Source organism: Streptomyces sp. NPDC018019, from assembly GCF_044327805.1.
Lineage (GTDB): Bacteria > Actinomycetota > Actinomycetes > Streptomycetales > Streptomycetaceae > Streptomyces.
Map to the genome: position 1 here is coordinate 54982 of NZ_JBIRGD010000011.1, position 230686 is coordinate 285667.

The 230686-nt window shown below is 72.0% G+C and carries 173 protein-coding genes and 12 pseudogenes (1 of these 185 cut by a window edge); 80 read left to right on the plus strand and 105 right to left on the minus strand.

Annotated features, from left to right (window positions below; genetic code table 11):
• The 5 genes from ACH4FX_RS19785 to ACH4FX_RS19805 all read right to left on the minus strand — a co-directional run.
• Positions 1 to 470, minus strand: the 5' portion of a protein-coding gene (locus tag ACH4FX_RS19785; RefSeq protein ID WP_398480625.1) for a glycosyltransferase. 274 nt of this gene lie to the left of the window's left edge; 470 of the gene's 744 nt are visible here — the first part of the coding sequence; it begins with the start codon at positions 468 to 470; its stop codon lies beyond the left edge, outside the window.
• Positions 467 to 1096, minus strand: coding sequence for an SAM-dependent methyltransferase (locus ACH4FX_RS19790; RefSeq protein WP_398480626.1), 630 nt, complete (start codon positions 1094 to 1096; stop codon positions 467 to 469). Before ACH4FX_RS19790 ends, ACH4FX_RS19785 begins: the two co-directional genes overlap by 4 nt.
• Positions 1093 to 1842: a PIG-L deacetylase family protein gene (locus tag ACH4FX_RS19795; RefSeq protein WP_398480628.1), complete on the minus strand. Its 750-nt coding sequence runs from the start codon at positions 1840 to 1842 to the stop codon at positions 1093 to 1095. The genes ACH4FX_RS19790 and ACH4FX_RS19795 overlap by 4 nt, the downstream gene beginning before the upstream one ends.
• A complete protein-coding gene (locus tag ACH4FX_RS19800) occupies positions 1839 to 2903 on the minus strand; it encodes an acyl-CoA dehydrogenase (RefSeq protein WP_398480630.1) in 1065 nt (354 codons plus the stop codon). Before ACH4FX_RS19800 ends, ACH4FX_RS19795 begins: the two co-directional genes overlap by 4 nt.
• Positions 2904 to 3776: 873 nt before the next feature.
• Entirely contained in the window at positions 3777 to 4418 is a 642-nt protein-coding gene (locus tag ACH4FX_RS19805) for an EF-Tu/IF-2/RF-3 family GTPase (protein ID WP_398480632.1), read from the minus strand.
• A 354-nt stretch (positions 4419 to 4772) separates the two neighbouring features.
• Between ACH4FX_RS19805 and ACH4FX_RS19810 the strand changes: the two genes are divergently transcribed.
• From ACH4FX_RS19810 to ACH4FX_RS19850, 9 genes and pseudogenes are all read left to right on the plus strand, one after another.
• Positions 4773 to 5051 (plus strand): hypothetical protein, encoded by a 279-nt coding sequence (locus tag ACH4FX_RS19810; RefSeq protein ID WP_398480634.1) that lies wholly within the window; start codon positions 4773 to 4775, stop codon positions 5049 to 5051.
• Positions 5052 to 5166: 115 nt separating this feature from the next.
• Positions 5167 to 5802, plus strand: coding sequence for an SRPBCC family protein (locus tag ACH4FX_RS19815; protein WP_398480636.1), 636 nt, complete (start codon positions 5167 to 5169; stop codon positions 5800 to 5802).
• Positions 5803 to 6050: 248 nt separating this feature from the next.
• A pseudogene (locus tag ACH4FX_RS19820) lies at positions 6051 to 6795 on the plus strand (MFS transporter).
• A 411-nt stretch (positions 6796 to 7206) separates the two neighbouring features.
• A complete protein-coding gene (locus tag ACH4FX_RS19825; protein WP_398480638.1) occupies positions 7207 to 7395 on the plus strand; it encodes a YxD-tail cyclophane-containing RiPP peptide in 189 nt (62 codons plus the stop codon).
• Positions 7392 to 8582, plus strand: a complete 1191-nt coding sequence (locus ACH4FX_RS19830) for an FxsB family cyclophane-forming radical SAM/SPASM peptide maturase (RefSeq protein ID WP_398480640.1) — start codon at positions 7392 to 7394, stop codon at positions 8580 to 8582. Before ACH4FX_RS19825 ends, ACH4FX_RS19830 begins: the two co-directional genes overlap by 4 nt.
• A gap of 521 nt (positions 8583 to 9103) precedes the next feature.
• Positions 9104 to 9502 (plus strand): hypothetical protein, encoded by a 399-nt coding sequence (locus ACH4FX_RS19835; protein WP_398480642.1) that lies wholly within the window; start codon positions 9104 to 9106, stop codon positions 9500 to 9502.
• 57 nt (positions 9503 to 9559) lie between these two features.
• The gene (locus ACH4FX_RS19840) at positions 9560 to 10201 is read left to right on the plus strand and encodes a GNAT family N-acetyltransferase (RefSeq protein ID WP_398480644.1); all 642 of its coding nucleotides are present in this window, start codon (positions 9560 to 9562) and stop codon (positions 10199 to 10201) included.
• Positions 10198 to 10395, plus strand: coding sequence for a hypothetical protein (locus ACH4FX_RS19845; protein ID WP_398480646.1), 198 nt, complete (start codon positions 10198 to 10200; stop codon positions 10393 to 10395). The genes ACH4FX_RS19840 and ACH4FX_RS19845 overlap by 4 nt, the downstream gene beginning before the upstream one ends.
• 9 nt (positions 10396 to 10404) lie before the next feature.
• Positions 10405 to 10728 carry a hypothetical protein gene (locus tag ACH4FX_RS19850; RefSeq protein ID WP_398480648.1) on the plus strand — a complete coding sequence of 108 codons (324 nt, stop codon included), beginning with the start codon at positions 10405 to 10407 and terminating at the stop codon, positions 10726 to 10728.
• 156 nt (positions 10729 to 10884) lie between these two features.
• Here ACH4FX_RS19850 and ACH4FX_RS19855 read toward each other — a convergent pair whose 3' ends face one another.
• Positions 10885 to 11820 (minus strand): DMT family transporter, encoded by a 936-nt coding sequence (locus ACH4FX_RS19855; RefSeq protein WP_398480649.1) that lies wholly within the window; start codon positions 11818 to 11820, stop codon positions 10885 to 10887.
• A 67-nt stretch (positions 11821 to 11887) separates the two neighbouring features.
• On the opposite strand from ACH4FX_RS19855, the gene ACH4FX_RS19860 reads away from it, so the two are divergent.
• Together ACH4FX_RS19860 and ACH4FX_RS19865 are read left to right on the plus strand one after the other, a co-directional pair.
• The gene (locus ACH4FX_RS19860) at positions 11888 to 12484 is read left to right on the plus strand and encodes a TetR/AcrR family transcriptional regulator (RefSeq protein ID WP_398480651.1); all 597 of its coding nucleotides are present in this window, start codon (positions 11888 to 11890) and stop codon (positions 12482 to 12484) included.
• Positions 12485 to 12750: 266 nt separating this feature from the next.
• Positions 12751 to 14031, plus strand: a complete 1281-nt coding sequence (locus ACH4FX_RS19865) for an MFS transporter (RefSeq protein ID WP_398480653.1) — start codon at positions 12751 to 12753, stop codon at positions 14029 to 14031.
• Between the two features lie 53 nt (positions 14032 to 14084).
• On the opposite strand, the gene ACH4FX_RS19870 is transcribed toward ACH4FX_RS19865, so the two are convergent.
• The 5 genes from ACH4FX_RS19870 to ACH4FX_RS19890 form a co-directional block, all read right to left on the minus strand.
• Positions 14085 to 14276 carry a hypothetical protein gene (locus ACH4FX_RS19870; protein ID WP_398480655.1) on the minus strand — a complete coding sequence of 64 codons (192 nt, stop codon included), beginning with the start codon at positions 14274 to 14276 and terminating at the stop codon, positions 14085 to 14087.
• A 169-nt stretch (positions 14277 to 14445) separates the two neighbouring features.
• Positions 14446 to 15042, minus strand: a complete 597-nt coding sequence (locus tag ACH4FX_RS19875) for a CGNR zinc finger domain-containing protein (RefSeq protein ID WP_398480657.1) — start codon at positions 15040 to 15042, stop codon at positions 14446 to 14448.
• Positions 15043 to 15099: 57 nt separating this feature from the next.
• On the minus strand, positions 15100 to 16770 hold the full coding sequence (locus tag ACH4FX_RS19880; RefSeq protein ID WP_398480659.1) for an ABC-F family ATP-binding cassette domain-containing protein: 1671 nt from the start codon (positions 16768 to 16770) through the stop codon (positions 15100 to 15102).
• 80 nt (positions 16771 to 16850) lie between these two features.
• Positions 16851 to 18485, minus strand: coding sequence for a ribosomal protection-like ABC-F family protein (abc-f, locus tag ACH4FX_RS19885; protein ID WP_398480661.1), 1635 nt, complete (start codon positions 18483 to 18485; stop codon positions 16851 to 16853).
• Positions 18486 to 19131: 646 nt separating this feature from the next.
• Positions 19132 to 19284, minus strand: coding sequence for a hypothetical protein (locus tag ACH4FX_RS19890; protein ID WP_398480663.1), 153 nt, complete (start codon positions 19282 to 19284; stop codon positions 19132 to 19134).
• A gap of 382 nt (positions 19285 to 19666) precedes the next feature.
• On the opposite strand from ACH4FX_RS19890, the gene ACH4FX_RS19895 reads away from it, so the two are divergent.
• The 14 genes and pseudogenes from ACH4FX_RS19895 to ACH4FX_RS19960 all read left to right on the plus strand — a co-directional run bounded on the left by ACH4FX_RS19895 (position 19667) and on the right by ACH4FX_RS19960 (position 35891).
• Positions 19667 to 20083, plus strand: a complete 417-nt coding sequence (locus tag ACH4FX_RS19895; protein WP_398480665.1) for a cysteine/serine endopeptidase inhibitor — start codon at positions 19667 to 19669, stop codon at positions 20081 to 20083.
• A 166-nt stretch (positions 20084 to 20249) separates the two neighbouring features.
• Positions 20250 to 21260, plus strand: a complete 1011-nt coding sequence (locus ACH4FX_RS19900; protein ID WP_398480667.1) for a LacI family DNA-binding transcriptional regulator — start codon at positions 20250 to 20252, stop codon at positions 21258 to 21260.
• A gap of 271 nt (positions 21261 to 21531) precedes the next feature.
• The gene (locus ACH4FX_RS19905) at positions 21532 to 22899 is read left to right on the plus strand and encodes an ABC transporter substrate-binding protein (protein ID WP_398480668.1); all 1368 of its coding nucleotides are present in this window, start codon (positions 21532 to 21534) and stop codon (positions 22897 to 22899) included.
• The gene (locus ACH4FX_RS19910) at positions 22899 to 23849 is read left to right on the plus strand and encodes a carbohydrate ABC transporter permease (protein WP_398480670.1); all 951 of its coding nucleotides are present in this window, start codon (positions 22899 to 22901) and stop codon (positions 23847 to 23849) included. The genes ACH4FX_RS19905 and ACH4FX_RS19910 overlap by 1 nt, the downstream gene beginning before the upstream one ends.
• Positions 23849 to 24730, plus strand: coding sequence for a carbohydrate ABC transporter permease (locus tag ACH4FX_RS19915; RefSeq protein WP_398480672.1), 882 nt, complete (start codon positions 23849 to 23851; stop codon positions 24728 to 24730). Before ACH4FX_RS19910 ends, ACH4FX_RS19915 begins: the two co-directional genes overlap by 1 nt.
• A 54-nt stretch (positions 24731 to 24784) precedes the next feature.
• A complete protein-coding gene (locus tag ACH4FX_RS19920; protein WP_398480674.1) occupies positions 24785 to 26368 on the plus strand; it encodes an alpha-amylase family glycosyl hydrolase in 1584 nt (527 codons plus the stop codon).
• Positions 26369 to 26421: 53 nt separating this feature from the next.
• Positions 26422 to 26847: pseudogene (locus ACH4FX_RS19925) on the plus strand (discoidin domain-containing protein); the annotation flags it as partial.
• Between the two features lie 399 nt (positions 26848 to 27246).
• Positions 27247 to 28896: pseudogene (locus tag ACH4FX_RS19930) on the plus strand (right-handed parallel beta-helix repeat-containing protein); the annotation flags it as partial.
• 155 nt (positions 28897 to 29051) lie between these two features.
• On the plus strand, positions 29052 to 29399 hold the full coding sequence (locus tag ACH4FX_RS19935) for a CATRA system-associated protein (RefSeq protein ID WP_398480676.1): 348 nt from the start codon (positions 29052 to 29054) through the stop codon (positions 29397 to 29399).
• Complete coding sequence (locus ACH4FX_RS19940; RefSeq protein ID WP_398480677.1) at positions 29392 to 30942, plus strand: CATRA conflict system CASPASE/TPR repeat-associated protein; 1551 nt, start codon at positions 29392 to 29394, stop codon at positions 30940 to 30942. Before ACH4FX_RS19935 ends, ACH4FX_RS19940 begins: the two co-directional genes overlap by 8 nt.
• A gap of 46 nt (positions 30943 to 30988) precedes the next feature.
• On the plus strand, positions 30989 to 33187 hold the full coding sequence (locus tag ACH4FX_RS19945) for a CHAT domain-containing protein (protein ID WP_398480679.1): 2199 nt from the start codon (positions 30989 to 30991) through the stop codon (positions 33185 to 33187).
• Positions 33188 to 33301: 114 nt separating this feature from the next.
• On the plus strand, positions 33302 to 34294 hold the full coding sequence (locus ACH4FX_RS19950) for a GlxA family transcriptional regulator (protein WP_398480681.1): 993 nt from the start codon (positions 33302 to 33304) through the stop codon (positions 34292 to 34294).
• 93 nt (positions 34295 to 34387) lie between these two features.
• Positions 34388 to 35011 (plus strand): isochorismatase family protein, encoded by a 624-nt coding sequence (locus tag ACH4FX_RS19955; RefSeq protein WP_398480683.1) that lies wholly within the window; start codon positions 34388 to 34390, stop codon positions 35009 to 35011.
• A 139-nt stretch (positions 35012 to 35150) separates the two neighbouring features.
• Positions 35151 to 35891 (plus strand): class I SAM-dependent DNA methyltransferase, encoded by a 741-nt coding sequence (locus tag ACH4FX_RS19960; protein ID WP_398480685.1) that lies wholly within the window; start codon positions 35151 to 35153, stop codon positions 35889 to 35891.
• Positions 35892 to 35999: 108 nt separating this feature from the next.
• On the opposite strand, the gene ACH4FX_RS19965 is transcribed toward ACH4FX_RS19960, so the two are convergent.
• A complete protein-coding gene (locus ACH4FX_RS19965) occupies positions 36000 to 36926 on the minus strand; it encodes a dihydrodipicolinate synthase family protein (protein ID WP_398480687.1) in 927 nt (308 codons plus the stop codon).
• Positions 36926 to 37723, minus strand: a complete 798-nt coding sequence (locus tag ACH4FX_RS19970) for an aldolase (protein WP_398480689.1) — start codon at positions 37721 to 37723, stop codon at positions 36926 to 36928. Before ACH4FX_RS19970 ends, ACH4FX_RS19965 begins: the two co-directional genes overlap by 1 nt.
• Positions 37724 to 38002: 279 nt before the next feature.
• Between ACH4FX_RS19970 and ACH4FX_RS19975 the strand changes: the two genes are divergently transcribed.
• Positions 38003 to 38575: a helix-turn-helix domain-containing protein gene (locus ACH4FX_RS19975; RefSeq protein ID WP_398480691.1), complete on the plus strand. Its 573-nt coding sequence runs from the start codon at positions 38003 to 38005 to the stop codon at positions 38573 to 38575.
• Between the two features lie 205 nt (positions 38576 to 38780).
• Here the strand turns inward: ACH4FX_RS19975 and ACH4FX_RS19980 are convergent.
• From ACH4FX_RS19980 to ACH4FX_RS20000, 5 genes and pseudogenes are all read right to left on the minus strand, one after another.
• Positions 38781 to 38855: pseudogene (locus tag ACH4FX_RS19980) on the minus strand (BBE domain-containing protein); the annotation flags it as partial.
• Positions 38856 to 39400: 545 nt separating this feature from the next.
• Positions 39401 to 39793 (minus strand): annotated as a pseudogene (locus ACH4FX_RS19985) (FAD-binding oxidoreductase); the annotation flags it as partial.
• 408 nt (positions 39794 to 40201) lie between these two features.
• Positions 40202 to 41458 carry an MFS transporter gene (locus ACH4FX_RS19990; RefSeq protein ID WP_398480693.1) on the minus strand — a complete coding sequence of 419 codons (1257 nt, stop codon included), beginning with the start codon at positions 41456 to 41458 and terminating at the stop codon, positions 40202 to 40204.
• Complete coding sequence (locus tag ACH4FX_RS19995; protein WP_398480695.1) at positions 41455 to 42600, minus strand: PLP-dependent cysteine synthase family protein; 1146 nt, start codon at positions 42598 to 42600, stop codon at positions 41455 to 41457. Before ACH4FX_RS19995 ends, ACH4FX_RS19990 begins: the two co-directional genes overlap by 4 nt.
• A gap of 110 nt (positions 42601 to 42710) precedes the next feature.
• Positions 42711 to 43148, minus strand: coding sequence for a hypothetical protein (locus ACH4FX_RS20000; RefSeq protein WP_398480697.1), 438 nt, complete (start codon positions 43146 to 43148; stop codon positions 42711 to 42713).
• A gap of 452 nt (positions 43149 to 43600) precedes the next feature.
• Between ACH4FX_RS20000 and ACH4FX_RS20005 the strand changes: the two genes are divergently transcribed.
• The gene (locus tag ACH4FX_RS20005; RefSeq protein ID WP_398480699.1) at positions 43601 to 44101 is read left to right on the plus strand and encodes a YrhB family protein; all 501 of its coding nucleotides are present in this window, start codon (positions 43601 to 43603) and stop codon (positions 44099 to 44101) included.
• On the opposite strand, the gene ACH4FX_RS20010 is transcribed toward ACH4FX_RS20005, so the two are convergent.
• A complete protein-coding gene (locus tag ACH4FX_RS20010) occupies positions 43999 to 44544 on the minus strand; it encodes a hypothetical protein (protein ID WP_398480701.1) in 546 nt (181 codons plus the stop codon). The genes ACH4FX_RS20005 and ACH4FX_RS20010 overlap by 103 nt on opposite strands.
• Positions 44545 to 44803: 259 nt before the next feature.
• Positions 44804 to 45367 carry a TetR/AcrR family transcriptional regulator gene (locus tag ACH4FX_RS20015; protein ID WP_398480703.1) on the minus strand — a complete coding sequence of 188 codons (564 nt, stop codon included), beginning with the start codon at positions 45365 to 45367 and terminating at the stop codon, positions 44804 to 44806.
• Between the two features lie 214 nt (positions 45368 to 45581).
• Here ACH4FX_RS20015 and ACH4FX_RS20020 point away from each other — a divergent pair, with 214 nt between their 5' ends.
• The gene (locus ACH4FX_RS20020; protein ID WP_398480705.1) at positions 45582 to 46802 is read left to right on the plus strand and encodes a cytochrome P450; all 1221 of its coding nucleotides are present in this window, start codon (positions 45582 to 45584) and stop codon (positions 46800 to 46802) included.
• 20 nt (positions 46803 to 46822) lie between these two features.
• A complete protein-coding gene (locus tag ACH4FX_RS20025) occupies positions 46823 to 47014 on the plus strand; it encodes a ferredoxin (RefSeq protein WP_398480707.1) in 192 nt (63 codons plus the stop codon).
• A gap of 230 nt (positions 47015 to 47244) precedes the next feature.
• On the opposite strand, the gene ACH4FX_RS20030 is transcribed toward ACH4FX_RS20025, so the two are convergent.
• The 8 genes from ACH4FX_RS20030 to ACH4FX_RS20065 form a co-directional block, all read right to left on the minus strand.
• Entirely contained in the window at positions 47245 to 47454 is a 210-nt protein-coding gene (locus ACH4FX_RS20030; protein ID WP_398480709.1) for a hypothetical protein, read from the minus strand.
• Positions 47455 to 47961: 507 nt separating this feature from the next.
• On the minus strand, positions 47962 to 49065 hold the full coding sequence (locus ACH4FX_RS20035) for an SIS domain-containing protein (RefSeq protein WP_398480711.1): 1104 nt from the start codon (positions 49063 to 49065) through the stop codon (positions 47962 to 47964).
• Between the two features lie 74 nt (positions 49066 to 49139).
• Positions 49140 to 49883 (minus strand): SDR family NAD(P)-dependent oxidoreductase, encoded by a 744-nt coding sequence (locus tag ACH4FX_RS20040; RefSeq protein WP_398480713.1) that lies wholly within the window; start codon positions 49881 to 49883, stop codon positions 49140 to 49142.
• 184 nt (positions 49884 to 50067) lie between these two features.
• Positions 50068 to 50337, minus strand: coding sequence for a hypothetical protein (locus ACH4FX_RS20045; RefSeq protein ID WP_398480715.1), 270 nt, complete (start codon positions 50335 to 50337; stop codon positions 50068 to 50070).
• A 96-nt stretch (positions 50338 to 50433) separates the two neighbouring features.
• Positions 50434 to 51609 (minus strand): FAD-dependent monooxygenase, encoded by a 1176-nt coding sequence (locus ACH4FX_RS20050; RefSeq protein ID WP_398480717.1) that lies wholly within the window; start codon positions 51607 to 51609, stop codon positions 50434 to 50436.
• Complete coding sequence (locus ACH4FX_RS20055) at positions 51606 to 58853, minus strand: amino acid adenylation domain-containing protein (RefSeq protein WP_398480719.1); 7248 nt, start codon at positions 58851 to 58853, stop codon at positions 51606 to 51608. Before ACH4FX_RS20055 ends, ACH4FX_RS20050 begins: the two co-directional genes overlap by 4 nt.
• Before the next feature lie 824 nt (positions 58854 to 59677).
• Positions 59678 to 60733: a methyltransferase gene (locus ACH4FX_RS20060; protein ID WP_398480721.1), complete on the minus strand. Its 1056-nt coding sequence runs from the start codon at positions 60731 to 60733 to the stop codon at positions 59678 to 59680.
• Positions 60734 to 60884: 151 nt separating this feature from the next.
• On the minus strand, positions 60885 to 61013 hold the full coding sequence (locus ACH4FX_RS20065) for a hypothetical protein (RefSeq protein WP_398480723.1): 129 nt from the start codon (positions 61011 to 61013) through the stop codon (positions 60885 to 60887).
• A gap of 948 nt (positions 61014 to 61961) precedes the next feature.
• On the opposite strand from ACH4FX_RS20065, the gene ACH4FX_RS20070 reads away from it, so the two are divergent.
• From ACH4FX_RS20070 to ACH4FX_RS20090, 5 genes and pseudogenes are all read left to right on the plus strand, one after another.
• Complete coding sequence (locus tag ACH4FX_RS20070; protein ID WP_398480942.1) at positions 61962 to 62579, plus strand: ATP-dependent Clp protease proteolytic subunit; 618 nt, start codon at positions 61962 to 61964, stop codon at positions 62577 to 62579.
• Positions 62580 to 62583: 4 nt separating this feature from the next.
• On the plus strand, positions 62584 to 62841 hold the full coding sequence (locus ACH4FX_RS20075; RefSeq protein WP_398480944.1) for an ATP-dependent Clp protease proteolytic subunit: 258 nt from the start codon (positions 62584 to 62586) through the stop codon (positions 62839 to 62841).
• A gap of 224 nt (positions 62842 to 63065) precedes the next feature.
• Complete coding sequence (locus ACH4FX_RS20080; protein ID WP_398480725.1) at positions 63066 to 63791, plus strand: dienelactone hydrolase family protein; 726 nt, start codon at positions 63066 to 63068, stop codon at positions 63789 to 63791.
• A 945-nt stretch (positions 63792 to 64736) separates the two neighbouring features.
• Positions 64737 to 64892, plus strand: coding sequence for a hypothetical protein (locus tag ACH4FX_RS20085; RefSeq protein ID WP_398480727.1), 156 nt, complete (start codon positions 64737 to 64739; stop codon positions 64890 to 64892).
• 193 nt (positions 64893 to 65085) lie between these two features.
• Positions 65086 to 65839: pseudogene (locus ACH4FX_RS20090) on the plus strand (dienelactone hydrolase family protein); the annotation flags it as partial.
• Positions 65840 to 65946: 107 nt separating this feature from the next.
• On the opposite strand, the gene ACH4FX_RS20095 reads toward ACH4FX_RS20090, so the two are convergent.
• The 4 genes from ACH4FX_RS20095 to ACH4FX_RS20110 all read right to left on the minus strand — a co-directional run bounded on the left by ACH4FX_RS20095 (position 65947) and on the right by ACH4FX_RS20110 (position 72386).
• A complete protein-coding gene (locus ACH4FX_RS20095; protein ID WP_398480729.1) occupies positions 65947 to 68241 on the minus strand; it encodes an Rv1355c family protein in 2295 nt (764 codons plus the stop codon).
• Between the two features lie 7 nt (positions 68242 to 68248).
• Entirely contained in the window at positions 68249 to 68980 is a 732-nt protein-coding gene (locus ACH4FX_RS20100; protein ID WP_398480731.1) for a GNAT family N-acetyltransferase, read from the minus strand.
• Between the two features lie 811 nt (positions 68981 to 69791).
• Positions 69792 to 70349: a hypothetical protein gene (locus tag ACH4FX_RS20105; protein ID WP_398480733.1), complete on the minus strand. Its 558-nt coding sequence runs from the start codon at positions 70347 to 70349 to the stop codon at positions 69792 to 69794.
• A 768-nt stretch (positions 70350 to 71117) separates the two neighbouring features.
• Positions 71118 to 72386, minus strand: a complete 1269-nt coding sequence (locus ACH4FX_RS20110) for a cytochrome P450 (RefSeq protein ID WP_398480735.1) — start codon at positions 72384 to 72386, stop codon at positions 71118 to 71120.
• Positions 72387 to 72574: 188 nt separating this feature from the next.
• Here ACH4FX_RS20110 and ACH4FX_RS20115 point away from each other — a divergent pair, with 188 nt between their 5' ends.
• Positions 72575 to 72718 carry a hypothetical protein gene (locus ACH4FX_RS20115; RefSeq protein ID WP_398480737.1) on the plus strand — a complete coding sequence of 48 codons (144 nt, stop codon included), beginning with the start codon at positions 72575 to 72577 and terminating at the stop codon, positions 72716 to 72718.
• A 35-nt stretch (positions 72719 to 72753) separates the two neighbouring features.
• Here ACH4FX_RS20115 and dctA read toward each other — a convergent pair whose 3' ends face one another.
• The 4 genes and pseudogenes from dctA to ACH4FX_RS20135 all read right to left on the minus strand — a co-directional run.
• Positions 72754 to 74136, minus strand: coding sequence for a C4-dicarboxylate transporter DctA (dctA, locus tag ACH4FX_RS20120; protein ID WP_398480739.1), 1383 nt, complete (start codon positions 74134 to 74136; stop codon positions 72754 to 72756).
• 77 nt (positions 74137 to 74213) lie between these two features.
• On the minus strand, positions 74214 to 75272 hold the full coding sequence (locus ACH4FX_RS20125) for a tartrate dehydrogenase (RefSeq protein WP_398480740.1): 1059 nt from the start codon (positions 75270 to 75272) through the stop codon (positions 74214 to 74216).
• A 73-nt stretch (positions 75273 to 75345) separates the two neighbouring features.
• Complete coding sequence (locus tag ACH4FX_RS20130; protein ID WP_398480742.1) at positions 75346 to 76236, minus strand: LysR family transcriptional regulator; 891 nt, start codon at positions 76234 to 76236, stop codon at positions 75346 to 75348.
• A gap of 58 nt (positions 76237 to 76294) precedes the next feature.
• A pseudogene (locus tag ACH4FX_RS20135) lies at positions 76295 to 76420 on the minus strand (IS701 family transposase); the annotation flags it as partial.
• A gap of 384 nt (positions 76421 to 76804) precedes the next feature.
• On the opposite strand from ACH4FX_RS20135, the gene ACH4FX_RS20140 reads away from it, so the two are divergent.
• The 3 genes and pseudogenes from ACH4FX_RS20140 (at position 76805) to ACH4FX_RS20150 (ending at position 79778) form a co-directional block, all read left to right on the plus strand.
• Positions 76805 to 78328: a hypothetical protein gene (locus tag ACH4FX_RS20140; RefSeq protein ID WP_398480744.1), complete on the plus strand. Its 1524-nt coding sequence runs from the start codon at positions 76805 to 76807 to the stop codon at positions 78326 to 78328.
• A 94-nt stretch (positions 78329 to 78422) separates the two neighbouring features.
• Positions 78423 to 78518 (plus strand): annotated as a pseudogene (locus ACH4FX_RS20145) (IS5/IS1182 family transposase); the annotation flags it as partial.
• Between the two features lie 390 nt (positions 78519 to 78908).
• Positions 78909 to 79778 (plus strand): universal stress protein, encoded by an 870-nt coding sequence (locus tag ACH4FX_RS20150; protein WP_398480746.1) that lies wholly within the window; start codon positions 78909 to 78911, stop codon positions 79776 to 79778.
• Positions 79779 to 79978: 200 nt separating this feature from the next.
• On the opposite strand, the gene ACH4FX_RS20155 is transcribed toward ACH4FX_RS20150, so the two are convergent.
• The 11 genes from ACH4FX_RS20155 to ACH4FX_RS20205 all read right to left on the minus strand — a co-directional run bounded on the left by ACH4FX_RS20155 (position 79979) and on the right by ACH4FX_RS20205 (position 90896).
• Positions 79979 to 80848 carry a hypothetical protein gene (locus ACH4FX_RS20155; protein ID WP_398480748.1) on the minus strand — a complete coding sequence of 290 codons (870 nt, stop codon included), beginning with the start codon at positions 80846 to 80848 and terminating at the stop codon, positions 79979 to 79981.
• Positions 80849 to 80943: 95 nt separating this feature from the next.
• Positions 80944 to 81366, minus strand: coding sequence for a hypothetical protein (locus tag ACH4FX_RS20160; RefSeq protein WP_398480750.1), 423 nt, complete (start codon positions 81364 to 81366; stop codon positions 80944 to 80946).
• Between the two features lie 228 nt (positions 81367 to 81594).
• Positions 81595 to 82050 (minus strand): GNAT family N-acetyltransferase, encoded by a 456-nt coding sequence (locus tag ACH4FX_RS20165; protein ID WP_398480752.1) that lies wholly within the window; start codon positions 82048 to 82050, stop codon positions 81595 to 81597.
• A gap of 154 nt (positions 82051 to 82204) precedes the next feature.
• On the minus strand, positions 82205 to 82903 hold the full coding sequence (locus ACH4FX_RS20170) for a nitroreductase (protein WP_398480754.1): 699 nt from the start codon (positions 82901 to 82903) through the stop codon (positions 82205 to 82207).
• 78 nt (positions 82904 to 82981) lie between these two features.
• Entirely contained in the window at positions 82982 to 83566 is a 585-nt protein-coding gene (locus ACH4FX_RS20175; RefSeq protein ID WP_398480756.1) for a TetR/AcrR family transcriptional regulator, read from the minus strand.
• Positions 83567 to 83677: 111 nt separating this feature from the next.
• Positions 83678 to 84952, minus strand: a complete 1275-nt coding sequence (locus tag ACH4FX_RS20180) for an acyltransferase family protein (RefSeq protein WP_398480758.1) — start codon at positions 84950 to 84952, stop codon at positions 83678 to 83680.
• A gap of 171 nt (positions 84953 to 85123) precedes the next feature.
• Positions 85124 to 86020, minus strand: a complete 897-nt coding sequence (locus ACH4FX_RS20185) for an SGNH/GDSL hydrolase family protein (RefSeq protein ID WP_398480760.1) — start codon at positions 86018 to 86020, stop codon at positions 85124 to 85126.
• A 164-nt stretch (positions 86021 to 86184) separates the two neighbouring features.
• Positions 86185 to 86589, minus strand: coding sequence for an ester cyclase (locus tag ACH4FX_RS20190; protein WP_398480762.1), 405 nt, complete (start codon positions 86587 to 86589; stop codon positions 86185 to 86187).
• 31 nt (positions 86590 to 86620) lie between these two features.
• A complete protein-coding gene (locus tag ACH4FX_RS20195; protein WP_398480763.1) occupies positions 86621 to 87340 on the minus strand; it encodes a TetR/AcrR family transcriptional regulator in 720 nt (239 codons plus the stop codon).
• Positions 87341 to 87575: 235 nt separating this feature from the next.
• Positions 87576 to 88595 (minus strand): ParB N-terminal domain-containing protein, encoded by a 1020-nt coding sequence (locus ACH4FX_RS20200; protein WP_398480765.1) that lies wholly within the window; start codon positions 88593 to 88595, stop codon positions 87576 to 87578.
• A gap of 642 nt (positions 88596 to 89237) precedes the next feature.
• On the minus strand, positions 89238 to 90896 hold the full coding sequence (locus ACH4FX_RS20205) for a sigma-70 family RNA polymerase sigma factor (RefSeq protein ID WP_398480767.1): 1659 nt from the start codon (positions 90894 to 90896) through the stop codon (positions 89238 to 89240).
• A 365-nt stretch (positions 90897 to 91261) separates the two neighbouring features.
• On the opposite strand from ACH4FX_RS20205, the gene ACH4FX_RS20210 reads away from it, so the two are divergent.
• Entirely contained in the window at positions 91262 to 92188 is a 927-nt protein-coding gene (locus tag ACH4FX_RS20210; RefSeq protein WP_398480769.1) for a D-alanyl-D-alanine carboxypeptidase family protein, read from the plus strand.
• Positions 92189 to 92358: 170 nt separating this feature from the next.
• Complete coding sequence (locus ACH4FX_RS20215) at positions 92359 to 93258, plus strand: CPBP family intramembrane glutamic endopeptidase (RefSeq protein ID WP_398480771.1); 900 nt, start codon at positions 92359 to 92361, stop codon at positions 93256 to 93258.
• Between the two features lie 110 nt (positions 93259 to 93368).
• On the opposite strand, the gene ACH4FX_RS20220 is transcribed toward ACH4FX_RS20215, so the two are convergent.
• From ACH4FX_RS20220 to hemC, 3 genes are all read right to left on the minus strand, one after another.
• Positions 93369 to 93509: a hypothetical protein gene (locus tag ACH4FX_RS20220; protein ID WP_398480773.1), complete on the minus strand. Its 141-nt coding sequence runs from the start codon at positions 93507 to 93509 to the stop codon at positions 93369 to 93371.
• A gap of 98 nt (positions 93510 to 93607) precedes the next feature.
• Entirely contained in the window at positions 93608 to 94195 is a 588-nt protein-coding gene (locus ACH4FX_RS20225) for a hypothetical protein (RefSeq protein ID WP_398480774.1), read from the minus strand.
• 134 nt (positions 94196 to 94329) lie between these two features.
• Positions 94330 to 95265 (minus strand): hydroxymethylbilane synthase, encoded by a 936-nt coding sequence (gene hemC / locus ACH4FX_RS20230; RefSeq protein WP_398480776.1) that lies wholly within the window; start codon positions 95263 to 95265, stop codon positions 94330 to 94332.
• 285 nt (positions 95266 to 95550) lie between these two features.
• Here hemC and ACH4FX_RS20235 point away from each other — a divergent pair, with 285 nt between their 5' ends.
• Positions 95551 to 95820 carry a hypothetical protein gene (locus ACH4FX_RS20235; RefSeq protein ID WP_398480778.1) on the plus strand — a complete coding sequence of 90 codons (270 nt, stop codon included), beginning with the start codon at positions 95551 to 95553 and terminating at the stop codon, positions 95818 to 95820.
• A gap of 395 nt (positions 95821 to 96215) precedes the next feature.
• Here ACH4FX_RS20235 and ACH4FX_RS20240 read toward each other — a convergent pair whose 3' ends face one another.
• From ACH4FX_RS20240 to ACH4FX_RS20265, 6 genes are all read right to left on the minus strand, one after another.
• Positions 96216 to 96665 (minus strand): nitroreductase family deazaflavin-dependent oxidoreductase, encoded by a 450-nt coding sequence (locus tag ACH4FX_RS20240; protein ID WP_398480780.1) that lies wholly within the window; start codon positions 96663 to 96665, stop codon positions 96216 to 96218.
• A 230-nt stretch (positions 96666 to 96895) separates the two neighbouring features.
• A complete protein-coding gene (locus ACH4FX_RS20245; protein WP_398480782.1) occupies positions 96896 to 97768 on the minus strand; it encodes an ABC transporter permease in 873 nt (290 codons plus the stop codon).
• Positions 97765 to 98628: an ABC transporter ATP-binding protein gene (locus ACH4FX_RS20250; RefSeq protein ID WP_398480946.1), complete on the minus strand. Its 864-nt coding sequence runs from the start codon at positions 98626 to 98628 to the stop codon at positions 97765 to 97767. The genes ACH4FX_RS20245 and ACH4FX_RS20250 overlap by 4 nt, the downstream gene beginning before the upstream one ends.
• Positions 98629 to 98666: 38 nt before the next feature.
• Positions 98667 to 99089, minus strand: coding sequence for a transcriptional regulator (locus ACH4FX_RS20255; protein WP_398480784.1), 423 nt, complete (start codon positions 99087 to 99089; stop codon positions 98667 to 98669).
• Complete coding sequence (locus ACH4FX_RS20260) at positions 99086 to 99574, minus strand: hypothetical protein (protein ID WP_398480786.1); 489 nt, start codon at positions 99572 to 99574, stop codon at positions 99086 to 99088. The genes ACH4FX_RS20255 and ACH4FX_RS20260 overlap by 4 nt, the downstream gene beginning before the upstream one ends.
• 139 nt (positions 99575 to 99713) lie before the next feature.
• Entirely contained in the window at positions 99714 to 101201 is a 1488-nt protein-coding gene (locus ACH4FX_RS20265; protein ID WP_398480788.1) for a PLP-dependent aminotransferase family protein, read from the minus strand.
• Positions 101202 to 101369: 168 nt separating this feature from the next.
• Here ACH4FX_RS20265 and ACH4FX_RS20270 point away from each other — a divergent pair, with 168 nt between their 5' ends.
• The 3 genes from ACH4FX_RS20270 to ACH4FX_RS20280 all read left to right on the plus strand — a co-directional run bounded on the left by ACH4FX_RS20270 (position 101370) and on the right by ACH4FX_RS20280 (position 103888).
• The gene (locus ACH4FX_RS20270) at positions 101370 to 102161 is read left to right on the plus strand and encodes a YitT family protein (RefSeq protein ID WP_398480790.1); all 792 of its coding nucleotides are present in this window, start codon (positions 101370 to 101372) and stop codon (positions 102159 to 102161) included.
• 65 nt (positions 102162 to 102226) lie between these two features.
• On the plus strand, positions 102227 to 103198 hold the full coding sequence (locus tag ACH4FX_RS20275) for an NADP-dependent oxidoreductase (protein ID WP_398480792.1): 972 nt from the start codon (positions 102227 to 102229) through the stop codon (positions 103196 to 103198).
• Positions 103199 to 103327: 129 nt separating this feature from the next.
• On the plus strand, positions 103328 to 103888 hold the full coding sequence (locus ACH4FX_RS20280) for a hypothetical protein (RefSeq protein ID WP_398480794.1): 561 nt from the start codon (positions 103328 to 103330) through the stop codon (positions 103886 to 103888).
• Between the two features lie 13 nt (positions 103889 to 103901).
• Here ACH4FX_RS20280 and ACH4FX_RS20285 read toward each other — a convergent pair whose 3' ends face one another.
• From ACH4FX_RS20285 to ACH4FX_RS20300, 4 genes are all read right to left on the minus strand, one after another.
• Positions 103902 to 104324, minus strand: a complete 423-nt coding sequence (locus ACH4FX_RS20285) for a cold-shock protein (RefSeq protein ID WP_398480796.1) — start codon at positions 104322 to 104324, stop codon at positions 103902 to 103904.
• A gap of 367 nt (positions 104325 to 104691) precedes the next feature.
• Complete coding sequence (locus ACH4FX_RS20290; RefSeq protein ID WP_398480798.1) at positions 104692 to 112632, minus strand: MupA/Atu3671 family FMN-dependent luciferase-like monooxygenase; 7941 nt, start codon at positions 112630 to 112632, stop codon at positions 104692 to 104694.
• The gene (locus ACH4FX_RS20295) at positions 112629 to 115985 is read right to left on the minus strand and encodes a type I polyketide synthase (protein WP_398480800.1); all 3357 of its coding nucleotides are present in this window, start codon (positions 115983 to 115985) and stop codon (positions 112629 to 112631) included. The genes ACH4FX_RS20290 and ACH4FX_RS20295 overlap by 4 nt, the downstream gene beginning before the upstream one ends.
• Positions 115982 to 117262 carry an MFS transporter gene (locus tag ACH4FX_RS20300; RefSeq protein WP_398480802.1) on the minus strand — a complete coding sequence of 427 codons (1281 nt, stop codon included), beginning with the start codon at positions 117260 to 117262 and terminating at the stop codon, positions 115982 to 115984. Before ACH4FX_RS20300 ends, ACH4FX_RS20295 begins: the two co-directional genes overlap by 4 nt.
• Before the next feature lie 459 nt (positions 117263 to 117721).
• On the opposite strand from ACH4FX_RS20300, the gene ACH4FX_RS20305 reads away from it, so the two are divergent.
• The 6 genes and pseudogenes from ACH4FX_RS20305 (at position 117722) to ACH4FX_RS20330 (ending at position 123528) form a co-directional block, all read left to right on the plus strand.
• Complete coding sequence (locus tag ACH4FX_RS20305; protein WP_398480803.1) at positions 117722 to 117943, plus strand: helix-turn-helix transcriptional regulator; 222 nt, start codon at positions 117722 to 117724, stop codon at positions 117941 to 117943.
• 364 nt (positions 117944 to 118307) lie between these two features.
• A complete protein-coding gene (locus ACH4FX_RS20310; protein ID WP_398480805.1) occupies positions 118308 to 119483 on the plus strand; it encodes a polyprenyl synthetase family protein in 1176 nt (391 codons plus the stop codon).
• Between the two features lie 5 nt (positions 119484 to 119488).
• Positions 119489 to 121063 (plus strand): phytoene desaturase family protein, encoded by a 1575-nt coding sequence (gene crtI / locus ACH4FX_RS20315; RefSeq protein ID WP_398480807.1) that lies wholly within the window; start codon positions 119489 to 119491, stop codon positions 121061 to 121063.
• A pseudogene (locus ACH4FX_RS20320) lies at positions 121060 to 122043 on the plus strand (phytoene/squalene synthase family protein); the annotation flags it as partial. The gene crtI and the pseudogene ACH4FX_RS20320, both read left to right, overlap by 4 nt.
• Positions 122044 to 122085: 42 nt before the next feature.
• Complete coding sequence (locus tag ACH4FX_RS20325; RefSeq protein ID WP_398480948.1) at positions 122086 to 123090, plus strand: DUF5914 domain-containing protein; 1005 nt, start codon at positions 122086 to 122088, stop codon at positions 123088 to 123090.
• 294 nt (positions 123091 to 123384) lie between these two features.
• Positions 123385 to 123528 carry a lasso RiPP family leader peptide-containing protein gene (locus ACH4FX_RS20330; protein ID WP_398480809.1) on the plus strand — a complete coding sequence of 48 codons (144 nt, stop codon included), beginning with the start codon at positions 123385 to 123387 and terminating at the stop codon, positions 123526 to 123528.
• Positions 123529 to 123600: 72 nt separating this feature from the next.
• Here ACH4FX_RS20330 and ACH4FX_RS20335 read toward each other — a convergent pair whose 3' ends face one another.
• The 4 genes from ACH4FX_RS20335 to ligD form a co-directional block, all read right to left on the minus strand.
• Positions 123601 to 125202: an FAD-dependent oxidoreductase gene (locus ACH4FX_RS20335; protein WP_398480810.1), complete on the minus strand. Its 1602-nt coding sequence runs from the start codon at positions 125200 to 125202 to the stop codon at positions 123601 to 123603.
• Between the two features lie 88 nt (positions 125203 to 125290).
• Positions 125291 to 126496: a lycopene cyclase family protein gene (locus ACH4FX_RS20340; protein WP_398480812.1), complete on the minus strand. Its 1206-nt coding sequence runs from the start codon at positions 126494 to 126496 to the stop codon at positions 125291 to 125293.
• Between the two features lie 452 nt (positions 126497 to 126948).
• Entirely contained in the window at positions 126949 to 127614 is a 666-nt protein-coding gene (gene snpA, locus ACH4FX_RS20345; protein WP_398480813.1) for a snapalysin, read from the minus strand.
• Between the two features lie 317 nt (positions 127615 to 127931).
• Positions 127932 to 128819 (minus strand): non-homologous end-joining DNA ligase, encoded by an 888-nt coding sequence (ligD, locus tag ACH4FX_RS20350; RefSeq protein WP_398480814.1) that lies wholly within the window; start codon positions 128817 to 128819, stop codon positions 127932 to 127934.
• Positions 128820 to 128861: 42 nt separating this feature from the next.
• On the opposite strand from ligD, the gene ACH4FX_RS20355 reads away from it, so the two are divergent.
• Both ACH4FX_RS20355 and ACH4FX_RS20360 read left to right on the plus strand, forming a co-directional pair.
• Entirely contained in the window at positions 128862 to 129956 is a 1095-nt protein-coding gene (locus tag ACH4FX_RS20355) for a Ku protein (protein ID WP_398480815.1), read from the plus strand.
• An 86-nt stretch (positions 129957 to 130042) separates the two neighbouring features.
• On the plus strand, positions 130043 to 130417 hold the full coding sequence (locus ACH4FX_RS20360; RefSeq protein ID WP_398480817.1) for an RNA-binding S4 domain-containing protein: 375 nt from the start codon (positions 130043 to 130045) through the stop codon (positions 130415 to 130417).
• Between the two features lie 49 nt (positions 130418 to 130466).
• Here ACH4FX_RS20360 and ACH4FX_RS20365 read toward each other — a convergent pair whose 3' ends face one another.
• Together ACH4FX_RS20365 and ACH4FX_RS20370 are read right to left on the minus strand one after the other, a co-directional pair.
• Entirely contained in the window at positions 130467 to 130880 is a 414-nt protein-coding gene (locus ACH4FX_RS20365; protein WP_398480819.1) for a YchJ family protein, read from the minus strand.
• A 64-nt stretch (positions 130881 to 130944) separates the two neighbouring features.
• Positions 130945 to 131928, minus strand: coding sequence for an SGNH/GDSL hydrolase family protein (locus ACH4FX_RS20370; protein WP_398480820.1), 984 nt, complete (start codon positions 131926 to 131928; stop codon positions 130945 to 130947).
• A 259-nt stretch (positions 131929 to 132187) separates the two neighbouring features.
• Here ACH4FX_RS20370 and ACH4FX_RS20375 point away from each other — a divergent pair, with 259 nt between their 5' ends.
• Positions 132188 to 132388: a hypothetical protein gene (locus tag ACH4FX_RS20375; protein WP_398480822.1), complete on the plus strand. Its 201-nt coding sequence runs from the start codon at positions 132188 to 132190 to the stop codon at positions 132386 to 132388.
• A gap of 24 nt (positions 132389 to 132412) precedes the next feature.
• Here ACH4FX_RS20375 and ACH4FX_RS20380 read toward each other — a convergent pair whose 3' ends face one another.
• Positions 132413 to 132715 (minus strand): hypothetical protein, encoded by a 303-nt coding sequence (locus ACH4FX_RS20380; protein WP_398480824.1) that lies wholly within the window; start codon positions 132713 to 132715, stop codon positions 132413 to 132415.
• 206 nt (positions 132716 to 132921) lie between these two features.
• Between ACH4FX_RS20380 and ACH4FX_RS20385 the strand changes: the two genes are divergently transcribed.
• Positions 132922 to 133113 carry a hypothetical protein gene (locus ACH4FX_RS20385; RefSeq protein ID WP_398480826.1) on the plus strand — a complete coding sequence of 64 codons (192 nt, stop codon included), beginning with the start codon at positions 132922 to 132924 and terminating at the stop codon, positions 133111 to 133113.
• Between the two features lie 76 nt (positions 133114 to 133189).
• On the opposite strand, the gene ACH4FX_RS20390 is transcribed toward ACH4FX_RS20385, so the two are convergent.
• The 8 genes from ACH4FX_RS20390 to ACH4FX_RS20425 form a co-directional block, all read right to left on the minus strand.
• On the minus strand, positions 133190 to 133408 hold the full coding sequence (locus ACH4FX_RS20390) for an MbtH family protein (protein WP_398480828.1): 219 nt from the start codon (positions 133406 to 133408) through the stop codon (positions 133190 to 133192).
• 5 nt (positions 133409 to 133413) lie between these two features.
• Positions 133414 to 154962, minus strand: coding sequence for a non-ribosomal peptide synthase/polyketide synthase (locus tag ACH4FX_RS20395; protein WP_398480830.1), 21549 nt, complete (start codon positions 154960 to 154962; stop codon positions 133414 to 133416).
• A gap of 107 nt (positions 154963 to 155069) precedes the next feature.
• Positions 155070 to 155900 (minus strand): 2OG-Fe(II) oxygenase, encoded by an 831-nt coding sequence (locus tag ACH4FX_RS20400; RefSeq protein ID WP_398480832.1) that lies wholly within the window; start codon positions 155898 to 155900, stop codon positions 155070 to 155072.
• 373 nt (positions 155901 to 156273) lie between these two features.
• The gene (locus ACH4FX_RS20405; RefSeq protein ID WP_398480834.1) at positions 156274 to 157905 is read right to left on the minus strand and encodes an ABC transporter substrate-binding protein; all 1632 of its coding nucleotides are present in this window, start codon (positions 157903 to 157905) and stop codon (positions 156274 to 156276) included.
• A 22-nt stretch (positions 157906 to 157927) separates the two neighbouring features.
• Complete coding sequence (locus ACH4FX_RS20410; protein WP_398480835.1) at positions 157928 to 160069, minus strand: hypothetical protein; 2142 nt, start codon at positions 160067 to 160069, stop codon at positions 157928 to 157930.
• Positions 160070 to 160897: 828 nt separating this feature from the next.
• Positions 160898 to 163537: a SpoIIE family protein phosphatase gene (locus ACH4FX_RS20415; protein WP_398480837.1), complete on the minus strand. Its 2640-nt coding sequence runs from the start codon at positions 163535 to 163537 to the stop codon at positions 160898 to 160900.
• A gap of 430 nt (positions 163538 to 163967) precedes the next feature.
• Positions 163968 to 164714: a phosphotransferase family protein gene (locus ACH4FX_RS20420; protein WP_398480839.1), complete on the minus strand. Its 747-nt coding sequence runs from the start codon at positions 164712 to 164714 to the stop codon at positions 163968 to 163970.
• Positions 164715 to 165302: 588 nt separating this feature from the next.
• A complete protein-coding gene (locus tag ACH4FX_RS20425) occupies positions 165303 to 165872 on the minus strand; it encodes a TetR/AcrR family transcriptional regulator (protein WP_398480841.1) in 570 nt (189 codons plus the stop codon).
• An 83-nt stretch (positions 165873 to 165955) separates the two neighbouring features.
• Here ACH4FX_RS20425 and ACH4FX_RS20430 point away from each other — a divergent pair, with 83 nt between their 5' ends.
• From ACH4FX_RS20430 to ACH4FX_RS20445, 4 genes are all read left to right on the plus strand, one after another.
• Entirely contained in the window at positions 165956 to 166876 is a 921-nt protein-coding gene (locus ACH4FX_RS20430) for an NADP-dependent oxidoreductase (RefSeq protein ID WP_398480950.1), read from the plus strand.
• Positions 166877 to 166944: 68 nt separating this feature from the next.
• Positions 166945 to 167112 (plus strand): hypothetical protein, encoded by a 168-nt coding sequence (locus ACH4FX_RS20435; RefSeq protein ID WP_398480843.1) that lies wholly within the window; start codon positions 166945 to 166947, stop codon positions 167110 to 167112.
• 328 nt (positions 167113 to 167440) lie between these two features.
• A complete protein-coding gene (locus ACH4FX_RS20440; RefSeq protein WP_398480845.1) occupies positions 167441 to 175351 on the plus strand; it encodes an amino acid adenylation domain-containing protein in 7911 nt (2636 codons plus the stop codon).
• A 590-nt stretch (positions 175352 to 175941) separates the two neighbouring features.
• On the plus strand, positions 175942 to 176478 hold the full coding sequence (locus ACH4FX_RS20445) for an EF-hand domain-containing protein (RefSeq protein WP_398480847.1): 537 nt from the start codon (positions 175942 to 175944) through the stop codon (positions 176476 to 176478).
• 57 nt (positions 176479 to 176535) lie between these two features.
• Here ACH4FX_RS20445 and ACH4FX_RS20450 read toward each other — a convergent pair whose 3' ends face one another.
• The 7 genes from ACH4FX_RS20450 to ACH4FX_RS20480 all read right to left on the minus strand — a co-directional run bounded on the left by ACH4FX_RS20450 (position 176536) and on the right by ACH4FX_RS20480 (position 183788).
• On the minus strand, positions 176536 to 176919 hold the full coding sequence (locus ACH4FX_RS20450) for a winged helix-turn-helix transcriptional regulator (RefSeq protein ID WP_398480849.1): 384 nt from the start codon (positions 176917 to 176919) through the stop codon (positions 176536 to 176538).
• 221 nt (positions 176920 to 177140) lie between these two features.
• Positions 177141 to 179120, minus strand: a complete 1980-nt coding sequence (locus tag ACH4FX_RS20455; RefSeq protein ID WP_398480851.1) for a PAS domain S-box protein — start codon at positions 179118 to 179120, stop codon at positions 177141 to 177143.
• Between the two features lie 291 nt (positions 179121 to 179411).
• Positions 179412 to 179642 carry a cold-shock protein gene (locus tag ACH4FX_RS20460; protein WP_398480853.1) on the minus strand — a complete coding sequence of 77 codons (231 nt, stop codon included), beginning with the start codon at positions 179640 to 179642 and terminating at the stop codon, positions 179412 to 179414.
• A gap of 253 nt (positions 179643 to 179895) precedes the next feature.
• On the minus strand, positions 179896 to 180096 hold the full coding sequence (locus ACH4FX_RS20465; RefSeq protein ID WP_398480855.1) for a DUF1918 domain-containing protein: 201 nt from the start codon (positions 180094 to 180096) through the stop codon (positions 179896 to 179898).
• Positions 180097 to 180322: 226 nt separating this feature from the next.
• A complete protein-coding gene (locus ACH4FX_RS20470; RefSeq protein ID WP_398480952.1) occupies positions 180323 to 181804 on the minus strand; it encodes a DUF2079 domain-containing protein in 1482 nt (493 codons plus the stop codon).
• A 476-nt stretch (positions 181805 to 182280) separates the two neighbouring features.
• On the minus strand, positions 182281 to 182817 hold the full coding sequence (locus ACH4FX_RS20475; protein ID WP_398480857.1) for a GNAT family N-acetyltransferase: 537 nt from the start codon (positions 182815 to 182817) through the stop codon (positions 182281 to 182283).
• Positions 182818 to 182909: 92 nt separating this feature from the next.
• Complete coding sequence (locus tag ACH4FX_RS20480; RefSeq protein ID WP_398480859.1) at positions 182910 to 183788, minus strand: DMT family transporter; 879 nt, start codon at positions 183786 to 183788, stop codon at positions 182910 to 182912.
• Positions 183789 to 184202: 414 nt separating this feature from the next.
• On the opposite strand from ACH4FX_RS20480, the gene ACH4FX_RS20485 reads away from it, so the two are divergent.
• The 3 genes and pseudogenes from ACH4FX_RS20485 to ACH4FX_RS20495 all read left to right on the plus strand — a co-directional run.
• A complete protein-coding gene (locus ACH4FX_RS20485) occupies positions 184203 to 184937 on the plus strand; it encodes a DNA-binding response regulator (protein ID WP_398480860.1) in 735 nt (244 codons plus the stop codon).
• 330 nt (positions 184938 to 185267) lie between these two features.
• The gene (locus ACH4FX_RS20490; protein WP_030019622.1) at positions 185268 to 185462 is read left to right on the plus strand and encodes a hypothetical protein; all 195 of its coding nucleotides are present in this window, start codon (positions 185268 to 185270) and stop codon (positions 185460 to 185462) included.
• Positions 185463 to 185498: 36 nt separating this feature from the next.
• Positions 185499 to 187013 (plus strand): annotated as a pseudogene (locus tag ACH4FX_RS20495) (hypothetical protein); the annotation flags it as partial.
• Between the two features lie 529 nt (positions 187014 to 187542).
• On the opposite strand, the gene ACH4FX_RS20500 reads toward ACH4FX_RS20495, so the two are convergent.
• On the minus strand, positions 187543 to 187896 hold the full coding sequence (locus tag ACH4FX_RS20500; protein WP_398480862.1) for a hypothetical protein: 354 nt from the start codon (positions 187894 to 187896) through the stop codon (positions 187543 to 187545).
• Positions 187897 to 188051: 155 nt separating this feature from the next.
• Complete coding sequence (locus ACH4FX_RS20505) at positions 188052 to 189554, minus strand: PLP-dependent aminotransferase family protein (protein ID WP_398480864.1); 1503 nt, start codon at positions 189552 to 189554, stop codon at positions 188052 to 188054.
• A gap of 100 nt (positions 189555 to 189654) precedes the next feature.
• On the opposite strand from ACH4FX_RS20505, the gene ACH4FX_RS20510 reads away from it, so the two are divergent.
• From ACH4FX_RS20510 to ACH4FX_RS20525, 4 genes are all read left to right on the plus strand, one after another.
• On the plus strand, positions 189655 to 190377 hold the full coding sequence (locus tag ACH4FX_RS20510; RefSeq protein WP_398480866.1) for a YitT family protein: 723 nt from the start codon (positions 189655 to 189657) through the stop codon (positions 190375 to 190377).
• Positions 190378 to 190539: 162 nt separating this feature from the next.
• Entirely contained in the window at positions 190540 to 191466 is a 927-nt protein-coding gene (locus ACH4FX_RS20515) for an LLM class F420-dependent oxidoreductase (RefSeq protein WP_398480868.1), read from the plus strand.
• 111 nt (positions 191467 to 191577) lie between these two features.
• Complete coding sequence (locus ACH4FX_RS20520; protein WP_398480870.1) at positions 191578 to 192399, plus strand: glycerophosphodiester phosphodiesterase family protein; 822 nt, start codon at positions 191578 to 191580, stop codon at positions 192397 to 192399.
• Positions 192400 to 192836: 437 nt separating this feature from the next.
• Positions 192837 to 193217 carry an RNA polymerase-binding protein RbpA gene (locus tag ACH4FX_RS20525; RefSeq protein WP_398480872.1) on the plus strand — a complete coding sequence of 127 codons (381 nt, stop codon included), beginning with the start codon at positions 192837 to 192839 and terminating at the stop codon, positions 193215 to 193217.
• Positions 193218 to 193635: 418 nt separating this feature from the next.
• Here the strand turns inward: ACH4FX_RS20525 and fxsA are convergent, their stop codons facing one another.
• Together fxsA and ACH4FX_RS20535 are read right to left on the minus strand one after the other, a co-directional pair.
• Entirely contained in the window at positions 193636 to 194220 is a 585-nt protein-coding gene (gene fxsA, locus ACH4FX_RS20530) for an FxsA family membrane protein (protein WP_398480874.1), read from the minus strand.
• A gap of 59 nt (positions 194221 to 194279) precedes the next feature.
• Positions 194280 to 194648: a VOC family protein gene (locus ACH4FX_RS20535; protein ID WP_398480876.1), complete on the minus strand. Its 369-nt coding sequence runs from the start codon at positions 194646 to 194648 to the stop codon at positions 194280 to 194282.
• Between the two features lie 129 nt (positions 194649 to 194777).
• Between ACH4FX_RS20535 and ACH4FX_RS20540 the strand changes: the two genes are divergently transcribed.
• On the plus strand, positions 194778 to 195023 hold the full coding sequence (locus tag ACH4FX_RS20540; RefSeq protein WP_398480878.1) for a hypothetical protein: 246 nt from the start codon (positions 194778 to 194780) through the stop codon (positions 195021 to 195023).
• 83 nt (positions 195024 to 195106) lie between these two features.
• On the opposite strand, the gene ACH4FX_RS20545 is transcribed toward ACH4FX_RS20540, so the two are convergent.
• From ACH4FX_RS20545 to ACH4FX_RS20565, 5 genes are all read right to left on the minus strand, one after another.
• Complete coding sequence (locus tag ACH4FX_RS20545; RefSeq protein ID WP_398480879.1) at positions 195107 to 196072, minus strand: LLM class F420-dependent oxidoreductase; 966 nt, start codon at positions 196070 to 196072, stop codon at positions 195107 to 195109.
• Between the two features lie 186 nt (positions 196073 to 196258).
• A complete protein-coding gene (locus tag ACH4FX_RS20550) occupies positions 196259 to 197017 on the minus strand; it encodes a polyprenol monophosphomannose synthase (protein WP_398480881.1) in 759 nt (252 codons plus the stop codon).
• Positions 197014 to 198624 carry an apolipoprotein N-acyltransferase gene (gene lnt / locus ACH4FX_RS20555; RefSeq protein ID WP_398480883.1) on the minus strand — a complete coding sequence of 537 codons (1611 nt, stop codon included), beginning with the start codon at positions 198622 to 198624 and terminating at the stop codon, positions 197014 to 197016. Before lnt ends, ACH4FX_RS20550 begins: the two co-directional genes overlap by 4 nt.
• A gap of 589 nt (positions 198625 to 199213) precedes the next feature.
• Entirely contained in the window at positions 199214 to 200854 is a 1641-nt protein-coding gene (locus tag ACH4FX_RS20560; protein WP_398480885.1) for an amidohydrolase, read from the minus strand.
• A 145-nt stretch (positions 200855 to 200999) separates the two neighbouring features.
• Positions 201000 to 201440 carry an Lrp/AsnC family transcriptional regulator gene (locus ACH4FX_RS20565; RefSeq protein WP_003984197.1) on the minus strand — a complete coding sequence of 147 codons (441 nt, stop codon included), beginning with the start codon at positions 201438 to 201440 and terminating at the stop codon, positions 201000 to 201002.
• 208 nt (positions 201441 to 201648) lie between these two features.
• Here ACH4FX_RS20565 and ACH4FX_RS20570 point away from each other — a divergent pair, with 208 nt between their 5' ends.
• Entirely contained in the window at positions 201649 to 202071 is a 423-nt protein-coding gene (locus tag ACH4FX_RS20570) for a hypothetical protein (protein ID WP_398480887.1), read from the plus strand.
• Between the two features lie 73 nt (positions 202072 to 202144).
• Here ACH4FX_RS20570 and ACH4FX_RS20575 read toward each other — a convergent pair whose 3' ends face one another.
• Positions 202145 to 203254 carry a phosphotransferase family protein gene (locus tag ACH4FX_RS20575; RefSeq protein ID WP_398480888.1) on the minus strand — a complete coding sequence of 370 codons (1110 nt, stop codon included), beginning with the start codon at positions 203252 to 203254 and terminating at the stop codon, positions 202145 to 202147.
• A complete protein-coding gene (locus ACH4FX_RS20580; protein ID WP_398480890.1) occupies positions 203251 to 204423 on the minus strand; it encodes a hypothetical protein in 1173 nt (390 codons plus the stop codon). The genes ACH4FX_RS20575 and ACH4FX_RS20580 overlap by 4 nt, the downstream gene beginning before the upstream one ends.
• Before the next feature lie 342 nt (positions 204424 to 204765).
• Here ACH4FX_RS20580 and ACH4FX_RS20585 point away from each other — a divergent pair, with 342 nt between their 5' ends.
• The gene (locus ACH4FX_RS20585; RefSeq protein WP_398480892.1) at positions 204766 to 205959 is read left to right on the plus strand and encodes a pyridoxal-phosphate dependent enzyme; all 1194 of its coding nucleotides are present in this window, start codon (positions 204766 to 204768) and stop codon (positions 205957 to 205959) included.
• Positions 205960 to 206008: 49 nt separating this feature from the next.
• Here the strand turns inward: ACH4FX_RS20585 and ACH4FX_RS20590 are convergent, their stop codons facing one another.
• Positions 206009 to 207181 carry an acyl-CoA dehydrogenase family protein gene (locus ACH4FX_RS20590; RefSeq protein WP_398480894.1) on the minus strand — a complete coding sequence of 391 codons (1173 nt, stop codon included), beginning with the start codon at positions 207179 to 207181 and terminating at the stop codon, positions 206009 to 206011.
• A gap of 442 nt (positions 207182 to 207623) precedes the next feature.
• Here ACH4FX_RS20590 and ACH4FX_RS20595 point away from each other — a divergent pair, with 442 nt between their 5' ends.
• Entirely contained in the window at positions 207624 to 208892 is a 1269-nt protein-coding gene (locus ACH4FX_RS20595; RefSeq protein WP_398480896.1) for a glycoside hydrolase family 18 protein, read from the plus strand.
• Between the two features lie 183 nt (positions 208893 to 209075).
• Here ACH4FX_RS20595 and ACH4FX_RS20600 read toward each other — a convergent pair.
• A pseudogene (locus ACH4FX_RS20600) lies at positions 209076 to 211700 on the minus strand (PA14 domain-containing protein); the annotation flags it as partial.
• 324 nt (positions 211701 to 212024) lie between these two features.
• Entirely contained in the window at positions 212025 to 212684 is a 660-nt protein-coding gene (locus ACH4FX_RS20605) for a TetR/AcrR family transcriptional regulator (protein WP_398480898.1), read from the minus strand.
• Between the two features lie 165 nt (positions 212685 to 212849).
• Here ACH4FX_RS20605 and ACH4FX_RS20610 point away from each other — a divergent pair, with 165 nt between their 5' ends.
• The 5 genes from ACH4FX_RS20610 to adh all read left to right on the plus strand — a co-directional run bounded on the left by ACH4FX_RS20610 (position 212850) and on the right by adh (position 218603).
• The gene (locus tag ACH4FX_RS20610) at positions 212850 to 213464 is read left to right on the plus strand and encodes a DUF6230 family protein (protein WP_398480900.1); all 615 of its coding nucleotides are present in this window, start codon (positions 212850 to 212852) and stop codon (positions 213462 to 213464) included.
• A complete protein-coding gene (locus tag ACH4FX_RS20615; RefSeq protein ID WP_398480953.1) occupies positions 213461 to 214606 on the plus strand; it encodes a DUF6114 domain-containing protein in 1146 nt (381 codons plus the stop codon). The genes ACH4FX_RS20610 and ACH4FX_RS20615 overlap by 4 nt, the downstream gene beginning before the upstream one ends.
• On the plus strand, positions 214603 to 215523 hold the full coding sequence (locus ACH4FX_RS20620) for a hypothetical protein (RefSeq protein ID WP_398480902.1): 921 nt from the start codon (positions 214603 to 214605) through the stop codon (positions 215521 to 215523). Before ACH4FX_RS20615 ends, ACH4FX_RS20620 begins: the two co-directional genes overlap by 4 nt.
• Positions 215524 to 215684: 161 nt before the next feature.
• Positions 215685 to 217016, plus strand: a complete 1332-nt coding sequence (locus ACH4FX_RS20625; RefSeq protein WP_398480904.1) for a GAF domain-containing protein — start codon at positions 215685 to 215687, stop codon at positions 217014 to 217016.
• A gap of 63 nt (positions 217017 to 217079) precedes the next feature.
• The gene (gene adh, locus ACH4FX_RS20630; protein WP_398480906.1) at positions 217080 to 218603 is read left to right on the plus strand and encodes an aldehyde dehydrogenase; all 1524 of its coding nucleotides are present in this window, start codon (positions 217080 to 217082) and stop codon (positions 218601 to 218603) included.
• A gap of 428 nt (positions 218604 to 219031) precedes the next feature.
• On the opposite strand, the gene ACH4FX_RS20635 is transcribed toward adh, so the two are convergent.
• The 3 genes from ACH4FX_RS20635 to ACH4FX_RS20645 all read right to left on the minus strand — a co-directional run bounded on the left by ACH4FX_RS20635 (position 219032) and on the right by ACH4FX_RS20645 (position 221534).
• Positions 219032 to 219541, minus strand: a complete 510-nt coding sequence (locus ACH4FX_RS20635; protein WP_398480908.1) for a hypothetical protein — start codon at positions 219539 to 219541, stop codon at positions 219032 to 219034.
• Between the two features lie 596 nt (positions 219542 to 220137).
• Positions 220138 to 220335 (minus strand): helix-turn-helix transcriptional regulator, encoded by a 198-nt coding sequence (locus tag ACH4FX_RS20640; RefSeq protein WP_398480910.1) that lies wholly within the window; start codon positions 220333 to 220335, stop codon positions 220138 to 220140.
• 1043 nt (positions 220336 to 221378) lie between these two features.
• Positions 221379 to 221534: a hypothetical protein gene (locus ACH4FX_RS20645; RefSeq protein ID WP_398480912.1), complete on the minus strand. Its 156-nt coding sequence runs from the start codon at positions 221532 to 221534 to the stop codon at positions 221379 to 221381.
• Positions 221535 to 221546: 12 nt separating this feature from the next.
• On the opposite strand from ACH4FX_RS20645, the gene ACH4FX_RS20650 reads away from it, so the two are divergent.
• Positions 221547 to 222164 (plus strand): hypothetical protein, encoded by a 618-nt coding sequence (locus ACH4FX_RS20650; RefSeq protein ID WP_398480914.1) that lies wholly within the window; start codon positions 221547 to 221549, stop codon positions 222162 to 222164.
• A 29-nt stretch (positions 222165 to 222193) separates the two neighbouring features.
• Complete coding sequence (locus tag ACH4FX_RS20655) at positions 222194 to 222655, plus strand: tyrosine-type recombinase/integrase (RefSeq protein WP_398480955.1); 462 nt, start codon at positions 222194 to 222196, stop codon at positions 222653 to 222655.
• A 149-nt stretch (positions 222656 to 222804) separates the two neighbouring features.
• Here the strand turns inward: ACH4FX_RS20655 and ACH4FX_RS20660 are convergent, their stop codons facing one another.
• Together ACH4FX_RS20660 and ACH4FX_RS20665 are read right to left on the minus strand one after the other, a co-directional pair.
• Positions 222805 to 223071 carry a phosphotransferase gene (locus tag ACH4FX_RS20660; protein WP_398480916.1) on the minus strand — a complete coding sequence of 89 codons (267 nt, stop codon included), beginning with the start codon at positions 223069 to 223071 and terminating at the stop codon, positions 222805 to 222807.
• Between the two features lie 513 nt (positions 223072 to 223584).
• Positions 223585 to 224870 (minus strand): annotated as a pseudogene (locus ACH4FX_RS20665) (helix-turn-helix transcriptional regulator).
• Positions 224871 to 225060: 190 nt separating this feature from the next.
• Here ACH4FX_RS20665 and ACH4FX_RS20670 point away from each other — a divergent pair.
• The 3 genes from ACH4FX_RS20670 (at position 225061) to ACH4FX_RS20680 (ending at position 227295) form a co-directional block, all read left to right on the plus strand.
• A complete protein-coding gene (locus tag ACH4FX_RS20670) occupies positions 225061 to 225507 on the plus strand; it encodes a hypothetical protein (protein ID WP_398480918.1) in 447 nt (148 codons plus the stop codon).
• Between the two features lie 139 nt (positions 225508 to 225646).
• Positions 225647 to 226315 (plus strand): class I SAM-dependent methyltransferase, encoded by a 669-nt coding sequence (locus ACH4FX_RS20675; RefSeq protein ID WP_398480920.1) that lies wholly within the window; start codon positions 225647 to 225649, stop codon positions 226313 to 226315.
• A 215-nt stretch (positions 226316 to 226530) separates the two neighbouring features.
• Positions 226531 to 227295 (plus strand): SDR family oxidoreductase, encoded by a 765-nt coding sequence (locus ACH4FX_RS20680; protein ID WP_398480922.1) that lies wholly within the window; start codon positions 226531 to 226533, stop codon positions 227293 to 227295.
• Positions 227296 to 228039: 744 nt separating this feature from the next.
• On the opposite strand, the gene ACH4FX_RS20685 is transcribed toward ACH4FX_RS20680, so the two are convergent.
• Together ACH4FX_RS20685 and ACH4FX_RS20690 are read right to left on the minus strand one after the other, a co-directional pair.
• The gene (locus ACH4FX_RS20685) at positions 228040 to 228339 is read right to left on the minus strand and encodes a hypothetical protein (protein ID WP_398480924.1); all 300 of its coding nucleotides are present in this window, start codon (positions 228337 to 228339) and stop codon (positions 228040 to 228042) included.
• Positions 228340 to 228493: 154 nt separating this feature from the next.
• Positions 228494 to 228979, minus strand: coding sequence for a hypothetical protein (locus tag ACH4FX_RS20690; protein ID WP_398480926.1), 486 nt, complete (start codon positions 228977 to 228979; stop codon positions 228494 to 228496).
• Positions 228980 to 229003: 24 nt separating this feature from the next.
• On the opposite strand from ACH4FX_RS20690, the gene ACH4FX_RS20695 reads away from it, so the two are divergent.
• The gene (locus tag ACH4FX_RS20695) at positions 229004 to 229165 is read left to right on the plus strand and encodes a hypothetical protein (RefSeq protein WP_398352194.1); all 162 of its coding nucleotides are present in this window, start codon (positions 229004 to 229006) and stop codon (positions 229163 to 229165) included.
• A gap of 33 nt (positions 229166 to 229198) precedes the next feature.
• On the opposite strand, the gene ACH4FX_RS20700 is transcribed toward ACH4FX_RS20695, so the two are convergent.
• Together ACH4FX_RS20700 and ACH4FX_RS20705 are read right to left on the minus strand one after the other, a co-directional pair.
• The gene (locus ACH4FX_RS20700; protein WP_398480928.1) at positions 229199 to 229774 is read right to left on the minus strand and encodes a DUF1932 domain-containing protein; all 576 of its coding nucleotides are present in this window, start codon (positions 229772 to 229774) and stop codon (positions 229199 to 229201) included.
• A gap of 80 nt (positions 229775 to 229854) precedes the next feature.
• Positions 229855 to 230685: a barstar family protein gene (locus tag ACH4FX_RS20705; RefSeq protein ID WP_398480930.1), complete on the minus strand. Its 831-nt coding sequence runs from the start codon at positions 230683 to 230685 to the stop codon at positions 229855 to 229857.
• Position 230686: the final 1 nt, after the last annotated feature.

Sequence of the window (230686 nt, forward strand, 5' to 3'; positions counted from 1 at the left end):
GCGAAGTAGAGCGTGTGGTGCCGCTGGGCGACCGCCGGGCTCAGCGTGGGGTGCCCGGCGACCCGTATGGTGCCGAGCACGCAGTCCCATCCGGCCGCGGCCTGCTCGATCTGGTGGGCCAGCCAGGCGGCGGGCACCAGGGTGTCGGCGTCGGTGGTGGCGATCCAGGCCCCCTCGGCGGCGGGTCCGAGCAGGCCGAGGCCGTGGGCGACGGCGGCGGCCCGGGCCGCCCCGACGTTGCGCCGCGCCGGCTCCACGACGTGCGCGCCGTGCCGGCGGGCGAGCGCCGCGGTGGCGTCGGTGCAGGCGTCTGCGGCGACCACCGTCACCACCCGCACCCGCCGCGCCAGCACCTCGGGGTGCCGGGCGGCCTTGTGCAGGGCGCGGAGCGCGGCCGGCAGGACCGCCGCCTCGTTGTGCGCGGGTACGGCGACCACCAGGGCCGTGGGGAAAGTGGCCGGGCCGTTCACACCAGCCCCTCGGCTGCCGCGGGTGCGGGAACGGCGCTGCCGTCCGGCAGCCGCCGGGTGAAGGTCTGCAACACGAAGTCGGGGTCGCTCAGCCGCCCGAGGGGGGCCAGCTCCGGCACGCCGGTGAGCAGCGGGGCGAGCTGCGTCCCGGTACGGAGGTGGTCCTCGACCGGGTGGTCCCAGTGCACGGTGACCAGGGTCCCGCCGGGTTCCAGACCGTCCACGGTCCGCTTCAGGACCTCCTGGAGTGTGGCGTCGTCGAAGTAGTACAGCAGTTCCGAGAGCACGATCAGGTCAAACGTTTCTTCAGGCCACTCGTCCGGTACGGCCATGCACCGCACCTCGACGTGCGGCCGGTCGCGGTTGCGGCGGGCGGCCGCTTCGGCGGCGGCCGGTACCCGGTCGGTGGCCAGCACCCGGTCGCACCGCCCGGCGAGGAGCCCGGTCAGGACGCCGACGGAACAGCCCGGCTCGAAGGCCCGGCGGTAGCGGCGGCGGGGCAGCGCGGCGACGGTCAGCGCGTACTTGCGCTGCTCGTACCACCGGCCCGCCAGGTCCCAAGGGTCGGCCGACCCGGCGTACATGGTGTCGAAGTAGGACGGGGACGTGGCCAGATTCGTTCTCATGTGAAGACCACCTCGAAGGCGCGCGTGTGATGGGCGAGTTCGGCGGGCGGCAGGATCACCGTGTCCTCGTCCGGGCCGAGCGGGGCGATCTGGCTCGCGAACCGGCGGATCGCCGCCTGTTTGCGGGCCCGCGCCGGCCGGGACAGCGGCAGCCGCCGGGCGGCGTCCCACGGCACCCGCGGATCACCGGGCGACGCCCAGTGCCACATCCACACCGGGTAGTGCCAGCAGGGCGTACCGGTCTCCCGAGCGGCGGCGGCCGCGGCCCGCCCCGCCGCCTCGTGGTCGGCGTGCAGGTCGCCCGTCCAGGGGGCGACGCACAGGTGGGCGCCGGTCTCCCGCAGCACCGCGCCGATCTGTTCCGTCAGCTGTGTCTCATGGGCGTCGACGTCCGTGTCGGGAAAGTGCAGCCGGTACGTGCGGTGTCCGTGCGGAGCGAGGTCGCCGAGTGCGCGTTCCAGCTCGGCCGCGCGCAAGGCGGCGATCCGCTCCGCGGGGAGGTGCGGGTGCGAGCCTTCCCCGTCGGTGACGGTCACCAGCCGGACCTCGCCGCTGAGCTGCGCCATCGTGCCGCCGAAGCCCAGGACCTCGTCGTCGGGGTGGGCGGCGACCACCACGACGGGCCCGGACGGCGGTCGCACGACGGGCAGGCGCGCCAGCCCGGCCCAGGCCGCCCACGCCTCTTCCGGAGTGCCGGGAGCCTCGATCGCCCCGGCCGCCGCCGCACGGTCGAAGGCGCCGGTCACTGTGCCGGCCCCGCTTCCCGCCCCGCTTCCGGTCCCTCTCTCCGCCCCGACTCCGGCCCCGTTATCTGCCCCGCTTCCTTCCCTGCTTCCTGCCCCACCAGCGTTCCGAGTTCCGCGAGGTCGCGCTCGGCGTGGTGCTGCCGGATGTACACCGTCAGATCGACGGCGTTACGGGCATGGCGCGGGTCGTGGCACAGCGGCCCGGCGCCCGTCGCCCGCCCGACCCGGTCCAGTACGTCGGCGCAGGCCCGCTCCGCGACCGCCCGTACCCGCAGGCTGCGCAGCCGGGCGGTGCCCGAGCGGTCCAGCGGGTCGGCGTCGATGGCCCGCGCCGCCTCCCACAGCACGGTTTCCGCGGCGTGCAGCGCCACGTCCACCGCGCCCAGGTGTGCGGCGGTCAGCGGGTCCTCGGTGCGGGCACCGGCCTGGAGGGTGTCGGCGACCGCCCGCGCCCCGCCGAGCCAGCAGGCGGCGACCCCGACGCCGCCGTGCTGGAACCCGGGCCGCTCCAGGTAGGCCCCTACAGCGCCGACCGGCCGGCCCGGCACCGCCGTGAACCGCACATCGGGGGTGTCGCTGCCCGCCATGCCGATGGCCTGCCAGGTCCCGGGCACCGGTTCGTAACCAGGGTGCCCGGTCCGTACGGCGAACAGCCTGCGCCCCTGGGCGGTGTCCGCCGTGACCAGGCCGTGGGTGCAGGAGTGCGCGCCCGAGCAGTACGCCTTGTACCCCTCCAGCAGCCAGCCCTCGCCCTCCTGGTGCGCCTTGAGCCCGGTGCCCGGCGGCTGCGCGGCCCAGACTCCCCACCGCTCTCCCGGACCGGGCGGGTCCTCCCCCAGCTCCGCGAGGACGGCCGCCGCATCGGCATGCCCCTCGGCCAGCCGGGCCAGCGACAGGTCGGTACGCCCCAGCGCGTACAGAGCAGCGAAACGATCACGCGTACGCCCCGCTCCCGGCAGCTCCCCCGCCTCGGCCTCCACCCAGGCACGGAACCGGTCCGCCACCGACCGACGCAGCTCCTCGGCATCCGGGACGAGTCTCGTCTCGCATCCCACACTCACGTCACGTCCCACCTTTCACACGGCCGTGACCGGCCCACACCCGTGACCGGCAATTCCGTCCAGGAATCCGCCCGATCCGCACCTCACCGTCGGACCGGCACAAACCGAATACCCCGCAATTAGCCTCTTATACGGTCACTTCGCTCAACTGTTGACTCGGCCATCGGGCAGCATCCCTGTGCGCTCCAATTCCATTGCCAACTTCGACCTCACCGCCCCAACAAACGCCGCTAGCCGTACGTAGCTACATCACCACGCCACGCGTCGTCCAGCCTCAGGGCATCGCCATACCCTTCACCCTCACCGCCTCCCGATCACAGCCAGTGTCCGCGTCGCGCCCGTTTCCGTATCCGCGCCCGCGTCCGCGTCCGCGTCCGGTAGTACCGAGCGGCCGACCGAGCTGACAGCCATTGCGATAACCGCGCGTGACGAGGAAATGGTGATCGCGGCACCCGTGCGGGCCCGGTGAAAGCCCGTGCAGGTATGGCCTGGTTGACCTGCGCCGCACGACCGTTCGACCTCAACAGGCCCACGAAGCAAGGCCTTTCTCCGGCCTCATCAGGCGCCCGCAGCCGGGTGACGGTCATCGTCGGCCCACCTGAAGCATGACCGGCGCGGACTCGGCGGCGCGCCAGCTGACCCTCTGCACCGGGCCGCAGGCACCCCGGACAGGCGCGCGCCGGACAAGGCGCATCCCTCTCGCCTCAACCGTCGCTGCCTGCGACTTGACAAGATCACTCACGCAATTCCGGAACCGGAGAACCAGCGGGCCAACCGACGCCGACGCATGAATACGGGCGGCAGGCCCACCGGAACGGCTCTCACCCTTCAAGGCGCGGCCCCGGCGCGGCGATCCGGCCCTGACCCCGCCCGTCAAGCTTCACACAGGAGCCGAGTCACGATGCCGGAGCCGGCAGCACGACCGCGGTGTCGGAACGCGAAAGACCGGCCTTCCTCCAGAACGACGGGCCCTTCGAGTGCCACCGCCACCTCGGCTCCGTGAAGCGGCCGAACCACGTCGACACCCTCAGGCAACGTGACGACGCCCCACACTATGGCGGTGCGAATGTAGAAGCAGAGGCGATCGCCCGAGACGACGCCCACACTGCCCTGCTCCTCGGACAGCAGGGTGATATCGGCAGTGAAGCCGACATGGGCGCCGGCCGATCCTGGCGTCGCCAGCACCTGACCCCGCTCGACGGCATCCCTGGCAACACCACGCAGCAGTACCCCCACGTTCATGTCCGCCTTCGCTTCCGCGATGCGCACCCGCCCCTGCTCAATATCCGCGACGAGGGCGGTCGCGCTACCGCCCGAACCAATGATCTCTATCGCGTCACCCTTGCGCACTCGTCCGCGTTCGATCCGGCCCGTCACCATGATCACCCTGCCTTGTTGCAGGTGATAGACGTCTTCCACGGGCATCAGAAACGGCTTCTCCATCGCGTTCGCCACCGACTGACCCGAAGATCCATCCATAAATGCCCATGCCTCCTCGCGGCCGAACGCGACCACCGCGAACGGGAGTCCTGAGGCTAACAACGCGCCTGGGCGGCTGAGCGGCTGAGCCAGCGCACCGGCCCAGCCACCTCGCCAGCCCGGCGGCGCCCGCAAACGCCCGCCCAGCGCCCATGTTTCACCAGTCAGCCAACGAGCCCCTATTGCCTCAGACTCCAAATGGTTATAGCTTCTAACTAACGCAAGTCCTTCTATCCCAGCGTGAGTGCGCGGCGCGCCTGCGCGACCGCAACCGTGCACGGCACTTCGTCGGAGGGGAATTCCATGACCATTACAGTCGCGCCTCGTCGCAACCGCACACACCGTCACGTTCCACTGCCGGTGGCCGTCTCTTCCTGGGCGGTTCCCGTCATGATCGTCGGTCAGTTCGCTCTGGTCTCGGGCGTCCCGGTCGTCATCGCGGCGGTCGGCGCTTTCCGCCACGTCCGTAACCGGGCAGTGCGCTGGGCGTCCGCTCTGCTCGCCATCGCCTACGCCGTACCGCTCGCCGTATGGCTGATACGGCCCGATGGGGCACAGAGCCTGTCCAAGGACATGCACCCCGCATTCGCCGGACTGCTCGTCGCCGCATCCGCCGCGCTCGTCGTCACCCCCCACCGAGCCCGCCGCCGACACCTTCCCGCACGGTGACGCACACCAATCACGGGCACTCAGCGCATCTCAATGCGCCTTCAGTACGTGCTCAACACCCCCCGCCACGCGCTCAATCCGCCGCGCTCATCGCGTAACCGACAAGGGGAACACCATGCCCAGCATCCGCAGAACCAGCGTCCGCGCCGCCCTGGCCGCCATCCCGCTCGTCGTCGGGCTCCTCGGTACCGCCGCTCCGCCCGCCGGCGCCACCTCCCCGCACCCCGGCAAACCGCTCACCTGCCACGGCCAGGGCGTCGACCCCGACGCGCGTGTTCGCCACAAGACCGAGACCGTGATCCATGCGCCGCTGCGCACGATCTGGGAGCTCCAGACCGACGTCGAGCGCTGGCCGTCCTGGCAGACCCCGGTCAAGACCATCGAACGCCTCGATCACGGCCCGCTGCGGAAGGGGTCGGCCTTCCGGTGGACGACCCCGGCTCCCGCCACTCCCACCACTCCTGCCACCACTCTGGAAATCACCTCAACCATCGAACAGCTCAAGCACAACTCCTGCATTCGCTGGACCGGCCCCGCGATTGGAGAAGGAATACACATCAACGGCGTTCACGTCTGGAACTTCACCAAGGTCAAGGGCGGCGTCCGCGTGAGCACGGAAGAGACGCACACCGGCGAACAGGTCGACGCGAACGTCCCCATGGCGACCGAGATCCTCCGCAAAGGCCTCGAAGGGTGGCTGCGCGAACTGAAGGCCACCGCCGAAGCCCGTGTTCACGACCGTCCCTGCTGAACCGCCGGGCGCATAGGGCTTGTTGCGAACGTGATTCCCGAGTGCAGAGGTGGCCCGGACGAACAACGCGCAACGGCAGCTCAATTCGCTTGCGGCGGTACTGGCGAGCCCGCTGAAGTACCGCCATGGACGGCGCCACGCAGCAGGCCCAACGGGCAGGGTCCGACAGGTACAGGTACAGGTACAGGGATCGTACGGCCACGGCGCAACCGGCTCCATGGCGCAGGTCGGCGGTGCTTGTATCCCTGATGCCGGCTGCTTTCACCTTCAACACGGCCGAGAATCTGCCGATCGGCCTCCTGGAACTCATCTCCGAAGCCTGCGGGTGTCAGTTTCAGCAGTCGGCCTCCTGGCGCCGGAGGTCCGCGGACGTGTGATCGGCGCGCTTTCCATCGCCGGGTCGCTCGCCCTCGTACTCGGCGTTCCCGCCGGAACCTGGCTGGGCCACCGAAGCAATTGGCCGGTGCCCTTCGCCGTGCTGGCGGCTCTGGGATTCATCTCCCTGGTGACGATCTCCGCTCTGCTGCCGACCTCGCGACCGGAAGAAGAGCGCGCCACCTACGGAATCAGGCCCGACGCCCGCCGTTTCGGCAGCGTGCTGACGGCCGGGACACTGTCCGCCCCGGGAGCGTTCGCAGGGTATACGTACATCATCGCCTTCTTGGAGGACGTGAGCAGGTTTTCTCCGAGCACGGTCAGCGTCTTACTCGTGGTCTTCGGCATGGCGTGTCTGGCCGGGGTGAGCATCACCGGGGCGCTGTTGGACCGCTTTCCGGATTCCGCGCCGAGTGCTGCCGTGGCCGCCCAAGCAGTGGGTCTGCTCGGCCTGTACGCTGCTGGCGTCCAGCGGCGAATTCCGGTCTGTACAACGCGGGTATCGCGGCAGGCGCCGCGCTCGGAGGGCTGGTCCTGTCACTCACCGGCGTACGGGGCGCCTTCCTCGTGGGCGGGATGCTGACCGTAGGAGCCTGCATGCTGCTGCTGGGCGGGTGACTGACGGGGCTCGGGAGAACTGCAGAGTGAGGACCTCTACCGGTCGTTCGTCGGCGTTGCCGAACCAGTGTGGTGTCCAGGTGCCGAATCCCGCCGCCTCGCCCGGTCTCATGATCGGGTCGTTGTCGCCAGAGAGTGGGCGTAGGGGCCGACGAAGACGTATAGCAATTCGTACCCTAGTGCTGAACTGTTCCGGCACGACTGGGCAGTTCGGGCCGGGGTGACCGCACCCCGGGACAAGCAACCGAGCCGCTGCAACGCCTGGAGAACACCAAGGAAATCGCCCGCGCGGTCGCCTTCCTCGTCTCCGCGGACGCCAGCTACGAGACATCTGTTGGCCTGAATCATGCGATGAATTCGCCGCCGAAGCGTGGAAGTCTTGGAGAACCGACGAGCGAGGAAGGTGCTGGCATGACCAACACGTACCTGCCCGCACAGCCGATTGATGCGCAACTCCCCGATTTCGACACCCTGCCGCTCGGCGAGCTGGCAGCTCGCACGGAACATCCGGTGCTGAGCGCCCTGCTGCCCGGCGTGTGCGAACGTCTGGAGAAACCGGACACGGTCGCCTTCTACGACGACGCACCACCTGATGCGTGAGTGAGACGGCCCGGCCGGTTCCCTTCCAGCAGTTCGTGCTCAAGGTGCACAGCAGGTGCAATCTCGCCTGTACCTACTGCTACGTGTACGAGGGCCCCGACCAGAGCTGGCGCGAGCGCCCTGTCCGGGTGTCCGAGGACACCATGCGCCGCACCGCGGAACGGATCGCCGAGCACGTCAGCACACACGGGCTGCGCTCGATACGCGTCGATCTGCACGGCGGGGAACCGCTCCTCACCGGCCCCGCCGCGCTGACCGGGTACGCACGGACCATCCGCGACGCCGTACCCGAGGGCTGCAACGTTTCCGTATCGGTCCAGACAAACGGCACGCTGCTCACCGAGGACATCCTGAAGCAGCTCAGCACGGCCGGCATGACCATCGGCCTGAGCCTCGACGGCGGCAGCGCCCGGCTGAACCGCCGCCGCGTCGATCACGCCGGCCGCCCCTCATGGCCCGCGGTACGGCGAGCGGCGGTCCTGCTGGCCGACGCCCCCGCCGCGTACGGAGGCATTCTGTGCACGATCGATGTGACCACCGACCCCACGGAGGTCTTCCGGTCTTTGGACGCGCTGGTCCCGCCCAGCCTTGACTTCCTCCTCCCGTACGGGAATTGGAGCGAGCCGCCACCTGGGATCGGCCCGTTCGCCGAATCCACGTGCCGGGCACCGCGCGCCGTTCCCTACGGGGAGTGGCTGGCCTGCGTCTTCGACCTCTGGTGGGCCACTCCACCGGGCCGCACGCCCGTACAGATCCGCCTGTTCTCCGAGATAGTGGCGCTGCTGCTCGGGGCGGCCAGCAGAACCGAGTCGGTGGGGCTGTCCCCCTTGGCCGTAGTGGTGGTCGACACCGACGGTTCCATCCAGCGCCTGGATTCCCTCAAGACCGCTTACGCAGGCGCCCCCGACCTCGGAATGAACGTTTTCCACCACGCCTTCGAGGAAGCCCTCAATCACCCACTCACCGTGGCCGCTCAGGCACGCGGGCTCGACACGCTGTGCACAGGTTGCCGACACTGCCCCGTCGTCGGCGTCTGCGGCGGCGGCAGATACACCGACCGCTACCTGGAGGGCGATGGCTTCGACCACCCCTCGGTGTACTGCGCAGACCTGGAACACCTGATCCGCCACATCGGCAACCGGCTCCAGGAGACCGTACGCGGTACACAGTGGGTCAAGGGGGTTTAGGGCTACGAGCCTTCGGAAAACCGCCGTCGAACAAATGCCACGCCCGCAGAAGGTGGTGCTCTCACTGGGGACAATCGGCGCCCCGGCCGGGGTCGGCGAGCGGCCCCGGACAAGCAGCCAAAGCCGCATTCCTCAATCCGATCAGCGCTCCGAATCCGTCTTCTTCCGCTAGCAGAGGCCGAGCCCGCAGCCCCATTCACACATAAGCCCAGGCAGTTACCGGCTGCGGCAGGAACGGCGCCTTCCACCTCTCCGACATTTGGCAACGCAACCCCGCCACGCCCGTCCGTCTCCGGGCCCGGTGCGACGGGGCGCGCTTCGTCTTGCCCGCGCTTTGCTCGCGCGCGGGAGAACGCACCGCTGTGCGCCGCACGCCGGAAAACGCACCGTTGCGCGCTCGCGCAGGCAAAGCCGTGCGCCCTTCGGCTGAACCCTGGCGCGGTGCTTTCCGTACCGGCTGCCGTGACCGGACCGGGGCGACCACAGCTGCCCTCGCCCACCGAGGCCAGGAAGAGTTAAGGATGCATCACCCACTCAGCACCGTGGTGATCACGTCGTACGGAACCACCTACCGTGACCTACCGCAGGATGTCCGCCCCGTCACGGTCGACACCGCGCATCTGCCGCTGCCCGACGCCGTCTCCCGAGCGGCCCAGCAGCTCGGCGGCCGCAACCCGGCCGCCCGCGCCTACATCACCCGCAGCGCTGAAGGCCGCCTCGTCCTCGGTCAGGCGCTGGCCAGGATCCGTCAGCGCATCGGCTCCGGCGGCCGGGTCGCCGTCCACGTACGCAGCCCTCACGGGCAGTACCGCGCGCCAGCCGTCGCCGAGGAACTCGCCGACCGGCTACGCGCATCCGGCATCCCGGTCCAAGTCGTCCACCGCCATCTCGGCCGCCCGGGCCCGTCCCGGCGCCCCTGACGGAGCACTGGAGGCCGCGGATCGCCGACTGGACGGCACACAACGTGTTCACAGGAGGTGGCGGCGCTCGTGGTTGATGGGCTCTGGCCGTGGATGGTGGCAGGGAAGCGGCCAAGTGATAACGCGTTGTGGGGCTTCTCTGGGCTGCGAGAGCATCTGGGCATGGAAGGGCCTGCCGAACGTCTCAAGGCTGACCGGGTGGAACTGCGCCGGTGGCACGAGAGCGATCTCGACGCCCTGGACCAGGCGATCAACGAGTCCCTGGACCATCTCGCTGCGCCATGGATGCCCTGGGCGGCCAACCACGGCCGGCGGCACACCGCCGGTTTCCTGGCCCGGTGTCACGAGGAGTGGGAGGCCCGGCAGGCCTTCGTCTATGCGGTTACCTCGCATGCCACGGTGATCGGTAGCTGCGGCCTGCACCGCCGCATTGGCCCGGGCGGCCTCGACCTCGGCTACTGGATTCATCCTCGCTGGACGGGCCAGCGACTCGCCACGACGGCCGCAGCGGCTCTGGTCGGCCAGGGTTTCCGGCTGGCGGGCATCGACCGTATAGAAATTCATCACGATGCTGCCAACACAGCCAGTGCAGCCGTCGCCCTCCACCTGGGTTTCACGGAGGTTGAACGCATCCAGGCCCCAGAAGGGCCGTCCGCTCCGGGCGAAGTAGAAGCTGACCCACCGAAAGGACCGCCATGAGCAGCGGAACACAACTGGTTGCCACGCCTCTCACCAGAAAGCTGCGCATCACCGTGGGCGTGTGCTCGGTGCTTTTCACCATCGGCACCACCGTGCACAATTTCGCCATCATCAACAGTGAGCTGGTGGCGATGATGATGCAGGCCAGCGGAAGTGCTGATCCAGCCGTCTCCGCCCCTGGCTTCACCCTGTGACTCCGGATCGTGGGTTGTCTCTACATTCTCGGCAATGCGGCAGGGATTCTGGCCCTGCGCAGCCGGTCACGTGCCCTGTGGTGGGTCGTGTTCGCCGTGAACTTCACGCAGGGGATCGGTTTCTGGGTGATCCCGCCTTCGATGTGGGACGCCGCCACGGATCTGTACGGCACCTGGGGAATCGTCCCGAGTGCGGTGACGGACGGTGGGGCGCTTCTGCTCACCATGACCATGGTTCTCGTCATGGTGAAGCACCGGACTGCCTGGGCGCAGCAACGCGCAGTCCCGGCCGACGCATCGCAGGCGTCGGGGATATCGAGGTCGACACGATAGATCCGGGTGCGCGTACGGCCACCGCTGGCCCGGGGCATCCTGTCGGTGCGCTCCCGCCCGCAAGGCATCGAGTCCTCCGCGCAGCCGGGCGCGACCGCGCCCTCACCTGCTACCGGCGCCTCGTCTGGCGAGATGGTTTGGTTCAGGCAGGGGAACTCAGGCGCCGTGCTTGGCTGTTTTCGCCGTCTCGGCCGTGTCTGTGTTCCGGGCACACACCGCGGTGGACGCGCTGCCCCCGCGATAGACGATGACGACGGCCGTGAGACCGATGGCCAGGCCGATGGCAGTCTGCGGGCCGAACGGTTCACCGAACATGAGGGCTCCCCAGATGGCCGTGACCGGCGCCATGAGGAACATGAGCGTATTGACCTTGGTGACTCCGGAGCGCCTCAGGGTCAGCCAGTACAGTCCGTACCCGCCGAAGGTGGACAAGGCCACCAGCCAGCTGATCGCGGCCCAGAAGGAGAGCTCAGCGGGCGGCTTCGCCGCTCCGACGCTCGCGGCAAGTGCCGTGAAGATGACCGCGCTGGTGGTGCAGTGGATGGTCATCGACACCGCGGGCGCGACCCGCGTGCGGGAGCGGCTTTCCAGGAACGTGGCCGCCACCAGCGAGAACATGCCGAGGAAGGGTATGAGATAGGCCCACCAGGGCACGCCGGTACGGGCGGCGGCATCGGCCGTGGTGACGATGACGACGCCGCTCACTCCCAGGCACAGGCCGAGCCACTGCTTGCCCGAGACGTACTGATGCAGCAACGGCCCGGCGAGCGCTCCGGCGACGAGCGGTTGGACACCGTCGATCAGGGCGGTGGTGCCGCTGGAAACGCCGAGCTGGATCGCGTAGTAGACGGTGAGCAGGTAGCCGCTCTGCGACAGCACGCCGATCATGGCCTGCCTGGCCACAGCCCGCGCCACCAGGCCTCGCCACGACGTTCTGGCGGCGGTCGCCGCAACGACGATCAGGATGGCGGTCAGCGGCAGGAACCGCCACATCAGGATCGTGATCGCGGACGCGCTGCCCGCTCCGAGCTTGGCCCCGATGAACCCGGAACTCCAGCACAGCACAAAGCCGATCGCGAGCAGGAAGTTCACGCCTCACCCTCCACTAAACAGATCGGTCTACCCATCGCCCACTATACAGAGCGGTATACTTTTGGCCATGGGCACCACCGAGAAGCCGCGACGGATCACGATGACGCCTGCCGCACGGCGCGTCCTGGAGGCCGCCGCGAGGCTGTTCTACGCACGCGGCATCCATGCCGTCGGCGTGGACCTGATCGCCGCCGAGGCCGGGGTGACCAAGAAGACCCTCTACGACCGGTTCGGCTCCAAGGAGCAGATCGTTGTGGAGTACCTCGTGGACCGTGACGAGCGCTGGCGGGCCTTCCTCGACCAGCGCCTCGGCGCCGCACCTCCAGCGCCACCGGACCGCGTCCTGGCCGTCTTCGACGCCTCACGCGCTTGGGCCGTGGAGAACAATTCCAAGGGGTGCGGCATGGTCAACGCCCATGCCGAGATCAGCGATCCGTCCCACCCGGCCTACCCGGTCATCACCGGGCAGAAGAAGTGGATGCTCGACCTGTTCACTCAGCTCGCCGGGGACATCTCCCCGGACAGGGCCACGCACCTGGGCCGGACACTCATGCTGCTGCACGAAGGAGCGCTCGTCGCCCACGGCCTGAACGTCTTCCCGGACCCCATCGCCCACGCCCGCGAACAGGCGCAAGCTCTCCTTGCCGCCACCGGGAACACATAAGGGCTGTGCCGTAACTGCTGGGCGGCGGGCTGCTGCCCACGCTCGGCCGCCATCTCGCCGTCGACCACCTTGCCGGTGATGGGGAAGCCGAGCCGCATGTGGAGGGACTCCGGCCAGGGCTGCCGGCCATACCGACGCCCCATCCACACAACCAATGGTTGTGCCCGGGCGTCCTGTTGGTTGTTTGCTCCCTGAATGAGGAGCCCGCTTTGATGTTTCCGATCGCGGATCGGTTGTGTGGGCGAGTGGAGCGAGGGGCGTCCGGCATGGGGAGCGGGAACCGGCTGGGGCAGCGGATCGGACATCGATTCGGGCATCGGCTGGGGCGGCGGTTCGGGTGGCTGTGGGCGGCGTACGGGGCCAGCGCGCTCGGCACGTGGCTCGCCTTCGGCGCGTTCCCGCTGATCGCCATCCGAGTGCTGCACGCCGGACCGGCCGAGGTCGCCGCGCTCTCCTCCGTGGGGACGGCGGTGGGCGCGTTCGTGGCGGTGCCGCTCGGGCCGTGGGTGGAGTTCCGGCGCAAGCGGCCGGTGCTGATCGCCATGGATCTGGTGCGGTGCGCGGCCCTGCTGACGATTCCCGCCGCGTTCGCACTCGGCATCCTCACGTTCCTCCAACTGCTGCTGGTCTCGGTCGTCGTCGCGGCGGCCGACATCACCTTCCGCGCCGCCTCCGGCGCGTATCTGAAGACGCTGCTGCCCGCCGAGGGCCTGCTCGTCGCCAACGCCCGGTTCGAGTCCACCGCCTGGACGACCACGATCATCGGGCCTCCGCTGGGCGGCGCGGCGATCGGGCTCCTCGGTGCGGTGGCGACGGTGGTGGCCGACGCGGTCAGTTACCTGCTCTCGGCCCTGGGAATCTGGGCGATGGGCGGGCACGAGCCGCGACCCGAGCGCCGGGAGGCCGTGCGCATGCGGCCCGGGGACCTGCTCGACGGTTGGCGGTACATCCTCGCCGACGCGACGCTGCGTCCGCTGTTCTTCCACACCGCCCTCTTCAACGGCCTGATGATGGCCGTCCAGCCGTTGCTGGCCGTTCTGATGCTCGGCCGGCTCGGGTTCGCGCCGTGGCAGTACGGTCTCGCCTTCGCCGTGCCCTCGATCGGCGGGCTGCTCGGTTCACGGCTGGCCCGACCGCTCGTCTCCCGGTTCGGGCAGCATCAGATCCTCATCGCGGCGGGGGCTCTGCGCGCGCTCTGGCCCGTCGGCCTGGCCTTCCTGGGGCCGGGCATCGGAGGGCTGCTGCTGGTGATCGGCGTCGAGCTCGGTCTGATCTTCTGCTGCGGGGTCTTCAATCCCGTCTACGCCACCTACCGCCTCGAACGCACCGCGACCGATCGGGTCGCCCGCACGCTGACCGCCTGGACGGTGACGACCAAGGCCTCGACCGCACTCCTGACGGCCGTCTGGGGCGTGCTGGGCAGCCTGCTCGGCCCGCGTACCGCCGTCGGCCTGGCCGGCGTACTCGTGCTGGCGACCCCGCTGCTGCTCCCCCGCCGCCCGGCAGCGCTGCTCTCCGAGCCGAAGCCGGCAGCAAGCCGCATCTGAGGGGCCGTCGCAATCACGACGGTCGCCCCGCCCCGAGCGCGGCGGGGCGACCCCTACAGCCCCAGGTCCAGAGCCAGGCAGGAGAAGTGGTTCCACGAGCCTTCGGGGTTGTACGTGTCGCGGGCGCGGCCGTCGGGGACGGCCTTCTCCGTGACCATGTCCTCGTACGGGATGCGCTCGGGCAGTTTGCCGAACGTGGCGTGCCGCGTTGTCGTCGCGTTGTCCGGCGTGTTGTCGACGTGCACGGTCGGCCTCCGGTCATCAGTCAGTGGCGAGTGGTGAGGTGCGCCCTGGTGCTTGGGTCCCTCCAGACTGCGCCCTCCTGCGTCACCGGTCAAGGCGGTGACGCCAAGCAGGCATGGCTGGATGCGGAATTCGCGCGGCCGGGTTCCCCCGCGTGGCCTTCTCCGCCGGTCAGCGGGAGGCTTTGGCGGATGCGGCAGGGGTGGCAGGTGCAGGCGCGGCAGGCGTGCTCTTCTTGCGTGCGCGGTAAGCGGCGGCCTTGATCTTGTTGCCGCAGGACTCCATGCCGCACCAGTGCCTTCGCATGCCGCGGGAGCGGTCGATGTAGACGCGGGTGCACTCGGGGTTGCCGCACTCCTTGAGCAGCGGTACGTCCGGGCCGCTCAGCAGTTCCACAGCCTGGCGGGCCACGGTGGACAGCGCTTCTTGTGAGGTGGCGTCGGTCCGGCGCCCGGCACTGGTGAGCTGCGGGGCCGCGGCGGGCTTGCGGGCGGCCCCGTTGAGCACTTCCCGGGCCCGCTCGCCGAACGCCGCACCGAGACGGCGGGCGGTGATCAGCTCGTAGACCGCTTCCCGTACGGCCTTCGCGCGCTCGACGTCGATCGGCCGGCTGGGCGTCACGGAGTCCACGATCCCGGATTCCAGGTACCACGCGTCCAGCCGCTCCGGCATCGCGAACATCTCGAAGCGCGTGGAGCGGCGGGCCCTGAGCGTGGCGGCGAAGTCGAGGGCCGGGTGTCCGCAGACGAAGACATGATCGAGATTCACGGTCACCATTCTGACGGGTGACCGCGGGGGCGACAAAGCCCGTCGCCCGGCAGCCCCTCAGTCTCCCGCAGGCGCACCGGCCAACCCCAGCCGCACCCGGCGGTCGCTCCAGCGTCGCCGCAGCCACCGGTCGTGGCTGGCCACGACGATCGCGCCCGGCCCGGGGCCGAGGGCGTCCTCCAACTCGTCGCACAGGCGCGGGGACAGGTGGTTCGTCGGCTCGTCCAACAGGAGGAGGTGGGGTGGGCGCGCCACCAGGAGGGCCAGCGCGAGCCGGCGGCGCTGGCCGACCGACAACCGGCCCACCGGCTTGTCGAAATCCGCCGCGTGCAGCAGACCCAGCGTGCTCAGCGGAACGGCCTCCGACCGCTGGGCGCCCAGCACCTGCGTATAGGTGTCGCGCGCCGTTCGCTCCGGGCGTTCGAATGCGGTGTCCTGCGTCAGCAGGCCTACGGAGATGCCCGGGCGTCTGCGCACCTCGCCCTCGGCGCGCAGACGCCCGGCCAGCAGTGACAGCAGGGTCGACTTTCCGGCCCCGTTGTCACCTGTGACCAGAAGGCGGTCTCCAGGTCCGACGTCCAGGTGCGCGAGGGTCAGCCGGCCGGGCACCCGTACGTCGCGCAGCGCCACAAGGCCGCCGTCCACCGGCTCGTGTGCGGGTGCCGGTCCCGTTTCCCGCGCCGGTTCGGCGGTGAGCGCGGTGGCGTGCAGGCGCAGTGGCCGGGGCGGTTCGCCGACCTGGGCTCTTTCCAGCTCGTCGAGCCGGCGGGTGGCGTTGCGTACCCGCCGGGAGATCTGCTGCTGCACGCGGCCGGCTCGGTGGCCGTAGCCCATCTTCTCGTTGTCCCGCCGTCCGCGGTCCGGGGCCACACGGTGCGCGGTCACCCCGGCCGAGCGGCGCAACGCCGCCAGTTCCTCCTGTTCCTCGGCGTACCTCCGTTCCCAGCGCTCCCGCTCCGCCCGCTTCTGGGCCTGGTAGGCGCTGTAGTTCCCGCCGAAACGCACAGGGCCGTCCACGGCCGGATCGAGATCGATCAGTTCCGTGCAGACGGCGTCGAGGAACGCCCGGTCGTGGCTGGCCGCCACGACCACCCCGGGCAGCTCGCGGATCTGCTCCTCCACGAAGGCAGCCGCGTCGTCGTCCAGGTGGTTGGTCGGCTCGTCCAGCAGGAGCGCCGCGGGGCGGCGCACCAGGAGGGCGGCGAGGGCGAGCCGGCCGCGCTGGCCGCCGGACAGGGAGCCGAGCGTCCGGTCGTGCGCGAGGCCGCCGAGGCCCAGCCCGTCGAGGACGAGCGCGGCCCGCCGGTCGGCGTCCCATGCCTCGCGTTCCTGGGCCCGTTCGAGCCGTTGCCCGTAGGCCTCCAACAGCTCGGCGTGGGCGGGGCGGTCCTCCGGGGTGTCGGCGAGCAGCCGGGTGAGCCGGTCGAGTTCGGCCAGGTCGGCGCGGGCTTCCCGCAGGGCGTCGTCCAGTACCCGCGCGATCGTCGCCTCGCCGCCGAACGGCATCTCCTGGTGCAGGAAGCCCAGGTCGTGCGGGCGGGTGACCTGGCCGGCGTCGGGTTCGTCCACGCCCGCGAGCAGGCGCAGCAGGGTCGACTTGCCGGCACCGTTCTCACCGATCAGGCCGACGCGGTGGCCGGGGGCCGCGGTGAGGGAGACGCCGTCGAGGACGCGTCGGGTGCCCAGCGTACGGACGAGATCGTGGGCGAGCAGAGCTGGTCGGGGCATGGTGGTCCACCTGATGTGAGCGAAGGTACGCGGCCCGCCGGGTGACACGCCTCGGGCGGGCCAGGCCGTGATCCGGCGCCTCACATCTCGGGGGCCGCCGCCTCCCGCAGCTCGCCGTCGGCCAGCCGCAGCCACCGGTCGACGCCGATCCGGGCGAGGAAGCGTTCGTCGTGGCTGACCACGACGAACGCGCCCTGGTAGGAGGCCAGCGCACTCTCCAGCTGCCCGGCGCCGACCAGGTCGAGGTTGTTCGTCGGCTCGTCCAGGAGCAGCAGTTGCGGGGCCGGTTCGGCGCACAGTACGCACGCCAAAGTGGCGCGCAGCCGCTCACCGCCGGACAGTACGCGTACCGGCAGGTGCGCCCGGGGGCCGCGGAAGAGGAAGCGGGCGAGCAGGTTCATCCGCTCCGCCTCCGTGCGGTGCGGGGCGTACGCGGCGAAGTTCTCGGCCACGGTCCGGGACGGGTCGAGCAGGTCGAGGCGCTGCGAGAGGTAGGCGATCCGGCTGTCGGCCCGCTTGATCTGCCCCGCGTCGGGTTCGAGGTCGCCGTTGAGCAGGCGCAGCAGTGTGGTCTTCCCGGCGCCGTTGGGGCCGGTCAGCGCGATGCGTTCGGGGCCCCGGATCGTCAGATCGACGCCGTCCGCCGCGAACAGGGGCCGCTCGCCGTGGCTGACGCGCAGGCCCTCGCCGAGGAACAGGTTGCGGCCCGCGGGCACGTGGGTGGCGGGCAGGTCCAGTGTGATGCGCTGCTCGTCGCGTACGGCGCGCCCCGCCTCGTCCAGGCGGGCCCTGGCCTCGCTGACCCGCGAGGCGTGCATCTGGCCCGCCCGGCCGGCCGCCTCCTGGGCACCGCGCTTCATGTTCCCGGCGAAGATACGGGGCAGGCCCGCGTTCTTGAGGTTGCGGGAGGCGTTGCCGGCGCGGCGCTCGGCGCGCTCGCGGGCCTGCTGCAACTCCCGCTTCTCCCGCTTGAGTTCCTGCTCGGCGTTGCGGACGTTCTTCTCGGCCACCTCCTGCTCGGCCTGTACGGCTTCCTCGTACGCGGTGTAGTTGCCGCCGTGTACGCGCAAAGAACCGCGGTCGAGCTCGGCGATACGGTCCATGCGGTCCAGCAGCGCGCGGTCGTGACTGACCAGGAGCAGACAGCCGGGCCAGTCCCCCAGGACGTCGTAGAGCTTGTGCCGCGCGTCGAGGTCGAGGTTGTTCGTCGGCTCGTCGAGCAGCAGGACATCGGGCCGTTTGAGCAACTGCGCCGCCAGGCCGAGCGAGATGATCTGGCCGCCGCTGAGCGTACTCAGGCCGCGGTCCAGGGCCAGTCCCGTCAGGCCGAGCCGGTCGAGCTGGGCCCGGGTGCGTTCCTCGATGTCCCAGTCGTCGCCGATGGTCGCGAAGTGTTCCTCGCTCACGTCGCCGGACTCCACGGCGTCCAGGGCGCGGATCACCTCGGCGACGCCCAGCACCTCGGCCACGGTGAGGTGGGCGGTGAGCGGGAGGCTCTGCGGGAGGTAGCCCAGGACGCCGGAGACGGACACGGAGCCGGCGGTGGGCCGCAGCTCACCGGCGATCAGCCTGAGCAGCGTGCTCTTGCCGGACCCGTTGGGCGCCACCAGCCCCGTACGGCCGGCGCCGACGGTGAAGGAAAGGTCCTGGAAGACGGGGGTGTCGTCGGGCCAGGAGAAGGACAGATTCGAGCAGACGACGGAAGCGTCGGACATGGAAAACCTCGGAAAAGCACAACGGGCCCGGCGGACACCGGTGCCCGGGAACGGGCGAAGGGCACGACGAAGGCGGCCACCACGGCGGTGCTCCTGTGCACCGGCCGACGGCCGTCAGGTCCGGGTATCACCCGGAGATGTCGTCGTCACCCGCCACAGCTGCATCTCCTCGATCCGAGATCACGTCATCGCCAGGCTAACACCACCGCTCGGAGGCCGTGCGGGATTTTCGACCGGCCTCGGGCTCGGGGCTGCGCCCGGCGTCGAGGAGCGAGCCGCGGTGCGGCCATCGGTCGTGGGTCGGCTCACCGCACCCTATGAGAATCCGACACCGGAAAAGGGTGAAGTACTCGTACGCCTCACCATCGCGGGATGAATTTCATGGATGTCGGAGCCCGGACTTCCGGGGGCTCCGGATGGGCCGCTCCCACGGTTCTCGGAGTCGAGGGAACGGGATATGTGGGCGGCCTCGGCGAGGGGCCCGGGAATTCACCGCAGGCGACCGGACCTCCTGGTCCTACCGCATCGGCAGCTACGCCGAGTTACTCACCATTCCCGAGTCCGCGCTGGTCAAGGTGCCGTTGGTCGCGATGCGCTGACTTTTCTGGTCCGCCTGGCTGAGCTGGCGTGACAAGGTGGTGGACCGTTACCGGAAGCAGGGCTCCAACTGGCCGCGGGCATCCGGAGCTTGCAGGGCCAAGGAGAGATCGATGCCGGACTCGACGCCGGCAAGGCCGAGCGCGAACGGCTTCATGCCGCGGTCGCGCAGGGGCGAGGGCGCGAGCGGCGCGAGCGCCACGCCCCTGTGTCGCGCCTGATCCGGCCGATGGCGTGCCCGTTCGGTCCGGCGCGGGTTCCATTCGCCATTGCAACTACCTAGCGATCCAGCCGTGGTCCGACCGTTCCGGGCCACATCGACCGAATTCATCCGCGATTTCAGGACAGCTGTGCCCAAAGGGGGTTGTGGGACGGCCGCGGTCCATGACACTCATGTGCCTGAGAGCGCTCTCATCCCCGTCACACCTGAAGCCCGCGCGTCGGGGCGCCGTACGCACCCCGACGACGGCAACGAGTCGACGGCTCCCTGCCGTTGCGCACCGCCGGGCGCACCGCCGCCCGGCATCGGCAGCTGCCCGAGAAGGACCCGGCACGAACCGGATGAACTCGGTTGAGGAGGACCCATGCGCACTTCCGCCCGCTGGAGAATGACGGTCTGCGGCGTGCTCGCCGCCACCGGCCTCGCCCTCGGCACGGGTACGGCCCAGGCCGTCCCCATCGGCCAGACCATGACCGGCAAGATGACCTACTACAACGACCGGGGCTACGGCGCCTGCGGCACGTACATCGACGCCGCCTCGCAGGACTTGGTCGCCGTCTCCGCCGCCTGGTGGACCTCGCCCAACCCCAACAACGACCCGCTCTGTTCGGGCGTGAAGGTGCAGGTCACGTACAACGGCAGGACCATCACCGTACCGGTCAGGGACAAGTGTCCCTCCTGCGCCTCGACCCACATAGACCTCAGCCAGGCGGCCTTCCGCAAGCTGGTGCCGGCGGGCACCGACATGGTCGAGCGGGTCTCCTGGAAGTTCGTCCGCTGAACCGGCCGCGGCAGCCGCCCCGAGGTGACGGCTGACCGGTCGTGCGGCCGAAGCGGGGCGAGCCCGAGGAACACCGGCGCGCCCGCGTCGGGCCCGTCCCGTACCAGCCTGATCCAGTACGCAAGCAACGCAAACAACTTGCAATGCTTGCGCTAGTGTTGCGCAGATGACGCGACGACTTGCGCAGGTGGCGAAGAAGGTGGGCGTCTCCGAGGCGACCGTCAGCCGGGTGCTGAACGGCAAGCCGGGAGTCTCGGAGGCCACCCGGCAAGCGGTGCTCACGGCGCTGGACGTGCTCGGTTACGAGCGGCCGACCCAACTGCGCGGGGAACGCGGCAAGCTGATCGGGCTGGTGCTGCCCGAGCTGTCGAACCCGATCTTCCCGGCCTTCGCCGAGGTGGTCGGCGGCGCGCTCGCCCAGCGCGGACTGACCCCGGTGCTCTGCACCCAGACGCCGGGCGGCATCCAGGAGACGGACTACGTGGACCTCCTGCTGCAACAGCAGGTCTCCGGCGTGGTGTTCGCGGGCGGGCTGTACGCCCAGGCGGACGCACCGCACGACCACTACCGGCTGCTGCACGACAGGAACCTGCCGGTGGTGCTGGTCAACGCGCCGATCCCGGGCCTGGACTTCCCCTGTGTCTCCACCGACGACGCGGTCGCGGTGGAGCAGGCATGGCGGCACCTCGCCTCGCTCGGTCACGAGCGGATCGGCCTGGCGCTCGGCCCGTCCGACCATGTGCCCTCGCGGCGCAAGCTGGCCGCCGGACGGGCGGTGGCGCGGGCCGCGGGCGCCGAACTGCCGGAGGAGCGCGTGGTACGCGGTATGTACTCGATGGAGGGCGGCCATGCGGCGGCGTCCCGGCTGCTGGACGCCGGGGTGACCGGCGTCATCTGCGCGAGCGACATCATCGCGCTGGGCGCGGTGCGCGCCGCACGCCGGCGCGGGCTGCGGGTCCCGGACGACGTGTCGGTGGTGGGGTACGACGACTCGCCGCTGATGACCGTCACGGAACCGCCGCTGTCGACCGTACGGCAGCCGATCGACGCGATGGGCCGGGCCGCGGTCCAGCTGCTGACGGCGCAGATCGACGGCGGGGAGGTGGTCCGCGACGAGATCCTCTTCGAGCCGGAGCTCGTCGTACGGGGCTCTACCGGCCCGCTCGCCTCGCGTTAGGCCGCTGCCCGCCCCGTCAGCGATGCGTGGGACCGGCCGTCCGACCACGACGCGTCGGCTCGCCGCCGCCACCGATCGCACGGCCCGAACCGGACCACAACGCGCCCTGCCGGGCCCGCAGTTCCCCGCTCCCGGAAGGCCGTCGGACACTCGACCACCTACTGTCGAAGTTTTGCAGATTATGCACGTGTTATTGCGCTCTTCTGCCCCTGGTGCTTGAGTGTCCGCCGTCGCGCACTCCCGCACCGCTCACGCTCAGAGGGGTCCACCGATGTCCTCCACGAGAAGCCGTTCCCTCGCGCTCGCGTCCGTCACCGTCGTGTCCCTGACCGCACTCACCGCCTGCGGCACCAGCAGTAACGACAGCGAGGACGCGCCGGGCGGCAAGGTGACACTCTCCGTCAACGGGCAGCCGCCCACGACGCAGGCGTTCGAGCGCAAGCTCTTCGACCAGCACGTGGCGCAGTTCGAGAAGGCCAACCCGGACATCGACATCGTCCCGCACGAAGGCTTCATGGACCCGAAGACCTTCGGCGCCAAGCTCGCGGGCGGCAAGCTGGAGGACGTCTTCTACGTCTACTTCACCGACGCCCGCGGCCTGATCGCGAAGCATCAGGCGGCCGACCTCACCGACTACGTCAAGGACATGCCGCACCGCGGCGACGTCCAGAACGCGTTGATGAAGGCGTTCCAGGACGAGAAGGGCCGCCAGTACGGCCTGCCGACCGCCAACTACTCGATGGGCCTGCTCTACAACCGCGCGCTGTTCGAGAAGGCGGGGCTCGACCCCGACAAGCCACCGAAGACATGGGCGGACGTGCGCGCCGCGGCGCAGCGGATCGCGCGGCTCGGCGACAACACCGTCGGCTACGCCGACTTCTCCAAGAACAACCAGGGCGGCTGGCATTTCACCGCCGAGCTGTACTCCCGCGGCGGCCGGGTGGCCGCCCGGCAGGACGGGAAGTGGAAGGCCGCGTTCAACTCCGCGGCAGGCAGGACCACGCTCCAGGACCTGCACGACATGCGCTGGCTGGACGGCTCGATGGGCAGCAAGCAGCTGCTCCAGGCCGAGGACGTCCAGCGGATGATGGGCAGCGGCAAACTCGGGATGTACGTCTCGGCCGCCGACAACATCGCCGTCATCGCGAAACAGTTCGGCGGCGCGTACCGGGACTACGGTCTCGCCCCCGTCCCGGACGCCAGGTCGACCCTGATCGGCGGCGAAGGGTACATGATCAACCCCAAGGCGTCGCCGAAGAAGATCAGAGCCGGCCTCACCTGGTTGCAGTGGAAGTACCTGAACCCGGACCTCGTCGAACAGAACATCCGGGACAACGTCGCGGCGAAGCTGCCCATCGGGCTGCCCATGCCGCCCACCCCCGACATATGGAAGGGCTCCGTCCGCGAGCGGGTCGAGAAGGCCAAGCGCGCGCACGCCAACGTCCCCGTCGCCAACTACCAGCCCTTCATGGACGCGGCTCCCCGGGTCCCCGGCGTACTGGAGCCGCCGGAGGCACAGCAGGTCTACGCGGTGCTCGACACGGTGATGCAGGCGGTCCTCACCAGGGAGGACGCCGACATCGACGCGCTCCTCGCCACCGCCGAGAAGAAGGTCGACCAGCTCTACGGCGCCCTCTGATGGCCACCGCTCCCCTGCTGGAGAAGCCGGTGCCCCCGCCGCAGGCCGCCGTGGGACGGGAGCGCCGCGCCGCACGCCTCCGCCGTTCCGCGCGCGAGCACCTGACCGCGTACGGCTTCCTGTGCGCCGCCGTGGTGGTCTTCGCGCTGTTCTCGTGGTGGCCGATCATCCGCAATGTGCTGCTGAGCTTCCAGCACGTCGACTTCGCCACCGGCAGCACCTGGGCGGGCCCGGCCAACTTCGAGAAGCTCTTCCGCGACCCCCTGCTGGCCACTGCCTGGCGGAACACCGTGCTGTTCACCGCGTACGCCCTGGTCCTGGGCTTCTTCGTACCATTCCTGACCGCGGTGCTGCTCAACGAGTTCCGGCACGCGCGCGCGTACTTCCGCGTTCTGGTCCACCTGCCGGTGATGCTGCCGCCGGTGGTCGTGGCGCTGATGTGGAAGTGGTTCTACGACCCGGGCCCGGGTCTGCTCAACGAGCTCCTGCGCACCCTCCACCTGCCGACTTCCGACTGGCTGGACTCGTCCTCGACCTCACTGGTCTCCCTGGTGATCGTCTCCACCTGGGCCAACATGGGCACCGCCACGCTGATCTACCTGGCCGCGCTCCAGACCATCCCCGGCGAGCTGTACGAGGCGGCGGAGCTGGACGGCGCGAACCTGTGGCAGCGGCTGCGCCACGTCACGATCCCGCAGACCCGGTTCGTCCTGCTGGTTCTCCTGCTGCTCCAGGTCGTCGCGACGATGCAGGTGTTCACCGAGCCCTACGTGATGACCGGCGGCGGGCCCGAGGACTCCACCGTCACCGTGATGTTCCTCATCTACCGCTACGCCTTCGTCTACAACGACTTCGGCACCGCGAGCGCGCTCAGCCTGCTGCTGCTCCTCGTCCTCGCCGCCTTCTCCGCCCTCTACCTGCGCGTCACCCGCGGCGCCAAGGAGGACTGATGGCCGCCTCGACCCGTACGCTGGTCCGCCCCGCCGTCCTGCGCACCCGCAAGGGGAAGCTGATCTACTGGTCGGTGCTGGCCGTGGCCCTGGCGCTGTTCACCGTCGCCTTCCTCGTGCCGCTGTACTGGGCCGCGACGGGCGCGATGAAGTCCTCGGCCGAGCTGGCGCGGAACCCGCCGACCTATGTCCCCACCACCTGGCACCCGGAGAACTACGCCCGTGCCTGGCGCGAGATGGACCTGACCCGCTACTTCCTCAACACCGTGCTGCTGGCGGGCGGTGCCTGGCTGATCCAGCTGGCGGTGCAGGTGCCGGCCGCGTACGCGCTGTCCAAGCTGCGGCCCCGGTTCGGAAACATGGTGCTGGGGCTGATGCTGGTCACCCTGATGATGCCCGCCACCGCGCTGCTGGTGCCCGCCTACCTCACGGTCGTCGACGTCCCGCTGGTGCACCGGAACCTGATCAACAGCCCGAGCGCGGTCTGGCTGCCCGCCGCCGCCAACGCCTTCAACATCTATCTCCTGAAGAACTTCTTCGACCGGGTCCCCGACGAGCTGCTGGACGCCGCGCGGATCGACGGCGCCGGCCCGTTCGGCACCATGTGGCGGATCGTGCTGCCGCTGTCCCGGCCGATCCTCGCCGTGGTGTCGATCCTGTCGGTCGTGGCCGCGTGGAAGGACTTCCTCTGGCCCCTGCTGGTGCTGCCGGACCCGGCGAAGCAGCCGCTGAGCGTCTTCCTCCAGCGCGTCGCCCAGGACACGCCGCTCAACAGCCTGGTGGCGGGCCTGGTCATGGCATCGCTGCCGCTGATCGCGCTGTTCCTGGTCTTCCAGCGGCAGATCGTCGCCGGTCTCGGCGCGGGCAGCCTCAAGGGCTGACGCGCTCCGTACACCCTGTACGACCCGTACACCCCGTACGAAAGGATTGCTCCTTTGCCCCGCACGGACTGGTGGCGCAGTGCCGCCATCTACCAGGTGTACGTCCGGTCCTTCGCCGATGCGAACGGCGACGGGACCGGCGATCTGGCCGGGGTGCGCGCCCGGCTGCCGTATCTGGCGGCGCTCGGCGTGGACGCGCTGTGGTTCACCCCCTGGTACCTCTCCCCGCTCGCCGACGGCGGCTACGACGTCGCCGACTACCGCACCGTGGACCCGGTCTTCGGCACGCTCGCCGAGGCGGAGGCGCTGCTCGCGGAGGCGCGCGGGCTGGGCCTGCGCACCATCGTGGACATCGTGCCGAACCACGTCTCGGACCAGCACCCGTGGTTCAAGGCGGCGCTGGCGGCCGGCCCCGGATCGCCGGAGCAGGAACTGTTCCACTTCCGGCCGCCCTCCCCCGCGCCGCCGAACGACTGGGTGAGCGAGTTCGGCGGGGTGCCCTGGTCGCGTACGGAAAGCGGCCAGTGGTACCTGCACCTGTTCAGCCCCGAGCAGCCGGACCTCAACTGGAGCCATCCAAAGGTGCGCCAGGAGCACGAGGACGTGCTGCGGTTCTGGTTCGAGCGCGGCGCGGCGGGCGTACGGATCGACTCCGCGGCGCTGCTCGTCAAGGCCGACGGGCTGCCCGACATGCCCGGCGACGGCGGCCCGCACCCCTTCCACGACCGGCCGGAGCTGCACGGCATCTACCGTTCCTGGCGACGGCTGGCCGAGGAGTACGGCGCCGTGCTGATCGGTGAGATCTGGCTGCCGGACGCCGAGCGCTTCGCCCGCTACCTGCGCCCCGACGAACTGCACACCGCCTTCAACTTCGACTTCCTGGCCCGCCCCTGGGACGCGGCCGAACTGCGCGCGTCCATCGACCTCACCCTGGCCGCGCACGCCCCCGTCGGCGCCCCCGCCACCTGGGTCCTCGCCAACCACGACGTGACCCGTACGGTCACCCGCTACGGGCGGGACGGGGACACCGGATTCGCCTTCGCACGCAAGCGCTTCGGCGTCCCCAGCGACCTGGCTCTGGGCACCCGCAGGGCGCGCGCCGCCGCGCTGCTCAGCCTGGCCCTGCCCGGTTCCGTCTACCTCTATCAGGGCGAGGAGCTGGGCCTGCCGGAGGCGGAGATCCCGCGGGAGCTGATCCAGGACCCGATGCACGCCCGTTCCGGCGGGGTGGACCCGGGCCGGGACGGCTGCCGGGTGCCGCTGCCCTGGCGCGCCGAGGGCGACGGCCCGAGCTGGCTGCCGCGCCCGGCGGGCTGGGCGCGGTACGCGGCCGAACGGCAGGCCGCCGACCCGGACTCGATGCTCACGCTGTACCGGACCGCACTGCGGATACGGCGCTCCTTCCGGGACGCGGGCCCGCTGCGCTGGCTGCACACGGACGTACCGGACGCGCTGGCCTTCGCACGGACCGTGCCGGACGGCGGCATGGAGCTGACCGGCGGCACCGTTCTGTGCGTGGTCAACTTCGGACCGCGGGACATGGCGCTCCCCGCGCACCGTGAGCTCCTGCTCGCCAGCGGCCCCCTCACGCCAGGGGGCGCGCTGCCACAGGACACGGCGGTCTGGCTGCGGGCCTGACCCGGGCACGGCCGCCGTCCTCTCCCCGACGACTCCCCACGGAAGGGAATGTCATGGGCACCATCAAGTACGCCGCACCACGCACCACACACCGCACCAGAGCCTGGCGGCCCGTACTGGCCGCCGTGCTCGGCACCGGACTGATACTGAGCGGCTGGCAGACGGCTTCCGCCGCCCCGCCGGACAGCGGGGGCGCCGCGCCCCTTCCGGTCAGTCTCCGCGGCGACGGCGCCGCCCGCGCGCACGACGGCGACCCCGATTCGTACGCCAAGGGCAGCGACTCCCAGTGGGTACGGGCCGATCTCGGGGCGACCCGGCGCCTGGACCGGGTCGAGCTGAAGCTGCCCGGCGCGGCCCAGCAGGTCAAGCTCCAGGGCTCGGTCAACGGCCGCGACTACGTGGACCTGTCCGACACCCGGGCCCGCAAAGGTGACGTCACGCTGCGCCTGGGCGGCGCCCCGCTGCGCTACGTACGCGTCGTCGGCGCGCACCGGGTCGGCGAACTCGCGGTCTACGGCGCCGACGACACCACGCCCCCGGCGGCGCCGCGCGGCGTGCGGCTGACCGACGGGACGCTGAGCTGGGAGCGTAGTCCTGACGCGTCCGGTTACGACGTCTACGCCGATGGCCGACTGCGCGCCGGGCTGCCCGCGACGGCGACGCGCTGGCAGGACACCACGGCGCCCGGCGGCACGCGGCGGACCACCGTCTACACCGTGCGGGCCCGGGACGTGTCGGGCAACCAGTCCCCGGACAGCCGTCCGGTCTCCCGCAGCGTCGCGGCAGGCAAGGGCTCGTCGCACGCCGCGTTCACCCCGCCGCGCGGGAAGCCCCGGCCCGGGCCGCAGCCGGAGGTCCGGCGTGCCAAGGCCGCGACCGGCGCCACCATGCCGTACACCACCGTCGAGGCGGAGTCCGGCAGCACCGGCGGCGGCGCGCAGGTGGTGGGGCCCAACCGGAAGATCGGCGACCTGGCGGGTGAGGCGTCGGGGCGCAGGGCCGTGACACTGAAGCAGACCGGCCAGTACGTAGAGTTCACGACTCCGGTGGAGACCAACACCCTGGTCACCCGCTTCTCGATCCCGGACGCACCGGGCGGCGGCGGCACGAACGCGAAACTCAACGTCTACGTGAACGGTCAGAAGACCAGGCCCCTCGACCTGACGTCCAAGTACGCCTGGCTGTACGGCCCCGAGGCGTCCCCGGTGAACGATCCCGGCGCCGGCCCGGCCCGGCACATCTACGACGAGGCGCACCTCGACCTCGGCCGCACCGTGCCGGCGGGCAGCAAGGTCCGGCTCCAGAAGGACGCCGACAACCCCTCCTCGTACGCCATCGACTTCGTCGACTTCGAGAAGGTCTCCGCCAAGCCGAACCCCGACCCGCAGGCGTTCGTGCAACCGGCCGGGTTCGGTCACCAGGACGTGCAGAACGCGCTGGACCGGGCCCGGATGGACACCACGGGGAAGATCCAGGGCGTATATCTGCCGCCGGGCGACTACGAGACGTCGAGCAAGTTCCAGGTCTATCTCAAGCCGGTGAAGGTGATCGGCGCCGGGCCGTGGTTCACCCGATTCCACGCCCCGGCCGGCCAGCAGAACACCGACGTCGGATTCCGCGCCGCCGACGGCGCCGGCGGCTCGACGTTCTCCGGCTTCGCGTACTTCGGCAACTACACCTCGCGCATCGACGGCCCCGGCAAGGTCTTCGACTTCCAGAACATCTCCGGCATCACCATCGACAACATCTGGGCCGAGCACATGGTCTGCCTCTACTGGGGTGCCAACACCGACCGGATGACGCTCAGGAACAACCGCATCCGCAACACCTTCGCCGACGGCCTGAACATGACCAACGGCTCCAGCGACAACCTGGTGACCAACAACGAGGCGCGGGCCACCGGTGACGACTCCTTCGCCCTGTTCTCCGCCCTCGACTCGGGCGGCGGCGAGCAGACCGGCAACGTCTACGAGAACCTCACCTCCAAGCTCACCTGGCGCGCCGCCGGCCTGGCCGTCTACGGCGGCCAGCGCAACACCTTCCGGAACGTCCGCGTCACGGACACCCTGGTCTACTCCGGCGTGACCATCTCCTCGCTGGACTTCAACTTCCCGATGAACGGCTTCGGTCCCGGACAGACGACATTCGAGAACCTCCGCATAGAGCGCGCGGGCGGCCATTTCTGGGACGGCCAGACATTCCCCGGAATCTGGCTCTACTCGGCGTCGAAGCCCTTCCGGGCGATCCGGGTGAAGGGCGCCGAGATCACCGACCCGACGTACCACGGCATCATGTTCCAGACGAACTACGTCGGCCAGCAGCCGCAGAATCCGGTCGAGGACACGGAACTGACGGATGTGACCGTCACCGGGGCGAAGAAGAGCGGTGACGAGTACGACGCCAGGTCCGGCTTCGGAATCTGGGCCAATGCGGCCGTGGGCAAAGCGTCCTTCCGCAACCTGGTCCTCCGCGACAATGCGGAGAACATCCGCAACACGACGTCCACATTCCAGATCGACGTGAGGTGACGGAGCGTCGGTGCTCCTAGGTCCGGGCCGCCGCGAAGGGCACGAAAGCGGCGGCCCGAGTCACGCCGGAGGGGCGCATGGGCGTGGCGGACCGGCCCGTATCGCGCACTTGGACGAATGCTCGCCTCACCCTGCCGGCACTAGTCTGTCCGTGCATGGAGCAAGGGACTGTGCGGATGGCCATGGGCATCCTGGAGGACGTGTCGGTCTGGCGGCTCAAGCGTGCGGACTGGGACGTGGTGGGCCGGGCGCTGGCAGACGTGCAGCGGGCCTTGGCGGCCGGGGACCTGTCCGGCGTGCGGCGGGCACTCGCGGACGTGGAGATGGCCGGTCCCCATCGGATCAGCGGGCTGGAGGACTGCGGTCTGCTGCCGCTGCCGGAGGAACACCGCGAGCGCGTCAACGAGCTGATCCACACCTTGGGCGCGACTCCGCCCGAGAACCCGCGGACCATGGGTGGCGCGGCCCCGGGGAGCGGAGATGCCGCCGACCGGGATGCTTGAGGCTCATGCGCTGGGTGTGCACCTCTTCGCCGTCACCGGAGGTGAGCACCCGCACCGGTCCCTGGCCGCGGTGCGGCACCTCTGGGACCAGTGCGGCCGGGTGCTGGGCATGACAGACGCGGTCCAGCGGACCGGCGCCGGCACCGAGCCCGAGCGCGGGTGGGAAGCCCAGCTGGACCACGCCGGCGGCGGACGGGCCTGGCGAGGGCTGCTCGCCGCCCGGAAGAGGCCGGGCCCGGGCGTGTGGCAGGCCGCGCTCCGCCGTCAGCACGACACCTGGTGCCTGTCGGTGATGCTGGCCCCCGCCCCCGCCGACGGCATGAGCTGGGCCGAGCTGGACGCCCGGTGGTCGGAAGCCGTCGAGGCGGCGGCAGCGGGACGGCCTGAGGCGGATCTGCTCGGTACGGCCCGCCTGTATCTGGCGCGCCTCGCCCCCGAAGCCGGCCGGGCCGCGAACGGGTGGCCGGAACCGTCCGGGGAACTGGCTGTGGCCGTGCGCGCGCAGACGCCGGCCGCGTGCGGGGTGCCGCCGGGCAGCTGGCCGTACCGCGGGGGCGTGGTGCCGCAGGGCTTCGCGGTGTGGGAAGCGTCGGCCGCCGTGGACACCCGTACGGAGCGGCGCCTGGTCGTGATCGCCGCGCACGACCGGGACCCGGAGCTGACCGCCTGGACCTGGACCACCCGCGCCCTCGACCTGCCGCCGTTGGGACGCTACCTGCTGCACGCGGCCAAGCTCCGCCACCAGGTACGGGTCTGGACCGCGGCCGAGGACATCGGACCGCTGCGAGCCCGTGCCGATGCGGTCATCACCGAGGTGCTGGAGTGCACCGCCGCGGCGCGGCGCGGACCGGGCCGCCAGGCCGAACTGCTGAACGCCTCCCGCGCGCTGGTCGACCTCCAGGCCCGGGAACGCGGCCTGGTGGACCGCTCGACCCGCAGCCGCGAGATGGCCCGCACCGTCGAGATCGCTTCCGCCAATCTGACCGCCCTCAGCGGCGGTGCCGATTGCGGTCCGTTCGCCGACGACCGTGCACTGGCGGACTGGTTCGCCCAGCGGCTGGACGACGAGGCCACCTACCTGGAGGCCGCGCTGCGCCGGTGCGAAGATGTCGGCGCCTTCACCGACCAGGTGGTCCAGCGGGACCTGCAACGCCGCCAGGAGACGGTCAACCTCGCGCTCACCGGGGTTCTGGGCGCGATCCTGATGAGCCTGGCCGCCGTGCAGTCGCTGCCGTACACGCTCCCGCTGCCGGGCGCCGTGAAACCCGCGGTCGTCGCCGCGCTGGGTGCCCTGGCGCTGCTGGCCTCCTTCGTGGTGCTGCGCGCCGTCGCACCGGAGCGCCGGTGGTCGCAGGCGCTGGTGGGTCTCGGCGTCGCCGTGCTGGGCGGCACCCTCGGCTGGGTGGCCGCCTCGGCGTCCGTACCGGGCGGGCGAGCGGTCGGCTGGACGCTGGTGTGGGCCGGGGCCGGGGCGGCTGCGGGGGTGGCGGCCGCGCTCGCGGGCCCGCCGTGGCAGCGGGGAGCGCGTCGGCGACGACAGTGAGGCAACGAATGCGGTACGCCCGCGTACGCGGGACGGGGAGGGCGTGATGAGCTACAGCAGGTCCTGGCACGACGACGGAGGGCAGAGCCGGCCCGTCGACATTCCGCACCGGACGGAGCGAAGCTCCGGGGAGCAGGATTTCGCCCGTACCACCAGACTGCTGCGGCAGGGCATCGCCGTCCATGCGGAGTTCCGGCACCGGCGCGACAGCGCGGGGCTGGACCGGGCCATCAGCTGCTTCCGCATGGCCGTCGCATCGGTCCGGGACAACCGGACCGTGGCCACCGGCGGGCCCGGCGACCCTTATCTGGCGAAGTGCCTCAACAGCCTGGGCGTGGCCCTGATGGACCGCTACCGCCTCAGCCGCGACACCCGTGACCTCGACGCGGCGCTCCGGCATCTCCTCGCGGCGCACGAGAAGAGCGAGTCGGGCACCACCGGCCACGCCCGTATCCTGCACAACCTGCTCTCCGCCCTCGACACCCGGCTGTCCGTGGCGGACCCCCCACTGCCCAAGCGGCTGCGCGAGCGGCTGCCGTCCCGGGAGTCGCTGCGCTCGCAGATGACCGGCGAGCCTGGCATCTCCGTGGTCGAACGGTTCGAGGCGTCCTGCGAGAGCGGATACGCGACGGCCGCGGCCCAGGGCACGGCCGCCGGCTACCCCTACCTGGCGCGGGCCGTGAGCCTGCTGCCGCGTGTCGTCTGGGGGGCGCGCGAGCACATTCTCGGGGACCTGGCCGAACGCCGGGGTCTCGCCACGGACGCCGCCGCCTGCGCCCTGGCCGCGGGCCGTCCCGAACACGCCGTCGAACTCCTCGACCACGGCCGTGCGGTCCTGTGGGAGCGGCATCTGAAGACCCGCACCCGGTACGAGGAGATGGCACACGCCGCATCCCCGCAGACCCGCCAGCTGCAACGCCGGATGCAGCGCGTGCACGCCGGGCTGTCGGAACTGGAGCCGCTGGCCCGGGCGGCCGGGAACAGCTCTCAGAGCGCCGCGGGCGACCCGCGCATGGACTTCGACCGCTCAGGCCGCCCGTGGCTCCGGGAGGGCCTCGGCGCGCGGATGGACGACTGGTCGCTGCGCCGCCTGGAGACGGAGTGGGCACGGCTCTCGCACACGGCCCAGCGCGAACTGCCCGACTACGCGTTCGTGATGGCGGAGTACGCCGACCTGCGGCCGGCCGCCGAGGAAGGCTGTGTGGTCTACGTCAATGTCAGCCCCTTCCGCTGCGACGCCCTGATCGTCGACATGCGGCACCGTGAGCCGGTGCACATCCCGCTCCCGGAGCTGACCGCCACGGAGGCCGAGGAGCGCGCCCAGCGGTACCTGGCCGTCATGCGCAGCGCCGCCGCCGACCGGGAAGAGGTCATCCGGGACATGCTGGACTGGCTGTGGCGTTCCGTGGCCGCCCCCGTCCTCAAAGCCCTGCCGATAACCGAGGCGCCCGCGCGCACCTGGTGGGTGCCCACCGGTCCGCTGACGACCCTGCCGCTGCACGCGGCCGCCCCGCGGACCGCCGCGGACGGGCCCTGTGTCCTGAACCTGGTCATCTCCTCGTACACCTCCACCCTCGGTGCCCTGGTCCGGGCCCGCCGGGTCCGCGACGGGAAAAGCGGGCCCCGGCCGCAGCGGAAACACCTGCTGGTCACCCCCGACACCGCCCACCTGCCGGGCGCCGCCCGCCTGCACGCCCGTCTGCGCGAGCTGATGCCGCACTGGCGCCGTACCGTCCTGGCGGGGGCCGATGCCACCCGGGACCGGGTCCGCAGCGCCCTGCCCGAGCACGCCTGGGCCCACTTCGACTGTCACGGCGTGCAGGACCTGGACGAGCCCCTCAAGAGCCACCTGGCCCTCGGCGACGAGCCGCTGACCGTCTCGGACCTGGCCGACCTGTGCTGCGCCCGGGCCGAGTTCGCCATGCTCGCCGCCTGTACGACCGCCGCCGGCGGCGACCTGGTCCGCGACGAGTGGATCAGTCTGGCCGCCGCCTTGATGTACGCCGAGTACCAGTCCGTCATCGGCACGCTGTGGCCCGTCGCCGACGCGCCCACCGCCCGTATCGCCCAGAGCGTTTACGAGCATCTGCTGCCCGTCCCAAAACCGCTGGGCCGTCTGTTCGCCCGTCCTGCGCTGCGCTACGCCGCGGGCGCCGACGCCCTGCGGCTGGCCGTCCGCGAGGAACGCAGCCGGCGCCCGCGCCATCCCAGCGCCTGGGTCTCCTTCGTGCATTACGGCGTCTGACGCCGGTCGGGCGGGTGTGTGCGGCGGCCCGTGGAAGGGACGCGCGCGCGGCATGTCCGTATGTGACAGGTAATCGTCATTGCGGCCACCGGTGGGAGCGGTGAGGATCAAGGCATGTCCGCTCCACACCGTGTCGTCATCGCGGTCTTCCCCGATGTCGATCTCCTTGACGTCACCGGCCCGGCCGAGGTCTTCGCGCTGGCCAACCGGGAGACCGCGGGCCGTGCCGGCTACCGGGTGCGCCTCGCGGGACCGGCCGCCGGCGCGGTGCGCACGTCGGCGGGCGTGCGGCTCTGCGCCGACATGGCCTTCGACGACGTCGGCGGGCAGGTGGACACCCTGGTGGTGCCGGGCGCGGTCGACCTGACCGACGACGGCCCGGCCGCCTGTGTCGATCCCGCCGTCGTGGCATGGGTGCGGGAGACGGCCCCGTACGCCCGGCGGGTCGCGTCGGTCTGTGTGGGCGCGCATGTGCTGGCCGCGGCCGGTCTGCTGGACGGGAAGACGGCGACCACGCACTGGTCGACCGCCGGCCGGCTCGCCGCCGACCACCCGGAGGTCACGGTCGACCCGGACCCGATCTTCGTCCGCTCCGACTGCGGACGGCTGTGGACCGGGGCCGGGATCAGTGCCTGCCTGGATCTCGCGCTGGCTCTGGTGGCCGAGGACCTGGGCGAGCGGACGGCCCTGGCGGTCGCCCGGCAGCTGGTGATGTACCTCAAGCGGCAGGGCGGCCAGAGCCAGTTCTCCGTACCGCTCAGCCGCCCGGCCGCCGAGCGCCGGGACATCGACGAGCTGCGGCTGTGGATCGCCGACCACCTCGACGAGGACCTGTCCGCACCGGCCCTGGCCGCCCGTATGTGCCTCAGCGAGCGGCACTTCGCCCGCGTCTTCAAACAGGAGACGGGCAGCACTCCCGGCGCCTATGTCGAAGCGGCCCGCGTCGAGCTGGCCCGGCGCCTGCTGGAAACCACCGACTGTCCGCTGGACCAGGTCGCGGCCGCCGCCGGGCTCGGCTCGGCGGAGACCTTGCACCGGGCCTTCAGGCGGCAGCTCGCCACCACCCCGGCGGCCTACCGCCGCCGCTTCCGCGTCCGGGCCGCCTGACCCGCCGCGCCGGGCCGCTCCCCGGCCCCTTCCACCGGCGAAAAGCGAGACGCGCTGCTTCGCCGTGCCCAGAATCATCCCGAAAGGATTCCGATGACCGACATCGCCCCGTCCACCACCCTGCGCGACGTGATCGGGCTGGACAACCGGCCCCCGCGGCTGAGCGAGTCCGTACTCCTCATGATCGACTTCCAGAACACCTACCGCACCGGCGTGATGTCCCTGGACGGCGCCGAACCGGCCCTCGCGGCCGCCGCCCGCTTGCTGGAGCGCGCCCGCGCCGCGGGTGCCCCGGTCGTCCACATCGTCAACGACGGCGGCGAGAACAGTCCGTACGACATCCGCGCCCACATCGGCTCCATCAGCGACCCGGTCGCCCCGGCCGGCGCGGAACCGGTCGTGGTCAAGCAGTTCCCCGACGCCTTCCACGCCACGGACCTGGAGAAGGTCCTGACCGACCTGAACGCCGGGCCGGGCAGCGGCAAGGACCTCGTCCTGGCCGGTTTCATGACGCACATGTGCGTCACCTTCACCGCCCAGGGCGCCTTCAACCTCGGCTACCGGCCCACCGTCGTCGCCGAAACGACGGCCACCCGCGCCCTCACGGCCCCCGACGGCACCGTGCTGCCCGGCGCGGCCCTCCAGACCGCCGCCCTGACCACGGTCACGGATCTGTTCGGTCTTGTGGTGCCGACGGTCGACGGTCTCCCTAGCTGATCAGGGTGGCGGGGCTCTCGTCGGTCCGGCGGCGCCCGGGCCGGGCGGGTCCCGCCCCGGGTGCCCGGCACCCGGGCGCCGCCGGAACGCGGAGGAAAATCACGGGCGTTGGCGGCGCATCGGGCAGTACGGTCCTGGGATGCCCGATGACGACGGTTATTTCGGAGAAAGCGTCGCGGCCACCTACGACGAGTCGGAGGCGGACATGTTCCGCCCGGAGACGGTGGATCCGGCGGTCGGTGTGCTGGCCGAGCTGGCCGGTGCCGGTCCGGCCCTGGAGTTCGGTGTCGGCACCGGCCGGATCGCCCTGCCGCTGGCCGCCCGTGGAACCCCGGTGCACGGCATCGAGATGTCCCGGGCCATGGTGGCGAGGCTGCGGGCCAAGCCGGGCGGTGCCGGCGTCGGTGTGACGATCGGCGACTTCGCCACGGCGCAGGTGGGCGGTACGTTCGCGGTCGCCTATCTCGTCTTCAACACGATCAACAATCTGACGACCCAGGACGCCCAGGTGGCCTGCTTCCGCAACGCCGCGGCCCAGCTGCGGCCCGGCGGGTGCTTCGTGGTCGAGGTGGGGGTGCCGGACCTGCGCCGGCTGCCACCGGGCCAGAACGCGGTGCCGTTCCGCATCAGCCCGACGCAGTGGGCGTTCGACACCTATGACGTCGCCACGCAGGCGATGAGTTCGCACTACGTGACGATCGCCGACGGGCGTGCGGAGTACTGGTCGATGCCGTTCCGGTACGTCTGGCCGGCCGAGCTGGACCTGATGGCCCAGCTCGCCGGACTGCGGCTGCGTGACCGGTGGGAGGACTGGTCACGCGCACCGTTCACCGGCGAGAGCAGCCGGCACGTCTCGGTGTGGTGCAAGCCCGCTGCCTGACGCCGGCCGGCAGCGGGCTCGGCGGGCGGCCTCCTGGCGTACGGGCCCGTCGCCACCCTTGGCAGGTGCGTCGTCGCCCGGGCCAGGTTCCGGCGGGCGGTGACCGGCTCAGCCCGTATGCGCCGTCCCCTGGTCCGCGGGCGGCGGCGAGCCGAGTCGCGCGAGCAGTTCGCGCAGCTGCTCCGTCTCCTTGTCCGGCAACGGCAGCAGTGGCGGCCGCGGCCGGCCGACGCCTCGGCCCTGGATCTCCAGGCCCGCCTTGACGGTCCGGGGCAGCCCGTGGCCGACGATGAATCTGAGGAGCGGCAGGAGTTCCGCCAGAACCGCGTCGGCCCGCTCCTCGTCCCCGCGCATCGCCGCGGAGCAGAGCTCTGTGCACCACGCCGGGACGAGGCAGGGGGCCGCGGTGCACCAGCCGGCCGCGCCGGACCGGAAGGCGGCGAGCGCGACCGGGTTGCTCCCGTTGTAGACCGACAATGCGCCGTCGGACAGGTCGCGGAGGGCTCGGAAGCGGGCGACGTCGCCGGAGCTCTCCTTGACCATGGTCAGGTTCGGGATCTTGCGCGCGAGCCCGGCCACCGTCTCCGGCAGGAGGTCGACTCCGCTGGTGCCCGGATTGTTGTAGAGCATCATCGGGAGGTCGGTCGCCGCTGCGACCGTGGCGAAGTGCCGTTCGAGTTCCGCTCCGGTCAGCTTCCAGTACACCTGGGGAAGGACCATGATCGCGGTGGCTCCGTGGCGGGCGGCCACGCGGGCACGGCGTACCGTGCCGTCGGTGCTCCAGTGCGAGACGCCGACCAGCGTCGGAACCCGCCCGGCGACGGTCTGGAGCGTGGTCCCGCAGACGGCGTCCCACTCGCTCTCACTGAGGTACGCGCTCTCGCCGGTGCTGCCCAGCGGGGCGATGGCATGGCTTCCGGCGTCCACCAGTTCGCCGACGAGCCGGCGCAGCGCGGCCAGGTCGGGATCGCCGGTGTCGGAGGCGAAGGGGGTGACGGGGTAGGAGATGATGCCGCGTAAGAGGGGTGTCGCCATCAGATGTCCACCTTGCCCGTGATGCAGTCGGGGTGATTACGGAGTGCCTTGCGCGCGTAGTAGGCGAAGTTCGCCTGATTGCGCCGCGGGGTGGACGTCCAGTCGTGTGCCTCACGGGCGAGGGCCGGGTCCAGCGGCTGGATGGTGCCCGCCGGCATGGCGAGCAGTTGGAGGCGGGCGGCGCGTTCGATGAGCAGCGCCAGGTTGCACGCCTCCTCCACGGTGGCGCCGGTGACGAGCTGGCCGTGGTGGGCCAGGAGGATGGCGCGCTTGTCGCCGAGGGCCGCGGTGATGATCTCGCCTTCTTCGTTGCCCACCGGTACACCGGGCCAGTCCTTGAGGAAGGCGCAGTCGTCGTACAGCGGCGTGGTGTCCATCTGGGAGACCACGAGGGGGACTTCGAGCATCGCGAGTGCGGCCGTGTGCAGCGCGTGGGTGTGGACGATGCAGTGGACGTCCGGACGCGCCCGGTAGATCCAGGTGTGGAACCGGTTCGCCGGATTGGGCATCCCCTCCCCTTCGAGAACCCGGAGGTCCTCGTCCACCAACAGCAGATTGTCCTCGGTGATCTCGTCGAAGCCGAGTCCCAGGCGCTGGGTGTAGTAGGTGCCGGGCCGCTGTCCGCGGGCGCTGATCTGGCCGGCGAGGCCCGAGTCGTGTCCGCCGTCGAAGGCGATGCGGCACGTCAGGGCCAGTTTCTGCCGGGTGGTCAGTTGCGAGTCCCCGAAATGGTCGCCCATCTGCCGCTCGGCGCGGTCGATGAGCACGTGCTTCGGGTCGTGCAGGGTGTTCGCCACTTCTGCTCCCGTTCCGGGGCGCCGGACCACCGGCGCTCCCGTCTTCCGGTGCTGCTCGTCTCGTGCAAGACTCCGAGGAAACCTGGTTCACCGTAGGACACCTGGTGTCATGCGGCAAGGCCCTTCGGAGCTCCGGGAACGCTCGCGGAGTCCGACGCCCGAAGGGCCGCCATGACTGCGGGATACTGGAGCCGTTTCGGCCACGTTCCTCTGGATGAGGGGCGGGTGCGCCTGGGGAGTACGGGAAGGGATCCAGTCGGTGATCGGGGGAAGCGACCGGTGATCAATCGGGTACGGCAGTTGCGCAAGGAGCGGCTGATGACCCTGGAGGCGCTCGCCGAGCGCTCCGGTGTCACGAAGAGCTATCTCTCCAAGGTCGAACGTGGCCGGAGTGTCCCCTCGATCGCCGTCGGCGCCTCACTGGCCAAGGCCCTGGACGTCCCGCTGGACCGGCTGTTCGCCGATACGGAAGAGCTGACCGAGGTCACCGTCACCCGGGCCGGAGACCGGCAGCCGCTCACCGCCGAGGACGAGTCCGGATCGCGCTACGAGGGCATCGCGCTTCGGGCCGGCGCCAAGCGGATGACGCCGTTCATGCTGTATCCGCCGCACGACACCGGCCCGGTGCCCTTCCGGGACCACCCGGGCGAGGAGTTCCTCTTCGTCCACGAGGGGCGGGCCGAGCTGCTCTTCCCGTCCCGGTCGGTCATGCTCGGGCCGGGCGACTCCGCGTACTTCAAGGCCACGGCGCCGCACAAGGTCCGCTCCCTCGGCGCGGAGCGTGCCGCCGTCCTGCTCCTGGTGTGCGACGACCGGGGCCGAGCGGAGTCGCCTCATCCGCAGGTGCCCTGAGACGCGGGCGGCATGAGCGGCGCGGAGGGGGCCGTGAAGAGCCGCTGCTTCCCGTTCCGGTTTGCGCCCTGTCCACCGGCGCCACCTCCTTTCGAGCCGGCCGGAACGCTCAACAAGCTCAAGCCCATACACTTCCGTGTACAGCCGCACACCGCCCAACTCGCTCCCGCTGACTCGGCCTTGGTCAGGCCCAAGCCGCTACGGTTCAGATGCTCTGCGCGCCTTGGAAGAAACGGTCGGGATCGTAGGTCTGGCGGGCTCGGGCCAGGCGTGGGTGGTTTTCGCCGTAGTAGGCGGTGCGCCAGTCCGCGAGCCGGGCGTCCGGGGAGTTCTGATAGCTGTGCGAGGACGCGTTGGAGCGGAGGGTGGAACGGCAGGTGCCCGTCCATCGCTGGACCGATCGCCGGGCGTCCTCGCTGAGCTCGGCGGTGTCTTCGGCGGAGAAGCCGCCGAAGAAGAGGTGTTGCGGTGCACGAAGGCGGTGGAGTCCGGGGCGATGCGGCTACAGGCGCCGCCCATGGCACCGAACTCCAGGCTGTGCGGCTGGCCCGCCTGCCGGTGACCGTCGAAGACGGTCAGAAGGTCCGCGATGCCCTCGGGCGGGACGGGATCGGTGACGAAGTGGCCGCGGGTCAGGACACAGCCGTCGCGGGGCAGTACGGCCTGTGGGCCAGTACCTTCGCGGTGCGCTTCGGCCACCGTGAGGTCCTCGCAGCCGAAGAAGAACAACATGGTGTCCCAGCGCGACACGCCGAAGAAGGCCGGACCAGCGCCGCGCAGCGCCCAGAACAGCTCGCTCTCGTGGTACTCGTCGCAATGGACGGCGCGCCCGTCGGCCGGCACCACCCGCGCGGCCCGCAGCCGGTCGCTCGTCACCCCGTACGCGCGCGTCCACGGGCCGACGCCGCCGCCCAGGGTCAGACCGGCCACGCCGACGGTCGGGCAGAGCCCGGACGGCAGGGGCAGGCCGCTCCCCCGCAGGACGTCGTGCAGGTCGACGGTCTGCGTGCCGGCGCCGAAACGCACCAGCCCGTCCTGGACGACGACGTGGTTGATCCCGGAGACGTCGATCACCATGCCGGTGCCGGTCGAGAACCCCGCCAGACTGTGCCCGCCGCCCCGTACGTGCACCTCAAAGCCGTGCCGACGGGCGAAGCCCACCGCCTGCCGCACATCGTCCTCGCTCGCACAGTAGACCACCGCCTGCGGCCGGATCATCCGGTCGAAATCGACGATCTGCAGCGCCCGGGCCGCGTCGAAGCCGGCGTCCTGCGGCAGCACCAAACGGCCGGACAGAGCCTCGCGCAGCGCGGGTCAGTGGGGGTGGAGCATGGTTCCTCTCACATTCTCGGCTTACCTCCGCCACCCGGGCAGCCAGACCATGCCGCCTCTTGCAGACAGACAGGACGGCGCCATGGCCAGGTGGGGAAGGGCCACGCTACGGGGCAATTCCTTCTCTATCGCCTCATTTACTCACTCACCGCCCGCCACGGACGAAGCACATCGCGCCATCCGGCCTCTACTGCCACAGGCGGTCAGTCGGTTCAGCTGGTTACGGATCAGGGGATGCGGGACAGCGATCTTGCGCCGGCCCGGAGCCGGTGGCCGGGCCGGCGCACCGGCTGGCTACGCCGGGGCGGGTTGCGGGCGCCGGCTCGGTGCCAGGTATCCGCCGCGGGCGAGGGCGGCGAGGGCCGTCGCGCAGGTCAGGCCGGTCGCGGCCAGGACGCTCCACGTCAGCCAGCGGGCGTCGTGACGCGCGGCGAAGTCCCACAGGGCTCCGGTGCCGAGGTTGCCCACGGTGACGCCCAGGCCGGAGACCGTGTTGTAGAGGCCGTAGTGGGTGGCTACCAGGCGGCCTTCGGACAGAGCGACGACCGTGTCCATCTCGTAGGGGTAGACCACCGCACTGCCCGCGGCGAGCAGGACGACGGCGGCGACGAGTGCGGCGAGGACCGCTGCGGGTACGCCTGAGGAGGTGAAGGCCAGGGGAAGGAAGGCGAGCCCCATGGCGGCCAGGCCGCGCACGAGAGCCTGACTGGGGCTCCACCGGGCCTTGGCCCAGCCGGTCAGCCGGAGTTGGCCGACGACGGTGACGGCGGCCGAGACGACGAACAGGCCGCTGGTGATCAGGGTGCCCCGGGCACCGAGGGCGTCGGAGGCGGCCAGCGGCAGGGCGAGGTAGACCTGGAAGGTCAGGACGTAGGAACCGATCATCGCCAGCGAGAACAGCAGGAAGGGCCGGTTCGAGGCGACCGCGCGCCACTGTGTGAGCACCCGTTCCCGGCCCCGGACGGACGCGGTCGTGCCGCTGAGCCGGGGAAGGGCGCGCCATTGCAGCAGGGTGAGCGCGGCGAAGACGGCGGCGGCGACCGTGCACACCAGGCGGAAGTCGGCGGTGAGCAGCGCCAGGCCGACGAGCGGGCCCGCGAGCATGCCGGCTTGGTAGTAGACGTTGAAGGTGGCGAAGGCGTCCACCCGCCGCGGGCCGGCTTCGGCGGCGAGATAGGCGCGGACGGCGGGGTTGAACAGGGCTCCGGCGAAGCCGGTCGCTGCCGAGGCGACGATCAGGGCGGGCAGGTTGTCGACCCAGCCGAGCAGGCCGAAACCGACGGTACGCAGCAGGCAGCCGGTCATGATGGGGATCTTGTAACCGACGCGGTCGGCGAGGGTGCCGCCGATGAGGAACATGCCCTGCTGGGAGAAGTTGCGTACGCCCAGGACGAGGCCGACCGCCCAGGCCGCCAGGCCCAGGGTGCCGGCCAGGTGGGCGGCGAGGTAGGGCATGAGCATGTAGAAGGCGAGGTTGATGGCGAACTGGTTGGCCATCAGCAGCCGTGCCGAGGGCGAAAAGGAGCGGGTCTGCTGCCACAGGTGCTTCATCGGGCTGCTCCCGCGGCGGTCAGGTCGTGGCGGGTGGTGGGGCGGGTCGGGTCGGTGACGTGGGTGCAGCGGGTCCAGCGGGTGACGACCCGCCGGCCGGGGTCGTCGATCTCGTCGGGGCCCTCGGCGGGCAGCTGGTCCAGCAGGTGGTGCTCGCGGCCGTAGGTGTCGTCGAAGACGGTGCCGACGTAGCGTTGCGGGCCGTCGGGGAAGACCGTGACGATCCGTTCCTCGGCAGGAAGGGTGCGGGCCAGCCAGCGGGCGACCAGGGCGACGGCGCCGACGCTCCATCCGCCGGTGGCGTAGTGGTCGCGGGCCAGGCGCCGTGCGGCCCATACGGCTTCGGGGGCGGCGACCCAGTGGACCTCGTCGAAGAGGTGGTAGGCGACGTTGCGGGGGTAGATGCTGGAGCCCAGTCCGCGCATCAGGCGGGGCGCGGCGGGCTGGCCGAAGATCGTGGAGCCGGTGGTGTCGACGCCGACGACGCGCAGGTGCGGGAAGAAGCCGCGCAGGACGGAGGCGACGCCGGCCGAGTGGCCGCCGGTTCCCACCGAGACGACCAGGGTGTCGATCCGGCCGAGCTGGGCGGTCAGTTCGTGGGCGAGCGGGGCGTAGGCGGCCACGTTGTCGGGGTTGTTGTACTGGTCGGGGCACCAGGCGTCGGGGTGTGCGGCCAGGAGTTCTCCGACGCGGTGGCGGCGGGCCTGCTGCCAGCCGCCGACCGGGTGGGGGCTGTGCACGAGGTCGATGTCGGCACCGTAGGCGGTGAGCAGCCCCGTCATCAGGGGTTCCATGCCCGGATCGGTGACGACGGTGACCGGGTGGCCGAAGGTGGCGCCGGCCAGGGCCAGGCCGAGGCCCAGGGTGCCCGAGGTGGATTCGACGATGCGGGCACCGGGCAGCAGCTGCCCGCGCGCCCGCGCCTCATGGACCATGTGCAAGGCGGTGCGGTCCTTGATGCCGCCGGGATTGTGGCCTTCGAGCTTGGCCCAGAATCCCCGCCCGGGGGCGGTGAAGGGCGCGCCGATCCACAGGACGGGGGTGTCTCCGACGAGGCCGGCGGGAGTGTGCATCGGGCGCCGGGCGCCGGTCAGCAGCTGGGCCGGGGAGGCGGGTACGGGGGTGCGGGTGAGCTGGTTCATGGCGTGCTTCTCCTGCGGCCGGCGTCGCGCGGCGACGACCGGCCGTGAGTCGGGGGATGACGGAGGGGCTCACTGACCGCGCCGAGGTGCCGGCGCGGCCTGCGGAGCAATCAGGTCCGCCACACGCCAAAGCGGGCCCGCTCCTGCCCGGCCGACGTGCGGCCGGGGTGCGGGGGCGGCGGCTGGTCGGCCGCTGCGCTGTCCGGCACGGCCTCGGCGGCACCGGCCGGCGCGAGGCTCGGAAATGACGGCAGGGGGGAAATTATCTGCCGCGAGGGCTGGAGCGTGGGGCTGTCCGGACCCGAGCAGCGCTCGGCGGTGCCGTGCCCGTGCAGCGAGTGGGCGGCCGCGGTGTCCGCGAGCTGTTCGGTCGCGCCCGCGCAATCGAAGGCGGCTGCCGCGACGGGGGTGTCGACATGGCCGCCACCTGCCGGAACCGGCCCGTGTGCGCAGACCAATACGTGTGCCAGGGCAGCGAGCAGCACCAGGATCACTGCTCCGGTCCGGGACGCGGAGCAGCCGAGTGGTACCGCACGGTCGGACGTCATCGGCGGCCACAGTAATCGTTCATGCACGTGTAAAGGGCGTCATGCGTGAAATTTGGCCGATGCCGCCGGTGCCGTTCCCTGGTCGCACCGCAAACGGCGAGGGCGCCCTTGGCGGAGCACCAACTGTTGTGCCTGCCGAAAGCAGCCCGCCCCAAGCCCGTTGCCCGGACTCGGTGGGCGGGGCCATGCGGGCGGCGAGCACCACGAGGCGTGACGCGTCGACCACGTGCTGGCCGACGGGGAACGGGCGCGCACGGCGCATGGACGCGGTGGCTCCTGCTGTGAGGTGGGGCATCACCTGCTCCAGACACCGGGAACCCGGACAGACCGCTGTGGGTAGTGGCGGGCGCGGTCCGCCGACGCGCACCGCTCTGATCCGTGACCACGGTGCTACCGGGTCACACCTCCGCTGTTCCCATTCCTGAACCAGGGGGCCGTCAGGCCTCGCGCCCATGGCTTTCGGCGCGCGAATTCACTGGTCGTACAAGGGGCCAGTACGGAATGCTGCACACGTGATTGAGCGAAAAACCGCAGTTCAGGCTGTGGAAGAGCAACTGGAGCGCGACTACCGAGAATGGCGGGATGTGGGCGTGGACCCGGTGCGCATGGCCGTGCTCGGTGTCGAGGAGCACGAACTGGTATGGATCGTCTCCTGGCAGTCCGAGGAATACGTACGCACTCGGAATCCAGAGTTCATGCTGGTCGGCAATGGCCCGTATCTGGTCGACCGTGTTGACGGCGGACTGCACCAGGTCAGCGTCGTCTCAGCCGTGTCCGGTGAGTGGGAGGCCGACTACCGCGCCCGGATACGCGGGCTGCCGGTGCGCACCGTCGTGGACGATCTGCACGGTCAGAGACCCGACGGGTGGCTGGAAAGCCAGTCGGCATGCCGATCACGCATCCGGTCCCGTTCCTCCGGCGTGGCGAGCAAGACGTCGGCGCCACCGTCGTAGGGGTGATAGATGTGCTGCATCCGGGCGTCAGTGATGAGGACTCCCGCCACCTTGTCGTCGGCGATGTCTCTGAGCAGCTCGTCGATGCAGCCACGCCGCCAGGCCCGGCGGGCGGCGAAGAGGTGGCAGTACGTGCGGAATTCAGGGTCGGGATCGTCCTGCAACAGAAGGCTCTGCCAATATTCCGCGCCCGGTTGCCATGACGGCACCTCGGCTCCGGCCGTCCAGAGCGGAGTGATCACATATACGTCCGCACCGGCGAACAATGCGTCGAGGACGGTGTTGTGACGCTCCAGGACAACGGTGTATTCGCCCTCGTCCTCCGCGTACCGCTTCGACTCCGGCAGGCTGTGAAAGCGAACCCAGACCTCCCGGTACGGGTCACGAAGCTTGTACCCGACCGGAGGGCAACCGGGCCAACGCTGCTGCCACAGCTCCGTCAAAGCCGTCTGTCCGCCTCCGGACACCCGCCGCACTCGTCCTCTCGTACATGAATCCATCGATGACCATGATGCCGCGGATCCGGCCTCCACGGCTCTGCCCCTCCGCCGTCCCACAATTCCGGCAGGCGAGACGCGTCGACGCGAAGAGGTTCTGGGCGCGGGGCCTTCCCGCATTCCGGGCAGAGTACGAGAACGGACGCGAGAAATTCGTACCTCGTGCTACGTGTGTCCCGGAACCGACGGCGTGGCAGAACGCACCCTATGCATCGCCACGCGCGCCCGAAACCCGTCCCGATTTCGGGGCCGGGGCCAGGACCAGGGGCAGATAGACGTCGTCGACGATCTCGGTGATGGTCTCGTCCCCGACCGGGGCCCCGAACAGCAGGAACTCGTTGCGCAGCAGGTCGGTCGCGACGACGGCCCGCCGCGAGTCGAGCACCCACGGCTCCACCTCGCCGCGTTCGACAGCCCGTCGCAGGATGCCCCGGATGCCCACCGGCCCCACCGTGTGGATGCGTTCGCGGATCAGCCGGGCGAAGTCGGGGTCGTTCGTCATCTCCGCGAGCAGGCCGCGCAGGATACCCCCGATCGGCGAGGCCATCTTCGCCGACATCAGCTGCAGCAGGGCGATCACGTCACCGCGCAGCGTCCCGGTGTCGGGCAGGTCCAGCTCGGAGAAGCCGCGCACCTTGCAGGCGTCCATGACGAGTTCGGCGCGGCCGGACCAGCGGCGGTAGAGGGCGGCCTTGCTCGTACGGGCCCGAGCGGCGACACGTTCCATGGTCAGCGCGGCGTAGCCCACCTCCGTCAGTTCCTCCAGCACGGCGGCCAGGATCGCGTTCTCCAGTTCCTCGCCGCGGCGCCGGGGCCCTTTGCGGTGGTCGGCGGCCGGTGGTGCGGTCTGGTCGGCGTGCGGTGACAGCGTGACTCCTTGACGTAGGCCGAGAAAACGTTGCGTTCCCTAAGTCGGCAGTCTAGCCTCCCAGTTAGAGAACTCAGCGTTCCTTAAGCGAGTGCCAGAGACTTCGAGGGGACCGATGACCGAGACCTCCGCCACCCTTCCCACCACAGACGCCCCCGCCTTCCCCAGTGACCGCACCTGTCCGTACCACCTGCCCGAGACGTACGCCCGGCTCCGCGACGGACAGGACGCGCTGCGCCGGGTGACCCTTTACGACGGCCGTACCGCCTGGGTCGTGACCAAACACGAGACCGCCCGCAAGCTGCTGGCCGATCCGCGGCTGTCGTCGAACCGCACCCACCCCGACTTCCCCGTCACCTCCCCGCGCTTAGCGGCCGTGCGCGGCCGCCGCCCCGCCTTCATCAGCATGGATCCGCCCGAGCACGGGTCCCGGCGCCGGATGACGATCAGCGAGTTCACCGTCAAGCGCATCAAGGGCATGCGGCCGGACATCGAGCGGATCGTGCACGGCTTCCTCGACGAGATGCTGGCCGCGGGCCCGCCCGCCGACCTGGTGAGCCGGTTCGCGCTGCCGGTGCCCTCCATGGTCATCTGCCAGTTGCTGGGCGTGCCCTACGGCGACCACGACTTCTTCCAGGACGCCAGCCGGCGCCTCGTTCAGTCGACGAGCGCGGCGGAAGCGACCGGCGCACGCGACGACCTGGAGCGCTATTTCGACGACCTGATCACCACCCTGGAGGCCGAGCCCGGGCCGGGCCTCCTCGGCGCGCTGGTCAGCCGGCAGCTCGCGGACGGCGCCATCGACCGTGACGAGCTGATCTCCAACGCGCTGCTGCTGCTCGTCGCCGGGCACGAGACGACCGCCTCCATGACCTCCCTCAGCGTCATCACGCTGCTCGAACACCCCGACCAGCTCGCCGCCCTGCGCGCCGATCCGTCCCTGGTCCCCGGCGCGGTCGAGGAGCTGCTGCGCTATCTCGCCATCGCCGACATCGCGAGCGGCCGGTTCGCCACCGCCGACATCGAGATCGACGGGCAGCTGATCCGGGCCGGGGACGGTGTGTTCGCCGTCCACTCCATCGCCAACCGCGACGCCGACGTGTTCGAGAACCCGGACACCTTCGACATCCACCGCTCGGCCCGCCACCACCTCGCCTTCGGTTACGGCGTCCACCAGTGCCTGGGCCAGAACCTCGCCCGCCTCGAACTCGAAATCATCCTCACCGCGCTGTTCGCACGCATCCCCACGCTGCGGCTGGCCGCCCCCGTCGAGCGCCTGGTCCTGCGTCCGGGCAGCACCATCCAGGGCGTCAACGAACTCCCCGTCACATGGTGAGCGGGGCGAAGGGAGCGACCATGCACGTGACCGCCGACCGCGGTGTGTGCGTCGGCGCCGGGATGTGCGCCCTGACCGCGCCCGGGGTCTTCGACCAGGACGACGACGGCATCGTCACCGTCCTGACCTCCGACATCGAGGAGGGCAGCCGGGACGCCGTACGCGAAGCGGGCATGCTGTGCCCGTCCGGAGCGCTGCGCGTCACGGAGTAGCGCGGCGACGGAGACCGCGCACCGGAGCCGGGGCTGAGGCCGTACGCGGGGGTTCCCACAACGGGACACCGCGAGGGTCCGCACGGCGGGAAGTCGTGCAGGCCCCCACGGCGGGAGACCGCGAACGGCCGCAGCCCTGGCCGGGGCATCGGCACCGGACACCTACGGGCACAGAAGGGCTGCCGCACTCGGGCGAAGCGGGGCGGCGCCCCTTTCCCGGCCCCCTGTCCTCACGAACCGATCTGAGAGATACCGTCGGCGAGCCTGCTCAGTACGTCCGTGATCCACCGGCCGAACGCCGTCGGGGCGATCAGCACACCCAGTGCCAGCACGATGACCACAGTCAGCTTCTCGTCGAACCGGCTTCTGGCCTCCGTGCGACGGCGTAGCCGCACGATGACGATGACAGTGAGCAGCACCGCTAGGTTGATCGTCAACACCGGCCGGCCCCCTCGTGTCAGGCGAGTACACCCCACGCTTCTTGTGTAGCTCGCACCGACCGGTGACGTGGCCCGCACGCCGGTAGTTGGCGGCATAGTGCCGGTCCGGCCGAAACGCCCAGACCGGCACCGTGCCGGCGCTGCGCCCGCTCCTCCCCCAGGCCGGTACGGGCACCGTGCCACCACACCGCGATGCCCACGCGGCGCCCATGAGTACCGCCCGGATCCCGGCGACGGCCGGATCCGCTCGTCCTTCCCGGTCGTCGTCCACGACCGGCCTTCTTCTCCGGGGCCTGGCTTCGCCACACAGGGCGACGCGTCCGCCAAGGCGACGTGGAGGGGTGCCGCTCGCCCGGTGACAGCAGTACGTCGAGCGGTGGATCTTCCACCGGTAGGCCCTCAGAGGTGATGAGAGCGACCAGCTCGGATCGTGTGTGGTGGGTACGCGGCCTGCATGAAGGGCCTCCCCTCCTTCCGCAATCAGTGCAGTCCCCTGTGATCCGGGCGTCAGCCGGCGATTTCCTCGGCGCGGATGGTGTCCCCGTGGTACCAGGGGTTTCCCGCGGCCTCGGATATCAGTTCGCGGGACCGGGTTTCGCGGGCCCGGCCGAGGTCCAGCGTGATGTACTGGACAAGTTCGAGCGCGGTGAAGTACTTGCGCATGAAAGTGGCTTCGGCGAGCGGGACCACGGAGACCTCGATGTTCCGGTTCTCCGGGCGGTCGCTGGTGAGGAGACCGACCAGGTTCTTCATCTTCGCCCTGGTGTAGGCGTCGTCGTCCTCGTCCTCGAAAATGATCAGGCTGTGCTTCCTGGTCGGGTCGGACAGGGTGGCGACCTCGCTGTGGCAGAACTCGTGGAAGTAATTACGGGTCGCCGGGACCATCGCGATCTCGTTGAGGTGCATCTTGCCGAGCTTCAGCAGGCTCTCGTGCCATTTGGGGGAGGCCAGCATGATGATGTTGGCGTCCCGGCTGCGCTCGGCCACCACACGGGCCAGTTCGCGGTGGGCGGCGGTGAAGTCGGTCTCCAGGTGACCGGGGAGCTGCTGGGTCTCCTGCCGGTGGTCCTGGTCGATCAGCCCCAGTTCCAGGAACATGTCCAGCAGGATGGCGAAGTACTGCCCGACGTGGAAAAGCGGGTACTCGCGGTCCGGCTCGCTCAGCGTCCACCGCGCGATCGATACCCCTGCTTCCTCGCCCAGGTCACCCAGCCGTCCGCCCGAGGTGAGCAGCAGCACCCTGTCATGGGCGTGCGCCAGATTGTGGAAGACGTGGACCGGCTCGTTCGAGTGGCCGCTGTAGGAGCTGAGGATGATGAGCGTCGACTCGTCGTCGATGATGGAGGCCGGGAGCAGGTACCGGTAGTCGTAGTCGTTGAAGACGTGGAATTCCAGGTCGCTGCCGGCCGAGTTGAAGAAGGCCGCCACGACGTCGGAGACGATCGCCGAACAGCCCATGCCGGTGAACACGACCCGCTTGAACTGTCCCGACTTCATCTTGAGCCGGAGGTCGTCGGTGACATCCGCGAGGGAGTACTCCTCGGGCTTGAGGAATCCCTTCCGGTATTCATGGGTGAGGAAGTTCTCGTAGCGAGCCATGCGCGACTGCATGTGGCGTACCTTTCGTTGCGTGAGGGCGTCTGCCGGGAGGGGATCAGCTGTACGGTCGGTGGCGAGCGGACGCGTCACCACATGAACTGGCCGCCGTCGACGATCATCTTCTGCCCCGTGATGTACGAAGCCTTCTCGCTGACCAGGAACTCCAGCGCGTCGGCCATCGCTTCCGGGCTGCCGATGCGTCCTTGCGGGATCTCGGCCAGCAGCCGGTCACGGAATTCCGGTTCATCCGTCCTGAACCGTGTATTCATCTCTTCGGTGTCGATCATTCCGGGGATCAGAGAATTGACCCGGATCGTGGGGGCGAGTTCCAGTGCGAGGCACTTGGTGAGATGGAGCAGGCCGGCCTTGCTCGCGCAGTAGTTGGCACCGTTCAGCCGGGGCCGGATTCCGGTGGTGGCGGCCACGTTGACGACGCTGCCGCCACCGGCCGCCAGCATGGCCGGGGCCAGTGCCCGGGTGAGGTAGAAGGGCGCGGACAGGTTCGCCTGGATGACCTGGTCCCAGTCCGCGGTGGACATCTCCAGGAAGGGGCGGTCGATGTTCCGTCCCGCATTGTTGACGAGCGCGTGCGGGGTCCCGTGCTCGGACAGCAGCAGCTCGGCGGTGCGGAAGGCCTCGGCACTGTCGGAGATGTCGGACTGCAGCGCCGTGAAACCGTCGTCGCCCAGTTCCTTCGTGGCGTGCGCGGCGGACTCCTGGTCGTTGCGGTACAGGGCGACGACCCGGTACCCCACGGTCAGCAGCCTGCGGCTGAGGCTCAGGCCGATTCCCTTCGTTCCGCCGGTGACCACGGCAAGTCGCGGCTGCATGAAGAACTCCTTATGTCGTCGGGGCCTACCTGGCCCAACTTTCACGGTCCGGCGCTGGACAACGGAAAATCGGTATGCCGGAACTCCGGGGCCGGCACCGGGATTACGGGTGAAAGCTTCACGAGGGGGGTGCTGCGCTTTGGCGTGCGCGAGAAACTTCGCTCAGACTCCGGCAGCCACCTCCTCACGCGGCCTGGGCGTCGGCCGGGCGCGGAGTGAACGCCCCGGACACCAGGTTGCGCAGCCGCCGGTGCTCGGCCCCATCAGCGGTGCCCATGTACCGGGCTTTGGTGATCTTGATCGGGGGCCGGCCTGCGGGGGCTTCACCGCGCTGAGGCGCTCCCCAGTTGCCGCTGTTCAGTACGACCGGGCCGTATGCAAGCAGCCGCGCAGCTTCCGCTCGGGCGTCGGCGGCGAACGGGTCGAGGGCGAACAGCGGTTGAGACAGACCCATGTTTTGCTCCTACGAAGAGTGCGGATACCGGTGCGGCCGCGGGCGGGCACGTGTATGCCCACCCGCGGGTCGGCCATCAGCGGTCATGGGATGTGGTCAGCCCAGTGGGGGCCAGGTGAGAACCGCTTCGTTCCGGCTGGTGAGCTTGGACAGGGGCGCGAACCGGAAGTAGAGGTCGCGCGCCAGGGCGGGAAAGAGGCCCTCCAGCTGCTCGGTCTCGCTCAGGGCACGGGCCGCGGCAACCAGTCCCTCCGTCCGCGGCTTGCGCTCGTCCTCGTAACCGCGCAGCGCCGCGACCGGGTCCGCTGTCGCGCGCAGGTGCTGGGCGAGGACGACGGCGTCCTCGATGGCCAGCGCCGCGCCCTGGCCCAGACTCACGAGCATCGGGTGGGCCGCGTCACCGAGCAGGGTCGTGCGTCCGGTGCCCCACCGCTGGAGGAACGGGCGATCCTGGGCGGTGATCCGGACGATCGTCTCCTCGGGGGTGGTCCGGATCGCCTCCTGTACCTCGTCGGCCCAGCCCGCGAAGAGGCCCGCGAGCCCCTCCTTGCCGCGCCGTAGGTGTCCGGAGGCGCCCGGGGGCACGTTCTTCGTCGCCCACCAATAGGCGCGGCCGTGGCCGATGTCGGCGAGGCCGAAGCGCTGGCCCCGCCCCCAGTAGTGCGCGGCGTAGCCCTTGGTCATCCGAGGGTGGCTGAAGGGCACCGTGGCCAGCCAGCACGCGTAGTTGCCGGGCCGCGGTTCGTCGGCGCCCGCCACCTGTCTGCGGATCGCGGAGTTGAAGCCGTCCGCCCCGATCAGGAAGTCGCCCGAGGCGGTCCTGCCGTCCTCGAAGGTGACCTCGACCCCGTCCTCGCCGCTGACGACCTCCGCTGCCGCGGCATCGAGTGCGATGACGCTCTCGTCCCCGAGGGCGTCCAGCAGCGTCTGCTGGAGATCGGCCCGGTGGACGGCGTAGTTCGACGCCCCCAGCCGGTCCGAGACCTCCCGGAACGGAAGCGCCCTGATCGGACGGCCCCGCCGGGTGAGGAACTTCAGCTCGTCGAACACCGCGCCACGCTTGTCCAGGCCCGGGGCGATGTCGATGTCCAGGCTGCGCAGCGCCAGGACCGCGTTGCACATCAGCGACACCGCCGTGGTACCCGGGCGGAGCTCGGGGGCCCGTTCGAAGACCTGGACCTCGACACCGACCCGGCGCAGCGTGGCCGCGGCGGCCAGCCCGCCGATCCCGGCCCCGATGATGAGGGCCTTGCGTGGGGAGTGCTGGATCATTTCCCGCTCCTCTCGGCCGGCCGCCCGTCGAGACGGTCGGACATCGCTTCTGCCACCCTCTGGGCGACCGTGCTCACGTGTGGTTCCTCCAGCAGGACCAAGTGGTCACCGGGAACGTCCACCACCTGGAGCCGGCCGGTGGTCAGGGCTCCCCACCCGTTGGTCGGGTCCTCGTGCAGACTCTGTGCGGCTCCGTGCATCGGCTGGAGGATGTCCGGAAGTTCCGCGGTGGCGCGGAGCAGTACCAGGTCCTCGTCGCCCGGTTCGGGCTGATAGGAGAGGATCGCCTGCCAGTGCGCCTTGAACATGCGGAACAGGCGTCGCACGGTGGTGCGGGAACTGCCCGCCGGCAGGACCCCGGCCTCCGTGGCGTGCTCGACGATGAAGTCGAACTTCGCCTCCTCCTCCAGCCCGTCCGGCAGCGAGATCACCGGCGCGGTCCCGCCGCGCTCCATCCACAGCAGCTCCCAGAAGAACCACTCCAGCAGCGAGTGGTCGGCGACATCGGGCCGCTCCCCCTGCCTGACGGCGATCGGGTCGATCAGCACGGTGCCCTGGAGGGCGTCCGGATCGGTGCGCCGCAGCCGGCGCGTCATCTCGTAGGCGATGAAGCCGCCGAACGACCAGCCGCCGATGACGTACGGGCCGTCCGGGCACACCCGGCGGATCGCCTTCAGATAGCTGTCGGCCAACTCGGGGACGGAGCTGAGCGGTTCCGTGCCGGGGACGGTCCCGGCCGCTTGCAGCGCGTAGACGGGCTGGTCCGCCGGCAGGTGGCGGGCGAGCCGTACGTAGCACAGCACGTGGCCGCCGAGCGGGTGGACCAGGAACAGCGGTGGCCTGCTGCCCTGGGCGCGGATCGGTACGACCGGGTCGAACTCCGGCGCCGGGACCCCGGCCCGCAGCCGTTGTGCGAGCCCGGACACGGTCGGCGCCGCGACGAAGGCGGACAGCGGGACGTTGACGCCGTACCGCTTCTCGATCGTCATGACGAGCCGCATCGCGGTCAGCGAGGTGCCGCCGATGTCGAAGAAGTTGTCCCGCACCCCGAGCGAGGGCAGCTCCAGCAGTTCGGCCAGGATGCCGACCAGCGCCTTCTCCAGCTCGTCCCCCGGCGGGGCGGCGTCCGTCGACGGCGCGGCGAGCGGCATCCGGCGCAGCAGCGCGTCGTCCCGCTTGCCGCTGGGCGTCAGGGGCAGGCGCGGCAGCCACTCCAGGTGGGAGGGCACCATGTAGTCCGGCAGCGCCGCGCGCAGACGGGTCCGTACCTCGTCGAGGTCCACGGCCGCCGCGTCACCGACGAGGAACGCCGCGAGGAAGGCGTCGGCGCCTTCCCGGCGCCGGGCCACCACCGCGGCCTCGCGGATCCCGGGGTGCTCCTCGGCGAGTTTGGCGATGGCGATCTCCACCTCGGCCAGCTCGACCCGGTAGCCGCGCACCTTCACCTGGGAGTCGGCGCGGCCGAGCCACACGAGGTTCCCGTCGGGCATGACCCTGGCCAGGTCTCCGGTGCGGTAGAGGCGGGCGCCCGGCGCGCCGGAGGGGTGCGGTACGAAGCGCTGCTCGGTGAGATCGGGCCGGTTGCGGTAGCCGTGGGCCAGGCACACCCCGCCGACGTAGACCTCCCCCTTAGCGCCGGGCGGCACCGGCTGCATCAGCCCGTCGAGCAGGTGGATCTCGATCCCGTCGATCGGGGTACCGATGGGCGGCAGGTCGGGGAAGCGTGCCGGGTCGCCGGTCATCGTGTGGTGGGTCAGCAGGTGCGTCTCGGTCGGTCCGTACTGGTTCTCCAGCACGGTGCCCGGCAGGGCGGCGCAGAACCGGCGGATCTCGTCGGTGATCCGCAGCTGCTCGCCGGAGGAGATCACGACCCGCAGCGCGCGGGGCCGGATGCCCAGTGCCTGGGAGGTCTCCGCGAGCTGCTGGAGCGCCACGCAGGGCATGAAGGCACGCTCCACCTCCTCGCGGTCCAGGAGACGCAGCAGCGCCGGCATGTCGCGCCGCTCCTCCTCGGCGAGGAGCTGGAGGGTGCCGCCGCCGCACAGGGTGGAGTAGATCTCCTGGAACGCCACGTCGAAGCTCAGCGGCGCGAACTGGAGGGTCTTGCCGCCCGCCGCGCCGCTGGCGGCGGGGATCTGCCAGTCCATGTAGTTGGCGAGCACCCGGTGCGGCAGCTCGACGCCCTTGGGCTCGCCGCTGGAGCCGGAGGTGAACAGCAGGTAGGCGACGGTCTCGCCGGTGATCTCCGGCAGTTCCGGGCCGCCGTCGGGTGCCGGCTCGGCGGCGAGCAGGTCGGCCACGTACAGCAGCCGGGAGGTGTCCTCGAAGAGGTGCGCGTGCGTGGCGTGCGTGATGATCCGCAGCGGGTCGGCCTGGGCGACCATCGCCGCGAGCCGGGCCGGCGGGTAGCTGACGTCGAGCGGGACGCAGGTGGCGCCGGCCTTCCCGGCCCCCAGCACGGTGGCCAGCGTTTCGGGCGATCGGTCCATGGCGATGCCGACGGTCGTCCCGGGCCGGGCTCCGGCGCCGATCAGGCCGCGGGCTATCCGGTTCGCGGCGTCGTCGAGCTGCGCGTACGTCCACTGGCGCGGTCCGCAGGAGACGGCCACCGCGTCCGGAGTGCGCGCGACGTGCTCCTCGATCCGCCGGATGACGTTCTTGTGCGCGTCCACGCCGGTGCCGGGCGCTGACCTCAGTGCCGCTTCGGCCCGCGGATCGCGCAGGAAGACGAAGTCCTCTTGCTCGTCGGGGCGTTCGGCCAACTGCTGGAGGACGGCGAGATACGTCCGGCCGATGCTCTCCACCTGCGCCCGGGAGAAGGTGCGTCCATCACCGTCCATGCGCAGCCAGAGGTGTTGGTCCACGGGGTCGACCACCGCGTTGACCAGGAGCTTGAAGTTCGTCTCCTCCCAGGTCCTGAAGTCGGTCAGCTCCATGCCGGTGTCCTCGAAGAGCGAGGTGAGGACGTGCGGGTGGACGTAGTTGAAGGCCGTCTCGAAGATCACGTCCCCGCCGCGGTCCTCCTGGATCGCACTGAGCGGGTAGTGCCGGTGGGGGTGGCTGTCCCGCTCCTGCCGGTAGACCTCGCGCGCCGAGTCCAGCCAGGTCCGCGGCCGGGTGTCGAGGCGCAGCGGCAGCGTCTCCAGGAAGAGTCCGGTGATCCGTTCGGCGCCGGCCTCCTCCGGCCGTCCGCCGGTGACCAGGCCGGTGGTGATGTCCTGCGTGTCGGAGAACAGCCGCAGGGTCAGACAGTGCGCCGCGAGCAACAGGGATTTGACCGGCAGATCGTGGGTGCGCGCCAACCGGCGCACCTGGGTGCCGAGGCCGTCCGGCAGTTCCACCCGGTGGACGATGAGTCCCTCGTCGCCCGCGGGTGCGTACGGCCGGAATCCGTCGAGCTGGACCAGTTCGGCGCCGGCGAGCAGCCGTTGCCAGTAGCCCTTGGTGACGTCGGAGGCGAGGGCCCGCCGTTCCTCTCGTACGTAGAGGGCGGGGGACGGCAGCTGTCCGGACGGGACGGCGGCGACGGGCTGCCCGGCGTTGTGGAGGAAGTCCTGGAGCAGTTCGCGGACGAGGGTGGCCACGCTCCAGCCGTCCAGGATCGCGTGGTGGAAGCTGAACACCAGCTCCACGGAGGCGTTCAGGACGTGCGCGCGGAACAGGTAGAGCGGTGGGCGGTCCAGCCGGTACGCGTGGTACCGCCGCTCCTCGACATGCCGGGCTACCTCGGCCTGCGCCTCCTCGTCACGGAGACCGCGGAGGTCCGCGATCTCCAGTCCACCGTCGGCCTCGCGGTGGACGAGTTGCAGGGGTTCGGAGTATCCGCCCAGATCGAATGCCGAGCGCAGCACCGGGTGGCGCCGGACCAGGCGGTCGAAGGCGCGGCGCAGCGCGTCCTCGTCCCAGACCGTCTTGAGGGAGTAGCGGAAGACATCGTGGTAGACGGCCGTCCGCTCATGCTCCCGGCTGTGGTAGAGGAGACCGAGGTGAAGCCGCGTCGCCGGGTAGGCGTCCGCCAGGCCGGTCAGCCGCGCGCGGTCGACTCCGGATACCAGCGCGAACGGCTCCAGTGGAGCGTCCTGCCCGTCCGGCGACGAGGTGGTCGCGACCTCGGCGAGTGCCGCCACGGTGGGATGCCGGACCATGTCGGCCAGGGTGAAGTGCACGCCGGCGCGCCGTGCCTCCGCCTGGATGCGGAGCATCAGGATCGAATCCCCGCCCAGGGAGTAGTAGTCCTGGTCGACACCGATCCCGTCGGTTTCGAGGACGGCCGACCAGGCCGCCGCGATCTTCGCCTCGATCTCGTTGGCCGGCGCCGCGCCCTTGGCGTCCGCCTCTACGGCGGGAGCGGGCAGCCGCCGCCGGTCGGCCTTGCCGTTCGCGGTGAGCGGGATGTGGTCGAGCCGTACGAAGAACGCCGGGATCATGAACTCCGGCAATGTCTCCAGGAGCCGGTCCCGAAGATCCGCACTCCGCACTTCCTCGTCCGCTACGTAGTAGCCCACCAGGTGGACGCCGCGGGCCGAGGTGCTCCGGTCCACGACGATCGCGTCCCGGACGCCCGGGAAGGCCGCCAGCCGGTCGCGCACCTCACCGAGCTCCACCCGGTTTCCACGGATTTTGACCTGGTCGTCCAGGCGTCCCAGGTATTCGAGGGTGCCGTCCGCGAGCCATCGCGCCCGGTCACCGGTCCGGTACATCCTCCCCCGGCCTTCGGCCGGGGGGACCCCCATGCCGGGGGTGAACGGGTCCGTCACGAACGCCGCCGAGTCCAGCTCGGGCCGGTCCAGGTAGCCGCGTGCCACGCCCACACCTGCGATGCACAGCTCACCGGCCACCCCGGCGGGTTGCAGGTCGCCGTGTGCCCCGACCACGTAGAGCCGGATGTTGTCGATCGGCCGCCCGATCGGAACCCGTCGGACTTCTCCGGCCGCGTCGCCCGGGCAGTCGTAGTGGGTGACGTCGACCGTGGCCTCGGTCGGGCCGTAGAGGTTGACCAGCCGCGGCGTGGTGGCACCGGCCGCGGTGAAAGCCCGGTTGAACCGGTTCACCTGAGCAGGCGTCAGCGCCTCACCGCTGCAGAACACCAGGCGCAGGGAAGCGATGTCCTCGACAAGTGCCGGAGTCGCTTCGAGCAGGTCCAGGAAGGGACCGAGCATCGAGGGCACGAAGTGCGCCACGCTCACCCGGTGCGCCTTGACCGTCCCGAGGATGACCTTGGGGTCCCGCTCGCCTTGGGGCGGGAGCAGCGCGAGTCCGGCGCCGGTGATCGCCCACCAGAACAGTTCCCACACCGAGACGTCGAAGGTCGCCGGTGTCTTCTGGAGCAGGACGTCCTCGGCACCGACCGGGTAGCCGCGCTGCATCCACTCCAGGCGGTTCACCACGGAACGGTGCTCGACCTGTACGCCCTTGGGCTGCCCGGTGGACCCCGAGGTGTAGATGACATAGGCCAGGTCACGCGGACCGCCGAAGGGGCCGGGCGGCGCGGACGCGGCACACGGGGCGGCCTCAAGCTTCCGTACAGGAACCGCGTCACCCACCAGGGCACCGGACACGGTACTGCCCAGCAGTACGGCCTTCGCCCCGCTGTCGGCGAGCAGGAACCTGACCCGTTCCGCGGGATGGCTCGGGTCGACCGGTACGTAGGCGCCGCCTGCCTTGAGCACGCCCAGGACGGCCGCGACCAGTTGCGGGCTGCGCTCGGCCGCCACGGCCACCCGGTCGCCGACCTTCACGCCGTCGCCGCGCAACCGGTGCGCGATGTGGTTCGACCACGCGTCCAGCTGGGCGAAGGTGAGCGACTGGGCGGGATCGTCCGTGACGACGGCCAACCGGTCGGGGGTCCTGGCCGCCTGCCGCTCGAAGAGCGCGTGGACCGTGGTGTCGTCGGAGTAGTCGGTCACCGGACCGCTGCCCGCCGCGATCAGGGCGGCGCGCTCGGCGTCGCTGATCATCGGCACCTCGGTCAGCGGGCGGTCCGGCCGGGCGAGGGCGCCCTTGAGGATCGTCTCGATGTGCGTGGCCACCGACTCGATGGGGAAGTCAGCGTCGAAGACGTCGAGGGCGTAGTCCATGTCGACCAGGACGTCGCTGACGTCGTCCAGTTCGTTGACGACGACCGCCAGGACGTCGTCGTCGTGGGCGCGGGCCTGCACGACGGTTTCGTACGCCACCCCCTGCACGTCGAGCGGGCTGGGCCAGCGCAGGTAGGCGATGGTGGTGTCGAACAGCCGCTTGGGGCCGCTCTCCTGAAGCGGTACCGAGCGCAGCAGATCGCCGAGGGAGAACCGTTCGTGTGGTTTGAGCGCCTTGGTCGCGGCCTGCACCCCGGCGACCAGCTCGCTCATCGTGCGGTCTCCGGAAGGGGTCACCCGCAGCGGCAGGGTGTTGGCGAAATGACCGACGGTCTCCTTCTGGCCGTCGGTGGGCCGGTTCAGCAGCGGGACGCCCAGTACGACCTCGTCGCTGCCGTGGACCCGGGAGAGATAGACGGAGAAGGCGCTGGCGACGAACGCGAAGGCCGAATGGCCGCGTTCGCGTATGCCGTCGATGACGCCGCGCTCGATCAGGAAGCTGTGGCGGGCGCTTCGCCGGGAGCCGGCCGGGGCGGTGCGGCGGAAGAACGCCGGGGTGACGCCCTCCAACTGCTGCTGGAAGAACGCACGGTCCCGCTCGTGATCGTCCGAACCCTGGTAGCGGCGCTCGTCGTCGACGGAGTCGAGGTACGACGGCGCGGGCCGGTCGCGGAACCGCCCGGTCCGCCGCACCTGGTCGTATTCGGCGCGGACCTGGGACATGAACAGGTTCAAGCCCCAGCCATCGGCGATGATGTGATGCACCTTGACGTATGTGTGAACGACGTCCTCGCGCTCCTTGAGGACCGCGATCATGAACAGCCGGGAGCGCTCGACCTCGAACGGGACGTCGAACGCGTCTTTGATCCACTTTTCACAGGCCGTGCGTGGCTCGGCAGCCCCGGAGAGGTCGACCGTCGGGATGTCGAACGCCTCGTGCTCGGCCCACTGGCTCGGGGTACCGTCCTCCGGGTCGATCCGGAGCTGGAACGCGTCGTTGCGGTCGGCCGCGCGGCGCAGGCACTCCTTGAGCAGGTCGACGTCGACCTCACCGGTGAACCGGTCGGTGATGAAGCAGTTGAACTGCGGGAGGTCCGGGTAAAGAGAGTTCGCTGCCCAGATGTCCTGCTGATAGGCCGTAAGAGACTTGCGCCCCCGTAGATTCACGGTCGCTCCATTTTCCTCGGCTGTTGCCTGTGCTGCATGAGCTGTGCGAGTGCCTCAGCGGGTATTCTCCGCGGCGGTCGTGCAGCTGTGCTGCCGTGCCGCCAGGAATCCCCGGCCACCTCGGAGGTGAGATGGCATGCTTCGTTTCCCGCGCCCTTCGGAGACCAAGGGTCAGGCACTCAAGGAATTCCAGTGCGGTGAAATAGCAGAACTGGGATGGCACTCCTGCTCCAGGTTCCCCTGACAGCGCCCAAGGCGTGCTCGCATGACTTCCCCCGTTCGTCAAAACCCGATACCTACAGGCACACTGACGCGCAATCTACAGAAGATTGCCGAGCGACATTACAGCATGATTCGACTGCCGTTTGAAGTCATAATTTTCGGCTCTTGGTCGAGACGGCACGTTGATTCATCACGAATTCAAGTGCGTCCACCCTATGGCGGTGACGCGGGCCCTGTGCTGCGCAATCACTTCCAGCACCGCGCTCAGGCATTCCCGCTCGACCGAGCCGGAATGGGGCCGCACCGCATTCGCTCCGCGTCGATCTCCTCCGGCGAGGCGGATCACCCGCGCCTGCGTCCCGACTGGTCCGCGGTGCCCTTGGTTCCGCCGGTGACCGCAGCCGGCCTGTCAGCTGATCTCATTCGAGCCCCCGTTGTATCTGCGATGCCTCCGAAGAAGCGAAGCGAGCAGAGCGTGCCCCGGTTCCGGCGCGGACGGGCTCGTCGGCGCATCCGACGCACGAGCCCGGGCGAGTCCCGGGCCGAGCCGGTCCGAGCGGTATGCCTCCGGTCAACTCCCCTTTCGGATGAGCTGGTTCAGCTCAGACGGCCTCGGGCTTGCGGGCGCGAAGGATGACGTCGAACCGTCCAGGGTACTGACGGTCGATCGTCTCGAAACCCGCTTCGGTGTACCACTGCTCGAACTCCCGCGCCGTGTAGATGCGGCCCTCGGGCGATGCGACCGTTTGGACGTACGCCGCCATGAACGCGGCGTGGGCGGGGCCCGTCTCGTCGTCGTCCTGGGCACAGGCGACGATCACCATGTGGCCGCCCGGCTCCAACGCGCGGTAGGTCTTCGCGAAAAGGTCCTGGACCTGCTCCGGGGACCAGATTTCGAGGAACCGGGAGTACAGGACGCAGTCGTGGGACGACGTGGGGAACTCTTCCTGCATGATGTCGGTTCCGATCGCGCTGACCCGTTCGGACAGGCCGGCCTCGGCGATCCGGTCGTTCGCCATCTTCGCCACGTTGGGCAGTTCGAGGATGGTCGCCTGAAGATGCGGCCATCGTTCGGCGAAGCTGATGGCGTTGGTTCCGGTCCCCCCTCCGACGTCCAGTACGCGGTGGTACGACGAGAAGTCAACGGCGTTGACGAGGTCCTCGACCACCGAACGACTCTGGTGTTCCATCATCGCGGTGAAGACCTTTTCGAGGTCCTTGTCCTCGGCGAGGAGCTCGTAGAGCGTCGTCGCCGACGATCCCGCGAGCAACTCCCGTCCCATTCCCAGGTTCTCGTTCTGCACCAGCGACTCGTAGAGCCAGCCGACCGGCCGGTAGAGCATCTGATGGGTGTAGCGGACGATGACCGGCATGAAGGCGTCCTGGTCACCAGCCAGGAGGTCGGTCGCGGCGGTGTTGTGGTAGCCGTCGCCCTCCTTGCGGACCAGTTCGTACGCGCAACACCCCAGCAGCAGCACGTGTCCCGCGCGCTCTTCCAGCCCCAACGCGTCGGTGATTTCCTCAAGCGTGCTGCCTGGCCGGTCCTTGAGCAGGGTGAACAGATCCAGCCGTTGAGCGGCATGCATGAACGGGAATCGGAAGCTGGTGTAGACCAGCTTCCAGAGCTCGTCCAACGCGGTCGCCGACGGTTCAGTCATGGTGTTTCCCTTCACGAAATCGCAGGCCTCGGGCGGGCGTCCTCGGTCGAGTCGTGGTGCGGTCCGACATCGTCCGGGTCAGCGGTTCGGCGGCGGCTCGAAGTGGGCGGCAGAAACAGCGGCTACGGATCGCCGTCCGTGGCCGGCCCGCTCACTGCACCGTCCTGGATACGGGATGCGTCTTGTTCGTCACCCGGCGGGCGCGCGCACGGCGTTGGGCTTCCTCGATGCGCAGCGCGGCGACGACATCGCCGGCCTCGGAGAGATGCCGGGCCGGCACGGCGGCCTCCTCCGTGGCGAGCCCTGCCCCTCGGCCCATCGACGCGCGCGTCGGGCGGGCAGTATCGCCTCTCCCCCGTCTTCTGAATCGTCAGCACCTCCCCCGCAAGATGCAACACCAGGCTCAGAGTTCACACAAGACCTCTCAAGTCACCGCCCTCCCAACGGTGGCGCGAATCGTGCGGCGCTCTCTTCCGGATACCGGCGCGAGACGCGCCGGGGCGCCGAAACCGTTCCGCCACCCGTTCGATCACGCGGCTGAAAATCCTCCATCCTTTAAATGGCCGAAAAATGGACCATCCGCCTGAAGTAGGACGGTGCACCGAAACGGTGCTTGTGGGGCGGGGGTTCGGGGGACGCGACAAAACCGGATGGACGATGACCACCCGGCATCCGCTTCCGCCCGCGCCGGTGTCGTTGAAGGAGTACGCCCAGGAGCAGTGCAGGAGCAACCGGCTGTTCACGAGCGCCTATTCGTCGGCGCGTACCAACAGGCCTGCCTCGGCTGGGGAGGTCGGATAGAGAGACGAATAATGACACCACGTCACCATTTACACGCGAACGAGTCATTCCCGCCCCATTCGAGCGAACGATCCGCCGACAACGCACCCTGAAAGCCCCGGCCTGCGGACATTCGGGGGGACGCAAAGCGCCGGGGGCCTGACTGAAATGCGTCGCCGCATGTCCGAGACTGCCATGCTGCGCGTCGATTGCTCGCCACCGCGGCGCAACGCCGGTCGCCGCGCCGGGCGTTGAGCCGCGCATCCGCTCTCAGCGAACGACAGACGGAGTCACGTTCCGTGGCGTGTGAACGTGTTAGCTTCAAACGAGACTGGGGAGGCGAGTACCGACCATCGCTCACCCGAAGCAGTTCCCCGGAGTGCCGGGGGCTCGGTCAAGAACAGGGGAAGACATGAGTGACGCGAAGTTCCACCACGCGGCAGCGTCGATGGCACCGTCTGCCTACAGCCCCAACGGTGAAGTCGCGTTCGGTGACCAGATCTACAACCGCCTGCTCGGTGACCGCATCATTTTCCTGGGCAAGGAAGTCGACGACGAAATCGCGAACCAGATCACGGCCCAGATGCTCACGCTGGCCGCCGATCCGGACCGGGACATCTACCTTTACATCAACTCCCCCGGCGGTTCGGTGATGGCCGGACTGGCGGTCTACGACACCATGCAGTACATCCGCAATGATGTCGTCACCATTGCCATGGGATTCTGCGCGTCCATGGGGCAGTTCCTGCTCACGGCCGGCACGCCAGGGAAGCGGTTCGCGCTGCCGCACACCAGGATCCTCATGCACCAGCCCTCGGCCGGACTCGCGGGCTCCGCCACCGACATCCGGATCTACGCCGAGCAGCTGCGGGAAACGAAGCGGGAAATGGCCGAGTTGATCGCCCGTCACTCGGGGCAGACTCCCGAGCGCATCACCCAGGACTCGGACCGGGACCGCTGGTTCACGCCCGCCGAGGCCAAGGAGTACGGCCTCATCGACCACATCATGACCAACGCCACAGGTACGCCGGGTGCCAGCACTTCCCCGGGCGGTTCTGCCGGTTGAATATGTGGTAGAACCACGACGCCCACTCGTATGGAGGTGTCGCGTTCAGCAGGGCCAGGTATCCGACCTGGAAATCCAGGCGGCGGAGATCGAACAGCTGCACCGACTCATGGAGAAGGTGTTGGCGGACCCCCCTCAGCAGACCCTGGAGCAGGTTTCTGCCGACGTGGAACGGGACACGATCTTCACTGCCCAGGGGGCCAAGGAGCACGGACTGATCGATCACGTAGTTGCGCCTCGGTCGGTCCCCGGAGCTTCTTGATCCTCGTACGCTGCCTTGTGGCACTCCGGCGAGAGGGGTCGGGACACCACATCCCGGCCCCTCGTCCGTGCTCGGACTCTCCCGACCTCGGGGAGCATCGCGCGGCAGGACCTCGTCGGCCTCTCGGCTCGGCTCCGCCGCCCGGCTGACTCGGCGCGGCACGACCGGACCGCGGCCACGCCGCTATACGAGATCACCGGCAACGATCGCTACAGTCCAGTCCCATGACGGTGGTTACCACGCGCACGGTCGAATACCCGGCCGACGGCCTCACGATAAGCGGGCATCTCGCGCTCCCCGCCGGTGTCGGCCGCCGGCCCGCGGTCCTGATCGGCCCGGAGGGGGCGGGGTTGAACGATTTCCAGCGCCGCCGGGCCGACGCCCTGGCTGAACTGGGGTACGTGGCGCTGGCCTTCGACATCAACGGAGGGCGCTGGTTCACCGATCCCGCGGAGATGCTGGCGCATACGACCCCCTTGCTCGCCGCCCCGGACCGGATGCGGGACATCGGCCACGCGGCGCTCGACGTGTTGCGCGCGGAGCCGAGAACGGACCCCGACCGGATCGCCGCCGTCGGTTACGGCACCGGGGGCGCCATCGGGCTGGAACTCGGCCGCGACGGTGTCGACCTGCGCGCCATCGGAACGGTCAACGCACTGACCACGGGCCGGCCCGGCGAGGCGGCACGCATCCGCTGCCCGGTGTGGGCGGGGGTCGGATCCGAAGATCCCATCATGCCGCCCGCGCAATGGGCGGCGTTCACTGCCGAAATGCAGGACGCGGGCGTGGACTGGCGTCTCGTGGTCTACGGCGGCGCCTTGCACGCCTTCCACCACCCGCCGGTCGAGCATGCCGTGCGCCCCGGCGTCGGCTACCACCCGCAGCATGCGCAGCGAGCCTGGCGCGACGTCGTCAGCCTCCTCGCCGAGTGCCTGCCCATGACGGAGTGATCTGGTCGGCAACCGCGCAGGTACCGGACCGCAGGCCGGTTGCGGCCTCCGGGGTAGTGGTGGAGAACTTCTCCCTCTCCCCATCTTTGGAGACCTGCCTGAGCGTTTGCTCCTGTGTTCCGCCAGGGCCCTCTTTATGAGCAGACGTAGCCGTTCGACCTCCCTGTCCGGGGCGGAAACATGGTCCACCTGCCCGCCGCTTTCTCCAATGGAAGGATTTCAGCCTTGTTGCCGAACGCGTTTCCGGTCGCGTTCAGCGATCAGGCGGCCAGAGGTGAAGGAATGCGGAGGAGAACACCGCACGATTCACGCCACCGATGAGGGGGGCGGTGGCCTCAAAAGGCTTGTGTGGCCCCCGGGAGTGATGTTGCCTCGTGCAAGGGGAGGTTCTGACGATGCAGGAGATGGCGGAGAGGAAACGTCGCTCACCCGATGCCGGCGACGCCGGGCCGTGACTGGCGCTTGCCAGGAGGACGCCACGGAGGCGGCCCACACCTCGCCGGGCTCGACAAGATCGCCGCTGCGCCGCGTGCCTGCGAAGATGAACGCCGCCCGCTGAACGCGGAACAGGGACGTACTCCACGTCCGAGACGGAGCGAGGCGAGACCCGACTATGGGCGGTGATCCGCTGCTCCTGCTCCCATCGGCCGCCCCGAGCACCCATCGATCGCCAGAACGCCGGCCGATGCCGGACTCCACGACGAATCAGCCGCAGGTGCACACCCGAGGCCCGCGAGGGGGCACCATGGCCGAACCATCTGCAGTCGCCATGGACGGGCTAGCGAACTCCCCCTTCCCGAAATTCCGAATCGACCCGGAGTACGGAACTCCGTGCCAATGGGCCGAGCACGAGGCGTTCGACGTCCCCTTCGAGGTGGACCGCCGCCGACTGTTCGAGGTCGCGGTCCCCGATAACGCGAGGGCATCGTCCATGCCCAGGACAAGGTGCATCACATCGTCGCCGACACCTGGGGGCTGAATCTGTTCATGCCACAGGTCCGCGCCGAGTACGACCAGGCGCGGTGGACCGCGCAGTTCGGCGACCGCCCCGCGCCTTCGTATCCGGACTTCATCGAACGGGCGTTGGGGCCGGTGAGCTGACCGCGGCCGCTTGCACGATCCCGCCTCCGCTCCGGCGCGGCGCGGGTCGAGTCGTCCGGTGCGTCCACGTTCCGGTCGAGCAGATCCGCGACGGGATCGACTCCTGGAACACGAAGCCCCGACCGCGCCCCCCCCCCCGTGATTTCTTCGGGTTCTCGACCGACTCACGCTAAGAAAGCAGAGGGTGTTGCAGATGATCGCCGTGCGTGGCACATCCGTGGGGATACCCACACCTGACGGCACTGCCGACGCCTACCTGGTTCGCCCCGATGACACCGGCACTCACCCGGCGGTGCTGTTCTACATGGATGCTTTGGGGCTGCGTCCGCACCTCAGGAAGATGGCCGACCGGCTCGCCTCGGCCGACTACACCGTCCTGCTTCCCCACGTCTTCTACCGGCACGGGCCGGCACCGGTGTTCGACCTGCCCGAATTCATCGACCCGACGCAGCGCCCGGAGAACTTCCAGCAGATCATGCTCGTCGCGCAGTCGCTCACAACCGAGCTGGCGATGCGCGACGCCGATGCCTACTTGCGCTGGCTGGCCGGCTCCCCCACGGTCACGGACGCGCCGGTGGGCATCACGGGCTACTGCATGGGCGCCGGCCTGACCCTGCACACCGCGGCCTGTTATCCGAACCGGGTCGCCGCGGCGGCCGGCTTCCACGGTGCGTACCTGGCCACCACCGCGTCCGACAGCCCGCACCTTCTCGCCCACCGCATCGAAGCCGAGCTGTACTTCGCTCACGCCGACCAGGATCAGACGCTGCCGCCCGAACAGATCGAACGCCTCGAAAAGGCCCTCACCGAGGCCGGCGTACGGCACGTCTGCGAGGTCTACACCGGCGCTCACCACGGCTACACACAAGCCGACACCGCGGCCTATGACCCGGATGCCGCCGCACGGCACTGGGTCGGCACTGCTGGACCTCTTCGGCCGCACGCTCGGACCCGTAGTCGCGCGAGGTGACGTGGGTGAATCCCAGCGCCACCTCGCGCGCCGAAGCACCGCCGTCGGCGGTATGGCCGTTCCGCCCCGGTCAAGCGCTCGGGATCACGCCCCGTCGCGCGGAGGCGGCCCGGCGAAGCGGAGCACCGAGTCGACGGTGCGGCGCAAGGAGCGGACGGCTGGGGACGGTGCGTAGGAGAGCCGGAACAGCATGAGTTCGGACTCGTCCGGCTTGGCAGGGACAACGGCGGTGAACCTGGTGCGCAGGGCGCGCACGGTGTCGGTCTCGGCGGCATCGAGCCCGGCGTCGTTGCCGCGTTCTGCGCGGGCGAACAGGTAGAGCAGTGAGGTGTGCGGCTGCAGCCCCAGGCCGAGGGAGGTGGCGGTGAGCCAGAGCCGTTGCAACGCACGGCCGCCGTCGACGAAGGCCTGGGGGCCCGTGCCCGGTATGGTCAGGCAGCCGATGGCCGAGGAGGCGGCTATGGCCTTGACGGCGCCCTCCTCGAAAGCTTCACCACCGCCGATCCGGCGGATGAAGGCCAGGTGGGACCAGTGCCGGGCCAGCCGGACGCCCGCGAGGTCGACGTCGTCGAGCCCGAGTGTGGCGATGTCGATGCCGTCTCGCGTGCGCCGCGTATCCTCGGAGTCCCAGCGCAGTTCGTTCATCATCTCCCGGTGCAGTTGCGAGGAGAGCATTCGCAGCCGGTCGCCTGCGCCCAGGATGCGGCCCATCGCGTCCAACTGGTCGCGGTCGGTGACAAGGTGGAGCCGGGCGCCGCTCTCGGCGGCGCAGTCCGTCAGTGCGGCGGCGTGTGCCTCGTCGAGCGGGCGGGCTGGGCCGGGGTTGCGGTTGGTGGTGCGGTGCTCGACCCAGTCGAACAGGGCCGGGCGCGGGGCGTGCGCCGCCCTGGAGAAGGTGAGCCGGCAGACCAGGTCGGAGTCGGCCGGGGCGGGGAAGGTCTGCGCATCGCAGGCCCAGCCCGAAGCCTGGGCCGCGAGGTGGATGTTCTCCACCGCCGCGCCGATGGCCAGATGGGTGGCGCACCTTTCGAAGTCGAGCAGGGTTTCCGGCTGGGCGGGGTCGATGCGGCAGTCCACTGCCTCGCCACGGGCGACGAATTGCCAGGGCTGGCTGTTGCCGCCGGACGGCGCCTGGATCCCGTGGGCGACCAGGCGGCGGATCCCTTCCTCGCCCAGGGTGGCGCTGCCGGCATCGGGCAGGAGAAGAGGAGCCGGGGTCTCCTTCGGGGTGGGGTCGGGCGTGGGAGCCGTCACGAGGGTCTGGGAACCATCGCGGATCAGCTCGTCCAGATCGACGAAGTACCGTCCTGACGCGGTGAACCGGCCGAGGAGGAGGCGGCGCGCGGTATCGGTGACCAGGGCGGCGCCCAGGGCGACTCCCGAGGCGAGCTGGGGCCATGAGGAGATGGTCTTGCCTACCTCGACGAGCGAGGGTACGAGGCGCTCGGAGAGCTCGTCCTCGCCCAGGATGCGCAGGAGGTACGGGAGCTTCTCGCGGGTCGACATCGCTTTGAAGCCGGCGGCCGCGACTCCGTTCAGCAGGCCGTGCAGTAGAGGACGGTCCGGTTCGCGATCGAACCGCTCCACGTCCAGCATGCCGCGCTCGTTGGCCTCCATCAGGACGGGGATGCCGAGCGCACGGGCGCGTTCGCGGGCGTGCACCTTGAGGTACATGTCGTCGCACTCCTCGACGAGGAGGTCGGTGCGGCCGCTGCCGACGAGGAAGGTGTCGGTGTTCTCCTCGGTCAGCCCCTCCGGCCAGACGGCGATGTCGAGGTAAGGGTCGATCTCGTACATCTGCCGTGCGGCGATGACCACTTTGGGCAGGCCGATCTCGGCGGGCGAAGCGCGGAGCCGGTTGATGTTCGAGAGGGAGAGGCGGTCGAAGTCGGCGAGCCGGAAGCGGTTGCCCACGCCTTCCTGGGCGAGGGTGACCGCACTCGCGGCACCCACGGAGAGGCCGATCACCGCCACGGTCTTCCGCGCCAGGAGGCTCTGCTCCTCCGCCGTGATCTTGTAGCGGTTGCGGGACTGGCGGAGCTCACGGTACTCGGCCGGCGGCAGGACGTGGACGAGCTGCCGCGACCAGGGGTACCACACCCAGGTGCCGTACTCCGCCGGGCGTCCGCCGTCGAGGTGGTCGGCGACGGCCGTAGCCAACTCGTCGGAGTCCGGCCGCCAACCGGGCCGCCGAGTGGTGAGGAGCTCTGCCACCTGCTCGGCGAGCGTGTCGTGCGCGGAGACGACGGCGCCGCGTTCGAGGAGCTCCATCAGGGCAAGACGTTGCTCGGGGTCGGCCGGTGCGTACAGCTCTGGACGCCATGGGGCCGCGCCGCCGGCAGGCTGGGCGAGGGCGTCGAGATGTGCTTCGAGGTTCATCGCGTGCCTAACGTGAGGTGCTCAGCGTGCGGTTGTCTGCAGCGGCCGGGGCGGTGAAGAGCCCGAGGCCGAGCCGCTCGGCGGCGGCGCGGGCGACGTCGGTGGGTATGCAGGCGGCCCGGTCCAAGGCGCGGTCCAGCAGCGTCGTCGCTTCCGTCAGCCGCTCCTCGCGATGGCGGATGGCCTCGGCCCGGTTGATGGAGTAGTACCCCGTGACGCCCGGAAACGGCCGGTCGGGCAGTGGGTGGTCACGCCTGAAACGGAGACCGCACCGTTCGTAGAACCTGATGCGTTCGGGGGGACAGCTGCCACAGATCACGGTTGCCCCCAGTCGCTGGGCCGCCACGACGGCGGTGACGCACAGCAGGGCGCCGAGGTGGCGGCCCTTCCAGTCGCTCTCCACCCAGAGGCCGCAGATCTCCGCCGCCGACTCCCCGGAGGCCAGCTCGTCCGCCAGGGCCTGGTTGAACTCCTGGCTCTTGAGGTGAATCTCGGACGGCAGAAGGCCCTCTATTTTTCGGTGGATGCGGATTCCGCCGACCAGTCTTTCGCCCTCGCCGCTTCCCGGTTCATCGAATGCAGCGAGATATTTCAACGGGTCGCGCGTGGTGCGCGGGTCCGTGCTTCCGTATTTCGTCAACGTCTCGTAGCCGGGCCGGGAGTAGGCGCGCTGCTGCGCGTCGAGGTAGCCGTGATAAGCGGGGTCGTCGATCCGGGCGTCGAGCAGTCGAATGTGCATCGGTGGAACCTCGCAGTGTCGGTCTGGTCCAAAGCGCGGCGGCGCACGACGCATAAAGCTACGGGGATCCACGGACCAACCATACGCGTTTCGGCCATTTATGGCCGCTCACGCCGCTTGGTAGGCACGTTCCGAAAAAGGGGCGGTCTTTGGGTTTTTCCGTCAGGTGACGAATCCAGAAATTTCACATCGAGTATCGAGAAGCAAGCGCTCAGGATGTGGCGCAGATCGAGTACTACACAATCTCTTCACCACGAACGTGGTTTACGAAATCACATCCGCCTTTCCGGGAGGCTGTCTCGATGTCTGCTGCATACGAGTGCGTCCTGTGCCACGGGGCGGGTGATCACGGCCACTACACTGTACCCCGATTCGTGTCAAATGATTTAGCGTTCGCGTTATCCGATCGGCTTCAGTCAGGACGACCGCGCGCAGAACCCGCACGGCGGCGTTTCAGGCTCCTACATGTCCCCGATGGCGGCCCCGGCCCTCAGCAAGACGCAGCGTGACCTCGGCATGCCGGGTTTCCGATGTGTCCATACGGAACAACTTCAAGCCGCCTCGTCATCTCATCGGGAATCGACAGCGTCGGGAAAACAGAGAGGTGCTTTTACGGCGGGCATCGAGTCATGTGAAGAACGTGTACTGGAGACCAGATCGATCGGGGCAGCGTCCCGACGCACGGAACGCGCGCCCGTGGTGCCCGCGCGATTCGTCGGCGTCCGGCATGCATCCAGCACGGTACGGACCGCTTGACACCGCAAACCCCGACGACCCTGCCACACCCGCGCAGCGGAGCGTCATTTCAGCGTCAAGAGTCGATGGCGCCACCCGTCACCCTGGTCCGTCCCGGGCGCAGCCGCATGCCACCCGACGCGTACCCGAGGAGGAGCCGCCATCGCGTCGCGCGGTGACGGTGCTGACCTCGCCTCCTCCGTGGCGCGACAGCGATCTCTCCAGGACGCATGGCAATACGGGGCACAAGGTCCGGACCATTCACGGCCCCGCCCCAGAGCACCGACGCCATCGCCACGGTCCAAGCAGGACGAAGAACCTGCTGACAGTCCGCACCCTCACCACAGCGATCGTGGGTGAGGGCGAGCCGGGTGACACCCTCGCCGTACGGCGCCAGCTCGAAGGTCACCCGGGAGCGGGGCTCGGCGGGGACGCGGGCTGTGTCCGCGTTGAGCGGGAAGATGTACGCCACCGAGCCGCGCCGGGGGTGCGCGGTGCCCGGGAAGTTGAAGGTGGACGGCAGTTCGGCGCCGATGTCCTGCCAGTTCCTGCCGCCGTCGTCGCTCCGGTAGCCCCAGTGGTTCTGGAGATAGAAGCGCTGCGGATCGTCCGCGTCCCGCGCGATCTTGCGCACGCTCTGCCCGTACTCCGGGTACGACTCCGCAGGAAACGCGCCTCGATGCCCTCGTTGGACGCTTGCCAGCCGGCGCCCGCGTCGTGCGTACGGTATGTGCCCGCCCGCCGAGTTGGCGAAGGTCAGCACGCTCGCATCCGCCTTCTCGCGGGCGGGCAGGATGGGTGTGCGGTCCGAGCCCGCCGCTGCTCGGCACCCACCGGGGGGGTGCGGGTGGTCCCACAGGCCGCGTACGAGCTCGCAGGTCTCGCCCCGTCCGCGGAACGGAACAGCGCGGCGAGCTCCGCCCCCGCATACCCCCCCAACCCCTCGGCGGGCGCTGGGATCAGCTGGCACACCCGCTTGAACGAGGCCCCGCTCTCCTCCGGAAAGCGCACGGTGGGCCGCTCGGGCTCCTGCCGGCTGGCGCCGAGATCGTCGCAGCGGAAGACGCTGGGCCCCAGTGCGCGCTGTCCCCGGAGGCGAGCAGCCGGGGCCCGCCCGGGTGCCGCGCGTGGACGGCCTCGGCGTACACGCGCCTGGTCGGGGAAGTGCGGCTCCTCGAACTCCCATGCCCCGTCGCGCCGGTGATCGAGGAAAAGCCGCTCCTGGTGCTCGCCGGGAGCAGGGTCGCGGTCATGACGATCGCCTCTCTCCTGTCCGATGCGTGACGCCTCTGTCACAGCACTGCGGACAGTGTGGACCCCGCCACTGACAGTCCCCGCTGACCTGCGCGAACGGCGTGCCGCGACCGCTCACCCGCCCGTCAGCCCGCCCGCGGCGGGCGTATCACCACCGCACCGGCAGGCTCCGCCTCCCCCGGATCAGCATCCCCGGGAGCCACTCCCCCGGCTCCCCGTCCGCCGTCAGGTCCGGACAGCGCTCCAGCAGCGTGCGCAGCGCCACCTCGCCCTCAAGGCGGGCGAGGGGGGCGCCCAGGCAGAAGTGGACCCCGTGTCCGAAGGAGAGATGGCTCCGGGCCTCGCGACGCCGTACGTCGAAGCGTTCCGGCTCGGGGAAGCGCGCCGGGTCGTGGTCCGCGCCGGCCATGGCGATCAGCACGATGGCACCGCGCGGCACCCGTACGCCGCCGATCTCGGTCTCCTCCAGGGCGATGCGCGGCGTGGTGGTCGGCACCGGCCCGTCGTAGCGCAGCGTCTCCTCCACCAACCCTGCCGCCAGCCCCGCCGGATCGGCCCGTACGGCCGCCAGCTGCTCGGGGTGCGCGAGGAGCGCGCGCACCGCGTTGCCGATCGTGTTGACCGTCGTCTCGTGCCCGGCGACGAGCAGCAGGAAGGCCAACGAGACCAGCTCTTCCTCGGTGAGCCGGTCGCCGCCCTCGTCGGCCGTGTGGACGAGGGCGCTGAGCAGGTCCTCCCCGGGGCTCTCGCGCTTGGCGGCGATGAGCCCTGTGAGATACGGCATGATCTGCTCGTACGCCTCCTTCTCCGCCTCGGGGCTGGTGGGCGCGAGGGTCTCGTTGGACCAGGCGTGGAAGGAGGCGCGGTCCAGGCCGGGGACGCCGAGCAGTTCGGCGATGACGATCATGGGGAGCGGAGAGGCGAACGCCTCGATGAGGTCGGCGCGACGCGCTCCGTCCGCCGTCATGCGGTCCAGCAGCTCGTCGGTGATCTCCTGGACGCGCCCCCGCATCCCCTCGACCCGCCGGGCCGTGAACTCCCCCGCCACCAGCTTCCGCAGCCGGGTGTGGTGGGGCGGGTCGCTCATCAGCATGTTGGAGTTGCCGAGCATGTTCAGGGCGTACGGCGGGGTCCAGCCGGGCTGCCGCCACTCGCGCTGCCAGTCCCGGCTGAGCTGCGGGGCGGTGAAGGCTTCGCGCGCGGCCTCGTACCCGACCACGAGCCACACCAGCCCCCTGTCGGGCGTCACTACCTGGTGCACCGGACCGCGCTCGCGCAGCCGCGCGAAGGCCGTGTACGGGTCGGCGACGAAGTCGGGGCTGAGCGAGGCGAGTATCTCGATCCCGTCGGGGCTGTCGGACGAGTCGGTTCTGTCGGGTATCGCGGGATCGGCGGCGGATATCTCGGTCTCGGTCACGACGGAATTCCCTTCCCTCAGGCCCGCGTTACCGGCCCCCCGCCGATCACTCCGAGCACGGCCGTTGACTCTAATCCCGCACGCCCCACCCGCACAACTACTCACTCCCCTTACTGGTACTGCAGTCAGGAACCGTTGTATGAGCTGGTCCTGACGAGCAACGCGGTTGCCGGGATGGGGCGTTGATCGTGGATGACACCGGCACCAAGGGTGAGCCGGCCCGGGCGGTGATTCTTCGAAACCCGGCCTCGCCCCTGCCCGTAGCTTGGGTGACCGGCGACTGTGCCTACGGGTGGATGCGCCGCATCCTGGAGCAGGCCGATGATTTCTGACCGGAGTACCAGCGCACCAGCCTCCTGAGCTTCGTCTAGCGCGCCAGCCTGTCGGTGCGCCTGTTCGAAGGGGCGCTCTTCCGCGGGGTCTCGGGGCCTTCCGGTACGTCCGGCTCGGGGCGTTCCGTGCGCAGGACGCGGTTGACGCGGGCCGTGTCCAGGACGCCTTCCCAGCGGGCGACGACGAGGGTGGCGACGGTGTTGCCGGCGAGGTTGGTCAGCGCGCGGCACTCGGACATGAACTTGTCGATACCGAAGATGAGCATGATCCCGGCGGCGGGGACGGTGCCGACCGTGGACAGGGTGGCGGCCAGTGCGATGAAGCCCGCGCCGGTGATGCCGCCGGACCCCTTCGAGGTGAGGAGCATGACGGCGAGCAGCCCGAGTTGCCCGCCGATGCCGAGGGGGGTGTCGGTGGCCTGGGCGATGTAGACGGCGGCCAGGGAGAGGTAGATCGAGCTGCCGTCGAGGTTGAAGGAGTAGCCCGTCGGTACGGTCAGGCCGACGATGTCGCGGCGGACGCCGAGTCCTTCGAGCTTGCTCATGAGCCGGGGCAGGGCGCTCTCGGAGGACGACGTGCCCAGGACGAGCAGGAACTCTTCGCGCAGGTGGCGCAGCAGCCGGAAGATGTTGACGCCGAGGAGCGCGGTGACGCCGCCGAGGATCACGACGACGAAGAACAGGGATGTGCCGTAGAAGAGGCCGACGAGCTGTCCGAGGCTGGTGAGGGTGGCGACGCCGTACTTGCCGATGGTGTACGCCATCGCGCCGAACGCGCCGACGGGCGCGGCCAGCATGACGTAGTGCAGGATCTTGAAGATTACGGCGCTCAGCCGGGTCACGCCGTCGACGATCGGCTCGCCGACGGGCCCCACGGTCTTGAGGGCGACGCCGAACAGCACCGAGAAGAAGATGACTTGGAGGATGTTGCCCTCGGCGAAGGCGCCGACGCTGCTGGTCGGCACGAGGTCGGTGAGGAAGCGCCACCAGCTCTGGTCCGCCCCCTCCTTGACGTACTGGGCGGCGTCCCCTTCCAGCCGCAGGTCTCCGGGGTGGGCGTGCACCCCGGCGCCGGGCTGGAAGACGTTGACGGCGAGCAGGCCCAGGAGCAGGGCGATCAGGGTGCCCGCCTGGAAGTAGGCGAGCGCCTTGAGGCCGACGCGGCCGACCCGGCCGAGGCTGTCGACGCTGCCGATGCCGGCCACGACGGTCAGGAAGACGATCGGCGTGATGAGCATCTTGATGGCGGCCACGAACGTGGTGCCCACCGGCTCCAGCGCGACGCCCGCGGCCGGCCACAGCCAGCCGGTGAGGATGCCGGAGACGATCGCGGTCAGCACCCAGAAGTAGAGCTGCCGGTACCAGGGCCTGGCGCGGAGCGGGGCCGGGGCCGGGGCGGCGGGCGCGGGTGGTGCCATGGCGTTTCTCCTCGTCGGGGGGAGGGGCACGGCCGGGCGGGGACTCCACGGCTGTTCGAGGCGGTGCGGGCGGCCGCTCAGAGGAGTTCGAGGAGCTTGCCCGCGAACTCCTCGGTGGTGGCGGTGCCGCCCAGATCGGGCGTGCGGACGTCCGACTTGGCGAGGACCGCCGCGATGGCACCGGTGACGTCCCTGGCCGCCGCACGGTGGCCGAGGTGGTCGAGCAGCATGGCGGCGGACCAGATCGCCCCCAGCGGATTGGCGATGCCGCGGCCCGCGATGTCCGGTGCCGAACCGTGCACCGGCTCGAACATCGAGGGGAAGTCGCGTTCCGGATTGAGGTTGGCGGCCGGTGCGATGCCGATCGAACCGGCCACGGCCGCCGCCAGGTCGCTGAGGATGTCCCCGAAGAGGTTGGAGGCGACCACCACGTCGAACCGGGCCGGGTCCAGCACGAACTTCGCCGCCAGCGCGTCGATGTGCTCCTGGTCCCAGACCACCCGCGGGTGCGCGGAGCCGCGTTCGGCGACCAGCTCGTCCCAGAACGGCATGGTGTGCACGATGCCGTTCGACTTGGTGGCCGAGGTGAGCCTGCCGCCGCGGGCCGCGGCCAGCCCGAAGGCGTAGTCCAGCACCCGCGTGACCCCCGCCCGGGTGAACACCGACTCCTGCACGGCCGCCTCTTCCGGGAAGCCGCGGTGCAGGCGCCCACCGATCTCGCTGTACTCGCCCTCGGCGTTCTCCCGTACGACGACGAAGTCGACCTCCCCTGCCACTGCGCCCCGCACCGGGCTGTCGAGCCCGTCGAAGACGCGGATCGGGCGCAGGTTGACGTACTGGCGGAAGCGGCGGCGGATCGGTATCAGCAGTCCCCACAGCGACACGTGGTCCGGCACGCCGGGGAAGCCGACCGCGCCGAGCAGGATGGCGTCCTTGTCGCGCAGCTGCTCCAGGCCGTCCGGGGGCATCATCGCGCCCTCGCGCAGATAGCGCTCGCAGGACCAGTCGTTGTACGAGGTGTACGAGAAGGCGAAGCCGTGGCGGCGGCCGACGGCGTCGAGGACCTGCCGCGCCGGGGGCAGCACTTCGGCGCCGATGCCGTCACCGGGGATCAGGGCGATGCGGTGGTTCGTCATGCGTTTGATTGCAGCAACGGGCCCGCGGGCCGGTCCAAGACGCAGTTGCGATCTGCCTTATAAGCAGGGCCTATCAGTGAGCGGCTCCTGCCCCGGGCAAGGCCGCCGCGAGGAAGGCCCGCGCGGCAGGGGACAGCCCGGTGCGGCGGCTCACCAGCCCGATGCTCAGCGTGGTCTTCGGCTCGATGTCCAGCGCACGGGCGCCGGCGCGCTCCGCCACCGCACGCCACGACTCCGTCACCACCGCCAGTCCCACCCCGGCCAGCACCAGGGGGAGAATGGCCACCCGGTGCTCGGTCTCGGCCGCGATCGTGAACGCGATGCCACGCTCGCGCAGTCCGTCGACGTACCCGCGCATCCCCGTGCCACGCTGCCCGACGATCAGCCGCTGCCCCGCCAGCTCCTCGCACGCCACGCTCCGCCGGCCGGCGAACGGGCCGTCAGCGGGCGTCACCAGCACGAAGCGCTGCTCCCCGGCGGGGTGGGAAGCCACCTCCCGGTCCGGCAGCGGCCCCGCCGTGGCCAGCAGCCCGAGCTCGGCGGTGCCCGTGCGGAGCATGTCGACCACGTCACGGGAGGTGAAGGCCGCCTTGATGGCCACCGAGACCCCCGGGTAGCGGCCGCTGAAAGCACGGATCATCGTGGTCAGCGGCTCCACCGCCTGCGACGGCATCGCCGCCACGTCCACCCGGCCCGTACGCAGTTCGTGCACGGCGGCGACACCGGCCCGCGCGGTCGCCAGACTGCGTACCGCGGCGCGAGCCGGCTCGATCAGCGCCCGGCCCGCCTCGGTGAGCACCGCCCGCCGCCCGATCCGGTGGAAGAGCTCGCTGCCCAGGTCGCGCTCCAGCGCCCGCACCGCCTGGGACAGCGACGGCTGGGAGACGTACAGGGCCGACGCGGCCCGGTTGAAGCCGTCGTGGTCGACGATCGCGAGGAAGTACTCCAGCTGCCGGATGTCCATCCGCCGATTCTCGCCCGGGGTCCGGACAACCCGTCCGGATCGTGTCGTGTGGATCAGCCTGGATCAGCCCGGAGACGGTGCCCTTCTTGAGGAATCCGGTGTCGTCCACGATCAGAACACCGTCCGCGGAGCCGAGCCGCTCGGCCACGTATTGCCCCAGGTCATCGCGGGGCTCATCGGGATCGCCCGCATCCGGCGCCGTACCTCGCCCCGGCCGAACCCGCCGCTCACCCGCAGGGACAGATCCGCCAGCTCGGCACTCCAACGTGCCGTGACGAAGTCCGCCATCGTCTCCCGAGCGTGCACGAAACGGCCCGCCGTTCCGCGCGGCTTCGGCCGCATCCGCCCTCGGCGGTCCGTCGGCTCGCCAGGCTCGAAACGGCGCCTCTGACCAGCGGCAATGGTGAAATCTCGCGGGAGTACTCAAGCCGCGCTCTTTTGGACATCAAGTCAGTATTTTGCCTACTATGCGGGACGTGGGGGCGCTCTGTTCGACGTCGCACACGATGTGGTCCGCCCTCGTCCCGCCACCGTCCGGTGCGCGAAGTACTAGCGAGGAAGCATCACGGTGACGGCCACCTCATCTCAGCCCGCCCTGCCGGTCATACCCGGCGCCTCCGCCGCCCGCGCTCTGCTGAGCCGCGGGGCCGGGTTCGTGCCGCCGGTCGTTGCCCTCGTCCTCGGCCTCTGGAAGGTCTGGGATCCCTCTCCATGGACCGACGAGATCGTCACCATGGACGTGGCGCGGCGGTCCTGGCCGCAGATGATGGAGCTGCTGGGGCGGGTCGATGCGGTCCACGGCCTGCACTACGTGCTGATGTGGCTGGTCGGGCAGGAGAACGGCGGGCTCTACTGGGGCGCGGCACGGGTGCCGTCCGCGGTGGCGGTGGCCGTCGCGGCGGCCGGTCTGGTGTGGCTGGGGCGGCTGCTCGGCGGCCGGCGTCTGGGGCTGTACGCAGGGCTGGTGCTCGCCGTGCTGCCGACCGCGTCACGCTACGCGCAGGAGGCCCGCTCGTTCGCTTTCGTCATGGCGGTGGCGGTGCTGGCCACCGGCGTCCTGGTGAAAATCCTGTCCAGCCGCGCCCGGGGGCGGTGGCTGGCCGCCTATGCCGTGCTGATCGCCCTGCTGGGCTGGTTCAACCTCATCGGACTGCTGCTGGTGGCCGCCCACGCGGTCACCGTGGTCCTGCGCCGCCCCGGCCGCCGTGTCGTCGTCCGTCTGCTCCTGGCCTCGGCCGCGGGCCTGGCCGCCGTCGTCCCGCTGCTGATCCTCGCCGCCGCCCAGAGCTCCGCCGTCGGCGACGCCGCACCGGTCACCGCCGGAACCCCCTTCACCTACTTCACCTGGCTCCTCACCCCCGGCCAGGGCACCCTGCCCGTCGCACTGAGACTCCTGCTCACCTTCACCGCCGTCGCCGCCCTGGTCCTCCTCGTCGTGCGCCGGCACAAAGCCCCGCCCCTGGCTCTGGCGGTCGGCGTGCCCTGGCTGGCCGTGCCCCCGCTGCTCCTTCTGGCCGTCTCCCTGGGCCACCCCCTCTTCGCCTACCGCTACCTGCTGTTCTGCCTGCCCGCCCTGGCCCTGTTGCTCGCCCTGGCCGCCACCGTCATCCCTCCGTACCAGCAGCTGCTGCTCGCGCTCCTCGCGGTCGTGCCCATTTATGCGTCCCACCAGGCGATACGTCAGGTGGACAGCCGCCAGTGGGACAGCCAGGCCGTGATCAGTTCCCTGAGCACCCGCAGCGCCCCCGGCGATGCCGTCCTCTTCAACGGCGCCCGGTGCGGCCTGATCGCCACCGCCTTCAAAGAGGCCTTCACGAACCGCCCCGACGTGGGCCGGGTCCGGACCGCCGCCGCATCCGGCGCCCTGGACAACCTGCCTGCCGACCCGGCCCTTCTGCAGCAGCGTCTGAGCCACACCTCCCGGGTCTGGCACGTCAGCTGCACCCACCTGTCGGCCGGCGCCCGCCAGGCCGCCGACCGCACCGCCGCAGCCCAGAAACAGGCCCTCACCCGCGCCGGCTTCACCCCGGCCTACCACCACAGCGCCCGCGGCGTGGACATCACCATCGAACAGCGCCCCACCGGCCAATAACCCTCCGGTACGCCGACGACACCGGGCAGCACGGCCACCGACGGCCGCACGGGCAGGAGCCGGTCGTAGTCTGCTTCTCCTTGCCTGACACGATCGCCCGCCTGGGCACGACCTGCCATCGCTGATGAGCGCGATCCTGTATGTGGGCCGCACCGGCGTGCCCTCGCGGTGCCTGCCTCACGACGTCCCATCCTGCCCACGACGCACCACGTGCGGGTTTTGGTCGGCAGTCCGCCTCGCGGGCCCCACAGCTTCGCGCCCATCGGCCTCCACCCACGCCTCGCCCCTTTTCCGGAAAGCCGCAGGCGGCCGACGCCGTGTCCCGGTCGTGTGCTGGTGAGTCCGGCAGGAGGCGAGAGCACCGTCCCGGGAAGGGCGCGGGCCGCGTGCACCCGCGCCGGGTACGGCCGCTGAACCGCGGAGAAGACCACGAGGTGCCGAGCCGGACGCAGAAGAACCTCGCCGGCGCCGGAAGGCCGTTGGTCCCCGAGCGCGGGACCTTGGGGCCGTCCCCGCGGTGGCCACCGTGCCCGGAGAGTGGAGGTACGACGTACTCCCGTCCCTGCCTCAGGAGGCCCGCATGTCCGCCACCGTCACCGTCGGACTGGACGGAACCGACCACAGCCTCGCCGCCGCCGACTGGGCCGCCGCCGAGGCCACCCGCCGCGGAGCGCGCCTGCGGCTGGTCCACGCCTGGATATGGCACCCCTTGGAGGTCTCGGCCGCGGCGGACGAAGAGGTGCAGCGCCGCTGGGCCGGGGAAGTGCTGCAGGACGCCGCGGCCCGGGTGGCCAAGGACTTCCCCGACCTGCCCGTCACCACGGAGATCCTTCAAGCCGAGGCCGTACCGGCCTTGCTTGCCGAGGCCGCCGCGGCAGAGCTGCTCGTCCTGGGCTCGCGCGGCCACAGCACGCTGGTCGGCTACCTGCTCGGCTCCGTGGGACTGCACGTGCTGCGGCAGGCCACCTCCCCTGTCGTCCTCGTCCGCAGCCCCCGCCGCGACGAAGCGGAGCAGCCGCGGGACGAGGTGGTGGTGGGCGTCCAGGACGTGCGGGAGAGCGACTCGGTGCTGGAGTTCGCCTTCGCAGTGGCCGCGGCCCAGGGGACGAGCCTGCGGGCGGTACGGGCCTGGAACATCCCGCCCGTCCTGGTGTGGGGCGGCGAAGCCATGCGCGCGGCCGACGACGCCGGTGGCCTGGAGCCGCTGGAGCGCAAGCGGCTGGCCGACGCCGTACGGCCGTGGCGGGAACGCTTCCCGCAGGTGGAGGTCGTCGAACACGTCGAGATGGGCGGCGCGGGGCAGGTCCTGCTGGCCGGCTGCGCACGGGCCCGGCTCCTGGTGGTGGGGCGTCGCAGTCCGGGCCGCCACGACCTGCGGAAGATCGGCGCGGTCGCGCACGCGGCACTGCACCACGCGCCGTGCCCGGTGGCCGTGGTACCCCACCCGTAACCCGGGAACGGCACGACGAGAGCCGGCCACCACCGCTTCGAGCGGGGTTGCCGGCTCTCTTGCCACCCGGTACCGGCTGCCGCGACCGGCGGAACCCCGGAGGGCGGGCTCGGGACCAGTGGCCCTGATGAATGCCTGGCAGGCCCTTGGCGTGCCGGCCCGGTGACGGACAGGGCACTGCGTTGCCGCGGCAGGCCGCGCTACGGAGCTCCGTGTGCCGCGTGTGCTTCCACGTTTGCCAGGTAGCGGGTGCGTGCCGCGCGGATCTTGCCGAACTGGCCGGCGCGTTCCTTGATCGCCCGCTTCTGGTACGCGATGTCGGCCTTCCACCAGACGCTGACCAGTGACGTGCGGCGCTTGCACGTGACGTCTGCTCGCGCTGTGGCGATCTCCGCCCGTGTGGGGGTTTTCGCGTCCGCATTCCACGCGGGATCGTTGTTGGCGGCCATCGGGTCCGCGTAGGAGAAGCCTTTCGCCCGCATACAGGAACTCCAGCGTGCGAACGCCTTCCGCACGGCCGGGTCGCGCTGGGATTTTTCGTAGGCAGCCTGCGAAACCCGGTCGACCACCCCGAAGTCCACCTTCGGCACGCCGCGCAGCAATTCCCGTTCTGCCTGCTGCTCACACCCCGACGTGCCGTCCTTGCCGTACGCCGCCGCACGCTGCTCGGCGGTCAGCTCTTTTTCGCGCTCGGCGATCCGGGCTTCCTTGGTCTCGGATTCCGGATCGGGCAGCGCGTGATAGCCGTAGCGCTCGGCCGGCTCCGGCTCGATGAGACCGTACCTTCCGCGGTGTGGCCACAGTCCGGTGCTGCGTTCGGGCAGCAGTTTCCAGTCCAGGCCCTGACGTGCCATGCATGCCGCGATCAGCCGGTCCTGCGCCGCGGCGATGCGTGCCACCTGCGGTGAGTCCAGGGCGTACTGATCGAGGGGCAGGACGAGATCCCTGACCTCCTGAGTCGGCGCCGGCACCGACGGGCGGGACGCGGTGTGTGTTCTGCGGCCACTGTCGTCCGAGCTGTCATGGGAGCAGCCGGTGGTCAGCGCGAGCGTCGCGGCGAGTACGGACACGCATACCGGACGGGAACGCATCATGCATCAGCTCCTGACGTGGCAGGGCACCCCGTACCGCAGGCGATACGGGGTGCCCCGGCCGGTTCACGCGATCAGACGCACGACTTGTAGAGCGAACTGGTCTTGTAGCCGACGCGGCTGCCGGCGAGGTCGTTGTCCCACGACCACGGCTTGAAGGTCCGGTGGGCGCCGCGGTTGTAGTAATTCGTCCACAGCGTCCAGTAACAGCCGCGCGTCAGGTTCTTGACCGAACGGATGTGGTCGTTGACCTTGCCGCCGTTGTTGAACCGGTTGTCCGACAGCTTCATGTCGGACTTGCAGAACTTCTTGTAGCCACCGGTGTAGTTCTTGTACTGGTAGGCGTGCAGCGGAGCGGGACACGCGGCCGCCGCGGCGGCCGTCGTCTGCGCGCGGTCCGACGTGGCCGCACTGGCGCCCGCCGCCGGCGCGAAGCTGAACGCTCCGGCCATCAGTACCACCGCGCCACCGAGACCGATCGCCAACTGCTGTTTCATCGATGACTTCCCTTCGCTCCCCCGTCGACCGCTGGGATCGTCGGCCGGGCCGCTCGGCCCGTTCTTCCGTCGAAGAAGTTACGAGCGGGCCGCAAACCGTGCATCCCGTACGGGGTTGAAATCCGCGACGAAACTTCCGCGGTACTCGAACGGCGCCGTACTACCGCCGCTGCACGCGCTACCGCGCAGGTATGACCCGGGGGCGGGACGGTTGCAGGGCGGAGCGAGCTACAGCTCGCGTTCGGCCACGATCTCGCCGTCGACCACCTCGCCGGTGACGCGGAAGCCGAGCCGCACGTAGAAGGGTTCCGGCCCGCCGTCGCCCGGCACCCAGGAGACCCACAGCTTGCGTTCGCCGCGCCGCCGGGCCTCGGCGCACACCGCTTCCACCGCGAAGCTGCCGTACCCCTGCCCTTGCCGCTCCGCGGCGATGTTGAGCCGCCACAGGTAACTCCGGTACGGCTCCACGGGATGCACCGGATCGAAGCCGGCCATGACGAACCCGACCATCTGTTCCCCGTCGCAGATCACCCGAGGCCAGGCGGACTCCCCGTGCGCGTACGCCTCGGCGAGGGAGACGACGACCGGATCGACGAAACGCTCCTGGTCGGGCCGTACGCGCAGGCGGCACACCGCATCGACGTTATCGGGCGTGATCTGCGCCAGGTGCAGGGATGAATTCACGTCGGCGCTCCTCGAATGGCTGGCCGTCACCCACTACTACCATCGGGCCGCCGAAGAGTCGCCGTCCCGGGCCCATACGGTCGCGCACCGGACCCGGCCGAACCGGTGATCGTGGAAGCCACTCCGGGAGAGCTACGCGATATGACCTCTGCGCTCAAGAGTGGAAGCGTGTCGTCTCGTGCAGTTCGGCGCGTGGGACGGTGATGTTGTTGATGGGGGCCGAGGTGTCCGCGTAGCCGAAGGAGACGCCGAACAGGATTTTCCTGTCGCTGTTGAGGCCCAGCGATTCGCGGATGGTGTCGGCGTAGAAGCTCAGGAGTCCTTGGGGGCAGCTGGCGATGCCGTGCGCCGCCATGGCGAGCAGGAGCGTCTGGGCGTACATGCCGACGTCGGCGGCCATGCGTTCTTCCGCGTTCGGCGGCAGGAACAGCAGCGCGACGTGTGGTGCGCCGTAGAAATTCAGGCTTTCGGCGTTGAACGCCTCACGCCGTTCGTGGTCGTCGCGGCCGATGCCCAGCGCACCGTACATCGCCGCTCCCGCCGCGCGGCGCCGCTGCTCGTACGTACCGGTGTAAAGGTCGTTCCGGTACGGGAAGTCCAGCGACATGCGCTGGTCCATGTGCGCGGCGACCAGGTCTTTGCCGAGGCGGTTCCTGGCTTCGCCGCTGACCACTTCCACGTGCCAGGGCTGGGTGTTGGAGTTGGAGGGGGCTGCGCCGGCCAGGGTGAAGACGGCACGGAGGGTGTCCTCCGGTACGGGGTCCGGCCGGAATGCGCGGGTCGCGCGGCGGCTGCGTATCAGCTGCTCGGCGTATTCGGGGAGTTGAGCGGTGGCGGTTGCGGATGCGGACATGAATGTCTCGATTCAGAAAGGGTTGAGTGCGGACACGCGGTCCGGTGATGGTGACGCGTGTCCGGACGGCCGTCGTGTCTATCGCTCCATGTAGGACTCGATGAGGCGGTCCGCCGCCTCTTTCAGCGCGGTCGCGGACTTCTCCGCCTCGTAGATCTGAGTGGTGACGCTGGCGCCTTCCACCAGCATTTGCAGCATGTAGGCCAGGGTGCGGTGGTCGCGTACGGGGAGCTGCGAGACCAGCTCTGCCAGCAAGTCCAGGTACTCGGCCTTCAGTTCGTCGACGGCCACGCGCACCGGGTGGTTGCGGTCGGGGAATTCGACGGACGCGTTCACCAAGGCGCATCCCCGGTATCCGGGTGCGCTGATCTGCTCCGCGATGTCGGCGATGACGTGCCGGAGCTGCCCCAGCGGGTCGTCCGGGCAGGCAGCGCGTGCGGTTTCCAGCCAGACGCGGGGAGGGACCGCCTTCGCTTTCACATAGGCCAGCGCCAGGCCGTCCTTGGACTCGAAGTTGCGGTAGATGCTGGGCTTTCCGACACCCGAGCGTTCCGCGATCTCGGCCACGCCCGCCGAGCGGATTCCCTCCCGGTAGAAGAGGTCGCACGCGGTTTCCCACACGCGCTGCCCGGCCGGTGAGTGTTGCGGTCGCCCGTCTGCCATCGGATCTCCTCGAAATGGTCGCCGTGTTGCCGCCGATGCGCGGAACGGAGGCGGCCCACACCTGCGTACCGATCGGTACGCAGATGACAGTACCGATCGGTACGCGGAGCGTCAAACCTGTGTGCCAGGCGGCGGGCCCGAGGAAGTTGCGGCCGTCAGTTGGGTGAGGTCCACGGAATTCGCGCCCGGGTTCGGCGCGGGAACGAGAAGGCACGCACCGGCTACGGCTGCCAGTGCGGCGGCGAGGCAGACCGTACCCGTACGGCCCCGGGCCCAGCCGGCCTTGAAACGTATGGGGTCTTCCACGAGGACCTTGGACAGGAATCCGGCCGCGAGGGAGACGAGGACGATGACAGCCGTGCGAGCCCAGCCGCCGAATCCCAGGACTTCCTCGGTGAGCAGCAGATAGACCGGCCAGTGCCAGAGGTAGAGGCTGTAGGAGACGCCGCCCAGCGAACGCAGGGGCCGACTACCCAGGAGACGGCCTGCAAGGCCGGCCGGCGCGTGCGCGAGCAGAGCGATGAGAAGGACCGCGGCGAGGGAGTGGAGGAAGAGGCCGCCGCGGAAGAGGAAGGGTGAATTCGGTCCGTCGGTGAGGAACCAGTACGTCCCGAGGCCACACACCAGCAGAGCGCAGAGGCCGCCGGCCAGACGACTGGGCACCTTGGCCAGCAGGCGGCGGACCGGGGCGGTGGCCATCAAGGCGCCCAGCAGCAGCGAGAAGGCGCGGGTGTCGGTGCCCTCGTACACGCGCGTGGTGTCCGGTCCGTGCGCCAGGGCGACCATGGCCGTCAGGGAGATGACCGCACCAGCAGCAGCGAACACGGGTACGAGGCGACGCGTGGCCCGTCCCCTGGCGAGGAGGGCGACCACCACCGGCCAGACCACGTAGAACTGCCACTCGACGCCGATGCTCCACAGGTGGCTGAAGACGCGGGTATCGGCGTCGTTCCAGTAGCCGACCTGCTCGCTGATGAAGTGCCAGTTCGTCGCCTGGAGCGCGGCCCACGGGCCGTCCTCCAGGGCGAAGCCGAGCAGGTATGGCGGCCCGGCGGCCCAGACGAGGAGCAGCGTCACGACGATCATGACCGTCAGCGCGGGCAGCAGACGGCGCGCCCGGCGTTCCCAGAACGCGGCGAGGCCGATGCCGCCTTGGTGGTCCGCGGCTTCCTTGAGCAGCAGGCCGGTGATCAGGAAGCCGGACAGGACGAAGAACAGGTCGACGCCGAGAAAGCCGCCGCCGAAGTGCCCGGCGTGGAAGAACAGGACGCCGAGGACGGCGAGACCGCGCAGGCCGTCCAGGGGTGCGATGTGCCGGGCGGTGGCGCGCGGGCGGCGGTGGTGGCCGGAGCGGTGGGGCGACGGTGCAGTTGTGGAGGTCGGCATGTACGGGTCCTCGGGGCAGCGGGAGGTGGGGAAGGCAGCCGTCGGGGCGCGGCTCCGGACTTCGAAACCGCGCCCCGACGCGTCAGCGGGCGACGTGACTGGCCCGCGGCCGTCGCTTCCGGTGCGCCGCCGTGCGTACGGACTCGGCGCCCGGGCGGCGGCGTACGGGCGTCAGCCGCACTTGAGCTGGCCGTAGACCTTGGAGCCGGTCCAGGAGCCCTTGGCCCACTTCTCCGGAGCCGCGGGGGTGAAGGAGTAGTGCCGGCTCAGCCGGCCCCCGAACCAGTCGGCGAACGCCGCCGCGCCCTGCTGGCAGTTGTGGATGCCGTCCTGGCTGCGCCGGGCCTTGGCCGCGGCGCGGTCGGTGCCCCACAGTTCGGAGGCGTCGAAGAAGCGGACCTGGCCCGGCTTCTTGTCCGCGGCCTCCTTGGCGGCCTTCGGGGCGGACTTGATGGCGGCCTCGTGACCCTTGTAGAAGTCGTCGGCCTTGAAGGGCGGCGCGGAGACGATGACGAGTTCGGCACCCGCGTTCTTCGCGACCTCGGAGAGGTGCTCGTACGAGCTGCTCTGCTGGGCGGCGGTGCCCCAGTCGTACGTGGTGACCTGGTAGGCGATGACGTCCGGGTGGAAGGATTCGACCGCCTTGGCCAGGTCCTTGTAGGTGTCCTCGGCGAACGTGCCGGTGGGGCCCTCGCCCTTGACGACCGTGCCGCCGCCCGCGGAGGCGATGGACTTGAATTCCGCGCCGCTCGCCTTGACGGCGGCTTCGAGCGCGGGGGCCTCCGCTTCGGCGATCGAGTCGCCCATCCAGAGGAGCTTCGAGAGCTTCTTCCCGCCGTTGGCTCCGCCGCTCTTTCCGGCGGGCGGGGCGGAGGCGGCGGTGTCGTCGCCGTTGCCGGACGCCGAGTTGCCGCAGCCGGTGAGGGCGACGAGGGACACGCCCGTGATCAGGAGGGCTCCGGCGGCCAGGACGGGATTCCGGCGCCGCCCGGAGCGGCGCCGCGGACCGGCGGGGACGGGGAACTGCTGCGAGGAGGACGGGCTGTCCGCGATGTGCTTGCTGTGCATGGTGTCGAGGTAAACACGGTGCACGTCCCGTGCGGGGGCCTGTCATTTTCCGCTCACACACCGCGGAAATCGCCGTCATACGACGGTCACCGGACGGCGGAATTCCGGCCCGGCAGCCCGGTCCGAGCCGCCCCGGCCGCCCCTGGGCACACAGCGCGCGAGCCTCAGAGCGCGCCCAGTGCGGTCATCATGCCCAGCCCGTCCGAGACGACCCAGTACTCGGCGAAGCGGCCGTCGGCGACGCGGAAGATGTCCTGCCCGGCGAAGGAGATCCGGGTGCCGGGCTCCGCGGTGGCGCCGGGGATGCCGCCGCGGTACGAGCCGTGGAAGGTCCAGTGTGCGGCCACCAGACCGTCGCCGACGACCGGGCCGACGTCGAGGGTGTTGCGGATGTCGGCGAAATACTCGTGCGACCGGCGCACCTGATCGGCCGCGCCCTGCGGTCCGTGCACATCCGTCGTGGGCCAGTGGCCGACGAAGTCGGGGGTGAGGATCTCCTCGGCCACGGCGAAGTCGCCGTGCCAGAGATCGAAGAGCCAGCGGCGGTGGAGCGTTGCGATGGCGGTCATGCCGCCATTTTGTGTACGCGTACGCAAAAGGTCAATCACCGGCGGCCCGCGGCGTCCCGGAACGGTGCGGCAACGTGGTCGTCAGGGCGGTCACCAGCGTGTCGAGGTCGTCGGCGAAGTGGTCACGGCGCTTCGGGGACAGCCAGTACGGACGCAACGCGGCCACCGTGGGGTAGCGGGCGGCGTCGGCCCCGGCGGGCACGCTCACCTGGTACGGGGGGCGGCCCTCGGGGGACGCGGCGTGCTGGGCGAGGTCGCCCAGGAGGAAGTGCCAGACGATCCGGTTGGCCGTGGCCGACTGCTCCGGTGACAGGCCGCAGCCCTGCCAGGCGGCGTAGATCTCCTCCAGCAGCCACAGGACCGAGGGGGCCATCAGGTCGCCGCGGCCCAGCACGTCCACGACCCACGGCCGGGCCGCCAACGTGTCGCGCTGCCAGGTCAGCAGGGCCAGGAGGCGGGCCCGGGGCTCGTCGGGCAAGGCGGGGCGGGGCAGGCCGGTCACGATGCGGTCCAGGAGCAGGACCAGGAGTTCGTCCTTGTCCCGGACATGCCGGTAGATGCTCATCGGGGCGCTGCCCAGCGCCTCGGCGACCCGGCGCATGGTCAGCGCCGGACTGCCCTCCCTGGTGACGATATCGAGGGCCGCCTCGATGATCCGGTCGCGGGACAGCCGGGCCGGCCGCCCGCGGCGCGCCGGCTCCCGCCCGGTGGCCGGGTCCCGTTCCGTACCTGCTCTGCTGTGGTCACTCACGGGAGCAGTCTGGCATCGCGGTGCGGCGGGGCCGGGGGGTGACCGGGCGGCCTTCGGGCGGGGTGGCTCGGCGGCGGAGGGCTCGGCTCAGCGGCGGGCGGCTCGGCAGTTGGGACAGCTCAGCGTCAGCGCGGCCCAGCAATGGGGCGGCTGGGGCGGTCAGCGGCAGCGCGGCTCGTGCCGTCGCGGGATACGGGTGCCCGGGAGCCTCCCTTTCCTGCCCGCCGGCCGGCGTTCACGCGCCGAGAGATTCGGCGGCATGGCGTTCGGCGGCGCGCTGGGCCAGTTCCGACCAGTTGTCCGCGTAGGCGCGGGCCAGTTCGGCGACGGCGCGCCGGCAGTCCCGCGAAAGGCCCTCCGTGATCTTCTCCCACTCCCGCGGGCTGATCGCGTGGATGCCGAGCAGCCGCAGCAGGGTGCGGCCGGTGTCGCTGTACCGCAGCGCCGGGTCGCCCATGAGCCGCTGCACCATCACGCGCCGGTCCGTCCCCAGTAGCCGGGCGCGGGCCGCCGTACCGGTGGTCTCCCGGTACTGTCCGGGCCCGGCGGGCCGTCCGGGTCCGCGCTGTCCGCCGCGTTCGCCGCGCGGGCCGCTGCGGCGCCCGGTCAGCAGGGGTGCCTCGCCGCGGCGGATCCGGTTGCGTACGTCGCGTGCGGTTTCCGGGGAGATTCCGGTCGCCCGTGCGATCTGCCGGAGCGAGAGGCCCGGGTTCTCGGCGATGAGGTCACCGGCCAGCCTGCGGCCCTCGGCGCCGTCGAGCGGCCGGCTCCGGCCGTCCTGGCCGACGCGTCGGCGCTCCGGAGTCGTACCGCCCGGCATCCGCCGGCGGACCTTGGCCACCGTGGCCGGGGCCACCCCCACGATCGCGGCGATCATCCGGTTGGACCAGGCGGGGTGCGAGGCGATGATGCGCTCGGCCGCGCGCTTGCGGTCCGCCTTGGTCAGCGGCAGCCCGTGGGTGCTGTTGGACTCGACGGCCAGGACGAAGGCGTCCGCGTCGGCACCGTCGAAGAACCGCACCGCGATGGTCTCCTGACCACGCCGCTGGGCCGCGCGCACCCGGTGCATGCCGTCGATGACCCGCAGCGTCTCCCGGTGGACGACGATGGGCGGCAGCGGCCCGTCGGCAACCGCCAGCAGGTCGACGTGCTCCGCTTTCTCCCCCGCGATTCTCGGCGAATCGCTCACCGACAGGGCACTGATCTCGACCTCGACGACCGTGTGCAGATCCACCTGTGACCGCCCGGGTTCCATTCCCCCTCCTAGGCTCGCATTCGCCGTTGGCCGGCCTCGTTCCGGATGACCGGACAGCGCGCCCCGGCCCCTTTTCGGCAGGTACGGCCGACAAACACCGGATGGTGTTTCGCCTTTCGGCTGCGGACAACGGAACAGCGGAGAGCAGGAAGGATTCCGTCGCGGTACGGCACGCCCGCGGCACCTCCGGTCCCCCGCTTTCGGCACCGTTCTGCGCGGCGGGCCGGAAACCGGCGGCCCGTCCTCAAGCCGATGGCCCGCCGCCGCGCCGCCACGGCCGGTCGTACCCGGCCGGCCATGGGTGCCGGACGGCTCCGGCCGGCACAGGCCCGTTTTTCCGTACCGCGCGTGCCGGCTCGAAGTCGCCGTCGTGCTGCCGATGCTGCGGCGGGTCGCCGGGCCCGGGAAGGGGGCGATTGTCCAGGACTTGTCCAGCACTTGTCCGGCCTGCTCAGCCCGGGGACCGGCCGCGGAACCGGACAATTGCCGGCGGCTTGTCCGAAGGCAATTCCCTGAGAATTCCATGAAAACGGGGAAGTCGGGGGCCGTGCCGCTGGGGCCGGTTACGCATAGGGGCTCACGCAGCGGGCGGTCGCGCGGGGCGGTGAATCCGCCCCGCGCATGACCCGGCCCGCTCCGCTGTCAGCCACGCGCGCCGAACACCTGCGTCCACGTCGGTCCGCCGGACGTCTCATGGGTGCCTATGCCGATTTCGCGGAAATCGCAGTTGAGGATGTTCGCCCGGTGGCCGGGGCTGTTCATCCAGCTCTTCATCACCTCGGCGGCGGACCGCTGGCCCCGGGCGATGTTCTCGCCGTATGTGCTCCACCGGTATCCGGCGGCCTGGATGCGGTCGCCCGGGTCGGTGCCGTCCGGGCTGGTGTGGTCGAAGTAATGGCGCGCGTCCATGTCCTGCGAATGGCGCCGGGCCGCGGTGTCGAGCTGACCGTTGTTCTGTACGGGCGCGCAGCCTTGTTTGGCGCGTTCGGTGTTGACCAGCGCGGTGACCTGTTGCGCGAACGGTGACGGGCCGCCCGCGGAGCCGGCGGCCGGGGCGGGCGCGGCACTGGACGGGCGCGGCGCCGGGGTGGCCGGCTCCGAGGGGGCCCGCTTCTTCCTGGGGGTGTGCGGTTCCTTGGAGGGGGACGCCGAAGCGGACGGGGTGGGCGTCGGGCTGTGGCTCTTCCCCGAAGGCGAAGGGCTCGCCGCGGGCGTCTTCGCCGGGTGCGCGGCCAGGGGCGCCGATTCGGGTTCCGTGGCGGCGCTGGAGCCTCCGGGGTCCTTGTCCGGGCCGGAGATGATCAGCGGGAGGGCGCCGCCCACGGTGGCGAGGGCGGCGGCGGCCACGGCGGCCGCGGTGACGGCGCGCCGTCGGCGCACGCGGCGGCTCTCGCGCAGTGCGTCACGGAGCTGGGCGCGTCCGCCGGCCGCGGAGGAACCGCCCGCGGAGGGAGCCGCCGTCCCGCCCGCGGCCGTGGACGTGACGGGCTGCTGGGTGGTGGCCGCGAGGACCGGCGTCTCCAGGGTGTCCGGCGCGAGGGCGGCGGTCAGCGGTACGAGCGCGAGACCGACGAGCAGCCGGTCGGCGGGCACCAGCCCGGAGGAGAACGCGGAGCACATCGTGCACTCGCGGGCGTGCCGCGCGATGCGCTTGCGCCACAGCGCGGAGGGCACGCCGTCCCACTGCTCGACGACCGTCTCCAGCAGTACGCACCGCGGGTTCGCGGACAGCGCGCGCACCACCACGCGGGAGGCTTCGAGCTGGGTCTTCATGCGCTGCACCCGTACGGCCGTGTGCTGGGGCGTCAGCTCCATGGCGGCGGCGACCTCCGCCCGGGACAGTTCGCCGGCCGCCTCCAGCCACCACAGGGACAGCAGTGCCCGGTCGCCCTCGTCCAGCCAGCGGGTGGCTTCGGCGACCTCCCGGCGCTGTCCGGACAGGCCCAGGCGGACGATGGTCAGCCCGACGAAGTCGGCGCGCGGGTCGGCGACGTCGTAAGCGGCGTCCAGGCCGCCGTCCACGGGTGCGGCCTGGTCCTGGCGCCAGTGTGTGCGTATCTGGTTCATCGTGATGGCCACCAGCCAGGACCGGAAACTGCCCGGATCGCGCAGTTCACCGAGGCTGGCGAGAGCCCGGAGCATCGTTTCCTGCGCCACGTCGTCCACGTCCGCGTGGCCGTGCAGCGCGCGCCCCACGATGTTGTACACCAAGGGCATGGACTCGGTGACGAGCCGGTCCCTGGCCTGCCCGTCCCCCGCCTGGGCGGCGGCAATCACCGCAGGATCGAGTTCGCTGCTCACGCTCTGTCCACTCTCTTTCGACTCGGGCCTCTTGCGTCCCACACCCAGGAGATGCGGCGACGGCCGGTCGGATAACAGAAATCGAGCAACCGTCCGCGGAAATCGTACGGAGCATCGAGGGGGCGGTGGTGACGGGTGATGCCACCGGGAGCCGGCCCGGACGTCGTGCGGAGCCCATGCGGGCCTGTGACCAGCGGTGCAGCGCCGGGACCCGAGAAAGCGCCCGCCTCTTCACCAGTGGCACGTCAGGGGAACACCGGCGAAATAACCCCGCGTGTCGCGCATCCTTCGGCAGCTCTCCCGCGTCTCACGAGCAGGCCACTTCCTCATGTGGCCGTCCTACATGGGCATTTGGAGAAATTGCATTGAAAACTGGCATCAAGGGCGTACGTCGTCTGTCCGCGACGGCCGTCACCGCCGCCGGGGCCGTCCTGCTGACCGGGACGTTCGCCGCTCCGGCACAGGCCGCGGCGCCCAGGACCGCCCCGGCGAAGGCCGCCGCGGCACCCAAGGCGCCCGCGATCACCGCGGCGGGCGGATTCGTGATGAACAACGGCACCGGCAAGGCCGCGTTCACCAAGGCGGCGGACACCCGGCGTTCCATGGGGTCCACCACCAAGATCATGACCGCGCAGGTGGTGCTGTCGCAGAAGAAGCTCAACCTGGACACCAAGGTCACGGTCGACAAGGCGTACAGCGACTACATCGTCGGCAAGACCGCCTCGTCGGCCCGTCTGATCGTCGGGGACAAGGTCACCGTCCGCCAGCTGCTGTACGGGCTGATGCTGCCGTCCGGCTGTGACGCGGCGTACGCGCTCGCCGACAAGTTCGGCAGCGGGTCCACACGGGCGGCGCGGGTGAAGTCGTTCATCGGCCAGATGAACACCGCGGCCAAGAACCTCGGCCTGAAGAACACCCACTTCGACTCGTTCGACGGCATCGGCAACGGAGCCAACTATTCGACGCCGCGCGACCTGACGAAGCTGGCCTCCGCCGCGATGAAGAACGCCACGTTCCGCAGCGTGGTGGGGACCAAGTCCACCAAGCAGAAGGTCACGACGAAGAACGGTGGCTACCGCTTCATGTCGTGGACCAACACCAACAACCTGCTCGGCAGCTACGCCGGCACCATCGGCGTGAAGACCGGTTCGGGTCCGGAGGCCAAGTACTGCCTGGTCTTCGCCGCCACCCGGAACGGCAAGACGGTCATCGGTACGGTCCTGGCCTCCACCTCGGCGGCCAACCGCACCGCCGACGCGAAGAAGCTGCTGGACTACGGCTTCAAGAAGTAACGCACGGCAGGGGCCTGCCCATGGCATCCGGCCACGGGCAGGCCCTTTCTTTTGCCGCCGGCCGGGGGGTTACGGCTGCTGAATGCCGTCTTTCCGGTGCAGAAGACTGCGGGCCGGAACGGTGGAATACCGTATTCCCCGGGTCGGCACGCGTCTCTAGCGTCGTAGCCATGACCCATTCGCTGCGGGCCTTTCCTCCGTCGTCCCTGTCACCGCGCCGCCGCGGACTGCTGGTGTTCCTCGGTGTGGCCTACATGGGCATGTGGTTGGCCATGACGCCCCTCCTGGCCACCGGCTTCCAGCGGGACAGCGCCCGGTCGGGCATGGGGACACTGGAGCAGGTCTGCGTCTCCGCCGCCATGTTCGCACCGGCCCTCGCCGCGCTCCTCGTGGTCACGTACGTCGAGCCCGCCGGCCGGATACGGGACGTCCTCGCCCTGCGCTCGACGCGGTCCTGGGGCCACGTCGCGCGCTCGTGCCTGCTGGCCCTGGCGGTCCCGGCGCTCCTGACCGCCGTCGCGCTCGTCATCGGTGCGACGACGGGCCACTACCCCTTCCACGTGCCCTGGAGCGGGCTCGGCGCCTGGGTGCTCACCATGCTGCTCAAGATGCTGGTGTCGCTGCCGCTGTTCTTCGGCGAGGAACTGGGCTGGCAGGGCTACCTCTTCCCCCGCCTCGCCGGGCGCGGCAAGGGCGCGTGCCTGGTGTGGGCGTACGTGGGCACCGGCGCCGCCTTCGCGCTGTGGCACCTGCCCACGCTCCTGATGGGCGGGCAGTACCCCGGTCGGCACTGGTACGTGTCCGTGTTCGCGATAGTCGTCAGCTGCGTCCTCATCCTGCCGGTCTTCACCTGGCTGCGCCTGCGTTCCGGGTCGGTGATCCCCGCGGTCGTCGGCCATACCTTCGTGAGTACGGCGAGCGTGGGCATGGTCAAGGAGTTCGCCGCGCCGAACGCTCCGGTGGACCCGCTGCACATGGGGATGACCGGCTGGCCCGGCTGGATCGCCACGGGCGCGTTCGTCGCCTTCCTGGCGCTGACGGGACGGCTGCGGCCGTCGGCGTACGCGTAACGGCACTCCCCGGCCCCAAGCCCCGCAGCCCCCCGGTCCCCCAGTCCCCACTATCCCCCAGCCCGAGGATTGTCAGTGCCAGGCCGTAGGGTCTTCAGAAAGGGGGGCCATCAACCGCTGTCCTGGAGGGACACCACCCAACGGCACCCCTCCAGGAGGAACAGCGCCTTACGACGCCACTCCATCAGGACACGCACCCAGGCCGCGTACCCGGGCCGGTCGGCCCACAGGGACCGGACCGGCCGGCTCACCTGCCGTGCCGCCGGGCCTGAGCGGCGGCCAGGCCCGGCGATCCCGCTTTTCGTGACATCAGTGGCGACACCCTCGTACAGCGGAACGGCGGACAGCGTCACTGATCGGTCAGGGGCGCTCCGGAAATCGCGGGAAAGCCGGATGCCGCGGGCGGAGTGGCCGTCAGTGGAGCGGCGGAAGCCGTCTGCGCACCGGCAGCTGCCGAAGCGGCGGATTTCGCGCGTTCCGCGTCGTCGTTCTTCCAGGCCGCGGGCGGCCACGTCGCCGTGGGGGCCGCGAGCGCCTTGTCGATGTTTTCCCGCAGTCCCTCGCCGAAGAAATCGGAGACCTGGCGCACCAGTTTCAGCGCCTCGACGGTGCCTGAAGTGAGGGGCCTGGCCATACGGTCCGTACCGCCCGGCACACTGCGCGGGGTGGTGTGCGCGATGGTCGTCGCCCGCAGCGCGTGTGCGTGCAGACCGGCGCAGGCATATCCGATCGCGAGGGCGATCCGCCGCACCGCGTCGTCCGCGCCGCGCGTCAATTCTCCGGCGCCGAGAAGTGTCTGATTGGGACTTCCGGGGCCTTCGTTCCCGTCCGCCGTCCGGGGTGGCAGCTTTTTCTCCTCGGCTGCGAGCAGCCGGTGCGCCCGTTCCATGACGGCCGCCACAAAGGCCAGTTCTTCCAGGTCGATGGACTGGGTCATCGCGATCCTCCCCTGCCGGGTCCGTGCGTACAACGGCACCGTAGGATCGGCCGGTCCCATACATGACCCGATCCGGCAAAAGCAGACCCATTGGAGTTACGGGCCGGACTGCCTCCGGTACGTCAATCGTTACGTCAGTGTGCGATGGAGTCGATCAGGTCGCGCGCGCCCTGGCGCAGCAGCGCGACCGCTACGGACGTGCCCAGGGTTGCCGGGTCGAGCGGCCCGGCCCACTCGTGTGCGTTGAGCACGGTCTTGCCGTCCGGTGTGAAGACGCAGGCCCGCAACGACAGTTCGCCGTTGCGCTCGGTCTTCGCGTACCCGGCGATCGGCGAGTTGCAGTGCCCCTGGAGGACGTGCAGGAACATCCGCTCGGCGGTCGCCTCCCGGTAGGCGTCGCGGTCACCGAGCGCGCTGACCGCGTCAATGGTGCCGGTGTCGTCGTCGCGGCACTGGAGTGCCAGGATCCCGGCGCCGATGGGTGGGCACATCGTCTCGGCCGGCAGCGCCTCGGTGATCACGTCGCGCCGGCCGATGCGCTCCAGCCCGGACACGGCCAGCAGCAGGGCGTCCGCGTCCCCGGCGTGGAGCTTCTCCAGACGTCGGTTGGCGTTGCCACGCATCGGTACGCAGGTGAGGTGCGGGTGGGACGCGGCGAGCTGCGCGATCCGGCGTACGGAGGACGTGCCGACGCGCGTGCCGGCGGGCAGTCGGTCAAGGGGGCGTCCGCCGGGGTGGACGAGCGCGTCGCGGATGTCGTCGCGTTTCAGGAAGGCGGCGAAGGTCGTACCGGCGGGCAGCGGCCGGTCGGCCGGCACGTCCTTGACGCAGTGCACCGCGAGGTCCGCCTCCCCGGCCAGCAGCGCTGCGTCCACCTCCTTGGTGAACGCCCCCTTGCCGCCCAGCTTCGACAGATCACCCATCCAGCGGTCACCGGAGGTGGTGACGGGCACCACCTCGGTGCGGGTCGCGGGGTACCGGGCGGCCAGTTCGGCACGTACGCGCTCCACCTGGGCGAGCGCCATCGGGGAGGAACGCGAGACGATGCGGATCAGTTCAGGGGCGGGCATGGCGTACACCATAGGGCGTGGGGCGGGCGCGCCGGCTGTCCGGCCACTTGGACACGAGCGGGCCGGGCTTCCGTCTCGTCCGGGGCGCGAGCTCGTCCGTACGGTGACGGATCTCCACGCGGCCGTGCTCTGGGACGAGGTCGGGCCGGGCGCCCGATGGTGGTGCGCCGGAGGGGGCGGCGGACGGCGGTGTCACCCCGTTCGCCCACCCCGGCGTGCGGACCGGCGAAGGCTGGGTCAAGGTCATCTCGTCAGGTCCACCTACATCATCTTCAGGAGAGTCACATGCTTCGTAACGTCGCGATCACCCTCGCCGGTGTCACGGCGGCCGGTTTCCTGGCCGCCGGGCCCGCTGCCGCCGATTCCGGCGGCGGTGGCGTCGCGGGCGGCGCGTACGGCTCCGGTGCCTACGCGTCGCAGAACACGCTCGGCGGGTACCGCCACTACAACGTCGGCGGCCCCACGGGTGTCACCGCCACCGGCGCCGCCTACGCCCACAGCAAGTCCGCCGGCGAGTTCGACTACGGCCGCTACTTCAAGGCCGTCTGGCGCTGAGCCCGGCCCCGCTCGCGTCGGCACGCCCGACGGCTGCGCCCCGCGTCCGTTCCACGGCGCGGGGGCGCGTCCGTACCGTACGGGCACCCACCGACGGCCTCGTGGCAGCAGCCGGCCGTCACTCCTCCCCTTCTCGCACGCACGCGAATGCCCGTCATCGAGGCATCGCGACGGCGGTCGCTGCCCTGCACGCAATCTGTGCCACGGCTCGGCGCTCCGTGGCGGATGACGGAACGTAGACAGCGCGGCCCCCTTCCCGGGACAGCACTCGGGAGGGGGCCGTTCTGCTGTTTCCCGGGGTGCCTGAGCGCTGCTGCCGGCAGCCGGCATCCGGGCCCGGGGCTCGAACGCCGGCTACCGGTACCTGGGTCCCGGCAGTCGGCGACCGGCCGGCGTCAGCTGTGGCTCGTCTCCGGGGTCTCCAGGACGAAGACCGGGATCTCGCGCGTGGTCTTCTTCTGGTAATCGGCGTAGTCGGGGAACGCCTCGACAGCGCGCCCCCACCACAGGGCCTTCTCCTCGCCCGTCACCTCGCGGGCCACCAGGTCCATACGCACGGGGCCGTCCTGGAGTTCCACGCGGGGGTCCGCCACGACGTTGTGGTACCAGACGGGGTGCTTGGGGGCGCCGCCCAGGGAGGCGACCACGGCGTAGGTGCCTTCGTGCTCCACCCGCATCAGGGGGGACTTGCGGAGCTTCCCGGACTTGGCGCCTCGGGTCGTCAGGACGACGACCGGCAGGCCCCGCATCGTCGTCCCTTTGGTACCGCCGCTGCTCTCGTAGAGCTCGACCTGGTCGCGTACCCACTTCTCCGGGCTCGGCTCGTACTCGCCCTCAAGTGGCATGGCATCCGTCCCATCATCGTTCGTCCATGGTGGCTTCGTGTCGAACGGCCCCCGCCACGGCCCACCGGCCGCCCGCGATCGACCTGACCCTTTCTCAACACACGGCCCGTACGCAATCATCCCGGCGGATGTCGTGGCGGGTGGTGTGGCCGGTGACGGGGGCGAGGGTGGAGGCGGGGGAAGGAAACCGCGCCAGTCCGACGGGTAGAGGCAGGGAAAGGGAAACCGTGTCAGGCCGTTGGGGTGGCTGCTCCTGACATCGCCGCCTTGTGCTGGCGGCCGGCCAGGCGGGAGCCGGATTCCCGGCGGGTCGTCCGGCGCAGGAGGGGTACGGCGAGGAGGAAGCCGAAGACGGTCCAGGCAGCCAGTACCAGAGCGACCATGGGCAGTTCCCAGGAACCCGCCGGCTCCGCGGCGAGCGCACTGTCGGGCAGCAGGGCCGACCGCAGGCCCTGCGCCATCCACTTGAGCGGGAACAGCGCGGATATCTGCTGCACGATCTGGGGCATGCGGGTGATCGGGAACATCGTTCCGGAGGTCACGAGCAGCGCCATGGCGGGCAGCATGATCAGAGCGAGCGCCTCGCGCGGGTTGGGCAGGACGGCGCCTATGGCCGCGCCGAGCGGTACGACCGCGAGCAGTCCGAGCCCGGTGACCCAGAACAGGGTCAGCCACTGGGCGGGGCCGGCCGGGAGCGGGCCGTCGGCCAGTACCGCGCCGGCCGCGAGCAGCAGCACGAGGGTGCCGGCGGCCAGGCCGAGGATCAGCAGCGCCTTGGCCACCAGGTACGCCGGTATGCCGCCCGGCGTGGCGCGCAGGCGCAGCAGCGCGCCCTCTTCGCGTTCGGTGACGAGCATCTGCGGGATGTTCAGCACGCCGAGCTGGAAGAGCAGGTAGGCCGCGAACCCGGCGATCATCAGATGGCCCATGGGCAGCTCCGTGCCGGGCACGGAGTCGCTGATGGTCACGGCAAGCACGACCGCCACGACGATGTTCACCAGATGGCCGCTCAGCTCCTTTCTGCTGCGCAGGAGCTGGCGCAGTTCGATGCCCCCGCGCCGGAGCCCCGCCCGCAGGTACCGCTGCGGTCCCGTCCCCCTCATGCGGCCTCGTCCTCTCGGTTCCCGGTGTCCTCCGGGTGCTGGTGTCGGTTCTGGGCGTTCACCATGTGCAGGTAGGTGTCCTCCAGCGTCGGGCGGCGCACCTCCAGGTCGGCTATCGGTCCCCCGGCAGCTCGGTGCAGTTCCCACACCAGCTGGGAGGGGTCGTCGGTACGTTCCCGTCGCGGTGTCCCGTCTTCGGCCGTCCAGCGCACCTCCGCGCGCGCCGCGGCCTGCCGGGCCAGTTCGGCCGGGCTGCCGCAGACCCGTATGCGGCCGTCGACCAGCACGGCGATACGGTCGGCGAGCCGCTCGGCCTCGATCAGATCATGGGTGGTGAGCAGGACGGTGACGCCCTCGTCGCGGGCCAGCTTCTCGACGAGGAGGTGGAAGTCGTAGCGCGCCTCCGGGTCGAAGCCGGTGGTGGGCTCGTCCAGGAAGAGCAGTTCGGGGCGGCCGACGATGCCGAGGGCGACGTCGAGGCGGCGGCGCTGACCGCCGGAGAGCTTGCCGACCTGCTGGTCTGCCTGAGCGGTCAGACCGACGAGTTCCAGGAGCGCGCCCGGATCGCGTGGGTCGGGGTAGTACTCGGCGAAGTGTCCCAGCAACTCGCCGACCCGCCACCGGGTGTGGTCGCGCCAGGACTGGAGGACCAGGCCGAGCCGTCCGCGCCACGCGTCGTCACCGCGCACCGGGTCCGTGCCGAGCACGTGCACTTCGCCGGACGAGCGCCTGCGGAAGCCTTCGAGGATTTCGACGGTGGTGGTCTTCCCGGCGCCGTTCGGGCCGAGCAGGGCGAAGATCTCGCCGCGGCGGATGTCCAGGTCGACGCCTTGCAGCACTTCTTTGGAGCCGTAGGACATCTGCAGGTCGCGGACCTGCACGACGGGTTCGGGGGCGGTCACCGGTGGGCCTCCGTACGCGGCGATTCCGGGCCCGCGCCCCCAGGACGCCTGCTGGTCCCGGACCCCGCTCGGGCGGCAGCCGTTTCGGGCGCGGACGACGCGGCGGACCCCGGTGGTGCGCTCTTGGCGGCACCGTCGACGATCGCGCGCAGCGCCGCCACGTGTCCCTCGAACGCGGTCCGCCCCCGGTCGGTGAGCCGGACTTTCGTACGGCGTTTGCGCCCGCCGCCCTCCTTCTGGATTTCCAGGTACTGGGCTTCCTCCAGCGTGTGGAGCTGCTTGGAGAGCGCCGAGTCGCTGAGCGAGAGGCTGTCCCGGATGAACGGGAAGTCGGCCCATTCGGTGGCGGCGAGCAGCGCGACCACCGAGAGGCGGGTGGAGGGGTGGATCAGTTCGTCGAATCCGCTGGGGGTGGTCATCGGCCGCTCCCGTCGTAGCTGCGCACGGGGGCGAAGGCCCACCGGTTGGCGGGTGCCGTGACGAGCAGGAAGAGGCCGGCGCACACCGTGGCCTGCACCAGGCTGCCGTACGCCAGCCGGGACCATTCGACGAGCCAGCCGGTGACCGCGATGCTGCTCCCGCCCGCGATGGCGCTCGTAAAGAACACGGCGGTCGTGCGCCAGGTGTAGCGCGAACGGTGCAGGCGCATCCGGGACCTGCGGCTCGCCCGTACGCCTATGGCGCCCAGCGTGACGAGGTAGGCCGCGAGCACCGCCCAGACGGCCCACTTCGGCAGGTCGAGTCCGCTGACGGCCACGTAGACCCACATGGCGATCGCGATCGGCAGATGGGCCCGCCAACTGGTTCCTGAGCAGCGCTCCAGCTCGTCGTAGACCCGCTCCTGCGGGACCCGGATCCGTTGCAGATCCGCCCATGCGCGCTCGGCGTCGACCGGTGTGCTCATGCACATCGCCTCCCCGTGACCTTGACGTGCCGAATCTTCGGCAGCCACTCCCCGGCCGCCGACTTTCCCACTGGGAAAGTTACTCCAGACTTTCCCGCCGGGCAAGTAAAAAGTCGGAGGGGCCGCACGGGCCCCGCCTTCAGGCGATCCAGTGGGGACGGCGGCCGGCGGACGCGGGGGTGAGGCCGTCGGCGAGGGCGGCGGCCATGCGGCGTACGGCCTCGTGCAGCGTGTCGGGCGGGGTCGTGTAGGGAACGCGGAGGCGCTGTTCGAAGAGGCCCGGGTCGGTGGCGAAGCAGGTGCCGCCTTCGATCCGCACCCCGTAGTCGAGCGCCCGCTCGGCCAGTGCGGCGGCGATCGGCTCGCCCAGGTCCACCCAGAGGGACAAGCCGCCGGGCGGCAGGCGCCAGGTCCATTGCGGGAGGTGTTCGGACAAGGCGGAGGCCAGTGCGGCGCGCTGACGGCGCATCTCCTCCAGGCGCTGCGGCAGCACTTCCCCGGACCGGTCCAGCAGGTCGAGGGCCAGGAGCTGGTCCAGGACCGAGCCGCCCATGTCGGTGGCGATCCGCTGGCCGGCGAGTTCGGTGACGAGCCGGGCGGGGGCGCGCAGCCAGCCGATGCGCAGGCCCGCCCAGTGCGTCTTGCTCATGGAGCCGGTGGTGATGACCTGGCCGGTGCCGCCGGGTGCCGCGTACGAGGCGAAGGGCCGCGGGGCGGGCACGTCCAGGGCGAGGCCGGTCAGGGTCTCGTCGACGACCAGCCAGGTGCCGGAACGTTGCGCGGCGCGCAGGATACGGGCGCGCTGCCGTTCGGGCATCAGGCAGCCGGTGGGGTTGTGGAAGTCGGGGACCAGGTAGGCCAGTTGCGGCACCGAGTGGCGCAGGGTCGCCTCGATGGTCCCGGTGTCCCAGCCGGTGTCGGTCACGGGGACCGGCACGGTGCGCAACCGGGCACGCCGCAGGGCCTCCAGGGCGTTCGGGTAGGACGGGTTCTCGACCATGACCCGGTCGCCGGGCCGGCACAGCAGTCCCAGGACGAGGGTGAGCGCGTGCTGGGCACCAGAGGTCACCAGGATCTGTTCCGGCACCGTGGCCAGTCCCCGCCGGGTGAACTGTTCGGCGATGGCGGCACGCAGTTCCGGCAGGCCGTAGGGGTGGTAGCCGGGGGTGTCGACGTGCTCGGCCAGTTGCGGGGAGACCCGGGCGAGGGCGTCCGTGAGCGTCTGCCGGGGCAGTCCGGGAGCGGCCCTGGCCAGATCGATCGCGGTGTCGTGCGGGCCGAGGAGCCGTGTGATGCCCCGGGGCGCCCGGCCTTCGGGGAGGGCCGTCCAGGTGCCGGAGCCCCGGCGGCTGTGTGCGTAACCACTCTCGCGCAGCAGGTCGTAGACGGCGGTGACGGTGGCGCGGCTGGTGTTCAGGGCCGTGGCCAGTTCCCGTTCGGCGGGGAGCTTGACGTGCAGGGCGATGCGTCCGTCCAGGATCAGCGTGGTGATCGCCCGGGCCAGGTGGCGGTAGGCGGGCCGGGCTTCCGCCGGGTCGGGCAGCAGGGCGGCCAGCTGCCGACTGCCCAGAGTGCGGTCCGTGTGCCCGGTCCTGGTTACGGGCCGAGCCCGCTTCGCGTCCGCCATGCCGCTCTCCCTAGGCCGTTCCGTTCCCCCGGCCGCGCCGCGCTCGGGCCGTACCACTCTCCCCGGATTGGCCATGTTTTCCGGGCCAATCACTGTACAGAGTCGCCCGCAATGGCCTTGAAGGCGTACGAGCACAGGAGATGAGCGATGGGTGGAGGAGGCCAAAACGTGCGGCAGGAACACACGGAGACGGGCACTTACGGGGGCGCGGGGCAGAGCGATGTCCAGGCCGGGCAGCGCTCGGCGGCTTCGCGTGCCGGGCTCCTGGCGGGCCGGAACGAGGCCCCGCCCCCGCTCACCTATATCTCCCTCACCGAGCGCCCGCTGCGGCGCCTGCCGCAGTTGTTCGCCGGTCTCGCCCTCTACGGGTTCAGCCTCTCGCTGATGGTGCGCGCCTCACTGGGCGTCAATCCCTGGAGCGTGCTGTACGACGGGCTGGCCCGGCGCACACCGCTGAGTTTCGGCCTGATCAGCGCCGTCGTGGGCGTCCTCGTACTGGTGCTGTGGATTCCGCTCCGGCAGCGGCCGACGTTCGGCACCGGTGCCAATGTCGTCGTCCTCGCGTGCTCCGCCGACCTCGGGCTCTGGCTCCTGCCCCAGCACCTCGGGCTGCCGGTACGGATCGGGCTGCTCGTCGGCGGTGTCCTTCTGAACGGCCTGTCCGTCGCGGTCTACGTGGGCGCACGCCTCGGCCCCGGTCCCCGGGACGGCTTGATGACCGGCGTGTCCGCCGCGGCCGGGCGCTCCCTCCGCTCCGTCCGTACGCTGATCGAGGTCGCCGTGCTGGCCGTGGGCTGGGCCCTTGGCGGCAGTGTGGGGGCCGGCACCCTGGTGTACGCGTTCGCGGTCGGGCCGGTGACCCAGTTCTTCGTGCCCTGGTTCGCGTACCGGGGCGTGGCCGGGCAGCGGAACCGGCCGCCCCGGAGGTGTCCCGGCACCCGTTCGCGGCCATTCCGGTAATTTTCGTACGCGAATGATCAACGACCGGGCCGTACGCGCGCCCGACGCCCTTCAGGAGACACGGCATGAGCGACGAACCGACGATGCGCACGATCACCCAGGACTCCCCCGGCGGCCCGGAGGTGCTGTACGTCACCCGGGCGCCCCGGCCCGCGCCGCTGCCCACCGAGGTGCTCGTCCGGGTGCACTCCGCCGGGGTGAACCCGATCGACTGGAAGACCCGGCAGGGCGGCGGCATGGCGGGGGTCCTCGGGGATCCGCCGTTCACGGTGGGCTGGGACGTCAGCGGCGTCGTGGAGGAGGTCGGCTTCGGCGTGCACACCGTGCAGGTGGGCGACGAAGTGTACGGGATGCCGTGGTTCCCGCGGCAGGCCGGCGGGTACGGCGAGTACGTGACCGCGCCCTCGCGGCACTTCGCCCGCAAGCCCGCGGCGCTCGACCACGACCACGCGGCCGGTGTGCCGCTGGCCGCGCTCACCGCGTGGCAGTCCCTGGTGGACGCGGCGCACGTCGAGGCGGGGCAGCGGGTGCTGATCCACGCGGCGGCGGGCGGCGTCGGGCACTTCGCGGTGCAGTTCGCCAAGCACCTGGGCGCGTACGTCATCGGTACGGCCCGGGCGGCCAAGCACGACTGGCTGCGCTCGCTCGGGGCCGACGAACTGGTCGACTACACCAAGGACCGCTTCGAGGAGGCGGTGCGGGACGTCGATGTCGTCATCGATCTGGTGGGTGACGAACACGAGGAGACCAGCACCCGGTCGCTGCGGACGCTGCGGCGCGGCGGCACACTGATCGCCGTCCCGTCCGGCGCCTCTCCCGAGCTGGTGGCCAACGCCCGCGCCCAGGGCCTGCGGGCGAGCGGCTTCCTGGTGGAGCCGGACGGCGCGGCGCTCGCCCGCATCGGTGGCCTCATCGACGAGGGGGCGGTGTCGGTGGAGGTCGAGGACGTCCTGCCGCTCGCCGAAGCCGGCGAGGCACACCGCCGGGGTGAGGAGGGGCGAACCCGAGGAAAGCTGGTGCTGCGGGTCGCCTCCTGAGGAGCGCCGGTCCGCACGGCGGCCATCGGGCGGGCAGTCCCGTAACCGGGCGCTGCCCGCCCCTCCCGTACTGTTCCCGTACTGTCGCGCTCGTCCCGGTCAGCCGCCGCACGCTCAAGGAAACAGCAGTTGCCTCCTCGTTCCCTCGCGTTCTACCTCGATGTCATATCCACCGGTACGGTGCTCGGCGCCCGGCCGACGGACAGCCCCGAACGGGTGACCGGCATTCTGGGGCCGGATTATGCCGAGAACTCGGCCGGCGACGGCAGTATGTGGCGCGACTACGGAATGGTGGAATTCTCCTGGCAGCGGGACGGCGCCGGACGTCCATGGGCAGGGCACCATTTCACCCTCCAGGTCCACCGGCTCGCGCGTTCGGGCGGTGGTGGCAAGGACGTCAACGAGGTGATCCGCGCGCGGTACGGACGGTTCGCCCGCCACGTGCGGTTCAGCACATTGCGGCAGCGGCTGGAGAAGCGTGGCGCAGCGCTGCTGGAGATACCGGGGTACGCCGGCAATGCGCCGTATTACCGGACGTACTGGCAGCCGGATTCGCTGGTGTCCGTCACGGTGATCGCCGCGCGGGGCGAATACAGCACACCCGAGCGCGCGCGTATCGGCGATGTGTACACCATCGGCTCACCGGTGACCGCCGAGGAAGTGGCATCGCAGCAGGTGCGGAGCCGCTGACGGGCGTCCGGTCCTACGCGTCGACCCACTCGTGGGACTGGGCCTGCTTGAGGAGGCGCTGACGGGCCTGGAGGATCTGCTCGCCGGTCATGCTCGGCACACCCGTCACGAGCAGTTCGGTCACCTCGTCGAGGAACTCCTGGGCGGAGAGCGTGTCGCACAGCACGCCGTCCTCGAAAGGTCCGTCGGAGAGCGCCTGGGAGCGGTGCACGCCGCCGGAACGGCCGGGGGCGCCTTCCAGGAAACGCACGCTGGACGCCTTGGGTCCCCGGTCGCCCTCGTCGACCAGGAATTCGACCTTGACGCCGGGAGCCATCAGGCCCTTGTCGAATTCCAGGTCGTTGACGTGTACGAAGACGTCTTCTCCACCATGGTCGGGAACGACGAATCCGTAGCCGCGTACCTCGTCGAACCGGATGACCTTGCCCGAAACCATCACAGTGCCCCAAACCCCAATTCCACAACTGCCCGCAATTTCGCATGCACCCCGCCGCCGTCGTTCCGGGCGGCGCCGTTCCCGCCGGGCGCACTGGCAGAGGTTATCGCCGAGGGCGGGGACGATTCGGTGGATGTCCCGCCCATACTATTGCCGAGCCGCGGCGGAACGTCCAGCCCGGTGCCGGCCGCGGGTCCCACCGGCGTACGCGGGGTGACACCGCCCCGCGCCCGTACGGCGCGGCGGCGTCGGGACGGTGCCGGCGCGACGGAACGGCACGGGAACGACGGGACGATTCGGGCGCGACGGGCCGCAAACGTCGGGACGGCACCGACCCGTCGGATCGGTGCCGTCCCGTCGTTGCGGATCATTCGGCCAGGGCGGCGCGTACCTCCTCGGTCAGCAGGGTCACGTAGTCGCCGGCCCAGCCCTCGATCGTGGTGTGCTCCCACAGGTCGGTCGAGTACTCGACGTACCCGGTCAGCGCGTCGCCCGCCGGGACGAGTCCGAAGTTGAACTCCGAGCGGGAGGCCGGGACGGCCAGGTCCTCGACGGCCGCGGTGACACCGGGCAGCTCGATGTCCGTCTCCAGGGAGTTCTGGTACTGGAACCCGAGCGGCACCCGGTCCGGCACCTCGACGCCCAGCTCTTCGCGCAGGGCTTTGGAGAGCCTGCGCAGCGGCATGATGTGGTCGATGCCCTCGGTCGAGGCGTGCGCGACCCGGCGGACCAGATCGGTGAAGGGCACGTCCCCGGCGTCCCGCACGCGCAGCGGGAAGCCCGCGACCGTGCAGGCCAGCAGCGACTCGAACGCACGGCGCTCGCGGTTGGCGTAGGACACGTTGAAGAGGACTTCCGGCCTGCCCGACAGCGTGCCGAGCAGCCGGCCCAGGGCCGCGATGGTGACCGCGTACGGGGTCGTGCCCTGCTTCCTGGCCAGCCGTTCCACGTCGGCGCGCACGTCGGCGCCCACCGTGAACAGGACGACACGGCCCTGTCCGCTGAGGGTTTCCGGACGCGGCCGGTCCAGGGGCAGGCCGTGCTGGAAGGCCGCCCCTTCCAGTTCCCGCGCCCAGTACTTCAGGACGCGCTGATCGGCCTTGTCCCCGATGGTCTCCCGCTGCCAGCGCGCGTACTCGGTCGGCTGCGGCACCGTGCTGGGCAAGGTGTGCGGCTTTCCGGTCACCGCGCTGCTGTAAAGGGCCGCGAAGTCGCTCAGCAGGATGCTGACGGCCCAGCCGTCACAGGTGGAGTGGTGCATAAGGAGCAGCAGCACCCAGGTCGACCGGCCGGTGCGCAGCAGGCGGAGTTTGGGGGCGACCCCTTGGGTGAGGTCGAACCGGGTGTCCGCGACCTCCGCGCTGATGCGCTCGACCTCGGCGTCGTCGGCGTCCGCCACCTCCGACGGGCCGGACGCGGCGTCCCTCCGGGTGGTCAGGTCCTCGACGGGGAGGTCGACCGGTCGCGGCCGGAGGATCTCCTGCCACCACTCGTCGCCGTCCTGCGCGAACCGGGTGCGCAGCGACTCGTGACGGGCGACGAGCCGGGTGAGGGCGGTGCGCAGGGCCGGTACGTCCAGGTCGCCGGTCAGCGTGATGCGCAGGGCGACGTTGTAGACCTGGGGCAGCGCGTGGAGATGGTGCTGGCCGATGAAGTTCCGCTGCTGGAGGGTGACCGGCGCCCGGCCGACCACCTCGGGGGCGGCGTCCACGGCGGCGGCCGTCGCCGCTCGCCCGCCTGTCCCGGATTCCGTGAACGCGTCGGAATCCGTGGTGTCCCGGGCCTCCGTTGCGTCCCCCGCCAGGTACGCCGCCATGGCCCGTACGGTCGGCTCCTGATAGAAGCGCACCATCGGGTACTCCCGACCGAACACCTCCCGTGCCCGGTTGACCAGCCGGATCGCGGCGATGGAGTGGCCGCCGAGGTCGAAGAAGGACGTTTCGGGGCCGATGGCGTCGGGCGCGAGGTCGAACTCGTCGGCCCAGAGGGTGCGGAGGCGGTCCTCCAGCTGAGTGCGGAGGCCGGTTTCGGCGTCTGCGTCGGCACCTTCACCCGATTGAGTGATGGACGTTGGCTGCCGATGGGTGACGGACAGTGTCTGCCTGGTCTCCCGCCGGGGCTCGCCGGCGCCGGTCCCGGACGGTGCGGTGGTGACGATCCCGGGCTCCGGCAGCGCGGCGCGGTCCAGTTTCCCGTTGCCCGCGAGCGGCAGCGCGGTGAGGACGGCCCAGGACCGCGGAATGAGGTATTCCGGCAGCCGGGAGGCGAGTGCGCGGGCCAGCCGGTCGGCGTAGGTCTGCCGACCGGCCGCGGTGGTGGTGTCCCCCGCGTCCCGTCCCTCCGGTACGGCGTAGGCCGCGAGGTACGCCTCGCCCCGGCTGTTGCGGCGCGCCAGTACGGCGGCCTCCCGCACACCGTCCAGGCCGTTGAGCGCGCGGGCGGTCTCCTCGGGCTCGACCCGGTAACCACGGATCTTCACCTGGTCGTCGCGACGCCCGAGGAACTCCAGCGCCCCGTCCTCGGTCCAGCGCACGAGGTCACCGGTGCGGTAGTACACAGTGCCGGTGTCCAGCCCGGCAGCATCGGCCGCCGCGTCGGCCGTTCCGGCCGCACCCGCACCCACCCCGGTCCGCGCCGTGAAATGTTCCGCCGTCAGCTCCGGCGCGCCCAGGTAGCCGCGGGCCACGCCCGGCCCGCCGACGTACAGCTCCCCCACCGCGCCCGGCGGCACCGGCGCGCCCGACGTGTCGAGGACACGCAGCCGTACATTGTCGACCGGGCGGCCGATCGGGATGGCGCCGGTTCCGGCCCCGGACGTGCGCGGGGCGACGGTCTCCGTGGTGCAGAGCACGGTGGTCTCGGTCGGCCCGTACACGTTGACCGTCTCGTACGCCACGTCCGGGTGCGGCCGGGTGCGCAGCACGTCACCGCCCAGCAGCAGATGGCGCAGCGGCGGCTGCTCGGCGGGCGGCAGCGTGAGCAGCGCCTCTCCCAGGGCCGTGGGCAGGATCGAGAAGGTCACCCGCTCCCGTGCGTACCAGCGGGCCAGCGTGAGCGGGTCCGTGCGGACCGTGTCGTCGGCAATGGCGACGGACGCACCCGCGGTCAGCGCGGGCCAGATCTCCAGGACCGACGCGTCGAAGCTCTGGCTGCACACCAGCGCGCTGCGGTCGGCCGAGGTGAAGGCGAAGCGCTTGTGGTGCCACTGGCAGAGGTCGACGACGGCCCGGTGCGGTACCGCGACGCCCTTGGGCGTGCCCGTACTGCCGGAGGTGTAGATGACGTAGCACAGGGACTCGGGCCCGGTGACGCCCGGCGGGGCCTGCCTCGCGGGCTGTGGGCGGCCCGTCGCGGCGGTTCCGTCGCCGGTCCGGCCGGTGTGGTCATTACGGGCGGACAGTCCGGTGCGGTCGGTGACGTCGAGCACGGTGACCCCGGCGGGCAGGTCGAGCGCGTCCGTCTCGGTTCCGGTGCTCAGCAGCAGACGGGCTCCGCATTCGGCGATCACCGTGGCGGCCCGGGCCCGGCCCAGCGCCGGGTCCAGCGGTACGTACGCCCGGCCGGACTTCAGGACCGCCAGCAGGGCCACGACGAGATCCGTGGAGCGGGGCAGCCACAAGGCCACCACCTCGTCCGTACCGCTGTCCGCCGCCGCCGGAGCCGCCGCGGACCGTTCCCGGATGACGGCGGCCAGCCGTTCGGCCCGGGTGTCCAGGTCGCGGTAGCTGAGCCGGTCCTCACCGCAGAGGACGGCGGTACGATACGGCGCCTCCGCCGCGCGCCGGGCGACGAGCTCGTGCACGGTGGCCCGCGCAACCGGGCGGGCCGGACCGCGCTGCCACTCGGCGGGCACCGGCTCGGCGGCCGGTGGCTCCGTGGCCGTCGCGGCCGTCGGAGCCGTCGGAGCCGTCGGCACAGCGACATCGGGACGTTGCCGCGTCTCCCGGACGCCGAGGCGGGACAGCGGTGTCCCGGGGTCGCGTACGGCGGCTTCGAGCAGGTCCCGGAAGGTGGCGAAGAACCCGTCCACGGTGTCCGCGTCGAACAGGTCGGTGTTGTACTCCAGGTGACAGCGGATGCCCTCCGGCTGGTCGGTGAAGTACACGGCGAGGTCCGTGAGGGCCTTGTCCGGGCCCGCGTCGATCACGGTGGCCCGGACGCCGGGCAGGTCGAAGCGGAACGGGTCGCTGCTCTCGAACTCGGCGAGCACCTGGAAGACCGGCGTGCGGTCGGTGGTGCGCGCCGGGGACAGCTCCCGCACCACCGTCTCGAAGGGCACGTCCGCGTGGTCGTACGCGTCCAGGGCGACGCCCCGCACCCGGTCGAGGAAGGTGCCGAAGTCCGGGTCGCCGGACGCATCGAGGCGGAGCGCGAGGGTGTTGACGAAGAACCCGAGCAGGTCCTCCGCGCCCTGGGGGCGGTCCGACATCGGGGTGCCGACGACGATGTCCCGCTGCCCGGTGACCCGGTGGAGCATCGCGGTGAAGCCGGCGAGCAGCGTCATGAAGAGGGTGCCGCGCCGCTGCCTGCTCAGGTCCCGCAGCCGGGTGGACAGTTCCGGGCCGAGCCGGTGGAAGACGGCCCGTCCGTTGGACGTCATGGCCGCGGGGCGCGGGCGGTCACAGGGCAGCTCCAGGACCGGGAGTCCGCCGCCGAGCGCGTCGAGCCAGTACTTCAGGTCGGCGGCGCTGCGGGGGTCGTCCAGTGTGCGCAGCCGGGCGCGGGCGTGGTCCGCGTACGTGCTGGTGAGCGCGGGCAGGCCCGGGTCGGAGCCGTCGTGCGCGGCCCGGTAGAGGGCGGACAGGTCGCGCGCCAGGACGGTCGCGGAGGCGGCGTCCACGACGATGTGGTGCAGGGAGAAGACCAGCACGTGCCGGTCCTCCCCCAGCTTGATCAGCCGGGTGACGAACAGCGGCCCGTTGACGAGGTCGTAGCGCCGGGCGCTCTCCTCCTCCAGGACGGCGCGGATCGCGGCGTCCTCACCGGCCGCTCCCGTGCCCGTGCGGTCGAGCACCGCGAAGTCGGGCGCGGACGGCGGCCGGACGAGCTGGCAGGGCTCGTCGTCGATCTCGCGGAAGACGGTCCGCAGCCCTTCGTGCCGCGCGACCAGCTCGCGCAGCGCCGTGCGCAGCGCGGGTACGTCGAGCGGGCCGTCAAGGCGGATGGCCTTGGTCTCGTTGTAGGCGGTGCGGCCCGGCAGCATCCGTTCGAGGAACCAGATGCGCTGCTGTCCCGGCGAGAGCGGGGCGGCGCTCCCGGAATCGGGCTCCTGGGCGGCCGCACATGCGGGTTCCGCGGGCGTGCGCTCGCTCTCGGATACAGGACCCCTGGCGGCCGGGCGAACGACCGGCCTCTCGGACGCGCGGGTGTCCTCGTTCCTCGGCCCGTGGTACCGCCGGCGCAGCGAGTCGAGGTGGGTGAGGCCGGTGCGCAGCGCGTCGGGGGCGACGCCGAAGTCGACGAGCGAGACGACCTCGTCGGCGCCCGCGGCAGCGACCGCGTCCACCACGGGGGCGACGGTCTCGGCGGTCCCGATGAGCGCCCGCTGGTCGCAGTAACGGTCGTAGGCGCGGCGGAAGAGCACGTCGAGGTCGTCCTCGGTGAGCGCGGCCAGGTCGACGTTGTGCCCGAGGCTGTTGGCGACGTTGCCGAACAGGGAGAGCGAGGCGCGCATGTAGCGCGCCAGCGGCTCGTACGCCTCGGTGCGCGCGGTCCGGTGGTCGGCGGCGAGGTAGGTGTGCAGCAGGACGGCCACCCGCCCGGCGTCCGGGTCGAGGCCCTGTTCGGCGCGGGTGCGGCGGTACAGCGCGATGTTCTCGGCGAGCTGCTCGACACTCTGGGTCATCAGGTTCGTGACCACGCCGACGTCGTGCCGGGCGGCTGCCACGTACGACGCGGGGTTGCCGACCACGGCCGTGTACATGGGCGGAGCGTCCTGGACGGGGCGCGGGAACAGCCGTATCTCGGTCTCGCCGTCGCCGCCGGCGCGCCGTACGGCCTCGCCGCGCCAGAGCCGGCGGACCTGCTCCACCTGGTCGTACATCATCTCCTTGTGCCGGCCGAAGCGCTCGGGGAAGAAGACGAAGTCGTTGGCGTGCCAGCCGCCGGCGCAGCCGATGCCGACCCGGCCGCCGGAGAGGTTGTCGGCCATCGACCACTCCTCCGCGACCCGTACCGGGTCGTGCAGGGGCAGGACGACGGAGCCCGCGTTGAGGCGGACGCGCCTGGTCTCGCGGGCGAGGGCGGCGACGAGCACGACGGGGTTGGGGAACAGTCCGCCGAAGGAGTGGAAGTGCCGTTCCGGCATCCAGAGGGCGTGGAATCCGTGCCGGTCGGCGAAGCGGGCGGTCTCCAGGATGTGGTCGTACCTGCCCTGGGAGGCGGCCGGTCCGGCGTCGGTTCCCGCTTCGTCCTGCGGATAGTCGCCGAAGAAGTAGATGCTGAAGTCGGGGGCGCGGCGGGCGGATGCGGCAGGCGTGGCAGATACGGCAGCTGTGGCGGGGGCGGCAGTCGGGGCAGGCGCGACAGCCGTGGCGGATGCCGTACGGGGCGCGACGACCGGTGCCGGTACGGCACTCGCTGGTGCTGCCGCGCCGTTCACGGACGCCGGGCCGGCCTCCGCAGGCGCCTGTGCGGTGACCGCTCGCGCGGCAGCAGCGTTCCAGGCCACGCCCGGGACCACACCCGGGGCCGCGTCCGAAGCCGCGTCCACCCCCCGCTTCTCGGACCGGGGCTCAGGCACCGCCACCGGCTTCGCCCCGCCGGGAAAGAAGCCCGCGCCCCGCAGCTCCCGCAGCGAGCCGCGCACCGCGTCCACGATGAACTCGATGTCCCCGTCGGAGTGGGCGGTCGACAGGAAGAAGTTGCGCCATTCCCATACGTGCACCCCGCGCAGCATGAGGTGGTGGTACAGCAGCTCCATGTCCGCGCGGTGCTCGAAGCGGAACTGGGAGCCGAAGTGGCTCACCCGCAGCGGGAATTCCTCGTCCTCGAAGAAGCGGTTCAGCGCGCCCGCCAGCTCGTCGGTGCGGGCGTTCAGCCGCTCCTGGAGCCGGGGGCTGTGCTCCTTCAGGTGCGTCAGCACCGCGCGGGCGGCGACCATCGACACCGGGTGCTGGATGTACGTTCCGCCGAAGAACGTGGTGTCGGCGGGCGGGTAACTGGCGTCCCCGTACTGCCAGAAGCCGCCGTCCACGCCGTCCATGATGTCGGCGCGGCCCGCGATGGCGCCGATCGGGAAGCCGCCGCCGAGCAGCTTGCCGTACGTGGCGAGGTCGGGGCTGACGCCGTACAGCTCCTGGGCGCCGCGCAGGGCGGGACGGAAACCCGTCAGCATCTCGTCGAACATCAGCACGATGCCGTGGCGGCGGGTGAGCTCCCGCAGCTGCCGTACGAACTCGACGGGTTGCAGCGACGGATGGCGGCTCTGTACGGGCTCGATGATGACCGCGGCGATGTCGTCCGCCTGCTCGGCGACGGCCTCCAGGCTCGCGGGGCTGCCGTAGTCGAGGACCAGCAGGTCGGCGACGCTGTTGTGGGGGATGCCGGTGGAGACCGGGACGGTGGTCCGGTCGGCCCCGGTGCCGGTGGAGCGGCCCAGGACGTTGTCGGCGTGGCCGTGGTAGGCGCCGTGGAAGGTGACGACGCGGTGGCGGCCGGTGGCGGCGCGGGCGAGCCGGATGGCGGCGGAGTTCGCCTCCGTACCGGAGTTGGCGAACGCCACCCGCTGCATGCCGGTCAGCTCCGCCAGCAGCTCGGCGGCCTCGCCGGTCTCGACGTTGCGCGGGCCGAGCTGGATGCCCCGGGACAGGTGCTCGCGGACCGCCTCGCTCACGAACTCCGGTTCGTGGCCGAACAGCAGCACGCCGAAGCCCATCGTGATGTCGACGTAGCGATTGCCGTCGACGTCCTCCAGCCAGGAGCCGCGGGCCCGGCGTCCGGCGATCGGGTACAGCATCTCCTTGGTCTTGCTGCGGAATCCGACGACGGCGCGGCTGTCGGCCAGGACCCGGCGGTAGCGCTGGGCGATCTCCTTGGACGTGCCGGTCCTGGCCGTGTAGCGGCGTACCAGGTCGTCGAGGTGCGCCTGCTGGGACGCGGACGCGGAGCCGCCCACCATGCCCGAGGCCCGGGAGACGGTCACCCGGGGGCCGTGCACGCGCCGCCGCTCGGTGGCCGGCTCTTGTTCCTCGGCCGCGCCCCCGGACCCGGTCGCGGCCTCGATCCGCTGCGCGACGCGCCGGGAGAGGTCGGCCATGGCGGCCAGGTCCTGGTCCACCGCAGCGGCGGCGGCGCTCAGCCCGGTCATTTGCCGCCCGCCTTCCCGTTGGCCACCGTGTCGCCGCCGGACAGAGCGCTCGTCGCCTGCGCGGTCAGCAGCTGGGACAGCTGGTGGATCTGGGACATCATCTGGAGCTGGATCCGGGAGAGCTGCTGCACCTGGCGGACGAGGTCGGTCAGTTCCGCGCGGGTGACGGGGTCCGACGGCTCGGCCGGCGCGGGTTCCGGAACGGTCGCGGGCTCGGCGGGCGCCGCGGCGGCCGGCGCGTGACGTACGGAGTCGTCAGCGACCGGCTCGTACCGTACGGCTTCGTCAGCGGCCGGCTCGTACCGTACCGGCTCGTCGGCGACGGGCTCGTGCCGTACCGGGGCACCGCCCGCGGCCTCGCCCGGCCCGCCCGGCATCCGACCCACGATCAGCTCCGCGAGCCGCCCGGGGGTGCTCGCCTCCTCGAACAGCTCCCGCATCGCGACCTTGACCTGGTGGTCCTGCTCCAGCTCGCGCAGCACGCTGATCATTTGCAGGGAGTCCGCACCGAGGTCGAAGAAGGATGTGTCCCCGGTGATCGCCGCCGCGTCGTGCCCGAGGTGCTTGGCGACCAACTCGATGACGTGCCCGAGCACCCGCTCGAACGCTGCCTCGTCCTGTGCCACTTCTTCCTCTTCTCTCGCTGGTTCGCCGGCCCGGACGGCCCGGACGTCGGTGAGTTCCGGCCCCATCCAGTGGTGGGTGTGCTGGAAGCGGTAGCCGGGCAGTCCGGTCCGGCGGCCGCCGGTGCCGGCCAGCAGGGCCGGCCAGGCCAGGTCGGCGCCGGCGCAGTGCAGCTGTGCCACCGCGTCCCAGAAGGGAGCGGTCCCGGCGCCGCGGCGCAGTGTGGGCACCGCCCGTACGGTGGGCAGTGCGGTACGGGCGAGTCCGCTGAGCGTGGTGTGCGGGCCGATCTCGGCCAGGACCGCGGGGCCGGTGTCGCCGAGCGTGCGCAGTACCGCGTCGTACCGCACCGGCTCGCGCGTCTGCCGTACGAAGTAGTCGGCGTCCGGCACCCAGCCGGGGCCGTACCGGCGCCCGTCGAGGCAGCTGACGAAGCCGGTGGTGACGGGGCGGAAGGTGACGCCGTCGAGCAGTTCCCGGAACTTGTCCAGGAACGGGTCCACGAGGGCGGTGTGGAAGGCGCGGGTGACGGGCAGCCGCTTCCCTGGGATGCCGCGCGCCTCCAGCAGGGTCAGCAGCCGGTCCACGGCCGGACCGGGACCGGCGAGCACGTGCCGCCGTTCCCCGTTGACGACGGCGAGTTCCAGACCGGTGATCTCGGCGGTCAGTTCCTCGGCTGTCCGCAGGTCCGCGGACACCGCGGCCATGGCGCCGGGGGCGCAGTGGTCCTGCATGAGCCGGCCGCGTTCCGCGGTGATCCGCAGGCCGTCCTCGGCCGTCAGCGCGCCCGCCGCGCACAGGGCCGCGTACTCGCCGACGCTGTGCCCGGCGACGGTGTCCGGCACGATGCCGGCCTGGCGCCAGAGTCCGGTGAGCGCGTATTGCAGGGCGAACAGGGCCGGTTGCGCGGTGCGGGTGTTCTCCACGGTGGCGCGGTCGGCGCCGGGGTCGAGGAGTACGTCGAGCAGGGAGTCGCCGTACAGCGCCTGATGGTGGCGTTCGCAGGTGTCGAGCAGGTCGCGGACGACGGCGAAGCGCTCGTAGAGCGGCTGGGCCATGCCGGGGTACGGGCTGCCCTGTCCGGTGAACTGGAAGGCGATGCCCGCGCGCCCTTCCCGGGGCGCATCGCCGGTCGTCACGGCGGCGGTCGCGGCCGGGCCGCCGGTGCCCGCGAGCCAGCCGTCCAGGGCGGCGGCGAGCTGTGCCGGGTCCGTGCCGCGGACCGCCAGACGGTGCTGGTGGTGGGCGCGCCCCGCCACGGTGGTCACCAGATCGGCGAGGTCGGTGCCGGGGTGGCGCGTCAAGTGATCGCGCAGTGCCTGGGCGTTGGCCCGGCGGGCCGCCTCGGACCGGCCGGACACGACGAGGACGCCCGGCGGGGCCACGGTGGCGGTGCGGGGCGCGGGCTCGGGGGCCTCTTCCACGATGAGGTGGACGTTGGTGCCGCCGACGCCCAGCGATGTGACGCCCGCCCGGCGCGGTGTGCCGCCCCGCGGCCAGGGCCGGGCGGCCTGGGGAATGTAGAAGGGGCTGCGGTCCAGGTCGAGCGCGGGGTTGGGTTCGCTGAAGTTGGCCATCGGCGGGATGACGCCGTGCTTGAGGACGAGCAGTGCCTTGATGAGGCTCGCCAGGCCCGAGCACACGTCGAGGTGGCCGATGTTGGCCTTGGTCGAACCGAGGGCGCAGTAGCCGGTGCGGTCGGTGTCGGCGCGGTACGCGGAGACGGCGCCGTCGAATTCGATCGGGTCGCCCTTGAGCGTGCCGGTGCCGTGGGTTTCGAGGTAGCCGACGGTGTCCGCGCCGATGCCGGCGTGGTCCAGCGCGCGGCGGATCGCGGCGCGCTGGCCGACGGCGCTCGGGGCGGTGTACGCCTGCTTGGTGGCGCCGTCGTTGGTGACGCCCCAGCCGCGGATGACGCCGTGGACGGTGTCGCCGTCGGCGAGGGCCCGGTCCAGGCGCTTGAGGACGACGGCGGCCACTCCGGTGCCGCCCACCGTGCCGTCCGCCCCGGCGTCGAAGGCGCGCAGGTGGCCGCTCTTGGAGAGGATGGAGCCCTTCACGTACCGGTAGCCCAGTACCTGCGGTACGTGGACGGCCGTGGCGCCCGCCAGCGCGATGTCGCTGTCGCCGGTGAGCACCGACTGCGCGGCGAGCTGGACGGCGACCAGCGAGCTGGAGCAGCCGGTCTGGACGCTGACGGCCGGGCCGGTGAGGTCGAGGCGGAAGGCGACGCGGGTGGCGGTGAAGTCGGTGTAATTGCCGACCAGGACCTGCAGCCTGGAGAGCCAGTCGTCGCCCACGGAGCTCTTCAGGACGTTGTTCAGCAGGTAGTTCTCCATCGTGTACAGGTGGTATCCGGTGGTGGCGAAGACACCGGTGCGCAGCCCGTCGCGTTCCCGCGGGTACCCGGAGTCCTCCAGGGCGTGGTAGGCGCACTCCAGGAACATCCGGTGCTGCGGGTCGGTGAGCTGCGCCTCCCGTCCGCTCATGCCGAAGAACGGGGCGTCGAACCCGGCGATGTCGTCCAGGATGCCGCTGGCGCCGACGAAGTCGTCCGCCCGGTACTGCTCCGCGGGTACGCCGGCGGCCGCCAGTTCCTCGTCGGTGAACCGCCGTACGCAGTCCCGGCCGTCGCGGACGACCCGCCAGAACTCCTCGGGGGTGTCGGCTCCCGGTAAGCGGAAGGCCATGCCGATGACCGCGACGCGCGAGTCGGCCGGTACGTTCATGAGCTGCCGCCCTCCGCGGCGGAGACTTCCCGGCCGGGCGCCGGGCCGCCGCTCCCCCGGGCCGGTGGTTCGTGCGGGAACAGCGCGCGTCCCCTGGACAGTACGGCGAGCAGGGCGACGCACAGGACGATGGCCAGGCCCTGGAAGGCGCCGACCACCGTGAGGGGCGCGTAGCGCTCCAGAAGGGCCGCGCTGACGATCATTCCCAGGCCGAAGCCGCTGTTCTCGGCCGAGGCGGAGAGGCCGAAGAGCCGGCCGCGCTGCGCGTCGGGGGCGGCCTGGAGCCGGGAGACGTACGCGATCTCCGTGAACCCGTCGGCCATGCCGGCGACGAGCGCGGCGACGGCGGCGGGGACCGCGGGCAGGCCGCTGAAGACCACGATGAACGCTGCCGACATCACGCAGGAGCCGACGGCGAAGGCGCGCTCGCCCGGTGACCACCCGGTCTTGCGGGTCCGGCGCGAGCAGATCTGCTGCGCCACGATGTTGCCGATCGCCCAGGTCGCCCAGAACTGGCTGACGAAGGTGGCCGGGTGGGAGGGGTCCAGGGCGCTGGAGTAGATGGGCAGTGCCACGTTGTGCGACGAGGAGCCGAGGCCGTCGGCGGCGCGGACCGCGACCATCACCGCCAGCAGCGGTGCCGCCTTCAGGAGCGCGAGGGAGGCCCAGCGTCCGGTGCCCGCGGTGTCCGCAGCCCCGTCGTCCGCGTCGTCCCGGGCGGCGGCGCGGGTGCGGATGGGCAGCAGGAAGAGGATCGTCGCGGAAACCGCGAAGGTCCCGGCGTCCAGCGCGAACGCGGTGGTGTAGCCGAACTGCGCGATGACCACGCCCGCCGAGGCGAACCCGGCGATCATGGCCAGCGAACGGCCGGTCACCAGCAGGCCGTTGGCCCGGGTCCGCAGGTCCGCGCCGACGATCTCGGGGACGCTGCTGCGCAGCGCCACCTGGGAGAGCGTCGAGCAGGCCCCGGTTCCCACGGCCAGCGCGAAGAGCAGGGCGACGCGGGCGCCGTCCGGCGCGAGCAGCAGCACCACCAGGGCCGTCGCCTGGGTCAGGTCCGCGCACACCATGAGCCGCTTGCGGTCGTGACGTGACACCAGACGGCCGCTGACGAACCCGGACAGCACGCTGGTGATCAGGCGTACGGCCATGAACAGCCCGGCGGTCAGCGCGCTGCCCGTCACCTGGTAGATGAAGACGTTCAGCGCCACCATGTTCAGGTAACTGCCGTACGCGGAGACGGCGTTGCCGACGACGAGCAGCCGGAAGTGCCCCACCCTGGATGTCCTCCTTAGCGCCCCGTGCCGGCCTGCGGGCCCCCGCACCGACGGCGGAGGCGGTCTTTACCGTCGCCCGGTTCGCGGGGCGCCTGGAGACGCATCATCCGGTGACTTGACCCGCGCTTTACCCGGCGTGTAGGGGCGGGCCGGACGGACCGGTGGACTCCTTGCGTTTTGCCGTGTCCGTGGTTAGATCAATCCGCATGTCACGGGGGGTGTGCCGCCCCCGCGCGACACCGTCGGCAGATCCGCTCCGCACCCGCGGGAGGGCGCACCATGGCCGGTCCCCCACGGGCCGTTCTCCCCGGCGACGAGCCGACGAGCCCGCTCGGGCCCCACCGCGCGGCGGCCGTATCCCGGTCCCGCCCCGCTCCGCCCGCGTCGCCGGACCGACCGTCCTGAAGTCCGCGGGCCGCCGTACCTTCCCTGCTCCGCCCTCACCCCCTTGGAGAAGAGATGCCGGATCACAGTGCGCACACCATGTCACCGACGCTGTCCCCGCGGGAGCGGGAGGTCCTCACGTACATCGCCGACGGGCTGACGTACGACCAGACGGCCAGGCGCCTGGGAATCAGTGTCCACACGGTCAGCACCTATCTGCGCCGTATACGGGCCAAGCACCCGGCGCCGACGCTCGCCCACCTCGTACGGCTCGGGCTGGCGCAGCACCGGGGCTGACGCCGTCGGCCGGGACGGCGGTGCCGTCCCACGATGTTGGCTGATTTACACCCCACCAATGGCCAATATCCGGACAGCCTCACCTCTGTCCGGGCGCCGCCTTCCGCCGTGTCCCCGTGCGTGAGCCGTCGGCACCGCCGGGTTTCGCTCCGCGGCGGTGGGTACCCGGCGCCGGGTGTCCGCGTCCCCCGAAGGGACCAGGCCCGGACGTGGCGTCCCCACGGCGCGCGGATCCCGTGGTGAACTGCGGGAACGGGCGCCGGCGGGTGGCAGGCGCGCCCGGCCCGTCCGGCGGTGCGGCCGAGAAGTGGACGCGGCACGGCCGCATCGGCGCGCACCGCCCGGTTCGACGGAAGGACGTGTGATGCGCCGTATCCGGCCGCAGGGCCCGCGGGGCGCGGTCGATGTCCGCGCCGTGGACGCCGATGTCGCGGGCGCCATCGGTCGGGTGCTGGACGGCGTGCTCGGCGCGCGGCTCGCCGACGCCGCGGCGGCCGACACCCTGTTCGCACGCGATGTCGCCGAACGCGTCGCCCGCTTCACGCTGGGCGGCGGCAAGCGGCTGCGCGGGCGGTTCGTGTGGTGGGGGCTGCGGACCTGCGGCGGCGGCAGCGAAGCGGCGCAGGCCGCGCTGCGGCTGGCCGCGGCGCTCGAACTCGTCCAGACCTGCGCGCTGGTGCACGACGACGTGATGGACGGTTCCGCACTGCGCCGCGGCGGCCCGGCCCTGCACGTCGAGGTACGGGAACAGTACGGCCGGCGCGCCGGGACCGGTGGCCGCGACCGGTCCGCCGAAACGTTCGGCCGGTCCGTGGCGGTCCTGGCCGGCGATCTCGCGCTCGCGTGGGCCGACGACACCGTCCTGGACACCGTCCTCCCCGGCCACGCCCAATCCACGGTCCACGCGCTGTGGCGCACCCTGCGGACCGAGATGGCGGCAGGCCAGTACCTGGACCTGCACGGCCAGGTCACCGCGTCCCGCTCCCCCGCCCGCGCGATGCACACCGCCCGCCTCAAAAGCGCCCGCTACTCGGTCGAACGGCCGCTGGTGCTGGGCGCCGCCCTGGCCGGCGCGGACGACCGGGACACCGACGCCCTGCGGGCCGCGGGCCGCTGCGCCGGGCTCGCCTTCCAGCTCCGCGACGACCTGCTGGGGGTGTTCGGCGACCCGGCGGAGACCGGCAAACCGTCGGGGGACGACCTCCGCGCGGGCAAGCCGACCTACCTCACCGCCGTCGCCCGCGCCCGCGCGGAGGCCGCCGGTGACCACGCGGCGCTCGGCGTCCTGGACGCGGCGCTGGGTGACCCGGACCTCTCGGCCGCCGCCGTGGACCGCGTACGGGAGGTGCTCGTAGCGACCGGGGCGCGGGCCGCGCTGGAGGACAAGGCCGGGCTCCTCGCCGACCGGAGCGCGGCCCATCTGGCGGACGTACGGGCCGCCGATCCGGCCGCCCTCCGCAGCCTGCACGACCTGCTGCGTGCCACGGCGGGCGCCCGCCCGCCGGCGGCGGCCGCGGCGGCCCACGGGGGTGGGCGGTGAAGAGCATGCCCGGGCCGACCGACCACGTCGTCGTCATCGGCGCCGGGCTGTCCGGGCTGTCGGCCGCGCTGCACCTGCTCGGCGCAGGGCGGCGGGTGACCGTCGTCGAACGCGGCCCGCGGCCCGGCGGCCGGTGCGGACGCCTCGCGCGGGGCGGGTACCTGATCGACACCGGCCCGACCGTGCTGACCATGCCGGACCTGGCCGAGGAGGCGTTCGCGGCGGTCGGCGCCCCGATGGCCGAACGGCTGGACCTCGTCCCCCTGCACCCGGCCTACCGGGCCCGGTTCGCCGACGGCAGCACGCTGGACGTGCACACGGAGGCGGCGGCCATGGAGGCCGAGATCGAACGGTTCGCCGGGGCCCGGGAGGCCGCGGGCTACCGGCGGCTGCGTGCCTGGCTCGGCCGGCTGTACGCGGTCCAGATGCGGCGCTTCATCGACGCCAACTTCGACTCGCCGCTGCACCTGCTCCACCCCGACCTCGCCCGCCTCGCGGCGCTGGGCGGCTTCGGCCGTCTCGACGCCCGGATCGGCCGGTTCCTGACCGACGAGCGGGTGCGCCGCGTCTTCACGTTCCAGTCCCTGTACGCGGGCGTGCCACCGGCCCGGGCTCTCGCCGCGTACGCCGTCATCGCGTACATGGACACGGTGGCCGGTGTGTACTTCCCGCGCGGCGGGATGTACGCGCTGCCCCGGGCGATGGCCGACGCCGCGGCCGGGGCGGGCGCGGAGTTCCGGTACGGGCACGGGGTGCGCGCGCTGGAACGTTCCGGTGACCGGGTCACCGCCGTCGTCACGGACGCCGGGCGCATCCCGTGCGACGCGGTGGTGCTCACCCCCGACCTGCCCGAGGCGTACCGGCTGCTCGGGCGCCGGCCGCGCCGGCCGCTGCCGCTGCGCCGGTCGCCGTCGGCCGTCGTCCTGCACGCGGGCACCCCCGCGACCTGGCCGGAACCGGGCCACCACACCCTCTCGTTCGGCGCCGCCTGGCACCGTACGTTCCACGAACTCACCCGCACCGGTGCCCTGATGAGCGACCCCTCGCTGCTGCTCACCCGCCCGACCGCCACCGATCCGTCGCTGGCCCCGCCGGGCCGCCACCTGCACTACGTCCTGGCGCCCTGCCCCAACACCGACATCGGGCCCGGCGCGCACGCCTGGCGCGACCTCGGCCCCCGCTACCGCACCGCGCTGCTCGCCGAGCTGGCGCGGCGCGGCTTCACCGGCCTGGACGCGGCGGCCGAGGAGGAGTGCCTGGTCACCCCGGCGGACTGGAGCCGCCAAGGGCACGGCGCCGGAACCCCGTTCTCCGCCGCGCACACCTTCGCGCAGACCGGCCCGTTCCGCCCGCGCAACCTCGTACGGGGCACCGAGAACGCCGTGCTGGCGGGCTGCGGGACGACCCCGGGCGTGGGGGTGCCGACCGTGCTGGTCTCGGGGAAGCTGGCCGCCGCCCGCGTGACCGGCGCCGGGTCCGCGCGCCGCGCCCGGGTGACCGACCTGGGCGCGCGGCGCCCCGCCCGCACACCGGACCTCGGCGCGCGCCGACCCGCCCGTACTCCGGAGGGAACCGCGTGACCGGCCGGGAACTCGACGCCGCGGGCATCACCGATCCCGCGCTGCGCGCCGCCTACACCCACTGCCGCCGGCTCAACGCCCGGCACGGCAAGACGTACTTCCTGGCCACCCGGCTGCTACCGGCCGCCCGGCGGCCCGCCGTGCACGCGCTGTACGGCTTCGCCCGCTGGGCCGACGACATCGTCGACAGCCTGGACGACGACGCCACCGCGGAGGAACGCGCGGCGGCCCTGCACGCCCTGGAGACGCAGCTGCTCGCCGGGCTCGCCCGGGGCGTAGGTGCCGAGCCGGTGGTGCGGGCGCTGGCACACACCAGTGCCGTCTACGGCATCGACCCGGCGTACTTCACCGCCTTCATGGCCTCCATGCGTGCCGACCTGGAGGTGGCCGACTACCCGACCTACGAAGACCTGTGCGGCTACATGTACGGCTCGGCCGAGGTGATCGGCCTCCAGATGCTGCCCGTACTCGGCACCGTCACGCCGCGCGAGGAGGCCGCCCCGCACGCCGCCGCGCTCGGTGCCGCCTTCCAGCTGACCAACTTCCTGCGGGACGTGGGCGAGGATCTGGACCGGGGCCGCGTCTACCTGCCCGGCGACCTGCTGGCCGCGCACGGCGTGGACCGCGAGCTGCTCCGGTGGAGCCGGCTGACCGGCGGCGCGGACCCGCGCATCACCGCGGCGCTGCGGGCCGCCGCCGAGCTGACCCGTGGCGTCTACCGCCGGGCCGCCCCCGGAGTCGCCATGCTCGACCCGGTGTCCCGGCCGTGCGTCCGTACCGCGTTCATCCTCTACCGGGGCATCCTGGACGCCGTGGAGGCCGACGGCTACGCGGTCCTGCACCGCCGCGCCGTCGTGTCCCGTCCGGTCCGCGCGACGGTGGCGCTCGACGGGCTGGTCCGGGTCACCGCGGCCCGCACCCGCGGCAGAACCGGTCCCCCGGCCCCGGCTCCCGCCCGTGCGGCGGCCCCGGCCACGCGTCAGGCAGCGCTGGACACCACGGAACGGCCCGGAGGAAGCACCGTGGACACCCCTCACCCGGCCGGGCGCGGCCGGTACCCGCTCCGTCTGCGCCGGCGGCCCGTGGCGTGGGACCGCCAGCGGCCCACCTGGCGGGACGCCGTGCCCGGCGTGATCGCGGGAGCGCTGGAACGCGCCAAGGCCCGGCCGTCCGGCAACTGGTACGTGGTGGGTGCCTCCCGGGAAGCCGGCCGGGACCGCCCCCTGGGCCGGACCGTTGCCGGGACGGAGGTGGTGCTGTGGCGCGCTGCCGACGGGCGGCTGCGCGGCGGCCCGGGGGCCTGCCCGCATCTGGGGGCGCCGCTGAAGGACAGTCCGGTGCGGTGCGGCACGCTCGTCTGCCACTGGCACGGACTCGCCCTGGACGGCGGCCCCTTCGCCGGGTGGGAACCGTACCCGGTGCACGACGACGGGGTGCTGGTCTGGGTGCGCCTGGACGGCGTGGGCGGCGAGGAGCCGCTGGACCGGCCCCGCGTCCCCAAGCGCCCGCCCGCGGCCGCCGCCGTCACGGCCGTGTACACCGGGACCGGGCACTGCGAGCCGGACGACGTGGTAGCCAACCGGCTCGATCCATGGCACGGCGCGTGGTTCCACCCGTACTCCTTCGTCGACCTGACCGTGGTGGACGGCCCGGCGGGGCCGGCGGACGCGTTCACGGTGGACGTCTCCTTCAAGGTCGCCGGGCGGCTGGTCGTCCCCGTCCGCGCGGAGTTCACCGCTCCCGGGCCGCGCACGGTGGTCATGCGCATCACCGAGGGCGAGGGTGCGGGCAGCGTGGTGGAGACCCATGCCACCCCGCTCGGCGGCGACGCGTCCGGCCGCCCGCGCACCGCCGTCGTCGAAGCGGTCGTGGCCGTCGGCGACCGTCCGGGGTTCGCGCTGGCCCGTGCGGCGGCTCCGCTGCTCCGTCCGCTGATGCGGGCCGCGGCGGGGCGGCTGTGGCGGGACGACATGGCGTACGCGGAGCGGCGGTGGGAGCTGCGGCGGGCGGGGCGGTTCCCGGGGTGAGCGGCCTGGGGTGAGCGGCCCGGGGTCAGTGGTTCGGGGTGAGATGCCCGGCCGCCGCGAAACCCCGCTCGCACCGCGCCCGGAAGCGTGCGGGGCAGGGCGGATGCGCCGGTGACGGCAGAGCTGCCGGGGATTGCGCCGGTGTGCCCCACGCGCCCCCTCCATCACTCGTTAGAGGCAACGGCAGACAGGCATTGACGCTGGCAGCATCGTTCCCGAACACGCCGCGCAATCCGCTGGGCACCACCTGTGTTCCGTGGTCGCACGGTACTTTTCGGGAAGGAGACGCATTCCATGCCGGAAATCCAGGAGCAGCAGGAGACGGTCGAGTACGAGGCGCCGGAGCTGGCCGAGGCCGGCGACTTCGCCGAGCTGACGCTCGGGTTCCACGGGCATCACTGGGACGTCTGGGGCGGGCGCGGTCGCGGATGGTGGTGATCTCGGAACCGCGTGGTACGGGGCCCCGCCGCGTTGCGGCGGGGCCCGCCCGTCCGGTACGGAGTCCGCCGCTCAGTTTCCCGCCACCCGGGCCAGTCCCCGCAGCACCGCCGACCGGCCGCGGTCCGGCACCGTCCACAGGGTCTGGCCGCGTACGCCCCACCGGGCCAGCAGCGCGTTCGCGGCGAGGAAGCCCGTGGTGGCCGCGCGTTCCATGAGGGCCACCGGCAGGTCGGTACGTACGTGGTCGCCGGCCACCATCACCGCCGGGTCGGGCGTGCGCACGGTGGGCCGGTCCTGGTAGCCGCCCACCGGGAACAGCGGGCAGTCCGCCCGCCATTCGTGCTGCGCGTCGACAACCTTCGCCCCGCGCGTCTCGGGGTAGACGCGCGACAGCTGCTCCAGCAGCCGGTCCTGCTGCGCCCGCCGGCCGGTGTCCGTGCGGAGGGCGTACGCGTGCAGTTCGACCACCGAGCCGCCGGTGCGGGCCGCCCACCGGGCCGCCTCCCCCTCCCAGCGCTCCAGCACGCTGACGTTGTCCAGCGGGCCGAAGCCGCTGGTGCCGAGGAAGCCCGGCCGGTCCCGGGCCACCGGCCGGTCGAGCCAGAACCGGGAGACGAGGAAGGGCGGCGCGGTCCGCAGCCGCCGCACCCGGTCGCGCCAGTCCCGGTCGCCCAGCCCGGTCGACGCCGCGACCAGGTGGCGCAGCCCGGCGGTGTCGAGGGCGAGCACCACCGCGTCGTGGCGCGCCGCGCCGTGACCGCCCAGGACGGTCACGCCGCCGTCCGGGCGGGGCTCCACCGTCTCCACCGCGCAGCCGGTGTGCACCGTGACGCCGTGACCGGCCAGATAACGGCCCAGCGGCTCCCACAGCGCCTGGGGGAACGGCTCGTCGGGCACGTCGAACAGCAGCCCTTCACTGGAGCCGAGGAAGTAGATGTGGAACATCAACGCCATCTCGGCGGCGGACAGTTCCTCCGGGTCGGCGAAGAAGCTGCGGGAGAACACCTCGAATGCCAGGTGGCGGGCTGCTTCGGGGAAGCGGATGCGGTCCAGGAGACTGCGGGCGCTGACGCCGTCCAGCCGCTCGTACACGCCGGGCGTGCGCACGTCGAGCAGCGGCAGCGCGGCGCGCGGGTTCATCCGGGCCAGCTCGCGCAGGGTGAAGGCCGGGCTGAGGAGGGCGAAGCCGAGCGCACTCCACGGCGGGGTGCGCGGGACGTGCGCGAAGCCGTCGCGCAGGCCGCTGCTGTGGAGCAGCGGGTAGTCGGGCAGCCCGGTGAGCATGCCCAGCGTCGGGTCGGCCCGGCGCAACAGGCCCCGCAGGTTGTAGTACTGGCGGAAGAAGGCGTGGAAGCCGCGGGTCATGGTGGCCCGGAAGCCGTCGGCGAGCTGGACCTGGCGGCCGGACAGCCGGCCGCCGAGGCCCGGCTCCCGCTCGTACAGCGTGACCCGTACGCCCCGTTCGGCGAGCGCGGTGGCCGCGGCGAGCCCGGCGATGCCGCCGCCGATCACCGCCGTGTGCGGCGCCGCACCGGTGATCCTGGCCCGGCCCGGCGGTGGCGGCACGACGCGGGCCCGCCGGTCCCGGCCCCGGCGCGGTGCGGTGGGGCGGGCGGGACGGCGGGAGCCCCCGGCGGCGGTCGGTGCGGCGTCGGGCGGCGGAATCGTCATCGGGCGGTCTCTTCCTGGTCGGTGCGGTGCGTGGAGCGGCAGGCGGTGGGGCGGTGGGCCGCGTACGGCCGGTGTCCGGCGCGCCGTGTCACGGCCGGGACGACGGGCGGACGGCAGGCCGGCGACGCAGCCGCGGCAGCTCCGCCACGGTGCGCAGCATGGGCAGTACGGGGGTGTGCAGACCGATGGACAGGTCCTCGCGCATCCGGGTACCGCCGTCCAGGAAGCGCAGCAGCCGTTCGGTCGGGACGCCGCGGAACAGTCCGGTGAAGAAGGCGGCGCCGTCGACGCGCCCGCTGTCCAGGGCACGCAGCAGCACCGCGTCCATCAGCCGCGAGCGTGCGGAGTGCGGGGGTGGCGGAGCCGGTGGGCGGCCTTGGTGGAAGGCGGCGGCGACGGCCCGGGACTGGCGCTGAACAGCGGCGAAGGTGTACCCGGTCGACGGGCGGGTGGCGCCGCCGGCGGCGCCGATGCGGAAGACGTGGGGTCCGGCGCTGCGGGGGAAGCGCGCGTCGGTCATCGGGATGACGCCCTGCTCGGAGGCGGTGATCCGGTACGGGCCGAGCGGGCGGACCTCCGCCAGGTAGTGGCGCAGGGCCCGGTGGTAGGCGGCTTCGCCGAGCGGGGCGGCGGAGAACTCGGTGTACTCGACCAGCGCTTCGTGCGGGTTCAGCGGGAGGACGTAGCCGAAGGAGAGGCCGTGGTCCGGCTGCGGGGTGCGGAAGTCCATCAGGTCGGCGGTCGTGGGATCGAACTCAGGCCGTTCGGTGCGGACGAACCAGCCGTGGAAGTGCTGGAGGAGGGTGGTGCGGGCGGGCGGCAGCGCGGGCAGGGGCCGGGAGTCGTAGACCCAGCGGGCCCGCAGCCGCACCGGGCCGCCCTCCGGAGTCACCCCGCGGACCTCGGCTCCGTCCGGCAGGGCGCGCACGTCCTCGACGGCGGCCGTCAGCCGGTGTGCGGACGGCGTCGTCGCGAGCCGTTCGCCCACCAGTTGTTCGAACGCGTCGGAGCGCAGCATCTTGTACCGCAGCGGCTCCGGGCGTCCGGTCACCGGGGAGCCGTCGGCCCCGTACACGCGCAGCCGGTCCCAGGAGGCCGCCAGGACGCCGTCGTACGCGCCGCCCGGCGCCTCCCAGTAGCACCAGGTGCGCCCCGGGGGGCGGAGCGGTCCGGGCGGCGCGTCCACGACGGTCACTTCGGGGCAGCGCGCCCCGGGCGGCGGGGCGCACAGCCGGTGGGCGAGGGACAGCCCCGCGGCGCCGCCGCCCACGACGGCCACCTCCGTGTCGTACACGCCGACCGCCTCCCGTCTCGCCGGACACCGTTCCCGGGCCCGCGCCGGGCCGGCGGGCGCACCGGGTCTCCGGGTGCCCGTAGGAGGGGTTTCTACCGGGGAGAGCGCCGCCACGGGCATGACCACGCCGGTCGTCGGGCGAGGAGGTCCGATCGGTTTCCGGCCCGTCCGCGCTTCGGGGGCGCACGCCGTGGAACGGAGAAAGCCCCGGCCAGACGGGGGGAGCTGGCCGGGGCGGTCCGGAAACGGGCAGGACGCCTGGCACCTGTCGGTGCGGGTCCACATATCCCGTGATCAATTGAACGATAAACCACTGAGCGCCTTATCGCCAAACCGGATCGATGTGACACATATCGCGCACCCGGCCCGCCGACCGCGCGCCCCAGCGGCCGCGGTGCGGCGGGGAGCGCCCCGCCGCACCGCGGCCGTCGGAAGATCAGCCGGTCAGGCGGTCAGGCGGCCGGGGCGAGCCGGGCCGCGATGCCGTTGCGCCACAGGGCGTCCACCCGGGCGCGCTCCTGCGCGTTCGGGTTCGTGTTCTGGCAGGAGGGGCCGGGGCCGCCACCCGACATCAGCTCGCTGCACGGGCCCGAGTAGTGGTCGGGCAGACCGAGGACGTGGCCCGTCTCGTGGGCCGTCACACGGGTGGAGTTGTACTGCTGGTTCTGCCGGTAGTCGAGGAAGATGTAGCCCCGCCCGTGGCCGTCGGTGCTCGCGTAGGAGCCGCGGGCGTCGTTGCCCTCGTAGTACCGGAAGTCCGCGTTGGAGCCTTCCTGGAGCCGCACGTTGCGCACGGAGCTGTTCCAGATCTGCGTACTGCGCGCTATCTGGCTGCGGAAGGTGGGGGCGCTGGAGGCGTTGTACGTGACGGTGACCGCCTGGACGCCGGGCGTGGCGGCGCGCTTGGCGGCGGCCGACTTCATGACGGCCTCGAAGAACGCCTTGTTGGCCGCGGCCTCCTGGGCGGAGCCGGTGTACTTGGCTATGGAGGCCGGGGTGGAGACGCTCGTGCCGGCGGGGGCGGCCGGGGCGGAGGCGGCGGTGGCGGGGACGGTACCGAGGGAGGCGGCCAGACCGAGGCCGAGCACGGTGGCCAGAACCGTACGCATGGGTCTCATGGGGGAAACCTCTTCATCCGTGGGAGGGATTTGGTACCGGGATTGTGAAGGAATCAAGGTCCCCACGGGTGACAGCTTTTGGCGATAGCACCATGACATCGCCCCACCCGTCCGACCGGCCGGAACGGCGCAACTGCCATGTCCCGGCAGGGAGTCGGGGCTGCGGAAGGTGCCGTTCCCGACTGCGGCACGGGCGTGTGGCACCTGCCCGCGTCATCATCACCCCCGTCAGATGACGTAGGGGATACGCGATCGATGCAGGCGCGGACGCCGACGCGGTGCGCGCCCGGCACCCGGCGTGCCGGCCGGGCCGGGCGTCAGCGGGGCAGCGGCCGGGCGCGGTTGAGGTTGAGCAGCGGCGCGAGCAGGTCACCGTCGCGTTCGCGGCGCGCGGCGACCTCGTCGAACAGGAACGAGAGCTGCTCGGGATCCGTACAGCCTTCGACCTCGTCCCAGGTCACGGGCGCGGACACGGTGGGCAGCGCACGGGCGCGCACCGTGTAGGGCGCGGCGGTGGTCTTCGACGCCGAGTTCTGCGAGAAGTCGATGAAGACCTTCCCCGGCCGCAGCGCCTTGGTCATCCGGTGCACGACATGGCCGGGCAGGGTCCGCTCGGCCTCGACGGCGATGCCCTTGGCGTACGCGGTGACGTCGTCCGAGGGCGTCGGTTCGATCGGCACGAGGATGTGCAGGCCCTTGGAGCCGCTGGTCTTGGCGTACACGTTCAGGCCGTCGGCCATCAGGCGCTCCCGCAGCCACCGGGCCACCCCGCAGCACTCCACGATCGTGGCCGGCTCCCCCGGGTCGAGGTCGAACACGAGGCGGTCGGCGACGCGCGGCGCGTCGGCGGTCCACTGCGGGGTGTGCAGCTCCACCACGAGGTTCGCCGCCCACATCAGGGTCGGTACGTCGCGCACCAGCACCTGCCGGCGGGTCCTGGCCGTGCTGCCGGGCACGTCGCAGGTCTTCACCCATGCGGGCGTGCCGGGCGGCACGTTCTTGGCGAAGAACGTCTGGCCGTCGGGCCCGTCGGGATAGCGCAGGAAGGAGACGGGCCGGTCGTGGATGTGGGCGAGCAGCGCGCCCGCGGTGGTGGCGTAGTAGTGCAGCAGCTCGCCCTTGGTGGTGCCGGTCCGCGGATACAGGACCTTGTCCAGGTTGCTGAGCGACAGCCGCCGCCCCTCCACGACGGTGATTGGCGACATACCATGACAATCCCATACGAATCCCATACGAGGGGATGAGACATGCGATCGGTGTGGAACGGGTCCATCTCCTTCGGGCTGGTCAGCATTCCCGTGAAGACCTACAGCGCGACCGAGCGCACCGCCTCGGTCTCCTTCGTCCGCATCCACGAGAAGGACGGCGGCCGGATCCAGTACCGCAAGGTCTGCGAGCTGGACGGGGAGGAGGTCACGAACGAGGAGGTCGGCAAGGGCTACCAGGCCGCGGACGACACGATCGTGCCGATCACCGACGAGGACCTGGCCAAGCTGCCCCTGCCGACGACCAAGACGCTGACCATCCTGGCCTTCGTCGGTGCGGACGAGATCGACCCGCTCCAGCTGGACAAGTCCTACTTCCTGGGGCCCAACGGCGTCGCGGCGGCCAAGCCGTACACCCTGCTGCGGGAGGCTCTGGAGCACCAGGAGAAGGTCGCGATCGGCAAGGTGGCCATGCACGGGCGGGAGACGCTGGCCATGCTGCGGGCGCACGACGGGGCGATCGCCATGCACACGCTGCTCTGGCCGGACCAGGTCCGCTCGGCGCACACCGTCGCGCCCAGCGAGAAGGTCGAGATCCGGGAGAACGAGCTGACCCTCGCCGAGACCCTGATGGACTCGCTCGGCGACCTGGACGAGTCGGAGCTGCACGACGACTACCGGGAGGCCGTCGAGGAGCTGGTCACCGCGAAGCTGGAGGGCGGTGAGCCGGCCGTGCCCCGGGCCACGCCGGGCGGCGGCAAGGTCATCGACCTGATGGCCGCGCTCGAGAACAGCGTGCGGGCGGCGCGGGAGTCGCGCGGGGAGGGGGCGGAAGCGGACGACGAAGCCGGCCAGGCGTCGGTCACGCCGATCGAGCGGCGCGGGACGGCGAAGAAGGCGGCGGCGAAGACCGCGTCCGGCAGCGGCGCGAAGAAGCAGGCCCGTAAGACGTCCGGGGCCGCCGCGAAGAAGTCCGCGTCCGGCAAGGCGGCGGAATCCGGCGGGAAGAAGGCCGCGGCGGGCGGCGGTTCGGGCGGCAGGAAGGCAGCGGCGAAGACCTCGGCGTCGAAGCCGGCGGCCAAGTCCACCGCGAAGAAGAGCACCGCCAAGCGGAGCGGCAAGCAGGCGTCGGCCTGAAGGCCCGCGGGCCGGGCGCTCCCGCGGGTACGGGGCGGATGCGTGGGCGGGCCCGTGCGGGCACCCGGCGGGCTTAGAGTCGGTGCATGGCTTCAGACGAGGGAACGGTGCGCGTCGACAGCTGGATCTGGTCCGTCCGGCTGACCAAGACGCGGGCGATGGCCGCGACGGCCTGCCGCGGTGGGCATGTACGGGTCAACGGCGAACGGGTGAAGGCCGCCCACGGGGTGCGCCCGGGCGACGAGGTACGGCTGCGGCACGCCGGGCGCGAGCGCGTCGTGGTGGTCGCACGCCTCGTCCGCAAGCGGGTCGGCGCCGCGGTCGCCGCGGAGTGCTTCGTGGACAACAGTCCCCCGCCGCCGCCCCGCGAGGAGATCGTCGCGGTCCCGCAGCGCGACCGGGGCACCGGACGGCCCACCAAGCGCGACCGTCGCGAGATGGAGCAGTTGCGCGGACGCTGAGCCGCAGGGCGCGTTCCCGTACGGGCGGGCGCCCGCCCGTACGGCGGGCTCACAGCTCGCTCAGGTACACCCAGGCGCCCTCGTCCCGCACGAAGCGGCTGTTCTCCTGCTGTACGCCGGGCTCGCCGTGCAGCGTGTAGTGCGCCCGGAACTCCACGGTGCCCTCGCTGTGGAAGGCGCTGCCGCCCGTCGCGCCGACGATCTCCAGGCGGGTCCAGCGCTGCCCCGGCTCGAACTCCACGGCCGCCGGGCGGGTCGCGGGATGCCAGGTACGCAGCAGGTACGCGGCGTCGCCGACCGCGAAGGCGCTGTAGCGCGAGCGCATCAGCCGCTCCGCCGTCGGTGCGGCTGCCTGGCCCTGCTGGAAGCGGGCACAGCACTCCCCGTAGGACGCTTCCAGGCCGCAGGGGCAGGGGGAGGACGGGTCGATCGCCGTTCGCCGGCGTGCGGGGTTCTTGGACACCTCTCGATTGTGACCGCTCCGGGTGCCCGGCCGGTCGGTGGGGCCCGGGGCCGGTGCGAGCCGGTCAGCCGGTGGCGCGGCGCAGCCAGCCGTCGACCGTCGCCGTCACGGCGCGGGCGAGGCGGTCGATGCCCGGTGACCGTACGGGGCACGGGCGGGGCGTGGTGGTCGTCGGCGCCAGGCAGAAGTGCAGGGCGTCGTCGGTGCGGTGCAGGTCGGTGGTGCCGCCGCCGGGAGCCGGGTGGGTGCAGTAGGCGGGGTGGGCGCGTTCGTAGGCGTCGCAGGGCAGCTGGCGGGTCCACCGGTAGCGGTCGCCGGCCGGGCTGACCGTACGGCCCGCGTCCGAGTAGAGGTCGCCGGCCGCGGCGGCCTGGGCGGCGTAGACGGCGTTCACCCGGCGGACCCGGTCCGGGTGGAAGGCGTCGGGGGCCTGGGAAACCCAGACGATCTTCGGCCGGGCGAGACCGACGGCCCGTGCCGCCGCGGCGATCTCACCGGTCAGCGCCCGCGCGTCGGCCGCGTACCGGTCGTAGTAGTCCGGCGTGCCGTATGTGGCGCCCGCCATGCACGGGGTGTAGCCCCAGGCGTTCCCCCAGAACTGGAGGATGACGACGCGCGGGCGGACCGTCCGTACCAGCGCCGCCGCCTTGTCCCGGGCCGGGACCAGCGACGTGCCGCGCCAGGCCGTGCGGTAGTCGCACAGGGTCGTGCCGGAGTACGGGGCGGCGTGCAGCCTCACACGCCCGGTCGCGCCGAGCCGCTCGGCCAGTACGTCCTGGCTCTCCATGGCCAGGGAGTCGCCGAGGTACAGCGCGGGGACGGCCGGGCCGGACGGCTCACGGCCGGGGCCGGGGCCGGCCGGGTCCGGCGGTGTTTCGGAGGTGCCGCCGCCCGGTGTCGGTGCGGTCGCGGCCGGCGGCCCGCCGGCGGCGCCGGGGCCGGCCGGGGTGTCCGTGGGGTCCGAGGCGAAGACGACGCCCCAGCCGAAGGCCCCGACCAGGGCCAGGACCACCACTCCGAGCAGCGGTACCACCCAGCGATGGGTCATCGGGCCGCCCCTGGTCGCGTCGCGCGTACGGCCGGTGGCTCATGTCGGCGCACCGCACACCGGCACCGGCACCGGCACCGGCACCGGCAGACCAGGGAAGCACACCGGGGGCGGGGAGAGAAGACCCCGGCGGGGAGGGCACGGGGCCGGGTGATCCGCCGCCGTGCGGTGGTGCGGGACCGGGCCCATGATGGAAGCAGCGGAGGCACTGCCGGCCCGGCGTGGCTCTCCGGACCCGAGCGATCTTTCGGGAGGCGCCATGGGCAAGGACAGCACTCCGGGTTCCGACGAGACCCGCGCCGCACGGCTGCGGGAGCTCTATACGGGCAGCGAGCGCCCGTTCGACCCGGAGGACCTGGTCATGGCCAGGGGACTGGAACCGACGCCGGAGCGGGTCGAGGAGGCCCGCAGGCTGATCGAGGAGGAGGGGGCGGCGGCCATCGAGCGGTATCTGCCGTGACGCGGCGGTGGGTGGCCGGGGAGTTCAGCGGTGGTGCGCGAGGGCGGCGATGCGCTCGCGGTAGGTGGCGCTGTCCGCCTCGCTGAGCGGCAGCCGTCCGTCGCCCGCGAGGTGCGACGGGAGGTAGGTGGCCTGCTTGACGGCCTGGGACAGCGGACCGGGCAGGTTCAGCAGGAACTGGCCCAGTTCGGCGGTCTCGATGACCATCCACGCGTCGGAACCGCGGTCGTCGGGGGAGGTCGGCTCGATGGTGCTCACGGCCGTCACGGTCAGGGTGGGCGGGACGTCGGCCGTCGTCGGCGCGGTGTTCTGGTTCTCCGTACTCATGCTCCCTCCCTAACAACCGGGGGCGGGCCCGGGCCAGCCGGGCCGCCGAGTCCTCTCTCACACCGGCCGGGGGAATGCGGCCGGAGGAATGCGGCCGGGGACCGCGAAAAGGAAGGTGGGCGACGGAGATGGGCCGCCGAAGAGACCTGGCCAAAGTGACGCGCCCGATACGCGCCGCGGCCGTCCGATCCCCGATCATGGCCGGCATGGACGAGGAGACCCACACCACGGGGCCGGCGCCGGACACGGCCCGGCGTACGCATGACCGGGAGCGGCGGCGGGCGCGGCTGGTACTGGCCGGGCGGGCGGAGAGTGCGGAGGACCTGGCGATGCTGATCGATGCGCTGGGGCTCGACCCGCGGGAGGATCAGGAGGGGCCGCCCGGCGGGCGGGCCTGAGGAACGACCGGCGGGCCCGGCACCTCCGCGGAGGTGCCGGGCCCGCTGTTCCGTCCGGGCCTGCGCCCGGCGATTTTCAGTCAGGTGCCGTCTCGGTGGCCCGCACCAGGGATGCCGGGCGCATGTCGGTCCAGTGTTCCGTCACGTGGTCCAGGCAGCCCTGGCGGGTGTCCTCGCCGTGGACGACCGTCCAGCCCCCGGGAAGGCCGGCGGCGGCCGGCCACAGGGAGTACTGGTTCTCTTCGTTGACGAGGACGAGATAGGCCGCGTCCGGGTCCTCGAACGGGTTGGTCACGGGGCTCAGCTCCTTGCGGGGTGCGTCGGGGTGCGGGCGTCTTCCGGTTCGTGGGGAGGTGCCGTGCCGGCCAGCGCGGCGGCGAGCACCGGGCCGATCCGGTCCAGGGCGTGCGGCCGCAGCATGTGGCCGTGTTCGCACTGCGCGTCGTGGGTGCGGACGGCGCCGGAGACGTACGGCTGCCACGCTTCCGCCGGCCAGTGCGGCTCGCCGCGTTCGGGTTCCGCCTTGAACAGGAGCAGGTCGCCCTCGTAGACGGCGGGCCGGAAGGTGTACCAGCGCAGGCGGGTGTTGTCGGTCAGGGTCTCCGCCACAGCCGTGACGAGGGGTTCGGCCAGCAGCGCGGCCAGCGCGCTGCCCTGGCGGCGGAGGATTTCCGCCGCCCGGGCGGGGTCGAGGCCGGACGGTGCGGCGCCGGGGGCCACCGAGTCGACGAAGAGGTCGGCCACGTCCCGGGCGGTGTGCTGCGGGAGGACGCGGTCGGGTTCGACCTGGAGGGGCGCGGTGTCCAGCAGGGCCAGGAGCGCCACCTTTTCGCCTTGTCGCTGGAGCCGGGTGGCCATCGCGTGGGCGACGGCGCCGCCGAAGGACCAGCCGAGCAGGTGGTAGGGGCCGGCCGGCTGGACGGTGCGGATCCGTTCGAGGTAGTCGGCGGCCATGGCGTCGATGGTGGCGGGGCGGGCGCCGGGTTCGGTCAGGCCGCGTGCCTGGAGCCCGTAGACGGGCCGGTCGTCGAGGTGGCGCAGCAGTCCGGCGTACGGCCAGCCGATGCCCGAAGCGGGGTGGACGCAGAACAGCGGCGGGCGGCTGCCGCGCGGGCGCAGTGGCAGCAGGACGTCCAGGGCGTCCGCGGTCGTGGTGGACGTGTGGTGCAGGGTCCGTACCAGGCCGGCGGGTGTCTGGGCCTCGAACAGGGCGCGGATGCCGGGGTCCGCTCCGAAGACCGCGCGGACGCGGCTGATGAGGCGGGCCGCCAGCAGCGAGTCGCCGCCGAGGTCGAAGAACCCGTCGTCGGCGCCGACCGCGGGCAGGCCGAGCACCTCGGCGAAGAGCGTGCTCATCAGTTCCTCGGGCGGAGAGCCCGGCGCCCGGCCGCCCTCCGGCGCGGTGAAGTCGGGGGCGGGCAGCGCGCGCCGGTCCAGCTTGCCGTTGGCGGTGAGGGGCAGCGCGCACAGCAGGACCACGGCGGCGGGCACCATGAACCGGGGCAGCCGCTGTCCGAGGAACCGGCGCAGCGCTGCGGGGCCGGGCTCGGTGCCGGGGGTGGGGACGGCGTAGGCGACGAGCTGTCTGCGGCCGGGGGCGTCCTCGCGGACCGCCACGGCGGCGCGGTCCACGTCCGGGTGGGCGAGCAGCGCGGCCTGCACCTCGCCGAGTTCGATCCGTACGCCGTGGATCTTCACCTGGTCGTCCATCCGGCCGAGGTATTCCACGACGCCGTCGGCGCGCCGCCGTCCCAGGTCGCCGGTGCGGTACATCCGTGTACCGGGCGGGCCGTACGGGTCGGCGACGAAGCGTTCGGCGGTGCGGGCGGGCCGGTGCAGGTAGCCGCGGGCCAGGCCGGCGCCGGTCAGATGGATCTCGCCGGGCACGCCGGGCGGCACCGCGCGCAGCGTGGCGTCCAGGACGTGGACGTGGGTGTTCCAGATCGGTGTTCCGGCGGCCACGTCGGGTCCGTCGGCGACGGCGTGCAGGCTGTCGCCGCTGGCTTCGGAGGCGCCGTAGAAGTTGACCAGGCGGGCGTGCGGGAGGGCGTCGGCGAACCGCTGGGAGAGGGCGGGCGGCAGGGTCTCGCCGCTGGTCACCCAGAGGGTGCAGGTCGTCAGCAGGCGGGTGTCGCCGTCGAGGAGGGCGGCCAGCAGGCTGGGGACGACGGTGATGCGGGTGGCGCGGTGCCGGGCGAGGAGGGCGGCCAGCGCGTCCGGGCTGCGGGCGGTGAGGGAGTCGGCGAGGACGACCGGCGCACCGTGCAGCAGGGCGCCGAGCAGCTCGGTGGTGCCGTCGATGAAGCTCAGGGTGGTCTTGGCGAGCACCGGCCGCCCGGCGTGCCAGGGGTAGGTGCGGGCGCACCACAGCAGCCGGTTGACGCACCCCCGGTGCAGGCCGACGACGCCCTTGGGGGTGCCGGTGGAGCCGGAGGTGTAGATGACGTACGCCGGGTGGAGCGGCCTGAGGGGCGCGCGCCGGTCGGCGTCGGTGAGGTCGGTGTCCGGCAGCGCGCGGAGCGCCTCGGTGGTGTCCTGGCCGTCCAGGATCAGACGCGGGACGTCCGTACCGGGCAGGGCCGGTGCGGTGTCCCGGTCCGTGACCAGCAGGACGGGCCGGGTGTCGCCGAGCATGAAGGCGAGGCGTTCGGCGGGGTAGTCCGGGTCGAGGAACAGGTAGGCGGCACCGGCCTTGAGGACGGCGAGGACGGCGGTGACCATGGCGGGCGTGCGGGGCAGGGCCAGGGCGACGACGCTTTCGGGTCCGGCTCCGCGGGCGGCCAGCAGGCGGGCGAGGCGGTTCGCCGCGGTGTTGAGTTCCGCGTAGCCGAGGGTGCGGTCGGCGAAGAGCAGGGCGGGGGCGCCGGGGGCGGTGGCCGCCCGGTCCTCGAAGAGGCGCGGGAGGACCAGGTCGGGTACGCCGTGCGCGGTGTCGTTGCGTTCGCGCAGGGTGCGGCGTTCCCGGTCGGAGAGGATGCCGGCCCGGCTGATCCGCTGTCCGGGGTCGGCCGTCGCGGCGTCGGTGATCCGCCGCAGCCGCGCCACGAACGCCTCGACGGTGGGGCGGTCGAAGAGGTCGCTGCTGAATTCGACCATCGCCTCGATACCGGCAGGGGTCCCGTCGGGCGCGCGGTGTTCGGTGGCGTTGATCTCCATGTCGAGCCGGGCGGTACCGGTGCCGACGGACAGCGGGGTGACATCCAGGCCGGGCAGTTCCAGGTCGCGGTCGGCGGCGGACTGCCAGGTCAGCAGCGTCTGGAAGAGCGGGTGGCGGGCGGCCGTGCGCGGCGGGTTGAGGGCTTCCACGAGGTGTTCGAAGGGCACGTCCTGATGGGCGTAGGCGGCGAGGTCGACGTCCCGTACGCGTCCGACGAGTTCGCGGAAGGTGGGGTCGCCGGAGGTGTCGGTCCGCAGGACGAGGGTGTTGACGAAGAAGCCGACGACGTCGTCGAGGGCTTCGTCGGTCCGGCCGGCGGCGGGGGTGCCCAGGGGGATGTCGGTGCCCGCGCCCAGCCGGGTGAGCAGGGCCGCCAGCGCGGCCTGTACGACCATGAACACGCTCGCCCCGCAGTCCCGGGCGAGCCCGGCGAGCCGCTGGTGTGCGGCCGCGTTCCAGGAGAAGGCCAGGACCTCGCCGCGGCCCGAGGGCCGCGCCGGGCGTGGCCGGTCGGTGGGCAGGGTGAGCCGGTCGGGCAGGTCGCGCAGGTGCCCGGTCCAGTACCTGAGCTGTTCGGCGAGGAGGCTGTCGGGGTCGTCCGGGTCGCCGAGGAGTTCGTGCTGCCAGAGGGTGTAGTCGGCGTACTGGACGGGGGGCGGCGGCAGGTCCGGGGTGCGGCCCGCGCGGCGTTCGGTGTAGGCGTGGGCCAGGTCGCGCCACAGGGGGCCGAGGGACCAGCCGTCGGCGGCGATGTGGTGGACGACGAGGACCAGGACGTGGTCCTCGGGGCCGAGGGCGAGCAGTTCGGCGCGGAGCGGGAGTTCGCGGGTCAGGTCGAGGGCCCGGCGGGCGGCGGCGCGGACGCGTCCGGTCACCTCGGCCTCGTCGGCGCCGGTCGCGTCGGTGAGGGTGACGACGGCCTGCGCGGCGTCCCGGCCGAGCACGCTCTGCCGGGGCACGCCGTCGGTCTCGGGCAGGACGGTGCGCAGCACTTCATGCCGTTCCATCACGTCCACCAGCGCGGCGCACAGCGCCGGGGCGTCCAGCGCGCCGGTCAGCCGCATGGCGAGGGGGATGTTGTAGGTGGCGCTCGGTCCTTCCATGCGGTGCAGGAACCACAGGCGGCGCTGTGCGTGGGACAGCGGGACCGGTTCCGGCCGGACGGCGGGGCGGAGCGCGGGCCGGGGCCGCCGGGCGGTGCGCAGCCGGCCGGCCGTACCGGCGGCGGTCGGTGCGGCGAAGAGGTCCCGCAGGTCGAGTTCGGTGCCGAGGACGGTACGGACGCGTGCGGCCAGCCTGGTGGCCAGCAGGGAGTCGCCGCCGAGGTCGAAGAAGCTGTCGTGCACGCCGACCGCGGGCAGCCGCAGCACCTCGGCGAACAGGCCGCACAGCACCTCTTCTTCGGGCGTGCGGGGTGCGCGGCCGTCCGGCGTCCCGGTGAAGCCGGGGTCGGGCAGGGCACGCCGGTCGAGCTTGCCGCCCACCGTCGTGGGGAGCGCGTCCAGCGTGACGACGGCGGCCGGGACCATGTGCGCGGGCAGCCGGGCGCGCAGGAACTCCCGTACGGCGCCCGGTTCGGGGGCGGCGGCGTCCGGTGCGGCGACCACGTAGCCGACGAGCCGTGCGGTGCCCGACGCGTCCGTACGGACGGCTGCCGCGGCGCGGGCGACGGCGGGGTGGGCGGTCAGAGCCGTCTCGATCTCGCCCGGTTCGATCCGGAAGCCCCGCACCTTCACCTGGTCGTCGGCGCGCCCGGCGAACTCCAGCTGTCCGTCGCCCCGCCACCGCACCAGATCACCGGTCCGGTACATCCGCTCCCCCGGCGCCCCGTACGGACACGCCACGAAGCGCTCCGCGGTCTGCCCGGCACGGTTCAGGTAGCCCCGGGCCGTCCCGGCTCCCGCCAGGTACAGCTCGCCGATGACGCCCGGCGGCACCGGCCGCAGCGCCGCGTCGAGCACATAGGCCCGGCTGTGGGTGACGGGCGCGCCGATCGGCGGGGTGCCGGTGCCGTGCAGGGGTTCGCTGAGCGTGGCGCAGACCGTCGCCTCGGTCGGCCCGTACGCGTTGATCATGCGGCGGCCGGACGACCAGCGGGCCACCAGTGCGGCGGTGCCCGCCTCACCGCCGATGACCAGGGTCTCCAGGTCCGGCAGCGCGGCCTGTGGAACGCCGGCCAGCACCGTCGGCGGGAGCAGGCAGTGGCTGACCCGCTCGCGGGCCAGGAACTCCGCCAGCGCCTCGCCGGCCAGCGGCCCGGCCGGCGGCACCACCAGCGTGGCGCCCGCCGCGAAGGCCATCAGCGTCTCCATCACGCAGGCGTCGAAGCTGGGCGAGGCGAACTGGAGCACCCGGCTGCCGGGGCGCAGCCCGAAGCGGGCCGCCTGGGCGGCGGCGAGGGCGTGCAGGCCCGTATGGGGCACCACGACGCCCTTGGGTGTGCCGGTGGAGCCGGACGTGTGGATGACGTAGGCCGGGTGCAGCGGCCTGAGGGGCGCGCGCCGGTCGGCGTCGGTGGGGTTGTGGTCCGGCTGCCCGGCGAGCAGAGCGGCCGTGTCGTCGGCGTCCAGGACGAGGCACGGCGGCCCGCCGGGGGGCAGCTCCGGGGCGGCGTCGGCGGTCGTCATGACGAGGACGGGGGCGGCGTCGCGGAGCAGGTACGCGATCCGCTCCGGGGGCAGGGCGGGGTCCACGGGGAGGTACGCGGCGCCGGTCTTGGCCACGGCGAGGGCCGCCCGGACGGCCGCGGCGGACCGCGGCAGGCAGAGGGCGACGATCCGCTCCGGTCCCGCGCCGCGGGCGGTCAGGAGGTGGGCGAGCCGGTTGGCGTCGGCGTTCGTCTCCGCGTACGTGGCCGACCGCGCCCCTTCGACGAGGGCGGACGCGTCGGGTTCCCGGGCGGCCCGCTCCTCGAACAGCGCGGGGAGGAGACCGGTCGGCAGCCCGTGTGCCGGGCCGCTCCACCGGTGCAGCAGCAGCCGGCGCTCCCCCGGCGAGAGGATGTCCGCCTGTCCGACGGGCCGGTCGGGCCGCGCGACGACCGCCTCCAGGAGCCGCCGCAGCCGTACGGTCAGGCTCTCGGCGGTACCGCGGTCGAACAGGGCGGTGGCGAACTCGACGGATCCGTCCACTCCGGCGGGCAGCCCGCCCGGCGCCCGCCGCTCGGTGAGCCGGAAGGACAGGTCGAATTTGGCGGTGCCGGTGTGCGCCTCCTCCTGCTCGACCGTCACGCCGGGCAGGGCCAGTGCCGCCCCGGACGGGGTGTCCACGGCCAGGGCGATCTGGAAGAGCGGGTTGCGGCCGGCGGAGCGGTCCGGGTTCAGGGCCTCGACCAGCTGCTCGAACGGCAGGTCCTGATGCGCGTACGCCCGCAGGTCGGTCTCGCGCACCCGGTGTACGAGGTCGCGGAACGACGGGTCGCCCGAGGTGTCGGTCCGCAGCACCAGCGTGTTGACGAAGAATCCCACCACATCGTCCAGCACCGCGTCGGTACGGCCTGCCACGGGCGTGCCCAGGGGGATGTCCGTGCCCGCTCCGAGCCGGGTCAGCAGTGCGGCCAAAGCGGCCTGCACCACCATGAACACACTCGCCCCGCACTCCCGGGCCAGTGCCACCACCCGGCCGTGCAACTCCGCGCTCCAGTGGAAGGACACCGTCGCGCCCCGGTGATCGGGAGCGGTGGGACGCGGACGGTCGTACGGCAACGCCAACTCGCCCGGCAGTCCTGCCAGTTGCTTCTGCCAGAAGCGCAGCCGGCTCCCGTTGTCCGCCGACAACGCCCGCTGCCACAGCGCGAAGTCCGCGTACTGCACCGGCAACGCGTCCCACCCGGGCTCACCGCCCGCCACCCGCGCCTCGTACGCCGCCACCACATCCCGCCACAGCGGCCCCAACGACCACCCGTCCGCCGCGATGTGATGCACCAGGACCACCAACACCGCCGTGTCCCCCTCGCCCGCGAACAGCTCGGCCCGGAAGGGCCGTTCCGCGGCCAGATCGAACGCGTACCGCGTGGCGCGGCGTACCGCGGCCGTCATCGTGTCGGCGGTCCAGCGGGCAGCCGGTGTGCGGACGAGGAAGGGGCCGTCCGCCGGGCGCACCACCTGGTACGGCTCGCCGCCCTCCCCTTCGGCGCACACCGTCCGCAGCACCTCGTGCCGCGCCACCACGTCGCCCAGCGCCGTGTCCAGCGCGTCGGCGTCCAGCGGCCCCCGCAGCCGCAGCACCAACGGCACGTTGTACGCCGCGCTCGGACCCGTCATGCGGTGCAGCGTCCAGAGCCGCCGCTGCCCGGAGGACAGTGGTACCCGTGCGGGCCGGGGCAGTGGGCGGAGCGCGGGACGGGGCCAGGCCGCGGTGCCGAGCCGGGTGGCCAGGGCGGCGGGGGTCGGCGTCTCGAAGACGGCGCGGAGTCCGAGTTCCGCGCCGAGCACGGCGCGGACCCGGTTGACGAGCCGGGTGGCCAGCAGCGAGTGGCCGCCGAGTGCGAAGAAGCCGTCCTCGGCGCCGACCTCGGTGACGCCCAGCACCTCGGCGAACAGGCCGCACAGCACCTCTTCCGCGGGTGTGCGGGGCGCGCGTCCGGCAGGACGCTCGCCGGGGTCCGGCGCGGGCAGCGCGCGGCGGTCCAGCTTGCCGCCGGCCGTCAGCGGCAGGGCGTCCAGGAACACGATCGCGGCCGGAAGCAGGTGGCCGGGCAGCCGGGCGCGGAGGAATTCCTGTACGTCCGCGGGGTCCGGCCCACTGCCGTGCGGCTCGTGTGTGGTGCCGACGGCGGGCACCGCGTACGCCACCAGCCGCCGGTCCCCCGGCCGGTCCTCGCGTACGACGACCGCGGCGCGGGCGACGGCGGGGTGGGCGGTGAGGTTCGCTTCGACCTCCCCCGGTTCGATCCGGAAGCCGCGCACTTTGACCTGGTCGTCGGCGCGCCCCACGAACTCCAGCTCGCCGTTGCCCCGCCACCGCACCAGATCACCGGTCCGGTACATCCGCTCTCCCGGCGGCCCGAACGGACACGCCACAAACCGCTCCGCCGTCAGCCCCGGACGACGCACATACCCACGCGCCAGGCCGGGCCCCGCCACGTACAACTCCCCCGCCACCCCCGGCGGCACCGGACGCAACGCCGCATCCAGCACATACACCCGCGAGTTGACGACCGGCGTCCCGATCGGCGGCGCACCGCCCTCCGACAGCGTTCCGCTCAGGGTCGCGCAGACCGTCGTCTCGGTCGGCCCGTACGCGTTGATCATGCGGCGGCCGGACGACCAGCGGACCACCAGCCCGGCGGGGCAGGCTTCACCCGCCACCACGAGCGTGCCGCCCGCGGGCAGACTGCCGGGGTCGAGCGCCGCCAGGGTCGAGGGCGGCAGGGTCAGGTGCGTCACGCCGTACGCGGTCACGGTCCCGGCGAGCGGCGCGCCCGGCAGCAGGCGGTCCGGTGGCGCGGTGACGAGGCAGGCGCCCGTCAGCAGCGCCATGCACAGTTCCCAGAACGACGCGTCGAAGCTCGGTGAGGCGAAGAACAGCACCCGGCTGCCCGGCCCGGCGCCGAGGCGCTCGCGCTGCGTCGCGGCGAGGGAGGCCACGCCGCCGTGGGTGACCACCACGCCCTTCGGCGTACCGGACGAACCGGACGTGTAGATCACGTAGGCGGGACCGGCGGGGAGTGCGGGGGCCGTGCGGTCGGCGTCGGTGAGGTCGGTGTCCGGCTGGGCCGCGAGGGCGCGTTCCGTCTCGCCCGTGTCCAGCAGGAGGCGGGGTACGGACGTGTCCGGCAGCCTGGCGCCGGTCGCGCGGTCGGTGACCAGGAGCGCGGGGGCCGCGTCGCGGAGCAGGTGGGCGATGCGCGCGGCCGGATAGCCGGGGTCGACGGGGAGGTAGGCCGCGCCGGTCTTCAAGACCGCGAGCACGGCCGTGACCAGTCCGGCGGAGCGCGGCAGTGCCAGCGCCACCACGCCTTCCGGCCCGGCGCCCCGGGCGGCCAGCAGCCGGGCGAGCCGGTTGGCGCGGGCGTTCAGCTCGGCGTACGCGAGCCGGGTGTCCGGCGATTCGACCGCCACCGCGTCGGGCGTACGGGCCGCCTGCGCCTCGAACAGAGCGGGCAGCGTCGCGTCGGGCAGCGCGCGGGAGGTTTGGTTCGCGGTCTCCAGCAGCGCGTGCCGCTCGGCGGCGGTCAGGATCTCCAGACTTCCGATGGCCCGTTCCGGCTCCGCGACGGCCGCCGCCAGCAGCCGGTGCAGGCGCGTGAGCAGCCCTTCGACGGTCGCCGTGTCGAACAGGTCCGTACGGAACTCCGCCTCCCCTTCGAGCCCCGCCGGCGCCCGCCCGGCGTCCCGGCGTTCGCGTACGGCGACGGTGAGGTCCACCTTCGCGGTGCCGGTGGGGACATGGACCTCCTCGGCCTCGGCACCGGGCATCCCGTATCCGGTCCCGGCCGTGTTGTTCATGGCGAGGGCGACGTGGAAGAGCGGGTTGCGGCCGGCGGAGCGGTCCGGGTTCAGGGCCTCGACCAGCTGCTCGAACGGCAGGTCCTGGTGCGCGAACGCCCGCAGATCCGTCTCCCGGGTGCGCCGCAGCAGCTCGCGGAACGACGGGTCGCCCGCGGTGTCGGTCCGCAGCACCAGCGTGTTGACGAAGAAGCCCACCGCATCGTCCAGCACCGGATCGGTACGCCCCGCCACCGGCGTCCCGAGCGGAATGTCCGTACCCGCCCCCAACCGGGTCAGCAACGCCACCAGAGCGGCCTGCACCACCATGAAAACACTGGCCCCGCACTCCCGGGCCAGCCCCACCACCCGGCCGTGCAACTCCGCGTCCCACCGGAACGGCACCGTCGCGCCTCGATGACCGGAAGCGGCCGACCGCGGGCGGTCGTACGGCAATACCAACTCGCCCGGCAGGCCTGCCAGTTCCGCCCGCCAGAACTCCGTCTGCCGCGCCGTGCCGCTCCCGCCGTCCTCCAGCGATGCCCGCTGCCACAGCGCGAAGTCCGCGTACTGCACCGGCAACGCGTCCCACCCGGGCTCACCGCCCGCCACCCGCGCCTCGTACGCCGTCACCAGATCCCGCCACAGCGGCCCCAGCGACCACCCGTCCGCCGCGATGTGATGCACCAGGACCACCAGCACCGCCGTGTCCCCGTCGCCCACGAACAGCTCGGCCCGGAACGGGATCTCGGCCGTCAGGTCGAACGCGTACCGCACGGCCCGCACCACCTCGGGCGCGTCGGGCGCCACGGTCCCGGCCGGCGTGACCGTCAGGTACGAGCGGTCCGCGTCATGGTCGCGCACCACCTGGTACGGCTCGCCGCCGTCCCCTTCGGCGAACACCGTCCGCAGCGCCTCGTGCCGCGCCACCACATCGCCCAGCGCCGCGTCCAGCGCGTCCGTGTCCACCGCGCCGCGCAGCCGCAGCACCAGCGGCACGTTGTATCCCGCGCCCGGTCCCTCCAGCCGGTGCAGGAACCACAGGCGTCGCTGCCCGTACGAGAGGGGCAGCCGGGCGGGCCGTTCGGCGCGTACGACGGCGGGGCGGGCGGCCGCCGCGCCGTCCAGGCGCCGGGCCAGCGCAGCCGGAGTGCGCGCCTCGAACAGGGCGCGGATGGTCGGCTCCCGGCCCAGCGCCGCGCGGGCGAGGCCGACCAGCCGGGTCGCGAGGAGGGAGTGGCCGCCCAGTTCGAAGAAGTCGTCGTCGGCGCCCACCTCCGGCAGGCCGAGCACGTCGGCGAACAGGGCGCAGAGGATGTCTTCGCGGGCGTCGCGCGGGGCGCGGCCGGTGGCGGTCCGGCCGGGTTCCGGCAGGGCCCGCGTGTCCAGCTTCCCGTTGGGGGTCAGGGGCAGGGCGTCCAGGACGACGACCGCCGAGGGCAGCAGGTGGGCGGGCAGCCGCTCGCTCAGATGCCGCCGCAGTTCCGCGGAGTGCGGGGTGGCTCCCTCGCCGTGCGCGGCGGTCACGTAGGCCACCAGCCGCCGGTCCCCCGGCCGGTCCTCGCGTACGACGACCGCCGCCGTGCCGACCGCCGGATGCGAGGTCAGCGCCGCCCGCACCTCCCCCGGCTCGATCCGGAAACCCCGCACCTTCACCTGGTCGTCGGCGCGCCCCACGAACTCCAGCTGCCCGTCGCCCCGCCACCGCACCAGATCACCGGTCCGGTACATCCGCTCCCCCGGCGGCCCGAACGGACACGCCACGAACCGCTCGGCCGTCAGTCCTGGACGACGCACATACCCACGCGCCAGCCCGGGCCCCGCCACATACAACTCCCCCGTCACACCTGGCGGCACCGGACGCAGCGCCGCATCCAGCACATACACCCGCGTGCCGGTGATGGGCGTCCCGATCGGCGGTGCAGCGCCGTCCGGCAGTTCGGCGTCCGTCAGCGGCCCGGACATCGTCGCGCAGACCGTCGTCTCGGTCGGCCCGTACACGTTGACCAGGCGGTGCGTGGCCCGCCACCGGGCCGCCAGGTCGGCGGGGCACGCCTCGCCCGCCACCGCGAGCGCGGTCGCCGAGGGCAGCGCGCCGGGCGGCAGTCCGGCGAGGATGCTCGGCGGCAGCTTGAGGTGGGTCACCCCGAACCGGGCGACGGCGTCGGTCAGTTCCGGACCGGCGAGGAGCGTGTCCGCGGGGGCGACGGCGAGGGCGGCTCCGGAGAGGAGGGCGGTGCACAGGTCGGACACGGAGGCGTCGAAGCTCAGGGATGCGAAGAGCAGGACGACGCTGCCGGGGCCGGTGCCGAAGCGGGCGGTCTGCGCGGCGGCGAGCGCGGCGATGCCCTCGTGCGTGACCAGGACGCCCTTGGGTCCGCCGGTCGAGCCGGAGGTGTGGATGACGTACGCGGGGTGCCGGGGGTCGAGGGGTGCGGACCGGTCGGCGTCCCGGACGGGGGTTTCCGGGAGGCCGGCGAGCCGGGCGCGGGTGTCCGGATCGTCCAGTGCGAGGCGCGGTTCCGGGCCCGGTGGCAGCTGTGCGGCGGTGCTGCCGTCCGTGAGCAGAAGCACTGGCCGGGTATCGCGCAGCAGGGTGGTGAGGCGCTCGGCCGGGTGGGCCGGGTCGAGGGGTACGTAGGCGGCACCGGCCTTCAGGACGGCCAGGACCGCGACGATCTGTTCGGCGGAGCGGGGCAGCGCGACGGCCACCGACCGTTCGGGGCCCGCGCCGTGCCAGACGATCAGGCGGGCCAGCCGGTTGGCCGCCGCGTCCAGCTCGGCGTACGTCAGCGTGGTACCGGCGCTCCGTACCGCCGTGGCCCCGGGCGTCCGCGCCGCCTGTGCTGCGAAGAGGGCGGGCCAGGTGCGCGGGGCGGGGACGGGGCCGGGGGCGGTGCTCCAGGTGTGCAGGACGCGGGCGTGTTCCGCGGGCGAGAGGACGGGGAGGTCGCCCACGGTGCGTTCGGGGTCGTCGGCTGCCGCCTTCAGGACCCGGACCAGGCGGCCCAGGACGGCTGCCGCGGCCCGTGCGTCGAACACGTCCGGGCGGTGGCCCAGTTTGAGGCGCAGCCGTTCACCGGGGAGGACGGACAGGCTCAGCGGGTAGTGGGTGCCGGCGGTGATGCGGGGTTCGGCGGCCCGCAGCGGGCCGTCGGCGCCCGGTGGCTCCGCGGGGAGGTTCTCGAAGACCAGCAGGGTGTCGAAGAGCTGGTCGTGGCCGCAGCGGCGGTGCAGCTCGGAGAGGCCGAGGTGCTGGTGGGGCAGCAGCCCGGCCTGGTCGTCCTGGAGAACGGCCAGGGTCCGGGCGAAGGGCCGGGCGGCGTCGAGACGCACCCGTACCGGCACGGTGTTGTTGAACATCCCGACCATGTCCTCGACTCCGGGCAGCCCCGGGGGCCGGCCGGCGACCGTGGCGCCGAAGAGGATGTCGTCCTGACCGGTCAGGCAGCGCAGCACCACGGCCCAGGCGCCCTGGAGCACGGTGTTCAGCGTCAGTCCGTGGCGGCGGGCCAGCGTGCGCAGGTCCGCGGTCAGCCGGGCGGACAGCGTGGCCCGGACGCGTTCGTGTTCCACGGTGCCGTCGGCCGCGTGCCCGGACGCCACGAGGGTCGGGGCCGCCACGCCGGACAGTGCCCGCTGCCACGCGGCTCCGGCCGCCGTACGGTCCTGGGCGACGAGTTGTCGCAGGTACTCCCGGTACGGCGCGGGGGCGGGAAGGCCCGCGGGGTCGCCGCCCGCCGCGTGCACGGCCAGCAGGTCCCGCAGCACCAGCGGCCCGGACCAGCCGTCCATGATCAGATGCTGGGCCGTCAGCAGCAGCCGGTGGTGGTCGGGGCCCAGGCGGAGCAGGGTGAGCCGCAGCAGGGGGCCGTGCGCGAGGTCGAAGCGGGTCGCGCGCTCGCGGGCCGCGATACGGGTCGCGCGGACGGCCTGTTCGTCACCGGCCAGGTCCGCGAGGTCGTGCTCGGCCCACGGGAGGGCCACCGCGTGCGGGTGCGGCACCACCTGTACGGGCGTGCGCAGGCCGTCGTGCCGGAAGGCGACGCGGAGGGCGGGGTGACGTTCCAGGACGGCCTGCCCCGCCGCGCGCAGCGCTTCCGGGTCGAGGGGGCCGTGCAGGTCCACGGCGAGCTGGCTGGTGTAGACGTCCGGGGCCTGCTCGTCGTACAGGGCGTGGAAGAGCAGTCCTTCCTGGAGCGGTGTCAGGGGCCAGACGTCGGCCAGGTCCGGGCACTCCCGCGTCAGCCGGGCGGTCTCCTCCTCGGTGAGGGCGACGAGGGGGAAGTCGGCCGAGGTGCGGCCGTCGGCTCCCGGCGCCGTGGCCCGGTCCGCGAAGGCGGTGAGGAGGCCGAGCCAGGTGTCCGCGAGGTCGCGTACCTCGTCCTCGGTGAACAGGGCGCCGGGCCAGGACCAGGTCGCCGTCAGGACCGGGCCGCCGGGCCGGTCCTCGGCGAGTGCGTCCAGCTGGACGGGGTGGGAGGCCGGGAGCGCGGGGTCGGCGCCGCCGGTGATGCCGCCGGAGCCGGGCACCGGCGCCCAGTCCCCGGCGTCCCCGGCGAGGCGGCCGAGGTAGTTGTAGCCGACCAGGGGGCGGGCACCGCGCGCGAGGGCCGGGGCGGTCTGCGGGTTGAGATGGCGCAGCAGGCCGTAGCCGATGCCGTTGCCGGGGATGGCGCGCAGTTGTTCCTTGACGCGCCGGTATGCCCGGTCGAGCGCGGGGCCGCCGGTGCGCAGCCGGGCGGCGTCGGCGCTGCCCGGGTCGAGGCGTACGGGGTGGACGCTGGTGAGCCAGCCGACGGTCCGCGCCAGGTCGGTGCCCGCGACCGCCGTTCCGGTGTCCGCCTCCGGCCCGTCACCCGGGTCCTCGCGGCCGTGCCGTTCGACGTCGAGCAGGACGGCGGTGTCCGGGCAGCCCGTACGGCGGCGGCGCCAGTCGGCGACGGCGAGGGAGAGAGCGGTGAGCAGGACGTCGTCGGTCCTGCCCTGCAGGGCGGCGGGCACCGGGCCGAGCAGCGCGGCCGTCCGTTCCGGCGGCAGGGTCACGGTCAGCTGCCGCACGGTGCCGGCCAGGTCGCGGGCGGGGTCGTACGGCAGCCGGGACAGGGGCGGTTCGGCGGTGTCGAGCAGGCCGGCCCACAGGGGGAGTTCGGCGACCCGCTCGGGGCGTTCGGCCAGCGCAGCGAGCCGCTGGGACCAGGCGCGCAGCGAGGTGCCCACCGGTTCGAGCGCGGGCGGGCGCCCGGCCGCGGCGGCCTCCCAGGCGGCTTTCAGGTCGGGCAGCAGCACGCGCCAGGACACACCGTCCACCGCGAGGTGGTGGGTCATCAGGAGCAGCCGCCCCGGCCGGTCGGGGCCGGTGTCGAACCAGACGGCCTGGACGAGCCCCGCGGTCCGGTCCGACTCCGGGTCCAGCCGGTCCCGGGCGGCGTCCCTGTGGTGCCGTACGGCGTCGTCGAACGCGGTGGCGTCCAGTCCGGCGGCGTCCACCCGGTGTACGCAGTCCGGGCCGGTGTCCGTGCCCGGCGGGGCGATGTCCAGGGTCCAGACCACGCCGCCCACCCGGGTCAGCCGCAGCCGCAGTGCGTCGTGGTGGTCGATCACCGTGCGCAGCGCGGTGGCCAGATGGTGGCGGCCGAGGCCGGGCGGTACCTGGACCAGCACCGACTGGTGGCAGCCGGCCACCGGGCCGCCGGTTTCCCGGAGGGCGTGCATGACAGGGGTGAGGGGCAGCGGGCCGCTGTCGTGCCCGGTGGGCCCGGCGGGTGTGTCCGGCGCCCGGCCCGCCTGTGCGGCGAGGGCTTCGACGGTGGGGTGGCGGAAGACGTCGCGCGGGGTCAGGGCGAGTCCGGCCCGCCGGGCGCGGCTCACGAGCTGGATGGCGATGATGCTGTCCCCGCCGAGGTCGAAGAAGCCGTCATCCACGCCCACCGCGCCGGCGTCCAGACCGAGCACCTCGGAGAAGAGGCGGCACAGCGTCCGCTCCCGTTCGTCGCGGGGCGCCCGACGCGCGGACGCGGCGGCGTAGTCGGGCAGCGGGAGGCGGGCGCGGTCGAGCTTGCCGGTGCCGGTCAGCGGCAGCGCGTCCACGGCGACGACGGTGGCGGGCACCATGTGGTCCGGCAGCCGCCCGGCCGCGTACCGGCGCAGCTCCCGCGGATCGGCGGTACGGCCCGCAGCGGAGGTCACGTACGCCACCAGACGCCGGTCCCCCGGCCGGTCCTCGCGCACCACGACCGCGGCCGTGCCGACCGCCGGGTGCGAGGTCAGCGCGGCCCGTACCTCCCCCGGCTCGATCCGGAAGCCCCGCACCTTCACCTGGTCGTCGGCGCGCCCCACGAACTCCAGCCCGCCGTCGGCGCGGCGGCGCACCACGTCACCGGTCCGGTACATCCGCTCCCCCGGCGCCCCGTACGGGCACGCCACGAAGCGCTCCGCCGTGAGCGCGCTCCGGCCCAGGTAGCCGCGTGCCAGCCCCGCGCCCGCGATGTACAGTTCCGCCGCGACGCCGGGCGGCACCGGGCGCAGCGCGTCGTCGAGGACGTGGAGGCGGATGCCGCCCAGCGGCCGGCCGAGGGACGGGGGGCGGTCGTCCGGGAGGGGCCCGTCGAGGAATCCGGCGACCACGAACACGGTGGTCTCGGTGGGGCCGTAGGCGTGGACGAAGCGGGCGCCGGGCAGCAGCTCACGGCCTTCGCGCGCGACCCGGGCGGGCAGGATCTCGGCGCCGAGTTCGACGCGGCGCACGGTCAGTTCCCCGGCGGGGCCGGGGTTCTCGCGCAGGGTTTGCGTCAGCTGCTCGAAGGCCGTCGGGGTCTGGTGCAGCTGGGTGACGCCTTCCCGTACGAGCAGCCGCAGCAGCCCGTCCGGAGCGCGGCTCTCCTCGTACGGCACCACGACCAGCCGGGCGCCGTGCAGCAGCGGGCCCCACATCTCCCAGACCGAGAGGTCGAAGGTGTGGGAGTGGAGCAGCGGCGTGACGTCGCCGGCACGGAAGTCGAGGTCCGGCGCGTCGGTGAACAGGCGGGCCACCGCCTGGTGCGGGACCACCACGCCCTTGGGGACGCCGGTGGAGCCGGAGGTATGGATGACGTACGCCGGATGGGCGGGGAACAGGGGGCGGCGGCGCTCGTGATCGCGTACGGGCCTGTCGGAGCACCGGCGGAGCGCGTCGGCCATCTCCTGGCCGTTCCAGAGCAGATGGGGGGCGGGGGGTGCTGCCGTCGGTGTCCGGGTGGTGAGCAGCAGCACCGGGCGGGCGTCGCGCAGGATCTTGTTGTTGCGTTCGGCGGGCTGGCCGGGTTCCAAGGGCACGTAGGCCGCGCCGGTCTTCAGCACCGCCAGTACGGCGGTGACAAGATCGGCCGAACGCGGCAGCTCCACCGCCACGAACCGCTCGGGCCCGGCGCCCCGTTCGATGAGCAGCCGTGCCACCCGGTTCGCGGCGGCGTCCAGCTCGCCGTAGGTGAGGGTGGTGTCGAGGTGGGTCAGCGCCGGCGCGCCGGGGGTGCGGGCCGCCTGGGCCGCGAACAGGTCCGGGAGCAGGGCCGCGGGCGCCTGAGGGCCGGGGGCGCGCGGCCCGGCCACCGGCGCGGCGCCCTCTTCCCCGGCCGTGGGCTCACCGGTCGTGGGCTCACCGGTCGTGGGCTCACCGGTCGTGGGCTCACCGGCCGTGGGCTCGCCGGTCGTGGGCTCATCGGCCGTAGGAACACCCGAGGAGGACTCACCGGCCGCACGTCCGTCGGGAACGCCGATCGGCCGGTCCGGGTCGGCGGTCACCTCCGTCAGCAGGCACCGCAGCCGGTCCAGCAGGTCTTCGACGGTGGCCTGGTCGAACAGATCGGCGTTGAAGTGCGCGGCGCCGGTGAGCGTGTCCGCCCCCACGCCGTCGCCGGGCGTCTCCGTGACGCTGATCTCCAGGTCGGTGACGAGCTTGCCGGTGTGCAGTTCCCGGGCCACGGCGGTGGCGTCGGACAGCCCGGGGACGGCGCCGGGCGCGTTCTGCCAGACCAGCAAGGTCTGGAACAGCGGATGGCGGTCGTCCGGACGGTCCGGGCGGAGCGCCTCGACGACCCGCTCGACCGGCACGTCCTGGTGGGCGTACGCCTCCAGGCCGGTTTCGCGTACGCGAGCGAGCAGGGCGCGGAAGTCCGGCGCGCCCGAGGTGTCCACCCGCAGCACCAGCGTGTTGACGAAGAACCCGACCAGGTCGTGCAGCGCCGTGTCGGTGCGGCCGGCGACGGGCGTGCCGATCGGGATGTCCTCGCCCGCGCCCAGCCGGGTCAGCAGGGCGGCGAGTCCCGCCTGCACCACCATCGACGCGGTCGCACCGCACTCCCGCGCCAGGTCGCGGACGGCTGCCAGCAGGGCGCCGTCCCACCGGAAGCAGCAGGTCCCGCTCCGTCCGGTGGGGCTGTCCGGGCGTGGCCGGTCGTAGGGCAGGGCGATCCGCGCCGGCAGCCCGGCCAGCTTCTTCGTCCAGTAGGCGAGCTGCGCGGCGGCCGTGGTGACGCCGGTTCCGTCGTCGGTGTCGAGCAGTTCGCGCTGCCACAGGGTGTAGTCGGCGTACTGGACCGGCAGCGGGTCCCAGGACGGCGGGCGTCCCTGCCGGCGCTCGTCGTAGGCGTGGGCGAGATCGCGCCACAGGGGCGCCAGTGACCAGCCGTCCGCCGCGATGTGGTGCAGCGTCAGCGACAGCAGGTGCTCCCCGGGCCCGAGGGCGAACAGACAGGCCCGTACGGGTGGTTCGGCCGCGAGGTCGAAGTCCCGGCCCGCGGCCTCCCGCACCTGGTCGTGCACGGTGTCCTGGGTGGTCGCGACGACCGGCAGCCCGGGCCGTACGGCGTCCGGGGGCAGGACGTACTGGTACGGCCCGTCGTCGTCCTCCGGGAAGACGGTACGCAGGGACTCGTGGCGCAGCAGGAGGTCGCGCAGCGCGACTTCCAGCGCCGTACGGTCGAGCGGTCCGGAGATTCTGAGGGTCAGCGGGATGTGGTGGGTGAACCGCGGTCCTTCCAGGTGGTGCAGGAACCACAGGCGGCGCTGCGCGAAGGACAGCGGCAGCCGGGCGGGGCGGTGGTCCCGGGCCGTCGGCGCGGGGCGGCGGTGGCCACCGGTGGCCAGCCGCGCGGCCAGGCCGGCCGGCGTCGGTGTCTCGAACACCGCGCGCAGGCCCAGCTCCGTGCCGAAGACCGACCGGACCCGGTTGACCAGCCCGGTCGCCAGCAGCGAGTGGCCGCCGAGGTCGAAGAAGTTCTGGTCCGGGCCGACTTCGGCGAGGGAGAGGGTTTCCGCGAAGAGGCCGCACAGGATCTCTTCGCGGGCGTCGCGCGGTGCGCGGGCGCCGGGGTCGTGGAGCGTGGCGTCGTCCCGGTCGGGTGCGGGCAGTGCCTGCCGGTCCAGCTTGCCGTTCGCCGTCATCGGCAGCGCGTCGAGGACCAGGACGGCGGACGGGACCATGTGGTGCGGCAGCCGGGCCGCGGCGGCCTTGCGGACGGCGCCGCCCAGTGCGGCGGCGGCCCGGCGCCGGGCCGGTTCGCTGGTCAGCGCCCGCAGGGAGCCCGCGTCGGCTCCGGTGCGTGCCGGTGGGAGGTGGACGTCGGTGTACGCCACGGGGTCCGCGGCCCTGCCCGGCCGTCCGCACGCCGCGCCGTCGCGTTCCGGCTCCGGCAGGAACACCGCGTCCAGGCTGCCGTCCTCCGCCCCGGACCAGGTGACCAGGGCGTGGTAGCCGACGGTGGCGGCCAGGTCGTGCAGGTCGTCCGGGTCCACGGCCGGTGCGGTGCCGGCCGTCCCCTCCTCGTCCCAGCGCGCGTTGGGGATGCCGCTCACCCGCAGGGCGGTGGGCCTGCCCGTGCGCAGCCGGTGCACCAGCGACGGCAGTCCGGGCAGCTCGCTCCCCCACTGCACGCGGGGCGCGTCGGCGAGGGAGACCACGGGGAACGGCCCCTTGCGCAGCACCACGTCGTACCGGTAGCGGGTCAGTTCGTTGTGGTACCGGCCGCGCTTGACGCGGATGTCCACCGCGCTCACCTCGGGCAGCGTGCCGTCGGGCAGGGCGGCGAAGAAGCCGGGCGCGACGAGCAGTTCCTTGTCGCGCGCCATGCTCCGCCGGACCGCGGCGGCCAGGGCGGCGCCCTCGATGGCCCCGCGGCGGGCGGTGCGCTGCCGGTGCAGAACGAGTGCGGTGTGGAAACGGCGGGCCAGCCGCAGGTCGCGTACGTCGCCGATGAACAGGGCGCCGCCGGGCGCGAGGCGGTCGAGCGCGCCGCGCAGGACGGCGAGCAGATAGCCGGTGTCGGGGAAGTACTGCGCCACGGAGTTCAGCACGACGACGTCGAAGGCGCCCTCCGGCAGCCCCCGCATGTCGTCGGCGGCCTGGCAGGTCAGCGTGGTGCGGTCGGCCAGGCCGGGGACCTCCGCCACCTTGGCGCGCAGTCCGGTGACGGCCTCGGCGGACAGGTCGGTGCCCCGGTAGCTCTCGCAGTGCGGGGCCAGCCGGGCCAGCAGGAGGCCGGTGCCGACACCGATCTCCAGGACCCGGCGTGGCCGCAGGGCCCGTACCCGCTCCACCGTGGCGTCGCGCCACTCCCGCATGTGCTCCAGCGGGAACGGCCGTCCATCGAGGCTGCTCCGCCAGCCCGCGAAGTCCTCGCCCAGAGCGACGGGCCGGCCCCCGGAACCGGCGTACAGATCGTCGTACACCTGCTGCCACACCGTCAGCGCCGCCTCGGCACCCGGGGCCCGCCCGGCGGGTGCCTCCGGGGCGGTGTCCGGGTGCGGTACGACGTAACCGACCAGGCTGGGCCCGCGGTCCGCGTCCCGGTGGACGGCCACCGCCGCCTGTGCGACGTCCGGGTGGGCCGCGAGCGCGCTCTCCACCTCGCCCGGTTCGATGCGGAACCCGCGGATCTTGACCTGGTCGTCGGTGCGGCCGACGAACTCCAGGACGCCGCCGGCGCCGCGCCGCACCAGGTCGCCGGTGCGGTACATGCGCGCGCCGGGCGGACCGTACGGGCAGGCCACGAAGCGTTCGGCGGTCAGTGCGGGGCGGCCCAGGTAGCCACGGGCCAGCCCCGCGCCCGCGACGTACAGCTCACCCGTCCCACCGGGCAGCACCTCGCCCATCCGGTCGTCCAGGACGTACAGCGCCAGGTCGGGGATCGCCTCCCCGATGACGCTCGGCGCGCCCGGCAGGGCGATGCCGCGTCCGTAGGCGGCGTAGGTGGCGTGCACGGTGGTCTCGGTCGTGCCGTACATGTTGACGATCCGCGGCGCGTCGTCCGGATGCCGGGCGTACCAGTCGGCGAGCCGGGCGGGGTCAAACGCCTCGCCGGCGAGGACGACCGTGCGCAGCGGCGCGGCCCGCAGCACGCCGGGGTCCGCGCGGTCGGCGGTGAGCAGCGCGTAGAAGGCGGTCGGCGTCTGGGACAGGACGGTGACCCGCTCGCGGGCGAGCAGGGCGAGAAACTCGGCGGGCGCCCGGCTGACCCGGTACGGGACGACCACCAGCCGGCCGCCGGTCAGCAGCGCGCCGAACATCTCCCACACCGAGACGTCGAAGGCGTAGGAGTGGAAGAGGGTCCAGGTGTCGTCGGGCCCGAAGCCGAACCAGTGCGCGGTGGAGGTGAGCAGGCGGGTGACGTTGGCGTGGGTGACCAGCACGCCCTTCGGGGTGCCCGTGGAGCCCGACGTGTGGATGACGTACGCGCAGTCGTGCGGATCCGACCGCCCGCCGCGGTCGGCGTCGGTGAGGGGCGTGGGCAAGGAGCCGGCCAGCAGCCGCCGTGTGCCGTCGTCGTCGAGCAGGACCACGGGCACGCCGCCCGGGCGGCCGGTCCCGGCGGGCAGCCCGCCGGCGGCCTCGCGCGCCGTCAGTACGGCGACGGGCGCCGTGTCCCGCAGCAGGAAGCCGATGCGCTCGGCCGGGTACGCGGGGTCCACCGGCACATAAGCGGCACCGCACTTGAGGACCGCCAGGACGGCGACGACCAGGTCCGCGGTGCGCGGCAGCACCAGCGCCACCGCCCGCCGGGGGCCGGCGCCGCGGCCGAGGAGGAACCGGGCCAGCCGGTTGGCGGCGGCCTCCACCTCCGCGTACGTCATCCGTACGTCCCCGCACACCACGGCGACGGCGCCGGGCGTCCGGTCCGCCTGCCGGGTGAACAGCTCGCCCAGCGTCGCGGCCGAAGCGCTCCGGCCGGTGACCGAGGCACCGCCCGGCGTCCCACCGGGCAGCGACCCGTCCTGTTCGTCGAACGTCACTTTCACAGACCTCTCGCACAACGGGCGCGCGGCTGGACGGCGCGGCACCACACAGCGGTGTCGGGCGCGGCGGGGTCCCGGGGCCGGGGGCGCCGTCGGCCCCGGGATCAGCTCCAGTACTGGAGCGGCTCGCCGGGGCCCTTGCAGGCGATGAACGCGGCCATGCCGACCCGGTGCCCGTCCCGGGCCGGAGTGACGGCGTGCAGCATCCGCGAGCTGAAGATGACGAGGTCGCCCGCCCGCGGGTGGATGACATGGGCCGGGGGCTCCACGGCCGCCGGGTCCAGGCCCTCGACCTCCAGAATGGTCCTGGTCTCCGCGGCCGTCGGGTCGCGGCGCCACAGCTGGAGGTCGCCGCCCTCCTCGGGGACCTGGAGATAGACGTTGGCGACCAGTTGCTCGGTCACCCCGGCGATCTCCGGGGCGTCCGTCTCCTGCTCGATGTGGTCGTTGTGCGGGTGGAACACCGACGTCGTCGGGTGGAACACGCGCAAGGCGCCGACGAAGCACGGACGGCCGCGCAGGCGCAGCAGGTTGGCGCCGGCCGGCCAGCACTCCTGGAGCAGCAGCCGTACGTGGTCCACCGGCGACAGATACGGCGCGAACAGGGCGCGCACCTCGTGGATGGAGGGGAGCGCGGCGTCGTGGTAGCGGGCGGTCAGTTCCGGGTCCCATGCCGTGTCGATGTGCGGCATGAAAATTCGTCCCACGGTACTCGTATATTTCTTGTGATAATGCCCCAGCGCCTTGTGCCGGACGGCTTTCCCGGCCACTTCCGCGGCGATCCGCCGGTCGCAGAAGCCGGGTACGTGAATGGCCGCGATCTCCCGGCGGGCCAGCCGCAACAGGGAATCCCGGGTCAGTTCGCGGGCGAAGTCGGCTTCTCCGGCGACGGCGTCCGTGACCCGTACGCCGGGGCCGGAAGCAATCGAAGTCACGTCGTCACACTCCACTCAACAGTGCACAGCAAGGAGGATTCCGGTCGGCCGCCGGCACCTCACCGCACGGTCGCCACCGGTCCCGGGCACGGGAAAACCGAGGTGCTGCCGGAAAATATGAGCACAACCCACGCCCTTTCCGCTCCCGGTCGCCTGCGCACCGCTCTTCCGGAAATCGCGGGGCACGTCCGGGACCAGACTCTCCCGGCCCGCCGACCGCTACACCGCACTCGCGGACAGCCCGTCCCATCGGGGGAATGCGCAGGCCGGCCCTGGACAGGTGCCGGTGGAAAGACGTTCCGACAAACTGCGGAGATGAAGGAAAGCCCGGAAGGGCGCCCGGTGTGCCGCGCCCGGCCCGCCCGGGGACGCCTCAGCCGGTGCCGCTGGGCACCGCGCAGTCGGCCGGCTGGGGCTTCTTCTCCGGCCAGCCCAGCCCCACGAACGCCACCCGCCGGGTGCCCGGGTCCAGTTGCACCACGGCCACCGGCTTGTCGTAGGCGTTGCCCCCGTTGGTCAGGCAGATCCAGCCGCTCGTGCCCCGCACCCGGTACCGGGCCTCCAGCCGCGGCCACTGGGCGATGACCCGTTCCCGCGCCGGCACCGTGCCGACGGCCTGGGAATTGGCCAGGAAGACGGCCGCGGCGATGGTGCGCACCCCGTCGTGGACCAGCATGGTCCGGGAGTCCTCCAGCTCCACCGGCCCGATGTCGCCCGCGGCCTGCCGGGCGATCAGACGGCGCAGTTCCCGCAGCTCGTCCTGTGGTTCCGTCAGGTACGCCGGCCGCTCCCCGACCGCCGGTGTCCGGCCGGTGCGCGCCCGCTGCTGCTTCTCCCAGGTACGCAGGGCCACGTCCCAGGCGTCCGGGTGGCCGGGGGCCGCGTACTGCACGGTGATCGTGGCGCCGCCCCCGTCGTCGCCCCGCAGCTTCTCCCAGTCGGCCGGGCTCATGTACCGGTCCAGGGTCGCCGCGCCCGACCCGCTGACGACGGTGTACTTCTTTCCGTGGCACGGCACCTCGGACAGTTTCAGGGCGAACAGCCGCAGATGGACCGGGCGTCCCGCGAAATAGACGACTTTCGCGTCGGATTCGCAGATGTTGTGCCCGATCGTCGTGAAGTCGTTTCCGGTGTCGCCCGGGTCGTTGATGCCGGGCGAGGTGAACGGCTGGTCCTTCGGTCCGGGCGGTCCCGGTTCCGGCCGGCTGAACGCCTTGGCGAGCGAATCGTCGTAGATGTCGTTCGGCCGGAGGTCCTTGACCAGAACGGTCTCCGCGTCCCGGAGCCCGCCGTGGAAATTGGCGAGCGCGGCGGCCTGCTGCCGGTTGGTGGGAATGATCCGGGCCAGTCCCGGATACCGGAGCCGGCCGCCGCGGTCGTCGGGATTGGCGATCTCGTCGGCGCTGACCCGGCTGGCCAGCACCGGAATGTGCAGCTCGTTGGTCAGCCGGTCGATGGCCCGTCGGGTGTTGCCCAGGCTGAGGTTGAAGCCGGTGACGGCCCGCAGGTTGTCCTGTTTCGAAACGGCCATCTCCGCGAGCCGGTCCACCACCTTCTCCTGCTGCGCGTAATCCGCACCGGGATTGGCCAGTACCAGGCGCAGCAGCGGTTTGTTCTCCGTCCGGTTGGCCCGCCACTGCGCCAGATAGGCGCCCTGCAATTCGCTGCGGACCTGCCGGCGTTCGGCCTCGGACTTCGGTTGCAGGGGCAGCATCATCGCGATGGTGACGACGTCGTCCTTCTCCTGCTCGACGACGCGCTCGTTCTCCCGGCCGATCGCCGTGGCCACCTCCCGGATCTCCCGGGTCCCGAAGTCGTAACCGGAGCCGTTGACGCCGATGCATTCCCCGGCGCTCCGCTCGACTCCCTGCTCGCAGTAGTCGGGTGCCCCGAGCCTGCCGGGGACGATGATGGCGAGGGGGACGATCACGGCCAGTACGACGAGCACCGTGCAGACCTTCCGGATCCAGGTGGCCCAGAACGTGTTGTACAGCCAGTTCAGCACCGCCGCACCCTCCCCTGTCCCCTTATCCGATGTGTCTCGTGCACGTGCACGGTCTGAGCGGTTGCCTGCCGGCGAGCCGGTCGCTCCAGTCGCGGGCCGTGTGCGTCAGCGTCCCCGCCCCGGCCGCGGGCTCCTCCCCCAGCCGCTCCAGCAGCTTGGGCAGGGTGTCGGTCACCGCGTCGTCGAGGGACTGCGTACGGTCCTCGCAGAGCCGTACGGCGTGCAGCAGCCGGTCGATCCGCTTGCGCCGCACGTCACCGGTCACCTCGGCGTCGCCCAGGGCGCGGGCCCGCCGGTCGTCGGGGCCGCCGAGCAGCGGCGCGTCCGCGATGGCCAGCAGTTCCTCGCACCACACGCGCGCGCTGCGGGTGAGGAACGTGCGGTCGAGGTAGTCCGTGACCGTATCGGCGTCGGCGGCGGCCAGGTGGTGGTGCATGCCGTGGGCCGCTACGGAACCGAAGAGCTCGTCGGCGGTGTCGTCGTCCAGGGCCCGGTAGTGGTCCCGCAGCAGCAGGTGGTCGCCGCGCCAGGCCGCGCCGTCCGGCCGCAGGCGGTGCAGGCGCCGCATGAGCAGGCGGCGCAGGCCGAGGTCACCGATGAAGTGGCGGGGGCAGTGCGGCCACCCGCTGTCGCCCAGCAGTTCCGCGATCCGGTACGCCGACAGGCGCTCGTCCCGGCCCGCCTGCACCTCGCGCATCAGGACCTGGGCGCACTCGGTGTCGTGCGCCACCGAGAGGTGACTGAGCAGGTCGAGCCAGTGCCCGCGCTGTTCGGGCGGCAGTTCCTCCGGCGGCTGCTGGACGATCAGCTCGTCCAGCAGGAGGTCCGCCACCGGGCGGCCCTCGGCCTCCTCCCCCGCGCGCACCCGGGCGTCCAGCAGGGCCCAGTCGGTGCCGTCGTCGGGCTCCCGGAACGACAGTGCCGCGGTCGCCTCGCCCAGCCGGGTCACGAACAGCGGGCGCCCGCCGCTCAGCCGGTGGATGCCGCTGTCGATACGGAGCTGGGCGGCGGTGGTGGCGCCCGGTGCCGGACGCACCCGCAACCGGGCGGTCTCGCGCGCCTGCTGGTCTCGTGTCAGCACCGGCATCCGCACGAGGAGGACGCCCCGCGCCGGCGGGGCCAGGCCGGGGACGCCACCCGGCGGACGGCTCCACCGCGGCAGCCCGCCGTCGGTGGGCCGCCAGCTCACGGGCGCGCCGCCCACCGCACCACCGGAGTCCCCCGCGTGGTACAGGAAGCGTCCGCCGTCCTCGCGCCGGGCGGTCGCCATGACGACCAGCCGGTCGTACAGGCCCCGCTCGCGGTCCTCCAGCACCGGTTTGACCAGCCGCCGGCCCAGGGCGTTGTCCGCGTGGTCCAGCAGGAGGGCCGGGCGGCCCGCCCGGGACAGGCGCCCCAGCAGCGAGACGTACGCGGCCTCGATGTCCTCCCGCAACGCCCGGAAGAGGAACCCCTCCGCGACCTCGCGCGCTTCGCCGCCCTGCTGGAAGTGCGAGGCCAGCGAGTGCAGCCCCAGCTTGGGGTGGCCGCCCGCGCCCGTGTACTCGCCGTAGCACGCCGCCAGCAGGGCCTTGCCCTCCTGGGACGTGCGGGCGAGCAGTTCGTCGAGGACGGCGTTGATGAAGGGTACGGCCCCGGGGTGGGCCACCAGTCCGGCGACGACACCGGCGTAGGCCCGGCCCGCGCGGTTCAGCACGCCCCGCCAGAAGGAGCCGCGCGGCAGCAGCTCGTCGTGCCGCTGCACCTCGTTCACCAGAGTGGCGGTGTCGGCGAGCGGGTCACTGGCCGCGACCGCCGCCAGCCCCGCGTACAGGCGCGGCGTGGCGACCGGCCCGCCGTCGCCCTGCCAGGCGCCGAACTGCCGGGCCGCCTCGCGCAGCACCTCGGTCGTCACCGAACGGGTCCGCGCGTGCTGCTCCGCCTGCTCCCGGTACACCGTGAGCCCGCAGTCCACGTGCGCCGTCGGTACGTGGCGGCCGAACTCGCTCCGTACGCAGCGCAGCAGCCGCCCCTTGCCCATGCCGGGGCCGCCGACGAGCAGGACGACGGGCAGGTCGGGGCCGTAGAGCGGCTTCCGGTTGCGCCCGGCCCGGGTTTTCCCCAACAGCCGTGCCAGCAACCCGTCGTCGTCGAGCAGCTTGTCGAATCCGAGATCGTCAGGCACGGGCCCCCCGAGGCGTCATGACCGCACCGCTTGTGATGACACGTCAGGTTAGTGCAGCACACCGGACTTTAGGGAGGCATGGTCCCGGCCGAAGCCACCGCACCGGCCGCGGGGCCGCCTGCGGGCTGCCCGGCAGTCACCGCAAACGCCCGCCCGGAGGACGGGGGGCCGGCCGACGCTGCTGAAGAGGGCGGGCCGGGGCGCCGTCGTCACCGGCCTTTCACCGCCGAACACCCCGGCCCGCCTGGCCTCGTTCATCTTCCCCGAGGAACGAAGCGAGTCGATACTGCCCACCGCGGATGCCACCATGCACGCCGCCATGACGATCACCCGGACAGCGCAGCGACGCCCACCCGGCACAACAGCTCGCGGCCCGCCGGAGCCGCCTCCGCGCTACCGCTACTCGGTAGCGGTCGCCTCGACCCGCCGGTGAGCAAGAGACTGCCGGTATGTTACAAGTCGAAGCTCACGACACCAGCGGCGAGCTTGTCCCTCAAGCCCGCATTCGCTTCCAGGCTGACGCCTGCGCGGGATCGAAGTTCACCACTACGAATGGGCCCAGCAGCAGTGCCGAGACCGACACCGACGCCGTCGCCACCGCCCCGCAAATCGTCGCCGGCCCAACCATGGAAGATGCGCCATCAATGTCACCGCACCCACGGCACCCACCAGCAAGAACCACGCACCGGCCCCCTGCGTCGCGCACGTCGCCTGATGCACCGGACGGCGTTCGCCGGCCGGTGTGGAGCCGGAGCAGCCTGCCTGCGGCAGCAGCGGACACACCACAAGGCCCGGGCCCGGCGGATGCGGCCCCCGGCATGAGGCGTCTCACGCCGGTTCGTCAGGAGCGCCCGCGACCATGGTGAACCAGGTGGTCTTGCCGTCCTCGGTGGGACGGCTGCCCCAGGAGTCGGCGAGTGTGTCGACCAGTGTGAGGCCGCGCCCGGACTCGTCGACGAGGCCGGCCGTCCGCTGGTGCGGCAGGTGCGTACTGTGGTCGGTCGCCTCGATGGTGATCTCGCGGGCGCTGCGGCACAGCCGCAGCCCGATGGGCCCCTTGGCGTGGCAGACGACGTTGGTGAGCAGTTCGGAGGTCAGCAGCCGCGCATCGTCGGCCAGATGCGGGCAGCCACAAGAGGCCAGGAACTCCGTGACGAAGGCGCGTCCCTCGCCCACCGCCTCGGGCACGGCCTCCAGATCGCGGCTGGCCGTGGCGAGCGGGGCCGACGGCAGACGGGCCAGGAGCAGGGTGACGTCGTCGCACGATCCGCCGTCGCCGGGCAGCAGTTCGGTCAGCACACGGTCCGCCGCCTGCTCCAGGCCCGCCCCGGTCGCAAAGGCGGCGTCCAGCGTCGCGGCGAGGGCGTCGACCCGGTCGTCGATGTCACAGCCCGGCGTTTCGATCAGGCCGTCGGTGTAGAGCACGAGGGTGGCGCCGGGCGGGACGGGGACCGTGACCTCCTCGTGGGGGATGTCGCCCACACCGAGGGGCACGCTCACCGGGACCTGGAGCGTGCGGACACCGGCGTCCGGGGTGGCCAGCAGCGGGGGCAGGTGCCCGGCGGAGCAGATCGTCGCCTCGCCCGCGTCCGGATCGATCTCCAGGTAACAGCAGGTGATGAACTGGTCGGGCAGGTCGGCCACGACCGCCTCCAGGGTGTGCATCAGCCGCCGCGGCGGCAGCCCGCTCTTGGCCAGCGCGTGCGCGGCCGAACGCAGTTGTCCCATGACGACGGCCGCCTCCAGGCCGCGCCCCATGACGTCGCCGATCAGCGCGCCGACGCGGCCGGCACCCAGCGGCACCAGGTCGAACCAGTCGCCGCCGACACCCGGCCCCTGGGTGGCGGGCAGATAGCGGTGGGCGGTGGGGACCGTGGGGAGCCGGGGCGGGATGCCCATGAGGCTGCGCTGGAGGGTCAGGGCGATGTACCGCTGCTGCTCGTACAGCGCGGTGAGCTCGGCCTCCGCCCGCCTCTGCGCGCTCACGTCCCGGACGATCGCGGAGGCGCCGACGACCTGCCCGTCGGGGGCCCGGGTCGGCCACAGGGTGACGTCCACGTCGATCCGTACCCCGGCGCTGGTCACCCGGATGGTTTCGAAGTGCTCGATCTTCTCGCCGCGGCTGAGCCGGTCCAGCAGTTCGTCGATCTCGCCTTTGCGCTCGGGCGGTGCGAGCATCGACACGTGGGAGCCGATCGCCTGCTCCGGGGTGTAGCCGTACAGCCGCTGGGCGGCCGCGTTCCAGTAGGTGATCCGGCCGTCCAGCGTCTTGGTCAGGATCGCGTCGTGCGAGGACTCCACCAGGGCCGCCAGGTCGCTGGCCTGCGCCGCTGCGGCCTCGCGCTCGGTTCCGTCCCAGACGGCGGTGGCCACCAGGGGGCAGTCCGTACGTCCGGCGTGGGCGGCGCCGGGTCCGACGGGGCGGCACAGCACCAGGGCCAGATCGTCGGTGAGCCGCCCGGCGTGCTGGAACAGCCGGGTGTACAGGGAGCGGAGCGCCTCCTCCGGAGAGGAGTCGCTCAGGACGTCGGCCGCCTCGTCCAGCAAGGGAAACGGTGCCCCCTGGGCGTTACGGGCCCCGGTCAGGTCAGCCGTGTAGAACAGCAGCCGGTCACCGGACCGCAAGGGGAAGCGGTCCTGGCGCGGTTGCGGCCCCCGGCCCAGAGGGGGTGCTGCTTCGGCGGGTTCCAGAAACTCCACGCGCCGTCCCGAACAGCGCAGGGGTGCGGGGTGGCCGCAGTTGACGACGCGTACCTCGCCGGGAGCGAACTCCGCGAGGACCGTCGTGACGGAGTTCCCGGTCTTCTGCAGCTCCGGGGCGAGCCGGGCTTCCAGGGCGGCGGCGAGCCGCGGCAGTTCTTCTGTAGAGCAAGCCAGATCGCGGAAGCCGGCGACGGCCGCCGAGATCAGCCGCACCGCGTCCGCAGCGGCCCCGCGGACGTCACCGACCAGGACCCGCAGGCCGAACGGGGTCCGCACGACGTCGTACAGGTCTCCGCCGATCCGGTCCTCGTCAGCGGCGCAGTGGTAGCGGATGCACACGTGCGCGCCGTCCGGGGCTCGGGGGGCGGGGAGCGGAATCGCCGCCCGGACGTTCTGGGGACCCTCGAAGGCCGGAGACGGCGAGTGCAGGGCGGCCTCCAGCACGTCACATTTCCCCGCCCCGTAGGCGGTCAGTCCGCATCCCAGCAGCAAACCGCACCACCGCACACCGAACGCTGGCGTCAGCAGGGCACCGTCCAGCAGACCCGCCACCACCCCCACCAGCGCGGCCCAGCAGCCCACCAGCAGGGTACGGCGCACGTCGAGACGGGTGCAGGCCAGCAGCGGGCCGATGACCAGGAGGGCGATGAGCTGCGGACCTGGCCCGGCCAGTACATCCAGCGCGGCGATGGCCAGACAGACGGCCAGCGACACGGACAAGAGAGGAGGCGGAGCCGGCCGCTTCGCCACACGGACGGTGGTCATATCGCGCTTCCTTTCGAGCCCGCCGCGCGGCGCCGGTCAGCCCGCCCCACCGGGCTCGGTCATGCAGACCGAAGCACCCCGGCTCGAACAAACTACGGTCCTCCCTTCCGCCCTGGCTCACCCTGATCACAACTAGACGCAATGCGCCCGGAAGCGCTCGGGAGTGGACGTAGTCCGGCCGTTATCCGGACGGCGGCGTCCTGTTGACGCGGCGTTTCCGCAGAGCACATATATGCAGGGAAACGGACTCGGCTGGTGACGGCCTCCCCCGGCCGACGCGGCCGGCGCTTCCTTCCGGATGCGCGGACGTTTTGCGGGACTCCCGACAAAAAGGCTCCTGCACCTCTGAGCATGACGGGTGGGCAATCGCCCCAGGGGGCGCCTGCTCGATGCGTCAGAACGCCTACGGAGCAGTCGGGCCCGCGCAGCCTCACATCCGGGATTTCAGCACGTCGACCTCACAGCCCGGCGCGAAGGGGTCGAAGCCGTGCTCGATCAGCCAGCGAACCGCCAGCAGGCTGCGCAACGACCACCACGCGTGGATCACGTCGAGGTCCATGTCGGTGCCATAGCCGGCGATGACGTCGTCCAGGTGCTCCTCGTGTCCGAGCGTGAAGGTGGCGAGGTCGTACAGGGCATCACCCTGGCCCGCCTCGGACCAGTCGATGATGCCGGTGACCTCGTCGCCGTCGACGAAGACGTGCGCGATCTGTAGGTCGCCGTGGGTGAACGCCGGAGTCCACGGCCGGAGCGCGGCCTGGGCGACCTGGCGGTTACGGGTGACCAGGTCGGCGGGCAGAAGGCCGTTCGTCACGAGCAACTCGCACTCGTCGTCGAGTTCCGCCGCCAGCGCGACGGTGCTCCGCCCGGCCCGGCCCGGCCGGGGCGGCAGCGGCGCGTCGTGCAGCTTCCGGATGGCGGCGCCCGCCGCGGCCCACGCCGTCGGCGACCCGGTCGACGGCCCGCCGAGGCGCCCGATCGTGGTCCCCGGGAGTGCGGCGATCGCGAGCACGGGCGGCTTGCGCCACAGGACCTCCGGGGTCGGGACCGGCGCGAGGGACATCGCCTCGACCTCGGCGTCGATGCGCGCCTGATCGGTGTCCACCTTCAAGAACACGTCACCGACACGCAGAGTCGCGCGCTCGGAATGGGCGACGACGACTTCGACCTCATCCATGGGCGCCCAGTATCCCGGGGTTGATCGCCGACGTCACCAGGTTTATCGCGTGTGGTTGCGCGGCTGACCGCGTCCCGCGAACCAAGGTTCACCCCCATGCGGTGGCACGCACACGTTTGGCCGGCGGTAAGCGGCAGAGGTGGCATCGGAGGCGACGCGGTCGGCTGCACGGCGGGCGGCCGAGCGTTCTTTCCACCGCCCGCCTGCGCGGGAGCACCGTAAAGCCGCGGGTGCCGGCCCCCACCCGTCCCAACCGGGCCAGACATACGGACATCTGGTCAATCACTCATGACGGTGGTGGGCCAAATGTGCGTCCTGGGCGCGCCGTCTCCCGTGAGACGCTCTCCGCGCCGTGTACCCCTGTGCGCCGAATTCTCGCGGATCCGTCCGCTGCTGTGCGTGCTGGGTTGGCAGGCAGCCGGCGGCTCGGTGCGCCCGGACGCACCAGGCAACGGGGCACGGGCCCCCACGTATACGTCAGCACCGACTCCCGCGACTCACCCGCGCGGAACGCCCATTCAACTCCGCCGACCCGTCCGGCCAGCCAACAACGAACAACCAGCTCGGATACATACCCGGGTTGCACGACTAGCGCATGGCTCCGGCCGCGCGTACTTCGGCGAGCGTTTGCCGTGCCAGCGGGCCGAAGTCCTCGCTGTTGTCGGCGTCGATCCACTGGTCAAAGGCGATCTCCCAGACGAGCGCGCCCAGTTTCGCGGCCACGCGCGCGGTCAGGCTCGGGACTCCGCGGCGCTTGAGGGCCTCGATCATCGAGGCGGTGAGGTCGATCCTTTTCAGGGCTTCGCGTTCCCGCAGTTCCGGATTGGCGTTCAGCACGGCCTGGCGCCGGCCGCTGAACTCGCGGCGGTCGGCGGTGAAGAACGTCCTGCCGAGCGCGTCGAGGGCGTCCGCCACCGCGTCGAGCGGCCCGGCCGCCGGCGGCGCCGAGGCGATCCCCTCGACGAGCAGGCCGCCCACCGTGCCCCTGTCGAAGAGCACCTCGCGCTTGTCCGGGAAGTACCGGAAGAACGTGCTCTTGGTGAGCCCCGCACGCTCCGCGATCTCGACCACGGTCGTGTTCTCGTAGCCGCGCTCCTCGAAGAGGTCGAGGGCGGCGGCGGCGAGTCGTCCTGGTGCGTCGGGTTGCCAGCGAGCCATGGGAACAGTGTACGGGACTTCGTCCCATCACTGATGTAGGGTCGATGAGACCGAGTCCCATCACTGGCCATGAGAGGTCACCGATGAGTAAAGCTGTCCGCTACCGGCGTTTTGGCGGTCCCGAAGTACTCGAACTGCAGGAGATACCCGAGCCGCACCCCGCACCGGACGAGGTGCGCGTCCGGGTCACGGCCGCCGGGCTGAACCCGGTGGATTGGCAAATCACCACACAGCCCGACATGGCGGCGCGGTTCGGCATCACCTTGCCGGCCGGGTTCGGCAGCGACTTCGCCGGAGTGGTGGACGAGGTGGGCGCCGCGGCCACGGGATTCGCGGTCGGCGACCGGGTGTACGGGGCCGCGATCGGCCGGTCCGTCGCCGATTTCGTGCTGGTCAAGACCCCCGCGGAAAACCTGTGGCCCACTCCGGAGGGCATCGGTGACGAGGTGGCGGGCACGCTTCCGGTCTCCGGCCTGACGGCCGCCGCCGCGCTCACCGCGATCGGGCTCCGCACCGGGGACACCGTCCTGATCGGCGGGGCGGCGGGCGGCGTGGGCGTCTTCGCCGTGCAGCTGGCGAAGCTCGCGGGGGCCCGGGTGCTCGGCACCGCCTCCGAGGGCACGTTCGACTTCCTGCGCGGGCTCGGCGCCGAACCCGTGGCGTACGGCCCCGGCCTGGCGGACCGGGTGCGGGCCCTGGCGCCCGGGGGGATCACCGCCGCAACCGACCTGTTCGGAAGGGAGGCGGCCGAGACCGCGCTCAAGCTCGGCGTGGCACCCGAGCGGATCTCCGTCGTGGCCGACGGTCCCGCCCCGCCGCCCGGTGTACGCAAGACGGGCGCCCTCGATGCGGAGCCGGGCGCCATGGAACGGATCGCCGGCGCCATCCATTCCGGCGAGATCACGGTACCGATCGCGGCGACCTTCCCGGTCGAGCGGATTCGCGAAGCCGTGACGACGCAGGCCGAGAGGCATGTTCACGGCAAAATCGTGATCGCGTTGTGAACCGGCACAGGTGAACTCGGCAATCAGGATGAGGGTGGTGCGTATAGCGTCCTGATGGTTGTGTGGGTTTGCCTGCGCTCCGAGGCCTGATGGCGCACGCGGACCGGATCGAAGACCTCGGCCCCGGCGCCGGACACGGCGGCGGCCGGGTGTTCTCCACCGACTCCCCCGCCCACCTGGTCGCAGGCGGCGCCACGCTCATGGCGCGGTATCTGCGGGAGTACGTAGGCCGGTGAATTCCCGGGCCGCCTGCCGGCCTGGGTGCGCAATTGCGGGAATAACCAGTTGGACGGGTCGGGATGCGGTGACCCGTCCAACTGGCTGTGGTTGACCGGCCGCGGCGGCGACCGCACAGTTGGGGCGACCAGCCCGGAATTCACCGGGTAGTGTCCTAGGGGGATCAATGAATACCCTGGCGTGCAGCGCTCTGCCTTCTTCCGTTCGCCGGAAAGGAATGCAGCCGGCCCGAAATGGCGTGGGGAAGCTGCGCGCCGCAGATTACGCCGACGGCGGCAGTCCGGAAAAGCGGCCGGTAATTCCGGGGCGAATCCGGGATGCGGGACGATGAGCGGGACGACGCCGGCCGGGAAGCCCGTCCCGGCACCGGCTGTTTCGGTGATGGAGCTGATAGCCCGCCGGACGGCCCGCACACCGGACGCCGTAGCGGTGACGGACGGCGAACGCCGGTTGAGCTATGCGGAGTTGGCGGCGGCGTCGAGCCGGCTGGCCGCGTACCTGGCCGCCCGGGGCGTACGGCGTGGCGACCGGGTGGCGGTGGTGCTGGAGCGGTCGGCCGAACTGCTCGTGGCATTGCTGGGCGTGTGGAAGGCGGGCGCCGCGCACGTTCCGGTGGACGGCGGGTACCCGGCGGAGCGGGTGGCGTTCCTGCTGGCGGACTCGGCTCCGGCGGCCGTGGTGTGCGCGACGGCGACCCGGTCCGCGGTTCCGGCGGACCGGGAGCCGCTCGTGCTGGACGCGCCGCGGACGGCCGAGGCGGTGGCCGGCTACCCGGCCGCCGGCCGTGCGGTGGTGCGGGTGGGCGCGCAGGACGCCGCGTACGTGATGTACACCTCCGGGTCGACCGGGCTGCCCAAGGGCGTGGTGGTGCCGCACGGCAGCGTGGCGGCGCTGGTGAGCGATCCCCGGTGGGGGCTGACGGCCGGGGACGGGGTGCTGGCGCACGCGCCGTACGCCTTCGACGCGTCGTTGTTCGACCTGTGGCTGCCGCTGGCGGTGGGCGGCCGGGTGGTGATGGCGGCCCCCGGGACGCCGGACGCGCAGCGGATCGCCGCGGCGGCGGCCGAGGGCGTGACGGCGCTCCAGCTCACGGCGGGGCTGTTCCGGGTGTTCGCGGAGGAGGCGCCGGAGTGCTTCCGGGGCCTGCGGCAGGTGATGTGCGGTGGGGACGTGGTGCCGGCCGCCGCGGTGGTACGGGTGCGGCAGGCGTGCCCCGAGGTCACCGTGCAGCATCTGTACGGGCCGACGGAGGCCACGCTGTGCGCGACCTCGCACCCGGTGCGGCCGGGCGAAGCGGTGCCGGACGTGCTGCCGCTCGGCCGGCCGCTGACCGGCCGCCGCCTGTACGTGCTGGACGCGGCGCTCCGTCCGGTCGCGCCGGGAACGGACGGGGAGCTGTACCTCGCGGGGGCGGGGCTGGCGCGCGGATACCTGGCACGCGCGGGCCTCACCGGGGAGCGCTTCGTGGCCTGCCCGTTCGCGCGCGGTGAGCGGATGTACCGGACCGGGGACCTGGTGTGCCGGACCGGTGACGGTGAGCTGGTCTTCCGCGGGCGGACCGACGAGCAGGTCAAGATCCGTGGCTACCGGGTGGAGCCGGGCGAGGTCGAAGCGGCCCTGACCGCACATCCCTCGGTCGGGCAGGCCGTGGTGGTGGCCCGGGAGGACCGGCCGGGCGAGCGGCGGCTGGTCGGATACGTCGTACCGGAGGCCGGGGGCGCGGGCGGGGAGGGGGCGCGAGGGCCGGGCGAGCTCGCCGTCCTGCGCGAGCACCTGGCCGCGACGCTGCCGGAACACCTGGTACCCACCGTGCTCGTACCCCTGGACCGGCTGCCCCTGACCCCGCACGGCAAGGTCGATCGCGCGGCCCTGCCGGCACCCGAACTCACCTCCGGACCCGGGCGGCGGCCCCGGACGACGGCCGAGGAGGTGCTGTGTGGCCTGTTCGCCAAGGTGCTGGGGCTGGACCGGGTGGGTGTCGGGGACGGCTTCTTCGAGCTGGGCGGCGACTCGATCAGCTCGCTCCAGCTGGTGACGCGGGCCCGCCGGGCCGGGCTGCTGCTGACCCCCGGCCAGGTCTTCGAACTCGGGACGCCCGAGCGGCTGGCGGAGGCGTCCGGGACGGTCCCGGCAAGGGCGCAGCGCGGCCCGGCGGACGCCGGGACCGGGGACGTGCCGTGGACCCCGGTGATGCGGGCGCTGGGGAAGCGGGCGGCCCGGCCGGGGTTCGCGCAGTGGATGATCGTCGGCGCGCCGGCCGGGCTGACCCGGGACGTGCTGGTCGCCGGGCTGGCCGCCGTCCTGGACACCCACGCCATGCTGCGCGCCCGCGCCGTGCCGGACGGTCCCGAGCCGGTTCTCACCGTGCCCGGACGCGGCACGGTCGATGCGGCCCCGCTGGTCGCGCGGCTGCCCGCCGAGGACGGCCGCCACTTGGACGAGGCCGCCGAGCGGGCGGCGCGTCACACGCTGCGGCGGCTCGACCCGGCCTCCGGCGCGCTCGTACGTGTGGTCTGGCTGGACGCGGGCACCGAGCGGACCGGCCGCCTCGCGGTGGTCGTCCACCACCTCGTGGTGGACGGGGTCTCCTGGCGCATTCTGGTCCCGGATCTCCAGGCCGCCTGCGAGGCGGTGGCCGCAGGGCGGGAACCGGTGCTCGACCCGGTCGGGACTTCCTTCACACGGTGGGCCAGGCTCCTGACCGCGCAGGCCCGTGACGAGCGGCGGGTCGCCGAACTGGAGCACTGGGAAGGTCTGCTGGGCGACGACCCGCCGTTGGGCGCGCGCTTGCCCGACCCCTCGCGGGACACCGCGGCCGGCATGCGCCGCATCGACTGGACCGTGCCCGCGGAGCAGGCGGCGATCCTGACCGGCCGCACCCCCAAGGCTTTCCACTGCGGCGTCCACGAGGTCCTGCTGTCCACCCTGGCCGGAGCCCTCACCCACTGGCGGCCGGACGCCGTCCCGGCCTCCGGCGTGCTGGTGGACGTGGAGGGACACGGCCGCGAGCCGGTGGCCGAAGGGCTCGATCTGGCCCGTACGGTCGGCTGGTTCACCGACGTGCACCCGGTCCGGCTGACCACCGCCGGCGTGGACCTGGACGAGGCGCTGGCGGGCGGCCCGGCAGCCGGCGCGCTGCTCAAGACGGTCAAGGAACAGGCGCGGGCGGTGCCCGGCGAGGGACTCGGCCACGGCCTGCTGCGCCACCTCAACCCCGGTACGGCCGCGAGGCTGGCCGCGTTCCCGGCCCCGCAGGTCTCGTTCAACTACCTGGGCAGGTTCCGCGCCGGCGGACCACCCTCCGGCCGGGCCGAGCCCTGGCTGCCGGCCGGACCCACCACGATCGGCGAAGCCGCCGACCCCGGCATGCCCGTCCAGCACACCCTGGAAGCCGAGGCCGCGGTACGGGACACTCCCGGCGGCCCGGTGCTCACCCTCGCGCTGAGCTGGGCGAACCAGCTCCTCGACGAGCCCGCCGTACGGGCGCTGGGCCGGCGCTGGCTGGACCTGCTCGGCGGCCTGGCGGCGCACACCGAGGCTCCCGGCGCGGGCGGCCACACGCCCTCCGACTTCCCACTGCTCCCCCTCACCCAGCAGGATGTGACGGAACTGGAGGCAGCGGTGCCGCGGCTCGCCGACGTCTGGCCGCTGGCGCCGTTGCAGGAAGGGCTGCTGTTCCAGGCCGTCCACGACGAGCGCGGACCGGACGTCTACCAGAGCCGGTGGACGCTGGAACTGGACGGGCCGCTGGACACCGCCCGGCTGCGGGCCGCCTGGCGGGTCCTGGTGGACCGGCACGCCGCCCTGCGGGCGAGCTTCCACCGGAGCGCGTCCGGCACCGCCGTACAGGCCATCGCCCAGGAGATCACCTCGCCCTGGCAGGAAGCGGACGTGTCCCACCTGCCGGAGGCCGAAGCGGCAGCCGCGGCCGACGGCCTGGCAGCGCGCGGGGGGCCACGGCGCCTCGACCTGGCGGCGGCGCCGCTATGGCGGCTGCTGCTCATCCGCATGAGCGAGCGCCGGCACCGCCTCGTCGTCCGCACCCACCACATCCTGATGGACGGCTGGTCGCTCCCGGTGCTGGTCGGGGAGCTGTCCGCGGCGTACGACGCGGGCGGCGACGGCGCGCGGCTCGGCCGGGTCACCTCGTACCGGGAGTATCTGGCATGGCTGGCCCGGCAGGACAAGGACGCCGCGCGGGACGCCTGGCGCGCCGAGTTCCGCGGCACCGGGGAACCGACCCTGGTGGCGCCGACGGCACCACACCACGGCGTCACCGACCCCGCCGAGGTGTACGCGGACGTGCCCGAGGCGCTGTCGCGGCGGCTGGAGGAACTGGCCCGCACCCACGGCCTGACGGTCAACACGGTCGTCATGGGGGCCTGGGCACTGGTCCTGGCCCGGCTGTCCGGGCGTACGGACGTGGTCTTCGGCGTCACCATGGCCGACCGCCCGCCCGAACTCCCCGGCGTCGAGACGATGGTGGGCCTCCTGATCAACACCCTGCCGGTACGGGTGCCGCTGGACGGCGCACAGCCGGTCCTGCCGATGCTCAAGGACCTCCAGGAGCGCCAGTCCGCGCTGCTGTCCCACCGGCACCTCGGCCTGTCCGAGGTGCAGAAGCTCGGCGGGCCCGGCGCGCTCTTCGACAGCATCGTGGTCTACCAGAACCTCCCCCGGCCGCCCGCCGCCCCGGCCGGCCCCGACACGCTCACCATCCGCCTCGCGGACATGACCGACACCGTCCACTACGCGCTGGGCCTGAACGTCACCCCCGGCGAGCGGTTCCGCGTCCATCTCGTCCACCAGCGCGGTCTGCTCCCCCGGGAACTGGTCGACGCCCTGCCCGACCGGTTGGTGCGGATCTTCGGGCACCTGGTCGCCGACGGCCCGGAGCCCGTCGTGGGACAGATCGGCGTGCTGAGCACCGCCGAACACCGGCAGGTGGTCACGGAATGGAACCGTACGGCCATGCCGCCGCCCGCCCGCCTGGTGCCGGACCGGCTCCGGCACCAGGCGGCCCGGACGCCGGACGCGGTGGCCGCCGAGGACGGCCACCGGACCGTCACGTACTGGGAACTGGCGGACGGGACGGGACGGCTGGCCCGCCACCTGATCGGGCTCGGCGTGGGGCCGGAGCGCCGCGTCGCGGTACTGCTGCACCGGTCGCAGGCGTCCCTGACCGCCGCGCTGGCCGTGATCGCGGCGGGCGGAGTGTACGTACCGGTCGACCCCGGCTACCCGCCGGAGCGCCGGGCCTTCCTGCTCCGGGACGCGGACCCGGCCGTGGTGCTGTGCGCCGCCGACACCCGGCAGGCGGTCCCGGACGGCTGCGGCCGGGCGGTCGACCTGGACGATTCCGCGGTGACCGGGGCCCTGGCCCGCCTGGCGGGCGGCTTCGTCACGGACGCGGAGCGCCGTACGCCGCTGCGGGCGGAGCACGCCGCCTACGTGATCTACACCTCGGGCACCACCGGCACACCGAAAGGCGTCACCGTCACCCACCGCGGTCTGCGCAACATGGTCGCCGACCGCATGGCCCGGTTCGCCATGGGCCCGCACAGCCGCGTCCTCCAACTGGCCGCGGCGGGCTTCGACATGGCGGTCGCCGACACCTGGCCGGTGCTGTGCGCGGGCGGCACGCTCGTACTCGCCCCGCCCGGACCGCCGCCCCTGGGCGAGGATCTGGCCCGCCTGCTGCGCAGCCGGCGCATCACCCAGCTCTGCGCCACCCCGTCCTTCCTGACCCAGGTGCCGCCGGACGGCCTGCCGCGGCTGCGGGTGCTGGTGACCGGCGGCGAGCCGCTGACCGGGGAGTTGCGCCGGCGGTGGGCGCCGGGGCGGCGGCTCCACGAGGAGTACGGCGTCACCGAAGCCACCGTCGTGCAGACCTCCACCGCCCCGCTGACCGGCGACGAGCCGCCCACCGTCGGCCGCCCCGTCGCCAACACCCGGCTGTACGTCCTCGACGCGTTCCTCCAGCCGGTGCCGCCCGGCGTGGCCGGCGAGCTGTACGTGGCCGGGGAGAGCCTGGCGCGCGGCTACCGGGAGCGGCCGGCGCTGACTGCGCAGCGATTCGTGGCGTGCCCGTACGCGCCCGGTGAGCGGATGTACCGCACCGGCGACGTGGTGCGCTGGACCGGTGACGGACAACTGGTCTTCGCCGGGCGGGCCGACACCCAGGTCAAGATCCGCGGCTACCGCGTCGAACTCGGCGAGGTCGAAGCCGCCCTGGCCGCCCACCCGGCCGTCGGCGAGGCGGCGGCCGTGGTCCGGGAGGACCGCCCCGGGGAGCGGCGGCTGACCGGCTATGCGGTGCCTCGCGGGCAGGCGGTGGACGGCCGGGCCGTGCGCGCCCACGTCGCCTCGACCCTGCCGGACCACATGGTCCCCGCGGCGGTGGTGGTGCTGGAGGCGCTGCCGCTGACACCGAACGGGAAGCTGGACCGCGCGGCCCTGCCCGCGCCCGACTTCACCCCGCGGGCCGCGGGACGGGCGCCGCGCACCGCGGCCGAAAGCATCCTCTGCGAGCTGTTCGCCGAGATACTGGGCCTGGAACGGGTCGGCGCCGAGGACGACTTCTTCGCGCTCGGCGGCGATTCGATCGTCTCACTGCAACTGGTGGCACGGGCCCGCCGCGCCGGACTGCTGCTGACCTCGCCGCAGGTGTTCGAGGCGAAGACCCCCGAACGGCTCGCCCGGCTGGCCCGTACCGCCGACGGCGGCACCGGCCCGCACCCGTCCGCGGACACCGGGGCCGGCCGGGTGCCCTGGGCCCCGGTCATGCGCAGGCTGGGCGACCGGGTCACCGGCGGTGGATTCGCACAGTGGGCGGTCGTCGCCACGCCCGCCGGACTCACCCGGGACGCCCTGGTGACCGGGCTGCGCGCCCTCCTGGACACGCACGCCATGCTGCGCGCCCGGGTGGTGCCGGACGGCACGCGGCAGGCCCTGGAGGCGGGCGAACGGGGCTCGGTGGACGCCGCGCCCCTCATCACCCGGCTGGCGGCCGCCGGCGACCTCGACGCGGCCGCGGAGCATGCGGCGCGGGACGCCGTACGGCGGCTCGACCCGGCCGCGGGCGTCATGGTGCAGGCCGTGTGGCTGGACGCCGGACCCGCCCGGACAGGCCGGCTGGCGCTGGTCGTCCAGCATCTGGCCGTGGACGGCGTGTCCTGGCGCATCCTGCTCCCGGACCTGCGCGCCGCGTGCGAGGCGGCGCTCGCGGGCCGGGAGCCACGGCTCGACCCGGTCGGCACGTCGTTCCGGCACTGGGCGACCACACTGGCCGCACAGGCGACGGGCCGGCGGCGGACGGCGGAACTGGACCACTGGACGGCGGTCCTCGGCGCGGGCGGCGCCCGTCCGGCCGGCCCGCTGACCGCCGGGCGCGCCCCGGACCCGGCCACCGACACCGCCGCGACCCTGCGGCACCGCACCTGGCAGGTGCCGGCCGGCCGGGCGGCCGTCCTGACCTCCCGCACCCCCGCCGTGTACTACTGCGGCGTACACGACGTGCTGCTCGCGGCGCTGGCGGGCGCCATCGCATCCGAGGAGCCGGGCAGCGTCCTGCTGGACATCGAAGGGCATGGCCGCGAGCCGGCCGGCACCGCCGACCTCTCCCGTACGGTGGGCTGGTTCACCAGCGTCCGCCCGCAGCGGCTGGACCTGACCGGCATCGTCCTGGCCGACGCGATGGCGGGCGGCCCGGCCGCCGGCCGCCTGCTGAAAACCGTCAAGGAACAGAGCCGGCGGTTCCCCGGGGACGGGCTCGGCCACGGGCTCCTGCGCCACCTCAACCCCGCGACCGCCGCCGCCCTGGCGGGCCTGCCCGCACCCCGCCTCGGCTTCAACTACATAGGCCGCTTCCCCTCCCACGCCCGCACGGGCCCGGCCGCGGCCTGGGACATGACCGGGGAGCCGGTGATCGGCTCCGCGGCCGAACCGGACATGCCCGCACCGTACGTCCTGGAAGCGAGCGCACTCGTCCGTGACACCGCGGACGGGCCCGTACTGACCCTCGCTCTGACCTGGCCGGAACGGCTGCTGGACGAGCCGGAGGCAGCGCGCCTCGGCCGGCGCTGGCTGGACCTGCTGGACGGCCTGGCCGCCCACACCGCCACCCCGGACGCCGGCGGGCACACCCCCTGCGACTTCCCCCTGCTCGACCTGGACCAGGAGGAGGTCGAGCGGTTCGAGGAGCTCGCCGCCCGGATGCGGACGCGGCTGCCACGGTGAGCAGCGCCCCGCCCCCTCCGCCCGGACCAATGGGGCGCGTTCCGCTCGCATCGACTCACTGCCCTGGCGGCTCAGTTCGCGCTGTACGTCGAGGGGCTCATCGGTCAGGCGGCGCAGATACCGCTGCACGTCCTCGGCGTGGGCCGGGAAGCGGCTGGTCAGCGGTTGTACCGCCGACGTGAGGTCGAAGGTCACCACCACGACGGCCCAACCGCCGCGGCTCTGGGATGATACGGGCACGATCTGCCTCGTATCTGAGAAGTGGTGCGGGGTTGATCCAGGCCCCGGCTGCCGGAGGGCCATCCGGTGGTTGGGGCCGCAGTCGCATCAGACGCCCGGACACGCAGGCTTGGCCACGCCCTTCGGGCGGCACCACAACGCCCATCTCGCACGTTGGGCCGGAACCCGGCACAGGATGCGGATCGCGCCGCGCGGACCGGCAGCCCCTCCGCCCGACCGGCCCACGGCCGCGTTGCTCCGATCCTCCGTGAGCATTCTTGCGGCCCGGCACTAGCAAAATGTGCGTTTTCTATGCTTTTCGTGGGTATCTTGACGGCTGAGCAACCATGAAGCAGCCGGGAGGAAGCGCCGTGTCCCATCCCCTGACCGACTCACCGCAGCACCGCATCTTCGCCATGCTGGACGTGGACGGTGATGGCGCCATCACCCATGCGGAATACCTCTCACGAGTGGACCGCGTGGCGTCGGCCATGGCACGCGACGCCCATCACCCGGTCGTCACCACCGCGCGGGCCGCCCATGAGGCGGTCTTCGCGGACATGGACGCCGACCACGACGGCCGCGTGACCTTCGAGGAGTACCGCACCTGGGTGGGACATGACACGTTCGAACGCTCCTGCCGGCCGGCGCTGGGCTCCCTGTTCGACATCGCCGACGCCGACGCCGACGGGCGCCTGAACCGCGACGAATTCGTCCGCATGCGCACCGCGGCGGGAAACGCCGGAGCCGACGCCGCCACGGCGTTCGACGCCCTGGACACCGACGGCGACGGACTGATCGACCGCGACGCCTACCTGACGGGCATCAAGCAGTTCGTCACCGCCGACAACTCCCCCATGGCCGCGGCATACGGCGTCGGACGACCGATGCTCGAAACCCGCCCCTGAGCCCCGCCCCCACCCAAGACGCCGACCTCGGCATCCACCGCGCCGACGGCTCTCCGGTCAGGTGTCGAAGCGGCGGCGTGCGTCGTCGATGTGGTCGAGGTAGCGGTGGGTCCAGCCGCACATGGCGTCGACCGTGGCGCGCAGGGCCCGGGCCGGTTCGGTGAGGGTGTATTCGACCCGTGGCGGCACGGTGGGGTGCACCTTCCGGTCGACCAGGCCGTTGCGTTCCAGCATGCGCAGGTTCTGGGTGAGCATCTTGTGGCTGATGCCCTCGACCTCGTTCCGCAGCTCGCTGAAGCGCAGTGTGCGTTCACCGAGCGCCTCGATGATCAGCAACGCCCACTTGTTGGCGATGTCCGAGAAGATCTCCCGCGCCAGGGAGTCCGCGCGCCGGAGGTCTGTGTCCTCGACGAGGCCCGTGCGCAGCTGCTTGGTCATCATCAGGGTCCCCTGTCACCGAAACGTGCGTTCTTCCAGGTCGGCGGTCACTCTCCTACGGCTTGCGAGTAACCGCAAGAGAGCACACCAGCCAGAAGGGCGCGCGCACGGACGCCATCGACGGCTGCCACCACGGCCTGCCGGACAAGGCCGGATTCGGTGCGCACAGGCGATCCGGTCCGGCGGGCTGATCCACAGACGAAGCTGCCCGACGCCCGGATTCTTCAGAGCACTGAGGGCGGGTTAACGTTCGGCCGTCTTGGCCGGTCCCCGGACCCGGGCGGATGGCCGGGGCCGGTGTCGTCGCGGTGCGAGGCTCCGACGGTCCGGGCCGCGGCTGTCAGGAGGGTGAACCAAACGGTTTTCCCTACGGTGCCGGGGCGGGTGCCCCAGGCGTCGGCGAGGGCCTCGACCAGCATCAGGCCGCGGCCGTTCTCCTCCGCGTTGTCCGCCAGGCGGGCCCGGGGCCGGGGCGTGCTGCCGTCCGAGACCTCCACGCCCAGTTCGCGGACGCTGTACCAGACGCGCAGCGTCAGCGGTCCGCGCGCGTGCCGGACCGCGTTGGTCACCAGCTCCGACGCCAACAGCAGCGCGGTGTCGGCGAGGGCAGCGAGTCCCCATGACTTGAGGATGCGCAGCAGGAAGTGCCGCCCTTCCGGGACCGAGGACGGCTCGCCGGCCAGTTCCACCGCCGCGGTGTCCAGCGGAGCGGTGGGGAAGCCGACCAGCAGGAGGGTGACGTCGTCGGCGTACGTGGCGGAGTCCGGGAGCATCGTGTGCAGGACGCGGTCGGCGGCGTCCTCCAGATCCGGGGACGTGGCGAAGACGTCCCGGAGGGTGGCGGTGAGCAGGTCCAGCTGCGTGTCGATGTCGCTGTGCGGCGTTTCCACCAGGCCGTCGGTGCAGAGGGCCAGGGTCGTGCCGGCACGCAGGGGCAGTCGTACCTGTTGGTGCGGTACGCCGCCCACACCGAGCGGGATGCCGGTCGGCACCGGCAGTTCGCCGACCGTCGCGTCCGGGGCGATGAGCCAGACCGGCAGGTGTCCGGCCGAGCAGGCGGTCACCTCGCCCAGTGCCGGGTCCGCTTCCAGGTAGGTGCAGGTGACGAATTGTTCGGGCAACCCGCGTGTGAAGGTGTCCAGCGTCTGGATCAGCTCGCACGGCGGCGTCCCGGCGAGCGCCAGCGCGCGGGCGGCGGAGCGCAGCTGGCCCATGACCACGGCCGCGTCCAGGCCGCGCCCCATGACGTCCCCGATGATCACGCCGACCCGCCCGGCGCCCAGGTCGATCAGGTCGAGCCAGTCGCCGCCCACCCCCTGCCCCTGGGTGGAGGGCAGGTAGCGGGTGGCCGCGCGGGCGCCGGGGATCTGCTCGGAGGCGCCCATCAGGCGCAGGGCGAGCGCGATGTGCCGCTGCTGCGCGTACAGTTCGGCGAGTTTGCGCTCGGCCTTCTTGCGTTCGGTGATGTCCCGCATCGTGGAGCAGGCACCGCTGATGACGCCTCTGCGGTTGCGGATCGGCCACAGCGTCACATCGACGTCCAGCACCCGGCCGTCGCAGGTGACCCGCCGCGTCTCATAATGTCCGATGCGCTCGCCCCGGCCGATCCGCCTCAGCAGATCGGCCTCCTCCTCCCGCAGGGCGGGCGGGATCAGCAACCCGATGTGCCGCCCCACCACCTCCTGCGCCCGATACCCGTACAACCGCTGCGCCGCCGCGTTCCAGAACGTGACCTGCCCGTCCAACGTCTTGATCAGAATCGCGTCCTGGGAGGACTCCACCACCACGGCCAGTTCGTCGGTGCGTGCCTCGGCCCGCTTGCGCTCGGTGATGTCCCGCATGACGGAACAGGCCGCGCCGACGCCGTCCTGCGTACGGATCGGCCACAGCGTCACATCGACGTCCAGCACCCGGCCGTCGCGCGTGACCCGCCGCGTCTCGTAGTGCTCGATCAGCTCGCCCCGGCCGATCCGCTCCAGCAGACCGGCCTCCTCCTCCTTCAGCGCGGGCGGGATCAGCAACCCGATGTGCCGCCCCACCACCTCCTGCGCCCGATACCCGTACAACCGCTGCGCCGCCGCGTTCCAGAACGTGACCTGCCCGTCCAACGTCTTGATCAGAATCGCGTCCTGCGAACACTCCATCAGCCCCCGGAACAACTTCTGCTCGCCCGCGGCGTTCCGCAGGGTCTCCACTGACGTCATCGGTGCCTCACCTCGCATGACGCATCCGGGCCCGGACACCGGAAGTGACGCCGTCCCGTTACGGCACCGCAGCCGACCCGAATACGTCGCCGCCGTCCCCGCAGGCCCATGCCTGCGAAGGTGCGGATAATTGGAGCACGCGCGGTGCGGAGTCATCGGGTTTGTTCAATTTTGGACGCGACTGGATCAGCCTCTTCCACTTTCGCGCCCGTTCTCGCGTGGTTCCGTAGGGGCAGGTGGGGCGAAGTCAGGCCAGGGCTGTTCGGCGCCACCGTCGCGGACGGACCGCCGTCAGGCCGGGGAGCGGTCCCGGGACGGGAGCCGGTAGATGTTCTCCGCGCGGATGCCTTCGAAGTCCTCGACGAGGTTGAAGGAGACGCACTCCCCGGTCAGCAGCGTCCGGGCCGCTTCGTCGCCCTGGATCGCCGAGCGGTAGGCCAGCACGTCCGGGCCCCCGCCGTTCTGGGCGACCAGACCGGCACCACGTTCGTGATCGAACCACTTGACGATGCCATGGGGCACAGCAATCACCTCTGTCGAGCGGAGTGGGCGGTACTCCCCTCGGGTGCCCTCTCACCCGGTGTTAAGGGAGCGCACTGACGGGCGCACGTAGCTCGCACCCGGCGCCCGGCGCGCCCTTCACGCAGGCGTACGACGTCTGCGCTCCGGAGCCTGTGCCGGTGCTCGGCCGGTTCAGACAGTCCTGTTCCGGCAGACCGGGCCCGGCAGTCCCGTTCCGGCGAATCGGTTCCGGCAGGCCCGTTCCGGTGGCCGTTCAGGAGGGGCCGGTCTCCCGGCGGTGGTCGACCACGCTGTCCGGGCCCGGCGTCATGATCGTCTCGTGCCCGTTCTCCGCCCGGACCCGGTACGGGGGACTGCCGTCCGGCCCCAGTACCTCGACGATCTCCACCACATGGTCCTCTTTCCCGACGACCCGGCCGTGGACCACCAGGCGGTCTCCCTTGCTGGCGTGCATACGTCTTCCTCTTCGCGAATCCTGGGCAAAATAGAGCAACACTGAAGAAAACCTCACTCTTATGGGCAAACCTTACTGGCTCGGCCGGATCACCGAAGCCGCACACGGCCGGGCATTCAGGTGTTTACCGCTGTTTGCCGGTGTCCCGGCGTTCGCCGGTGTTCCGGTGTTTTCAGCCGGACCGCGCCGATCCCGCCGGTCACCGTGCACTGACGGACCACAGGCGTCATCCGGTGAACAGGTTCCTGCCCAGGCTCGGGTCGGGCACGTCTTTCACCGGCGTACTGTCCGGCCCGGGAAGGCGTGTGCCGGGAACCACGGCCGTCCCGTCCACCCGCCGCAGGAGCACCGTGTCGCCCTCGGCCCAGATACGGCGGTAACCATGGGCCAGCAGCAATTCCCGGCGCTGCTTCAGTTGCGCGGGCGCGGTGAACGGGAAAGTGGTCTCCGCTGTTTGCATGACGACGTAATCGGCGCCACGCGGATACGCGTCGAGAATCATCGTGCGGGCGCGCGCTGTCAGCCGTACGGCCACATTGTTGTCCGCCTCCACCGTCACGCCGTCCGGCACCAGGCCGGCGGCCTCGACCAGATTCCGGGCCCGCGCCGAGGGTGTCCAGTGGTCCGGACTCACCAGCGCGCCCAGGCCGAAAAAGCAGGCGACCACCGCATTGAGCGCCACCGCGCACATCCCGCCCGCTGCCGTTGGCCACCGGGGCGCCGCGGCTTTCCGCTGTGCTGCGCGATGAACCCGTGCGGTGGTTTCCACCGCTGCCGTCAGCAGGACCGGCCAGACGAAAGCGTCGTAATGGTGGGTCAGCGTCCAGTGGTTGGGATTGTCGGACAGCACACGTTCGGCAATCAGCGGGAGGGCACACAGTGTGGTGGCGGAACCGAGCGGAAGGAACAGCAGCGTCGCCAGCAGCCACAGGATCAGCCCGGCCTTCACCGGTGTGCCGAAAGCAACGGCGAGAAAGGCGCCGGGGTCGGTTACGGCGCGGTGCGCCAATACGCCGAAGTCGGCGCCCAGTTCGCCGTAACTCCAGTAGTACTGCCGGGGCCCGCCCATCGCCGGTATCAGCACGCCTACGGTGACGGCCGTCATGGCCGGCCCGAGCAGCAGCAGAGCCGTGCCCGTCAGCCGGGCGCGGCTCCCACCGCCGCGCCGGTTGCGCCACAGCAGTACGGCGCCGTACACGCCGACGACAAGGCCGAGGTCCTCTTTCGTCAGGCACAGGAGGGCGGCGCAGAGGCACACCGCGCCATAACGCCGGGCAAGTCCACGCTCCAGCATGAGGAGCGTGAGCGGGACCGCGAAGGCCACCTCGTGGAAGCCGTTGCGGGCCGCCACGAGCAGCGGCCAGCCGACAGCGTAGGAAAGGGCGGCGAGAAAGGCCGCACGGTCACGGATCGCCGGTACCGTATGGGCGAAACAGCGCAGCCCGATTCGGCGGACGACGGGTGTTCCGGCGGCGAACAATGCGGACTGGGCCACCACCAGGACCCGCGGATCGTCCCACACCCAGTACAGCGGCGCGAGCAGCCCCAGAAGCGGCGTGAAATGGTCACCGAGGAGGGAGACGAGCGGCGGGAACTCGTGGTGCACATTCTTGATTGCGGAGCGCGGCAGCTCGAACCGGGCGTACGAGCGCACACCCTGGTCGAAGATGCCGAGGTCGAAGCCGCCCGCACCGGCCGTGTGCCACATCTGGAAGCCCAGTGCGCAGGTGACGGTGAAACACAGAAGGGTCGGCCAGCAGGACGCGGGGAGACGGGCCGGGAGTTTCCCCCGGATTCCGGAAAGGCCGGAAAGCGTGCGCTGGTGGCCGGTTCTTTCCGGAACGACGATCGGGTCGATGATCACCAGCGCACTTTATTGATCAGGTCCGGCGGACCGTAGCGCTCCGGGCGGCGTTTTCCGGACGACGTTTACGCCGGGAAACCGGTGGGCCGACAGCAGCGGGTCCCCCACCCGGCGGACGCGGGGCCCCTGGCCGGCCCGTCACCGCCGTTCCAGTCGTGCAGTGACCAGCCCGGGCCCCACACGGACGTCGGGTCCGAGCCCCGCCCGGACTTGTCCATGTGCCCCATCGCCGCCCGGAAGCTCAGCGCCTCCTCCGGCAGCGTCACCGTGTGCCGGGCCGGTTCGCCCGCCCCTGCCCCGCACGGTCCACCTCCCCTGGCTCACCCTGGCCGGTCCACGCGGTAGACGTAGTGGGCGCGGCCCACGGCAGGACCGTCCGGTTCGAGTTCGCCTTCCGCGACACGGTGCAGTCCGGCCTTCTCCAGGGCCCGCCATGACGCGCGGTTGGCGACCGGTACGGGGATCAGGACGGCCGGGGCGCGCGGGTGGTCGAGCCATGTCGCCCGTACGATTTCCCGGATCATGCGCGGGCCGAGCCCCCGCCCCACCTGCTCAGGGTCGCCGATGAGGTAGTCGAGCGTCATCGCCTCACCGGGCACCTCGGTCAGGGCGGCCAACTCGGCCCGGTAACCGGGGTAGTCGGCGAACCGGGAGCGCTGGACGAGGCCGAGGGGACGGCCGTCGAGGAGGACGAGCAGGTCCTCCGACGGCTCCTCGCCCCGGGCGGCCGGCCCGAAGTCGCGTGCCACCGCTTCCAGTGAGGTCTCATGATTCCACCAGCGCGCCACGTGCGGCTGTTCCAGCCAGTGCCGCACCAGCGGGAAGTCGTCTTCGGCGAGCCGACGCCAAGTGATCATCGAGTCCTCCCCCCGGCCCCGGACACGGCATCGACTCCGGCCCGGTCTCGGCCACCCCCGCCTCACAGACCGTCGCCGGTCACCCTCCGCTTTCAGGTCGCCGACGGCTCCTCGCCGTCCGCGTCCTCCGTATCGGCCCGCGGCAGTACGACGATGCCCCAGCTGACCATGACCGCCCCGACCGCCTCCGGGATCAGCCACCACCCGGTGCGTACCCGGTCCCCGTACACCACGATGCCGAACGCCAGACTGACCAGCGCCTCGCCGAGGGTCAAGGCGGGCTGGGAGGCCACCAGCGGGCCGGACTCCATGGCGTTGGCGAGCAGGAACAGCGCGCAGGCACCCGCCGCGACGAACGCGTACGTCTGCCAGCAGGTGAAGAACGCACCGGCCCCGTGCCGGTCGAAGGTGTCGGTCGCCGCCTTCATCAGCGTGGCGGTCAGCGCGTAACCGATCGCGGAAGCGGAACTGAAGAGCGCGGCACGCGCCTTGCCCCGGGGGCGCGGCAGGGCGAACAGGACGCATACGGCCATGGCACCCACGGCGGCCAGCAGGGTCAGCACCCACGTCCCGGCGGAGACCTCGGTGCCGCCACCGGACGGCGCGGCGGCGGCCAGCCCCAGACCGAGCCCGGCGGCCACCATGACCGACGCGGCCCAGCCGGCCGCGGGCAGCCTGCGCCGTGCCACCGCGCAGGCGATGAGCAGCGTGAACGGCAGTTCGGTGACCAGGATGGGCTGCACCAGCGACAGCGAGCCCAGGGTCAGGGCGAGCGCCTGGCACGCCGCGGCGCCGACGATGACGGCGATGCCGCCCAGCCAGGCCGGGCTGCGCAGCAGGTGCCGGATCAGCCGGACGCTGAAGGCGTCGCCCGGTGGCACCTTGCGTGCCGCGATCCGCTGCAACACGGTGCCCGTGGCGTTGGCCACGGCCGTCAGCAGGGCGAACAGCGCGGAGAGCACAGCTGACACAAAGGGCTCCTGCGGTCCGTCGCAGCGGTCACCGGCCGCCACTCGCCCCCACGGTGCCAGACCCGCCCCCCGCGCCGGAACCGCACCACCGCGACGAACCGTCGATCACACGATCGGCCCTCGCGCGCTGCTCGATGCGGCCGGGCCCGCCGAACGGCGCGGAGGCGGCGAGCGGTGCGGGATCGACGAGTGCGGGGGCCGCCGAACGGCGCCGGGCTGCCGAGCGGCGCGGAGGCGGCCTCGGCCCGTCGGACCTGCGGAGCGGCGAGCTGTCCGGAAGGCGTGGCGTGAACTCGCCACCGATTTCCTCCACAACCGCCGGTCATCAAACGTCCACCATCCGCTGCTCTTGGTGATGAGACCAGCCGGGAACGGGGGAATTCGGCTATGGCGTTCGATGCACATCCGGCCTGCGTGAGCAGGCGGACGCGCGAGCGGGAGGAACTCGCCGCGCTCATGGACGAGTCACGGTTCCACATCGGCCGACAGGCCCGGCCACCGGCCCAGTGCGTGCGCGGCGGCCGGGAAGCGGGCGAGGCGTTGGCACGGCTGATCGCCGGCACCCGGCGCGAACTGCTCAGCCTGGACGACCCGTCCGGCTGCCTGGAGCAGCAGATAACCGAACGGCTCCTGGTGCGCGCCGCCTCGCTCGTCCGCACGGCCGTCGACCAGGTGCCGACGGTCCGCCAACTCGCCTCCCGGCGCGGGCCGGCCAAGGACACCGAGCTGGGCACCATCGCCTGGAAGAACGGCGGTCACGCCCGGGTCATGAGCGAGATCCCGTTCCGTATGGCCGTCATGGACCGTACGGTCGCCATCCTCCCCACCGACCTGGACGCCTTCTTCCACGGGCTGCTCATCATCCGGGACCCGGTGGTGGTGCGGGCGCTGGTGCGCGCCCACCGCTCCTGGTGGAAGACCGGCGAGGATCCGGTCCCGGCCGCCCGCGGACGGACCGACGGGCCACCCGCCCACCTGGTCCCCGTCCTCGACTGCCTGCTCTCCGGCCTCACCGACGACGCCGCCGGCGCCCGTCTGTCCCTGTCTCCCCGCACCTACAGCCGCCGCGTCGGCGAGCTCCTGTCCCTCCTCCAGGCCAGCAGCCGCTTCCGAGCCGGGGCGGAGGCGATGCGACGGGGGTGGGCGTAGACAGGGGCGCTTGGGCAGGTGCGGTTGAGCAGACACGGCTGGGCAGGCGCCGTGCGGGGGGGGCTTCCGGCCGGGCGCGCACGCCGGGGCGCGGCGGCGGAAACCGACACGCCACTCGGTGTCCGGACCCCTCCGGCGCGCCTCGCCTCTCCGAGAGCAGCGACCTGACCTGCAATTATGTGGTGTCTGGTGGGTGGCGGGACAGTTCGATTGCTCCGGGTGGGGGGTTTACCCGAGGAATCACCCGTTCGCAGCTTTTTGCGGCTTGGTACTTGCTGTGAGGCTGGAAGGACTCATGGTGACCGTCCCCACCACCGAGGAGAGAACCCCATGATTCTGTCCATCTCCGGCGTCGTTCTGCTCGGCATCATCGTCTTTCTGTTCTTCCGCAAGGACGGGCTCAAGGTGTCCCACGCCCTCGTCTGCGCGCTCTTCGGGTTCTACCTCGCGGGTTCCGCGATCGCCCCGAGCATCAAGGCCGGCGGGGCGAGCCTGGCCAACCTCCTGGGCGGCATCAAACTCTGACCGCACGATCCGCGTCACGAACCACCAGGAGATGATGTGGCCCGGCGCCCACTGCCCCGCATCCTGACCGACAGCGCGCCGGTCGCCCGCGGCCGCGAGTTCGCGCGCAGCGCCGCGGACAGCGCGGCCGACGTGTTCCACCCGCTGATCACGATCAGCCGGGGCCTGCGCCGGCTGCTGGCCGCCGGACGGCGGCGCTGGTCCGACACGCCCAAGGAACGACGGGGCTCGCTGCTGTTCATCGCCGCCGGCAGCGTCCTGGCGGTGGCGCTGGTGCCGTACGGACCGCTGCTCGCGCTGATCACGGTCATGGGGGCGGCGGCCTGGGCCGGACGGGAGCGGCCGGTGGAGGAGCCCGCCGGCCCCGCGGACGCGGAGACCGACCGGCTGCGGGCGCTGTACGAGGCCCTGGTGCCGTACTTCGCCGTCGAAGGCGACCCCAGTCCCCTGTACGCCCACGACGGGGACTGGGAGAGCGTCTTCACCGAGTACGAGTTCGACGACGCCGGGCGGCCGTCCCGGTTCACCCTGAAGTACCCGCCGTACTTCACCGACGGCGACGCCGCGTCCCGGGCCCGTATCGAGCAGGTGCTGCACGCCAAGTCGGGCCGCGGCCGGGAGTACCACTTCACCTGGGACGAGGAGGCGAACCAGCTGACCCTGACGGTGCTGCCCCCGCTGCCGACCGACATCGCCGCGCAGGAATTCGTGACGACGCACGGGGAGACCGTCCTCGGATTCACCGACCCGGACGCCGTGCAGCGGACGCTGCCGGTGGCGGCCGGGGACGGGACGCGGGACGAGCCGCCGGTGGTGTGGCGGACCGGACTGCGCTCGACCGAACCGCACCTGCTCGTCCTGGGCCAGCCGGGCGCGGGCACCACGACGCTGCTGCGGTCCATCGCGCTGCAAGCCCTCTTCCACGGCGACGTCCTGGTGATCGACGGCAGCGGGACCGGCGAGTACGCGTGCCTGGCGGGCCGGACCGGCGTCATGGGCGTCGAGACCGGGCTGTCGGGGGCCCTCGCGACGCTGGAGTGGGCGGCGCACGAGACCGAGCGGCGGCTGATCACCGCCAATCGCGCGCGGCAGGCCGGGCGGCAGGCCCCGGACGACATCCGGTGGCCCCTGTGGATCATCGTCGACCGGCCGACCACGCTGGCCCACCTCGCGGCGGCCGAAGGGCGGGAGGACCCGCAGCACTTGCTGCACGTGCCGTTGCGGCACGGCCGGGCGGCGTACGTGACGGTGGTGGTGGCCGACCAGATCGACTGCACCGGGATGCTGAGCGAGCCGGTACTGACGCACACCCGGGCCCGGGTCGTGCTCGGACCGGCCGCGCCGGAGGACGTGGCAGCGGTGCTCGGGGCAGCACCGCACACCACGCCGCCCGCCGACGTACCACCGGGACGCGGCTACGCCCGCCTCGGCTCCGGCCCGGTGCACCGCCTCCAAGTCCCGGCCACACCCGACCCGTTCGACGACGCCACGAGCGAGGCGCACCGGCAGGCCGTACTGTCCCTCCTCCCGGAACACTCGGCCGCGGCGGAGGCGGCGCCCGAGGGGACGGGCGAGGCGAACGGTACGGAGAGCGCGGCCGGTACGGAGAGCGCGGCCGGTACGGAGAGCAGGGAGAGTACGTCCGGCCCGGAGGGCACCGGCGGGATCGCCGTCACGGACAGTACGGACGATACGGACGGCACGAGCGGGGCGGCCGGCACGGAGGAGACGGACAGGACGGTCACCACGGCCAGCACGGACGGCACAGGCGTTACGGACGACAGGACGGTCAGCACAGGCGGTACGGCCGGCACAGGCGGTACCGGCAGCACGGTCGGCACAGAGAAGACGGACCGAACGGTCAGCACGGCCGGTACGAGGAGCCCGGGCGCGGCCATCGGCGTGGACCTCCTGTTCGGCGGCATCCCTCCCGCCGCCCCCACCGGCCCTGCCGTCCCCACTGGTCCCGCTGCCCCCACCACTCCGGCCACTCCCCGCGATGCCGCCACGCCCCGCGAGGCCGTGGTGCCGTCCGAGCCCGCTGAGGCACGGGCCGAGGCACGGCTCGCGGGAAACCCGGTCAGCGACCGCGCCTGAGCCGCTCCGCCCAGCGGCCGAGGCCCCGCCGCGGACGACGGGATGACACCTGAAGCGGACGACGCTCCGCCGCGACCGCGTGCCCGGCGTCGCCGGAGCCGCGTCCCCACGGGCCGTCGGGCGACGGCACCGGCGCAGTACGTTCCGCCTGGGCCCGGATCTCCGCATGAGCCGCGTGGGACGTGGCGCGGAACGCCTCCTCGTACGAGGCCAGGGCCGCGCTCATGGCGCCGCCCGCCACTCCCCTGCGGCGCACATGCACTGCGAACCACGCGCAGAGGCCCAACACCGCGGCAAAGAAAGCGAACACGACCAGCAACGGCACGATCGAACTCATAGGCAGAAGACTACTCGGCTGCCCGTTACCGTTCGGACATGGCCGGTTCCCCGCCCGCGCTCCTCATCGTCAACGGGCCGCTCCTGCATCCGCCTCCGGCCTCCACCGAAGCACCGAGCAGTATCGGCGGCAGCCGCTGACCGCGGCCCCCACCCTCACGCCACAAAGCTCTGCGGCGTCTCGATCTCCCCGGCCGCCGCGCCGGTCGCCACGTGATGCGCCGCGACGGCCAGCCGGGAAGCGGCCTCGTCGGCGACGGCGCCACTGACCGTGAACGGCAGCCGGACGAACCCCTCGAACGCGCCGTCCACCCCGAAGCGCGGCCCCGACGGCACCCGTACGCCGAGCCGCTCCCCCACCTCCGCGATCCGGGAACCGGAGAGCCCGCCGGTGCGCGCCCACAGGGTGAGGCCGCCGGCCGGCACGCTGAACTCCCAGTCGGGCAGGTGGCGGCGGACCGCCGCGACGATCGCGTCACGGTTCTCGCGGGCCTGCGTACGGCGGATCTCCACGGCCTGCTCCCAGCCGTCGCCCTCCAGGAGCGAGGAGATGGCGAGCTGTTCGATGACCGGCGAGCCCAGGTCGGCGAAGGCGCGGGCGGCGACCAGGCTGCGGATGATGTCCGGGGCCGCCCGCACCCACCCGATGCGCATCCCGGCCCAGAACGCCTTGCTGACCGAGCCGACCGTGATGACGGCGCTGCCCGCAGGGTCGAAGGCGCAGACGGAACGGGGCAGTTCGACGTCGTCCAGGCGCAGTTCGGCCATGGTCTCGTCGACGACCAGGACCGTGCCGGCGGCGCGGGCGGCGTCCACCAGGCGGCGGCGCTGGTCCTCGGTGGCGAGGGTGCCGGTCGGGTTGTGGAAGTCGGCGACGACGTACGCCATGCGGGGCGCCGCGTCCCGCATGACCTGGCGCCAGGCGGGGACGTCCCAGCCCGCGAGCCGGTCGGCGAGGGCGACGGGGACCAGCCGGGCGCCCGCGTCGCGCATCAGCTGGAGGATGTTGGCATACGACGGGGAGTCGACGGCGACCCGTTCGCCGGGCCGGGTGATCAGACGGCAGATGGCGGCCACCGCGCCCATGGCCCCGGTGGTGACCATGATCTGTTCGGGCATCGTGGGGATGCCGCGGGCGGTGTAGCGGTCGGCCAGTGCCTGGCGCAGGGCGGGCAGACCGGCCGGGTAGTCGCCGTGGGTGTGGGCGTACAGCGGAAGGTTCTCCATGGCGCCCTGCACACCGCGGGTCAGCCAGGGCTCGGGGGCCGGGAGGGCGGCGCAGCCGAGGTCGATCATCGAGCCGGCGGCCTCCGGCGGGAGGGGTTCCAGGCCGCGGGTGGGCAGCGGGTTCCCGGCGGGTACGGCGGTCCAGCTGCCCGAGCCGCGGCGGGATTCCAGGAAGCCCTCGGCGCGCAGCGCCTCGTAGGCCGCGGCGACGGTGGTGCGGCTGACGGAGAGCGCGGCGGCCAGTTCGCGCTCCGCGGGCAGGCGGGCGGCGACCGGCACCCGTCCTTCCAGGACGAGCAGGCGTACGCCGTCCGCGAGGCCGCGGTAGGCGGGGATGCGCCGCCCGGCCGGGGAGACGGTGTCGCGGGAGTCCTGTGACCGGAGCAGCCGGGCGAGTTGCGACGCGCCTACCGCGGAAGTCCACTGCGCCATCGTGAGCAGTCCACCTTTCCCAGATTGGCCATGGAATCTGATCAACTCCGAGCCACAGAGTGTCATGCGCCAGTCCAATCATGCCAGGAGGGGGAAGGTTTTGTTCAGCACGCAACGGTCCGAGGCCACTGAGGGCAAGGGCGGGGAGGAGGGCGCCCCGGACGGCCGACCGGCCGGGCGGCGGCTCCCGCGCCGCCTCGTCCACCTCTACACCGGGCTGGTCCTCTACGGCCTCAGCATGGGCCTGCAACTGCGCGCGGGCCTCGGCCTGGAGCCGTGGAGCGTCCTCAACCAGGGCATCTCCCGCCACACGGGCCTGACGATCGGCACGATCACCATCGTCTCCGGCGCGCTGATCCTGCTGCTGTGGATCCCGCTGCGGCAGCGCCCCGGACTGGGCACGGTCTCCAACGTCGTGATCCTCGGCCTGGTGATGGACGCGACGCTCGCGCTCGTACCGGAGATCTCCGCGCTCGCCGTCCGCATCCCGCTGCTGGCCTTCGCGATCCTGCTGAACGGCATGGCCACCGGGCTCTACATCTCGGCCCGCTTCGGCCCCGGGCCGCGGGACGGGCTGATGACCGGGCTGCACCACCGTACGGGCCGGCCGCTGCGCCTCGTGCGGACGTGCATCGAGGTCACCGTGCTCGCCGTCGGCTTCGCGCTCGGGGGCTCGGTGGGCGTGGGCACCGTGCTCTACGCGCTGGCCATCGGGCCGCTGGCCCAGTTCTCGCTGCGCTTCTTCACGATCGACGGGGCGGGCGGGCGGATCGTGGCCTCGTCCACGCCCGCGACCGAGCCGGCACCGCTCCCCCAGGACTGAGTCCAACTCCGTTGTCCTGGTACCGGTTCCTGCCCGTACGTCCCTTTCCCCGGCCCGCCCGGCTGTTAGGCTCGCCGCGCCAACCGCCCTCCTGACCTGGCCTTTTGTCACACCTGACGGGGTGCTGCCGGCCGGGCGGGCAACAACCAGAGGGAGCCAACTGTGAAGATCGGTGTCAACATCCTCAACTACGGGGCGGACACCACCCCCGAGGGCATCGAGACGTGGGTGCGCGGCGCCGAGGAGCTGGGCTACCACCTGGCGATGATCTCGGATCACGTGGCACTGCCCCCGGAGGTCGCGGGCGCCTTCCCGCCGCCGTTCTACGACCCGTTCACCACGCTCGCCTGGCTCGCCGGCCGGACCGGCACGATCGAGCTGGGCACCACGGTGGTGGTGCTCCCGTACCGGCATCCGCTCCAGACCGCCCGCGTGACGGCCAACCTGGACCGGTTCAGCGGCGGCCGGCTCGTGTTCGGCGTGGGCATCGGCTGGTCGCAGCAGGAGTACGCGGCGCTCGGCATCGACTTCGCGTCCCGCGGCCGGATCACGGACGAGTACCTCACCTGCATCAAGGAGCACTGGACGGAGCCGGTCGTCTCCTTCCAGGGCGAGCACGCCGCGTACTCCGGTATCACCACCGGGCCCGCCCCGGTGCGCCGCCCGCACCCGCCGGTGTGGGTCGGCGGCCTCAGTGACGCCGCGCTGCGCCGGGCCGCGCGCTTCGGGGACGCCTGGCACCCGTACACGCTGGGCGCGGACGCGATCCGCGAGCGGCTGCCGGTCCTGGAGGCCGCTGCGGAGGCGGCCGGCCGCCCGACGCCCGCGGTGACGCCCCGGATAGCGCTGCACCTCACGGAGCGGCCGGTGGAGTCGGCGTCCCGGCTCCCGGGGCACGGAACGGTCGACCAGGTCCGCGCGGACCTGGCGGCCATGGCGGAGCTGGGCGTCCCGTACGTCGTGCTCGACACGTTCCTGACCAGCTACGCCGGGCCGGTCCCGCCGGAGGAGAGCCCCCGGCACGACCTCGCCCAGCTGGAGACGGCCGCCGAGCGGATCTTCGACCTGCCGGGAGAGACGCTGCGCTGAGGGCGGCGGACGGCGGGGCGCCGTGCCCCGTACGGTGCGGCCACGGCCCGGCCACCGCGCCGTGGCCGGTTGCCGACGTGCCGTACACCCGTCCTGTATATCCTCTGGCCAATGCGCTCCCAGCAGTTGACCACCCGCGGCTTCCCCGTACGGCACCCCTTCCTCGACCACCCGGCCCCGCTCGCCTTCGCCCACCGGGGCGGCGCGGCGGACGGGCTGGAGAACACCGCGGCGGCCTTCCGGCGCGCGGTGGCGCTCGGCTACCGCTATCTGGAGACCGATGTGCACGCCACGTCGGACGGCCGGCTCGTCGCCTTCCACGACGCGACGCTGGACCGGGTCACGGACATGGCCGGTGCGATCGGCCGGCTCCCCTGGCAGGCGGTCCGCCGGGCACGGGTGGCCGGGCGGGAGCCGCTGCCGCTCTTCGAGGAGCTGCTGGAGGAGTTCCCGCAGGCCCGCTGGAACGTCGACATCAAGGCGGAGGCGGCGCTGCGGCCCCTGCTGGACCTGCTGCGCCGTACGGACGCCTGGGACCGGGTGTGCGTCGGGTCGTTCTCGGAGGCCCGGGTCGCGCGGGCCCGGCGGCTGGCCGGTCCGCGGCTGGCGACCTCGCTCGGGACGCGCGGCGTGCTGGGGCTGCGGATGCGGTCGTACGGCCGGGGCGTGCCCCTGGACCGGCTGCTGGGGGCGGCGGTCCGGCGCAACGCGGTCTGCGTGCAGGTGCCGGAGCGGCAGTCCGGGATCCGTGTGGTGGACCCGCTGCTGATCAGGGCCGCACATGTGTGGCGTTTGCAGGTGCACGTGTGGACGGTGAATGATCCGCGCCGGATGGCGGCCCTGCTGGACCTGGGGGTGGACGGGATCATGACCGACGACATCGCCGCCCTGCGGAAGGTGCTCACGGCCCGGGATTCCTGGCCCGCCGCGTAGGGTCCGGCCGGTGCGCCGGGCGGGCCCGCCAGGTCCGCCGGGGTGGTCCGCACGGTCGGCGGAGGGCGGTCCGCACGGTCCTGACGAGCCGTTACCAGAGCCCGGTGGTCCCGCCGATGGGGACCCTGATTTAGGGATGGCGGCTGCGGGCCGGTAGTGTACGCCTTTGGCTCACCAGGCGGACCGTTACTGCGCGCTGAACTGTGGAAAGCGCTGGGTGACATCTGCTGCCAGATGTGACAAACCGGGCATTGGTGGGTACAACAAGGGGCGGCACGAAGGAAGGCAGCGGCGCGCAGCGCCTCCATCAGGCGGTGGTGGGCGACGGGTGGGCACATCTCCCGGTATCGGGAATCTTCACCGCCGACCGGACGTTGACCGGATGACGACGACAGCGACACCTGTCCTGTGGGCGACAAGCCCGGGAGGCACGATTCATGAGTGAGCGAGCTCTTCGCGGCACGCGACTTGTGGTGACCAGCTACGAGACCGACCGCGGCATCGACCTGGCCCCGCGCCAGGCGGTGGAGTACGCATGCGAGAACGGACATCGATTCGAGATGCCGTTCTCGGTAGAGGCCGAGATTCCATCTGAGTGGGAGTGCAAGGTATGCGGTGCACAGGCCCTCCTGGTGGATGGCGATGGCCCTGAGGAGAAGAAGGGCAAGCCCGCGCGTACGCACTGGGACATGCTCATGGAGCGGCGCACCCGCGAGGAGCTGGAGGAGGTGCTGGCCGAGCGGCTGGCCGTCCTGCGCTCCGGCACCATGAACATTGCCGTGCACCCGCGCGACAACAACAGTCGCAAGTCCGCCTGACGAACGGACGCGCGAACGCGAACGGGCCGGGGCCACTGCACCACGCAGTGGCCTCGGCCCGTTTGCCGTGCCGTTTTCCCGTGCGGCCCACGGTGTGCGGCAGGTCACTCCCGTCCCGTGGAATCTTCGGCAGATCCGGGACGCTGTACCGTGCGCGGGTGCCGGTGGGACAGTGTCCCCGGGCCTCACCATTCGCCCGTGGGGACGATCGTTCGGCTGAAGCCCCACGGAGCCTTTCGCCGAGAGGCGACCGCCATCGGTATCCGCACCCATGGACCGCCCCGGCCAGTACCCCCGACTGGCCGGGGCTTTCTCGTACGCGGCCGACGCGGCGCATCGCCACCGAGGGCCACCGGGCGAACGCGGTACGTACGCCGGCCCGGGCAAACCGCCCTCCCCCGCCGTCAGTTGCCGCCGCTCAGCGCGGCAGCGGCGGATCGTCGCGGCGCGGGGCCGGCTCCTCGTCCTCGCGGATCACCTCGCCCTGGACGACCTTGCCGTCCGGCTGGTGCATACGGGCCTGCTGGAAGGCGTCGCCGAGCGATCCCGGGCTGTAGCGCGCCTGGCGGGTCAGCAGGCGCTCAGCGCGGCGCTGGAGCAGTTTGCGGGTGGGCGGGAAGAGGCAGAGCAGCCCGGCGGCGTCGGAGAGCAGGCCGGGGAACATCAGCAGCAGGCCGCCGAGCATGGGCAGCGTGTTTCCGCTGCCCGGAGACCGCTGCTCGCCGGGGGCCGCCCCGGAGGCCGCCGGGTCCGCGCCCGGCTGCATGCTCGCGGTGAGGTTCTTCCAGGCCCGGCGGCCGGCCCGCTTGATCACGTAACCGCCCGCGACGACCCCGGCGACCAGCAGCAGAAGCACCGTCAGTCCGCCCGCCGCGTCGGCGACGAGGGTGAGCAGCCAGATCTCCAGCACCACCCAGGCGGCGACGCCCAAGGGGACGAACCGGCGGGCGCGCGAGCGCTGGGGCGGGCGGGACCGGGGCGGCGGCGTGGCTGCGAACGTCATGTCTCAAGTGTGCCTGGCCCCGGCCGCCGCGCCCGCCCGCGGGTGGCCCTCGAAGCGCCTCAGCCGCCACCGAAGACGATCAGGCAGAATTCGTTGCCCTCGGGGTCGGCGAGCACCGTGGTCGGACAGCCCGCGTCGTCGAACGGGCCGCGCAGCACCCGCGCGCCGAGGGCCGTCACCCGGGACAGCTCGGGCTCCATGGCCGGTACCCGCAGGTCGATGTGCATGCGGTTCTTGCCCCGCTTGGGCTCCGGCACCTCCTGGAGCAGCAGTTCCGGACCGCGTCCGGCCGGGTCCGTCAGGGCGGTGTACGGCGGTGTCGTCCGCGTGATCCGGTAGCCGAGGGCCTGACTCCAGAACTCCGCGAGCACCTTCCGGTCGGCGCAGTCCAGCACCACGACGATCTCCTTCGGCGCCGCCTCCGTCATCGCGCTCTCCTCCCGCTCGTGCTCCTGGTGTGTGCCCGCTTCCGATCACCGCGGAACGCATGCGGTCCCGGCCGTCGGGCACCCGTACCGGACACCTTTCCCGTTTCCCGCACGAGGAGGCCGAACGCGATGGACAAGCGCAGCGAGACACCGGAGCAGGGCGGCAGCGCCGTCCCCCGGGACCTGCCGGACCAGCAGGCGGACCCGGAAGGCGCCCCGGACCCCTGGGAGGCCCGCCACCCCGGCACCGATGACGACCGTGAGGAGCACACCGACGTCCCCGACACCGATGTCTCCGGCACGGGCCGCCGCGGCGCGCCGCACAGCCGCGACACGCAGGCCGACGAACCGACCCCGGACGAGCCCGCCGACTGAGGCGGCGGGCCCGCGGGCCGGAACCGGCGGTCCCCCGTGGGGGCGCGCCGCCGGGACGGCCCCGCGGGACCCGGCTCCCGGGTCTACAGCTCCCGCAGCGCGGGCAGCAGCTTCTTGCCGGCCCAGTCGAAGAATTCCCGCTGGTGGTCGCCGCCGACCTGGACGACGGCGATCTCCGTGAAGCCGGCCTCCGCGTACGGGCGCACCGCCTCGACGAAGTCGTCCACGTTGTCGCCGCAGGGGATGGTCTCCGCGACGTCCTCCGGCCGGACGAACTGGGTGGCCCCGGCGAATCCGTCCGGGTCCGGCAGCTCGGAGTTGACCTTCCAGCCCCCGGCGAACCAGCGGAACTGGTCGTGGGCGCGCCGGACGGCGGCGTCCCGGTCCGGGTCGTAGCAGATCGGCAGCTGGCCCACCCGCGGCTTGCCCTTGCCGCCGTGCTTCTCGAAGGAGCTGATCAGCTCGCCCTTCGGCTCGGTGGCGATGACCAGGTCGGCGAGGCGGCCGGCGAGCTCGCAGGACCGCTCGCCCGAGACGGCCACCCCGATCGGCGGGGCCTCGTCGGGCAGGTCCCAGAGCTTGGCGGCGTCCACGTCGAAGTGGTTGCCGTGATAGGTGACCTTGCCGCCGTCGAACAGCGCCCGGATGATCTCCAGGGCTTCGCCGAGCATTTCGTGCCGGGTGTTCTTGCCCGGCCAGCCGTGCCCCACGACGTGCTCGTTCAGGTTCTCGCCCGAGCCCAGGCCGAGCCGGAAGCGGCCACCGGAGAGCAGCTGCATGGTCGCGGCCTTCTGCGCGACCACCGCGGGGTGGTAGCGCACCGTCGGGCAGGTCACGTACGTCATCAGCGGGATGCGGGAGGTGGCCTGCGCCGCGGCGCCCAGTACGCTCCAGGCGTACGGGGCGTGGCCCTGGGAGGCCAGCCACGGGGCGTAGTGGTCGGAGGTCACCGAGAAGTCGAAGCCGGTTTCCTCGGCCCGGACGACGTGGTCGACGAGATCACGCGGACCGGCTTGCTCAGTCATCATCGTATAGCCGATTTGCACCATATGGCGCGAGTTTCCCGATCATGCGACCGCAAAACTCCGCCCCGCGGTGCTGCCCGGCCGGGCCGGGAAGACTCCGCCCGACCGGACCAGCGTGTGCGCTCGCGAACACCCGGTGCACCCGGGCCGACGGCGGCGGGCAGGGGCCGGCGCCCCCGCCCAGGGGCCTCAGGCCCCCGCCCCGCCTCCTCAGCGCCTGCGGAGCTTGTTGACCCGCGAGCCGACGCCCCAGCCGGTGACCCGCCACAGGGCCTCCACGACGATGTCCTTGCTCATCTTGCTGTCGCCGCGCTCGCGCTCGACGAAGGTGATGGGCACCTCGACGACGTGGAAGCCGGCCTCGACGGCCCGGCGGGCCAGGTCCACCTGGAAGCAGTAGCCCTGCGAGGCCACCTCCTCCAGGCCGAGCCCCTCCAGCGTCTCCTTGCGGAAGGCCCGGTAGCCGCCGGTGACGTCGCGCAGCGGGACGTCCAGCATGGCGCGGCAGTACGTGCTGCCGCCGCGGGAGAGGTACTCGCGGTGCTTGGGCCAGTTCACCACCCGCCCGCCGGGCACCCAGCGGGAGCCGAGCACCAGGTCCGCGCCCTTGAGGGCGGTGAGCAGCCGCGGCAGCTCCTCGGGGCGGTGCGAGCCGTCGGCGTCCATCTCCACCAGGACGCCGAAGCCGTGCTCGATCCCCCACCGGAAGCCCGCCAGATAGGCGGCGCCCAGCCCTTCCTTGCCCTTGCGGTGCAGCACCTGGACATGGTCGTCCGCCGCCGCCAGCTCGTCGGCGATCTTGCCCGTGCCGTCCGGGCTGTTGTCGTCCGCGACCAGGATGTGCGCCTCCGGCACGGCGGACCGTACCCGCGAGACGATCGGCTTGATGTTCTCCGCCTCGTTGTACGTGGGAATGATCACCAAGGTGGTCCCGAGCGGACCGTACTTCCGCTGACCGCCGTCTGTCACTGCTGCCCCTTCTCGTCCTTCGTACGCCCGCGCCGGCCCACGACTGCCGCGGCGACGCAGGACAGAAGCCCCACGATAGCGAGCGCCCACTCAGGAATGGCACCGACGCGGTCGGCCACGGTCTTTTCGTCACGCAGAGGGAGGCTCGCCCGCAGCACGCCCTGGGTGAACTCCGGGATCTTGTGGGTGACCGTACCGTCCGGGGCGACCACCGCGCTGATCCCGCTGGTGGCCGCCGTGACGACGGCCCGGCCGTGTTCGACGGCGCGCAGCCGGGACATGGCCAGCTGCTGTTCGGGCTGTCCGGTGCGGCCGTAGGTGGCGTTGTTGGTCTGGACGACGAGGGCGCGGGCCCCCGCGTTCACGGTGTCGTGGACGATCTCGTCGTAGGCGACCTCGAAGCAGATGACGTCGCCGAGCCGGGCGGGCCCGACGTCGAGCACCCCGGTGCGGTCGCCCGGGTAGAAGTCGCGCGGCACCCGCTGGAACCGGGTGATGAGCTTGCTGAGCTGTTCCCGGAACGGCACGTACTCGCCGAAGGGCACCGGGTGCTGCTTGGTGTACGAGGCGCCGGGGCCCTTCACCGGGTCCCAGACGATGCCCTGGTTGAAGACGTAGCCCGGCTTGTCCGGGTGGTCGACGAGGGCGCCGACGAGGACCGGCACACCGATCGCCTTGACCGCCGCGTCGATGCGGTCGTACGCCTGCGGGTAGCGGAACGGGTCCAGGTCCGAGGCGTTCTCCGGCCAGATCACCAGGTCGGGCTTCTTCGCCTTGCCCGCCTTCACGTCGGCGGCCAGTTGCTCCGTCGCCGTGGCGTGGTTGTCCAGGATCTTCATCGGGCGGCCGAGGAAGTCCATGCCGGGCCGCTGCACGTTGCCCTGGACGACGGCGATGTCCACCCGGTCGTCCGCCTGCGTGTGCACCGGGACCAGCAGCCCGGCCACCGAGACCGCGGCGGCCAGACCGACCGCCTCCACGGCGGGCAGGGCCGCCCGCACCGTTCTCCCGGACCCGCGCAGGCCCCACAGGACCACGGCCGCCGCGGCCAGCAGCGTGCCGCCGAGGGCGACGGCGAAGGTCACCAGCGGCGCACCGCCCAGGGCCGCGAGCGGGGTGAAGGGCGAGCCGGTGTTGGCGAAGGCGAGGCGCCCCCACGGGAAGCCGCCGAAGGGGACGCGGTCGCGCGCCCACTCCTCGGTGACCCACAGACAGGCGGCCCAGAGCGGCCCGTACTTCAGGCGGGAGGTGAGGGCGAGGCCCGCGCCCAGCAGGGCCATGTACAGAGCCTGCACGAGGGCCAGCCCGAACACCGCGTCCCAGCCGACGACGTGCAGCCACTTCAGCAGCAGGAAGAAGAACGGCAGCCCGAAGGCGAAGCCCGTCCAGGCGCCCTGACGGGCCGTCCGGCCGCGGGCGAGCAGGCCGAGGGCCGCGACGCCGACGAGGGACAGCGGCCACAGGTCGTACGGCGGGAAGGCCAGCGCGAGCGCGAGGCCGCTCAGGACGGCGAGGACCGTCCGCGGCACCTCGCGGCGGACCAGCGCCGCGAACCGGCGGCCGCGTCCGGGCACGGCCGGGCCGGAAGCGCCGGAGCCCGATGACACGGTCCCGGCCTTCCTTGCAGGTCGTGCGGTGGTGTCGGAGCCCGATGGCACGATCGCGGCCTTCCTTGCAGGTCATGCGGTGGTGTGCAGACCGTACATCGGGAGGGCGCGGTCGCGGACCGGGGGTGCACAAAGGTACGGGCCACGCCGCCCGCGCGAGAGAGGGAAGGGCACCGCCGTGCGGTGCGGATCAGGGCCCGGCGCCCTTCGGGCCGACCTGGGACCCGCTGGCTGCGGATCGACCGAGAGCCGTTGTCTACTGAGCTACCGGGCCCCACCCGGGTCGCACCTGCCGACCGGCCGAAACCTTTCCGTCGTCCCCGTTCCGCAGGTGCTGGACCTGGCTCCCAGTGGCGGTGTGCCGGTGCGGCACACCGTCCCATGGCCCAGCTGCGTTCGACGACTGCGCGGAGGTCTCCCGGTCGGACGTCCTGTGGTGGACTCGGCCGAACCTACCGGCCGCCGACCGTCTGCTGTCAACAGTTGCCCGGCCTGCGTGGTTTTCGCGTCGCCCCAGGCCGGCGCCCGCTCTCCCAGGTGGGGCGGGCGCCCGCGGGCGCGTTCCGCGGTGGTACGCGCCCGCGCGAAGTCACTCGTTCGGCCGTCCGTACACCGTACGTCCGGCCACCACCGTCCGCAGGCATACGGGCAGGTCCTGGCCAGGGGTGAGGTCGGGCAGGCCGGGGGTGCCGGAACGGGGGTCGGTGGACCAGCGTTCCACCCGCTCGTCGGGGGCCTGGACGACGAGGTCGCCGGTGCGCCAGACCGCGTAGTCGGCGGGCGCGCCGGGCACCAGGACGCCCGCGTCGTCGCGGCCGATCGCGCGCCAGCCGCCGCGGGTGTGCGCGGTGAAGGCGGCACGGGCGGAGATGCCGTGCCCGGGGGTGCGGTGGAAGACCGCGGCGCGCAGGGTGCCCCACGGGTCCAGCGGGGTGACCGGGCTGTCGGAGCCGAGGGCGAGCGGCACGCCGGCGCGCAGCAGGGCGGCGTAGGGGTTGAGGGTGCGGGCCCGCTCGGCGCCCAGGCGGGCCGCGTACATGCCGTCGGCGCCGCCCCAGGCCGCGTCGAAGGCGGGCTGCACGGAAGCGGTCAGCGCGAATTCGGCGAACGCGGCGATGGTGGCCTCGGTGAGCATCTCGGCGTGTTCGACGCGGTGCCGGGCGGCCCGGACGCGGGCCGGGCCGACGCGGTCGGCGGCGGCCCGCACGCCGTCGGTGACGGCGGTCAGCGCGGCGTCGCCGATGGCGTGGAAGCCGGCCTGGAGCCCGGCCTCGGTGCAGGCCGCGACGTGAGCCGCGACGGCGTCGGCGTCCAAGTGGGCGGTTCCGGTGTGGTCCGCGTCGGCGTACGGGGCGTGCAGGTGGGCGGTGTGCGAGCCGAGGGAGCCGTCGGCGAACAGGTCACCGGCCGCGCCGAGGGCGCCGAGCGCCCGGATGCGCTCGGCGTCCTTTGCGTTGGTGACGGTTTCGGCCCAGTAGCCGACGACCCGCGGGCCGGGTTCGCGGGCCGCGCGGGCCAGCAGGGCGGTGAGGTCGTCCTCGCCGGAGATGTCGGGGCCGGCGCACTCGTGGAGGGTGCCGATGCCCAGGGACGCGGCGTGCGCCAGGGCCGCGGCCTGGGCGGCGTCGCGCTGGGCGGGGGTGACGGTGGCGTGCGCGGCGGCCCGTACGGCGTGGTGGGCGGCGCCGGTCAGCGGCTGCTCGGCGTGGAATCCGGGCAGGTCGCGGACGCCGGGGACGAGGTCGAGGAGGGCGGTGGTGACCACCGCGGAGTGCACGTCGACCCGGGTCAGGTAGAGCGGGCGGCCGCCGGTGGCGGCGTCCAGTTCGGCGCGGGACGGCGGTCGGCCCTCGGGCCAGACGGCGGCGTCCCAGCCGTGTCCCAGCAGCACCCGGTCCATCGGGCGGGCCGCGGCGTACTCCCGTACCCGGGCCAGCGCGTCGGGGAGCGTACGGGCCCCGGACAGGTCCAGGCCGGTGAGCACGAGGCCGGTGGCCGTCGTGTGCACATGTGCGTCCGTGAACGCCGGGGTGACGAGCGCGCCGTCGAGCTGGACCACCTCGTCCACGCCGTCGGCGAAGGAGTCGGCGGCACCCTCCTCGCCGACCCAGGCGACGCTGTCGCCCTCGACCACCATGGCGGTGGCGAAGGGATCGGCGGGGCTGTGCACCTCCCCGCCGCGCAGCAGGACGGTACGGGGCCGGGCCGGGTCGGGGGTGCGCTCACTCATGGCGACAGTTTGACCCCTGTACGCGGCTTCCCCGCATCCGGGGTCGGGATCTTGCCGCGTACGCGCGGGCGCGCGGGGCGGCGCGCGCCACTGCGTACCACCGCGCCCGGCCGACGCGCGCCGCCCCGGGCCCCGGCGCGCCGGGTCAGATGCGGGGCGGCCGGGCCTCGTACGGGGTGGAGAGCACGACCGTGGTGCGTGTGGAGACCCCGGCCAGCGTGCGGATGCGGGTCAGCAGGTGCTCCAGTTCCAGGGGCGTGGCCACCCGCACCTTGAGGATGTAGTTCTCGTCGCCCGCGACGCTGTGGCACGCCTCCAGCTCGGGCACCTCGGCCAGGCGGTCGGCGATGTCGTCCGGGGCGCTCGGGTCGAAGGGTTTCACCGAGATGAAGGCGGTCAGCGGCAGCCCCACCGCCTCCGGGTCCACGATCGCGGCATAGCCGCGGATCACACCGCGCTGCTCCAGGCGGCGCACCCGCTGGTGCACCGCCGAGGTGGACAGGCCGGTGGCCTTGCCCAGGTCGGTGTAGCTCATCCGCCCGTCCTTGACGAGCAGCTCCACGATTTGTCGGTCCAGCTCCTCCACCCGATCAACCTACTGTGCTCGGGCGCGTGTGCGCACCGTACGCCGGATCGTGGACGCGCCCGCGCGGGCCATGTGACCAATGCCACACCCGTGACCCCGTATCCCGGAGGGCTCGGCGATTATGCGCGGGGCATGGGGGGAATTGCTGGTGTTGGCCGGAGCCGCCCGTCACAGGAAGCCGGCGGCCTGCGCGGCCCACCCGAGGGGGATGAACATCATGCGACGTCAGAAGACCGATTCCGCGCCGCTCAGCCACGACGCCCAGGAGGGCGACAGTCTCGGCCCCGCCGTCGAGGACGATCTGTACGACTCCTTCGAGACCATGGAGATCTTCCGGGTGACATGCCCGGACTGCGACCAGCCGATCGCGCTGCTGGCGGACGAGGACACCCTGCCCGAGCACGCGCTGTGCCCCACGCCGTGGAACCCCTTCTGCCTGACGGTGTGCGAGGGCTCGGGACGGCCGGTGGCCGACGCCCCCGCGGCCGACGACTCGCTGGAGGCCCAGGAGCAGGACGCCGGGGTGCTGCTGACCCTCCCGGAGGGCCTGGACTGGCGCCGGCAGCCGTTCTCGCACGTGGGCGGGCCGGGTACGCGGCCGACACGGGTGCCGCGGATGCGCCGGCCCTGAGAGCCCGCCCCGGTGACGCCCGGCGGGAGCGGACGGCCGCTCCCGCGCCGTCCCGGCGCCCCCGCCCGGCCGTTCACCAGTAGCGGCCGTCGATCATCGCCTCCAGCGCGGCCCTGTGCATGATCAGCGCGTCCGGGTCGGCCGGTGCGGGCACCTCGCCGAAGTGGATCCTCCGGTAGGCCACGCGCAGCATGACGACGGCGTGCCGCAGTGCCGCGTAGAGGGTGTGGAAGTCCATGGCGCGCGGTATGTGGCCGGTGAGCCGGGCGTAACGTTCCTCGACGCGGTCGCGGCGCAGGAGGTCCGGCAGGCCGCGCTGGCCGCTGCTCACCGTCAGGTCCTGGAAGAACCGGTGGAGGTAGACCAGCCAGCCGAGGTCGAGTTCGCGCGGGCCGAGTGCGGCCAGTTCCCAGTCCAGTACGGCCGCGGGCGTGAAACCGTCGTAGACGATGTTGCCGATCCGGGCGTCGCCCCAGGTCAGCACGGTGTCGTCGGTGTCCGCTGCGGCGTCGGCCGTCGGCGGCCAGTGCTCCGCCAGCCAGGCGAAGCCGCGCTCGATCAGCGGTGACGGCTCGTGCTCCGCGACGACCCAGGCGTAGTACGCCCGTTGGGCCGCGACATGCCGCCGCAGCGCGCTCCCGCGCCCAGGGAGGCCGAGGAACGCCGCCCGTTCCGCGGGCACTTGGTCATGGATCCGGGCGAGGACCGAGACCGTGTCCGCCTCCAGTGCGGCGCGCTCCGCGTCGGTGGCGGCGTGCAGCCAACTCCCCTCGTACGTGTACGGCATGACGTCCGGCGGTACGCGGCCCTGGACGCGCTCCATCACGAAGAACGGCGCACCGAGCGGCGCCGGGTCCTCTTCGAGCCAGAGAGTGCGCGGTACGGGTACGTCCGTGTACTCGGCGACCAGGCGCGTCGTCCGGTACTGGCGGGCCATGTCATAGGTGGGGAATACCGTGTAAGCGGCGGGGTCGGCGGCGAGGCGCAGGGCGCAGGAGCGGACGGGCGGACGGGGGTGGTCGATGTCGAAGAGCAGGGTTTCGCTGGACATGCCGTTGGAGGCGGGGACGGTCGCGGCGACCGCCCGCGCGCCGGGCAGGCGGGTGCTCAGCCAGGCGGACAGCCGCCGGGTGAGTTCCGCCGGTTCGCGGGTGGTGGTGCGGGGCCGGGGTGTGCTGCTCATGACCGGTCCTCGCCGGGCTGCGGGCCGGCCGGGCGGGGTTGCGAGGCGTCCGGGCGGGCCGGTGCCGGGCCGGTGTGACCGGTGAAGCCGCTGGGGTCGTGGCGGCCGAAGCTGCCGTGCTCGAAGATCCCGTATCCGGTGCGGCCGTCGAGGGTGAAGCGGGCCGCGTGGTCGGTGACGCCGTAGGCGGCGAGCGGGTGGGCGGCGGGGTCGTAGGTGCGGCGGTCGGTCCAGCCGCGTCCGCGCCAGGTGCCGTGCTGCCAGTCGTCGGCGGGCGGGTAGCCCGCGCCGACGGCCAGGGGCGAGGAGGTGAGGATCTCGGCGGCGAGTTCGAGGGGTTTGCGGGCCGGGTCGGTGAGGTGGAGAACGGCCCGCTCGGGCTGCCGGGTCCCCGCCCGGTAGGTGATGTCGGCGTACGGCCAGCCGAGTTGGACGTCGTGGGCGCCGTTGCGCACGAGCAGCGCCTCGTTGAGCGTCCGGTGCCCGTCGGCGTCCTCCTGGACGACGACCATCACGAAGCGGTCGTCGAACCGGACCGGGCACCAGATCCAGTGGAAGCCCTCGGGCCGCGCCTCCTCGGCGGCGCGCCCGCCGTCCTCGCCGGGGATCGGCCGCACGCCCCAGCTGCGGTCCCGGGTTCCGGTCCACTCCCCCGCCGTGACGGCCAGTTCCCCGCCGGCGGCCCGTACGGTGCCGGTGCAGGTGCCCGCCTGCACGAAGCGGCGGCCCTCCAGGGTGAGCCGGCCGCCGCGGTACTGGGTGTGGTGCGGTTCCCAGACGGCGGGGAAGGCGGCGTGCCATGCGAGGTCGTAGGAGAGGCCGCCGGGGTCGGCCGGGTCGGCGGCGCAGCGCAGCCGGAGCCGTTCGAGGGGCCGGTCGACGGTGATGGTGAGCGGGCCGACGGCGAGGGCGAGGCGGTCGTCGGTCAGCGCGTCGGAGGCGCGTACGGCGTACAGGCGGTCGCCGAGCCGGAGGGTGGCGAAGGCGTCGATGACACCGGTGTTGGGGTGAACGCCGAGGCCGGCGATGAGCAGCGCGCGGCCGGTGTGGTCCATGACGTGGAAGATGCAGCGGTCGTAGGCGTTGCGGTCGCCGGTGGCGACGTGCCGCATGGACAGCGGCACCTGGTGGATCGGGTATTCGTCGAGCGCGATGGGGCGGTCGGTCACGGAACACCTCCTGGACGCGCGGGCGGGCACGGCCCGGCGGCCTCGGGGGCGCGGGCCCGCCCGCCGACAGCCGTTTCCCAGGCCGGAATTGACGGTACGTCAGGAGTACGCGCGGAACCATAGCCGTAGCGGCCCGCGGACGGGAAGCGACCCCGCACCCGGCCCCCGCACCCGGCCCCCGCACCGGGCCCCGCTCCCGGCCGCCGCCTTCCGGCCGTCCGGCGGGCCCGGGCGCGGGGCCCCCGGCTGCGCTGTACGGCGTACACGGCACCGTAGAGTGGGGCACGAAGGTCATCGCGGACACCGGCGACGCAGCGGCGACGGAACGAGGGGGACACCACCATGACGACGGCAAGCTCCGCGCAGGGCCCGAGCAGCCTGCACTGTCTGCGCTGCGGCCTGGAGGTCACGGGCTTCGCCGGCTGCCCCCGGTGCGCGGCGGACGGGATCGGCGTCAACGCGATGCCGCCGCTGGCCGACCTCGACGGCCTGGAACTCGCCGGATTCCCGGGCGGCCCATGGGGCTGGCCGGAGACGCTGCCGGTCAGCGGCCCGCCGGTGACGCTCGGCGAGGGCGGCACACCGAACGTACGGCTGCGGACCGACCCGGCCGCGCTCGGCGACGGGCACGCGCCCGAGTGCGGCAGCGAACTGTGGGTCAAGTACGAGGGCGCCAACCCGACCGGCTCGCACAAGGACCGGGCGATGGCGGCGGGCGTGGCCGCGGCGGTGGAGACCGGCGCCGACACGGTGTGCGCCGCGTCGTCCGGCAACGCGGGCGCGGCTGCGGCCGCCTACGCGGGCCGGGCCGGGCTGCGGTGCGTGGTCTTCACCAGCGAGGGCGTGCCGCCGGCGCTGGCCGCGCAGATCGACCTGCTGGGCGCCGAACAGGTGCGGTGCGAGGGCGGTTTCCGGGCCCGTAACGCGGCGATGGCGCGGGCCGTCGAGGAGCACGGCTGGTATCCGCTGACCAGCTACTCCGCCCCGTCGCCGGGCGGCAACCCGTACGCCAACGAGGGGTACAAGTCGGTCGCGTACGAGCTGGCGCGGGACTTCGCCGGACGGCGGATCGGCGCGGTGGTCGTGCCGACCAGCCGGGCGGACCTGCTGGCCGGGATCGAGCGCGGCTTCCGTGAACTGGCGGCGGCCGGGCTGGTCTCGGCGGCGCCGCGGATGGTGGCCGCCGAACCCGCCGGGGCGGCCCCCTTCACCGCCGCGCTGCGCCACGCCGACCGCGCGGCCCAGGAGCGTACACAGGTGGTGAGCCACCCGACCGCCGCCTTCTCGCTCGGCGAGGAGCGGCCGTGCTGGCAGGGGCTGGACGCGCTGTGGCGGTCCGGTGGCACGGCCGTCGCGGTGGCGGAGAAGGAGTTCGTGGCCGAGCAGCGCCGCCTCGCCCAGCAGGGCCTGCTGCTGGAGGCGTCGTCCGCCGTGGCGATCTCGGTGGCCCGCCGTATGCTGCGCGAGCAGCCGGAGCTGGTCGTGGCGATCGGTACGGCGACGGGCATGAAGGGGCTGGGCGCGGCGGACGTGTGAAGCGCCGCCCGGGCGGCGGACGGCTGCCCGTCCGCCGCCCCCGTGTCCGTCAGCGGGTCTCCGGCCCGATCAGGTGGCGTGCGACGACCATGCGCTGGATCTGGTTGGTGCCCTCGACGATTTGCAGCACCTTGGCCTCGCGCATGTAGCGCTCGGCCGGGAAGTCGAGGGTGTAGCCGTATCCGCCGAGGAGCTGGACGGCGTCCGTAGTGACCCGCATCGCGGTGTCGGTGCAGAACATCTTGGCCATCGCCGCCTCCTTGGAGAACGGCCGGCCGGCGTCCCGGAGGCGGGCGGCGGACAGATACAGCGCGCGGCCCGCCTCGATCTGGGTGGCCATGTCGGCGAGCATGAACCGCAGGCCCTGGAAGTCGGCGATCGGGCGGCCGAACTGCTGCCGGGAGGCGGTGTACGCCAGTGCCTCGTCCAGGGCGGCCTGGGCGACGCCGACCGCGCAGGCGGCGATGCCGAGACGGCCGGAGTCCAGGGCGGACAGGGCGATGGCGAAGCCCTGGCCCTCCTCCCCGATGCGGCGGGCGTCGGGGACCCGTACGCCGTCGAAGTGCAGCTGGGCCGTGGGCGAGCCCTTCAGGCCCATCTTGCGCTCGGGCGCGGCGGCGGTCAGCCCCGCCGCGTCGCCGGGCACCAGGAAGGCCGTGATGCCGCGGGCGCCCTTCTCTCCCGTACGGGCGAGCACCGTGTAGAAGTCGGCGACGCCGCCGTGGGTGATCCACGCCTTGGTGCCGTCCAGGGTCCAGACGTCCCCGTCGCGGACCGCCCGGGTGGTCAGTGAGGCGGCGTCGGAACCGGAGGACGGCTCCGAGAGGCAGTAGGCGCCGAGCAGGCCGCCGCCGAGCATGGCGGGCAGATGCGTGGCACGCTGCTCCTTCGTGCCGAACTCGGCCGTCGCGTGGCAGGCGAGGGTGTGCACGCTGACGCCGAGGCCCACGGTCAGCCGCGCGGCCGCCAGCTCCTCCAGGACCTGGAGGTAGACCTCGTAGGGCTGGTCCCCGCCGCCGAACTCCTCGGAGTACGGGAGCGAGAGCAGCCCGGATTCGGAGAGCAGCGTGAAGATCTGCCGGGGGAAGCGTCCCGCTTCCTCCTGCTCGGCGGCGGTCGGCCTGATCTCACGCTCGACGAGGTCCCGCACCAGCGTCAGCAGAGCTCGGGCCTCCTCAGTGGGCAGCCTGCGGTCCACCGGCCGGGGGCCGTACTCGGTCATGCGGCGCTCTCCTCCCTGTCGGGCGCTGCGGCGGACGCGCGCGAGGGTGAGGCGGCGCCGCCGGTTGTTCGCACAGTGCTCAGCAGATGATCGCGTACCGGGTCGCGGAAGGCGGTGACCTGCAGCTGTGGCGCTAGGAGTATGCCCGATCGGCAGCGCTACGTCACTGGTCGGCCGGGATCTCCTCCGGCCCGGACGGGACTTCGTCAGCGCCCGCTCCCGGCGGTCCGGCCGCCGGCCCGCCGCCCGACCGCCCCGCCCCTCACCTGGCACGACGCCGGCCCGGCGCGGCCAACGGAAGCTGTACGCCACGCGAAATTGGTCCAAACCATTGACCACGCTGGTCTAGTCCTTCTACCTTCTCCCCCAACACTCAACGCGTCCACGCCGAATCGGCGCGTGTTTCCGTCAGTTCCCCCTCGCCCCCCTCCGAGGAGACGACATGCCCAGACCGCTCCGTACGCGATCACCGCGCAGACTGATCGCCGCCACCACCGCACTGTGTACCGCGGCCCTGGCCGGCACCCTGTGCGCCGGCACGGCCGCCGCCGATCCCGCCGCCTCCGCCACCCCCACGGCCGCCTCCGCGGCGGCCGGCACCCAGGCGGCCGGGAACAAGGTCGTCGGATACTTCACCAACTGGGGCGTCTACGACCGCAATTACCACGTCAAGAACATCCAGACGTCCGGTTCGGCGGACAAGCTGACGCACATCAACTACGCCTTCGGCAACGTCCAGGGCGGCAAGTGCACCATCGGCGACGCCTACGCCGACTACGACAAGGCGTACACCGCGGACCAGAGCGTGGACGGCAAGGCCGACACCTGGGACACGGGCGCGCTGCGCGGCAACTTCAACCAGTTGCGCAAGCTCAAGAAGCTGCACCCGAACCTCAAGGTGATCTGGTCCTTCGGCGGCTGGACCTGGTCGGGCGGCTTCGCCCAGGCCGCCAAGAACCCGAACGCCTTCGCACAGTCCTGCCTCGACCTGGTCCAGGACAAACGCTGGGCGGACGTCTTCGACGGCATCGACATCGACTGGGAGTACCCGAACGCCTGCGGCCTGACCTGCGACACCAGCGGCCGGGACGCGCTCACCAACCTGCTGAAGGCGCTGCGGGCCAAGTTCGGCGGCAAGCTGGTGACGGCCGCGATCCCGGCCGACGCCTCGGCCGGCGGCAAGCTGGACGCCGCCGACTACAAGGGCGCCTCCCAGTACGTCGACTGGTACAACCCGATGACGTACGACTACTTCGGCGCCTGGGACGCCAAGGGCCCGACCGCCCCGCACTCGCCGCTGACCTCGTACAACGGCATCCCGAAGGCCGGCTACAACACCGCCGACACCATCAAGAAGCTCAAGGGCATGAACATCCCCGCCGACAAGCTGCTGCTCGGCATCGGCTTCTACGGCCGCGGCTGGCAGGGCGTGACGCAGGACGCGCCGGGCGGCACCGCGACGGGCGCGGCACCGGGCAAGTACGAGGCCGGCATCGAGGACTACAAGATCCTCAAGACCCGCTGCCCGGCGACCGGCAAGGTCGGCGGCACGGCCTACGCCAAATGCGGCAACCAGTGGTGGAGCTACGACACCCCGGAAACGATCGCCACCAAGATGACGTACAAGAACCAGCAGGGACTGGGCGGCACGTTCTTCTGGGAGCTGAGCGGCGATACGGCCAATGGTGAGCTGATCAAGGCGATCAAGTAAGGGCGCTGCGGGCGTAACGGCGCTGCGCTTCCCGGTTCGGGCTGTGTGATCGGTCCAGCCGGTGTGTCGGGTGGCGCGCCGGGTCGGGTGCACAGCGCCGGCTGGGCGACTGCGCGGCCCTACGGAAATCCCCGTGCGTCCCGAGCCCGGTCCAGGGCCCGGGACGCACGGGGCAGGTCAGCCTCCCGCCGCTGCTCCGGCGGCGATGACCTCGCGGTTGACGGCACGGACGCGGGCGGGGTCGACCTTGAGTTTGCGTCGGTCGTATGTCCAGAAGCCGTTGAGTTCGTTCTCCAGGTCGGAGACCTGCGTGTAGACCGAGCCGGACAGGTGCGCGCCTGCCTGGCGCAGGTAGAACGTGCGGGTGTTGTCGACGTACTTCCGGGTCAGCGCCTCCGTGTCGGCCACCCCGCTGTAGATCACGGTGGGGGCACCGGGCCACATGTGGCCGGGAGTGCGCAGCGTGAAGCCGCCGTGTTCGCCGTCCATGGCGGCCCGGCGGTCGTCGGGTGCGGGCGGGTCGGCGTTGTTGTAGTCGTGGTGGTCGATGATGTCGCCCTTGCCCGCATCGCCCTTGGAGTTGCAGCAGTTGACGCCGCTGTGCGCGTTGACGACACGCGAGGGGTCGGCGGCCTTGACGGACTCGGCGAGGCGGCCGGTGGCGTCGCGGTCCCACTCGCCCCAGCCCTCGTTGAAGACGATGTAGCCGCCGATGGCCGGGGAGTTGTGCGTCTGCTCCATCATCTCCCTGGCCTGGCCGGTGAACGCCCGCTGTCCCCGCTCGTCGGTGATGTCGCTGGAGACGAAGTCCTGCCACACCAGCAGTCCGAGCCGGTCCGCGTGGTAGTACCAGCGGGGCGACTCGACCTTGATGTGCTTGCGCACCGCGTTGAAGCCGAGCCGCTTCTGCCCCGCCAGGTCGAAGCGCAGCGCGTCGTCGCTGGGCTGGGTGTAGAGGCCGTCCGGCCAGAAGCCCTGGTCCAGCATGGCGAGGGAGAAGAAGGGCTTGCCGTTCAGTACGAGTTTGGGGTGGCCGCCGACCTTCTGTACGCCGATGGAGCGCATCCCGAAGTAGCTCGTGACGACGTCCTTCTGCCCGCCGTCGCGCAGGGTGACTTCGAGGCCGTAGAGGTAGGGGTCGTCGGGCGACCACAGGTGCTGGTCACGCACCTTCAGACCGAGGTCGGCGTTGGCCGCTCCGGTGGCCCTGCCGACCTCCTTGCCCTTCTTGTCCCGCGCCACGGCCGTGACCTCGGCCTGAGCGGAGGCGTTGCGGGACACCGCCTTCACCGTCAGGGTGCCGCTGCCGATGTCCGGGGTGCTGACGAGCCTGTCGACGGCCGCCCTGGCCACGGGTTCCATCCAGACGGTCTGCCAGATACCGGAGGACTGGGTGTAGAAGATGCCTCCGGGGCGCGGCGTCTGCTTGCCCTTGGGCTGGTTGGCGCCGGCGGTGTCGGTGACCCCGACGATGACCTCCTGCTTGCCGCTCTTCTTCAGCGCGTCGGTGATGTCGGCGCTGAAACCGGTGTAGCCGCCGGTGTGCTGGGCCACCTGCTTGCCGTTGACCCACACCCGCGCCTCGTAGTCGACGGCGCCGAAGTTGAGCTTGAGGCGCTGCACGGTCCCGACGTGCCAGCTCCTGGGGACATCGATGAGTCTGCGGTAGAACATGTGGTCCTCGTGCCGCTCGATCCCGGAGAGCTGCGACTCGACGGGGAAGGGCACCGTGATCCTCTCGGCAAGCCCCCTGCCGAACGGGGGCTGCTCTCCCTTACGGGCACCGGCGAACTCCCACTGCCCGTTGAGGTTCTTCCACTTCGCCCGCTTCTCCTGCGGACGGGGGTACTCGGGCAGCGGGTGGTCCCGATCGACCTTGTCGCCCCATGTGGTGGTCAGCCGGTGGGTGGAGAGGTTCGCGGCAGAGCGGATCACCATCGGCACGGCCTTCCCGCCGCTGGTCAGTCCGCCTTTCCCGTCGTAACCGAAGCGCACCCGCTGGCCCTTCTGGACGGGCCCGGCCAGCGTGAGAATCACGGTGCGCGGGTCGTTCCCGTCCCTGACGGCCGACTCCACGGGCATCTGCGTGGTGTCGGCCTCCAGCGTCAGATGGTCCTTGAGCGCCCCGGTCACGTTGGCCTCGTCCGCGAACGCAGCCCGCAGTCGGCGCCCGTCGGCGACGACCGCGAGGTCCACCGGGTACGGCTCGAAGCCGTCCGGCGGCGTGAAGGCCGACTCGGGGACCGGCTCCCTGCTGACGTCCGGGCTCTGCCAGCTCAGCAGCATGTTGGAGCCGCCGCTGTCCTGGAACATCTCGAACCGGAAGTCGTACTGCCGGCCGGCGGTGAGCCCGACGGGATCGCTCTTGACCTCGACGTCCCAGTCGGGCACCCAGTGGTCGATGACCTGCTTGCCGTCGATGAAGAGCCGGAAGCCGTTGTCACCCTTGGCGAAGAAGGTGAACTGCCCGCTCTTGGGCACCTCGATCCTGCCGCTCCACCGCGCCGTTGTGTGCTCGGTGCGCCCCGTGGCGATCCGGAAGGTGGAACTCAGGTCGGGGAAGTCGACGGACTGCTCCAGGGTCGTCCCGCCGAGCTCGGCGAAGTCGCGGGCACCGGGCTCGGACATCCGGAAGTACTCGCCCTTGAGACCGTGTCCTCTCGCGTGCGGAACCTCCGCCGCGCGATCGGCGGCCCGGTCAGCCGCCCGCGCCGGGGGCGCGAGGCCACTGACGGGCAGCGACGCGGCGAGCGCGAACAGCAGGGTGAAGAGCAGCTGTTGAGGGAGCGGGCGCCGGGCCCGTCTCATGCGGTGTCTCCAGTGCGGGACGCCTCTGGCGCGCAGGCTCAGGCGATGCGAAGAAGGAAACATAGTCAAACAGTTAGGCACAGCCTGCACCGTAAAACAACAGTCCTGCACGGGAATTGGCCGACGGCGGGGCAGCCTTCGCCCCCCGATCGGTCGCCCGGGAAGGGCAGCCCGCCGGTGCCGGACTGCGTGCGGCGGGGCAGGCGCGTCACCACGTGGCGCACGCCGCACGGCAGGCGTGCCGGAGGGGCGGAAGGCCACGGTCTCCCGCCCCTCCGGCGCGCTCCGGCGCGTTTCCCGGCGCGCCCCGCGTCCCCTGCCCGGTCAGGGATTGGGCGGCCGGGTCGGCGCCGGGCAGGCCGGCTCGTACTCCTCGATCAGCCGCAGGGTGTCCCCCAGCCCCCGGACGAGCAGCGCGCAGACGGTCCCCCGGTCCAGTTCCCGCCGCGCGATCCATTCGAGGGTGACGCCCTCGACGCTGGAGAGCCAGCCGACCAGCGCCGTACGGGCCAGCGCGGGCAGCTCCGCGCGGTCCCAGGCGGCGTGCGCGATGGTGCCGAGCAGCTGCTCGCGGACCTCCTCGCGGATCGCGAGCACCTGCGCGTCGAAGCCGACGCCGCCCGTGACGATGGCGCGATAGGCCGCCTGGTGGTGCTCGGCGTACCGCAGATAGCCGTCGATCGTGTGCTGGACCCGCTCCACGGGCGGCAGGTCGTGGGTGCTGGAGGCGCGCTGGACCAGTTCGGCGACCGCGTCCTCGATGATCGCGAGGTAGTAGCCGCGCTTGTTCTTGAAGTAGTAGTAGATCAGGCCCTTGGCGACACCGGCCTGGCGGGCGATGTCGTCCATGGACAGGGCGTCGTAGGAGGTGTCGGCGAACAGCTTCCTTCCGATGGCGATCAGTTCGGCACGGCGCGCCTGCGAGCGCTCGGTGGCGCGGGCGGCCCGCGGGGCCCGGGGTCCGCGCTGTTGACTATTATTCAATTCGAGCCCTAGTCTCCAACTGCCACGGGTTTTCCGCAGTATGGCAGAGGTACGCCACCTGCGGCTTCGCCCCGTAGCCGCTCCACACAGGCACTTCCCTCGCGCGCTCGCACGTGTCCACGGCTGCGCTCGCAGCCGTTCCATCGCTGCCCCGGGGAGGAAGCAGTGAGCAAGAACAAGCGGCCGTTGCCTCAGGGACGTACGTCCTGGAAGAAGACCGCGGTGACGGCGATCCCCGCGGTGCTCGCGGTCGGCGCGATGGCCTCGGTGATGGCCGAGGGGGCGCTGGCCGCCTCGTTCGCCGTCTCGGGCACCAACTTCCAGGTCACCTCGGGCAAGCTGACGAGTCAGGGCCTGGCCTCGTACGTCCACACCGACCGCGACGCGGGCGGCCAGGGGCACCCGGTGGCCCTGCTCGGCCTGGGCAAGGCCGTGCTGAGCGACATCTGCCAGGCGGCCGAGGTCAAGACGCCCCTCGGCACGGTGGTGTTCAAGCTGACCGCGGGCGGCGACGCCGGCCAGGTCACCGCCGACAACCTCGTCATCGACGGCGAGGACCTGGTGGGCGACGCCCGGTTCGGCACGGCCCAGATCGGGCGGGACGCCTCCACCCTCGACCAGGTGCCCGGCGTCCAGGGCGAGAAGGGCAAGTTCGGGCTCCAGGCCGGGAACATCGAGGTCGCCGGGGTCAAGTCGCACGCGTGGTCCGCCACCGGCGGCAACTTCCGCCTCAAGGGCCTGCGGCTCGACGTGAGCCTGGGCGGCAAGAAGTGCTTCTGACCGGCCGGCGGCTGCTCGCCCGGCGCCGGCCCGTCCGTCAGCCGGCCCCCCACCGCCCGGCCGCCCGGCTCACCTGGCCCGAGCGGCGCGCGGCGTTCCGCGGCTGGCGGCGGACCCGGCCGTTCTGGGCCGGGCTGCTGCTCATCCTCGGCGGCGCGGAACTGCTGCTCGTACCGCTGTCGCCGCTGACCGTGCTGATCAGCCTCGGCCTGGGCGGGCTGGCCGCGATCGGCATCGGTCTCGCGCTGATCGTGGCCGGGCTGTTCCTGTGGCTGCGCCCGGCCGCGCACCACTATGTGAGCCTGCACGCGCTGATCCTGTCCGTGCTGTCCTTCGCGGCGACCAACCTGGGCGGGTTCCTGGTGGGGATGGGGCTGGGCATCGCGGGCAGTGCGATGGGGTTCGGGTGGACGGCGGTGGAGGAGAGCGGGAGCGGTGACACGCCTGGGGGTGGCGGAGGTGTGTCCGGGGACGGCGGTGGTACGCCCCGGGACGGCAGAGGTACGCCCGAGGACGGCAGGGATACGTCCGGGGACGGTGACGCCCCGCCCGGGCACGGCCGATCGGCGACCGCGTCCGGCGGCGACGCGCCAGGCGACGCCCCTGCGGACGACGCGCCCGGCAGCCGGAACAAGACCCTCGCCGTGGCTCTGCCGGTCATCCTGGTCGCGGTCATCGGCACCCCCGCCCGGCCCGCGCAGGCGGCGGCCGGCATCCCCGCAGCGCCCGTCCCGCCCACCGTGACCACGACGATGTTCGCGCCGAAGGGCTTCACCCTGGCCGGTGTCACCGAAGTTCCCACGGTCAACGGTCCGGTGAAGGCGATGGTCCTGCGTATGAAAGCCGCCTCGCTCACGGACTACCGGCTCATCACCCGCGACGCGGGTGGCCCCCAACTCAGCCTAGGCGCACGCAACTTGGACCTGAGCGGCAACGTAACGCTCTACCTGACCAAGTTCAGCGGCTGCCTGCAAGGGCTCATCTGCCTCACCTTCACCCCCGACACCCTGCCCGTGCCGCCCGTCGTCCCGCCGTTCGTCTTCATGACCAACGTGGACGCCGAACAGGCCCTGGTCACCTCCGACCTGATCGTCGCGGACGGGCTGACCCTGAACGCCGGGGCGGGAGCGGGGACGGCATGATCGGGCTGCCGGCCGCGCTGTTCTGGGCGTACGCCATCGGCTCGACGTTCGCGCTCTCCGCCGCCCGGCAGCTGCACTTCCTCGAACGCCGCGCCGCCGACCGGACCGGCCTGCCCCGGCTGCTCGCCCCGCGCCTCGTCAGCCGCGCCGCGAACCCGTACCTGTGCCTGACCCTCCTGTACGCCGCGGTGCTGCTGGTGCCGACCGGGCTGTTCCTGATGTGGCAGAACCCGTCCTGGTCGACGATGCACATCGCCGACGGCCACCGCGGCGTCTGGGCCGGCCTCCCCCTGCTCTACGCGGGTGGCGTCGTGACCGCCACCCTCCTCGGCTTCCTGCTCGCCCAGGCCCTGTGCCTGGTCGGCGCGGGCTACTGGGCGTACCTGAACTGCGCCGGCGGCCACTTCCTGCTCTTCGGCACCCTCGTACACGGCTGGGACGGCCAGGGCTACCGCCGCTTCCTCAGTACGGACGGCGCCGCCCTGCGCGCCTGGCCCGGGGACAGCGTGATCAACAACGTCCTGCGCTTCCTGACCTCCGGCACCTTCCTCGCGCTCCTGGTCCTCGGCGCCGCCGTCCTCGGCACGATGCTGCTGGCCGAGATCGGGTGGCTGGCCGAGGGCTGGCTGCTGCCGGGCGGGGCGCAGGACCTGAAGGTGCCCCGCGTCCTCGCCGTCGCCATCGCGGGCGCGGGCCTGTACGGGCTGCCGCTGGCCGGCGCCCTCCTGGCCAGCGCACTGGTCCGTTTCCTCGGCTTTCCCGTCGGCCTGACGGCCTTCGCCGCCGTAACGGGCGGGCTTCTGCTGCCGCGCCGCTCCCCCGTCCGATGGCTGTACGGCCTGGTGGGCCTCCCGAAGGGGCATTGGCGGGCGACGGCGGACCTGCTGCCGGAGAACCGGGCCGCGGCACGCCCCTGACCGGTTGCCCCCAGGACGGGAGTACGCGAGCAGGCGGCGAGCCGGGCCGCGGGCGTACCCCTGACGCCACGCTCCAGCGGGCTTTACTGCCCCGCGCCGTACGAGCACCATCGGCTACGGGACGGGGGTCGCAGGCAGCAGCCGCATCGGAGAGGTGGCACGTGGTCAACCCTTGGCTGGCGATGGAGTCGGGAGCCGACCCCGTGGAGCGCACCCGCACGGTACGGCGCGCACACGAGCAGTTCCTGGCGGGCGGGCCGGTGGCCCAACCGGTGCGCCAGGTGGTGGCCGACTCCTGGCGCCGGTCGGCGTCCGCGCGTGCGACGCTCGACGGACCGGCGCCGATCGACCTCGACGAGTCCGAGCTGCGCGCCTACCGCGACGGGCACCCGCTGGCCCGCGCCATGCCGGTCTTCCGGGATCTGCTGGGCACCATCGCCCACGACGGCGCCCACCTGCTCGCCGTCTGCGACCCGCAGGGCCGGCTGCTGTGGGTCGAGGGCCACCCCGGCGTACGGCGGCACGCGGAACGCATGAACTTCGTCGCCGGGGCCCGCTGGGACGAACGGCACGCCGGCACCAACGCGCCCGGCACCGCGCTCGCCGCCGACCACGCCGTACAGATCTTCGCGGCCGAGCACTACAACAAACGCGTCCAGAAGTGGACCTGCGCGGCGGCTCCTCTGCACGACCTGCGGACGGGCCGGCTGCTGGGCGCCGTCGACATCACCGGCGGCGACCACCTCGCCAGCCCGCACAGCCTCGCCCTCGTACAAGCCACCGCCCGGGCCGCCGAGGCCCACCTCGCCCCGTATCCGGAACGGGCAGCGCCCGCCGCCCACCTGACCGTACTCGGCCGGGACGAAGCCCTCCTGGCCACCGACGGCCGTACGATGCGGCTCGGCCGCCGGCACAGCGAGATCGCGCTCCTGCTGACCCGGCACCCGGAAGGCCTGACCGGCGACCGGCTGGCCGCCCTCCTCTACGGGGACCGCGACGTCCGTCCGGTGACCCTGCGCGCGGAGCTGTCCCGCCTGCGCCAGATCGTGGGCCCCCTGCTCGACTCCCGCCCGTACCGCCTGACCAGGACGGTGGAGACGGACCTGGAGACGGTGGAAGCGCAGCTGGCGGCCGGCGACCTGACGGCGGCACTGCGCGGCTACCGGGGCCCGCTGCTCCCCCTCTCCGAGGCCCCCGGCGTACGGCGCCTGCGCTCCGTACTGGAAGACCGGCTACGGCGGGCCGTCCTCACCCACCGCGACCCGCAGACGCTGCGCCTGTGGGCCGACACACCGTGGGGCGAACACGACTTGGAGGTCTGGGAGGCGCTGGAAGCCGCCGCGCGCCCCAGGGACAGCCGAGTGGTGTCCACAGCGGCCCGGCTCCGCACGGCCTACGCCCTCGCGCCACTCCGGCAACACGCTCCCTCACCCGCCACGTCCGCGTCTCCACCCTCTGTGCCCGCAACCTCCATGCAACGTCCCCGCCCCTAGCCTGCGGACCGGCGCCCCGCCGCGGGAGCGGAGGCGCGACCCCGGAACGATTTGGGAGCCCCCATGGCCCGTTACGCGAACCCTGGTGCCGCCGACGCCCTGATGTCCTATCGGAGCCGTTACGACCACTGGATCGGCGGCGAGTACGTACCGCCCGTCAAGGGCCAGTACTTCGAGAACCCCACCCCCATCACCGGTCAGCCGTTCACCGAGATCGCCCGCGGTACGGCCGAGGACGTGGAGCGCGCCCTCGACGCCGCCCACGCCGCCGCGCCCGCCTGGGGCCGCACCTCCCCCGCCGAGCGCGCCCAGGTCCTCACCCGGATCGCCGACCGCATGGAGGAGAACCTCCAGTCCCTCGCGGTCGCCGAGACCTGGGAGAACGGCAAGCCCGTCCGTGAGGCGCTGGCCGCCGACCTCCCCCTGGCCATCGACCACTTCCGCTACTTCGCCGGCGCCATCCGCGCCCAGGAGGGCACCCTCTCCCAGCTCGATGACGACACCGTCGCGTACCACTTCCACGAACCGCTCGGCGTCGTCGCGCAGATCATCCCGTGGAACTTCCCCCTCGTCATGGCCGCCTGGAAACTGGCCCCCGCCCTCGCCGCCGGCAACGCGGCCGTCCTCAAGCCCGCCGAACAGACCCCCGCCTCCATCCACTACTGGATGAGCCTGGTCGCCGACCTGCTGCCGCCCGGCGTCGTCAACATCGTCAACGGCTTCGGCGCCGAGGCCGGCAAGCCGCTCGCCTCCAGCCCGCGCGTCGCGAAGATCTCCTTCACCGGCGAGACCACGACCGGCCGCCTGATCATGCAGTACGCGTCGGAGAACCTGAAGCCGGTCACCCTCGAACTGGGCGGCAAGAGCCCCAACCTCTTCTTCGACGACGTCTCCGCGGCCGACGACGACTTCTACGACAAGGCGCTCGAAGGCTTCACCATGTTCGCCCTCAACCAGGGCGAGGTCTGCACGTGCCCCTCTCGCGCACTCATCCAGCAGGGCCACTACCAGGACTTCCTGTCCGCCGGAGTCGCCCGCACCGAACAGATCGTCCAGGGCCACCCCCTCGACACCGACACGATGATCGGCGCCCAGGCCTCCAACGACCAACTGGAGAAGATCCTCTCCTACCTCGACATCGGCCAGAAGGAAGGCGCCCGCATCCGCACCGGCGGCACCCGCGCCGAACTGGGCGGCGAACTCGAAGGCGGCTACTACGTACGCCCCACCGTCTTCGAGGGCACCAACGACATGCGCGTCTTCCAGGAAGAGATCTTCGGCCCGGTCGTCGCGGTGACCCCCTTCACCGACTTCGACCACGCGATGACCCTCGCCAACGACACCCTCTACGGCCTCGGCGCCGGCGTCTGGACCCGCGACACCAACACCGCCTACCGCGCCGGCCGCACCATCCAAGCAGGCCGCGTCTGGACCAACTGCTACCACGCCTACCCGGCCCACGCCGCCTTCGGCGGGTACAAGCAGTCGGGGATCGGGCGCGAGACGCACAAGATGATGCTGGATCATTACCAGCAGACGAAGAACCTGCTGGTGTCGTACTCGCCGAAGAAACTGGGGTTCTTCTAGACGCACGAAAAGGGCGCCTGACCTGCCCTTATACAGACCAGGCGCCCTTCGCGACACTCCCCCAGGGGAAGCGGCCAAATACCTCCCACTATGTCCCACCCATACACCCGTCCTGACCAGCCGTTCCGGGCCATACGCGGGCCAGATTCCCGTTCAGTCGCCTGCTGCGCCCTCCGTGCTGCTGTCCCACCGGCGCATCGATTCCTCAATCAGGTGGCAGGCATGATCACGAGCCTCGGCGAGGAACTTGGCGTAGTGGCGGAACAGTACCTGGATGCTCTGCCCGGCCCGGCGGGCGCACTCAGCGGGAACAACACCGGACGCCAACCAGAACGAAACCCCCGCGTGGCGAAGGTCGTAGGGACGCCTGGCCAGTTCCTGCGCCTACGCGCCGAGGGTGAGTGCGGTTTCGCGCGCACGTCGCCACGTCACGTTGTAGGCGGAGACGTCGACGTAGTTGCCGCCTGATTGCGAAAGAGACGGCCGTCGGGCGCCACACCGAAGCGTTCGATGTGTCCGCGCAACACGGTGACGAACGACGGCGGTATCGGAACCGGCTGCGTGGCCTTGGCCGCACGTCGCTTCAAGGAGTGGACCTCGTAGGAACTTCCGTCGTTCGTCCATTCCTTGCCCGCCGTGACCACGCCGCCTTTGAGGTTGAGCAGTCCCCAGCCGGTCGCCGGAAGGCGGCACTGCGATTCTCTGAGGTGGATCACCTCGGCCGGCCGCATGGCGGCGTAGTACATGCAACCGAAGAATGCGTACAGGTGAGGACCCCGCCCCGGCTGCGCGGCAACCGCTGTCAGCAGCCTGGCCACCTGCGCCGGATTGGGCACGCAGTCGTGATCCACTTCGTCGGCGACGGCCGGTGCCACCCACCGCAGGCCCGCGAGCGGGTTGTGAGCGAAGTAGCCGTGCTCGACCGCGACACCGAACACCTCGTTGATCGCTGCCTTTTTTGCGCTTCACTGTCTTCGCGTCGGCCGGATTTCCGTCGAGCTTGCTGCACAGCGCGTCCAGCCCGCGCCGCAGGACGTCCGGGTCCTCCAGCTCACTGACCGGCAGGGTGTACCGCTGCAGCCAGTTAAGCGCCGACTGCCACTCCTCACGTGGCTCCGTGCCCCAGGCGTTCTTGTTGAACGCCCAGGAATACAGAACCCGTCGCAGCACCGGCAGCTCCCGGTAAGCGTCACCCCTTCCACCAAGGCAGGGGTGATGGTGGCCAAGGCGTCAGTCAGCGTGCGGCGCGTATTACCCGGTGTCCGGTCCCATCGCTGGTCGATGTACTCGCGGGCCAGGGAGTACCACGTGGTCCGCTGCTTCAGCGCACGGATCTCCGAGGCCGGCAAACCCAGCCGTACGTCGAACGGTTCGCCGTCGCGCGCCGCCGTCATCAACTTGACCCGTCGGCTCTCGGCAAGTCCCTTGGTCATAAACGGTTCGGACCGCTCGCGCCCGCTGACCGTCCAGCGGACTTCGAACGGCTTTCGCCGGTCCGGCCGCTCCCGGATGTCCCAAAAGCGAACGTGGTAACTCATCGCCAATGCGGGGTTTCCTTCTCACATTGGCGCCACCAGGCATCCAGGTCGACGCGGCGGCAGCGAAGCTCACCATTCGGTGGTTTGATCATGCGCGGGGCATGGCCGCGAGCACGCAGGCGGTAGAACACCGACGGGCTCATACGAATTTCGGCCAGGACCTCAGCAAGTTTCAGCGCAGGGGGACGAGCCACAAGTATTCCTTCACTCCAAGGTGCCATCGAAAAGGCGCAACCGTGCAGGTTGGCGGACCAATCCGGATCCGAGCACGAGACATACACGCCTCACGCCTCACCCCGCACTTCCGTCAGGGCGCGACGGGATCCCAACCAGATGCGCACAGCCCTGTCGCGCCCGCTGTTCCACCGTCAAATCGGTCCGCTGCGGACTCCTCAATGGTCGCGACGATCGCCGGTTTGGCTAACCGGGCATAGTCGGCTATGTTGCGCTCCCCCACCCTGAGACACGTCCTCGTCTGCCACTATCCGGCGCACGTTCAATTTCCCAGTACCGCCTCGGACACTCGACCAGCGAGCTGCCCCACAGCGGAGGCAGTCATCCGAACAGACCGGAGAGCACGAGTCGACAGAACAGACTCCTCACATGTCGCCCGGTGAGCTGCCAGCGAGCCCTGTCTTCCCGGGGGTGTTGTACGTTCACATAGCCCCGGAAGGAGTTCCAGTCTTTTGCGGTTCTTTTTTGCTCGTCTGCCGTAGGCGAATGGGCTGACTACTGGCACGCGCGATGCAACTGGGAAGCACGAAAGCCGAATACCGGCGTCCCTGCCGTCATGCCGTCGCCGACCGTCACCGCAGAGCCGACGCGGAACACCGCGGCGATGTCTCCCCGAGGTGGGGACAGCTCTCAGTCACCGTGGCGCATCGAAGCTGACTTGCGGGCCTCTGCGAGCCCTCGGGTCTCACCAGCCTTACCAATCTTGTCGTCGGTGCCGCGGGAGACCACGGACCGGAGGCACCGGTGGTCTTGGCTCGACGTGTGACGGGCTCCGGCGAACGGGACGCCGGAAGGGGAAGAGGTACGTGTTCCTAATGGTCCCCGCGAGAAGCGGACTGGAGCAGTTCAGCGGCCACGGTCATTTCGGCAGCTCAGTCCATCGGGAAGCCGAAAACGTCAGCGAGGTCCGGCTTCTCGCGCGCGGCGATGGCAAGAGTGAAGAGACTGTAGACGTACAGCAAGGCCGCGTCGCGCCCGGGAGCGGCGCCTCGGCCTTCCCAGTTCAAGATTGCCGAGTCATAAACAGTGCGGTTGGCGAAGTGCAGGTCGCCAGCACCTCGCCGATGACGGCGGCGACGCCGGGCGCACGCGGCGCGAACGGAGGGAAGGCTACGACGAGCAGACCGGAGCCATGGAACACCAGGTCGAACTTGCACATCAGGGTGCCACGTTGAGCCCGGAGGTCGATAGTTGCCCTCCGGCGCCCTGCGCCAACTTCTCAGCTAGGCAGCTGAGTTTTTCAACCGGAAGAACGCACTGGCCACCGCACGCCCAGCGCCTGTACGCGTACCTGGCCGAGTTCTACGGCGAGCGCGATGCGCTGCCCACCCTCGCCGCGGCCTGGATCGCCCACCAGCGCTCGGACGGCACCCGCAAGACGTACGCCCAGAACTTCAAGGTCCTGGAGGGCTACTTGCGGGAGCGCGGCGTGCCCCCGCTCGCCCTCACGTTCCTGGCCGCCGACGCCTTCGCCAGCCACCTCAAGACGCTGCTCACCCTCGTCTCTGGCGCGGTGGTCGGCGCGTTCCGGGAGGGTCCACCGCGCGACGCTGCCACCCGGCACAATGTGCTCTCCGCCAACTCCGCATTCTTCAAGTTCGTGCTGCAGACCCGGGTCCTGCCCAAAGAGACGATGGACGGCGATCCCTTCGACGGGGTGCTGTACCCGGCCATGGACCCGCTGTTCACCTGTACCGAGGGCCTGACCGAAGCCGAGTACGTCACGCTGGCCCGCATCGCCGAAACGATCATCCGTGCCGCCGTACGGCGTTCCGGCTGTACGTCCTGATCCTGGTCCTGTACCACCTGTGTCTGCGGATCGATGCCGCGCTCGGTGCGCGGATCGAGAAGCTGGGTTACGACAAGGGCCACCACGTCCTGGAGGTACAGGTCAAGGGCGGCACCTGGGTCACCAAGGCGGTGCCGCCGTTCGTCTGGCACGCCATCCAGGTCCTCATCGGTGACCGTACGGAGGGCTTCATCTTCTGCACCAGCACCGGCAAGCGGCTCGACCAGGCGTCACAGTGGCGCGCGATCCGGGCCACCGCAAAGCGGGCCGGCCTGCCGCAGAAGAAGATCGGCCCGCACTCCCTGAAGCACTCCACGATCACCCACGCGTACGACCGGCCCGGCGCCCGCCCGAAGAAGATCCAGCACTGGGCCGACCACAAGGACCCGCCGCGCACAACACAGCGGTACAACCAACGCCGCAGCGCGCTGGAAGGCAGCCCCGCCTATGACACGGCCTCATCCATGGCCGAGCAACTGGAGGCACTGTGACGGCGGCGGCCGCCTCGGGCAGACGACGGGCTGGCAACGCTGCCTTACCTAGAGCGTTTCGCTGATCTCCTTGATAACCGCCCGCAGCGGCGGAACGAGTTCCGGGTGGTCGCTGCGGGAGGCGGACTGGAGCAGTTCCGTGGCCATGATCATCTGGGCAGCTCGGCCCTTGGGGAATCGAGTACGTCGGCGAACTCCTGCTTGATGCGCGCGGCCGTGGCGGGTACGAGAAGGCTGTAGACGTACAGCAGAGCAGCGTCGTATCCGTACGGGGCGATACCCCACCCTTCCCAGTCCAAGATCACCGGGCCATCAGCAGTGAGGTTAGCGAAGTGCAGATCGCCGTGGGCAGTGGCCCATTCGGTGATCTGCGGGGCGGGCGCGCCGGTGAAGCGGGTACGGCCCGGTCGATCCACTCCTGGTGTACCGCCACCCGGTCGGTGCGGACCGTGGCGAGATGGACAAGGTCCGCGCGTAGCGTCGACCACCAGGCGGGGTCCAGGTCGAATTCCTGGCGGAGCACGGGGCTGGGCGAACAGGGCGGGGAGGTGACGTAGGAGGTCAGCTCTGCGCGGTAGACGTACGCGGATTCGGTGGTGTCGTGCACCGCGTACGGCACCGGGCGGTGTACTGCCTGCGGAACGCTGCGCGCGGCGTCGGCGGTGCCGGTCCACAGCTTCCCGCTGGCCTCGTCCGCCGGGCGGCCAGCAGCCGCAGCCAGCAGGCGCCGTGTTCGGGATGGCCGGCGCGGCGGCTGAGGGTCCTGCCGTGCCAGCCCCACGTCGGGGGACCGTGGGGGGTGGCGCCGAGGGCGGCGGCCTTGTCGTGGGCTTCGGCGAGGCGTCGTGCGTCAGCCGGTTCGGGGGGGGCGGCGAGTACATCCAGGACGCTCCGCAGTCTGGTGCCCGCCCGTACGGCTGCCCTGGGCCTTATCGCGAAGTGGTGACGGCGGCCGTCAGCTCGCGGACTCCGGTCGTGCGTGGGTGGCGCTGGGCCAGGCCGGTGACGATCTGGCGGATGGCGGGCCGGTCGCGGACTTCGCCGCGTGAGGCCCGTACGGCGTGCATCAGTGCCTCGGCGGTCGGCTCGGGCTTGGACATCTGCCACCAGGCGCGCGCCAGATCGGTGTGCATCCGCGCCTTGCGCTCGGGTGTGGGGAACTGGCTCTCGCGCAAGTCGGTACCGGCTTCGAGTGCGGCCCGGCGTCGCCGAGGGCCCAGTGGACGCCGACGGCGTACAGGCTGACCGCGGCCGGGGTGAGCGGGAACAGGCGCTCGCGGGGGGCCTGCTCGGGCAGGTGGCGGGCGGCGCGCTGGGCTTCGCCGATGGTGGCCAGGGCCTGGGCCCGGTCGCCCGCGCGGGCCGCGCAGTACGCCTGGGTGCACAGCATCTGGGCGTGCGCGGAGGCCTGTGCACTGGTCTTGAGGCTGGTGGCTTCGACCTGGGCGGCGGCCTTGAGGATGAGGCGCTGGGCTTCGGCGGGCTGGTCCTGGTGGCGCAGGACGATGCTCATCTCGCGGGCGGCGGCTGCGGCGGCGAGCGGGGAGCCGGACAGGTCGGCGTAGATGATGGCGCGGTCGGCGGCCTGGTGGGCCCGCTCGTAGCTGCCGCTCTTGCTGAGGACCTGGGTGAGCAGGCTGTAGCCGGTGGACAGGCGGGCCAGGTCCATCTCCTGGCGGGAGCGGGCGGCTGCGTGTGCGTCGCCCAGCAGGCCGGGCATGGCGTCCAGCAGCCGGGCGTGCTGGCCGGCGTCGAACAGTCGGCGGGCGCGGGCCAGGCGCTGGTCGAGCGGGGCCGGGGAGCCGCCGGGGTCGGGGACGCCCGCCAGCGCGGCATCGACGCCGAGCAGGAGCTGCGCGGGGGCCGCGAGGCCGGCGGCGGCGAGCAGGGTGCGGCGGCGCATCGGGGCCTCCTCCACTCGTGGACCATCGAAGGCAACCGTAGTGGTCGGTCAGCCACCGAAGGAGAGCGACGCCGCCAGAACATCCGTCGGGACGCCTACCTCTTCGGCGGCGCGTCGCAGCAGTCGCAGGTCGGAGGGCAGGCAGCGGGATTCCAGGCGGGAGATGGTGGAGGTCGAGCAGCCCAGGCGGGTGCCGAGGTCTTCTTGCCGCCATCCGCGTTCGGTGCGCCCCATGCGGACGAGGCCGGCGGCGTGGCGGGCGGTGACCAGGGCGCGGGCCTTGTCCGAGGACCAAAGGGTGTCGATGGGCACAGCACCTCCCACGCCAGGGGCCGGGGCCCGTTCCACGGTAGTGACTTTCCGTGTGCACGTCGACGCCGTGTGCAGTATCTGCAAATGGTGTGCGCCTGCTGCAAGTTGATCACAGGCCGGGGCCGCCCGGTGGTGTCGTGGTCGTACGGCCCGCTCGGGGCCGGACCGTCGCAGCCTTCGGGAGGACACGATGGCGACAGCAGTCGAGATCAGAACGCAGGTCCGTGATCCGCGGGACTTCGTGACGCGCGAGGTGTGGGACCGGGAGATCCAGCTGCTGATGCGGGATCACCCGGTGGACGAGGTGATGGCCACCCGACTGTTCGGGGCCGCGGTCTCGTACCTGATCACCGCGATGGAGAAATGGGGCCAGCACCTGGAGCTGTGCTGTGGCCGCCTGGTGGATCTGGCGGTCCACGTGTTCATCCTGGACACGAAGAACTACCGCGAGTTCTGCCAGCGGCAATTCGGCGGCCGGTTTCTGGAGCACAGCCCGGAGATCGCGTTCAAGTACGACGGCAGCGTGGAGCGCACCGCCAAGGTGATCGCCGACAACGGCTTTGAGGTGCACTGGAAGCTGTGGGAGCGCGACTACGCGGCGTGCGGCCCGTGCCGCCCGGGATCGGAGTGCCACTGACGCCGGGACACCGTGGGCCCCGGGAACGCCTGCGCGTTCCCGGGGCCCACGGCTACTCGGGTGACTTCGCGGCAAATCACCGCGGGAGGCGGAGCGGGCCGGTACGGTGCCTGCTCCCGTCGTCCTCCCGAGGAGCCGTATGCCCCGCGCGCCACAGACCCCGGCCGAGTACTGGGACACGTACAAGCCGCACCGCGGCGACGGCCCCCAGCCCCGGCCGGACACCAGCAGGTTCGAGTGGACCCAGTACCCCGGCCACGGTCCCGGCGCCGAACTCCTCGGCTTCCCACGCCGCGCCCTGGACCTCGGGCCAGCCGAAGGTAAGGAGGCCGCGTATCTGGCTGACCGCGGCGTCCGGGTGACCGGCGTGGACATCTCCGCCGTCCAGATCGCCCGCGCCCGTGCCTGGTGGCACGACGTTGCGAACCTGGACTTCGTCCAGGCCGAGGCGTGCGCCTACCTCACCGACACCGAGGAGACGTACGACGCGATCTACTCGGTGTGGGGCGCGGTCTGGTTCACCGACCCCGAACAGCTCCTCCCGCTCATCGCCGCCCGCCTGGCCCCGGGCGGTGTTTTCGCGTTCTCTCAGGCCGAGCCGTCCCCGAGCGCGTACGGCCCGCAGGCTATGCGGGGCAAGTGGCTGGAGGGACCCGAGCGGGAGCTGACCATCCCCCGCTGGCAGTACCCGCCCGAGACCTGGGCCGACCACCTCAAGCAGGCTGGATTCACCGACATCGACGCCCGGGTATTGTCCGCCCCTCATGGGGAAGCTCTGGGCACTCTCATGGTGAAGGCGCATTGCTGAGAGGTGCTCCAGCGGCGCATGTCAACGGTGGTCGGCGGAGGGGGCACGCCTTCTCTTCGAGGTGGGAGAGGACGGACGCGAGCGGTTTGTTCCACCTCTGATCGGATCGTTCAAGATCCACATGCGCCTCTGCGGCGAGTGTGGTGAATATGGCTTGGCCTTCGGTATTCGCCGGGGCCGGGCCGTCCCACCCCAGCACATCGCAGGAGGCAGACATGGTCACCACCCCGGACAAGACGCTCAACGGCAAGGTCGCCTTCGTCGGCGGCGCGTCCCGTAACCTCGGCGGGCTGATCAGCACCACCCTCGGAGCGCAGGGCGCCCGGGTCGCGGTGCACTACAACAGCGACTCCTCCCGGGCCAAGGCCGAGGCCGTCGTGAACGAGATCAACGCCGGCCCGGGTGAGGCGTTCGCGATCCAGGGCGATCTGACCCAGGTCTCCGAGGTGGAGCGGGTCTTCGACGATGTCGTGAACCGGTTCGGGAAGCTCGACTACAGCATCAACACCGCCGGCATGGTGCTGAAGAAGCCGCTCACCGAGATCACGGAGGAGGAGTACGACCGGATGTTCGCGGTCAACTCCAAGGCCGCGTTCTTCGTGATGCGCGAGGCCGCCCGCCGCATCGAGGACGGCGGGAAGATCATCACCATTGTCACCTCGCTGCTGGCCGCATACACCGGCCTGTACTCCACCTACGCGGGCAGCAAAGCCCCCGTCGAGCACTTCACCCGCGCCCTGTCGAAGGAACTGTTCGGCCGCAACATCTCGGTCAACAACATCGCCCCGGGACCGATGGACACCTCATTCTTCTACCCCGCCGAGGACGACGACTCCGTCGCCTACCACAAGTCGTCCGCGATGAACGGTGACCTCACCAAGATCGAGGACATCGTGCCCTGGGTGACGCATCTGCTCACCGACGGCTGGTGGGCCAACGGCCAGACCATCTTCCTCAACGGCGGCTACACCACCCGCTGAACCAGCACCGCCCGGTGGGCGGCGCCACGCCGCCCACCGGGCCGGACCACGCACCCCGCCCGTGCCGATTCCTGTGGCACCCATGACCGCCCAGCTCACGCAACCTGCTGTCTTTTAACGTCTGGCCCGGAACGCATACTGCCCCAACTCCCAGTGCTCTCCTGAGCCAGCGCCCCGGTCCCGCTTCACAGCGGCCGACAGCGGCCCTGGCGGAACCCGGCAGGCTCAGCTCAACACTGGCAGTTTGCGCACCGGCAGGCCATCGAAGATCCCGCCGACGCCCACAAGACCACCACCCGTGAGGTCCTGCACCCAGCAGGGAGGGCTTGGGGCGGATCGGCTCCCCCGCACTGGTTGAGGGGGCTGCCGACGGGGAGCCCGGCGAGGTTGCCGTTGGCGGCCCCGGTTCCGTGGGTGGTCGTTCCTGCTGCGTGGGTGCCGTGGTGGTTGGCACAGTCGGTCCCGAAGGCCGGGGATAGGAAGTCACCGACGCCTCCGGCGGACGCCGGGGAGGCCGATGCCAGTGCCGCTGCCGCTGCCGCTGCCCATATTGTGAGCGTGACCGCTGTGGGTACTGTGCGCGTGATCATGCCCGGACAACGATTGCGGGCTGGGGCAGGTCACTTCAGCCGCTGGACAACGCGATTGGTGTGATGCACAGCAAGCCGGACGTCAATGGGCACGTAGTCGCGAGGGTGATCGTGTTTCGGCGCAGCAAGCCAGCGTAACCGATCAAGATGCAGCTTAGTTCTGGGGGTCGATCTCGAAAGCCATCCGTGCTTCCGCATTGGTGATGAGCTTGAGCACGAAATCGTCGGCGCCATCGCATTGGGTGAAGGGGCTGCCGATGGGCAGGGCGGCGAGGGTGCCGCCTCCGGCGCCGCTGCTGTGTGTGGTGCTTCCGCGCGCTTGGGTGCCGTCACGGTTGGCGCACGTAGTGCCGAAGGCGGGGGACAGCACACTGCCGACGCCGCCGGCGGCCGCGGGGGCTGCGGCAGCGATCCCTGCACCCACAGCCATGCCAGCGACGGTGACGAATGCCATTGCCTGACGTGTGTCCACGTGTGGGTAACGGCACACCCCGGCCAGCGTCACGCGCCGCCGGTTCGCTGTCCACCGCCGCCGCCCACGGCAGGCGCGCTGGTTCAGCTCCGGACGCTGGTGGCACCCGTCGCGGCGGCTGACAAGCACCGCCCACTCATTCATGACGCGATTCGAACTGGCAGAACTGCGGGTGGGTGAGGTGCTGTTCACTGCTGCCGACACGCAGCCGGAAGGTGGCGGGTGCGGGTCTGCCCGCCTGGTCGTAGGCGTCGATGGCTGCTTCGACGCGGTCCCAGAGACGGTCGGGCCCTTTCTGCTGCACGTTCCAGCCAGAGTCGTGGGGAGTGAGGATGGCGGCTGGCCCGGTGACGGTGTCGATCAGGAGAGTTCGCCGCTGAGAGTGGTCATCTGAGCGGAGGCCGACCCCGTCGGCTCCGCTCCGGGACGGTTCGGCTTCGACGACGCCGAACACGCACTGCACGAGGCCGAAGCACACCTCGTCCTCGGCCGCACCGAACAGGCCCTCCGCACGGCAGAGAACTCCGCCGCGCAGAAACCCGCCGGCACCCCCGGCTGGGCGGCGGCGACCCTGGTCCTCGCCCGCGCCGAGGCCACCGACCGCCCCGATGACGCTGCGCAACGCGCCCTGGACGTCCTCGACCGCGTGCCTCCCGCCCGGCTGCGTTCCACCGCCCGCCGACGCCTCGCCCAGCTCGATACCGCTCTGGCCACCACGGCCGCACCGGCCGCCAGCGTCACCGACCTGCACGAACGACTGCGTGCGCTGCCCGCGCCCATCGATCCGTACGGCGCCAGCACCGCCTGACGCGATGGCCGCATCTCCTCGAACGCCGCTCGCTCACTTGCTCGGCGGTACGGGCGCCTGTGGGTGCTCGGCCGCGTGGGTCTGAGGCGCCTCTGCGGAGGGCGAACACCTTCTTTTGAGGTGGGGAAGAACGTCAGCGAGCGGCTGGTCGTGCTGGTCCTTATCCTGTTCCCAGAGATGCATGACCGACGCTGCGGCCTCCGCGAAGTCGGCGGGCAGGCCAGCTTCGCGAAGCGTCTCGGCGACCTCGTTCATCTCGGGCCCCCAGCACCAGGCTCGCGCGGCGACGCTGGGCAGGTAGTCCGGGCCCGAGAGGATGTCCGTCGGCATGATCCGCGCCTCGGAAGTGAGAAGGTCGCCGACTCCGTGCTCCTCAGCGAGCGCGTGGGCGACTCCGGCCAAGGTGCGGGCCGCTTTCTGGAAGCTGGCGAAGCTCATCTTCAACGCGGAGGCGCTGCCGAGTGGGCCACCCGTTGTCCTCGTGTGAACGGCAGTTCTCTCGAACAACGTCTTGGTCAGGTCGATGGCCGACTGTGGTCCGGCCAGGTAGAGGCGTGCTGTGCGACCTTCGCCGTCGGGCGGGGGGCCGAAGATCGCGCCGTCCAGCAAAGGTACGACATCCCCACACGCCGCCGTCCGCAGGAGTCCGAATGACGTCCCCCAGGCCGATGCCTCGAAGCAGCGAGCTGTCACCGAAGGATGACGCGCACACCCCGTTCCTCGAAGATCTCCAGGAGGAGGTCGAACAACACAAGCTCGCGATCACCGGCGGGCACGCACTCTGCCAACCGCGTCCGAGCCTCGGCCGAGGAGTTCCAGTGCAAGGTGAACGGAGTGGTCGCGCCCCAGCCACCTCTCAGACAGTCGTCCAGAGCGTCCAGGTTCCAGCCGAAGTACCCACCGGGGCCGTTGACGGCCTCACCGATCGCGCAGTAGAACGTGTCCCTGTCAACGATGTGTCGGCCGTCCAAGGTGAACACCTGGCCTGCAGGCGCATCGGGCTTCCCCTGGCGTTGGTACTCCCGGGACCACAGGGCCACCGACAGCCACGCGTGTCGGTCCTTGGGCGCGAGTTCGTGCCACATTCCGGTGCGGTTCAGGTGACCGCTGCGGATCAGCTCCCACGGTCGTTCCGCTCCGGGCAGGGCGTTCTCACACCAGAGCGTGACCGTGAGGTCCAAGAGGTCGCTGCCGCGGGCGGAGGGCTTGGCGTCGATGACGGTGACCTCGTTGACGAAGTAGGACCCCATGGTGGCACCGTCACCGTCGAGGAGTTCGAACCAGGCGTTCCCCGCCACGGCACGACGACTGCCTACGTGGTCAACGCACATCAGTAGGCCGCCCTGCGGGAGGCAACCCGCGAGGTGCACTCGGCGCGCTCCTTCCTCATCCGGCAGGGGCGTGAACATCCCCTCGGCCTCGTGAGCGAAGCCCCAGAAATCCTTTTCGTCCTCATCCGAGGTCAGCGCGTACTTCTGCCCCTCGCCGCCCAGCCCCGATGTTCGCATCGCACCCCCCATG

Excerpts from the sequence above, each read along its gene's own strand:
- ACH4FX_RS19790 (WP_398480626.1), bottom strand. The coding sequence starts at position 1,096 with ATGAGAACGAATCTGGCCACGTCCCCGTCCTACTTCGACACCATGTAC.
- ACH4FX_RS19810 (WP_398480634.1), top strand. The coding sequence starts at position 4,773 with ATGATCGTCGGTCAGTTCGCTCTGGTCTCGGGCGTCCCGGTCGTCATC.
- ACH4FX_RS19815 (WP_398480636.1), top strand. The coding sequence starts at position 5,167 with ATGCCCAGCATCCGCAGAACCAGCGTCCGCGCCGCCCTGGCCGCCATC.
- ACH4FX_RS19825 (WP_398480638.1), top strand. The coding sequence starts at position 7,207 with ATGACCAACACGTACCTGCCCGCACAGCCGATTGATGCGCAACTCCCC.
- ACH4FX_RS19835 (WP_398480642.1), top strand. The coding sequence starts at position 9,104 with ATGCATCACCCACTCAGCACCGTGGTGATCACGTCGTACGGAACCACC.
- ACH4FX_RS19845 (WP_398480646.1), top strand. The coding sequence starts at position 10,198 with ATGAGCAGCGGAACACAACTGGTTGCCACGCCTCTCACCAGAAAGCTG.
- ACH4FX_RS19860 (WP_398480651.1), top strand. The coding sequence starts at position 11,888 with ATGGGCACCACCGAGAAGCCGCGACGGATCACGATGACGCCTGCCGCA.
- ACH4FX_RS19865 (WP_398480653.1), top strand. The coding sequence starts at position 12,751 with ATGGGGAGCGGGAACCGGCTGGGGCAGCGGATCGGACATCGATTCGGG.
- ACH4FX_RS19880 (WP_398480659.1), bottom strand. The coding sequence starts at position 16,770 with ATGCCCCGACCAGCTCTGCTCGCCCACGATCTCGTCCGTACGCTGGGC.
- abc-f (WP_398480661.1), bottom strand. The coding sequence starts at position 18,485 with ATGTCCGACGCTTCCGTCGTCTGCTCGAATCTGTCCTTCTCCTGGCCC.
- ACH4FX_RS19895 (WP_398480665.1), top strand. The coding sequence starts at position 19,667 with ATGCGCACTTCCGCCCGCTGGAGAATGACGGTCTGCGGCGTGCTCGCC.
- ACH4FX_RS19900 (WP_398480667.1), top strand. The coding sequence starts at position 20,250 with ATGACGCGACGACTTGCGCAGGTGGCGAAGAAGGTGGGCGTCTCCGAG.
- ACH4FX_RS19905 (WP_398480668.1), top strand. The coding sequence starts at position 21,532 with ATGTCCTCCACGAGAAGCCGTTCCCTCGCGCTCGCGTCCGTCACCGTC.
- ACH4FX_RS19910 (WP_398480670.1), top strand. The coding sequence starts at position 22,899 with ATGGCCACCGCTCCCCTGCTGGAGAAGCCGGTGCCCCCGCCGCAGGCC.
- ACH4FX_RS19915 (WP_398480672.1), top strand. The coding sequence starts at position 23,849 with ATGGCCGCCTCGACCCGTACGCTGGTCCGCCCCGCCGTCCTGCGCACC.
- ACH4FX_RS19935 (WP_398480676.1), top strand. The coding sequence starts at position 29,052 with ATGGAGCAAGGGACTGTGCGGATGGCCATGGGCATCCTGGAGGACGTG.
- ACH4FX_RS19940 (WP_398480677.1), top strand. The coding sequence starts at position 29,392 with ATGCTTGAGGCTCATGCGCTGGGTGTGCACCTCTTCGCCGTCACCGGA.
- ACH4FX_RS19945 (WP_398480679.1), top strand. The coding sequence starts at position 30,989 with ATGAGCTACAGCAGGTCCTGGCACGACGACGGAGGGCAGAGCCGGCCC.
- ACH4FX_RS19950 (WP_398480681.1), top strand. The coding sequence starts at position 33,302 with ATGTCCGCTCCACACCGTGTCGTCATCGCGGTCTTCCCCGATGTCGAT.
- ACH4FX_RS19955 (WP_398480683.1), top strand. The coding sequence starts at position 34,388 with ATGACCGACATCGCCCCGTCCACCACCCTGCGCGACGTGATCGGGCTG.
- ACH4FX_RS19960 (WP_398480685.1), top strand. The coding sequence starts at position 35,151 with ATGCCCGATGACGACGGTTATTTCGGAGAAAGCGTCGCGGCCACCTAC.
- ACH4FX_RS19965 (WP_398480687.1), bottom strand. The coding sequence starts at position 36,926 with ATGGCGACACCCCTCTTACGCGGCATCATCTCCTACCCCGTCACCCCC.
- ACH4FX_RS19990 (WP_398480693.1), bottom strand. The coding sequence starts at position 41,458 with ATGAAGCACCTGTGGCAGCAGACCCGCTCCTTTTCGCCCTCGGCACGG.
- ACH4FX_RS19995 (WP_398480695.1), bottom strand. The coding sequence starts at position 42,600 with ATGAACCAGCTCACCCGCACCCCCGTACCCGCCTCCCCGGCCCAGCTG.
- ACH4FX_RS20000 (WP_398480697.1), bottom strand. The coding sequence starts at position 43,148 with ATGACGTCCGACCGTGCGGTACCACTCGGCTGCTCCGCGTCCCGGACC.
- ACH4FX_RS20005 (WP_398480699.1), top strand. The coding sequence starts at position 43,601 with ATGGCTTTCGGCGCGCGAATTCACTGGTCGTACAAGGGGCCAGTACGG.
- ACH4FX_RS20020 (WP_398480705.1), top strand. The coding sequence starts at position 45,582 with ATGACCGAGACCTCCGCCACCCTTCCCACCACAGACGCCCCCGCCTTC.
- ACH4FX_RS20025 (WP_398480707.1), top strand. The coding sequence starts at position 46,823 with ATGCACGTGACCGCCGACCGCGGTGTGTGCGTCGGCGCCGGGATGTGC.
- ACH4FX_RS20035 (WP_398480711.1), bottom strand. The coding sequence starts at position 49,065 with ATGCAGTCGCGCATGGCTCGCTACGAGAACTTCCTCACCCATGAATAC.
- ACH4FX_RS20040 (WP_398480713.1), bottom strand. The coding sequence starts at position 49,883 with ATGCAGCCGCGACTTGCCGTGGTCACCGGCGGAACGAAGGGAATCGGC.
- ACH4FX_RS20045 (WP_398480715.1), bottom strand. The coding sequence starts at position 50,337 with ATGGGTCTGTCTCAACCGCTGTTCGCCCTCGACCCGTTCGCCGCCGAC.
- ACH4FX_RS20050 (WP_398480717.1), bottom strand. The coding sequence starts at position 51,609 with ATGATCCAGCACTCCCCACGCAAGGCCCTCATCATCGGGGCCGGGATC.
- ACH4FX_RS20060 (WP_398480721.1), bottom strand. The coding sequence starts at position 60,733 with ATGACTGAACCGTCGGCGACCGCGTTGGACGAGCTCTGGAAGCTGGTC.
- ACH4FX_RS20070 (WP_398480942.1), top strand. The coding sequence starts at position 61,962 with ATGGCACCGTCTGCCTACAGCCCCAACGGTGAAGTCGCGTTCGGTGAC.
- ACH4FX_RS20080 (WP_398480725.1), top strand. The coding sequence starts at position 63,066 with ATGACGGTGGTTACCACGCGCACGGTCGAATACCCGGCCGACGGCCTC.
- ACH4FX_RS20095 (WP_398480729.1), bottom strand. The coding sequence starts at position 68,241 with ATGAACCTCGAAGCACATCTCGACGCCCTCGCCCAGCCTGCCGGCGGC.
- ACH4FX_RS20100 (WP_398480731.1), bottom strand. The coding sequence starts at position 68,980 with ATGCACATTCGACTGCTCGACGCCCGGATCGACGACCCCGCTTATCAC.
- dctA (WP_398480739.1), bottom strand. The coding sequence starts at position 74,136 with ATGGCACCACCCGCGCCCGCCGCCCCGGCCCCGGCCCCGCTCCGCGCC.
- ACH4FX_RS20125 (WP_398480740.1), bottom strand. The coding sequence starts at position 75,272 with ATGACGAACCACCGCATCGCCCTGATCCCCGGTGACGGCATCGGCGCC.
- ACH4FX_RS20130 (WP_398480742.1), bottom strand. The coding sequence starts at position 76,236 with ATGGACATCCGGCAGCTGGAGTACTTCCTCGCGATCGTCGACCACGAC.
- ACH4FX_RS20150 (WP_398480746.1), top strand. The coding sequence starts at position 78,909 with ATGTCCGCCACCGTCACCGTCGGACTGGACGGAACCGACCACAGCCTC.
- ACH4FX_RS20160 (WP_398480750.1), bottom strand. The coding sequence starts at position 81,366 with ATGAAACAGCAGTTGGCGATCGGTCTCGGTGGCGCGGTGGTACTGATG.
- ACH4FX_RS20170 (WP_398480754.1), bottom strand. The coding sequence starts at position 82,903 with ATGTCCGCATCCGCAACCGCCACCGCTCAACTCCCCGAATACGCCGAG.
- ACH4FX_RS20175 (WP_398480756.1), bottom strand. The coding sequence starts at position 83,566 with ATGGCAGACGGGCGACCGCAACACTCACCGGCCGGGCAGCGCGTGTGG.
- ACH4FX_RS20180 (WP_398480758.1), bottom strand. The coding sequence starts at position 84,952 with ATGCCGACCTCCACAACTGCACCGTCGCCCCACCGCTCCGGCCACCAC.
- ACH4FX_RS20185 (WP_398480760.1), bottom strand. The coding sequence starts at position 86,020 with ATGCACAGCAAGCACATCGCGGACAGCCCGTCCTCCTCGCAGCAGTTC.
- ACH4FX_RS20190 (WP_398480762.1), bottom strand. The coding sequence starts at position 86,589 with ATGACCGCCATCGCAACGCTCCACCGCCGCTGGCTCTTCGATCTCTGG.
- ACH4FX_RS20200 (WP_398480765.1), bottom strand. The coding sequence starts at position 88,595 with ATGGAACCCGGGCGGTCACAGGTGGATCTGCACACGGTCGTCGAGGTC.
- ACH4FX_RS20215 (WP_398480771.1), top strand. The coding sequence starts at position 92,359 with ATGACCCATTCGCTGCGGGCCTTTCCTCCGTCGTCCCTGTCACCGCGC.
- ACH4FX_RS20225 (WP_398480774.1), bottom strand. The coding sequence starts at position 94,195 with ATGACCCAGTCCATCGACCTGGAAGAACTGGCCTTTGTGGCGGCCGTC.
- hemC (WP_398480776.1), bottom strand. The coding sequence starts at position 95,265 with ATGCCCGCCCCTGAACTGATCCGCATCGTCTCGCGTTCCTCCCCGATG.
- ACH4FX_RS20235 (WP_398480778.1), top strand. The coding sequence starts at position 95,551 with ATGCTTCGTAACGTCGCGATCACCCTCGCCGGTGTCACGGCGGCCGGT.
- ACH4FX_RS20240 (WP_398480780.1), bottom strand. The coding sequence starts at position 96,665 with ATGCCACTTGAGGGCGAGTACGAGCCGAGCCCGGAGAAGTGGGTACGC.
- ACH4FX_RS20245 (WP_398480782.1), bottom strand. The coding sequence starts at position 97,768 with ATGAGGGGGACGGGACCGCAGCGGTACCTGCGGGCGGGGCTCCGGCGC.
- ACH4FX_RS20250 (WP_398480946.1), bottom strand. The coding sequence starts at position 98,628 with ATGTCCTACGGCTCCAAAGAAGTGCTGCAAGGCGTCGACCTGGACATC.
- ACH4FX_RS20255 (WP_398480784.1), bottom strand. The coding sequence starts at position 99,089 with ATGACCACCCCCAGCGGATTCGACGAACTGATCCACCCCTCCACCCGC.
- ACH4FX_RS20260 (WP_398480786.1), bottom strand. The coding sequence starts at position 99,574 with ATGAGCACACCGGTCGACGCCGAGCGCGCATGGGCGGATCTGCAACGG.
- ACH4FX_RS20265 (WP_398480788.1), bottom strand. The coding sequence starts at position 101,201 with ATGGCGGACGCGAAGCGGGCTCGGCCCGTAACCAGGACCGGGCACACG.
- ACH4FX_RS20275 (WP_398480792.1), top strand. The coding sequence starts at position 102,227 with ATGAGCGACGAACCGACGATGCGCACGATCACCCAGGACTCCCCCGGC.
- ACH4FX_RS20285 (WP_398480796.1), bottom strand. The coding sequence starts at position 104,324 with ATGGTTTCGGGCAAGGTCATCCGGTTCGACGAGGTACGCGGCTACGGA.
- ACH4FX_RS20290 (WP_398480798.1), bottom strand. The coding sequence starts at position 112,632 with ATGACCGGGCTGAGCGCCGCCGCCGCTGCGGTGGACCAGGACCTGGCC.
- ACH4FX_RS20295 (WP_398480800.1), bottom strand. The coding sequence starts at position 115,985 with ATGAACGTACCGGCCGACTCGCGCGTCGCGGTCATCGGCATGGCCTTC.
- ACH4FX_RS20305 (WP_398480803.1), top strand. The coding sequence starts at position 117,722 with ATGCCGGATCACAGTGCGCACACCATGTCACCGACGCTGTCCCCGCGG.
- ACH4FX_RS20310 (WP_398480805.1), top strand. The coding sequence starts at position 118,308 with ATGCGCCGTATCCGGCCGCAGGGCCCGCGGGGCGCGGTCGATGTCCGC.
- crtI (WP_398480807.1), top strand. The coding sequence starts at position 119,489 with ATGCCCGGGCCGACCGACCACGTCGTCGTCATCGGCGCCGGGCTGTCC.
- ACH4FX_RS20330 (WP_398480809.1), top strand. The coding sequence starts at position 123,385 with ATGCCGGAAATCCAGGAGCAGCAGGAGACGGTCGAGTACGAGGCGCCG.
- ACH4FX_RS20335 (WP_398480810.1), bottom strand. The coding sequence starts at position 125,202 with ATGACGATTCCGCCGCCCGACGCCGCACCGACCGCCGCCGGGGGCTCC.
- snpA (WP_398480813.1), bottom strand. The coding sequence starts at position 127,614 with ATGAGACCCATGCGTACGGTTCTGGCCACCGTGCTCGGCCTCGGTCTG.
- ligD (WP_398480814.1), bottom strand. The coding sequence starts at position 128,819 with ATGTCGCCAATCACCGTCGTGGAGGGGCGGCGGCTGTCGCTCAGCAAC.
- ACH4FX_RS20355 (WP_398480815.1), top strand. The coding sequence starts at position 128,862 with ATGCGATCGGTGTGGAACGGGTCCATCTCCTTCGGGCTGGTCAGCATT.
- ACH4FX_RS20360 (WP_398480817.1), top strand. The coding sequence starts at position 130,043 with ATGGCTTCAGACGAGGGAACGGTGCGCGTCGACAGCTGGATCTGGTCC.
- ACH4FX_RS20370 (WP_398480820.1), bottom strand. The coding sequence starts at position 131,928 with ATGACCCATCGCTGGGTGGTACCGCTGCTCGGAGTGGTGGTCCTGGCC.
- ACH4FX_RS20375 (WP_398480822.1), top strand. The coding sequence starts at position 132,188 with ATGGGCAAGGACAGCACTCCGGGTTCCGACGAGACCCGCGCCGCACGG.
- ACH4FX_RS20380 (WP_398480824.1), bottom strand. The coding sequence starts at position 132,715 with ATGAGTACGGAGAACCAGAACACCGCGCCGACGACGGCCGACGTCCCG.
- ACH4FX_RS20385 (WP_398480826.1), top strand. The coding sequence starts at position 132,922 with ATGGACGAGGAGACCCACACCACGGGGCCGGCGCCGGACACGGCCCGG.
- ACH4FX_RS20415 (WP_398480837.1), bottom strand. The coding sequence starts at position 163,537 with ATGACCACCGTCCGTGTGGCGAAGCGGCCGGCTCCGCCTCCTCTCTTG.
- ACH4FX_RS20420 (WP_398480839.1), bottom strand. The coding sequence starts at position 164,714 with ATGGATGAGGTCGAAGTCGTCGTCGCCCATTCCGAGCGCGCGACTCTG.
- ACH4FX_RS20425 (WP_398480841.1), bottom strand. The coding sequence starts at position 165,872 with ATGGCTCGCTGGCAACCCGACGCACCAGGACGACTCGCCGCCGCCGCC.
- ACH4FX_RS20430 (WP_398480950.1), top strand. The coding sequence starts at position 165,956 with ATGAGTAAAGCTGTCCGCTACCGGCGTTTTGGCGGTCCCGAAGTACTC.
- ACH4FX_RS20440 (WP_398480845.1), top strand. The coding sequence starts at position 167,441 with ATGAGCGGGACGACGCCGGCCGGGAAGCCCGTCCCGGCACCGGCTGTT.
- ACH4FX_RS20450 (WP_398480849.1), bottom strand. The coding sequence starts at position 176,919 with ATGATGACCAAGCAGCTGCGCACGGGCCTCGTCGAGGACACAGACCTC.
- ACH4FX_RS20455 (WP_398480851.1), bottom strand. The coding sequence starts at position 179,120 with ATGACGTCAGTGGAGACCCTGCGGAACGCCGCGGGCGAGCAGAAGTTG.
- ACH4FX_RS20465 (WP_398480855.1), bottom strand. The coding sequence starts at position 180,096 with ATGCACGCCAGCAAGGGAGACCGCCTGGTGGTCCACGGCCGGGTCGTC.
- ACH4FX_RS20470 (WP_398480952.1), bottom strand. The coding sequence starts at position 181,804 with ATGTGGCACACGGCCGGTGCGGGCGGCTTCGACCTCGGCATCTTCGAC.
- ACH4FX_RS20475 (WP_398480857.1), bottom strand. The coding sequence starts at position 182,817 with ATGATCACTTGGCGTCGGCTCGCCGAAGACGACTTCCCGCTGGTGCGG.
- ACH4FX_RS20490 (WP_030019622.1), top strand. The coding sequence starts at position 185,268 with ATGATTCTGTCCATCTCCGGCGTCGTTCTGCTCGGCATCATCGTCTTT.
- ACH4FX_RS20500 (WP_398480862.1), bottom strand. The coding sequence starts at position 187,896 with ATGAGTTCGATCGTGCCGTTGCTGGTCGTGTTCGCTTTCTTTGCCGCG.
- ACH4FX_RS20505 (WP_398480864.1), bottom strand. The coding sequence starts at position 189,554 with ATGGCGCAGTGGACTTCCGCGGTAGGCGCGTCGCAACTCGCCCGGCTG.
- ACH4FX_RS20520 (WP_398480870.1), top strand. The coding sequence starts at position 191,578 with ATGCGCTCCCAGCAGTTGACCACCCGCGGCTTCCCCGTACGGCACCCC.
- ACH4FX_RS20525 (WP_398480872.1), top strand. The coding sequence starts at position 192,837 with ATGAGTGAGCGAGCTCTTCGCGGCACGCGACTTGTGGTGACCAGCTAC.
- fxsA (WP_398480874.1), bottom strand. The coding sequence starts at position 194,220 with ATGACGTTCGCAGCCACGCCGCCGCCCCGGTCCCGCCCGCCCCAGCGC.
- ACH4FX_RS20535 (WP_398480876.1), bottom strand. The coding sequence starts at position 194,648 with ATGACGGAGGCGGCGCCGAAGGAGATCGTCGTGGTGCTGGACTGCGCC.
- ACH4FX_RS20540 (WP_398480878.1), top strand. The coding sequence starts at position 194,778 with ATGGACAAGCGCAGCGAGACACCGGAGCAGGGCGGCAGCGCCGTCCCC.
- ACH4FX_RS20545 (WP_398480879.1), bottom strand. The coding sequence starts at position 196,072 with ATGGTGCAAATCGGCTATACGATGATGACTGAGCAAGCCGGTCCGCGT.
- ACH4FX_RS20560 (WP_398480885.1), bottom strand. The coding sequence starts at position 200,854 with ATGAGTGAGCGCACCCCCGACCCGGCCCGGCCCCGTACCGTCCTGCTG.
- ACH4FX_RS20570 (WP_398480887.1), top strand. The coding sequence starts at position 201,649 with ATGAACATCATGCGACGTCAGAAGACCGATTCCGCGCCGCTCAGCCAC.
- ACH4FX_RS20575 (WP_398480888.1), bottom strand. The coding sequence starts at position 203,254 with ATGAGCAGCACACCCCGGCCCCGCACCACCACCCGCGAACCGGCGGAA.
- ACH4FX_RS20585 (WP_398480892.1), top strand. The coding sequence starts at position 204,766 with ATGACGACGGCAAGCTCCGCGCAGGGCCCGAGCAGCCTGCACTGTCTG.
- ACH4FX_RS20590 (WP_398480894.1), bottom strand. The coding sequence starts at position 207,181 with ATGACCGAGTACGGCCCCCGGCCGGTGGACCGCAGGCTGCCCACTGAG.
- ACH4FX_RS20595 (WP_398480896.1), top strand. The coding sequence starts at position 207,624 with ATGCCCAGACCGCTCCGTACGCGATCACCGCGCAGACTGATCGCCGCC.
- ACH4FX_RS20620 (WP_398480902.1), top strand. The coding sequence starts at position 214,603 with ATGATCGGGCTGCCGGCCGCGCTGTTCTGGGCGTACGCCATCGGCTCG.
- adh (WP_398480906.1), top strand. The coding sequence starts at position 217,080 with ATGGCCCGTTACGCGAACCCTGGTGCCGCCGACGCCCTGATGTCCTAT.
- ACH4FX_RS20645 (WP_398480912.1), bottom strand. The coding sequence starts at position 221,534 with ATGTGCAAGTTCGACCTGGTGTTCCATGGCTCCGGTCTGCTCGTCGTA.
- ACH4FX_RS20670 (WP_398480918.1), top strand. The coding sequence starts at position 225,061 with ATGGCGACAGCAGTCGAGATCAGAACGCAGGTCCGTGATCCGCGGGAC.
- ACH4FX_RS20675 (WP_398480920.1), top strand. The coding sequence starts at position 225,647 with ATGCCCCGCGCGCCACAGACCCCGGCCGAGTACTGGGACACGTACAAG.
- ACH4FX_RS20680 (WP_398480922.1), top strand. The coding sequence starts at position 226,531 with ATGGTCACCACCCCGGACAAGACGCTCAACGGCAAGGTCGCCTTCGTC.
- ACH4FX_RS20685 (WP_398480924.1), bottom strand. The coding sequence starts at position 228,339 with ATGGCATTCGTCACCGTCGCTGGCATGGCTGTGGGTGCAGGGATCGCT.
- ACH4FX_RS20705 (WP_398480930.1), bottom strand. The coding sequence starts at position 230,685 with ATGGGGGGTGCGATGCGAACATCGGGGCTGGGCGGCGAGGGGCAGAAG.